This is a genomic window from Leucobacter japonicus (genome assembly GCF_001273855.1).
Lineage (GTDB): Bacteria > Actinomycetota > Actinomycetes > Actinomycetales > Microbacteriaceae > Leucobacter > Leucobacter japonicus.
In genome coordinates, this window is record NZ_JHBX01000142.1 from 114,079 (window position 1) to 344,764 (window position 230,686).

The following is a 230,686-nucleotide window of genomic DNA, read 5'->3' on the forward strand; positions in this document are numbered from 1 at the left end:
GCTTCGGCGGCGACGAGTTCGCACTGCTGCTCGTCGATGCCGACGCCGACATGGCGCAGACGATCGCGGAGCGTCTGCACCGTGAAATTCCGACCCCCGGCTGGTCGTATGGAATCGCCGAGTGGCTGCCCGGCGAAAGCGCGGACGCGTTCATTTCGCGCGCCGACCTCGGCATGCTCACCGCGAAGCGTGCGCGCAAAGCGAACGGCGGCGGCGGGGCCGAACATCGGGCCGAAGCCGAGCCCGAGCCGCGATAGACTCCTGCTCGTGAGTGCGAACGCGATCCTGACCCCCTACGAAGATCTGCTGCGAGAGGTGTACGAGCACGGCACGCAGAAGTCGGATCGTACCGGCACGGGCACGCGAAGCCTCTTCGGGCGGCAGATTCGATTCGATCTCGCGGAGTCGTTCCCGCTCATCACGACCAAGCGCGTGCATTTTAAGTCGCTCGCGGTCGAACTGCTCTGGTTTCTGCGGGGCGAGGGCAACACGCAGTATCTGACCGATCAGGGCGTCACCATCTGGGACGAGTGGGCCGACGAGAACGGCGACCTCGGCCCGGTCTACGGCGTGCAGTGGCGCTCTTGGCCGACACCCGACGGCGGTCACATCGATCAGATCGCGAAGGTCGTCGAGCAGTTGCGCGACACCCCCGACTCGCGTCGCATCATCGTGTCGGCCTGGAATGTCGCGGAGCTCGACGAGATGGCGCTCGCGCCGTGCCACGCGTTCTTCCAGTTCTACGTGGCCGACGGCAAGCTCTCGTGCCAGCTCTACCAGCGGTCGGCAGACATGTTCCTCGGCGTGCCCTTCAACATCGCCTCATACGCGCTGCTGACGCTCATGCTCGCGCAGCAGGTCGGGCTGGAGCCCGGTGAGTTCGTGTGGACGGGCGGCGACTGCCACATCTACGACAACCACGTCGAGCAGGTGGAGCGGCAGCTGTCGCGAGATGCGTTCCCGTACCCGAAGATCGAGATCCGCAAAGCCGAATCGATCTTCGACTACACGCTCGAAGACTTCGAGGTCGTCGGCTACGAGCACCACCCCGGCATCAAGGCGCCGGTCGCGGTCTGACCGTGCGCATCGGAATGATCTGGGCGGAGGCCCGCGACAGAGCGATCGGCCGCGATGGCGACATGCCCTGGCGTCTGCCCGAAGACGCCGCCTTCTTCAAAGAGCAGACCCTCGGTGCGCCCGTCATCATGGGTCGCAGCACCTGGGAATCGCTGCCGGAGCGATTCCGGCCGCTGCCGGGCCGCGCGAATCTCGTGGTCACGCGCAACCCCGCGTTCGATGCACCGGGCGGGCGAGTGGTGGGCTCGCTCGATGCTGCCATCGCTGCGCTCGCGGGTGAGACCGAACCCGCGGATCGCGTGTGGGTCATGGGTGGCGGGCAGCTCTATCGAGCAGCCATGCCGATCGCAGATGAACTTGTGGTGACGAAAATCGACCTCGACGTGCCCGACGCCGACACCTTCGCTCCCGAGATCGGCCCGGAGTGGCAACTCGTCGACCCCGGCACCCCGCAAATCTCGCGCACCGGGCTCGCATACCGCTTCGAACGCTGGAGTCGCGCGCGTTCCGTGTGAAATCGTCCGGTAGCCTAGTCTCGTGGCACACCCAGAGAATCCGTTCGGTCAGGTCCTTGTCGCTCTCATCACGCCGTTCCAGGCTGATGGCGAAGTCGATTGGGCCGCGACCGAGAAGCACATCGACGACTGCATCTCGAACGGTGCGGACGGCATCGTGGTCACCGGCACGACCGGCGAGACCAGCACGCTGACCGACCCCGAGAAGCTCAAGCTCGTCGAGGTCGCGAAGTCGGTGTCAGGTGGGCGCGCCAAGATCATCACGGGCGGCGGGTCGAACGAGACCGCGCACGCGATCGAGCTGTACCGCGCCAGCGAGAAGGCCGGCGCTGACGGCGTCATGATCGTCACGCCGTATTACAACAAGCCGACCCAGGCGGGGCTGCTGACGCACTTCCGCATGGTCGCCGACGCGACCGACCTGCCGGTCATCCTGTACGACATTCCCGGCCGCACCGGTGTGCCGATCAAGTACGAGACGATCCTGCGGCTCGCGAAGCACCCCAACATCCTCGCCGTGAAAGACGCCAAGGGCGACTTCAGTGAGGTCAGTCGGGTGCTGAACCAGACCGATCTCATGTACTTCTCCGGCGATGACGCGAACGTGCTGCCGCACCTCTCGATTGGCGCCACCGGACTCATCGGCGTGACAGCCAACATCGCCGCAGCACCGTACCGCACCATCATCGATGCGGTGAACGCCGGTGACCTGCACACGGCGCGCGAAGTGCATCAGCGACTCGAACCGCTGGTGCGCGCGGTCATGACCCACGTGCCGGGTACCGTCGCCGCCAAGTACATCCTCCACGGCCTCGGCCGTATCGGCAGCCCGCGCGTGCGGCTGCCCCTCGTCGGCCCGGAAGAGTGGGAGGCGGCGCTCATCGAAGACGAGCTCGCCCTCATCAAGGACTTCCCGGGTGTCGACCTCTCGAACTTCAGGCCGGACCGCAACGCGGCTGCCGGCGGTGCCCTGCCCCAGATCGCAGGCACCACCCGCTAATAAACAGGAGGCCCAGTGCCCAACCCCGTAATGACCCCGCCCAAGCTCGAGGCGGGAACCCTGCGCATCACTCCGCTCGGCGGTCTCGGTGAAGTCGGTCGCAATATGACCGTCTACGAGATCAACGGCAAGCTGCTCGTCGTCGACTGCGGTGTGCTCTTCCCCGAGGAGCACCAGCCCGGCGTGGACTTGATCCTGCCCGATATCTCGAAGATCGAGCACCGACTCGGCGACATCGTCGCGGTCGTGCTCACCCACGGTCACGAAGACCACATCGGCGCAGTGCCGTACCTGCTCAAGCGACGCGAGAACATCCCGCTGATCGGTTCGAAGCTGACGCTCGCCTTCGTCGAGGCGAAGCTCAAGGAGCACCGTATTCGCCCGGAGACCCGCGTGGTCGCCGAGGGCGATCGCATCACCACCGGTCCGTTCGATCTCGAATTTATCGCGGTGAATCACTCCATCCCGGATGCGCTCGCGGTCGCGATTCGCACCGAGGCCGGCCTGGTCATCGGCACCGGCGACTTCAAGATGGATCAGCTGCCGCTCGACGGCCGCATCACCGACCTCCGCGCCTTCGCCCGCCTGGGCGAAGAAGGCGTCGACCTCTTCATGACCGACTCGACCAACGCGGAGGTTCCGGGCTTCACCGCACTGGAGAAGGACATCGGGCCGGTGCTCGAGCGCGTGATCGAAAAGGCACCGGGCAAGGTCGTGGTCGCGAGCTTCTCGAGCCACGTGCACCGCGTGCAGCAGGTGCTCGACGCCGCGCAGAAGAACGGTCGCCGCGTCGTGCTGCTCGGCCGCTCCATGGTGCGCAACATGAAGATCGCGTCTGACCTCGGCTACCTCACCGTGCCCGAGGGCGTGCTGGTCGACCTGAAGAAGAGCGGCGACATCCCCGACGATCGCATCGTCTACATGTCGACCGGTTCGCAGGGCGAGCCGATGGCCGTGCTCTCGCGCATGGTCAACCAGGAGCACCAGGTCGAGATCGGCCCCCGTGACACCGTGATCCTGGCCTCGAGCCTGATCCCGGGCAACGAGAACTCGGTCTACCGCATCATCAACGGACTCATGAAGCTCGGTGCGAACGTCGTGCACAAGGGCAACGCCAAGGTGCACGTCTCGGGGCACGCCTCCGCGGGCGAGCTCATGTACTGCTACAACATCGTGCGCCCGAAGAATGTCATGCCGATCCACGGCGAGTACCGTCACCTCATCGCGAACGCTCGCGTCGCGATCGAGACCGGTGTGCCCCAGAACCGCACCGTCATCGCCGAGAACGGCACCGTCGTTGACCTGGTCGACGGCGTCGCACGCACCGTGGGGCAGCTCGAGATCGACTTCATCTACGTCGACGGCAAGAGCGTGGGGCGCGTCACCGACGACGACCTGCGCGATCGCCGCACGCTCGCCGAAGAGGGCTTCATCTCCGTCATCACGGTGGTGGAGACGAGCCTCGGTCAGATCGTCTCGGGCCCCGAGGTGCACGCCAAGGGGGTCGCCGAAGACGACCGGGTCTTCGACAAGATCAAGCCGCAGATCGCCGATGCGCTCGAGCAGGCGATGAAGGAGGGCGTCACCGATCAGCACGCGCTGCAGCAGATCACGCGCCGCACCGTCGGACGCTGGGTCGGCACGAAGCTGCGCCGCAAGTCGATGATCGTTCCCGTCGTGGTGGTGGTGTAGCGCCGTGGCTCATGCTTCGGCGGGTGCGCATGCGCGCCTGGCCACCGCCGCCGAGCGCGCCGACTGGGATGCGCTCATCGCAGCGAACCCGGGCGGCGGCGAGGTCTGGCAGGGGGCCGAATACCTCGCCGTTAAGCGTACGCAGAACCGGTACCAGGATCTCGCGGTGGTTGTCGAGCGGCCCGGTCGCCCATCGCTGGCCGTCGGCGTGCTCGCGAAGCGGGTGCCGCTGCTCGGTTCATGGTGGCACGTGCCGGCCGGGCCCTCTGCTGAGGGCACGGCCGAGGTGCTTGAGGCGGCCGGCGCGATCGGAGAGCTGGCGCGCTCACGCGGCGCGTTCCTGGCGAAGATCGAGCCCCGGCTTGGTCTGGCCGCGGTGCCTGAGATCCAAGGTGCCGGGTACGCGAGCACCGTGCGCATCATCCCGAACCCGTCGACCATCTTGGTCGATGTCTCCGGAACCGAAGACGACGTCTTCGCGCGTCTCGGTAAGAAGGCTCGCAACGCCATCAACCGGGCCCGCCGCGACGGCATCGTCGTGACCCGGGTCGACGCGACCCCCGAACACGCGGCCCAGCTCTATCGGCTGCTGCAGGAGACCGCTGAAGGCCGCTTCGTGCTGCGCTCCGAGCAGTACTACCGGGAGTTCTGGCGAGAGTTCTCAGCGGCGGGGCAGGGCCAGATGTTCCTCGCGCATCGCGACGGCGCGCTCGTCGCCGGCGCGTATGCGATGGGGCTCGGCGCGAAGACGACCTACAAAGACGGCGCCTCCGTGCGCGCGAAAACGGCATACGGCGCCTCGCACGCGCTGCAGTGGGAGGTGCTGCGCTGGGCCAACGAGCGCGGTGCCGTCGTGCACGACCTGTGCGGAGCACCGCCCGCCGACCGCGCCGACGACCGGGAGCACCCGCTGTTCGGCGTAGGGCAGTTCAAGCGCTCGTTCGCGCCTGAGATCACCGACTACGCGGGGGCGTTCGACCTGCCGCTCAGGTCGTTGCCGTATCGTGCATGGGTCACGCTCGGCGACCGTCTCGCACGGCGCGCCTCGCTCGCCCTCCGGAAGGATCCGTACTACTAATGGCCGCTGGTCTCATCCGCGCGAGCGCGATCATGGCGTCGGGCACGATGGTGTCGCGCGTGCTCGGGCTCGTGAAGGCGGTGCTGCTCGCGTACGCGATCGGAAACGTCGGCTCACTCTCGGCCGATGCGTTCGCGAACGGCAACTTGCTGCCGAACACGATCTACATGATTCTGCTCGGTGGCGTGCTGAACGCCGTGCTCGTGCCGCAGATCGTGAAGGCCGCGCACGGAGCTGATGGCGGCGCCGGCTACATCAACAAGATCCTCACGCTGGCGACCACGGCGCTCGTCGGCATCACGATCATCGCCATGCTGGCGGCGCCGTGGCTCATGCACGTGCTGGTATCCGGCTGGAGCGAACAGCAGATCGCCCTGGCGACGGGTTTCGCCTACTGGTGCATTCCGCAGGTCATCTTCTACGGCATCTACACGGTCATGGGGGAGGTGCTCAACGCGCGCAGCATCTTCGGCCCCTTCACCTGGGCGCCCGTGCTCAACAACCTGATCGCCATCGCCGGCATCATCGCGTTCATCGTGATGTTCGGCTCGGACCCGAAGGGCGAACTTGCGGTGACGAGCTGGTCGCCGGTCATGATCGGCCTGCTCGGAGGCTCGGCGACCCTCGGTATCATCGCGCAGGCGCTCGTGCTCTTCGCGTCCTGGCGCAAAGCCGGCATCCGGTACCGCCCTGACTTCTCCTGGCGCGGCGTCGGGCTCGGGCACACGGCGCGCATCGCCACCTGGACGCTCGCCATGGTCGGCGTGATGCAGATCGGCGGTGTGCTCACGAACCGCATCGTGTCGATCGGCTCGGGTGACGGGCCGTCGTCGAGCGCGATGCAACTGGTGTGGCTGATCTTCATGATGCCGCACTCGGTGATCGCGGTGTCGCTCGCGACCGCCTACTTCACGCGGCTCGCGGAGTGGGGGCAGTCGACGCGCATGGCAGAGTTCCGGGAGGATCTCTCGGCCTCCCTGCGCCAGGTGTCGCTGGTGATGATGCTCGCGTCGATCGCGATCATCGCGGCGGCGCCGTTCATCAGCCGCATCATCAACGTCGGCGCGAAAGAAGTGCAGGTCGATCAGTTCAGTGAACCGCTGATCGCCTACGCCGTCAGTCTTGCCGCCTACAGCTTCCTGTTCGTCGTGCAGCGCGCCTTTTACGCACTCTCAGACACCCGCACGCCGTTCGTGTTCACCACCATTCAGATGGCGATCGTGCTCGTGCTCTCGTTCGGCATGACGTTCGTGGTCGAGCCGCGCTACATCGGGCTCGGCTTCGCGGCGATCTGGTCGTTCGCCACGATCGTCGAGACGGTACTCGCCGTCTGGCTGCTGCGCCGCCGCATCCATGCCCTGGACGGGCTCCGCATTCTGCGCAGCATCGTGAAGTTCGTGCTCGCGAGCATTCCGGCGCTCGGCTTGGGCCTGCTCGTGACCTGGCTGCTGCGCGTGCAGTTCGGGCAGGTCAACGCCGTGGTCGCCGTCGTGCTGGCACTCGTGGTCACCGTTGTCGTCACCATCATCTATCTCGGGGTGCTGCGCCTTTTGCGCTCGCCCGATCTCGCGGAGCTGACCGGATTCATCAGCCGCAAACTCGGAAGGACCCGATCGTGACCACCCTGAACGTCGCCCCCTGCACCGACCGGGCGCTCTGGGACGCCACCGTTCGCTCTCTGGGCGGCCATCCGCTGCAGCTCTGGGGCTGGGGCGAACTCAAGTCGGCGCACCGCTGGAGCGCGGAGCGCGTGCTCGTGCGATCCGGCGATGCGAGCGATGCGCCAATCGTCGGCGCCGCGCAGCTGCTCACCCGGGCGCTGCCCGGGCCGCTCGGCGGCTTCGTGTACGCACCTCGGGGCCCGGTGGTGGCTCGCGAGCCCGGTGCCGAAGACACCCCGGCGACCGTTCCCGGGAGCGCCGCGATCTCGGACGCCATCGCCGCGTACGTGCATCGCACGCGCCGCGCAGTCGCGCTGTCGATCGAGCCCGATGAAGATGCGGGAGCGTTTCCGCTCTCGCACACGTGGCGCACGGCCGAGACGTCGGTGCTGCCGGCGCGGACGCTGATCCTTGATCTCCGCAAATCAGCAGATGACCTGCTCGCTGACATGTCGAAGAAGCACCGTCAGTACGTGCGCAAGGCAGGCCGCGAAGAATCGCTCGAGATTCGCCCCGTGGAGTCAATCGCTCAGCTCGATGTGTGCCTCGAGGTCTACCGGCAGACGAGTGAGCGAGCCGATTTCGGCCTGCATGAGGATTCGTACTACCACGACGCCTTCACCATGCTCGGCGACGATTCGCCCGTGTGGGCGGCGTATGTCGACGACCGTCCCGTGGCCTTCCTGTTCATGGCAAAGTCCGACCGCACCGCGTTCGAGCTTTACGGCGGCATGGACGAGACCGGGCAGCGCCTACGTGCGAACTACGCGCTGAAGTGGCACGTGATTCGACACATGAAGTCGATCGGCATCGAGCGGTACGACTTCGGTGGGCTCATCAATGACGGTGTGACGACGTTCAAGAAGGGGTGGGCCTCGCACGAGAACCTTCTCGCCGGCACCTGGGATCGCCCGGGCCCCGGGTATGCGCTCTGGACGAAGGGCCTACCGCTCGCGAAGCGTGCGATACGCGCGCTGCGCCGACGCTGATTCGGCTGCCAGCACGCCGCTGCGCGGTCTGCAATGACGTCGCGGAGTGCGGCGATTCCGGGGGAGCCCGGAGCGTCAACTCGCCAATGTCGGCGGTCGAACGTACCCTCTAAGCATGGCCAGTAAAGCTTCGTCGCGCCAGCAATCGGGCAAGACCGCGGCACGGGGTACCCGTTCTACGGCAACCCGGGCGACCGCAAAAACGAAGGTGCTCGCCGAGCCGGTGCACACGGACGGGGTGCTCGTGCGCGCCTGGAACGGTCTCGCGCACGCCGTTGGCGCTGCCGCCCGAGCGTTCCGCGTCGAGCCGCTGGCTCCTGAAGATCGCCGCGATGGTGTGCCACTGCTGCTGGTGTTGCTGGCCGTCGTCGGTGCCGTCATTGAGTGGTTCTTCATCGGTCAGCCGTTCGCCGTTGCAATGGATGCATGGTCGTTCGGCGGCCTCTTCGGTCGTGTGGCCTTCGGGTTGCCCATCGTCATGGTCGGCTTCGCACTCTGGCTCTTCAACCATCCGTCGAGCGTGCACGACAACCGGCGCATCGCGACCGGTCTGACGCTTGCGGTGCTGTCGGTCGCCGGCCTCTGCCACCTGTACGGGGGGCGCCCGAATCCCTGGGAGCACCCGCAGGAGCTCAGTGCGGCCGGTGGAGTATTCGGATGGCTCGTCGGTGGCGCACTCGGCTATCTCACGTTGTGGGTGGCAGTGCCGGTACTCTCGATCATCATTCTGATGTCGGTGCTCATCATCACGAAGACGCCGCCATCGCGCATTCTTCAGCGCCTGCGCGAGGCCTACGCATTCTTGTTCGGAGTAAGCCCCGCGGAGCCGGGTGACGCTCAAGCCAGTGAATCCCCGCGCCGTGGTCGCGGAGCGGAGAAAGACGAGCCCCAAGCACTCTTCGATCTCGAGTCCGAAGACGGTGACGGCGGATCGATTCCGTGGTGGCGGCGCACGGCGTCGGGTCGCGAGGAAGACCCCGAGTACGCGGGCGATCGCAACGGCTTGGACGCCGTGCTCGGAGGCCACGAGCCCGAGCCCGATCGCGGGGGCGCGTTCGAGAAGGCCCTCGAGCCCGAGACCGTCACCGACGTGTTCCCGTCCGATTTGTTCGATGATCTGGACCAGGCCGAGGCGGCGGTGCAGGCGGCGACGCCCGCGCCCGCATCGGGTCTGGGAGATGACTCCTGGGATTCCTTCGGCGAACCCGCCCAGACAGCCGTCGTCCCGGTCGAGTCGACTGACGCATCAGCCGTCGCTGAAGCTTCCCCCTTTGTCGTCGCACCCCCGCACGATCCGGCCAGCCAGGCTGCTTACCGGCTTCCCGATCAATTCGCGCTTGCGACCGGCGACGCGCCGAAGACGCACACCGAAGCCAACGACCAGATCATGGCCGCGCTGGCGCGCGTCTTCGAGGAATTCAAGGTCGACGCTCGTGTGACCGGGTTCTCTCGCGGCCCGACCGTGACCCAGTACGAGGTCGAACTCGGCCCGGGCGTCAAGGTCGAGAAAGTCACCGCGCTCTCGAAGAACCTCTCATATGCTGTGGCGTCGAACGAGGTCCGTATTCTGTCTCCGATCCCGGGCAAGAGTGCCATCGGTATCGAGATCCCGAACCAGGATCGCGAGAACGTTGCGCTCGGCGATGTGCTCCGTTCGAACAAGGCGCAGCGCAGCACGCATCCGATGACCATCGGTGTGGGCAAAGACGTCAAGGGCGGGTTCGTCGTGGCGAATCTCGCGAAGATGCCGCACCTGCTCGTCGCCGGTGCGACCGGTTCGGGCAAGTCGAGCTTTATCAACTCGATGATCACGAGTTTGCTGATGCGCTCCACGCCGGCCGAAGTACGCATGGTGCTGGTCGACCCCAAGCGCGTCGAGCTCACCGTCTATCAGGGCGTGCCGCATTTGATCACCCCCATCATCACGAATCCCAAGAAGGCGGCCGAAGCGCTGCAGTGGGTCGTGAAAGAGATGGACATGCGATACGACGACCTCGCGAGTTTCGGCTTCCGCCACATCGACGATTTCAACGAAGCCGTGCGCTCAGGCGGCATCGTGCTCCCCGAGGGCAGCCAGCGTGTGCTGAAGCCCTACCCGTACCTGCTCGTCGTTGTCGACGAGCTCGCCGACCTCATGCTCATCGCGCCTCGCGATGTGGAGGACTCGATTCAGCGCATCACTCAGCTCGCTCGCGCGGCGGGTATTCACCTCGTGCTCGCGACCCAGCGCCCCTCGGTGAACGTGGTGACGGGCGTCATCAAGTCGAACGTGCCGAGCCGATACGCCTTCGCCGTGGCATCGGGAACGGACTCCCGCGTCATCCTGGACGAGGTCGGCGCTGAGCGCTTGATCGGTCAGGGCGACGGGCTCCTGCTGCTCAACGGAGAATCGACTCCGATGCGAGTGCAGGGCGCCTGGGTCGGTGAGGCCGAAATTGCTCAGGTCGTGGCGCACGTCAAAGCGCAGGCGCAACCCGAGTACCGGGCCGACGTGCAGCAGGTCGTCGAGAAGAAGGACATCGATGAGGACATAGGCGACGATCTCGAGGTGCTGCTCGCGGCGATAGAGCTCGTGGTCACCTCGCAGTTCGGCTCCACCTCGATGCTGCAGCGCAAGCTTCGCGTCGGGTTCGCCAAAGCGGGTCGGCTCATGGACCTGATGGAGTCCCGCGACATCGTCGGCCCGTCGGAAGGTTCGAAGGCCCGTGATGTACTCGTCAGTCCGGAACAGCTTCCTGAGGTCATCGCACGCATCAAGGGCGGAGGCTCGCCAGCAGTGCCGACATTCGCCACACCACCCAGCGCCCCCGTTGCGGCCGCTTCCGCTTCGGCAGTGGTCGACCCGACTCTGACGACTCCCCTCGAAGCTGCGACTGATGTCATCGAACCGCTGGGCACCGAACAGGGCTACGGCGACGCGAGGTACGACGACCCCGTCGCGCAGTATCAGGCATCGCTCGAAGAAGTGGATGGCGATACCGATGAAGACGCCTGGCAGTTGACCGGACGCGATTGACGATGCGCCGGACAGCCGTGCAGTGATCACCCGATCGACCGACTCGAGGAGGACCCATGACCCTGACAGATGAGACGGCGGAGCGCACGAGTTCTCCGAAGTGGATGTGGGGAGTCACCGGGGCACTCGCGGTTGTAGTGCTCGGGGGAGCCGGCGCCGTCGTCGCGGTCGATGCGCAGGGCAACGATCGCGGAGCGGTGCGAGCGATTGCCGAGTCGTACGTGGCCGCGGTCGAATCAGGTGACGTCGCCCGAGCCGAAGCGCTGTTCGATGGAGGGGAGACGTCGGGCGCAGAGGTCACCCTGTCACCCGAGGTCGTCGGTTCGGCCGCGCTGATTGCATACCCCGAATTGGAGCAATTCCGGGTCGACTTTGACGGCGGTCGTGCAGCGGCGGACGTGCGGTTTGAACTCGATGGCGAACCCTACTCTGACCGGCTCCAGCTGCGTCGCGATGCCGATGGCGTCTGGCAGGTGACCGCAGGTCTGCGGTACGAGGTCGAGCTCGACTCGGCGTCCCGCGGAGCATTGGCGTTTCGAGGCATGGACCGCGCGTTCCCGAATGACACCGAGTCGCTCACGATGTACGCCGGCGTCTACACGTTCGTCTCACATAACAAGTACTTCATCACCGACAACGATGCGGAGTACGTCGCCGCATCGCCGTACGGGTCGATCTACGCGACGGATTGGTTGCGCCCCGGCCCCGGGTACGACGCCGAGGTGCAGCGTCAAGTTGAAACGGTGTTTGCCGAATGCGCGGAGTCAGACACACTCGATGCCCTGCGCAGCTGCGGCATTGAGGGGCCCGAACTCGACGCGAGATTCGCGAGCTCTTCAGAAGTGTCGATCTCCGTTGAGATGGAGCGCGCACCGACCGCCAGAGTCGAACCTGGCAGCACGGGGTGGGCGACTCTTGCAGACCGTGGCAAATTCGCTCTCACCTACACCGGGCGCGATGCATCGGGTCAGCGGGTGACCGATCAGACCACGGCTTCGGCGCAGTACGCCGACCTCGAGATTGCCGCGACCGAAGACGGCCTCAGCGTCGAAGTACTGAACTACTAGGCTGCTCATCATGACCGGCATCGAGCAGCCCGCTGCTGCACCCAGCAATTGGAACGCCCCGAACATCATCACCGGCGCGCGAATCGTCGCGACACCGTTCTTCCTGTGGATGCTGCTTGCCGGAGGAGCCGACGGTCCGTGGCGATGGGCCGCGGCCGTGTTCTTCGTCTTGGCGATCGCCACCGATGCCTGGGACGGCCATCTCGCCCGGTCTCGGGGCCTGATCACGGATCTCGGCAAGCTGCTCGATCCGATCGCCGACAAGTTCTTGACGGGCGCTGCGCTCGTCGGGTTGTCGATCCTGCTCGAACTGCCGTGGTGGGTGACGACGGTCATTCTGGTGCGCGAGATCGGCATCACCATCCACCGTCTGATGGTGGCGCACGATGTCGTGCTGGCCGCAGCCTGGGCCGGGAAGCTGAAGACGGTGGCGCAATCGGTCGCGATCACGCTCGCACTGCTCCCGCTGGCCAGCGTGATGGGGCCCGCCGCGCCAATCGCGGTGTGGGCCAATATCATTACGATGACGATCGCACTTCTCCTCACCATTTACAGCGGCATCGATTACGTGCTCGGCTACCTGCGGGCCCGAAACGCGGCGCGATGACCACATCGCGACTCGGGCAGGAGGTCGTGTCGCGCGCGACCCGTCTCACCGCGCGTATCGCGATCGCGGAATCTCTGACTGGTGGGATGCTGACCGACGCAATCGTTTCGATTCCGGGGGCCTCGCGCGTGCTGAGCGGGGGCATCGTGGCGTACGACACGTCGCTCAAACGATCGTTGCTCGGCGTGGATGCCGAGATCCTGCGCCGACAGGGTCCGGTCGACCGCGAGGTGGCGATCCAAATGGCAGCCGGCGTGCGCGTCGCCTGCGCGACGCCGCGCACGACATCAGCCGCCGCACCCGCCGAGTTCGGCATTGCCACGACAGGCGTCGCCGGGCCGGACCCCGATCCGCAGACCGGGCAGCCTGCAGGTACCGTATGGATAGCTGTCGCCTGGGACGGGGGCGTCGAGTGCGAAGAGCTTGCCTGCTCGGGCGACCGTGCTGCGGTGCGCGAAGCGACCGTCGTGCGAGCCCTGCAACTTCTGCACCGAGTGCTTGAGACCGTCGAGAACGCCGCACCGCACCGTGCCGGCCCCGACTCTCGCTACGCTGGAGGCGAAACGGTCACCGCAGATCGCGGCGACCCCGTTCCGTAAAGGGGAAACGAGAGTGCCGAAAATGAAACGCTGGAACCGCGTGCGCGCGGGGCTCGCGGCGGGCTTTGCGGCGGTACTGCTGCTGGGAACCGCTGCAGCTGCGACGGCGGTCGCGCCGACTCAGGCCGAGGGGAAGACCTTCGTCATCGCGACCGATACGACGTTCGCACCGTTTGAATTCCGAGATCCGTCAACGGGGGATCTCGTCGGTATCGACATGGATCTGATCAATCAGATCGCTGAAGATCAGGGCTTTGACGTCGAGATCCGCTCGCTCGGGTTCCAGGCTGCGCTGTCCGCGCTGCAGTCGGGCCAGGCCGACGGCGTCATCGCCGGCATGTCCATCACCGACGAGCGCAAAGAGATCTTCGACTTCTCCGAGCCGTACTTCGAATCCGGCGTACAGATGGCGGTCGCCGCGAACAACTCGACCATCTCGAGCTACGAAGATCTCGAGGGTGAGACCGTCGTCGCGAAGTCGGGTTCGGAAGGGCTCGCTGAAGCCGAGAAGCTCTCCGGTGAGTACGGATTCACCGTGAAGGCACTGGACCAATCGGCGACGATGTACGAATCGGTCAAGAACCAGTCTGCGGTCGCGGTCTTCGACGATTACCCAGTGCTCGCCTACGGCATCACCCAGGGCAATGGTCTCAAGGTCGTGACCGACAAGATTCCGGGTGGCGAGTACGGCTTCGCCGTATCGAAGGGGAAGAACCCGGAACTGCTCGCCGCGTTTAACGATGGCTTGGCAAAGCTGAAAGCCGACGGCGGCTACGACGACATTCTGAACACGTATCTCGGCGACACCGAGGCGACGTCGAGTGCCGGCGGAAACATCTTTGCCCTCGTGGGGCAGAGCTGGCCGGCGCTCTCGAAGGGCCTCTGGAACACCGTTTCCATCACCGTCGTCTCCTTCGTGATCGCGCTCATTCTCGGTCTCGTCTTCGGGTTCATGAAGATCTCCACCTCACGAATTCTGCGAGGGATTGCGAGCGTGTATGTCGCGGTCTTCCGCGGTACCCCGATTCTCGTCTGGGCATTCCTGTTCTACTTCGGTCTGCCGCAACTCACCGGAGCGCCGGGCAACGTCTTTATGGCAGGCGTTGCGACGCTGGCGTTGAACGCAGGCGCCTATCTGACGGAAATCGTGCGCGGCGGCCTGCAATCGGTCGACCCGGGCCAAATGGAAGCGGCACGGTCGCTGGGGCTCGGCTGGGGGCGTTCGATGCAGCGCGTTGTCATGCCGCAGGCCGTGAAGATGTCGATGCCCTCGATCATCAACCAGCTCGTCATTACGCTGAAAGATTCGTCGCTGCTGCTGACGATCGGATTCGCCGAGCTGCTGTACCAGGCGCAGCAGATCTACGCGGCGAACTTCCGCACCACTGAAATGCTCATCATCGTCGGTGTGATGTACTTCATCGTCATCACCCTGCTGACCTGGCTCGCGAACATCGTTGACAAGAAGGTGAACAAGTGACCGAGAGAATCGTGACCGAAAACCTCGTGACCCACAATGGAACGCCGGCGATCGCCGTCACGGGGCTGCGCAAGTCGTTCGGCAGCAATGAAGTGCTCAAGGGAATCGACTTGACGGTCGAGGTGGGGGAGGTGGTCTCTCTCATCGGCCCGTCGGGATCGGGGAAGTCGACGATCTTGCGATGCCTGAACCGTTTGGAAGAGCCTTCCGGGGGCAGCGTCGTGGTGGGTGGCGTTGAGATCACCCAGGGCAACGTCGATATCAATGCCGTGCGTCAGCACATCGGAATGGTCTTCCAGCACTTCAACTTGTTTCCGAACATGACGGTGCTCGAAAACATCATGCTCGCGCCGGTCGATCTCAAGAAGAAGTCGAAGGCCGATGCCCGTGATGCTGCCCTCGCGCTGCTCGAGCGCGTCGGCCTCGCCGAGAAGGCCGATGCGCGGCCCGCTTCGTTGTCCGGTGGTCAGAAGCAGCGCGTCGCCATCGCTCGCGCGCTGGCGATGGAGCCGAAGATTATGCTCTTCGACGAGGCGACATCGGCGCTCGATCCCGAGATGGTGGGGGAGGTGCTGCAAGTCATCCGTGACCTCGCCGCCTCGGGCATGACGATGGTGCTGGTGACCCACGAGATGGGTTTCGCTCGCGAAGTCTGCGATCGAGTGGTGTTCATGGCAGACGGCGTTGTCGTCGAATCGGGGCAGCCGGAAGCCGTGTTTGGAAACCCGCAACAGCCGAGAACTCAGGAGTTCTTGTCGAAGGTGCTCTAGCACTCGGGCTGTGAATCGGTGATGCACAAGCTGGATCTTCGCTGAACTTGAGTCACCTTGACTCAAGTTCAGCGAGATTTCAGGAATACAACGGTTATGCTCGGAGTTGTTCACAGTACGGCGATCGAAATTCGGTCGGCGCACTCGCAGCGACAATCGTGTCGCTCTGCGGGTATGGTGGAGGCACGACTCGGGTTGTGCACGTAAAGGAGGGTTCACATGGTGCTGATGCGTCAAGAGATCGGCGACGTACTGCGTGACTTCCGGTTGCAGAAGGGCCGCACGCTGCGTCAGGTGGCGGGCGAGGCCAGTGTTGCACTCGGGTACCTCAGCGAGGTCGAGCGCGGTCAGAAAGAGGCGTCCAGTGAGATTCTCGCTGCCGTCGCTGATGCGCTGGACACGCCGCTGTCGGTCATTATGGGCGAAGTGAGCGAGCGACTCGCGGTGGTCGAGGGGCTGTCGCTCCCGATGGTTCACCGGGTGCCCGACACCGTGCCAGCGGAATTGGTCTCGGGCTTCGCGCCCGAATTGGTGTCTTAGTTCGTGCGCATGGATTGCGCCCGGCGCACCGCGCCGGATAGCGCCCGCCCCTATCGGGGCGGGCGCTTCGCTGTGCTCGGGGTTCGTCATGTTCGCGAAAGAGCACGCACGTGCGCATGAGTGAGTTCCGCCGGGCGTGCCGCGCGGAGTTCGGCTCGGAGTATGCGCCGATCCTGCTGCGAGATCACTGGCTCTCGGTACTCGGGGGGACGGCTGATGAGGCGATCGCGCGCGGCGTGTCGCCTCGCGCGGTGTGGGATGCGCTCTGTGTCGATCTGCAAGTTCCTGTAGCGCGCAGGCACGGCCGCGGGCTCCCCGATCCGCGAGACGAGACTGGGCGCGCGCCTTAGGTGCCGTGCAGCCAATCGGGCTGAGCGAATCGTTCACTGATGTCTGCCAGCAGGCGGCCGCTGTGAAGACCGTCGGCTGCGGCGTGGTGTACCTGCAATGCGAGCGGGAGCAATACGCGTTCATCGCGTTCCGCATATCTGCCCAGCGTGAAAATGGGTGCCAGGTGCTGCGTGCTCTTCGGAATGCTCAGTGCAAACGACGTAAACCTCGCCCACGGCAGGCTGGAAATGTCGAAGGTGTTTGGCGGGGTGTCGTGCTGAGGAAACATCTGCGTGGCGCGTGATGCGCGATCGATGAGTTCGCTCGCGCGATCGTGAAACTCAGTGAAGTCGCTGGAGTAGGGCGTCCAAACTGCGCTGAATGTCTCTCGCTCCGGGTTGAGTACGGTGAACATGGGATGTGTGCGCTCCCAGATCGCGGGGGCGCCTGACGTCATCGCAGTCATGCGGAACGGGTCGTGGCGCTGCACAGCATCGGAGATGGCCCAGATCTGAGCGGCGTATGCGCGCTTCCGGTACGCGCGTGTCGCGGCGACGAATTCGGTGACATCGACCTCGACGGTGATGGCGTAGCTGCAGGGAACCCGCGAAAAGTAGTGTTCAAAGGCCTCGCGGCGGGGCCAGTGCTCGACGTCGATCGGTACGGCGGTATCCATGGTTCATTGTCCCAGGGGGTACAGGCGGTCGGGTGCGGCGGACACGCCGTGCACATATTCGAAACTGTGTTCGAATGGTGTTATGTTCGTCCACAGGTGGTTGTGTGCACGTATTCATCCACAGTTCCGTCAAACCGAGCTCGAATGTCGGTGGCGGAATCTAGGGTAATCAGCACACGGCACCCAACGCCTTGTCTGCCCCAATCGGGGCCGAGACAGTATGCAGGCACCACCACCCAGCGGCTCGCCGCGCAGATGAAAAGGAACCCAGCCATGGCAGCACCGAAAGATCGCGAGAAGGCCCTTGAAGCAGCACTCGCCCAGATCGACAAGAACTTCGGCAAGGGCGCGATCATGCGCATGGGCAGCCAGGAACGCGCGCCGGTCGAGGTGATTCCCACGGGCTCGGTCGCACTCGATGTCGCCCTCGGTATCGGAGGCATCCCGCGCGGCCGTATCGTCGAGATCTACGGCCCGGAATCTTCGGGCAAGACCACACTGACGTTGCACGCTATCGCGAACGCGCAGCGAGCTGGAGGCATTGCTGCGTTCGTGGATGCCGAGCATGCGCTCGACCCCGAGTACGCGAAGAAGTTGGGTGTCGATATCGATGCACTGCTCGTGGCGCAGCCCGATACGGGTGAGCAGGCGCTGGAGATCGCAGACATGCTGATCCGGTCGGGGTCGGTCGACCTGGTTGTCATTGACTCGGTTGCAGCGCTCGTGCCGAAGGCCGAGATCGAGGGTGAGATGGGCGACGCACATGTCGGTCTGCAGGCTCGACTCATGTCGCAGGCCCTGCGCAAGATCACCGGCAGCCTCAGCGCGACGAAGACGACCGCGATCTTCATCAACCAGCTCCGTGAGAAGGTCGGGGTGTTCTTCGGCAGCCCCGAGACGACCTCAGGCGGTAAAGCGCTGAAGTTCTACGCGTCGGTGCGACTCGATATCCGCCGTATCCAGACACTCAAAGACGGCACTGACGCGGTCGGCAACCGCACGCGCGTCAAGGTCGTCAAGAACAAGATGGCGCCGCCCTTCAAGCAGGCGGAGTTCGACATTTTGTACGGCATCGGTATCTCGCGTGAAGGTTCGCTGATTGATTACGGTGTCGAGCAGGGCCTCATCAAGAAGAGCGGCGCCTGGTTCACCTATGACGGAGACCAGCTGGGCCAGGGCATGGAGAACGCTCGTCGCTTCCTGATCAATAACCCTGATATCGCGCTCGAGATCGAAGAAAAGATCCTGACGAAGCTGGGCGTGAACGGGCGCAAGGAAGAGACTCCTGCGGAGCCCGCCGCTGCGGCGGATGCAGCTCCCGAACAGCGGGCGAGCGCGTAGCCCATGGCCGTGCGCTTCTTGCCTCCGTCTGACGCGGAGCACCCGCGTCAGACGGAGGACCGAGGTGACCTCGCCGAGGTGATCGAGCTACGCTCACAGCTGCGGCGCCCTGACCGGGTTGCCGCCGCCTCACCGGAAGCGGCAGAGCCGCGCACGGGGGTCGAGCCTACGGTGTCACAGGATCGTGCTGATTCCGAGGCGACGATGGGGACGCGACCGATCGTTCGTGCGGATTTCGGAGGCGTCGCGTCGCTGCTGCAGACCTCGCGTGAGGAGTCGGCGGCCACTGAAACCGCGAGCGTGCCCGACCTCGACGACGAGCCCGAGAAGCCGATGCGTACTGCGCATGAAGACGGCGTGCGCGTGCTCGGCCGGCGAGCGCGCTCCAGCGGGGAGCTCCGCGCGGAGCTCATGCGACTTGAGCACGATGCAGATGAGATCGAAACGGTGATTGATGAATTCACCCGCAGTCTGTATCTCGATGACCTCGGTCTGGCCCGCACGCTCACGGAGAAGCTGCGTGACACGAAAGGAGCGAGTCGCTCCCAGATTCGGGTCAAACTGAGAGCCCGCAAACTCCCCGACGATGCCATCGAAGCAGCTCTCGGTGAGCTCGATGTCGATCAGGAATTCGAGCTGATGCGCGAGACAGCGAAGCAACGAGCGGCGAAACTCGGTGGTCTGGAACACCAGGTCGCCGAACGCCGATTGCTCGGCTTCCTCGCTCGACGAGGCTGGTCGGGTGAGCCCGCGATGCGCGCGGCGCGCGAAGCACTCGAAGGGTCAGGCCGAGCCTCGCGAGGCTCGCGCGGTGGTTCCGGCGTGCGGTTCCACTGACCAGGGCCAGCGTTCAGCGCAGGAGCGTGGCCGCCAGTACGCAGGTGTGCCCGTCGCTCGCGTTGTGTCGCGTCGCCGTGTAGCCGTTTCGCGCGGCGAATTCGGCCGCCGCATCGAACTGCTCGACATGCAGCTCTATCAGCAGAGTCCCCGCTTCCAGCTCACGTGCATCCCCGATCAGTCGGCGCACGTGATCCAACCCATCAACGCCGGCGGTCAACGCGGTGCGCGGCTCGTATTCGGATGCTTCTCGCGGCAACAGGGCGAGCGCGTCGTCCGGTACGTACGGCGGCACCGCCGCAATCACATCGATCCGTTGATCGCATTGCCGAAGCAGCGTCGACAGACCGTCGCTGACGCGCGCCTGCCCACCCGATCCGAGGTTCACCGATGCATGAGCGACGGCGCGTGCATCATGATCGACCGCCCACACTTCGGTGCTCGGACATGCGCGTGCCACCGACGTCGCGATGGGAGCGACGCCGCAATAGGCCTCCACGAAGACAGCCGATACACCAGCGCGTGCCACTCGCTGCACCCGCTCTACGGCGAGCGCCGCCAGAAAGAGCGAACGCTGACGCGGCACGAACACGCCTGGGCCGACCGACAGTCGGAGGCCGCCGAAATCAACCCACCCCACCAAAGGCTCGAGAGGCTCACCCGCGGCCCGGCGTCGCTCCATCGATTCGAGCAGACGCCAGTCACCCGCTGCCCGTTCCAGAAGAATTTCGGCTTCCTGTTCGGCGAAGACGCTACCGGCGGCGCGCAGCCGCGCGGTCACCTGCTCGTGCGACCAATGCTCCACCGCTGCGGCATCAGGGGAACTTGGCATGCGTCGAGTGTACGCGCGCACCAGTGATGATCTCGCGGGTGACGCCCGCGCCCGTCAGGGAAGGCGCCGAGCCCGCGAGTACACTGAATCCCATGAGTTCCGCACTTGCCGACCCCATCGAAATCGCTCCGTCGCCAGCCGCATTGCGCAGCGACGGCACGCGACGGAGCTTCACGGTGCGTACGCTCGGGTGCCAGATGAACGTCCATGATTCCGAGCGCCTCTCGGGCTCATTGGAGGCCGCGGGGTACGTCGAGGCCGAGCGCGCAGACGACGCCGACGTCGTCATCATCAACACCTGCGCCGTGCGTGAAAACGCGGCCAACAAGCTCTACGGTAATCTCGGGTACCTGGCTGGGGTGAAGCGCGAACGCGACGGCATGCAGATCGCCGTGGGTGGGTGTCTGGCTCAAAAAGACCAGGGCACGATCGTGGAAAAAGCGCCCTGGGTTGACGTGGTCTTCGGCACCCACAACATGGGGTCGCTGCCGGCTCTCCTTGAGCGTGCACGCCACAATGCCGAAGCGCAGGTCGAGATTCTCGAGTCGCTCGAGGTCTTCCCGTCGACACTGCCGACGAAGCGCGATTCGGCGTCGAGCGGTTGGGTGTCCATCTCGGTCGGGTGCAACAACACGTGCACGTTCTGCATCGTTCCCTCCTTGCGCGGCAAGGAGAAAGACCGCCGCCCCGGCGACATCCTTGCCGAGGTGCAGGCGCTCGTCGATGACGGCGCGATCGAAGTCACGCTCCTCGGCCAGAACGTCAATACCTACGGCGTCGAGTTTGGCGACCGTGGGGCGTTCGCGAAGCTGCTGCGCGCGATGGGCGATATCGAGGGGTTGGAGCGCGTGCGCTTCACGAGCCCGCACCCCGCGGCGTTCACCGACGACGTGATCGATGCGATGGCCGAGACCCCCAATGTGATGCCAGTGCTGCATATGCCGCTGCAGTCAGGCTCCGACACGATTCTGAAGGCGATGCGGCGCTCCTACCGGTCGAAGAAGTTCTTGGGGATCCTCGACGCCGTGCGAGAGCGCATTCCGCACGCTGCGATCACGACCGACATCATCGTCGGCTTCCCCGGAGAGACCGAGGAAGACTTCGCCGACACGCTCCGTGTGGTTGAGCAGTCGCGATTCGCCAGCGCTTTTACGTTCCAGTACTCGATTCGCCCGGGCACTCCCGCGGCCGAGATGGACGGGCAACTGCCGAAAGCCGTGGTGCAGGAGCGGTACGAGCGGCTGCACGCGCTGCAGGAGCACCTCTCGTTCGAAGAGAATCAGGCGCAGATCGGTCGCACGGTCGAAGTGCTGGTCTCTGCCGGCGAGGGCAAGAAAGACGCGGCGACTCGCCGGCTCTCCGGGCGCAGCGAAGACAACCGCCTGGTGCACTTCGCAGTTCCCGACGGTGCAGACGAACCTCGCCCGGGCGACGTGGTGCGCGTCGAGGTGACATCGGCGGCTCCGCACTTCGTCATTGCGGATTCCGGGCTCCCGACTGAATCCGGCGTCGCAGGCACGTACGCTGTGCGTCGAACGCGCGCGGGCGACGCCTGGGATCGCCGGCAGGCCGAGAGCTGCGGCGTGCCGGCAGCGCCGGCCTCGGGCGACACGGCGCCCCGCGTAGTGAGCCTCGGGCTTCCCGCGATCCGCACGCGATGATCGCGCCGCAAGACGCTGCTTCACCGCGTCTCTGGGCGATCGTCGGGGCAACCGGAACCGGCAAGTCCGCGCTCTCGCTCGACCTCGCTGAACGGCTTGCCGAATCCGGGGTGCGCGCGGAGATCGTCAATGCCGATTCCATGCAGGTGTATCGCGGAATGGATATCGGCACAGCGAAACTGCCACCCGGTGAGCGCCGGGGGATCCCGCATCATCTGTTCGACGCGCTCGAACCCCGAGACGAGGCGACGGTCGCCTGGTATCAGCCCCGGGCCCGCAGCGTGATCGAGGAGATTCATGCGCGCGGTGCCGACGCGGTACTGGTCGGCGGATCGGGGCTGTACGTCTCAAGCGTGCTCTTCGACTTCCAGTTTCCGCCCCGCGATGACGCGTTGCGCGCCGCACTGGAGGCCGAACTGGCCGAAGACGGCGTGCAGGTGCTGGTCGAACGGTTGCGCGCGCATGACGCGGCGGTAGCCGATGCGGTCGACATACGAAACCCGCGTCGGGTCGTGCGGGCGCTTGAGGTCGCGCTGCTCGGCGGAGATGCGCAGGTCACGCTGCCTGCGGAGCCGAAACTCTGGCACGATGTCGCGCCCGGTGCGACCCGCATCGTCGGGGTGCGCGCCGAACGAGCGAATCTCGTCGAGCGGCTCGACCGACGCGTCGAGCAGATGTGGACCGATGGCATTGTCGACGAGGTGCGCGGCTTGCTGCCACACGGGATCGCCGAGGGGCCGACTGCCTCGCGCGCGATCGGCTACGCGCAGGCGCTGGCGCAGCTCGAAGGCCGCCAGACGCAGGGCGACGCCATCACCGAGACGCAGGTGCTGACCCGGCGCTATGCGCGCCGCCAGGTGAGCTGGTTCAAACGCTACCCCGCGGTCGAATGGGTGGAAGCGGGGGAGCTTCCGCGATCCCGCACTGCCTCGGCCCCCGCACACCCGCCGAGATCGGCACCTGACAGCGAGGAGTGACGCATGACGAACCTTCCCCAAGCGACCGTGAGCGCAACCCCGAAGATCCGAGCCTGCGCAGACGACGATCGCGCCGCCGTGATCGGGCTGTGGGAGGCGGCCGGGCTCACCCGTCCGTGGAACGACCCGCACGCTGATTTCGCCCGCAAACGACTCGTGCAGCCGGAACTCTTCTTGGTTGCGGTCGACGGCGGAACGATCACCGGAACGGTCATGGCCGGCTATGACGGGCACCGCGGGTGGTTGTACTACCTCGCAACCGATCCGGCACGTCGCGGCGCCGGGATCGGGTCGTCGCTCGTGCGCGAGGCCGAGCGTCGCCTCGTCGAGATGGGATGCCCGAAAGTGCAGCTCATGGTGCGTCCCGACAACTCCGGCGTGATCAGTTTCTATGAGGGCCTGGGCTACGGCGAGGGCGAAGTGCTGCTGCTCGGCAAGCGCACGATCGAGGACGCACCACCCGCGTAAACTGGACGGCATGGCGACGCTCGCATTCACCAAGGGACACGGCACCGGCAACGACTTCGTGCTCTTCACCGACCCCGATGGCGAACGGGCGTTGACCCCCGAGCAGATCCGCTTTCTGTGCGATCGCCGGTTCGGTATCGGTGCTGATGGCGTGATTCGCGCCGTGCGCTCGCGGGCCCTGCACGAGGGGGCCGCGATCCTGGCGGAAGAGCCCGATGCCGAGTGGTTCATGGATTACTGGAACGCCGACGGCACGCCGGCCGAGATGTGCGGCAACGGCGTGCGGGTCTACGCGCACTACCTCATTTCGGAGGGGCTCGTAGCGCCCGAGCGCCGCGACACCCTCCCGATCGGCACGCGCGCGGGCGTGAAAGACGTACTGGCCGGAGTCTCGGGGTACACGGTCGACCTGGGGCGCTGGCGGCTCGCAGGTGAGCGCCTGGTCGCCGCGCAGGGACTCGACGTGGCGCGACCTGGGCTCGGTATCGATCTCGGCAATCCGCATGTCGTGACGGCGCTGGCGGATCCCGCGGAGCTCGAGGGACTCGACCTCGCGCGGGTGCCCGCGCTCGACCCGGTGCCCGTCGACGGTGCGAACGTCGAGTTCGTGGTGCCCGAAGAACCGCTGATCCAAGACGGGGTTGCGCGCATTCGCATGCGCGTGCACGAGCGCGGCGTCGGCGAGACGCTGTCGTGCGGCACCGGCACCGCGGCGGCTGCACTCGCGTTCCGTCACTGGGGTGGCGAGGGCATGCCCAACCACTGGCGCGTCGACGTTCCGGGCGGCCGGTTGGCCGTGCGGATGTTTCCGACGGAGGAGGGCGAGCACGTGTCGCTCAACGGGCCGGCAGAGCTCGTTTACTCAGGCGAGATCGAACTGCCCGACGCCTGACGCGCGTTCAGCGCTCGATGCGGATGATGTGGAAGCCCTTGTCGCGGGCCGCCCGCTCCACCTCGAGTTCGGTGAACTCCTCGGCGATCCAGCGCTGCAGCGAATCCGCTCCGAGATGCTTCGCAACCACGAGGTGAGCGAAGCCGCCCTCGTCCAAGCGCGGCAGCCAGGTGCGCAGAATGTCGTGCAGGGCCTCCTTGCCTACACGGATGGGCGGGTTCGACCGAATCTCACCGAAGCGCAGATCGGCCGGCACCTCATCGGGTGCGGCAACATGCACATTCGTGAGCCCGAGACGAGTGGCGTTGCGGCGGGTGAGCTCGCGCGAGCGCTCGTTCACATCGATCGCCCACACGACGCGCTCAGGCGATTCGAGTGCGGCGTCGAGCGCGATCGGGCCCCAGCCGCAGCCGACGTCGAGCACCGGTGCTGCCCCCGCGCGGCCGAGGGCTTCGGCCGCGGGCAGCTCGCGGAGCAGAATCGCCGTGCCTCGATCGAGTTGCTCGGGGCTGAAGACGCCGCCGGCGGTGAGTACGGTGCGGGTCGCACCCGCGAGTTCGACCTCGATCTCACGGGGTCGGAAATCGCCATCGGGTGCTGCGGAGAAGTAGTGCTGCGTCACGTGACCAGTATTCCAGCCCGAAGCCAGATGCGCCGACGGCGAACGCGCGACGCGCCCGGGCGCACGCCGCGTACACTTGAGGTCAGATGACGAAACGTAGTGCAGAAGATGCAGGCCTCGCAGTCGAGGACACTCCCGTGAACGGCGAGCGCGAAACCACCCCCACCGACTCGGTCGATCCGCTCGACCGGGTGCTGGCGCGTGCCCGCGCGACGGGCTCCGCCACCGTGATCCGCGATCTGACGAGCGGCGCGCAGGCGCTCGGCGATGCCGCGCACGACGAGCTCGGAGCGAATCTCGACGCGATTCGCATGGAGCGCGAAGATCGCGCCTCCCTGAAACGCGTCGTCGGGCTCTCGACCGAGCTCGAAGATGTCACCGAGGTCGAGTATCGCCAGCTGCGGCTCGAGAACGTCGTGCTTATCGGCGTCTACTCCCAGCGCACGACCGATGACGCAGAGAATTCGCTGCGCGAGCTCTCGGCGCTCGCCGAGACCGCGGGCGCCCGAGTGCTCGACGGACTGCTGCAGCGCCGTGCGAACCCCGATCCGGCGACGTATCTCGGCAAAGGCAAGGCCCAGGAGCTGGCAGAACTCGTCGCGGCCGTCGGAGCCGATACGGTCATTGCCGACACGGAGTTGGCCCCCAGCCAGCGCCGCGCGCTCGAAGACGTGGTGAAGGTGAAGGTGATCGACCGCACCGCGGTGATTCTCGACATTTTTAGCCAGCACGCGAAGAGCCGCGAGGGGAAGGCGCAGGTCGAACTCGCTCAGCTGCAGTATCTGCTGCCGCGACTGCGCGGGTGGGGTGAGTCGATGTCTCGCCAGGCCGGCGGCCAGGTCGGGTCGGCAGGCGCGGGCATGGGCTCGCGCGGGCCGGGCGAGACCAAGATGGAGCTCGACCGACGCAAGATTCACACGCGTATGTCGAAGCTGCGCAAGCAGATCGCCGGGTTCGCCCCCGCGCGCGAGGCGAAGCGCGCGAACCGCAAGCGCGGCGAAGTACCGTCGGTTGCCATCGCCGGGTACACGAACGCGGGCAAGTCGAGCCTGTTGAACCGATTGACCGGCACCCAGGAGCTGGTGCAGAACCAGCTGTTCGCGACACTCGATACGGCGATTCGCCACGCCGAGACCGCGGATGGCCGTACCTTCACTTACGCCGACACAGTCGGGTTCGTGCGCAACCTGCCGCATCAGCTCGTCGAGGCCTTCCGATCGACGTTCGAAGAGGTGGGCGACGCCTCGGTGATCCTGCACATCGTCGACGGATCGCACCCCGACCCCGAAGCACAGCTGCGCACCGTGCGCGACGTCATCTCCGAGGTCGACGCGCAAGACATTCCCGAGCTCGTCGCCTTCAACAAAGCCGATCTGCTCGATGATTCGCAGCGGTTGGTGCTGCACGGCCTCGTGCCCGATGCCGTGTTCGTGTCGGCGCGCACGGGTGAGGGAATCGAGGAGCTGCAGCGGCGCATCGATGCGGCTCTGCCGGTTCCGGATCGCGAGGTCACGGTCATCGTGCCCTACGACCGCGGAGATCTCGTCGCCGAACTGCACGAGCGCAACCGCGTGCTTGAGACGGAGTACGTGGAAGCGGGTACCCAGGTGCGCGCGTACATCACGGCTGAGACGGCGTCGAAGATCGAACCGTATCTGATCTAGGAGCGTGTGCTCCGGGCGCCGACTGCAGCGCGGCGCCCGGAATACACGTTTCGCCGTTGTCTCGACGCGTTCCCGTGTGGCAGCGTTACACCGAGCCGACGGCCGAAGCGCCGATCGCCTGCGGGTAGGAGGCGGGGGCGCGCTCGGTCAGGTGTCGCAGTGCCTCGGGCACTGGCCGACCTTGGGCCTGCATCGTCTGCGCCCAGAGCCGACCGGCGCGATACGACGAACGCACGAGTGGCCCGGCGAGTACCCCGTCGAATCCGAGCGACTCCGCTTCTTGCTGCAGCTCGACGAATTCTTCTGGCCGCACCCATCGGTCGATCGGGTGGTGCAGCGACGATGGACGTAAGTACTGCGTCAGCGTGATGATGTCGCACCCGGCGTCGCGCAACTCGACCATGGTGTCGGTGATCTCGGCGCGGGTCTCGCCCATGCCGAGAATGAGGTTGGATTTCGTTACCATGCCGGCATCGCGGGCGAGCGTGATGACGCCGAGTGAGCGCTCGTAGCGGAACCCCGGTCGGATGCTGCGGAAGATACGCGGAACGGTTTCGAGGTTGTGCGCGAACACCTGTGGAGCGGCCTCGAAGACCTGTGCCAGATCTTCGGGCCGTCCGCCCAGGTCGTCGGCGAGCACCTCGACGCCGGAGCCCGGATTGAGTTCGTGAATCTGCCGGATCGTCTCGGCGTACAGCCACGCTCCGGTATCGGGCAGGTCATCGCGCGTCACGCCCGTGATCGTCGCGTACTTCAATCCCATGGTGCGCACCGACTCGGCGACGCGGCGCGGCTCGTCGCGGTCGAGCGGCAGCGGTTTGCCGCTCGTGATCATGCAGAAGTCGCACCGACGCGTACAGATTGACCCGCCGATGAGGAAGGTCGCCTCGCGATCTTCCCAGCACTCGAACACGTTCGGGCACCCCGCCTCTTGGCAGACGGTGTGGAGCTTCTCGCTGGCGACGAGGTTGCGCACCTCTTGATACTCGGGGCCCAGCCGTGCGCGCGTCTTGATCCACTCGGGCTTCTTCTCGATGGGCGTCTCGGCATTGCGTGCCTCGATGCGCAACAGCTTGCGGCCCTCGGGCTCCGGGCGCACGCCGGTCGAGGGGAGGCGCCGCACGCTCATGCGACGAGCTCCGCGATTGCCTCGATCACGAGTGGGTGCAGGATCGGGGCGACTTCGGCCGGCCGCACCGTGCGCCCGGCGAGCGCGCTGATGGTGGTCACTCCGGCATCGCGAATGCCGCACGGTACGAACTGCGTGAACGGGGCGAGATCGTTGCTGCAGTTGATGGCGAGGCCGTGCGTGATGACTCCGGCCCGCGCATGCAGGCCGATTTGGGCAACCTTCGCCGGGGGATCGGCCGGTGCCGTCGCGTCGCACCACACACCGGAACGCCCCTTCACGCGGTACCCGTCAACGCCGAGCGCGTCGAGTGTGGCGATAATGGCGGTCTCGAGCGAGCGTACGAGGTCGACCACGCCGGCTCCCGGCCGCAGCCGTACGATCGGGTACGCAACGAGCTGCCCCGGTCCGTGCCAGGTGACCCGGCCGCCGCGGTCGACTGGAACGACGGGCGTACCGTCGGTGGGGTACTCGTCGCGGTCAGCGCGTCTGCCCGCCGTGTAGACCGCGGAGTGCTCGAGAAGCAGGAGCGTGCCGGAGTCGGCGCCGCGGGTCACGCGTTCCGCCGCTGCGGCCTGCAGGCGGAGCCCGTCAGCGTACTCCACAAAGTCTGGCGCGAGGCCGATGACGTCCACGCGGGGTGGTGTACCGAAACGGGCGACGGCGCGCGGCGATGCGGAGGGGGTCGGAGGTGCTGCAGCGATGCTGGACATGCGAACAGATTAGATACACTCGGTACAACAAATCAAATCGCGCGAGAAAAGGCGCGCACATCGATGAAGTGACGTGCGCGCCTCGGGTCGTGGGGCGCAGGGGTTGCTTGCGTTGCTATACCGAGCGGAAGACCGCCACCACGCGACCGAGTACTTCGGCGTGGTCGCCGAGAATCGGCTCGAACGCGCTATTGCGCGGGAGGAGCCACGTGTGACCGTCGCGGCGACGGAATACCTTGACCGTGGCCTCGCCGTCGAGCATCGCGGCGACAATGTCGCCATTCTCCGCTTCGCGCTGCTGGCGAATGACGACGAAGTCACCGTCGCAGATCGCGGCATCGATCATCGAATCGCCGACGACGCGGAGCATGAAGAGCTGGCCGTCTCCGACGAGTTGCCGGGGGAGCGGAACGATCTCTTCGACTTGCTGGTCGGCGGTGATGGGAACGCCCGCTGCAATCTGGCCGACGAGCGGCACGTATGCGGCTTCCTCGACCTGCTGGGTCGGGGCGTCTGCGACTGCGTTCGACGTCGAAGCGAGTTCGACGAGGATCTCGAGGGCCCGAGGGCGATTCGGGTCTCGCCTGATATAGCCGCCCAGCTCGAGGCGGCTGAGCTGATGGGTCACGCTGGAGAGTGAGGAGAGGCCGACCGCATCCCCGATCTCGCGCATGCTCGGCGGGTAGCCGCGGCTCTCGACGGAGCGCGCGATGCACTCAAGAATCGCCTGCTGCTTTTCGCTCAGGGGCTTCGTGGAACGGGGCACGGCGGTGTCGCTCATTGCGGTCCTTTCTCGAGCCCAGGGGGCTGTCTGGCGGCGGCGATCCATGAATGTCGGTGGTGCCTGATTCAGTGATCCCGTTGACGAAACCATAGCCGCGACATTCGAACACGGGCAAACACGTGTTCGAGTGTCGGAGAAAAAGATCGAAACATATCTTCGAACTCGGGCTTGAAGTTTCGATTCATCGAATATATATTCGAAACAGATGTTCGCACGGATGCACGTTCGTGGCGATCACAACCGAAGGGACACCATCATGAGCGCAATCGCGACCCTGACTCACGAGGCAATGCCGGCGCCGCGCGCGGCAACGGCGACGATTCGACTGACACGTCGTGGCCGTATGGTGTTCGGCGCGCTCGCGACAGTGCTGGTTGCCGGAGTGCTCGCCCTGGTGGCAGCCTTCGCGGCACCGGAAGCGATGGCAACGGCGCAGGGCTCCGATGGTCAGCAGTTCGAATATGTGGTGGTGCAGCCGGGGAGCTCACTCTGGTCGCTGGCGACGGAGCTCGACCCCTCCGCCGACCCCCGAGACCTGGTCTCGGAGATCGTGCAGCTCAACCAGCTCGACGGGTCGTCGGTGCAGGCAGGCGAGGCGATCGCTGTGCCGCTGCGATACTCAGAGAACCCGTTGGTCGTGTCGGGCGACGAACTCGGAGCATGAGGTTCTCTCGCCTCTAGACTGGTTCGGTGACCAGTCTGAGCGACCTTCCTCTCCGTGACAACCTCGTCGGCAAAGAGCCATACGGGGCTCCGCAAGATGCGGTTCCCGTCAGCCTGAACGTGAACGAGAACACGCATCCGATTCCGGAGCACGTCGCCATTGACATCGTGCAGTCGCTTGCACACGCGGTGACTGGCGTGAATCGATACCCCGATCGTGAATTCACCGAATTGCGTGAGGCGTTGGCCGGGTATCTCGGGCACGGTCTCACTCCGGAGCAGCTCTGGGCGGCGAACGGGTCGAACGAGGTGTTGCAGCAGATACTGCAGGCCTTCGGGGGGCCTGGTCGTAGTCTCCTCAGCTTTACGCCGACCTACTCCATGTACCCGTTGCTCGCCTCGGGCACCGACACCGCGTGGATTCCGGTTGAACGCCCCGCCGACTACGCACTGACGCCCGAGCTGGTGGTCGCTGCGCTGCGCGAACACCAGCCCGATATCGCAATTCTCTGCGGCCCGAACAACCCCACCGGCACTCCGCTCGATCGCGCCGTCATCGAAGCGGCGTACGACGCGTTCGACGGCATGCTCATCGTCGATGAGGCCTACCACGAGTTCGATGCCCAGCACGAGAGTGCTGTCACGCTGCTCCCCGGGCGTCATCGGCTGATGGTGTCTCGCACGATGAGTAAGGCATTCGCCTTTGCAGGGGTGCGCCTCGGCTATCTTGCGGCCGCTCCCGCGGTCGTCGACGCGCTGCGGCTCGTACGTCTGCCGTATCACCTTTCCGCGCTGACGCAGGCGGCTGCCACGGCAGCGATTCGTCACGCCGATGCCATGCTAGCCACTGTCGCCGACATCCGATCGCAGCGCGATCGGCTCGCCGAGGCGCTGGTGCAGCTCGGCTACCGCGTGCACGATTCGGGTGCCAATTTCCTCTTGGTCGGCGGGTTCGCCGACCCCGAAGCGACCTTTGCCGCGCTGCGCGAGCAGGGCATCCTGATTCGCAACCTGAGTATTCCGGGGCACCTCCGCATCACGGCCGGTACCGAGGCCGAGACGAGCACGGTGATCGCCGCGATCACTGCGCTCGGCGCCGGCGGAGCCCGCTCCTGAGCGAGCTCCCGCAGCCGGATAGACTGAGCACCATGACCGCAGCACCGCGCACCGCCTCGCTCGAGCGTTCCACGAGCGAGTCGCAGATCAGCCTGAGCCTCAACCTCGATGGGTCGGGGGACTCCGACATCGATACCGGAGTTCCGTTCTTCGATCACATGCTGACGGCGTTTGCGCGCCACTCGCTGACCGATCTCACGATCCGTGCGACGGGCGATGTACACATCGACGTGCACCACACGGTTGAAGACACGGGCATTCTGCTCGGGCAGGCGATCCTCGCCGCGCTCGGCGACAAGTCCGGCATATCACGGTACGGCGATGCGCTCGTGCCGCTCGACGAGGCGCTCGCCCAGGCGGTCGTCGATATCTCGGGTCGGCCGTACCTCGTCCACTCGGGTGAGCCCGCAGGGTTCGAATTCCACCTGATCGGCGGGCACTTCACCGGGTCCATGGTGAGGCACTTCTTCGAGGCGCTCACCCTCAATGCGCGTCTCACAGTCCACCTCCGTGTGATCGAGGGGCGCGACCCGCACCACATCGCCGAAGCGGAGTTCAAGGCTCTGGCGCGCGCATTCCGCGTCGCCAAGGCGCTCGACCCCTTGGTCAGCGGAGTTCCCTCCACCAAGGGTGCTCTGTGAGCGCAGGTGCTGGAGCCGGCAAGACGGTCGTCGTACTCGACTACGGTTCGGGCAACGTGCACTCTGCGGTGAAGGCACTCGTGCGCGCTGGTGCTTCAGTCGAACTCACGCGTGACCCCGCAGCGGTGATGGAAGCCGACGGCCTGCTGGTTCCCGGAGTCGGTGCGTTCGACGCGGTGATGCAACAGCTCAGCGCCGTTCGCGGCGACGAGCTGATCGACCGTCGTCTGGCTGGTGGCCGGCCGGTGCTCGGCATCTGCGTGGGCGAACAGGTGATGTTCGAGCGCGGCATCGAACGCGGTGTCGAGACTGAGGGCCTCGGCCAGTGGCCGGGCACCGTCCGTGAACTTGAGGCAGCGGTGCTGCCGCACATGGGCTGGAACACGGTGTCGGTGCCCGAGGGGTCGCGGCTCTTCGCCGGAATCGAGCAGGAGCGCTTCTATTTCGTGCACAGCAACGCGGCGACCGAATGGACGCTGGAGGGGCGTACGGAGGCGACCCGGCCGCTGGTGACCTGGGCCGAGCACGGGGAGCGCTTCGTCGCCGCGGTGGAGAACGGTCCGCTTGCTGCGACACAGTTTCACCCTGAGAAGTCTGGCGAAGCGGGCATCCGTCTGCTCCGCAACTGGATCAACACGTTGTAATCTGCACCCGCGCGTTTGTGCGCGGAACCGGCGCGTTGCGCGCGGAACCGACTCAAGGAGAATTCCACATCATGACCGAACTGGCCGAGGGCCCGAAGCTCCAACTGCTGCCCGCCATCGACATGGTCGACGGCAAAGCCGTGCGTCTCACGCAGGGCGAGGCCGGCACCGAGACCAACTACGGCAGCCCGGTCGACGCGGCGCTCGACTGGATCGATCAGGGCGCTGAGTGGATCCATCTCGTCGATCTTGACGCGGCATTCGGTCGGGGCAGCAACGTCGCGGTCGCGCGCAAGATCATCAAGCGCGCCGGGTCCGTGAAGATCGAGTTCTCCGGGGGCATTCGCGACGACGCCTCTCTCGAGGCAGCACTCGACATGGGTGCGACGCGGGTCAATCTCGGTACCGCCGCGCTCGAAAACCCCGAATGGACTCAGGCTGTCATTGCGCGTTTCGGGGAGCAGATCGCCGTGGGCCTCGATGTGCGCGGTGAGACACTCGCCGCCCGGGGGTGGACGCAGGAGGGCGGCAACCTCTGGGACGTGCTGGAGCGCCTCGAATCCGTGAATTGCGCGCGCTATGTCGTCACCGATGTTACGAAGGACGGCACGCTGCAGGGTCCGAACGTCGATCTCCTCGCAAAGGTCTGCGCGCGCACCGATCGTCCGGTCGTCGCTTCGGGAGGCGTCTCGAGCCTCGACGATCTCGCCGCACTGCGCCAGCTCGTTCCTGCTGGGCTCGAGGGTGCGATTGTCGGCAAGGCGCTCTACGATGGGGCCTTCACGTTGCCCGCAGCGCTCGACGTCGCCGGCCGCTGAGCCTGCTCGACTGACCGAGCACCGCCAGCTCGAGGCATCCTGAGCGGAACTCCGCGCAGGTGAACGGAGGATCCGATGGCCATCAAGAAACTCCCATCGACGGGTGACGCGCCGCGAGCAACCGGTGTCCCCGAAAGTCTGGTCGCGGGGGGAAACGGCGATTCAGCGGGGTTTCCCTGGGAAGGGCGCACCTTCGATCACCACGACACCGCGTTCGCGGGTGACGACGGGAGCACCCCGGAGGGGGTGACCTCGCTCATCGAGGCGGTGCGGCGGTCGGCGGCGAGTGCCGCTTCCGCAGCGACGGCGGGCGACTACTGGGACGCCGTTCGCGACGTCGCGGATGCGCACGCCGACGCGATCGCCGGTCTCGGCACCGAACGGTTCCTCGTACCGATGCTCGCGGAAGCCGGTGCGCTCGGCGAGACGCCTGATGGGCGCACGGTCGAAAAGTCCCAGGAACTCTCGATCGTCACGGTCGCGGCCCCCGACGGCCGTCGGGTGCTCCCCATCTTCAGCTCAGTCGAGACGCTCACGCACTGGAACCCGGAGGCTCGGCCGATTCCCGTGCCCGGTGCGCAAGCGGCGCTCGCGGCGGCGCAAGACGGCACCGCGATGATCATCATCGATGCCGGAACCCCGGAGCGCGAGTACGGAGTTCGGCGTACGGCGCTGCAAGCGCTCGCACTGGGGGAGCGCGTGCTTCCCGCGTGGGCGGACGCCGAGGTGCAGGAGGCATTCCGTGAGATCGGTCTGGCCGATCCGCGCATCGATCTGGTCTGGCTGGCTCCCGATGACCTGGAGGGCCGCCTGCTCACACCCGAAGTATCGGTGCTCGTCCGTCTGAAGCCCGGCGCGGAAACGGAGCTCGCGGATGTGCTCGAGCAGGTGCAAGCGAGAATCGCGGCGTCCGAGATCGTGGCGGATCGCGTGGACTCCTTGTCTCTGCGCCCGCTGCACGCGGCGTAGACGCGCTCACCCGAAGTTGACGAGAAGGATGTAAGCGGCGGTGCCTGCCGCGATGCTGACGAGTGCGCGGCGGCGGCTGATCAGATGCACGATGACCGTGATCGCGGTCGCGACGAGCACTGCCCACCAGCGCTCGGGCGCGGCGACGATCTGATCACGGAGTACGACCACCGCCAGGATGAGCAGAATGCCGGCGGGCATCCATGTGCCGAGTCGTGCGATGAATCGTGAGCGGCGCAGCGGCTGGACCACGGCGAAGGGCAGTGCGCGCAGCGCAAGCGTGATGACCCCGGCGGTTGCGATCGCGACGATGAGGAAGACGGTGTCAGGCATCGTGCCCCTTTGGTGGCTCCGTATGCGCCGCTGCGGTATCGCGCTCCCTGATGCGTTGCCACAGGAAGCGCCCGGTCAGGAGCGCCGTGAAGAGGAGGAGTGCGACGAGCAGGGCGTAGTCGGGGGCGGCCAGGAGCGCTGCGGCGACTGAGAGTCCGGCGAACAGCACGGTCGGGATCTCGCGTGTTCCGCGTACGGCGTCGAGCGTCATGACGACGAACAGTGCGACGAGCGCGAACTCGAAGCCCTCGATCGGAGCGGGCAGCAGGCCTGCCGCAGCGACGCCGAGCAACCCACCCGCCACCCAGTAGGCCTGCATGGCCAACTGTCCGGTCACGATGCGCGCGGAGGTCACTCCCGCGTCATCGCGGAGTACGTACGTGGCGTAGGCCTCGTCGATCATCGCGTAGATCGCGTAGGCCCGAGCGGGGCCTCGGTTGACGCGGTCGATGGGAAACGAGAGTGCGTAGAAGACGTGCCGGAAGTTCACGGCGAACACCGTGACCGCGATCGTCACGAGCGGCGCTGCGGTGGCGAGCATCGACACCAGCAGGAGCTCGACGGAGCCCGCGAACACGCCGATGGACAGCGCCGGGGCCACCCACCAGGGGAGGCCGGCCTGAATGACCAGCACGCCGAGTGCGAACCCGAGCGGAGCAATGCCGATGCCGACCCCGAGAGAGTCGCCGATCCCCGCGGCGATCTGGGACCGTCGCGAGCCGGCAGGCTCCGCCACTGCGCGTGACGCGGAGTCTCGCACGGAGCTCGAGTTAGTTGACGGGGCCGGTGTACTTCTCGCCGGGCCCCTTGCCCGGCTCGTCAGGAATTGCGGACGCCTCGCGGAAGGCGAGCTGCACCGAACGCAGCCCGTCGCGAAGCGGGCGGGCGTGCGAGTCGCTGATCTCGGGCGCACCCGCCGTGATCAGACCGGCGAGGGCGTTGATGAGCTTGCGGGCCTCATCGAGATCGGTCTGGGTCTCGGGGTCATCGGCCAGGCCGCACTTCACGGCGGCGGCGCTCAGCAGGTTGACGGCCGCGGCGGTGATGACCTCGACCGCAGGTACCTCGGCGATGTCGCGCGTCGCCTGGGAGAGGTCGTCGCGCTCATGCTCAGCGCCGGGAGCGGTCTCGTGCGGGTGATCGGCGGCGTGCTCGCTCATCGTGTCCTGTTCTTTCGCGCGGTAGGTGTGCTACCATAGGTTCGGTTCTCGGCGTTTTGCCGGGATACGGAAGAGGAGATTCTCCCACCCGGCACCGCTTTAAGGTTACCGGGTAGTTGACACCCCGCCGGTCATCCGGCAGCTCGACAAAGGGTGTAGGGCAGCGCGTGCGCGGCCCTGATCTCAATTTCCGTGGCTCCGCATCGGAGCGTCCACCCATTGAGATCAGAGGAGCCGGCGATCAGCGATCCCCGTACGAATGACAAAATCCGCGTCCCCGAGGTGCGACTGGTAGGACCCAGTGGCGAGCAGGTCGGCGTCGTGCCGATTGAGACTGCGCTGCGCCTGGCGGCGGATGCCGATCTCGATCTCGTCGAGGTTGCCCCCGGCTCGAAGCCTCCGGTCGCCAAGATCATGGACTTCGGCAAGTACAAGTACGAAGCTGCTCAGAAGCAGAAGGAAGCCCGTCGCAACCAGGCGAACACGGTGCTGAAGGAAGTTCGCTTCCGCCTGAAGATCGATACGCACGACTACGAGACCAAGACCAAGCGCGCTGTCGGCTTCCTGTCGCAGGGTGACAAGGTCAAGGCCATGATTCTGTTCCGCGGTCGCGAGCAGTCGCGTCCGGAGATGGGTGTGCGCCTGCTGCAGCAGTTCGCAGAAGATATTGCGGAATTCGGCACTGTCGAATCCAACCCCCGGATCGATGGCCGCAACATGGTCATGGTCGTCGCGCCGGTCAAGAACAAGTCCGAGGCCAAGGCGGAGCAGAACGCCCGCCGCGCCGAGGAGAAGGCCACTCGCCGGGCTGACAAGTCCACTGGAACGGTTCCGGCCGGCGAATGAACTGCGGGGCGCTGCTCGCGCAGCGCCCACCCGCAATCCGCGGCCGTGAGGCTCGCACACAACAAGGAGAAATCGATGCCCAAGCAGAAGACCCACTCGGGGGCCAAGAAGCGCTTCAAGCTCACCGGTTCCGGCAAGCTGATGAAGCAGCAGGCCGGCATGCGCCACAACCTCGAGGTCAAGTCCTCGAAGCGCAAGCGCCGCCTGAACGCCGAGCAGGTGCTCGCCAAGGGCGACGCCAAGCAGGCAATGAAGCTCCTCGGCCACTGAGCCGACGCGAGCGCACAGCTTTCATCTAAGAATTTTTGTAAGGAAGAACTGAAATGGCTAGAGTCAAGCGGGCGGTCAATGCCCACAAGAAGCGTCGCGTCATCCTGGAGCGCGCCGAGGGCTACCGCGGTCAGCGTTCGCGCCTGTACCGCAAGGCAAAAGAGCAGGTTATCCACTCGCTCGTCTACTCGTACAACGACCGTCGCAAGAAGAAGGGCGACTTCCGTCGTCTCTGGATCCAGCGCATCAACGCGGGTGCCCGTGCGAACGGCCTGACCTACAACCGCTTCATCCAGGGCCTGAGCCTGGCCGGCGTCGAGGTCGATCGCCGCATGCTCTCCGAGCTGGCCACCAACGAGCCCGCAGCATTCGCCGCGCTCGTCGAGGTCGCGAAGAACGCGCTGCCCGCGGACACCTCGGCTCCGAAGGCTGCGTAATCGTCGCATCCTGAGTCGGCTGCTCGCGCAGCCACACCGCAGAGAACCCCCGCTCCGTCTGGAGCGGGGGTTCTCGCGTTTCGCGCCGGTACGCTGGGAGCGTGAATGATGTGATCCTGAGCAACCCGAAGTCCGAGCGCGTACGCCGTATCGCCTCGCTCGCCCGCAAGAAGGATCGCCAGTATCACGGCCGCTTCCTCGTCGAGGGGCCGCAGTCGGTGCGCGAACTGCTCGTGCACCGCGCCGACCTGGTGGAAACGGTCTATGCGACCCGGGGTGCCGAGCCTTGGCAGCCCGAGATCGATCGACTCGCGTCGGAGGCGGGCGTGCGTCTCGAGCACGCGACGCCTGAGGTGATCGCGGCAATGGCCGAGACCGTGTCGCCGCAAGGAGTGGTCGCCGTCGCGCGGATCTGGGAGAGCGATCTCGTCGAAACCCTGTCGGGTGCGCGACTGGTGGCGATCCTGCACGAGATTCGCGACCCCGGGAACGCCGGCACCGTGCTGCGCGCCGCCGACGCCGCGGGTGCAGATGCGGTGGTGTTCGCGGGAGAGAGCGTTGATCCGTTCCACCCGAAGGTCGTGCGTTCGACGACCGGATCACTCTTCCACCTGCCCGTCGTGGTCGCCGGGAGCCTTGCCGAGGTCATCGGGGCCGCTCGCGAGGCCGGCCTCGCGTCCATCGCGGCGGATGTGCGGGGAGCCGACCTGCTCGCCGCCCGCATCGACGGGGTACTCGACGGCCCGGTCGCCTGGGTGTTCGGCAACGAGGCGCGGGGCCTCACCGAGGCGGATCGAGCGCTCGCCGATCGATCGGTGCGGCTCCCGATCTACGGAGCCGCAGAGTCGCTCAACCTCGCCACTGCGGCGAGCGTGCTGCTCTACGAAACAGCGTTCGCGCAGCGCGCGGCGACCGGCGAAGCCGCGGGCGACTGACATGCCGGTCATCGACCTGAACTGCGATCTCGGCGAATCCTTTGGGGCGTACACGTTCGGCAACGACGCCGCCGTGCTCGAGACGGTGACGAGCGCGAACGTCGCCTGCGGGTTTCACGGAGGCGACCCGCATGGCATGCGTGAGACCTGCCGAGCAGCAGCGGCGGCCGGGGTGACGATCGGCGCGCATCCGGGATACCGCGACCTCGCCGGTTTTGGGCGCCGCTTCATCGACTACGCGCCGCAGGAGCTGACCGATGAGGTGATCTACCAGCTCGGTGCCGTGCGCGCCATTGCCCGCAGCGTCGGCGGAGACGTCGCGTACGTCAAGCCGCACGGGGCGCTGTACAACGCCATCGCGACGCATGAGGCTCAGGCGCACGCCGTGGTCGAAGCCGTGGTGGCGTTCGATGCGTCACTGCCGCTCCTGGTGCAGCCCGGCACGGCGATCGCGCGGGCGGCGACGCACGCCGGAGTGCGCGTGATCGCCGAGGCGTTCGTCGATCGGGGGTACGCCGCCGATGGGCGCCTGGTGCCGCGAGGCGCGCCCGGTGCGCTGCTCGACCATGACGCTGCGGTCGCGCAGGCGATTGAGATCGCCGCGCACGGCAGGGTCACCGCGATCGATGGATCGGTCGTCTCGCTGCCCGCTGAAAGCCTGTGCCTGCACGGCGACCACCCGTCGGCCATGCAGCTCGCTGCCGACGTGCGCGCGGCGCTCGAGGCACGCGGAATCGAGATTCGCAGTGCCGTTTGACGATCCGTTCGGTGCGGCGCCGCCCGGGGTTGGCGCACCGCTGATTCGGCCGATCGGCGACCGCGCGTGCATCATCGACCTGCCGTCGCTGGACGCGGTGCTCGAGATGGCCGAGTCGTTGCGCGCGGCGGCGCTCGACGGCGTGATCGACATCGTGCCGGCGTCGCGCACCGTGATGATGCGGTGCCGTGATCGGCGCAGCCTGCGGGCGGCGATGGACGCTGCGCGCCGGGCAGCGGCGCAGACGAGCGGCGCCCGCGATGCCGGTGCACCGGGGCGTCATTTCGAGGTGCCCGTTCGTTACGACGGGATCGATCTCGCTGAGGTGGCGCGGCTGACGGGGGTGAGCGTCGATACGGTGATCGCCGCGCACACGGGCACGTCGTGGACGGCGGCCTTCGGCGGATTCGCCCCGGGATTCGTCTACCTCACCGGAGGCGACGAGCGTCTTCGCGTGCCGCGTCTCGATACGCCGCGCACGACCGTGCCGACGGGGTCCGTCGCGATCGCCGCGGAGTACTCTGCGGTGTATCCGGGCGCCTCTCCGGGCGGGTGGCGGGTGCTCGGGCGCACTGACGTGTCATTCTGGGATGCCGAGCGCGAGCCCGCGGCGCTGGTCGCACCCGGCGACACCGTGCGCTTCCGTGCCGTGCGAGAAGCGGTCGAGGTGCTCCGGTCGCCGCTCACTGAAACGCCCGATTCTCGTGAGATTGCGGATCACCCGGAGCCGAGCGACACCGCGCTGCGGGTGCTCGACCCCGGTCTGCTGACACTTGTGCAAGATGCCGGGCGGCCGGGCTTCGCCGCCGTCGGGGTGACCACCTCTGGAGCCGCCGATCGCGATGCATTGCGGCGGGCGAATCGTGCGGTGGGCAACGCAGACGGTGCGGCGGCGTTCGAAACCCTGAATGCCGCGCTGTCGATTCGGGCTGAGCGGCCCATCAGCGTCGCCCTCGCGGGTACCGACGCGCATGTCACGATCGTGGACGCTTCAGGCGTGGATCGCGTCGTTCCCAACGACTGCGCGGGGAGCGGCCTGATCGAACTCGCTGCGGGGGAGACCCTCGAAGTCGGGGCCGCGACTCGTGGGCTGCGAAGTATCGTCGCGGTGCACGGCGGCCTCGCGGTGCGCACGATGCTGGGCAGTGCCGCGCACGACACGCTTTCGGGGCTCGGAGCGCCGCCGGTCAGCGCCGGTCAGTGCTTCGCACTGGGCGCGACCGACGGTGCGACGCGCGGTGCGGCACATGGTGCGGATGTAGTCGGCGCCGATGGCGGGGTTGAGGCGGCAGACGAAGCCGGAGGCTGGGTGCCCGTCGAACTTCGCACCGACGGAGTGTGCGTGCTGCGCTTCGTGCCCGGCCCGCGCGCCGACTGGTTCGGCGCCGAGTCGCTCGAACGGTTTGCCAGCGGCACCTGGTCGCTTTCTGCCGATGCGAACCGGGTCGGGCTGCGGTTCGACGGTGCGCCGCTTGAGCGCGCGAGCGACGCCGAACTGCCGAGCGAGGGGACGGTGCGCGGGGAGATTCAGGTGCCGCCGAACGGTCAACCGGTGCTCTTCCTCGCCGACCACCCGGTGACCGGCGGGTACCCCGTGATCGGCACCGTCGTCGACGCCGACACCGACCTCGCCGCGCAGTTGCGTCCGGGCGACGCGGTGCGCTTCGTGCCGGTCGATCCCGATGCGATGCCGGATCGTCGTGCGTTCGAGCGACAGCCCGCAGTGCACCGCCGCACCGGCGCACCCGTGCGCTTTTCCATCGAGGTCGATGGGCGCCGTCGCGCCGTGTCGCTCCCTGAACCCGTCGCCGCGGCGCTCGATCAGGCATGGGTGCAGGGGCAGGCCGACGCCGTCAACGTCTTCGCCGCCGCGCTCGCCGCAGCGACTGCCGAAGCGCCCGACCGACGGTAAGATCGTTACTCGTGGCAGACACGAATCCCATCACCCAGGAAGCGGCCGACGCAGCCGTCGAGGCCGCGCTCGCGGCCTTCGCTGCGTCAGGCTCCGTCGCCGAGCTGAAAGCCGCGCGCACCGCGCATGTCGGCGACGGTTCGGCCATCGCTCAGCTCAACGCGCAGATGCGCGCGGTGCCCAAAGATGAGAAGGCCGCGACCGGCAAGCTCATGGGACAGGCACGCGGCCGTATCGAGGGCGCGTACCAGGGTCGCGAGAGCGATCTCGTCGCGCAAGAGGCCGCTGCGCGCCTCATCGCCGAGACCGTCGACGTGACCGCGGCGCCCGTGCGTCGCACCGCGGGCTCGCGCCACCCGTTGACGCAGCTGCAAGACGAGATCTCCGACGTGTTCATCGGAATGGGCTGGGAGATCGCCGAGGGGCCCGAGCTCGAGCACGAGTGGTTTAACTTCGACGCGCTCGGGTTCGATCCGGATCACCCGGCGCGCGCGATGCAGGACACGTTCTTCGTGGATCCCGCCGACCGTCACCTCGTGCTGCGCACGCACACCTCACCGGTGCAGATCCGCTCGCTCCTCGACCGGGACCTCCCGGTCTACGTCGTCGCGCCGGGCCGCACCTACCGCACCGACGAGCTCGATGCGACGCACACCCCGGTCTTCAGCCAGGTCGAGGGCATCGCGATCGATCGCGGTCTCACCATGGCGCATCTCCGCGGCACCCTCGAGCACTTCGCGCGCCAGATGTTCGGCGCCGAGGCAGAGATCCGTCTGCGTCCGAACTTCTTCCCGTTCACCGAGCCGTCCGCCGAGATGGACGTGTGGCAGCCGCACGCCAAGGGTGGCGCGCGCTGGGTCGAGTGGGGCGGCTGCGGCATGGTCGACCCGAACGTGCTCGCCGCGGCGGGCATCGACCCCGAGGAGTACCAGGGCTTCGCTTTCGGCATGGGCATCGAGCGCACGCTGCAGTTCCGCCACGACATCAACGACATGCGCGACATGGTCGAGGGCGATGTCCGTTTCAATCGTCAGTTCGGAGGACTGGTCTAATGCGCGTTCCGCTCAGTTGGCTCGGCGAGGTCGTCTCGCTTCCCGAGAACGTCACCCCCGAGCAGGTGCACGCCGATCTCGTGCGCGTGGGCTTCGAAGAGGAGTCGATCCGCCGCTTTGAGGTGACCGGCCCCGTGGTGGTCGGCGAGGTGCTCTCGCGCGAGCCCGAGGAGCACTCGAACGGCAAGACCGTGAACTGGTGCCAGGTGCGCGTCGCTCCCGAGGGGCTCGAGGCCGCCGATGGTGGAGCTGACGTGCGCGGCATCGTCTGCGGCGCACACAACTTCGAGGCCGGTGACAAGGTCGTCGTCTCGCTGCCCGGCGCCGTGCTGCCCGGAGGATTCGAGATCTCCGCGCGCAAGACCTACGGGCACACGTCAGACGGCATGATCGCCTCGGCGCGCGAGCTCTCGCTCGGCGACGACCACGACGGCATCATCGTGCTGTCGCGCCTCGGGCTCGACCCCGAGGTCGGCGCAGACGCGAAGGCGCTGCTCGGGCTCTCTGACACGGCGGTGGAGATCAACGTCACCCCTGATCGCGGGTACGCCTTCTCGATTCGCGGCGTCGCCCGTGAGTACGCGCACGCCACCGGGGCCTCGTTCACCGACCCGGCGACAACCGTGACGCCCGTGTCGGCGTCGGGCTTCGCCGTCGCCATCGACGATCAGGCGCCGATTCGCGGCCGCGTGGGCGCCAGTGGGTTCGTGACGCGCGTGGTGCGCGGCATCGATCAGTCGCGCCCGACCCCGCCCTGGATGGTGTCGCGCCTGCAGCTCGCGGGCATCCGCTCGCTCTCGCTCGAGGTCGACATCTCCAACTACGTGATGCTCGAACTCGGCCAGCCGCTGCACGCCTACGATCTCGCAAAGCTCACCGGTGGCATCATCGTGCGCCGTGCCGCCGCGGGCGAGACGCTCGTCACACTCGACGGTCAAGAGCGCACGCTGCACGTCGAAGATCTCGTCATCACCGACGAGTCCGGGGTCATCGGGCTCGCGGGCGTCATGGGCGGCGAATCGACGAAGGCCGACGCCTCGACCGTCGACGTACTCGTCGAGGCCGCCACGTTCGATCCGGTGTCGATTGCGCGCACCGCGCGTCGCCACAAGCTGCCGAGCGAGGCGTCGAAGCGCTTCGAACGCGGGGTCGACCCGCTCGTGGCGCGCGCCGCCGCACAGCGCATGGTCGATCTGCTCGTCGAGCTCGCCGGCGGCACCGCTGACGCGCTGGGTTCGGAACTCGTCGCCGACTGGCAGCCCGCCGAGGTGCGCCTGCCCCTGGCGCGGGTCAACGGGCTGCTCGGCACGGATTACACCGACGATGAGGCACGTGGAGCGATCCAGACCATCGGCTGCAGCATCACCGCAGACGCCGACGGCGTGCTCGTGGTGACCGCCCCCAGCTGGCGCTCGGATCTCAGCCGCCCGGCCGACTTGGTCGAAGAGGTGGCGCGCATCGTCGGCTACGACCGCATCCCGTCGGTGCTCCCCATCGCACCTGCCGGTCGCGGGCTCACGCGCGAGCAGCGCCTCCGTCGCCGCGCCGCCGACACGATCACTGCGGCCGGTCTGGACGAGGTGCAGAGCTACCCCTTCGTCTCACGGTCGCAGCTCGACGCGTTCGGCGCGGGTGCCGAGCCGCAGACCGTGGAGTCGGCAGCCGCTGCCGCCGATTCCGCTGCAGCGCCGATCGCGGCGATCAAGCTGGCGAACGCGCTCGACGCGCAGTCGCCGTTCCTGCGCCGCTCGCTGCTGCCGGGTCTCGTCACCGCGGCCCAGCGCAACGTGTCGCGCGGGCTCACCGACCTCGGTCTGGTCGAGTTCGGGCTCGTGTTCGAACCGCGAGCGACCGGCGAAGCGCTGGGCACGCAGTCCGTTCCGCCGCTTGCGGAGCGCCCCTCGGCAGAGGTTCTGGCCGAGTTGAACGCCTCGATTCCGTCGCAGCCGCGCCGCGCCGCCGGCCTGCTGCTCGGCGACGCGGTTGCGAAGCAGCCGGGTGAGGCGCCGCGAGCGTTCGATTGGAGCGACGCACTGGACGCGGCGCGCACGATTGCCGGTGCAGTCTCGGCCGAGCTCGTGGTCGCGCAGGGCGCGCACCGTGCATTCCACCCGGGCCGCACCGCCGAATTGGCGATCCGCGTGACCGATGGTTCCGATGTCGACGGTGACGAGGGCGGCCTCGTCGTCGTGGGTGTCGCCGGCGAGCTGCTGCCCGAGCTCGTCGCCGAGCATCACCTGCCCGGTGCCGTTGCCGCATTCGAGCTCGACCTCGAGCGCATCATCGAACTGGCCCCGCGCCAGCCCGAGACGGCGCAACTGTCGACGTATCCGGCCGCGACCCAAGACCTGACGCTGGTCGTCGCCGAAGACATCGCCGCGGGCGACGTGCTCGCGGTCGTCGCTGCAGGGGCCGGCGAGCTCCTCGAGAGTGCGCGCATCGTCGACGATTACCGCGGTACGGGCATCGAGCCCGGCACGAAGGCGCTGACGTTCGCGCTGCGCTTCCGGGCCGAAGATCGCACGCTCAAGGCCGAGGAAGCCAGCGAGGCCAAGCTCGCGGGCGTCGCGGCGGCCGAGCTCGCGTTCGACGCGAAACTGCGCGACTAACGTCGCGGCACGGCGTGCCCCGGGAACTGGAGGAAGTCATGACGGGTCTGACCCCCTACCTGCTGTTCCCGGGAAACGCCGCCGAAGCGCTCGCGCACTACCGTACGGTGTTCGGCGGTGAGCTGCAGACGCACTCCTTCGCCGAGTTCGGGCGTACCGACGGCCCTGGCGACGCGATCGCCCACGCCACGCTCACCGGGCCCGTCACGGTGTACGCCGCCGATGCCGGGCCTGACGAAGACGCCGTGCACATGGGCGGGATGTTCTTCGCCTTGCTCGGAGCCGCGGAACCCGAGACGCTGCACCGCTGGTTCGACGAGCTGGGGGCCACCGGTCGGGTGATCCTTCCGCTCGAATCGCGCCCCTGGGGTGCGAGCGACGGCCAGGTCGTCGACCAGTTCGGAGTGCGGTGGTTGATCGGATACAACGCTGAGACAGGAGCGCGCGCGTGAGCATCATCGCAGTGGCCGGCGGCACCGGCACGGTCGGCACCCACGTGGTTGAGGTGGCTCGTGAGCAGGGCTTCGACGTGCGCGTGCTGTCTCGTGCGAGCGGCGTCGATCTGGTGTCGGGCGCTGGCCTCGACCTCACCGGCGTCGACGCGGTGATCGATGCGTCGGGCACGACCACGACGTCGGCCGCGAAGTCACGAGCATTCTTCGCCGCAGCGAGCGCTGCGCTGCTGGCGGCGGGCGCCGCTGCGGGCGTGCGCCACCATGTCGCGCTGTCGATCGTGGGTGTCGATCGCGCCCCGCACGGCTACTACGCCGGGAAGGCCGTGCAGGAGGCTGCGGTGACCGCCGGCACAGTGCCCTGGAGCGTGCTGCGCGCGACCCAGTTCCACGAGTTCGCGGCGCAGATGATCGACCGCATGCGGCTCGGCCCGTGGGTCGGCGCGCCCGCCATGCGCTCGCGACCGATCGCCGCGCGCACCGTGGCCGAGCACCTGGTCGCGCTTGCGGTGGGGGAGCCCGTCGGCCTCGCGCCTGATCTGGTCGGCCCCCGCGAGGAGCGGATGGCGCAGATGATGCGGGCGCTGCTCGCACAGCGCGGGGACGGCGCGCGCGTGATCGAGCTGCCGCTGCCGGGCGGGTTCGGCCGGGCGCTCCGAGACGGCAGTATCCTGCCGAGCGACCCCGCCCGAGCCGAGACCGCCGGGCCGGCCTTCGACGCGTGGCTCAGTGCGCAGCCGACGCGATCCTGACCGCGTTCAGTCTGCAGCCTTCGGCGCGAGGCTGAACATCCACGGCACGCCGAATCGATCTTCGAGCATGCCGAACGTGTCACCCCACGGCGCCTGAGCGAACGGCTCGCGAATCTCCGCGCCCTGCGAGATACCGTCCCAGAGCGCGCGAATGCGGGGATCGTCGTCGCCCGAGATGCAGACGGAGTTGCCCGGCTTGGCCGCGTCGGGAAGCTCCGACATCGACGCGGGGTAATCGGCGGCCATGATCGTGAGGCCATCGGGGGTGTCGATCTGGCCGTGCATGATCTTCTCGGCCTCGGCCGGATCGCCCATCATGCCGGGAATCGCGTCGTACTGCATGATGCGGATCTCGCCGCCGAGCACCGAGTGGTAGAACTCGAGGGCCTCGCGCGCGGTGCCGTGAAAGTTGAGGTAGGGGTTGAGGCTGATGGACATGGGGTCTCCTTGCAGCTCGGGAGATCCGGAAGCGGACCTCTGCCCACATTGTGCCGCGCCACCCGCGAATTGTCACCGTTCGGACACTCGCTGACCCCTTGTCGCGGGGCAGCAGCGGGCCGATACTGGGAGCAGCGCGACGGTGCCCGGTACACGGATCGGGTGCGCCGCGAGGCAGCGGAGCCGAAAGGAACGGATCATGACCGACCAGTTCATCGTACCGAACATCTGGTGCACGCGAAACGCGGAGGAGGTCGGTCAGTTCTACGCCGACGTGCTTCCCGACACCACGACCGAGGTCGAGTCGCGCTACCCGCAGACCGGGCTGCTCGATTTTCAAGAACCGTTCGCCGGGCTGCCGCTCACGGTCGCGGTGAACGTCGCCGGATACCGGTTGACCCTGGTGAATGCGGGCGACGAGTTCTCACCGAATCCGTCGATCTCGTTTTTTCTGATGTTCGGTGCGGATCGCTTCGGCAGCGTCGAGCAGGCGCGCGAGGCGCTTGACCGCGTCTGGGTCGGGCTGCAGCCCGGGGCGACTGTGCTGATGGCACTCGACGAGTACCCGTTCAGCGATTACTACGGCTGGGTGCAGGATCGCTACGGCGTGAGTTGGCAGTTGGGTCTCGCCGACCCGGTGCGCGACGACGGCGCCTTCGTGATTCCCTCGCTGCTCTTCGGCGGTGCGGCTCAGAATCGCGCGGGCGAGGCCCGAGCGAAGTACGCCGAGGTGTTCCCCGAGTTTGAGGCGGGCGGCGCATACCCCTACGGCGAGGCGCAGGGGCCGGCGACTCCCGAGGCGCTCATGTACAGCGAATTCCGCATTCAGGGGCAGACATTCGGGGCGATGGACTCGGGGGTCGAGCAAGACTTCTCGTTCACCTGCGGCGTCTCGCTGGAAGTCCACTGCGCGGATCAGGCAGAGATCGACCGCATTTGGGATGCGCTCTCGGCGGTTCCCGAGGCGGAGCAGTGCGGGTGGCTAGCCGACGAGTTCGGTGTGAGCTGGCAGATCGTTCCGGCGAATATGGGCGAACTCATGGAACGCCCGAATGCGTTCGAGCACCTGCTGCAGATGCACAAAATCGTCATCGACGACCTGTGAACCCGAACGCCTGTTCACCCACCGCGCGGGGGCGCTGAGAGAGGACTACACTCGCAGGGTTGAGGATCGAACAGGACGGAGACGGACTGATGCGGGTGCGGGCGACGGCGGTCAGCAAAGGACCGGGTGGGCGAGCGCTCCCACCGAGCGACGTGACGATGTCATCGGGCACGGCGGTGTTCGTGGAGGCCGAGACGGCGCAGCGCCCGACGGTGCTCGGTCTGATCGTCTCCGGTCGTATGAAGCCCGACAGTGGCGAGGTCGCGATCGACGACGTTCCCGATGCGAAGCAATTGCGGCGCCGGATCGCGCTCGTCGACGCCCCCGACGTCAGCGAGCCGCACAGCGACGTTCTGCTGGCCGATGTCGTCGCGGAGGAGCTCATGTTCGCGGGCAAGTTCGGTGGCCCACCGGCGGTGCGCCGCGAACTCGAGCGCCTGGGACTGCGCCACCATGCGCGCCTCCCCATCGGCGACCTCGCACCGGGTGACCGGGTGCGGGCGCTCTGCGAGCTGGCGTTGCAGCGGCCGGGCGTCGAGGGCATCGTGCTCGTGTCGCCCGACCGCCACGGAGGAGACCCCGAGGAGTGGTGGCGCACCGCTTGCGAACTTGCCGACGCCGGTGCCGCGGTGCTGGTGATCGCCGGCCGTGCCGCGCGCGCCGCGATCGCTGCACACCCCGACGGGTGGGGCACGGGCGAGGTCATGCCGCTGCGCGAGTTCGTCGCGATCACCGAGGAGACGTCATCGCGCACGCGTGCGCTGACGCAGCACGTGGAGGATGAGGCGTGAAGATTCCGCAGATGATTCGGGCCGAGTTCGCGCGCCTGTGGGCGACGAAGATGGCGCGTCTCGCGTTCGTCGCGCTGATGTGCGTGCCGCTGCTGTACGGCGGCCTCTACCTCTGGGCCAATCAGGATCCCTATGCCAAGCTCAACCAGGTGCCCGTCGCGCTGGTGGTCTCCGATCAGGGTGTGAAGCAAGGTGACGACGTACGTGTCATCGGCGACGAGGTCGCGAAGAACCTCGTCGAAGACGGCAGCTTCGACTGGCACGAGGTGAGCGAGAACGACGCCGAAACGGGCGTGAATAACGGGGTGTACGACTTCGTCGTGACGCTGCCGAAAGACTTCTCGGAGTCGCTGCAGTCGTCGCAGACGGACGACCCGCACCGGGCCGAGGTCGTGCTCACCACGAACGACGCCAACAGCTACCTCGCGACCACGATCGGCGAGCAGGCCGTACAGCGCATTCAGAAGCAGATCGTGCAGTCGGTGAACCGCGAAGCCGCGAAGTCGCTGCTCGACGGGATCGCAGAGATCCGTGGCTCGCTGATCGAGGCGCGCGACGGCGCCACGAAGCTCACCGACGGGGCGCAGAGCGCAGAAGATGGCGCCGGAAAGCTGCACGAGGGCGCACAGCAGGCGAAAGACGGCTCCTCGCAGCTCGCGACCGGTCTCGGCCAGTTGCGCGACGCGACCGCATCCCTGCCCGAGAACACGGAGGCGCTCGCGAGCGGGGCGGCGCAGGTCGCCGCCGGGAACGCGACGGTCGCCCAGTACGGGCGCGATGCGGCCGGGCTCAGCCAGCAGGCCGTCGACGCGCTCGCGGGAGATCGCACCGCGATCCTGCAAGATCTGACCGAGGCGGGGGTCGACCAGAGCGTCATCGACCGTGTGAGCGCGGCGATGGATCGGGTCGGCGGCGACCTCACGAACGTGAACGCTCAAGTGCAGGGCGCGAGCGCTCAGCTCGACACGCTTGCGAGCGGTGCGCAGCAGGTGGCCGACGGCTCGCGACAGCTCGCGGATGCCACGCCGCAGTTGACGAGCGGCATCGCCTCGGCCGCCGATGGTTCCGTAGCGCTCGACGACGGGCTCGCGCAGCTCGTCTCGGGTTCGGGCGAGCTCCAGACCGGTCTCGGCACGCTCACCGACGGCGCCGGGCAGCTGCGCGACGGGCTCGCCGATGGCGTGAAGAAGCTTCCGGATAGCTCGGCCGAACTCCGTGCCGATCAGGCCAAGAACATCGCGCAACCGGTCGACGTGCAGACGAGTCGCGTGACGTCCGCGGGCAGCTATGGCGCCGGGCTCGCGCCGTTCTTCATGAGCCTGGCGGCCTGGATCGGCATCTATGCGCTGTTCCTGATTCTGAAGCCGGTTTCGCGTCGCGCGGTCACCGCGCTGCACACGCCACTGCGCGTCACGATCGCGGGCTGGGCCACGCCCGCACTGCTCGGAGCGACGCAGATGCTCGCGCTGTTCGCGATCGTGGCGTTCGCGCTGAAGTTCGACTTCTCGCATCCCGTCGCGGCCTACGGCACCATCGCGCTCGCGTCGGCGACGTTCGCCGCGATCATCCTCGCGCTGAACGTGTGGCTCGGCAGCGTGGGGCAGTTCCTCGGCCTGGTACTCATGGTGGTGCAGCTCGTCACTGCGGGCGGCACGTTCCCCTGGCAGACGCTGCCTGCGCCGCTCGCGACGCTGCACCACTACCTGCCCATGTCGTTCGCGGTCGACGGGCTGCGGCAGCTCATGTACGGCGGTGATCTCGCCGACGCGGCCAGCGAGGCGTTGAAGCTCGGCCTGGTGCTCGTCATCGCGGTGCTGATCTCGGCGCTCGGGGTGGCGAAGACGATGCGCTCGCGCACTCTGAAAGACCTGCAGCCCAGCCTGATCGGGTAGCGAACGCACGCGCTGCGTATACACTCGGCGAATATTGAGCCAGAGATCTGGCGCAATGGTGCCGGTGTGTATACGCTAGCGGTATGTCGGGAATCAGTGAGCGCACGAGCGATCGGGTGTATCGCGAGCTCCTGCGCGATATTCAGACGGGGGCGTTGCGGCCCGGCAGCGTGATCGGCGAGGTCGAACAGGCCGCTCGCCGGGGCGTGAGCCGCACCCCGATGCGCGAGGCCATCGGACGCCTGGTCGCCGACGGCCTGATCGCGCAGCAGTCCGCACGCGTACTCGTCGTTTCCGGCTTCGATGCTAACGATGTGCGCGCGCTGTTCGAGACCCGGCGCGCGCTCGAGGAAGCGGCCGCCCGGCTGGCCGCCGAGCGCGGCGACCCGCAGGTGTTCCGCGAGATCGCCGACGCCTTTGATGCCGCGCACCCCGACGACGGGGCTGCGGGCACCGACGACTACTACGCGCTCATCGCGCGCTTCGACGCCGCCATCGATGCCGCGGTGCAGAACACGTACCTCACACAGGCTCTGCGCCCGGTGCGCACGCATCTGGTGCGCGCCCGCGGACTCGCCCGAGACAACCACGATCGGCTCGTGAGCTCCGTCGCCGAGCATGCGCTCGTTGCGCGCGCCATCGCCGACGGCGACGCCGAGCTCGCCGCCCACGCCACGCACGTGCACCTGCACCGTGCGCTGACCTCGATCCTCACCTCAATCGCCGACACGGAAGAGAGTGCCTCCGCATGACCGTCACCCACCACGTTCGCGTGTACCGCAGCGATGAAGCGCTGCCGCGCGAGGAGCAGCTCGCGCAGAAGATCGCCCGCGTCGCCACCGACCCCGTCGAAGTCGACGCCGACGTCGTCGAGATGATCATCAACCGCATCATCGACAACGCCTCCGTCGCGGCGGCGTCGCTGACCCGCGCCCCGATCGTCTCGGCCCGCGCTCAGGCGCTCGCTCACCCGGTGTCGCTCGGCGGTGCGGGCAGCTCGATCTTCGGCCTGGCGGGCACGGGAGCGGATGCGACGCTCACGAGCCCCGAGTGGGCGGCGTGGGCGAACGGGGTCGCGGTGCGCGAGCTCGACTACCACGACACCTTCCTCGCCGCCGAGTACTCGCACCCCGGCGACAACATTCCGCCGATCCTCGCCGTCGCGCAACACGTCGGTGCTGACGGGCGCGCGCTGGTGCGGGGCATTGCGACCGGGTACGAGATTCAGATGGACCTGGTGCGCGCCATCTGCCTGCACCGCCACAAGATCGACCACGTCGCGCACCTCGGGCCGTCGGCCGCCGCGGGTATCGGCACGCTGCTCGGCCTCGAGACGTCAGTGGTCGCTCAAGCCATCGCGCAGGCGCTGCACACGACCACCGCCACCCGGCAGAGCCGCAAGGGTGAAATCTCGACCTGGAAGGCGCACGCCCCCGCCTTCGCCGGCAAGATGGCCGTCGAAGCGGTCGACCGTGCGATGCGCGGCGAGACCTCGCCGTCGCCGATCTACGAGGGCGAAGACGGCGTCATCGCCTGGATGCTCGACGGCCCGACGGCCGCGTACGAGGTGCCGCTGCCGGCCGCGGGGGAGCCGAAGCGCGCGATCCTCGACAGCTACACGAAAGAGCACTCCGCCGAGTACCAGGCGCAGGCCTGGATCGACCTCGCCCGCAAGCTGAACGGCGCGTACCCCGAACTCGCCGACCCGGCGAATGTCGCGCGCATCGTGCTGCACACGAGCCACCACACCCACACCGTGATCGGCTCGGGTGCGAACGACCCCCAGAAGTACGACCCCACGGCCTCGCGTGAAACGCTCGACCACTCGATCCCGTATATCTTCACAGTCGCGCTGCAAGACGGCGGGTGGCACCACGTCGACTCCTACACGCCCGAGCGGGCCGGCCGCGCCGACACCGTCGCGCTGTGGCAGAAAGTCACCACCGCCGAAGACGCCGAATGGACCCGTCGCTACCACTCCGAAGACCCCGACGAGAAGGCGTTCGGCGGCCGCGTCGAGATCGAACTCGCCGACGGCTCCACCATCGTCGACGAGATCGCCGTGGCCGACGCGCACCCGCTCGGTGCGCGCCCATTCGTTCGCGACAACTACATCGCGAAGTTCCGGCTGCTCGCGGAGCCCGTACTCGAACCCGCCGAGATCGAGCGGTTCCTGGAGCTCGTGCAGCGGCTGCCCGAACTCACCCCCGCCGAGGTGCGCGAGCTGAACATCGTCGCGCGATCCAGCATCCTCGATCTCGCCGCCGCACCGAAGGGACTCTTCTGATGCTCTACGCCCAGACCCCCGCGCACGAGAAGCGCCGCGCCTTCCGCGAGCGCCTCGACTCGGGGGAGCTGCTGCGCTTTCCCGGCGCCTTCAACCCGCTCTCGGCTCGGCTCATCGAGCGCAAGGGATTCGACGGCGTCTACATCTCGGGCGCCGTGCTCTCGGCCGACCTCGGACTGCCCGACATCGGGCTCACCACGCTCACCGAGGTGGCGGGTCGCGCCCAGCAGATCGCGCGCATGACCGAGCTCCCCGCCATCGTCGACGCCGACACCGGCTTCGGCGAACCGATGAACGTGGCGCGCACCATTCAGACGCTCGAGGATGCGGGGCTCGCGGGCGCCCACATCGAGGACCAGATCAACCCGAAGCGCTGCGGGCACCTCGACGGCAAGGCGGTGGTCGACGAGAGCACCGCCATCAAGCGCATCCGCGCGGCGGCCGACGCGCGCCGCGACCCGAACTTTCTCATCATGGCGCGCACCGACATCCGAGCCGTCGACGGGCTCGACGCGGCGGTCGACCGCGCGAAGGCCCTCGTCGACGCGGGCGCCGACGCGATCTTTCCGGAAGCCATGCGCACCCTCGACGAGTTCGCCGCGATGCGCGCCGCGCTCGACGTGCCGATCCTCGCGAACATGACGGAGTTCGGCAAGAGCGACCTCTTCTCGACCCAGCAGCTCGCCGACGTCGGGGTCAACATCGTCATCTGGCCGGTTTCAATGCTCCGGATCGCCATGGGCGCCACCGAACGCGTCCTCGACGAGCTGAACCGCGAGGGGCACCTCACCGGCAAACTCGGCGAGATGCAGCACCGCGCCGACCTCTACGAGCTCGTGGACTACGAGGCGTACAGCCGGTTCGACACCAACGTCTATACCTTCGAAGTGGAGCGATAGGCCGGGCTATTCCGGTTCGCACCGAACCGCACTCGCCAGAGTCGCAGCAATCGCACGTCGCACGTTTCACGCCGCAAAGGAGCGCAGCATGGATGCAGAGATCAAGAAGGGCCTCGCTGGGGTCGTCGTCGATACGACGGCGATCTCGAAAGTGAACCCCGAGACGAACAGCCTGCTCTACCGGGGGTACCCGGTGCAGCAGCTCGCCGATACCCAGCCGTTCGAGGCCGTTGCACACCTGCTCTGGCACGGCGAGCTGCCCTCGGCGGAGCAGCTCGCGGAGCTGCGCGCGACCGAGCGCGTGCACCGCGCGCTGACGCCCGAGGTGCGCGCTGCGATCGACCTGCTGCCGCTCGACGCCCACCCGATGGACGTGGTGCGCACGGCGGTGAGTGCGATCGGGGCGATCGACCTTGCCGGGCCGGGATCGGTGCTCGACGCGTCGGGGAGTGCGGAGCAGAACCTCGAGCGCTCCGTACGCCTCTTCGCGGCGCTGCCCGCCATCGTGGCCTACGGACAGCGCCGTCGCAGGGGCGAGGCGGTCGTCGAGCCCCGAGACGATCTCGACTACTCGGCGAACTTCCTCTGGATGACGTTCGGGAACGATCCCGAACCGGTCGTCGTCGATGCGTTCAACCGCTCGATGATTCTGTACGCCGAGCACTCGTTCAACGCGTCGACGTTCACGGCGCGCGTCATCACGTCGACGCTTTCCGACCTGTACTCGGCGGTCGTGGGAGCGATCGGAGCGCTCAAGGGTCCGCTGCACGGCGGAGCGAACGAGGCGGTGATGCACATTCTCGACGAGATCGGGTCGGCCGACCAGGTGGTGCCGTGGCTCGACACCGCCCTCGCCGAGAAGCGTAAGATCATGGGCTTCGGGCACCGCGTCTACAAGCACGGCGACTCGCGGGTGCCGACGATGCGGGCGGCGCTCGACCAGCTCGTGGAGCACTTCGAGCGGCCCGACCTCGCCGAACTGTACGCGACGCTTGAGAGCGAGTTCGTGGCGCGCAAGGGGATCTACCCGAACCTCGACTACCCGTCGGGGCCGGCCTACCACCTCATCGGCTTCGACACCCTCACCTTCACGCCCCTCTTCATCGCGTCGCGGGTCACCGGGTGGACCGCGCACATCATGGAGCAGGCGGCGTCGAACGCGCTGATCCGACCGCTCTCGGCATACGACGGCCCGGCGGAGCGCAACGTGCCAGACTGGACCGCATGAGCGATTACACGACGATCATCGCCGAGACGCAGGGACGCGTCGCGACCATCACCCTCAACCGGCCCGAAGCGCTGAACGCCCTGAACGGCACGCTGGTGCGCGAGCTCATCGACGCCGCGACCGGGTTCGACGCCGACCCCGCGATCGGCGCGATCGTGCTCACCGGCTCGGCGAAGGCCTTTGCCGCGGGTGCCGACATCAAGGAGATGGCGGAGCTCGGCTACGCCGACATGCTGCTCGGCGGACCGTTTCCGAGCTGGGGCGGGTTCGAGCGCATGCGCACGCCGCTGATCGCCGCGGTCGCCGGATTCGCGCTCGGCGGCGGCTGCGAACTCGCGATGATGTGCGACATCATTCTGGCCGCCGACACCGCGAAGTTCGGGCAGCCCGAGATCAACCTCGGCGTGCTGCCGGGCTTCGGCGGGTCGCAGCGCCTGCCGCGAGCGATCGGCAAATACAAGGCCGCCGAAATGGTGCTCACCGGGCGCATGATGGGCGCCGAGGAGGCCGAGCGCTCAGGTCTCGTCTCCCGAGTGGTGCCCGCCGACGAGCTGCTGGCCGAGGCCGCGAAGGTCGCCGAGACCATCGCATCGAAGTCGCTGCCCGCCGTGTACGCCGCGAAAGACGCACTGCAGGCGGCGCAGGAGATGCCGCTCGCCGAGGGGCTGCGCTTCGAGCGCCAGGCGTTCGCGGCGGCCTTCGCGACCGAGGATCAGAAAGAGGGCATGCGCGCCTTCGCCGAGAAGCGCGCGCCCGAATTCCGCGGGCGGTAGTCGCGCACTAGGCGTCGATCTGCAGCTCGCCCATCGCGTCCCAGCCCGTGCCGTCGACCTGCCGCGAGATGATCTGCGGGGTCGAGACCAGGTGCGGGCGCATCGACTCGAGCCCGGCCGCGAAGTGGTCGGACGAGACGTGCGGGCCGGCGCCCTCGTCGGTGAACGCTTCGATCAGTACGAACTCGTTCGGAGTCTCGAGGCTGCGCGACCAGTCGAACCAGAGGTTGCCGGGCTCGGCACGAGTCGCCTCGGTGAAGGCGCGCACGATCTCGGGCCAGTGATCGACGCTCTCGGGCTTGACGGGGAATTTCACGGTGATGACGTACATAGGGCAAGCCTATCGGCGGCCAGTCATGCGTCCACAGGCGTCATCCGTCGATCCGATGCCGCTCCGAGTGGTTGAATAGGAGCACGCGTGCGTGCCGTGCGCGGGAGAGGGAGACGATGACGATCAGCGTCGCTGTGGCGGGAGCCAGCGGGTACGCGGGAGGCGAGCTGCTGCGTCTGCTCGACGCCCATCCCGAATTCGAGATCCGCACGGTCACCGGGCATTCCTCCGCGGGGCGCCCGCTCGTCGAATCGCAGCCGCATCTCCGATCGCTTGCACACCTCACGCTGCAGCCCACCACGCCAGAGGTGCTCGACGGGCACGACGTCGTCTTCTTCGCGTTGCCGCACGGTGCATCGGGCGCACTTACGGCGCAGCTCTCGAACGTTGGCCTCTCGGTCGACTGCGGCGCCGATCACCGACTCACGAGTGCCGACGACTGGGCCGCGTTCTACGGCGGGGAGCACCACGAGGCGTGGACCTACGGGGTGCCCGAGCTCATCGTGCGCCGCGAAACCGGTGAATCGGGCCGTCAGCGCGAGGCGCTCGTCGACGCGACGCGCATCGCGGCCCCCGGCTGCAACGCGTCGACGGTGGCACTGTCGCTCGCTCCCGGCATCGCCGCCGGAGTCATCGAAGCGCGCGACATCGTGAGCGTGCTCGCGGTCGGGCCGTCAGGTGCGGGGAAGGCCGCGAAGACGCATCTGCTGGGTGCCGAGCTCATGGGCACGGCGAATCCGTACGCGGTGGGGGGCACGCACCGTCACATTCCCGAGATTCAGCAGGCGCTGCGCGGAGCGGGCGCCCGCGATGAGCCGACCATCAGCTTCACCCCGGTGCTCGTCCCGATGAGCCGAGGCATTCTGGCGACGACCACCGCGCGCATCGCGCCGGGGGTGACGGCCGCAGAGGTGCGGGCCGCCTGGCACGACGCCTACGCTGGCGAGCGCTTCGTGCAGCTGCTGCCCGAGGGCACGCTGCCGCGCACCGCAGACACGCTCGGCGCCAACACCTGCCTCATGAGCGTCGTCGTCGACGAGGCCGCGGGCCGCGCGGTGATCGTCGCCGCGCTCGACAACCTCGCCAAGGGCACCGCGGGTGCCGCGATCCAATCGGCGAACATCGCGCTCGGCCTTCCCGAGCACACCGGCCTTTCCGTGAATGGAGTTGCACCGTGACCGTCACCGCGCCCCAGGGCTTTCGCTCCGCCGGTATCGCCGTCGGCCTCAAGAGCACCGGCAAGCCGGATCTCGCGCTCGTGGTCAACGACGGCCCGTCGCGCGCGAGCGCCGTCGTCTTCACCACGAACCGCGCCCAGGCGAACCCCATCCTGTGGAGCCGCAAGGCGGCGCAGGGCGGCGCGGCTTCGGCCATCATTCTGAACTCGGGCGGGGCGAACTGCTTCACCGGCGACTTCGGCTACGAGACCACCCGACTGACCGCCGAGGCCGTGGCGACGGAGATCGGTGAGACCGACGCCGAGCGCGTGCTCGTCTGCTCGACCGGGCTGATCGGTACCGGCGACCAGGCGTTCCGCGACAAGATCGTGGGCAACGTTCCGGCGCTCGCCGCCGCGCTCGCCGCCGACGACACGACGGTTGCGTCAGCGATCCTCACCACCGACTCGGTTGAGAAGACCGCGGTGCACCAGGGTGACGGGTGGGTCATCGGCGCCATCGCAAAGGGAGCCGGCATGCTCGCGCCGGGTCTCGCCACGATGCTCGTCGTGATCACCACCGACGCGCTCCTCGACGACGCCGCACTCGACCGCGCCCTGCGCGCATCGACCGCGACCAGCTTCGATCGCCTCGACTCCGACGGCTGCATGTCGACCAACGACCAGGTCACCCTGCTCGCGAGCGGCGCTTCGAACGTCGTGCCCGACGAGGCCGACTTCACGGCGGCGCTCGCCGCGGTGTGCGACAGCTTGGCCGCTCAACTGCAGGCCGACGCCGAGGGCTCGAGCCACGACATCGACATCGAAGTGCGCGGAGCGGCTTCCGCCGCCGATGCGGTCGAGGTCGGGCGATCCGTCGCCCGCAACAACCTGTTCAAGGCCGCAATCTTCGGCAACGACCCGAACTGGGGCCGCGTTCTGGCCGCGATCGGCACCACGCAGGCCGCATTCGACCCGTACCAGGTCGACGTCGCATTCAACGGTGTGCGACTGTGCCACGCCGGTGCGCCCGACCGCCCGGTCGACGAATGCGACTTGACGCCCCGGCGCACGCACGTCGAGATCGACCTGTTCTCGGGCGAGCACACGGCGACCATTCGCACGAACGATCTCACGCACGACTACGTGCACGAGAACAGCGCGTACTCGAGCTAGGAGCCTGATGTCCACGACCACGAAGCCGCTCGACCACGAGCGCGCTCGGGCCATGACCGAGGTGCTCATCGAGTCCCTGCCCTGGCTGAAGAAGTTCCGCGACACCATCATGGTGATCAAGTTCGGCGGCAACGCGATGGTCGACGACCAGTTGCTCGAGGCCTTCGCTGAAGACATCGTGTATCTGCGCCACACGGGCATCAAGCCCGTCGTCGTGCACGGCGGCGGCCCCCAGATCAACGCGATGCTCGGCCGACTCGGCATCGAGAGCGAATTCCGTGGCGGCTATCGGGTGACCACGCCCGAGGCGATGGACGTCGTGCGCATGGTGCTCACCGGCAAGGTGAATCCTGAGCTCGTCGACCAGATCAATGCGCACGGCCCGCTGGCGGCCGGTACGACGGGAGAGGACGCGGGTCTCTTCGTGGGCCGTCGCCGCCCGCCGTTCGAGGTCGACGGCGAACTCGTCGACCTCGGGCTCGTCGGTGACGTCGTCGACGTGCGCGTCGAGCCGGTGCTCGCGCTGCTCGACGCGGGGCTGATCCCGGTCGTGTCGTCGATCGCTCCAGACGTCGACCGCCCCGGTGACTCCCTGAATGTGAACGCCGATGCCGCAGCGGGAGCGCTCGCGAGTGCGCTCGGCGCCGAGAAGCTCGTCATTCTGACCGACGTGGCGGGGCTGTACGCCGACTGGCCCGATCGCGATTCGCTTGTTTCGTCGATCACGGCGGGGGAGCTCGAAGAGCTGCTGCCGAGCCTCGAGTCGGGCATGATCCCGAAGATGCGCGCTTGCCTGGACGCCGTGCGCGGCGGAGTGTCGAAGGCGGCCATCATCGACGGGCGCGAACCGCACTCGGTGCTGCTCGAGATCTTCACCGAGCACGGCATCGGAACCGAAGTCACGCAGTAGCCGCCCTGCCGATGCACGACGCCGCGCACACCTGGGCGGTGATCGGTGGCGCACTCTTCGGTGCGTGGTCGATCGCGCTGAGCATCGTCGATCTCCGCTCGCACCGACTGCCTAACCGGTGGGTGCTCGCGGCGACGGCGACCGTCATGCCCGCGCTGCTGATGAGCGGCAGCACGCGTTGGATCGCCGACGCTTCGCGTGCGCCGGGCGCCGGAGAACGCGCTGGCGCCGCGGTACTGCTCGACACGGTCGCCGTATCGGGAGCACTGGGGCTCGGATTCTGGCTGCTGTGGCGCTTCGCGCCATCGGGGCTCGGCGGCGGTGACGTCAAGCTCGCACCGCTCATCGGTGCGATGCTGGGGTGCGGGCGGCTGGTCGGGAGCGCTGATCGGGGTGTGCGCCGCATTCGTTGCCGCGGCGGCGTGGGGGCTCGTGATGCGCGCCCGGAGACCGAGCGCACGTGCCGCAGTGGCGTTTGCCCCGTGCCTCTGCCTGGGGGCATGGCTCGTGATCTGGATGTTCGGGCAGTAATTGGGTCGCGGCCCGGGTATTGTTCCGAATTTCGGAGCGCGATGCAAGGGGCAGACAGGGCCCCGATCCGCTCGATACCGTGGCAAGCGCAGGCGAAGTCGCCACACCAGGCCACCTCTGCGCGTCGCCGCGCGGAGAGCTCACCCGGCGACCTCGCGTTCACGGCGCGGGAGGGGCCCGTGCCGGTTACGCATCGGTCGGATGGAGTTCTCATGCACACCACACGATTCGCGCGATCACGGACGATCCGCGCGACGACGGGCCTCGCGGCCGCGGCACTGCTGCTCACCGCATGCGCGGGAGGCAACGGCGGCGGGTCGGGGGATGCCGGAGCCGGCGACGCCCCCGCGGGCGACGAGTTCGCCGGGACATCGCTCAGCGTCGCCGCGTCGTGGTCGGGTGCCGAGCAGAAGAACTTCGAGGCGGTGCTCGATGAGTTCAGCCGCCAGACCGGTGCCGACGTGTCGTACACGAGCTTCGGCGACAACGGCCCCACGTACATCAGCGGTCAGCTCGAGGGCGGTTCGCCGCCCAATGTCGCCGTGCTCGGCCAGCCGGCGCTGATGCAATCGCTCGCGCAGGATGGGGACATCAAGCCCGTGGCCGACGACGTCGCCCAAGCGGTGAACGACAACTACTCGCAAGACTGGATCGACCTGGGCACGGTCGACGATCAGCTCTACGGCGTCTGGTTCAAGGCCGCGAACAAGTCGACGGTCTGGTACAACGCCGATGTCTACGATGAGGCGGGCGCTGAGGCGCCGGAGGACTGGGACGGGTTCACCGAGCAGCTCGGGCTCGTCACTGATGCCGGCTACGCGGGCGTCTCGGTCGGGGCCGATGTGGGGTGGCCGCTGACCGACTGGTTCGAGAACGTCTACCTGCGCACGGCCGGGCCCGACAAGTACGACCAGCTCACGAAGCACGAGATTCCCTGGACCGACGACTCGGTGAAGGAAGCGCTCACGGTGCTCGGCGAGCTGTGGGGGAGCGACCTGGTGCAGCCGGGAGGCGATCAGCGCGACTTCCCGACGAGCGTCACCGAGGTCTTCGGATCTGACCCTCAGGCCGGCACGGTCTTCGAGGGCGACTTCGTCGCGGGCAACATCACGGCTGACGGCAACTCCACCGTGGGCGAAAACGCGCTGTTCTACGACTTCCCCTCGATCAACGGGTCGAAGCCGGCCGTCGTGGGCGGCGGTGACGTCGCGGTCCAGTTCGACGATGACGAGGCGACCACGGCGCTGATGGCGTTCCTCGCCTCACCCGAAGCCGCGGAGATCTGGGTGCCGAACGGCGGCCTGACCTCCCCGAACACCGGGGTGGACACCTCGCTGTACCCCGACGACACCTCGCGCCAGATCGCCGAGGCGCTGACGGGCGCCGAAGATTTCCGATTCGATCTCTCCGACCTCGCCCCGAGTGCCTTCGGCGGCACGCCGGGCCAGGGCTTCTGGCAGGAAATGATCTCCTTCTACCAGAAGCCGGATGACGTCGACGGAGCTGCGCAGCGCCTCGAGGCTGCCGCGGCAGCCGCGTACGCGAAGTAACCGACGATGACTCGGACGCAGACGGTTCCGATTGCGCTGCGCAGTGGTGCGGTGCGCAGTCGGAGCCGGCTGCGCCAGTGGCTGCTCATCGGGTCGTTCCTCGGCCCGGCGCTGCTGGCGCTCGGTGCGCTCGTCGTGTACCCGATCGTGTACACGGTGATCCGCTCCTTCTTCGATCGCTCGGGTTCGGCCTTCGTGGGGTGGCAGAACTACGTCACGATGTTCACGAACGACACGACGTTCACCGCGATCCGCAACAACCTCGTCTGGGTCGTCGTGGCGCCCGTCACGGTGACGATCATCGGGCTGCTCCTCGCGGTGCTCGTCGACAAGATCGGGTGGAAGACGGCCTTCCGGCTGATCGTGTTCATGCCGATGGCGATTTCGATGCTCGCCGCGGGGGTCATCTTCCGCGGCATGTTTCAGGAGAGCCCGCAGCTCGGGGTGGTGAACGCCGCAATCACGAGCGTGCAGAGCATCTTCACGGATCAGGCCAGTTACCCGGGCGCGAAGCCGCGCGAGGGCACGGGCATCGAGGCCGACCAGGGGGTGATCGCGTCCTCCGAGACGGTCACCACCGGCGACGTGCAGTACTTTCCGCTCATCGGGGTGAAACGCAGCGCGCTCCCCGAGGGCTCGGTCGACGCGAAGGAGTCGAGCGCGGCGAATGACACTCAGATCTCGGGCACCGTTTTTCTTGACCTGATCCGCGGTGGCGGCGGCACGCAGGGTGAGCTCGAAGCGGGCAAGACTGGGCTCGCGGGGGTTCGGGTGGATGCGGTCGACGCCGATGGTTCGATCCGCGGCTTCGCGACGACGGGAGCCGGCGGCACCTACACGATCGAGGGTCTCGAGGCCGGAACCGAGTACCGCGTCGCGCTGCCGGCCTCGAACTTCGGAGAGGGCGCAGCGGGGGTCTCCTGGCTGAGCGCGTCGTGGATCAACGTGGTGGTGATTCTCGCGTACATCTGGATCTGGGCCGGGTTCGCGATGGTCATGATCGCGTCGGGTCTTTCCGCGATGGATCGGTCGCTGCAGGAGGCCGCGCGCACCGACGGCGCGAACGAGTGGCAGGTCTTCACCCGCATCACGGCGCCGTTGCTCGCACCCGTGCTGCTCGTGGTGTTCGTGACCCTGATCATCAACGTGCTGAAGATCTTCGACCTGGTGTACGTGATTCCACCGGGCGCCTCGAAGCCCGCGGCGAACGTGATCGCGGTCGAGATGTGGACGGTCTCGTTCGGTGGCGGCAGCAACCAGGGGCTGGGCTCGGCGCTCGCGATCCTGCTGCTGATTCTCGTACTGCCGTCGATGATCGTGAATGTACGCCGATTCCGATCGGAGCGAGGACGATGACGACGCAACTGGAACCGCCCGTCACGGGCGCGGGATCGCCGAAACCCGCCGGCACGAAACCGCCGGGGGCGGTGCGGCGACGCAATCAGACACTTGGCGCCCGCATCGCACGCGTCGCGAGCAGCGGCGTCGTGCACCTCGTCCTGGTGATCATCGCGATCTTCTGGCTCGTTCCGACAGTCGGCCTGCTGCTGACCTCGTTCCGCACCGCCGGCGATAATGCGTCGAGCGGCTGGTGGACGGTGCTTACGAAGCCCGCCGAGATCACCCTCGAGAACTACGCCAATCTGCTGACCAACGCGACGATCACGGGATCCTTCTGGAACACGATCGTGATCACGGTGCCGACGACGATCCTCGTGGTCATCATCGGCGCGCTCGCGGCCTACGCGTTCGCGTGGATGAAGTTTCCCGGCCGCGACTGGCTCTTCATCGCCGTGATCGTGCTGCTCGCCGTGCCGCTGCAGGTCGCGTTGATTCCGCTCGCGCGCCTGTTCGGGTCCCTGGGCATCTTCGGGAGCGTGGTCGGGGTGATCCTCTTCCACACCGCGTTCGGGCTGCCATTCGCGATCTTCCTCCTGCGCAACTTCTTCGCGCAGGTTCCGGAGGAGCTGCTCGAGGCCGCGCGCATCGACGGCGCGCGCGACTGGTTGATCTTCTTCAAGATCATGTTGCCGCTCGGGCTCCCGGCGATCGCGTCGCTCGCGATCTTCCAGTTCCTCTGGACATGGAACGACATGCTCGTCGCGCTGATTTTCACGAACACGGACTCCCAACCGCTGACGGTGGCGATCCAGTCGCAACTCAGGCAATTCGGAGCGAATATCGACGTACTTTCGGCTGGTGCCTTCCTGTCGATGATCGTTCCGCTGATAGTGTTTTTCGCGTTCCAGCGGTATTTCGTGCAGGCGCTCCTCGCGGGCTCGCAAAAGTAGTATCTGGAAGGGGAATACCGGGTGATCGATCGGTACGATGCGTATCTCTTCGACCTCGACGGGGTGATCACGCCCACCGTCGAACTCCATAAACGGGCCTGGCAAGAAACGTTCGACGCGTTCTTCGCTGCCCGCGGGGAGGTGCCGTATGCCGAGCGAGAATACTTCGCCTCGCTCGACGGCAGGCCCCGGTTCGCCGGGGTGGCGGCACTGCTCGCGGCGCGGGGTATCGCGCTTCCCGAAGGAGAGCCGACCGACAACGGGTTCACGTCGGTGCAGGGCATCGGCAACCGCAAGAATCTTGCGTTCGTCGAGGTGCTCGAGCGCGACGGCATCGACGCGTACCCCGGTTCGCTGCGATTGCTGGATCACCTGGCCGAGCGCGGGGCACCGCTCGCGGTGGTGTCGAGCTCGCAGAACGCCGAGGCCGTGCTGCGCGCCGCCGGGCTCCGCGACCGTTTCCGTGCAGTGGTCGACGGTGTCGTGTCGGCGCACGAGGGCCTGCCCGGCAAACCAGCGCCCGACACGTATCTTCGCGGCGCCGAACTGCTGGGCGCCGCCGTCGATCGCACGGTCGTGTTCGAAGACGCCGAGTCGGGTGTCGCGGCGGGCCGGGCGGGGGCATTCGGGCTCGTCGTCGGGGTTGATCGCGGCGCGGGACGTGAGGCCCTCATCGCGTCGGGAGCAGATATCGTCGTTGCAGATCTGGAGGAGTTGCTCGCATGAGCCATGAGTCGTTTGACAGTCCGGTGAAAGAGTTGCAGCGGGATTTCGGTGACGACCCGTGGAGACTCGTCGTCTCAGGAATCGACCCCGAGCTCGCGGGGCAAGACGAGTCGATCTTCGCCCTCGGCAATGGGTACCTCGGCATGCGCGGCAACCACGAGGAGGGCCTGCCGCTCGGCAGTCACGGCACGTTCTTGAACGGGCTGCATGAGACCTGGCGCATTCGCCACGCGGAAGACGCGTACGGCTTCGCCGAGCACGGGCAGACGATCGTCAATGTGCCCGACACGAAGACGATTCGCATCTACGTCGATGATGAGCGTCTGAACCTGCAGTCGTCAGACATTCTCGATGTGCGGCGCGTCCTTGATCTGCGCGAGGGCACGCTGACCCGCTCCTTGCTCTGGCTCACGCCGACGGGCAAGCGCGTGCGGGTCGATACACGGCGCATGGTGTCGTTCGCGTCTCGGCACCTCGCGACCCTCGAAATGCGCATCACGGTGCTCGATGCCGACGCCGAGGTCACGGTGAGTAGCCTCATCGTCAACCGGCAGGATCTCGGACGCGTGCACACGGAGTCGCCGCGCGAGGGCGGCGCCGGGTTCGATCCGCGGAAGACTGATCAGTTCGCAGACCGAATTCTCGACCCCGGCCCGCTGCTGCACTCGGGGGAGCGTTCCGTGCTGAGCTACCGCGTGCGCGACTCCCGCATGACCCTCGGTGTCGGCGTCGACCATCACTTCGATACCGGCACCGACGAGCAGTGGCGTCACCGCATCGACAAGTCGCAGGATCGTGTGCGTCACGTGTACCAGGGCACGGCTCGGGCCGGCAAGACCGTGCACCTGCTGAAGACCGCGGCCTATCATCACTCGGCGACCGCTGCGCTGTCGGAGATGCTCGATCGTTGCATCCACTCGCTGAACAGCGCCGCGACGGAGCCGCGCGAGACTCGTTGGGAGCAGCAGCGCGCGTATATCGCCGAATTCTGGGAACGCAGCGATGTGCGCGTCGACGCCGACCCCGGGGTGCAGCAGGCGATCCGCTGGAACCTGTTCCAGGTCGCCCAGGCGTCGGCCCGGGCAGACGGGCGCGGGATTCCGGCGAAAGGACTGACCGGCTCCGGATACAGCGGACACTACTTCTGGGACACCGAGATCTATGTGCTCCCGTTCCTCACCTATACCTCGCCGTTCTGGGCGCGCAACGCACTGCGCGCCCGAGAGCGGATGCTGCCGCAGGCGCGCAAGCGGGCCGCGACCCTCAACGAGAACGGTGCGCTGTTCCCGTGGCGCACCATCAACGGTGAAGAGGCCAGCGCCTACTATGCAGCCGGCACCGCGGGGTATCACATCAACGCCGACATCACGTACGCGCTCGCGCGCTACGTCGCCGCGACCGGCGATCTCGAGTACGTGCTCTCGGGCGCCTCCGACATCGCGATCGAGACCGCGCGGCTGTGGGCGAGTCTCGGATTCTGGCGGCGCGACGACGATGGCACAGAGCGTTTCCACATCCACGGCGTGACGGGGCCCGACGAATACACGACGGTCGTGAATGACAACCTCTTCACGAACGTCATGGCGCGGTTCAACCTGCGGTTCGCCGTCGAGGTCGCGCGGCGTCTCCTCGCCGAGGCCCCAGCCGAGTACGCGGTGCTCATCGACCGCCTCGGAATCACTTCCGAGGAGATCGACTCGTGGGAGCGCGCTGCCGATGGCATGGCGGTGCCGTATTCCGAGCAGCACGGTATCCACCCTCAGGACGCGCACTTCCTCGATCGTGAGGTCTGGGACCTGGCGGCCACTCCGCCCGAGCAGAAACCGCTCCTGCTGCACTTCCACCCCCTCGTCATTTACCGCTTCCAGGTGCTCAAACAGGCAGACGTGGTGCTCGCGCTGCTGCTCGCCAGCAACGAGTTCGGGCGCGACGAGAAACGTCGGGACTTCGAGTACTACGACGCGCTGACCACAGGCGACTCGACGCTGTCGGCAGTAGTGCAGTCGATCATCGCGGCCGAGGTCGGGTATCGCGACCTCGCCTACCGGTACTTCGATCACGCGCTCCGCGTCGATCTCGATGACCTGCACCACAACGCGTCCGATGGATTGCACATCGCCTCGACCGGCGGGGTATGGATGGCGCTCGTGCAGGGCTTCGCCGGCATGCGCGACGCCGGTCGCCAGCTCACGTTCGATCCCCGGCTGCCCGACCACTGGGGCTCGCTCGAGTTCCGACTCGAATGGCGCGGGCAGCGATTTGAAGTACGACTCGAGCGCGAGTCGATCAGCTTCACCCTGATCTCGGGCGACGGGCCGATTGTGGTGCGGGTGCGTGATGCGGATGTGCGCATCGTCGCCGGAGAGACGACCCGAGTTGCCCTCGCCGACCAGGGGCCCGACCTCGGAGCGTTCGGCGGACTCTCGGCGGGCATCCTGCCGCGGCAGGGCGACAGCGGCACGATGCCGCAGTTGTCAGCCGAAGTTCCGGTGGTCACCACGTCGATCCCCACGCGCCCGGTGCACGGGGGGCACGACGCTCACTGAGCGAGCGACCAGGAGCGCCGCGAGTAGGATGGGAGCTGCCGGGCATTCCCGGCAGCTCCCGAGTGAAAGGCGGGTCCCGTGACTTACGTGATCGCTCTTCCGTGCGTCGACGTGAAAGATCGCGCGTGCGTGGACGAGTGCCCGGTCGACTGCATCTACGAGGGCGAACGGTCGCTCTACATCCACCCCGATGAATGCGTTGACTGCGGCGCCTGCGAACCGGTGTGCCCGGTCGAGGCGATCTATTACGAGGACGACCTGCCTGAAGAATGGGCCGACTACTACAAGGCCAACGTCGAGTTCTTCGACGAGATCGGCTCGCCGGGCGGAGCCGCGAAGACCGGTGCCTACGACTTCGATCACCCGATCATCGCCGCACTCCCGCCCCAGGGCGAGTAAGGACACCATGCGCCAGCCGCTGCCCGACTATCCGTGGGACGCGATGGAGCCGTACGCGGCGACCGCGGCCCAACACCCCGAGGGAGCGCTGAACCTCTCGGTCGGATCGCCCGTCGATCCGACTCCCGCTTCGGTGCGCGATGCGCTCACCGCAGCCACTGATGCGCACGCCTACCCGGCGACCGCCGGCACCGGTGAGCTGCGCGCCGCGATCTCGGAATGGTTCGCGCGTCGACGGGGCGTGTCGGTGGAACCGAGCGGCGTGCTGCCGACAGTCGGCTCGAAGGAGCTCGTGGCTCTGCTGCCATTCTTGCTCGGTATCGGCGCTGGGGAAGCCGTCGTGTTCCCCCGGATCGCCTACCCGAGCTACGCGATGGGGGCGGCGCTCGTCGGCGCCGATGCGGTGGCGTCGGACGTTCCCGCGGAATGGCCCGAACACACGAAGCTCGTCTGGATCAACTCGCCGGGCAATCCCGACGGCCGGGTGCTCGATGTCGCCGCGCTGCGTGCAGCAGTGACTCGTGCCCGCGAACTCGGGGCCGTTATCGCCGGAGACGAGTGCTACGCCGAATTCGGCTGGGACGCGCCATGGGATGCGGAGCGTATCCCGTCGATTCTCGACCCCCGGGTGGTCGGCGACGACCACACCGACGTGCTGAGCGTGTACTCGCTGAGCAAGCAGTCGAATCTCGCGGGCTATCGAGCTGCATTCATCGCCGGCGACCCCGACCTCATCTCCCGGCTGCTGACCGTGCGCAAGCACGCCGGTCTCATGCTGCCCGCGCCGGTGCAAGCCGCCATGACCGCGGCACTGCGCGACGAGGAGCACGTCGCTGCGCAGCGCGAACGCTATCGCGCACGTCGTGCCGTGCTGCGCCCCGCGCTCGAGGCGGCGGGCTTTCGCATCGAGGGGAGTGAAGCCGGCCTGTACCTCTGGGCGACACGGGGCGAAGACGCGTGGGACGCCGTTGCGGAGTTCGCCGCGCTCGGGATCGTCGTCGGGCCGGGGCACTTCTACGGAAGCCACTCGCCGCAGCACGTGCGACTCGCTCTGACCGCGAGTGACGCCGATATTTCCGCCGCGGCCAACCGAATCCGAGCCGCCGCGACACGAGCGGCGTGACCCGTCTCGAATCGACATTTCGCTTCACATCAAGATATTCTGAGCCGGGGGCGTCACCGTTGCGCCCTCGACCCAGGTTCCCCCGGAGCCACTAGGGTGATAGGAATGGCCGTGTCACATCCGACGCAGCGCCAGCATTGAGACCTCACGAGGAGACGACGTGACCGAATCGACGCAGGGCCCGGCCACCGCCAAACTGACCTTTCCCGGGGGCAGCGCCGAGTTTCCGATCGTCGAGGCCGTCGACGGCCACTCCGCGATCGATGTCAGCACGCTCACCAAGCAGAGCGGCCTTACGGCACTCGACTACGGCTTCGTGAACACCGCGTCGACCAAGTCCGAGATTACCTACATCGACGGTGAAGAAGGCATTCTGCGCTACCGCGGGTATCCCATCGAGGAGCTCGCACGGCACTCGACGTTCCTCGAAGTTGCCTACCTGCTGATCTACGGCGAATTGCCCACGGCCGACGAGCTGGGTGCGTTCGACGAGGAGATTCGTCGGCACACGCTGCTCCACGAAGACATGCGTTACTTCTTCGAGGGCGTGCCGCACACCGCGCACCCGATGGCGGTGCTCTCGGGTGGTCTCCAGACCATGTCGACCTATTACGAGTCGTCGCTCGACACGGCGGTGCCCGAGTTCGTCGAGGTCAACACGATCCGACTCCTCGCGAAGCTGCCGGTACTCGCCGCGTATGCGCACAAGAAGTCGATCGGCCAGGCGCTCCTGTACCCCGACAACAACCTCAACTTCGTCGAGAACTTCCTGCGCCTCAACTTTGGCAACAAGGCCGAGAAGTACGAACTGAACCCCGTGCTCGTCGACGCACTCGACAAGCTTCTCATTCTGCACGCAGACCACGAGCAGAATGCGTCGACGTCGACGGTGCGACTCGTCGGGTCGACCGGAGCAAACATGTTCTCCTCGGTCTCCGCCGGCATCAACGCGCTCTCGGGCCCACTGCACGGTGGAGCGAACGAGGCTGTGCTCGACATGCTCGCGCGCATTCGCGACTCAGGGCAGAGCGTCGAGACCTTCGTCGAGAAGGTGAAGAATAAGGAAGACGGCGTGAAGCTCATGGGCTTCGGGCACCGCGTCTACAAGAATTACGATCCGCGTGCGCGCATCGTCAAGGAGAGCGCCGCAAAGGTGCTCGAAGAGCTCGGCGTCAACGATCCGCTGCTCGGTCTGGCACAGGAGCTCGAGCAGATCGCCCTCGAAGACGACTACTTCCGGGAGCGCAAGCTCTACCCGAACGTCGACTTCTACACCGGGGTCATTTACAAGGCGATGGGCTTCCCGACCCGCATGTTCACCGTGCTGTTCGCGATCGGGCGACTGCCCGGTTGGATCGCGCAGTGGCGCGAGGCGCGCGGCGACGGTCAGACCAAGATCGGCCGCCCCCAGCAGCTGTACATCGGGTCGCAGGAGCGCCACCTCGAGCGGTAGCTTGACGCGGCGCTGTGGCGCGACCCCCTGGCGAGCCTTGCGACGCGCTCGCTAGGGTGGACGGTATGGACTCATCGACGCCCATACCAGCTCTTGAACTCCGCGGTCTCGCGAAGCGTTTCGGCGAGAAGATTGCCGTCAACGGCATCTCGCTCGCGATCCCGACCGGCTCCTGCTACGGCCTCGTCGGCCCCAACGGGGCGGGCAAAACTACAACGCTCTCGATGGCGACCGGCCTGCTGCGCCCGGAATTCGGCCAGGCGCTGATCGCCGGGGTCGACGTGTGGCAGCACCCGACGGAGGCGAAGCAGCTCGTCGGCGTGCTCGCCGACGGCGTGAAGCTGTTCGACCGGCTCACGGGCGAGCAGCTGATCACCTACACCGGTCTGCTGGCCGGTCTCGACGCCGCAACGGTTGCCGAGCGGTGCGCAGATCTGCTGCAGCTGCTCGACCTCGGGGAGGCATCGCGCACGCTCGTGGTCGACTACTCCGCGGGCATGACGAAGAAGATTGCGCTCGCGTGCGCGCTCGTGCACGCGCCGCGCTTGCTCGTGCTCGACGAGCCGTTCGAATCCGTCGACCCGGTTTCCGCGGCCAATATTCGAGACATCTTGCAGGGGTTCGTGCGCGGTGGCGGCACGGTGATCGTCTCGAGTCATTCAATGGACCTCGTGCAGCGCCTCTGCGACCACGTCGCCGTCATCGCCGCGGGGCGCGTGCTCGCCGCAGGCACGGTCGATGAGGTGCGCGGCACCTCGACACTCGAAGAGCGCTTCGTCGAACTGGTCGGCGGGCGGCAGCACCTCGAAGGGCCGTCGTGGTTGAGCCAGGGGTGACCGCGGCGCCGGGCGGCGCCCGGATTCCCGCGCCCGTCTCGGCAGCCGTACCGGCCCAGCGTACGAGCGGAATCGCTCGCGTGCGCATCATGGTGCGTCTGCGCTTCGTCGTGCTCGGCAACACGCTGCGGCGCCATCCGTGGCAGCTCGTCGGCGCGATCATCGGTGCCGTGTACGGTCTGGGGGTCTTCGCCGGAGCGGCAATCGGGCTCGTCGGTCTCGGCTTCGCGGACTCCGAGACTGCGCGCACGGCACTCATCTTGGGCGGCGTCGTCGTCGTGCTCGGGTGGTCACTCGGCCCGATTCTGTCGACCGGTATGGACCGGACACTCGATCCCGCTCGCCTCACCTGGCTCCCCATGAGCCCGACGCTGCAGGTCAGCGGTATCGCCGCGGCGAGCCTGCTCGGCATCCCCGGAATCCTGACGCTCGTGCTGTCAGCGCTCTCGGCGGCGGCCTGGGTGCGCGCGCCCGGCGCAGCGGTCGTGGCGATCCTGCTCGCTCCGATCGCGACCGTCACCTGTGTACTCGCGTGCCAACTCGTCGTGACGCTCATCACGCGCGCGTCGTCGAACCGGCGCTTCCGTGAGGTCATCGGCGGGCTGGTACTGCTCGTGCTCGTGCTCGTCGGTCCGTTAATCTCCGGGATCAGCCAGGGAGTGGCGACGCTCTGGGACCGCCTGCCCGCGATTGCAGAGGGGTTCTCGTGGTCGCCGCTTGGCGCGGTGTGGGCGGTACCCGCGGAGGTGGCGTCGGGCGATTTCGGCGTCGCCGTGCTCAAGCTGCTCATTGCGCTGGCGACCCCGGTGGTGCTGTTTCTAGGGTGGCGCCGACTGTACATCGCGAACACCGGCGCTGAGTCGAGTGGCGCCCGCGCCGTCGGACGCGCGGGAACGGGCTGGTTCGGTCGATTCCCCGCAACCCCGCGCGGTGCCGTGGCGGCGCGTGCCCTCACGTACTGGTTGCGCGACCCGAGATATCTGCAGAGCCTCATCGTAGTGATCGTGATGCCCGTGCTGTTCGGGTTCGTCTCAGGGACGACGGGGCTCCTCATCATGCTGCCAGGGTCGACGATCATTGTCGCGGCGCTGATCTCGCTCAGCACATTTACCGACATCTCGTACGACGGCACCGCCTTCACGGCGCACGTGCTGCGCGGGGTGCGTGGAGTCGACGACCGACTGGGCCGCGTCTGGGCAAACGCGATCATCGGCGTACCGCTGATCCTTATCATCGCCGTGGTGACGACCGCGATCGTCGGCCGGTTCGATCAGTTGCCGACGCTGCTGGGGCTCGCCGCGGTGGTGACGCTCGGCGGCTTCGGCGTATCGAGTGTGTGCTCGGCGATCTTCGTGATGCCGGTGCCGCAAGCGGGCGACAACCCATTCGCCTCGAAGCCGGGCGCCGGGGCGCTCAGCCTCATCGGCATGGGCGGATCGTATGGCGCGCTGGCTGTGCTCTCGATTCCGACGATCGCGTTCGTCATCGCAGCCGGCGTCACGAATGATCCGCTGTGGGCCTGGGTGACTCTCGGAGTCGGCATGATCACCGGAGCCGCGGCGTTCTGGGGCGGGGTGCGCTGGGGCGCGGCGATCTACGACCGCCGGGCGCCCGAGCTGCTGGCGAGCGTGACCGCGCAAGGCTGATCGATCTCAGCCTTCGCGGTCACGCCCAGTTGTTATCAGGCGTGCAGCGCCGCGTTGAGCACGATACCGGTGCCCTCACGGGGGAGCGCTTCGACCGCGCCCGTGCGCGAGTTGCGGCGGAACAGGAGCCCGGCAACCCCGGAGAGTTCGACGGCCTTGACCTCGGCGGGCGACCCCGGCGCAGCACTCGTGCCGTGCGGCAACACGACCTTCGTGCCGGCGGTGACGTACAAGCCGGCCTCGACGACGCTGTCGTCGCCGATCGAGATGCCGATACCCGAGTTCGCGCCGAGGAGCGCGCGCTCACCCACCGAGATGCGCTGCGTGCCGCCGCCAGACAACGTGCCCATGATGGACGCGCCGCCGCCGATGTCGGAGCCGTTGCCCACGACGACGCCCTGCGAGATGCGGCCCTCGACCATCGACGCGCCGAGCGTGCCCGCGTTGAAGTTGACGAAGCCCTCGTGCATGACGGTGGTGCCGGGAGCGAGGTGCGCGCCGAGGCGCACGCGCGACGCATCGGCGATGCGTACGCCCTGTGGTACGACGTAGTCGGTCAGGCGGGGGAACTTATCGACGCCGACGGCGGTGATGCCGGCGCGCTTGAGCTGGGGGAGACGAGCCGCGAAGGTTTCGGGCTGCATCGGGCCGGCGGTGGTCCACGCATTGTTCGGAAGCTGGCCGAAGATGCCGTCGAGATTGAGGTCGTTCGGCCGCACGAGGCAGTGCGACAGGAGGTGCAGTCGCAGGTACGCATCCTCGGTCGACGAGGGGCCGGCGTCGAGATCGATCTCGACATTGACGAACTGCAGCGTCACCTCACGTGTCTCATCGCGACCGACGAGCCCCTCGAGATCCGCGGGAGCGATGTGCGGATCGCGATCAGCGGGTCGCGCTCCGAGTTCGGGAGCGGGGAACCAAGCATCGAGAACGGTGCCGTCGGTCGCGATCGTAGCGATACCGGCGGCCCAGGCAGTGCGAGAAGCAGTCATGCGATCCATCGTATCGTCGCGGGTGCGGTCGCCGACGGGCGGAAGGCCACAGAAAGCAATAGGCTGATTCGGGTGAGCAACACATCGAATCCGACGCCGATCACCACCCTCGACCCCACGGCGGGCCCGGTCGCGCTGACGCGTCAGTTGTGCGATATCGCCTCGGTCTCCGGCGATGAGCAGTGCATCGCCGACGCCGTCGAGGCGACCTTGCGCGAGCACGCCCCTCACCTCGTGCTGACGCGCGACGGCGACACGGTCATCGCGCGCACCGAACTCGGCCGGGCGCGGCGGGTGGCGATTGCCGGGCACCTCGACACGGTGCCCATCAACGAGAATCTGCCGGTGCGCGATGTGACCGACGACGTGTCGGGCGAGCCGATGATCTGGGGCCGCGGCACGGTCGACATGAAGGCGGGCGTCGCGGTGCAGCTCGCGCTCGCCGTCGAGCTTGTGGAGCCGACCGTCGATCTCACCTGGATCTGGTACGACCACGAGGAGGTCGCTTCCGAGCTCAGCGGTTTGGGCCGCGCGATGCGTCACCACCCGCACCTGTTCGGCGCAGACTTCGCGATTCTGGGGGAGCCGTCGAACGGAACCATCGAGGGCGGCTGCAACGGCACGCTGCGAGCACGCGTCACCCTGCGCGGCACCCGTGCACACTCCGCTCGCAGCTGGATGGGCGTCAACGCGATCCATCGCGCGGGAGCGCTGCTCGAACGCCTGGCGCAGTTCGTCCCCGAGCGGATCGTCGTCGACGGCTTGGAGTACCGGGAGGGTCTCAACGCCGTGCGTATCGAGGGCGGTGTCGCGGGCAATGTCATCCCGGACGCGTGCGTGTTCGAGGTGAACTACCGATTCGCCCCGAGCCGGAACGGCGCCGAAGCGAGCGCGTTCGTCGAGCAGTTCTTCGCGGACGCGGATGCGGTCGAGATCGTAGACCTGGCTCCGGGGGCGCGGCCCGGGCTCGACGCGCCGCTGGCGCAGCGATTCGTTGACGCGGTGGGAGAAATTCCGACGGCGAAGTTCGGCTGGACCGACGTGTCGCGGTTCTCGGCTCTCGGCATCCCGGCGGTGAACTTCGGCCCGGGCGACCCCCTGCTTGCACACGCCGACGATGAGCGCGTTCCGATTGCGCAGATTGAGTCGAGTGCGGCGGCTCTGCGTGCGTGGCTGACGAGCGAGTTCGACGACTAAGCGCGAACTTCCGCGTCATTCCGCGACGATCAGTTGGCTCTCGCCTGCCTGAAACCGATAAAATGGAATCTATCCATCAAACCTGCAAGGAGGCGTCATGGCTGCAATGAAACCGAGGACCGGGGACGGGCCCATGGAAGCGGTGCGTGAGAGCCGCTTGATCGTGGTTCGTGTACCGCTCGAGGGCGGCGGACGTCTGGTGGTGTCGGTCAACGATCAAGAGGCCGCTGAACTCCGCGACGTGCTCGCCGGCGTGCTCGACGGCTGAGTAACGCCACAGCAACAGCTGAGCCCCCGTGATCCGAATGGACACGGGGGCTCAGTTGTTGCGGGAGTCGCGTGCGAATCAACCGTCGAGGCGCACGAGCGTGAGCAGACCGTCGCCCGCCGGCGACAAGATCGGAGCGATCGCCGTCGACTCGGCCACGAGCGCCAGCAGATCGCGCATGGCCTGCGTGCCTTCGTCGCGTGCCGCAGGGTCGGGGACCCGGCCGTGGGCGAACGCGCCGGGCACGATCACGCTGCCACCGGGGCGCACGATGCCGAGCGCGTGCTCGAAGTGTTCGAGCAGCTGAGACGGCTCGGCATCGAGCAGCACCAGGTCGTAGGCCTCCAAGTTCAATCGCGGCATGACGTGTCGCGCGTCGCCCTCGATGAGTCGGAGACGCGATGCGGCGATGCCCGCTTCGGAGAACACGCTTTTGGCTTCGCGCAGATGCTCCGACTCGAGCTCGATCGACGTCAGCGTCGCGCGATCCGAGTAGCGCAGCAGCGCGAGTCCGCTGACGCCCACGCCGGTGCCGACCTCGCAGATCGCCTGCGCGCGCGACAGCACGGTCAGCCCCGAGAGCTGTGCCGCGATCGAGCGGCTCACCGGCTCGATCCCGAGTTCGAGCGACAGCCGGCGGGCCCGCACGAGGGCTTCGGTCTCGCCGGGGTACTGCTCGGCGTACTGCCAATTGCGTTCGAGCTTGCTCACGATTTCCTCCGGTGCTGCGGGCGCTCAGGCCAACGACGAGCGGCCGTGGCGGGATGCGATCCTGCACCATAGCGTAGGCCCCGGGCCGCGGCGGGCGCGTCGTACACGCGGAGGCGGTGCAAAGCGGTCAGACCGCATACGTTGCGCACAGCGTCTCGCGGCGCCGTGAGCGGTACGATGAGCATGATGGGCCTGACGATCGACAAACTCATGGTGATCCTTGTGATCGCCCTGTTTGTGCTGGGTCCAGAGCGCCTTCCGGTGTATGCCCGAAAGCTGGGGGAGCTCGTGCGCTCGCTCAAACGCATGGCCAACGGGGCGAAAGATCGCCTGCGCGACGAAATGGGCCCGGAATTCGATGATGTCGATTGGCGGCAGCTTGACCCCCGTCAATACGATCCGCGTCGCATCATTCGTGACGCGCTGCTCGAAGACGAACGCGACGCGCAGGGCGAGGCCAGGCGATCGCGGATGGCCGAAGCCGAAGCCAGGCGCGGCATTCGTGAAGAGTCGACCGTGGGCAGCCTGCACTTCGACGAGGAAGCGACGTGATGGTGGCTCCCGAACCGGAGCGGTTCTTCGACGAGATCATGGGAGCGCTCAATGCGCACTCGATCGTGGTGATCACCGATCTCGACGGGCGCATCACGTATGCGAACGACCGGTTCTGTCAGATTTCGCAGTACTCGAGCGATGAGCTGATCGGGCAGACGCATCGCATCGTCAACTCCGGGTTCCACCCGCCCGAGTTCTTCGCCGAGCTCTGGAAGACGATTACGCGCGGCGAGGTCTGGCAAAACGAGATCTGCAACCGGGCGAAAGACGGCTCGGAATACTGGGTGAACACGACGATCGTTCCGCTGCTCGACGCCGATGGGGCCCCGACGAGCTATGTCTCGCTCCGCACCGAGGAGACGCAGCGGCATCTTGCGGAGCAAGAGGTGCGGCGACTCGCCTACGTCGATCCGGTCACCGGGCTCGACAACCGTGCGGCGATGCTGCAGGCGATCGAAGATCACGGGGCACTGAACGCTGACGGGCAGACGTTCGCGGCGTTTCTCACCGTGAGCGTCGACCAGCTCTCGACGGTCAACGATGCGTTCGGCTTCGAAGCCGGTGACCGATTGCTGCTCGATGCCGCCCAGCGGCTGTGCCGGCTCGAGAGCGGCGCTGTGCGCATCGGCCGCATCGGCTCCAACACCTATGGACTGCTGCTGACGGACCTCGGGGCAGACCTCGACGTGGCCCAGCGTCGCACCGTGACCATGATTGAATCGGTGCTCGATCTGCTGGTCGACACCGTCGAACTCGGCTCCGATATCACGGTCGGTTCAGGCGCCAGCGTGGGCTACGTGATCTGGGCATCTGAGCGAGGCGATATTGGGGCGTGGCTCGACGCGAGCACCTTCATCGTCTCGAACGATCCGAACGAGATCGTCAAATGCTCGGAGATCGCGCGCAAGCGGGCGCGCCGGCTGAGCGGTCAGCGCCGCGTGCAACCCTTCGAGCAGCGCATGATGACGGCGGTTCAGGAGCGCATGATGCTCGTCTCCGAGCTGCGCACCGGAATCCGCCAGGGCGAGCTCCGGCTCTTTGCGCAGCCGATCGTGGATCGCGAGCGGCGAGTCATCGGGCATGAGGGGCTGATTCGCTGGCAGAACGGGTGCCGCGGGTTGGTGCCGCCCGACGACTTCATCCCGCTGGCCGAGCAGACGGGCCTCATCGTCGAGATCGGCGAATTCGTGCTTGAGGAAGCCTGTCGCATCCTCTCGACGTGGGCGCTACGCCCGGAGACCCGCGACCTCACCTTCTCGGTCAATCTCAGCGAGCGACAGCTTCGTGTGCCCGATTTCGCGGAGCACATTCGCGATGTCATCACCCGTCACGGTATTCCGGCTGATCGCCTCAAGCTCGAACTCACCGAAAGCGTGCTGCACAGCGACCTCGACCGCACGGTGCGCCTGCTCAAGAGCCTGCGAGCAGAAGGGGTGATGTCGTCACTCGATGACTTCGGCACCGGCTACTCGTCGCTCAGCTATCTGCGGCAGTTGCCCGTGCAGCAGCTGAAGATCGACCGTTCCTTCGTGTCGTCGGTCGTCGAAGACCCGCAGGCTGCGGCAATCACGGAAACGATCGTGCAACTCGGCCGCATTTTCGATCTGCAGGTCGTCGGTGAAGGCGTCGAGACGGAGGAGCAGTTCGAGATGCTCCGCGGCCTCGGAGTCGATGCGTTCCAGGGGTATCTGTTCGGCCGACCGGTTCCGCTGGGCGCCGAACTCGAAGGTACGGCGCCGCGCGACTGAATACCGGGCGCGTGAGCGCCGAGCGCTCGGTCAGGGGCGCACGCTGATGCCGAGCGGCTTTCCGGCGAGCCCGCGACCCGATGCGCTGATGGTGTCGGCGATGCTGATCACGGCAGCCGCTGCAGGATCGCCGGGGCGCTCGAGTACCGCAGGCGTGCCGGCATCCCCGCCGGCACGGAACTCTGCGCTGAGCGGCACACTGCCGAGGAGCGGCACCGTACCGTGCTCCGCGTCGCTCAGGCGATCGGCGACGAGGGCACCGCCGCCGGTGCCGAAGAGGTCGAGCACGGTGCCGTCGGGCTGTGCGAGACCCGCCATGTTCTCGACGACGCCGATGACTCGTTGCCCGGTTTGCCGGGCGACGAGCGCGCTGCGCACGGCGACATCGGCGGCGGCCTCCTGCGGCGTCGTCACGACCAGCACTTCGGCTTGGGGCAGCAGCTGACCGACACTGATGGCGATATCGCCCGTGCCGGGGGGCAGATCGAGCAGCAAGACGTCGAGATCGCCGAACCAGACGTCGCGCAAGAACTGTTCGATCGTGCGGTGGAGCATCGGCCCGCGCCACGACACGGCGGTCGTGCGCGGATCGGCGTCACCGAGAAACATGCCGATCGAAATCACCTTCACCCCGTGGGCGACCGGGGGCAGAATCATGTCGTCGACGCGGGTCGGCTGCTCGGTGCGCCCGTCACGGCTGAGTCCCAGCAGGCCAGGAATCGAGAATCCGAAGACATCGGCGTCCACGATGCCGACCGCGAGGCCGCGCGCCGCGAGCGCGACGGCGATGCCTGCGGTCAGCGATGACTTGCCGACCCCGCCTTTGCCACTGGTGACCGCGATGATGCGGGTCAGCGAGTCGGGTCCGAACTGCTGCGGACGCGTGCCGCGATCGCCGCGCACGCGCTCGATGAATCGCTGCCGTTCGTCGCGGCTCATGACGCCGACGACCACCTCGGCATCGGTCACGCCGGTCGCAGAAACCGCGGCTGCGTGCGTGTCGGCTTCGATGCGCCGTGCCGCGGGGCATCCGGCGATGGTAAGCAGGATCTCGACGCGGGCGCGACCCGCTGCGTCGACCTCGACGGCCTGCACCATGCCGAGGTCGGTGATCGGGCGCAGGATCTCAGGATCTCGAACGCGATCCAGTGCCTCCCAGACCGCCCGAGCCGCACCGTCAGCCGGGCGGGCGTTCATCGTTCGGACTCGGATTCGGATTCGGAGGCGGAGTCGACGGCCCGGGGCACGACGTCTGGCGCGTCATCGGTGTCGTCTGCATCGTCTTCGGTGGCGAGTTCGGCGAGCAGCGACTTCAACTCGGCCCGCACGAAGTCGCGGTCGGGCAGGTCTTTGAGCGCCAGCCGCAGTGCGACGACCTCGCGAGCAAGAAACTCGGTGTCGGCGAGGTTGCGCTCGGCGCGCTGGCGATCCTGTTCGATCTGCACGCGGTCGCGGTCATCCTGGCGGTTTTGCGCGAGCAGCAGCAGGGGGGCGGCGTATGAGGCCTGCAGCGAAAGGATGAGCGTCAGAGCAGTGAAGCCGAGCGCGGCGGAATCGAACCGGTAGGTTTCGGGTCCGAACGTGTTCCATGCCAACCACGCGACGCAGACGACCGTCAGTGCGAATAGGAACCACGGGGTTCCCATGCCGCGCGCAATGCTCTCGGTCCAACGCCCGAATCGTTCGCTCTGGCCCGATTTGCCGTCTTCGGATCGCGGCGTGACTCGGCCGGCGAGCCCGAGTGGTGCGTCGAGGCCGTCGCCACGCTTGAAGAAGCTCATCGCCGCGTCTCCGCGTTCGAACTCGCGGACGAACGTACGGGGGCCGTCTGCGACGGGGTATGCGCGTCGTCGTCTGCGTGGCGCCAATCGTCTGGGAGGAGGTGATCGAGCACGTCGTCGACCGTGACGACCCCGACGAGCCGCTGCTGATCGTCGACCACGGGGAGTGCGACGAGGTTGTAGCTGGCGAGTCGGCGAGAGACCTCGGCCGCGCTGGCGTGCACGGTCACAGGCTCGATCTCGGCGTCGAGCAGGGATGCCATGCGCTCATGGGGCGGAAACCGCAGCATGCGCTGGAAGTGTGCCAGGCCGATGTATTCGCCGGTCGGCGTCTCGTACGGGGGGTGGGTGACGTAGACCGCAGATGCCATCGCAGGTGAGATCTCGGCGCGACGAATCATCGCGAGGCCTTCGGCGACGCTCGATTCTGCGGCCAGCACGATGGGTGCGGGGCTCATGAGACCACCGGCGGTGTCGGCGTCGTACTCGAGCAGCCGGCGCACGTCTTCGGCTTCTTCCGGCTCCATCAGATCGAGCAGTTCGGCGCCCTGGGCGGCAGGCAGCGCTGAGATCAGATCGGCTGCATCGTCGGGCTCCATCTGATCGAGCACGTCGGCGGTTCGATCTGCGGGGAGCTGGGCGAGAAGCTCGAGCTGATCCTGCTCGCTCATCTCTTCGAGTGCGTCGGCGACGCGCTCATCTGCGAGCTCCTCGATGACCTCGATCATGCGCGGCTGCGGCAGCTCGAGCAGCGCTTCGGCGAGATCGGCGGGCTTCAGATCGACCAGCGTTTGAATGAGGAGCTCGGCCGATCGCGTGCCCTCGGCGTCGCTCGGGAACTGCAGCTCCGACCAGCGGACAATGCGCGCGTCGCCGCGACTGAACGGCGCGGCGGGTTTGGGAAGGCGCACGAACACCTCGGAGACGAGCCACTCACCCGTGCGCGAGCGTTCGATCGCGGCGTCTTCGATGCGGGCGGAGATCGGTGCACCGCCCGGCTGATCGCCGGCCAGCTGGGCATCGCGGCCGATGAGCTCCGCAATCATGCGAGTCTCGCCACCGCGCTGCTCGAATCGCCGCACATTGATCAGCCCCGTGGTGATGACCTGGCCCGAGCCGATCGACGTCACTCGGCCGATGGGAACGAACACGCGGCGCTTGCCCGGAATCTCCACGATCAAACCGACGACGCGCGGGGCGCTCGCGGCGCGGAACACGACCAGCACGTCGCGCACCTTGCCGATGCGATCGCCGACCGGGTCGAAGACGCCGCGCCCAGCGAGCCGACCGACGAAGACCCTCGAAGTACTCACTCTCCTACGGTACCGCTCCCGGTGCACTGGGGGCGCTCCACTCGGCGAAGTCGGCGTGCATGTTCACCCGGGGTTCAGGCGCATCCGCACTCTGACCCAATTGAATATCACCGAAGCTGAAACCCTGGGGTGTTTTATGTTAAAATTTCAACGTCGGATGCGCGGCACAACGCCACCCGATATCGGTACATCGAAATCGACATCCTCCCCCACTTGACGGCGTCGATGTGCCGCAGAGCCCCGGTCTCACCCCATTCGTGACCGGGGCTCATTTTTTCGTGCAACGCAACGCAGCGCAACGCGTCGCGAACACCGCGCCATGCGTGTGCACGGCACGCACAGATCCATCGATCGGTTGAGGCGCTCGTTGAGAGCCGCCGCGACACTGGGATCATGACTGCTTCTTCCTCGCGGCCCGTTGCGCGTCGCAGACTACTGACCGCCGTCGTCGCGATCGGTGTCTCGGCGGCCGCGCTGCTGCTCGCCGGGTGCGCCCCTGAACCGCGCCCGACGCCCGCGGCCCCGTCGGAGCCCTCCATGCAGGCGGATCCGACGCCACCGGAGACGCCCTCGGCCGAAACGGAGTCTTCGCTGCTGCTCGCGTCACTCGCGCACACCGATGCCGTCGCGATCATCGACCCCGCGCAGCCCGACGCATCCGCGGTGCAGCGCATCACCGTGGGCGCTGCCCCCTGGGGCGTGGGTGTCGCCGACGACGGTGCCACCGGGTACGCGGCAACCGCTGAGGGCCTTGCCGTCATCGACCTCGACTCCCGAGAGCGCACCGCCCTCGTCCCGTTCCAGCACCCCGCCGGCCGCATCGGCATCGGCGAGTACCGTGCTGGTGGGTTGGGCTTAGCCGTCGCTCCGAATGATGCCCCCGGTGGCGCGCGGGTGTACGTGGCGACGACATCGGGCGACGGAACGTACTTCCTCGAGGTGTTCGACGTCGCGACTGAGCAATTCATCGCTGCGGTGCCGGTCGGCCTGCGCCCGTTCGACGTGCTGGTCGCGCCCGATGGCAGCTGGGCCGCGACCGTCGATCACGACGGATTCACGGTCACCGTGGTCGATGCGCAATCGCTCGAGGCCACGACGCATACCGTTGCGCCGTTCGGTACCGAGGGGGGCCTCGCCTCTTGGGAGAAGCCGCACTACGGCGCGGTCGCCGCTGACGGGTCGATCCTGCTGCCGTACCAGGGCAAAGTCGTCGTCCGGCTCGATCCTCGCACCGGGCAGATGTCGACGATCGCCAGCACCGCCGATTCTCACGCGCACGGCACCGCGCTCGACGGTGATCTGCTGCTGACCGTCGGCACCGGGTCGTTCGGAAACGCAACCGGATCGCCCAACCTGTCGCTGCTCAATGTCGTGAGCGGCGAAGAGCGCATCGTGCCTCTCGATGTGCCGCACGAGACGGTCGCGGTGTGGACCGCCGCCGACGGTGCCCATTTCGCTGCCGTAGCCGGGGGCAATACGCGGAACGAGGGGTGGGACGGCATCACTCTCGTCTCAGTGGACACGCTCGACACCCGAGCATTGCCGGTCGATGGGTACCCGCAGGCCGTCGTCTCGTACGCGCACAGCTGAACTCACCGCAAATTCGCCCCAGTTTCGAGGGTTCATGGGCGCGCAGCCGGTCGAAATGGGAGAATCGGGGGTATGAGCTCTCCTGGTGGACCCATTCGATCGTCGCGTCTCCCGATGGTGCCCGAGATTCCCAAGGGCGACATCGTCTCGACCTACGACCGGTACGAGGACGCGAAGCATGCCGTCGACGTGCTCGCCCGTGCGAGTTTTCCGGTGCAGCAAATCAGCATCGTCGGCAACGACGTCCGCAGCGTTGAGCGTGTCACCGGCCGATTGACATACGGTCGTGTGGCGCTGATGGGGGCGCTCTCGGGGGCGTACCTCGGTCTCTTCCTCGGCCTCCTGCTGTTCATCTTCCAGCCAGACAACGGAGCGATTCTCGGAGTCTTCGTCGCCGCCGTGGTGATCGGTGCGGGCTTCGGCATGCTGTTCGGTGTGCTCTCGTACGCCATGAATCGCAACCGTCGAGACTTCTCGTCGGTCATGCAGATGGTCGCGACGCGGTACGACCTCGTGACCGAGCCGGAGCTCGTGCACGAGGCACGGCGCGTGCTCACCGAGTCGGCCCGCTGACCCCAGCAGTGCGCGAGCAGCGGAGGCGGGCGTCGAGTCAGCATCGCGAGTCGTCACGAACACGACGTGCGTGGCGATCCGCACTCGCATGGGTCGTGGTGCTCGCGGTGCTGGGCTCGATCTTCGGCGTGCCGCCCCTCATCCGCTATCTCAAAGCGCCGAACATCTCAGATGATTTCGGCATCGAAGATGCGGTCGTGGCGCTCCGGCTCGAGGCGCGAGATGTGTCGTATCTCACGCTGATCTCCGAGACCGGGGAGACCCGATCGGTGCGCGTCGATGAGCGCGGGTTCGAGCAGGCCAGAATCGCCTGGTCCGAGCACGGGCTCAGCACCGGGAGCCGCGACACGGAGTACCTGTTGCGTGCCCACGATCTCACGGCGCTCCCGCTTCCGGCGTCGACGGCCAATCGCACGGAGAGCCGTCGCGTCGCCACCGATGACGGCTTTGTCGTCTGGTCGTCTTCCGCCGTCGAAGAACGCATCGTGTCGTTCATCGATGCCGAGCACGGCACGATGGAGAATGCCGAGGCCGTATACGGCCCCCCGGGGATCACCGTCTGCGCTGGGGCGCCGGTCTTCGTGCGCGATGCTGAAACGCCGATGAGCGGTGTCGACACCGATGTCGATACACCCGACGATCGTCCGCTCATCACTGAGCTGACCCCCGTGACCGCGGGCACGCCGGGTCTCGGGGTGTTCGACGACGTCGAGGCGCTGGCGTGCGACTCCGGGACGGTGTTCGGGCTCGGCCACGTCTGGGGCGCACCAGATTCGCGTCAGGTGCTGCGCGCGTGGAGCGAGGCGGACGACGCACCGCGCGAGATCGAGATCCGGTACCCGCAGGCGTTGACCTGGACGACGCCGTCGACCTTCTGGGTCAGCGAGGGCACCGCCTACTGGGCGATTGACAGCACCCTCTGGTCGGCACCCGTCGCGACCGACGCCGAGTCGGTCGACGCGATTCCCGTGAGCGATATTCGCGATTTCCTCGGCGACGGGTTCTGGCCGGTCGTGGGCACCGACAGCGGGGTCCTCGACCATATCGGCGACCGGGTGTACGGCGTCGCGGTCGATGAGGAGTTCGTGCAGCGGCGTCGCGGGGCATCGTTCGACCGACTCGATGGCTTGGCGATCTTCAGCGCCGATGTCGCCGGTGATGCGCCGCGCGTCGAACTCACCGTGAGCGACTTCGACATTCCGCGCCGTGATCTTCGGGTCAGCGCGATCGCCGTCAACCCCGAGTGGGTCGCTGCAGGCTAGCCGTCGCGCAGGGCCTTCTGGATGCGCTGCAGCGATACCGGCTCCGCCGTGCGCAGCTGCTGCGCGAAGAGGCTGACGCGCAGCTCCTCGATCAACCAGCGGGTGCGATGGAGGCGCTGCGGGGCGTCGGGCGGCAGCGGGATCGTGCCTCCCGCCTCCGAGTACATGATGAGGGCGCGGTCGACGTCGTTCTGCCAGGTTCGGTCGCGGCCGGCATTCTCGGTGAGGCCGCGCATGCGCTGCTGGAGCGCTTCGAGGTAGACCGGCACACGTTCGAGCTGTGCGAGGCCGGTCACCGAGACGAACCGGTCGAAGACGAGCCCGTCGATCTGCTTCGCGGCGTCGGCAACTTGACCGAGCACCTGGATCGACTTCGCGCCGTCGATTGCCTTCCGCGCCAGACGCGCGCCGTCGAGCACGCGTGCGGCGAGCGAGATGGCGCCGTAGATGTCATCGATGAGGGATCGCGCATAGTCGTCGGCGAGCGCTTCGAAGGCGGACGCCGTCCAGATGAGCCCGTCGGGCGCGTGCCGTCGAATCACCCGATCGGCCACTGCGAGCGACACGTCGGCGATCGCGAGATCGAGCGAGCGGTACGGCCCGGCGCCGAGCAACAGTTTCTCCTGGTTCGAGAGGTGGACGCGCACGTAGGAGGCGGGCGACGGTGAACTCAGCACGAGCAGCCGCCGAATGCCGCGGCGAGAGATCCGCGCCTGCTCGGCTTCGTCGGCGACGAGGACCAGGTCGACCGAGGTACGACGATCCACGATCGCGGGATAGGCCCGCACCACGCCCGCTCCTGCGCCACCGCGCCCCTTGGCATAGGCCGAGTCGACGTGTCGCGGAATGTCGCCGAACGTCCAGGTCGTCGCGCCCGTGCGCTCGAGGTCGCTCTTCGGCAGTGCCGCGGCGGCGACCTTTGCGACGCCGTGCGTGGCCTGCTCTTTGTGCTTCGACTGCAGTTCGCCGAGGTCCTTGCCGGTTCCCACCGTGCGACCGCGCCCGTCGACGACGCGGAACGTCGGGGTGAGGTGGCTCGGCAGACGTTCGGCGTCGAAGTCGGCGGGGGAGACCGGCACACTCGTGCGTCGTTTGATTTCGGTCGCGAGGAGTGCGGTGAGCGCGGGGGCGGCGGCCCCGGGGGCCACGGGGGCGTCAAGCTGCGGGCCAACGGTGGCGAGCAGCGTGCGCGCCCAGTCGGCCGCGGGCACGACGTGCTTGCGGATCGCCTTCGGCAGCGTCTTGATGAGCGCGGTGACGAGCTCCTGACGCAGACCGGGCACGAGCTTCTCAAAGTCGGAGCCTTCGAGCCTCGGCAGCAGCGGTAGCGGCACATTGACCGTCACGCCGTCGTCGTCTGCGGTGGGGTCGAACCGATAGCGCAGCCGCAGCGTCTGATCGCCGTGCGTCCACTGCTTCGGGAACTCCTGCTCATCGACGGCGTCGGTCTCGTCTTCGATGAGGTCTTCGCGACGCAGGTGCAAGAACTGCGGGTCGGTGGCGCGCTTCTGCTTCCACCAGCCCTCGAAGCTGCGCGTCGAGACCACGTCGGCGGGGACGCGGGCGTCGTAGAACTCGAAGATCGCTTCGTCGTCGCCCACGATGTCGCGGCGGCGGGTGCGTTCCTCCAGCTGCTCGAGTTCACGGCGCAGCTGACGGTTCGCGCGGTCGAAGGCCTGCGGGGAGTCCCACTCGCCGTCGACCAGGGCGTGGCGAATGAAGAGTTCGCGGGCGTGCGCCTGGTCGTATCGCGCCAGTTGTACGCGGCGGCGATCGACGATCGCGACGCCGTAGAGGGTGACGCGCTCGTATGCGACGGCCGCCCCCTGGTTCTTCTCCCAGTGCGGCTCTGAGAGCTGCCGCTTCGCAAGCGGCCCCGCCAGTTCTTCGGCCCACGCCGGATCGACGACCGCGTTCGCACGCGCGAACAGGCGCGACGTCTCGACGAGCTCGACACTCATCAGCACCTCGGGCGGCCGCTTCGCGAGCACCGAGCCCGGGTAGAGCACGAAGCGCGTGCCCCGTGATCCCAGATACTCCTGCGCCGGCTTGCGCTTCACCGCGCCCGCAGCCGAGCGGCCGCGGCCGGGTGCCGTGCGATCCTGCCGGTCATCGCGCACGCCCAACTGCGACAGCAGACCCGCGAGCACCGAGCGATGGATCGCCTCGCCCGAGCCTCCGGTCGCGCCGGCCGCAGCGCGCTCGCGCGGCAGCTTCGCGATGCGCGCGATCTGTCGGTACAGATCCATCCACTCGCGCACGCGCAAGAAGTTCAGATACTCCGCTTTGCAAAGCCGTCGGAACGCGCTCGACGACAGCTCCCGCTGCTGCTCCTGCAGGTAATGCCACAGGTTCAGCAGGGTCATCAAGTCGCCCTGGGGATCGGAGAACCTGCCGTGCAGCTCATCGGCCCGGCCGCGCTCCGCCTGCGGGCGCTCGCGCACGTCTTGAATGGTGAGCCCAGCCACGATGGCGAGCACCTCGGGCACCACCTCGTGGCGCCGCGCCTCGAGCACCATGCGTGCGAAGCGCGGCTCGAGGGGCAGTCGCGAGAGCTCCCGCCCGATCTTCGTAATGCGATGGGTGCCGCCGCGCTCGCCGCCGGCACCGTCGCCGCTCCTACCGCGACCGCGGCCGCCCCGGCCACGCGCGTCGCCGCCCGACCGTGCGCCACGGGCGGCCTCGACCGCCCCGAGCTCGGTCAGCAGCCCGAGTCCGTCGGCGATGCCGCGCTGATCCGGGGGAGTGAGGAACGGGAAGCGCGCGATGTCGCCGAGGCCGAGCGCGAGCATCTGCAAGATGACCGAGGCGAGCCCGGTGCGCCGCACCTCGGGTTCGGTGAACTCGGGGCGCGACGCGAAATCCTCTTCCGAGTACAGGCGGATCGCGATACCCGGGCTGGTGCGGCCCGAGCGGCCGGAGCGCTGGTTCGCGCTCGCCTGCGACACGGCCTCGATGGGCAGGCGCTGCACCTTGCTGCGCGCGCTGTAGCGGGAGATGCGCGCGGTGCCCGCGTCGATGACGTACCGGATGCCGGGCACCGTCAGCGAGGTTTCGGCGACGTTAGTCGCGAGCACGATGCGGCGGTTGCCGCCAGCACCGCGTTCGAAGACGCGGTGCTGCTCGGCGGCGCTCAGGCGCCCGTAGAGCGGCAAGATCTCCGTGCGCGCGGACCGGGAGGATCCGCGCAGTCGTCCCTGCAGCGCGTCCGCGGCGTCGCGAATCTCGGCTTCGCCCGACAAAAATACGAGGACGTCGCCGGGCGCCTCTTTCGCGAGTTCGTCGACCGCGTCGCCGATACCGTCGAAGAGGTCGCGCTCGACGGTCGTGATCTTCGGGGTGCCGCCCTTCGGGTCGGGGCGCTCGATGCGCTCGACGAGCGGCCGGTAGCGGAGCTCGACGGGGAACGTACGCCCCGACACCTCGATGACGGGAGCGGGCTCGCGCGTCTCGACGTCGGCGAAGTGCTGCGCGAACGATTCGGGGTCAATCGTAGCCGAGGTGATGATGACCTTGAGATCGGGCCGCCTGGGGAGGAGCGTCTTCAGATAGCCGAGCAGGAAGTCGATGTTCAGGCTGCGCTCGTGGGCTTCGTCGATGATGATCGTGTCGTAGGCTGTGAGGTCGCGGTCGCGGTGGATCGCGTTCAGCAGAATGCCGTCGGTCATCAATCGCACGCGCGTCTCGGCGGACACCTGGTCGGTGAAGCGCACCTGGTAGCCGACCAGCCCGCCGAGTTCGGAACCGAGTTCCTCCGCGACGCGCTCCGCGATGGTGCGCGCGGCGATGCGGCGGGGCTGCGTGTGCGCGATCCGTTCCCGGCCGAGGGCGAGCGCGATCTTCGGCAGCTGCGTCGTCTTGCCCGAGCCGGTCTCGCCCGCGACGATGACCACCTGGTGCGAGCGGATGGCGTCCGAGATCTCGTCGCGCATCTGCGAGACGGGCAGCTCCTCGGGGAACGTGATGCTGAGCGGGGGGAGCGTCATGATCCCTCCATTATCCCGCGCTGAGCGGTGAATCAGACGAGCGTGACGCCCACGCGCTCGAGGCGCTCGCGCACCCGTGCCAGATCCTCCTCCGAGGGCAGGTCGTTGAGCACGCGACTCATGACCACTCGGGCGTCGATCGACGAGATCTCGCGATCGTCGCCGGCTTCGAGCTGCAGCGCCTGCGCGACCTCGGTGATCTCCTCCTCGGAGAGCCGGCGGCGCAGCAGGGCGAGCAACGGAATGAAGTCGGCGCTCGGCACGCCCTCGGGGTAGCCGATGCGCAGCCAGTCGAGCACGCGCTGCACGAGGCTGCGGCGATCCTCATCGGTGTTTGCTGCTTCCGCGGGCTCCGGATCGCCCGTCGCCGTCAGGTCAGCGTCGCCGGGCAGATCGGCGCCGGGGACATCGGCGTCCGGGAGATCGGCGACCGGCGCATGCACCTCTGCGAGGCGTTCACTGATCTTCGCGAGTTCCTCCTCGGAGAACGTGCGGCGGAGCAGTGCGAGCAGCGGAATGTAGTCCTGCGGTGGCACGCCTTCGGGGTAGCCGGCGCGCAGCCAGCGGAGGATCGCCGCGATGATGCTGTCGCTCATGTCAGCCTCCGAACACAGTGATGCCGAAGTAGTGGTGCAGGCTGTGCCGCGTGATGAAGAGCACTCCCGCGATCACCGCGCAGATGACGAACGCGAACAGCACGATCGCGAGCGCAGAGAGTGCCGGATTGCGGGGGCCCGACGCCGTGACCGTGCCCGACGCGTCGACCGCGACGTCGCCGGCACCGCGCGCCTGGAGGTGCATGGCGATGGCGAAGATCGCCGGAAGGCCCGCGCCGAGCACCAGGCCGATGCCGAGCACGCGGAGCGCGGAAAGCAGGATGGCTGCGAAATCAATGTCCATGAGAGGCTCCGTGATCAGTTGGCTGCGGGGGCCGGGTCAGTGGAGGGAACGACGTCGCCGGTCCACTCCTCATTGACGTTGGACGCATCGACGCGCTGGCGGCGACTGCGCAGGTACATCCACACCGAAGCGATGACGAGGATCGCGAACACGGTGAGGGCCCCGGGCAGACGGCCGATGCCGTTTTCGATGAAGAAGCAGACCGCGCCCACGAGGCCCGCGGCGGGCATGGTGATGAGCCACGCGGTCGCCATGCGGCCCGCGACGCCCCAGCGCACCTGCGCGCCCGGCTTGCCGACACCGGAACCGAGAATCGATCCCGTTGCAACGTGCGTGGTCGAGAGGGCCATGCCCATCGAAGAGGAGGTCAGGATGATCGCGGCGGAGGAGGCCTCGGCCGCCATGCCCTGGGGTGAATCGATCTCGACGAGCCCCTTGCCGAGCGTGCGGATGATCCGCCACCCGCCGAGGTAGGTGCCGAGCGCGATCGCCACGCCGCAGACGACGATGATCCAGACCGGCAGGCCGTTCTGTTCGATGCCCTCGGTCGTGAGCGATCCGTGGGCGATCAGCGCGAGTGCGATGACGCCCATCGTCTTCTGCGCATCGCCGGTGCCGTGCGCGAGTGACACGAGCGATGCCGTGCCGATCTGACCCCAGCGGAAGCCGCGCTCGCGGCGGGCTCCCGACACGCGCTTCGTGAGCGCGTAGACGAGATAGGTGCCGACCGCCGCCACCGCGCAGGCGATCACGGGGGAGAGGAACGCCGGAACGATGACCTTCGCCAGGATCCCTGACCAGTTGACGCCGGCCGCGCCGATGCCCGCAATGCCCGCACCGATGAGTCCGCCGAAGAGCGCGTGCGAGGAGCTGCTCGGCAACCCGAGCAGCCACGTGATGAGGTTCCACAGGATGCCGCCGACGAGCCCCGCGAAGATGATCATCATCGCGGTCTCCGGAGAGAGCCCCTCGACCAGCGCGCCGCTTTCGGTCTGAATCTTCAGCACGTCTTTTGTGATCGTCGCGGCGACCTCGACGGAGAGGAACGCGCCGACGAGGTTCAGGATGGCCGAGATGGTCACCGCCGTCTTTGGGCGGAGTGCGCCGGTGGCGATCGAGGTCGCCATCGCGTTGCCGGTGTCGTGGAATCCGTTGGTGAAGTCGAAGCCGATGGCCGTGACGATCACCAGGATCAGGATGAGGATTTCGGGGCTCATGACGCTCATCGTCGCACCGCAGATACGGTCGCGAAAACGAAAAGTTCCTGAACAGCGCGTTATTCGCTCACCGTTTACGCAGTGTTCACGGCACTGACCCCCACTCAGGTGTCCGGGCGTAGACTGGCCGCGGTCGCGCCGCGCGGAATCGACCGCCCGGCACCTCGCGTCGAAACGAAAGGGTCCCATGCCTGCACTCTCGATTCCGAACGTTCCGCTCTCGTCGGGTACTGCGATCCCGCAGCTCGGCGTCGGCGTCTATCTCGTCGAACCAGCCGACACCGTGGATGTCGTGAGCACCGCGTTCGACCTCGGCTACCGTCACATCGACACCGCCGCGCTGTACCGCAACGAGGCCGAGGTCGGTCAGGCGATCGCGCAGAGCGGACTCGACCGCGACGACGTCTTCGTGACCACGAAGCTCTGGAACACCGATCAGACGCGCGCCGCCGACGCCTTCCAAGAGAGCCTTGACCGACTGCAGCTCGACCGCGTCGACCTGTATCTGATCCACTGGCCGCAGCCCATGCACGGCGAGGCGCTCGGCGCCTGGCGATCCCTCATCGACATCGCGGAGTCGGGCCGGGCATCGGCCATCGGCGTCTCGAACTTCGAGGTCGAGCACCTGCAGCAGCTCATCGACGAAACCGGGGTCGTGCCCGCGGTCAACCAGATCGAGTTGCACCCGCTGCACCAGCGCCGCGAACTCGCGGAGTTCTGCGCCGCCCACAACATCGTGATCGAGGCGTGGGCTCCGCTCGCGCAGGGCAAGTCCGACCTCTTCGAGCGCCCCGAGCTCATCGAGATCGCCCAGGCCCACGGCAAAAGCCCGGCCCAGGCCGTGCTGCGCTGGCACGTGCAGCAGGGCCGGGTCATCTTCCCGAAGACGCTGCGCCGCGAACGACTCATCGAGAACGCCGACATCTTCGACTTCGAGCTCAGTGCCGATGAGATCGCCGTCTTCGACAGCTTCGAGGCCGGCACGAACTTCGGCCCCGACCCCCGCACCTTCGATCGCCGATAGGACCGTCATGACGCACGCACCCGTCACCATCACGCTCACCGGCGCCGGCGGCCAGATCGGTTACGCCGCACTGTTCCGGATCGCGGCCGGCGACCTGCTCGGCCCCGATCGGCCCGTGTCGCTCCGTCTCCTCGAGATTCCGCAGGGCATGCGCGCAGCCGAGGGGGCGGCGCTCGAGCTCGCGGACTGCGCCTTCCCGACGCTCGCCGGGGTCGAGATCACCGACGACGCGAATGTCGCGTTCGACGGCGCCAACCTCGCGCTGCTCATCGGCTCGCGCCCCCGCACCGCCGGCATGGAACGCGGCGACCTGCTCGCCGCCAACGGCGCGATCTTCGGGCCGCAGGGCGCCGCGATCAACGCCGGCGCCGCTGACGACGTGCGCGTCGTCGTGGTGGGCAACCCCGCGAACACCAACGCGCTGATCGCGCAGCAGCACGCGCCCGACGTGCCCGCCGACCGATTCACCGCGCTCACGCGTCTCGACCACAACCGCGCCGTCGGACTGCTCGCCGCCGAGGCGTCGGCGCCGGTCGCCGAGGTCGAGGGCGTCACCATCTGGGGCAATCACTCCGCGACGCAGTACCCCGACCTCAGCCACGCGACCGTGCGCGGAACGGCAGCGCTCGAATCGGTCGACGCCGAGTGGGCCCGCGGCACGTACATCGAACGGGTCGCCCAGCGCGGCGCCGAGATCATCGAGGTGCGCGGCGGATCCTCAGTCGCCTCCGCGGCTAACGCCGCAATCGAGCACGCGCGCGACTGGATGCTGGGCACCGGCGAGTCGGCGTCGTCGCACTGGACGAGCGCCGCTGTGGTGTCGCGCGGCGAATACGGGGTGCCCGAAGGGCTCATCTCCTCATTCCCGGTGACCGCCGCGAACGGTTCCTGGCAGATCGTCGAGGGGCTCGAAATCGACGCGTTCTCGCGCGAACGGATCGACGCCTCCGTCGCCGAACTCGTCGCCGAGCGCGAAGCGGTGCGCGAACTCGGCCTGATCTCCTAACGGCGTCGCTCGCGGCCGATCGAGGCTCGCGCTCGCCCGCGGATTTCCGAAGGTCGGATGAGCCCTAGGATAGAGAGCATGTCCAAGGTTCTTTCTTCCCTTCCCGTGGGCGAGCGCGTCGGCATCGCCTTCTCCGGCGGTCTCGATACCTCCTGTGCCGTCGCCTGGATGCGCGAGAAGGGCGCGGTGCCCTGCACGTACACCGCTGATATCGGTCAGTACGACGAGCCCGACATCGACGGTGTCGCGGGCCGCGCCAAGGAGTACGGCGCCGAGATCGCGCGCCACGTCGACGCGAAGCGCCCCCTCGTCGAAGAAGGTCTCGTCGCGCTGCAGACCGGCGCGTTCAACGTGCGCTCGGGCGGCAAGACCTACTTCAACACCACGCCCCTCGGCCGTGCCGTCACCGGCACGCTGCTCGTGCGTGCGATGAAGGAAGACGGCGTCGATATCTGGGGCGACGGTTCGACCTACAAGGGTAACGACATCGAGCGGTTCTACCGCTACGGTCTCATGGCCAACCCCGCGCTGCGCATCTACAAGCCGTGGCTCGACAAGACGTTCGTCGAAGAGCTCGGCGGCCGTCACGAGATGAGCGAGTGGCTCGTCGCCAACGGCTACCCCTACCGCGACGCGACCGAGAAGGCGTACTCGACCGACGCGAACATCTGGGGTGCGACGCACGAGGCCAAGAAGCTCGAGTTCCTCGATGCCGGCCTCGACATCGTCGATCCGATCATGGGCGTCGCCGCGTGGCGCGAAGACGTCGAGATCGCGACCGAAGAGGTATCGGTACGCTTCGAGGCCGGTCGCCCCGTCGCGATCAACGGCGTCGAGTACGACGATCCGGTAGCGCTCGTACTCGAGGCGAACGCCATCGGCGGACGCCACGGTCTCGGCGCCTCCGACCAGATCGAGAACCGCATCATCGAGGCGAAGTCGCGCGGCATCTACGAGGCCCCGGGCATGGCGCTGCTGCACATCACGTACGAGCGCCTCGTCAACGCGATCCACAACGAGAACACGCTCGCGAGCTACCACACCGACGGCCGCAAGCTCGGCCGCCTGATGTACGAGGGCCGCTGGCTCGACCCCGAGTCGCTCATGCTGCGCGAGGCGCTGCAGCGCTGGGTCGGTTCGGCGATCACCGGCGAGGTCACGCTGCGCCTGCGCCGCGGTGACGACTATACGATCCTCAACACCGAGGGCCCCAGCCTCAGCTACCACCCCGAGAAGCTCTCGATGGAGCGCACCGTGGGTGCCGCATTCGGCCCCGAAGACCGCATCGGTCAGCTCACCATGCGCAACCTCGACATCGCCGACTCGCGTCAGCGCCTCGAGCAGTACGCGCAGCTCGGTCTCGTCGGCGGCTCGATCGCGGGTCTCGTCGGCCAGCTCGAGCAGGGCGGCGCATCCGAGATCGCGAACGCCGTCGGCGGCATCGATGAAGACGCTGACGAGCTCGGTCTGTCGGCCGCGTTCGACGCCGGCACCGACTGATCTGCAGCGGGTTCGCTGATCGCAGCGGGGTGCGACCTTCGGGTCGTGCCCCGCTGCGGCGTTGTGAGGGTTGCGCTGTCGCTGCGTTGCCGCTGCGCTGCGGGCGCCCCGGCGCTTATGTGCGATCGGGGTAACTTCGGACCAGTGCTGACCTCAGTTGCGGTCGCAACACTGGTCCGAAGTTGCCCCAATCCGCGAACTGGGTAGCGCGGCCGGGGGAGCACGACGGGCTGCGCCGCGCGCGTACGCAAACGGGGTCCGGGTTCTCAGTGAGAACCCGGACCCCGCTTGCGTTGCTGCGACTAGGAGGCGCGGCGCGCGCGAGCGGCGCGGCGCTTGAGCGCGCGGCGCTCATCTTCGCTCAGCCCGCCCCAGACACCCGAATCCTGGCCGGTGTCCATGGCGTACTGCAAGCACATCTCGGTGACGGTGCATCGTGCGCACACCGACTTCGCGCGCTCGATCTGCTCCACCGCGGGGCCGGTATTCCCGACCGGGAAGAACAACTCCGGGTCTACGGTGAGACACGCTGCCTGTTCACGCCAATCCATGGGGTCCTCCTCTGTAACGCACGCACGCGAACACTCCGGAGACCGGATAGCCTAGAATTCGCGCCGTAACTACCTAATACGTGGCTGAGAATGCTCACGTCGGTGTGCGCGATACTCGACGGGTTATATAGTTTCACGGAAATAGATGCAAATCAATAGGTAACCTGCAATTGATTGGAAAGCGAGCCGCAATGCCTCAGACACCTGCTGATCACCCCCGTTCACGGATGGGTTGGCGCGTGCTCAGGGTGCTGCTCGTGCTGGAATCGCTCCTGCTCGCAGGTGTCTCCGTCTTCGCGTTGGTCGCGGCAGTGCGCTCGGCCGGCCCCATCGCACAGAACATCAGCCTGGTGCTCATGGCCGTGATCGCGTTCGTGTGGGTCGTCGTCACCGCCGTCGCCGCGGTGCGCGGCCGCCCGAGCTGGGTGCGCGGCTCTGCCCTGACCCTGCACGTGCTGCTCTTTGCCGCGGGTACGGGCTGCTTGCAGCTCGGGATCGGGTCGTGGCAGTTCGGCTTCGGCCTGGTCGCGGTCGCGCTGCTCGGGTTCGCTGCGGCCGTGATCTCGCGGCCGGATCCGCGGGTCGAGTACGACGCAGCCCTGCACGGCTGAACCGCACCGCTGCCCTGCAGCCTGGCGCCGCACGCGCCCCGGTCTCGCGCGCGCCCATACACGAACGCACCCCTTTCTCTCGAGCGGACCATCAAAACATCGGTGCGTTCGGGAGAAAGGGGTGCGTTCGCGTTGCGGGAGCGCAGGGTGAGCGCGCGGGCTACACCTCGAGAAGCTTGCGCAGGCGCGCGACGTGTCCGGTGGCCTTCACGTTCGTCAGCGCGTGCGTGATCGTGCCCGACTCGTCGATGACGAAGGTCGATCGAATCACGCCCTCGACGATGCGGCCGTAATTGTTCTTCTCGCCGAAGGCGCCGTAGGCGTGGTGCACTGCCGCGTCGGGGTCGCTCAGCAGCGGGTACTCGAGACCGTCACGGTCGGCGAAGCGGCGCAGCTTTTCGACGGCATCGCGGGAGACGCCGAGCACGTGATAGCCCGCGGCTTCGAGCGGTGCGGTGGAGTCGCGGAAATCGCACGCTTCCTTCGTGCATCCGGGGGTCATCGCTTCGGGATAGAAGAAGAGGATGACGCGCTTGCCCTGGTACTGCGCGAGCGCGCGGGTGTTGCCGTCTTGGTCGAGGAGGGTGAAATTGGGGGCCTGCTGGCCGGCTTCGAGCACTACGCGATCAGTCATGCTGCCAGCCTAGCGGCCGGTGTCTTCGGTGCGCGCAGCGCACAGGGTCTCGCGCAGCTGCGAAACAGTGGGCAGAGAATGCGTACCGCGGCGCGACTACTTCAGCAGTCGGCGAAGCGATTCGACGCGGGCAGCGCCGGCTGCATCGAGGCGGCCGTCTGCAACCGCGGCGTCGAGCTCGCAGTCGGGGGCGTCGTCTTGATGCGTGCACCCGCGCGGGCACTCGTCGATAATCTGCGCGAGGTCGGTGAACCCCCGCAAGATGCCCTCGGCGGTGACGTGCCCGAGGCCGAACGAACGGACGCCCGGGGTGTCGATGACCCATCCCGAACCGCCGCCCGCGGCACCTGGCGTCAGCGCGCGCAGCGCGACCGACGATGATGACGTGTGCCGACCGCGCCCGGTCACTTCGTTGACGTGCCCCGTCGCACGGTCGGCTTCGGGTACGAGGGCGTTGATGAGTGTGGATTTTCCGACGCCGGAGTGCCCGACGAACACGGTGGTGCGCCCGGCGAGCGACTCGCGGATCTCGGCGAGCGGCCAGGCATCGGGTGCGGAGCGGAAGACGGGCACTTCGAGCGCGGCGAAGTGGTCGAGGAACGGCCCCGGGTCGGCGAGGTCGACCTTGGTGATGCAGATGAGGGGAGTGATGCCGGCGTCGTACGCGGCCACGAGATAGCGGTCGACGAGTCGCACCCGCGGTTCCGGGTTCGCCGCGGCCACGACGATCAGCATCTGGTCGGCGTTGCCCACCATCACGCGTTCGACGCGGTCGCTGTCGTCTGCGCTGCGGCGCAGCAGGGTGCGTCGCTCTTCGACGCCGACGATGCGCGCAAGCGAGCCCTCATCGCCCGAGGTGTCGCCGACGAGTTGCACGCGGTCGCCGATGACGATGGGGGTGCGGTGCAGTTCGCGTGCACGCGAGGCGAGCACGGATCGCTCGTGCGGATTCGACGGGTCGGCTGCGGCATCGACCAGTGCGGTGTAGCGCCCCCGGTCGACCGCGGTCACCATGCCGATGACCGCATCCGCGTGCTCGGGTCGACGCTTCGTGCGCGGTCGGTTCGCCTTCGGATTCGGGCGTTGACGTACCTGGTGGTCGGCATATGCGGCGTACGGATCATCGCCGTCATCGTCGTCGGGAGTCAGCCAGCTCACGCGGTCAGATCCCTTCGAGGAACCCGCGAGCGGCCCGGCCGAGCGCCCCGAGTTGCGGAGCAACGGTGGAGCCCGCCTCGAAAGCGACGTCGATCGCTGCGCCGCTGGTCTCCGTGGTCGACGGGCGGGTGAGCATGCGGTCCCAGAGCTCGGTAAAGCGGGGGAGAGTCTTCGCCGTGGAGGCGACGTCTTCGACCTCGACGCCGGGAATGCGGAGTCCGATGAGCGCCCCGGTGGTCGCCATGCGATGGTCGGCGTAGCTGTGCCAGACGCCACCGTGCAGTGCGGCGGGCCGAATCGCGATGCCGTCTTCGAGCTCTGACGCGTTGCCACCGAGTGCGTTGATTTCTGCGACGAGCGCAGCGATACGATCCGTCTCGTGGTGACGGATATGCCCGATGCCCGTGATCTCGCTGGGTGCGCCGTCGGTCCCGTCGGTGCCGTGCGCCGCGAGCGCGGCGAGCCCGATCAGAGTCGGGGCGAGTTCACCGGCCTCGGGAACGTGGATTGACACGCCCGGAACGGTACCGTCGCCGCGCACCGTGAGTGATCCGTCGGCCCCGTGCTGCACCTCGGCTCCGAACTCCGCATGCAGAAGTGTGCGCAAGAGGTCGCCCACCTGCGTCGTCTCGGCCGGCCAGAGCGGCACGGTGACGGAACCGCCGACGGCGATCGCTGCGGCCAGGAACGGTGCAGCGTTCGAAAGATCGGGCTCGATCGTGACGTCGGCGGCCCGGATCGCCCCGGGGTGCACGATCCATTCGCCGACGGCGGGCGTCTCGACGGCGACTCCGCGGGCCCGCAGTGCGGCAAGGGTCATCTCGATGTGCGGCAGGCTCGGCAGGCGGTCGCCCGTGTGCACGACGTGCACGCCCTCGGAGAAACGGGCTCCCGCGAGCAGCAGCGCCGAAACGAACTGGCTCGAGAGCGAGGCATCGAGTTCGACTCGGCCGCCGCGCACACCGCCGGTGCCGTGCACCGTGAAGGGGAGCGCGCCGCGGCCCTCGTCGGCGATGTCGACGCCGAGTGCGCGCAGCGCGTCGAGCACGGGGCGCATGGGACGCTTGCGCGCGTAGGGATCGCCGTCGAACGCGACGGGGCCGAGCGCGAGTGCGGCGACGGGAGGCACGAATCGCATGACGGTGCCCGCGAGCCCGCACTCGATGGTGGTCGACCCCGTGAGTTCAGCGGCCGGTGTGACCCGCAGGTCGGGGTCTGCGCCGTGCGCACCGGGGATCTCCTCGATCTCGGTGCCGAGCGAGCGGAGTGCATCGACCATGAGCGCTGAATCGCGGGACTTCAGGGGGGCCTGCAGCAGGCCCGGCCCGTCGGCGAGCGCCGCAAGTACGAGCTCTCGGCCGGTCAACGACTTCGACCCCGGGAGCGCCACGGTCGCGTGGAGCGCGCCCTCGGCGACCGGCGCCGGCCAGTGCGCGGCAGCGCCCTCGACACCCTCTCCGGTGCCCGTTTCTTCGCCGTCTTTTCCGGGGTTCATCTTCGCGATCAGCATCGTCGTCGAGTCTACCGGTCGTGCTCGACAGTAGGATCGAGAGTGTGAGTGATACCGCAGCGCAGGCGAAGCTGGAACAGCGCTTCACATCGGAGGCGCTTCCGATGCTCGATCAGCTGTACGGCGCAGCCATGAAAATGACGCGAAACCCTCAGGATGCGCAGGACCTGGTGCAGGAAACCTACCTGAAGGCGTTCTCGGCGTTCGCGTCGTTCCAGGAGGGGACCAACCTCAAGGCCTGGTTGTACCGCATCATGACGAACAGTTACATCAACACCTACCGCAAGAAGCAGCGGGAGCCGCATCTGGGGGCGGTTGACGAGCTCGAGGACTGGCAGCTGGGTGGGGCCGAATCGACGACCGCCATGTCATCGCGGTCGGCCGAGGCCGAAGCGATCGACCGCACGCCCGACTCGGTCGTGACGCAGGCGCTCAACGCGCTGCCCGAAGACTTCCGGATGGCGGTCTATCTGGCCGACGTCGAAGGCTTCAGCTACCAGGAGATCGCTGACATCGCGGAGGTGCCGATCGGCACGGTGATGAGTCGATTGCACCGCGGCCGGGCACGATTGCGGAAGACCCTCGGGGAATATGCGAACGAGCAGGGCGTTGGACTCAATGCGGGAACGAAACCGACGAAGAAGGGAGCAGCGCGATGAGTGATTGCGAGCAGGCCAAGGCGAATCTGTACGAGCTGCTCCGCGGCGAGCTCTGCGCGGAAGAATCGGCGCCGATCAGAGAGCACATCGCCGAGTGCTCGTCGTGCCAGAACGAACAGCACGTGTGCGAACAGCTCACGAGCGTCGTGAAGCGCGCCTGCGCCGAAGAGCGGGATAGCAACTGCCCGCCTGTCGATCTGCGCAACGCGATTCTGCGGAGCCTGCAAGCCGAGGAGCCCGGCGCGGTCGTGTGACCTGAGCGGTCGCGCGCCGGTCAGCCCTGCATCAGGCTGCGAACGGCATCCGCCAGTTCGCGCGGAGCCGCCTCGTGGAGGTTGTGGGGGCCATTCAACGTGATGACGGAGCTGGGCGGCAGCACCTCGCGCCACTGGTCCACGTGATCTGTCGAGAGCATGCCGGCTGACGCCGCGATGAGCGCGATGGGCACGTCGAGCGATTCGAGCGACGCCCAGATCTGCGCGTACGGTTGCGGGTCTTCAGGGTCGCCCGCGGCGGGAAGCCCGTCGAGATGCGCCAGGTGGTGCGTCCACTCAAGGCGTCCGTCGGGCCGCAGTCGCGTATTCAGCGTCACGCCACGGGTGAGCGCGGTGCGGTCGCGACCGATGCCGAACCGTTCGGCGCGTTCGACGATCTCGGAGATGCTGCCGAAGTCGCGCTGACCTTGGATGAACTCGCGCACGACCCCGGCTTCGCGCGCCGGTGAGACACCGGGAGTCATATCGACGAGGATCACCTGACGCACAAGTTCCGGTCGTGCAGCGGCAGTCAACGCGGCAGCCAAACCCCCGAGGGAGTGGCCGAGCAGGGTAACGGGTTCGGGTGCGAGCTGCTCGATGGCGTCCGCGATGTCGACCGCGAGGTGATCCGGTCGGTAATCGGCGTCATCGCGCCATGAGCTACGCCCGTGTCCGGGCAGATCGAATGCGAGCGCGGGGCGGCCGAGCGCCAGCAGCATCGGATCGAAGCTGTGCGCGTTGAGGCCGGCGCCGTGCAGCGTCACGAGCTCGGGTGCGAACGCACCGTCGAAGCTGAGCCCGCTGACTGTTCGGTGATCGGCCGTGTTCGCAGTCACTCGGGAGACCGGCGGCAGCGGGGTGGTGCGGCCGACTCGAGCGGCATCGCCATCGAGAAATCGGAACTCGTCGTCGGAATCGGGTGCCGAAGGAGCGCTCATGCTGGCAGTCTACGCGTCGCGGACGTAACCGCCGTCGCGCAGACCGGCCTCGATCTCGAAGCGATTGCGCAGGGGGTCGCGGCCCGCGAGCGCGTAGAGGATCGGCATCGCCATGCCATAGTGCCGCCATTGCTCGCGGTGCACGCGTTCGTGCCGCAGTACGCGTTCGGAGACGTTGCGATCGGTGAGGTAGCACCCGCCGACGCAACTGCCGCCGCGGCCGAATGCCCACTTCGGCATGCCCTGGAACACCCACAGTCCATCTCGTCGTTCGATGCGTCCCTGGCTCCAGATCACGCCCCAAATGAAACCGACGGCGGTGGCGTAGGCGTACCCGAGTCGGGCGAGCGGCCAGGCTCGGCGGGTGCTCCGGGTCACGCGTCGGATCCGGCGGCTCGGGGGCCCGACGCAGATGTCAGGGCGGCCAAGATGCGAAGTACCGTCGGCAGATCTTCGGCACCGCGGTCGCGGTCGGCCGGGGCGAATTCGCAGATCGCCGCACCCGCCAGCGGCACCGAGCTCACGGCGGCGCGGATCGCGTCTGTCAGCTGAGCGACGGTGAGCCCGAATGGCACTGGCGCGTGCACCGAGCCGAACTCGGCCGGGTCGAGCACGTCGAGATCGAGATGCACGTAGACGGCGTCGGCCCCGGCGATGCGTTCGCGGATCGCCGAGACGAGCGCAGCTGTGGGGTCGTCGGCGAAGCTGTCGATCTGCAGCAGGTGCAGGCCGCGCGATGCGAGCTCATCGTCTTCTTCGGGATCGATCGCTCGTGCGCCGACGAGCGTGACCGTCGCCGGATCCAGCGGCGAGCTCGACACGAGGTCGGGTGCTCCATCGCCGAGCACGTGGCGCAGGGTCATGCCGGAGGCCGCACCGGAGGGAGAGGTGCTCGGATGCTGCAGATCAGGGTGGGCGTCGAACCACAGCACGGCGAGGCGCTCGAAGGTTCGCGATGCCGCCTCGAGGCCGGGCAAGGATGTCGCGCAATCGCCGCCGACGATGATGGGCGGGCGCCCGTCGGCGTGCACCGGCTGCAGTTCGGCGCGTGCTGCATCTCGCGCGCGGATCAGGCTGCTGAGGCGCGCGACCGGAGTTCCCATCGCATCACCCGCCTCGAGCGGCACCTGCACCTCGCGCAACGCCGAGGCCGGGAGGTCGTCGCGAAGCATTTCGGCCCCCTCGGCGAGCTGCATCGCTCGCGTCGATGGGGATCCCTGCCACTGGGGCATGAGCACAAACATCGGTCGAGTCACCGCAACCTCCTCAGAGATCCAACTCCTCCAGAATACGCCCGCGCAGCCGTGTGATCGCTCTGGGCGTCACCCGACGGTGACGAAGTCGATCAGGTGCTCCACTCGGCCGACGAGTTCCGGCTCCAGGTCGCGGAAACTGCGAACCCGACCGCGGATGCGCGACCAGGCGTCGGCGATATCCGCGGGTTCGTCGCCGGGCCACCCGAGCGCTCGGCAGATCCCCGACTTCCATTCGATGCTGCGCGGGATCACCGGCCATTCCTGCAGCCCGACCCGCTCGGGTTTCACCGCCTGCCAGATGTCGACGAAAGGGTGGCCGACGATGAGGACGTGCCCGCCGTGGGGCCCGCGCGCGATCGCATCGGCGATCCTCGTCTCCTTGCTGCCGGTCACGAGGTGGTCGAGCAGCACCCCCGCCCGTCGATCGGCAGCCGGCCCGAATTCGGCCAGTACCTGTTCGAGGTTGTCGGCCCCCTGGAGGAGCTCGACGACGACGCCCTCCACACGGAGATCGTCGCCCCACACCTGCTCCACCAGTTCGGCGTCGTGCTTGCCCTCCACGAAGATGCGACTCGGCATCGCGACGCGCGCCCGTTGCTGCGGAGCGGCGAAGGACCCGGAAGCGGTGCGCTGCCGACCCGCAGGGCGAGCCGCTGGTCGCACGAGCCGCACCGGCACGCCGTCGATCAGGAACCCATCGGTCAGCGGGAACGCGCGCACCTTGCCGCGGAAGTCCTCGAGCTGCACCAAGCCCTCACGCGCTCCGACGACCGCGCCGCACCACTCCGATTCCGTGTGCTCGACGACGAGACCCTTTGCGAGCGGCACCTCACGGCGTTCGACGGGCCCGCGACGCGGCTTCATGCGAGCGACGGGGTCGAAGTCATAGCGATCGTCGAACATGGCTCGAGACTATCTGTGATCGCCTCCATCACGCGTGCGGCACACTGCCAGGCGGGCGCATTGCGAGGCGAGACGGCGAACCCCTACATTGGGAAGTGATCGGGCTCAAGAACGTGGGGGAGCCTGCGATCGTGCGAGCGATTCGGGATGGGGCGCTGAGCACCGTCACCGATGATTCTCGAGGAGCACGCGATGCGCATTCGCCACCACCGAACCCTCACCGCGGTCACCGCGGCACTGATCCTGCTTTCGGGGTGCAGTGCGCTGGAGCCCGAATCGACGAGCGCCACGACGCCGACCACGCGCCCCGAGGCAGCCTGGCAGGTCGCTAAACGGGAGGCGCAGCGCCTCGAGACCGTCGCGGTGGGTCTGCTCGCACCCGATGCGGTCGCCACCATCGAACAGGCGAATACCGGAACGATCGAACCGTGCAATTCCCGCGAGTATCGGTGGCGCGGAGGCACGACCGTGCAACTGCGCGAATCGGTGCGAGCGGATCAGGTCATCGCCGATCTGCAGGATCGCCTCACCGAGAACGCGTGGAATGTGCAGGGCGACAGCGACGTCATGCGCACGCCGAGCATTATCGCCAGTGACCCCGAGACACGAACGCGCCTGCACATCACGACCGACGTCGATACCGGCACCGTGCGATTCGCTTCGGCCTCTCCGTGCTTCGATGCCGCCGACGATGTGACCGCTGGTGACGGATACTGACGCAGCTCCGTCTAGGCTGGTGCGGTGAGTGATGTCCCCGAACGCCGTCGTCGTTCCCTGCGGTCGTTGCTGGTCGACACGACGCCGCTCCGTGCGAGTCCCGCGTTCGCGAAGCTCTGGACCGGAACATCCATCGCGCAGATCGGTGCGCAGGTCACCATCGTCGCGGTCGGGCTGCACATCTATGAGCTGACCCACTCGACCTTCGCCGTCTCGCTCGTGGCTCTGTGGGCACTCGGGCCGATGATTCTGGCGGGATTCGTGGGCGGTGCCCTCGCCGACGCATTCGACCGGAGACTCGTGGCACTCGTCACGGCCGTCGTCGCCTGGGCCAGTATCGGCACGATGGCCGTGATTGCGTTCGCCGATGTGCAGCAGACCTGGCCGTATTACGCGCTCGCCGCCGTCAACGCGGCCTCGGCAACCATCATGGGTGCCACCCGAGGTGCGATGTTGCCGCGGCTGCTGCCCGCGCAGTTGCTGCCCGCCGCAGCGGCACTGAGCGGCATCACCATGGGTCTCGCGATCACCGTTGGCCCGGCGGTGGCCGGAGTGCTCGTGGCGAGCGTGGGCGTGCCCTGGACGTATTTGCTCGACGTGGTGCTCTTTTCCGGCGCATTCCTCGGCATCCTCAGCCTGCCGCGCATGGCGCCCGAGGGGAATCGGGTCGCGCCGGGGTGGAGCTCGATCATCGGCAGCCTCAGATTCTTGAAGCGCGCACCGAACGTCCGCGCGACGTTCATCTGGGATCTGATCGCCATGATCTTCGGTACCCCGCGCGTCGTATTCCCGGCAGCGGGAGCACTGGTGCTCGGCGGCGGCCCGGTCACCGTCGGCGCATTGACCGCCGCCTTCGCGCTGGGCTCGCTCGTGAGCGGGCTGTTCTCTGGCCCGCTGGGCTCGGTGCGGCGGCAAGGTCGCGCCGTCACGCTGGCCGTCGCGAGCTTCGGCGTCTTCACCGCGCTCTTCGGCCTCGTGCTGCTCATCACCGCGCTCACTGCTGGCGCCGAGGATCGCACCGACCATGCGATCATCCCCGCGATCGTTTGGGCGGGTCTCGCATTGGCGGGCACCGGTGCCGCCGATAACGTGAGTGCCGTGTTCCGCACGACGATTCTGCAGTCTGCCGCACCTGACGACGTGCGCGGGCGCATGCAGGGGCTCTTCTACGTGGTGGTGGCGGGCGGCCCCCGTGTGGGTGACCTCCTGGCAGGCGGTATCGCGACCGCGATCGCACTCTGGGCGCCCCCGCTCTTCGGCGGGATCGTGATCCTCGGCATCATGCTGGTCCTGCTGCGGGCAGCACCGGGATTCCAGCGCTACGACGCGCATCGCCCGACGCCGTGAGCACGCCCCGGCGCCGGCCGGGGCGGTGATACGGTGCTGCCATGAGCGCCGCATCCACCTACGCCGCCCCCGGTTCGCCGCAGCCGCCACTCGTGCTCGCCCGTCGCATCGGTGCGATCACCCACGTGACGCTGAACCGGCCGCGAGCGATCAACGCGCTGACGAGTGAGATGTTCGCGCTGCTCGACGCGGCGCTGTCGACGGCGCAGCACGACGGATCTCGGGCGATTCTGCTCGACGGCGCCGGCGAACGCGGCTTCTGCGGCGGCGGCGATGTCAAAGAGATCTCGAGCGGAGACACCCGCGCCATTCTGTCGAGCGAGTACGCCGTCGACGCGGCGATTGCGACCGCCTCGGTGCCTGTTGTCGCGGTCATGGACGGCATCACCATGGGAGGCGGCATCGGACTGGCCGGCCATGCCGCGGTGCGCATCGTCACGGAGCGCAGCCGACTCGCCATGCCCGAAGTGCGCATTGGTATTGTGCCCGATGTCGGCGGCCACCTGCTGCTCGCGGCTGCGCCCGGGCGACTGGGGGAATATCTCGCGGTGACCGCGGGTGAAATGGCCGGGGGAGACGCGATCGCGCTCGGATTCGCAGACTTTTTCGTGCCGTCAGAACGTCTGCCCGCGTTGACCGATGCGCTCGCCGCAGATGTTCAGGTCACGGGCAACGCGCTCGCGGACGTCGAGGCGGTCGTCGCGCGGTTTGCGGAAGCAGCCCCGCCGTCGGCGCTGCTCGAGGTTCAGGCGTGGTGGGATCCGATCGCTGAGCAGGCGCTCGGGGGAGCACCGGGCAGGGTGTTCGCGGATCCGGCCGGAGCCGCGCTCCGTCTCGCTGACGCGCTGGCCGCTGTGGCCTCGCCTGAAGCTGCGAACACCGCTGAGATCATGCGTGCCATGAGCCCGACCTCCGTGGCGATCACGCTCGCGCAGATCGAGCGCACCCGCGACGAGCGGCTCGACCTCGCCCAAGTGCTCGCCGATGACCTGCGCGTGCTCGTTCGGCTCGGTGCGCTGCCCGACTTTCGCGAAGGCGTGCGCGCACAGGTGATCGACAAGGATCGCGCGCCCCGATGGAGCCCGGCGCGCTGTGAAGATCTCAGCCCAGTTGTGCTCGACGCGGTGCTTGACCCGGCGCCCGGCAGAGGAGAGCTCCCGCTCTCGCGCTGACGTCGTGACGTCGCGCTCTTAGGCCTCCGGTCGAAGTGCGGCCGTGAGAGCGTTGGCCGCCGATTGCACCATCGGACCGAATCGAGTCACGGCATCTGCGCCCATGCGGAAGCTGGGGCCCACAATGCTGATCGCGGCGACGATCTCTTCGTTGTCGCGCACCGGAGCGGCGATCACTGTCGCATCCGGGGCGAGCAGCGCGTCCATCACGAGATATCCGACAGCGGGAGTTGCCCCCGCGAGTACTTCGCCCACGGCGGACCCATCTGCGCGCACTGTGCGACCTGCCCACCCCGAGAACCCGACATGGCGAATCGGCTGCTCGCTTTGCACTTCGCGGAGGTACAAGCACGTGTGCGCGGGACCGGGGACGGTGAGGTAGCTCGACTCTCCGGTGTCGTCAGTCAGGCGTTGGAGAATCGTCGCCGAGCGATCCACGAGATCCTCCGCAGTCGGTGCATCTGCCGAGAACATCGACTTCGCGAACCGTGCGCCGATCGCGTACGATCCGTCGGTGCCGCGCCCCACGTAGTCCCAGTGCTCGAGCGCGCGCAGCGACCTGAGCGCAGTGCTCGTCGCGAGTCCGCTCGCGCGTGCGAGCTCCGTGAGCGGGAGCGGGCCTCGGTCCACCACGATCGACAGCAATTCGAGCGCGCGATGCACGGCGCGGGGACCAGCCCCGGATTCGCCGGAGGGTGCCTCGTTCGCCCCTTCCGCGTTGCCGGCAGCGACGTCGTGCTCAGTCATGTGTCCCTTTCGGAGCGTGCGTGAATGGGTGCAGCTGAATGATATCGAGCGCATCGCGGAAGTCTGCGACATCGGCGCTGAGGTCGCGGTCTTCGAGGCCTCCGTGAGGTCGCGGCGCGTTGCGGAGGAATCTTGAGACGCCGTGCTCGGCGGGGAGGCGCAGGAGAGCGACCCCAGCGCACGCAAGTATCGTGCGGTACGCCTCGCCGGCACGGTGCAGTCGGCGGATCGATTGGGGGGTGAACGGCGCGTGCTCCTCGGCGCCGAGCGAGAGATGTACACCGTGCCCGCCGCTCGCGCTCGCGGCATCTCGGATCTCCGCGAGCGCAGCTGCGGCGACGTATTCGAGCATCATGGCGCCGGTGGCGTCATCGGTACCGTCGCTTAAGAACTCGGCTTCGTGGGTGTACCGGGGATCCATGAGCAAGGAGATGCGAGCAAGGAGCAGGCTCGCGTCTTGCGCGAGAGCGGCGATCAGGGATTCGATCGCGAGTGCGAGTTCGACGGTGTAGAAGTTTCCGGTGTGCGCGACCCGTTGCTCCGCGATGAGCACGCGCGGATTCTCGTGGGCACCGTCGATCTCGCGCGTCGTGGCATCGGTGCACTGCGCGTGGATCGACCTGACCGCGCCGAGCGACTGCGGAATGAGTCGGAGAGAGAACGGATCTTGCACGCGCACGGGCTCGGTCGCGCTGAACGGGCGGAGCACGTCGGCGACGGCGCGAACGCCCCCGGTGCGGCGAGCAAGCGAGCGCTCGTCGAAATGATCGGCGGTCGTACCCAGTGCCCCCACGGTGGCTGCGGCGAGCGCAGTCGCCGCGTCGAGTGCGCGCTCCAGCTCGGCGAGTGTGACTGCGGCATCGGCCAGTGTGAGTGCGCTGCTGCTCATGAACGGGAGGCCGTCAGTCGGGGCGAAGTTCGCCGCCGAGTCGTTCGCTTCGCGGGCGGTTCCGATCTCCGGAGGGCCCACGAGATGAAGCGCAACTGTGGCCAGTGCGCCGAGGTCGCCCGTGCCGAGCGACCCGCCGAAACGCAGGGGCGGCATGGTCGCCGCCGAGGCGGCGTCGATCAGAGACTCCGCCAAGGCGGGGCTGACACCCGATCCGCCTCGAGCAATTTGGTGCGCCCGAATCAGCAGGGTAGCCCGCACGCGGGATGCGTCGACCAGCTGCCCGTACTGCAGCGCATGGCTTCGCCAGAGCCGAAGGCATGAGTCGGCGGAGCGCTGCACGGCGACGAACCGTCGCGCCCCCACCCCGGTCGACAATCCGTACACCGGTCGAGATCGCGCGACGTCGAGCAGCGTCTGGTGCGCAGCGGCAATGCGAGTGCGCGATTCGGGTGTGTACACCGCACGGATGCCGCCGTGCGCGAAGCGGGCGACCGCGGCGGTCGACAATGTGTCGTCCCCGATCGCGAGAGGCGAGGAGCCGGGCAGAACGGCATTCGCCGATGAGTTGGAACTCTGGTCTGCTGTGGACATCTGCGGCATCGGGTTCCCTTCGCTGCCAACGTGCGGAGACCGAAGGAGATGGAGCATCGGCCGCCTCGCTCGGCGAGTGCTGTGGCATCGCGAGTGTTGACAGGTGCGCCGCGATGCGCTTTCATTTCATGTAGTGAACGTCACTAATTTCATTCTATGGCAAAGGAGCGCAGAGTGAAACATTTTCTCAGCGACGCATCCGCGTGCACCGTGGAGGCAAATGCGTGTCAGGTGACACGGACGATCGCGAAAGACGGTCGGCCATGAACATGATCGAATTCCGGGATGTGGTGAAGCGATACCCCGACGGAACAGTAGCGGTGCAAGCTCTCTCGATCGACATCCCCGAGGCGCAGACCACCGTGTTCGTCGGACCCAGCGGCTGCGGCAAGACGACGAGCCTCCGCATGATCAACCGGATGATCGAGCCCAGTTCGGGCAGCATCACGATCGACGGCGTGAACTCAGCGGATCTAGAGCGCGCGAAGCTCCGCAGAGGCATCGGGTACGTCATTCAGAACGCAGGCCTGTTTCCCCATCGCACGGTGCTGCAGAACATCATGACGGTGCCGCGGCTCAACGGCGTGCCAGCCTCCCGCGCTCGCAGCCGTGCGCTGCAACTCCTGGAACTCGTGGGGCTCCCGGCATCGTTCGCCGGCAGATACCCCAGTCAGCTGTCGGGCGGTCAGCAGCAGCGCGTCGGGGTCGCCCGCGCGCTCGCCGCAGAGCCCCGCGTGCTGCTCATGGACGAGCCGTTCTCGGCGCTCGACCCCGTGGTGCGCGCCGAGTTACAGGAGGAGTTCTCGCGGCTTGGACCCGAGCTCGGCACCACGATCGTCTTCGTGACCCACGATATCGACGAGGCGATTCGGCTCGGTGACCGCATCGCAGTATTCGAACCCGGGGGCGTGCTGGCGCAGTTTGCGTCGCCGGAGACGCTGCTCGCCGCGCCGGCGACTGAATTCGTTGCGCAGTTCGTCGGTCGTGATCGTGGCTATCGCGCCCTGTCGTTCTCAGATTTCCGCATCGCGCACATTCCCCAAGTCGCGACGCTACACCTCGGTCAGCAGGGCTCTGGCGATTCCGCTGTATGGGCTGCGCTGGTCGATGCCCAGGGAGAATTTCTCGGATGGGTGCCCGACGGTCGCGCCGAGGCCGATGCGGTGCGATCACGCGCCGGCGTGCTCAAGATCGGAGACAGCATGCGCGTTGCCGTCGACGCCGTACTGACGAGTCCGTCCGGAACCGCTGCCGTGCTCGACGCCGATGGCCGGCTGCTCGGAGGAGTACGTCTCGACGATCTTGTCGAGGCGGGACTCGGTGCTCGCACGGGGGTGCCGGCGTGATCGAGTGGCTCGTGGACAACGGCGCGCGCGTGGGAGGACTCGCCGGACTGCACGCGGTGCTCGCGCTGTCTTCGACCTTCATTGGCCTCGTTGCGGCACTTGCCGGTGGGATGCTCGTGGCCCGTTCGCCGCGCATCTCGGGCGTGACGCTCGCGCTCAGCGGAATCCTGTTTACCATTCCCTCGCTGACGCTCTTCATCTTCATCCCGATCCTGTTCGGCACGAGGATTCTCGATCCGATCAACATCGTGATTGCGCTGTCGATCTACGCGTTCGCGCTCATCTTCGGCGGCGTGGTCGAAGCATTGCGCTCAGTGCCTCTGGAAACCCGGCAGGCCGCGGAGGCGATGGGCATCGGGAGATTGCGTCTGCTCTGCACCGTGGAGCTCCCGCTCGCGATTCCCGTGATCGGTGCCACACTGCGGGTGGCAGCGGTGTCGAACGTGAGTCTCGTGTCCGTGGGGGCACTCATCGGTGTCGGCGGCCTCGGCGACCTCTTCACCGAGGGATTCCAGCGCAGCTACCTGGTGCCGATCGTTTGGGGAATCATCTGCACGGTGCTGCTGGCGCTGATCGTCGACGTGGTCATCGTACGGGCCGAGCGAATGGCGACGCCGTGGGTGAAAGCTGGGGAACGACGATGATTCTGCAGCAGATTCTCGATTTCTTCGCCAATCCGGACAACTGGTCGGGCCCCGATGGAATTCCTGCCCGCGTCGGGGAACACGTGCTCTACACGCTCGTCGTCGTGCTGATCGCAGCAGCGATCGCGCTTCCGGTCGGTGCGGTGATCGGACACACCCGCCGTGGCTCCTGGCTCGTGATCAATATCGCGAACGCCTCGCGAGCTCTGCCGACACTCGGCCTGCTCACACTGATGGTGCTGCTGCTCGGACTCGGGTTCGCGCCCGCGGCGATTGTGCTGGTGGTGCTCGCCGTCCCTTCGATCCTCACTGCCGCCTATGCAGGTGTGAAGGGGGTCGATCCCGCTGCCGTCGACGCCGCACGCGGTATTGGCATGCCGGAGTGGCGGATCCTGCTCACCATCGAACTCCCCATTGCCGCGCAGGTCATCCTCGGCGGCATCCGATCTGCGGTGCTTCAGGTGATCGCGACCGCGACGGTCGCCGCCTATATCGCGCTCGGCGGAGTCGGGCGATTTCTGCTTGATGGGCTCGCGCTGCGCGATTACGGGCAGATGGCGGCCGGCGCCATTCTCGTCGCACTGCTCGCGTTGGCAGCAGACGGACTGTTCGCCATCGCGGGGCGCTGTATCGGCGGGTGGCGTAGGCAGACACCGCCGCGCACCTCGGAGGTGCGGGACGGCGGCGAAGCGACCGAGACGCGAGTGCTGCGCACCGCGCCCGCAGACGAATGACACACCTCACCATCCGCCTCTGAGCGGCGAAGAAAGGGAAACCCATATGAAACGACGGATGATGGTCGCGGCCGGAGCAGCGGTGCTCTTGGCCTTGACCGGGTGCGCCAGCGGTGGCTCGCTCGATGGCTCCGGAGAAACGAGCGGGAGTGCGGATGGTTCGATCACCATCGGTTCGGCGAACTTCTCCGAAAACGTGCTGCTCGCGCACATCTACGCGGAGGCGCTGAACGACGCCGGATTCACCTCGACAGTGAAGCCGAACATCGGCAGCCGAGAGGTGGTCATACCCGCGCTGCAGGACGGCTCGATCGACATCGTTCCCGAGTACAGCGGTGCGCTGCTCGCGTACCTCGACGCGGAATCGCAGGTCTTCGAGTCGCAAGAAGTGATCGACGCGCTCGGCGATGCTCTGCCCGAGGGGCTCGCGATGCTTGAAGCGTCAGAAGCCGAAGACAAAGACACGCTGGTGGTGACTCGAGCGATGGCTGACGAGCACGGTCTCACCGAAATTGGAGACCTCGCTGCACTCGCTCCAGAGTTCGTGCTCGGAGGGCCACCGGAGAATAAAGATCGCCGAGCCGGCGTCACTGGCCTCCGTGAGCTCTACGGCCTCGAGTTTCAGCAGTTCAAATCTGTTGACCTCGGAGGGCCGCTGACGGTTGCCGGGTTGAACAATGGAGACCTCGACGTCGGTTTCATGTTCACGACGCAGCCGGCGATCGACGAGAACGATTTCGTCGCGCTCGAGGATCCGGAGCATATGGCGCTCGCCGAGAACATCGTTCCGGTGCTGCGTGCGGATCGCGACGACCCGAAGATCACCGCGGCGCTCGAGACGGTGTCGCGTGCGCTCACGACCGAGGCGCTGATCACGATGAACCGGGAGGTCGAGGTCGACAAGCAAGACCCGCAAAAGGTGGCGCGAGCCTTCGTTGACTCTCTGTAGGGCTGGGGGTGCGCGGCGCACGCACGCCGCGCACCCGACACTCAGTGCGGATCGCCGATGCAGAACTCGTTGCCGTCGGGGTCGGCGAACGTGTCCCAGGAGAATCCGGCCTCGCCTCGGCGCCCGAGATGTCGAGCGCCCGCGGCCACCCAGTCGGTGACGAGCGCGGCGCGGTCGACACTCTGATCGACGTCGAAGTCCAAATGCAAGCGGTTCTTGCCCGCGGTCGGATCGTCGACTTTTTGGAAGCCGATCGCCGCGGGGAGCTGAGGAGCGCGCACGATACAGAACCAGCCATCCGCTTCATGCACGATCTCACCACCGAGTCGCTCGGCCCACCAGCCGGCAAGTGCGCGCGGATCGGCTGTATCCATCGTGATCATGCTGAGCCCCACCATGAACTGCTCCCTTCGTCGGTGTGCGTTGCGCTCTACCGTACGGGGTGGCACCGACATCTGCGACGAGCGGTAGCCTGAGAGTGTGATGGAACCGTGGAGCATGAACGGGCCGAACCGGGTGCTGCAGGGCGACAATCTGCCGATCCTGCGAGGCTTGCCGACGGCGGCGTTCGCGGTGGTGTACCTCGATCCGCCGTTCAATACTGGGCGTGCTCGTCGGGCGGAGCGCGTGCGTGGCACACGGGTGACCGGCCCCTTGGCGCCCGACTCGGGTGACCGACTCGGCTTCCGTGGCCAGGGGTATCGCGTGACCCGCGAGATGACGCACGCCTACGACGACCGATTCGTCGATTACTGGGATTTCCTCGAACCGCGCATCGAAGAGGCCTGGCGGCTGCTCGCGCTCGACGGCCTGCTGTACCTGCACCTGGACTATCGCGAGGTGCACTACGCGAAGGTGCTGCTCGACGCGCTGTTCGGCCCAGAGTGCTTCATCAACGAGCTGATCTGGGCCTACGACTACGGGGCGCGCACGAAACGCAAGTGGCCGACGAAGCACGACAACATTCTGGTGTACGCGAAGCACCCCGATTGGTACACGTTCAACGCCGATGCGGTCGACCGCGAGCCGTACATGGCCCCCGGGCTCGTGACACCGGAGAAAGCGGCGCTCGGCAAGCTGCCGACCGATGTGTGGTGGCACACGATCGTGTCGCCCACGGGCAAGGAGCGCACGGGGTATCCGACGCAGAAGCCGGTCGGCATTATGCGCCGCATCATCCAGGCATCATCCCGCACGGGCGATTGGGTGCTCGACCCGTTCGCGGGGAGCGGCACCACCGGGGCGGCGGCCGCCGAGCTCGATCGACGCTTCGTGCTCATCGATGACAATCCTGCAGCGACCGAGGTCATGCGCGACCGTCTCGGCGCGGATGGCGTGCAGTACGCATGAGCGCGGCGTCGGAGCGGTCGGGGCGTCTGCGCGACGTCGGCGGAAGTCGGGGCGTCGCCTCCTTCCCGGTCACGCTCGATCGCGACGCGAGCTCGCCGCTGCCCGTGCAGCTCGCGGCGTCACTGCGTCTGGCGATTGATGCCGCGACGCTGCGCCCAGGGGAGCCGGTGCCCGCCACGCGTGAACTCGCGAGCCGGCTCGGTATCGCCCGCGGAGTGGTGGTCGCCGCCTACCAGCAGCTGATCGCCGAAGGGTACTTGAGTGCGGCGCAGGGGCGCGCGACGCGCGTGAATCCCGATCTCGTTCCCTCTGACGCCCCGACGGAATGGGTGTCGGGCGCGGGGTGTGCAGCAGGAGTGGCCGCGGCAGACGCTTCGACCGGTGCAGGAGCATCCGAGCCGCCACTCGCATCGATGCCGCCGGCCCCGCTCGCTCCCGGCGTCGCGATCACCGATGGCGTGTTGGGTTCGGCCTGGCGGGCGGCGTGGAAAGACGCCGCGGCGGCGTTCGACGAAGTCGCGACGGCGGCACCACCGCTCGGCGTACCGGCCCTGCGGAGCGAGATCGCGGATCACCTCCGACGCATGCGAGGCACCCGTCGCACGCCCCGCGACGTGATCGTCACCGCGGGCACTCGTGACGGACTCTGGTTGCTGTTGACGTCGATCGGCGGAAATCGGGGACGTGAGCTGGTCGTCGGCGTCGAAGATCCCGGCCTGCCCTCGCTGCGCGGGGTAGCTTCCCGTGCGGGCGCGCGCATCGTCGCGCTTCCGGCTGACGATGAAGGTCTCGATACGTCACGGCTGCCGCGCGGCATGCTCGACGCGGTGATCGTGACACCGAGCCACCAGTATCCGTTGGGCGGATCGCTGCCGCTCACCCGCAGACGCGAACTGCTGGCCTGGGCACGCACTGAGGGCGTGGTCGTCGTCGAAGACGACTACGACTCAGAGCTGCGCTACACCGGGCAGCCGCTGCCCACCCTCGCTGCACTCGACGATCCGCAGCGCGGCGTCGTCGTGCTGCTCGGCACATTCTCGCGCACCCTCACGCCGGCGCTGGGCGCGGGGTACTTGATCGCGCCGCAGCCGCTGCGCGCACGCATGGAGCCGGTGCGGGCAGAGCTCGGGTCTGCGGTCTCGGGCGTGGTGCAGCACGCACTGGCCCGATATCTCGCAAGTGGGGCGCTCAGACGCCATACGGCGCGCATGCTGCGGCGGTACGCCGCGCGTCGCGATCTCGTCTCCGAGCGCCTCGCGGGCCTTCCTGGGGCGCGCGTGAGACCTATGGACGGTGGCCTGCATGCGGTGCTCGAATTCACCGATCCGCCTGAAATCTCGCATGCCCGGGAGGCGCAGGTTACGGCTGCGGCACGTGACGAGGGTCTCGCGGTGGAAGCGCTGAGCCGGTATTGGCAGCGCCGCGAGGCGAACGGTATCGCTGGTCTCGTGCTCGGTTTCGGTGGATCCGACGATGCGGCGTTCGATGTGGCACTGCGGCGTCTGCGCGCTCGGATTCTCGCGGAGTCGAGCGCCCGTGAGCGCCACGTGACACGTGCCGGATCATCGAGAGCTGATGCAAGGCACGTATTCTGATGGGGTGAGCGTCGACGATCTCTCCCCGAGCATGCAGAACTACCTCAAAGTGATTTGGGGGCTGCAGGAGTGGTCGGATGCTCCCGTGTCGAACTCGGCCATCGCGGAATCCGCGGGGGTGAGGCTCTCCACGGTCTCGGATGCGCTCCGCAAGCTCTCAGACCTTGAGCTCGTGGGGCACGCCCGGTATGGCAGCGTCACCCTCACTGATCTCGGCCGCGTGCATGCCGTGTCGATGATTCGTCGGCACCGCCTGATCGAAACATTCCTCGTGCGGCATCTCGAGTACGAGTGGGACGAGGTGCATGACGAGGCCGACCGGCTCGAGCACGCCGTGTCGGATGCATTGATCGATCGTATGGATCGCGTGCTCGGGTTTCCGACGCGGGATCCCCACGGCGATCCCATTCCGAGCGCTTCGGGGGCGGTGCACCGACCCGATGCGGTGCCGCTGATCGCGGCGCCCGCGCCCTGTCGCGTGCGTGTCGAGCGCATCTCTGATGCCGACAACGGCATGCTGCAGTTTTTCGCGAGTCGCGACATCGTGGTCGACGCGGTTCTGCATGTGCTCCCGGGGCAGCCGTACTCCGAGACCGTGACGGTGCGTGTCGGGGATATCGAAGCCGTCGCCGGGTCGGATGATGTCGACGCCGTCAGCCTCGGCCCGGCCGCAGCCGCTTCGGTGTGGGTGTCTCTGGAGACGACGCCGGATCGTTCGCGTCCCTGAGCCGGCGCCCTCGTCGTGTCGTACGCGGCGAACACCGCGCACGACTCCGGCACTGCTGGGCGCGCCGTGAGCCCGCCGGAATCAGGGCACCCGGCTGAGCATGCGCGATAATGATTCGGAGTGGCCTCCACGGCCGGGAAGGAGCGCGATGTTCGGCTGGCTCAAGAACCGCAAGCGGAAGTCGTCGCGCCCACCCCGCCGGCTGCCGAGACGCGTGCTCGCGCCGGTGGAAGAGATCGCCGAGCAGGGGCTTCTCGTCGCCGATGTCGCGGTGCGCATGACGGTCAAGAACGCGATCATCATGAATGCGCTGAAGAAGCACGTCGATTACGACGCCGCGCAGATCGTCGACATGGTGCGCGAAGCCACCGTCGATCTTGCGGTCGAACGGGAACGGGATGCGCAGCACATCGCGCGCATGCGCGGGGAGATTCGCGATACCGGTCGCAGCTCGTGGAGCGAGTCCGATTACGGCAACGACGACAATCGCACACTCCGCCACCGCCAGGAAGTGTACGAGAAGGTCGCTGAAGAGCTGCGTGCGCGAGCGGCAGACGAGGCGTACCTGGACTCGGCGGCCGAACGCGCGCGCAGCATGGCCTGGGACGAAATCGGCACCTCGCTCGCCGATCGCGCGCAGCATCCCTATTACAGCGGCGGCGACAACGACGAGTACCGCGACGAGCGCGATCAGCGCATTCAGCAGCTGATCGAGAAAGACCTCACGGCGCTCGTGCAGCAGCACTCCGCGCCGCCCGCGAAGAAGAGTATGTTCAAGCGCAAGGACCGCGACGGGGCCGAGTAATCCAGCGGGTCACGGGTGAGTCCCGCGTCACGAACGGTTCGGTCAGCCCGCGTCGCTGACGAGTTCGGGGTGTCGCTCGAGGTACCCGGCAATGAACCAGCAGGATGCGCGAACGCTGCGTGCGCCGACCGCGTCTCCGGTGACCGCGCGATGCGCGAGCAGCCCCGAGATGCCTGATCCGCGCAACTCGGGAGCAACGACGGTGTGGTCGAAATCGATGTCGCCGTCTCCGAGCAACGAGTAGTGCGCTTCGCCGACGAGACGGTCGCCCTCGGCATACACCGCGTAGCGAGCGCGCTCCGGTTCGTGCACGATGGTGAAGCCGTCGGCGGCGGCTTCCGCTTCGTTCTGATATCTCGACATGGCGTCAGCCTACTGCCGGAGCGCGGCGCGCGGTCAGTAGGTGGTCAGTAGTCTGGGGGGCATGCGTGTATCGCTTCGTGTGTTTGTGCCGCTGGGCGCCATGATGCTGATCTGCGGCCTCACCGGATGCGCTGAGGAGGCGCCGGAGCCGCAGGAGCTCACGGTGTCGCAAGCCGGCGCGGAGTATCTGGATGCAGTCTGCCCGGTTAACGCGGCCTGGGATGACGCCGATGTCGCGCTGGACCGCCTGCGATTGGAAGCGGATCGTGTCGTCGAGAGCGACTCCCGTGACTCCGAGACGGTTGACGTCACCGACTTCGCGAATCGCATGCGCGCGGTCGCGAAGCAGAGTGCCGAAGCGGCGTCTGCCCTCACCGCCTCGACCACGCTCTGGCCAGACGCGGCGGCCGACAGCATCGCCGAGGTCGCCCGCACGCTTCACGATGACGAAGACCAGGCAGCTCGCGTCGCGAAGCTGAGCGCCGAGAAAGCGCTCGACTACCGCTGGGAAGGCGCCGAAGACGTGGGGAGTGCGGCCGCATCCGCGCGTGCCGCACTCGGGTTGCCCGATGATGCCGATGCGGCGTGCGCAGAATGGCGTGATGCGTCGGATGACGCGGAATCGGCGTCTGACTCCGCGTCGCCGACACCGGGCGCGCCCACGGCATCTGACTCGAAAGACTCGAAGGACTCGAAGGGGGAGATCCGTGACCCGTGATTCTGCTGTGGAACTGCGCAGTGAACGCGCGGTGCGATCCGCAGCTCGCCTCGGCAACCGATTGCTCGCCGGACGCACCGCCTCTGTGGCACTGTCGAACGCCGAGCTGCAACGCGAACTCGCGCGGGTGCTTCGGAGTATGGGCGTGCGTCTGCGAACGGCCGATGACCAGGTCGATTTCGCGTTCGTGGATCATGCCGATCCTGCACCGAATGCTGCGGTCAGTGCAGGTCGCGGCGGCCGCTCGCATGGGCTCCCCGGCGTGCGCATCGGGCTCGACGGCTCGACGGAGTCGCTGCGTGCAGCCGACGCAGAGTCGCGGATCGCCTGGGCGGTTGCCGGCATGCCCGCAACGGCGGCGCTCGCCGACGAGGTGCGCGCGGCGGCATCGCACCGAGACGATGGCGCACGTATCGGCGTGAGCCTCGTTCTCGAACCGAAGACCGCGGCATTCGCACGCATGCTGGCCGATGCCGGATGCGAGGTGGCGGTCTTCAGTGCGGTGTCGGAGACCGACCCCGAGATCGCCGCGGCACTGGCGAGTGACGGCCGTGTCGCGGTGTTCGCCCCGCAGCACGCGGTCGATGCCGCGAATGCCGCGGAGGTCGACGCGCGGCATGCCGTGGCACTGCTCGACTGGGCCCCGGCCTATCTCGTCGATGACGGGGCGCACTTGCTGCGACTCGCCCACACGGAGCAGCGCACGGCGCTGGCGGCGCTGCGAGGCGTCGCTGAAGAGACGACGAGCGGCGTGCGACCCGTGCATGAGATGGCGTCGCTCGGTGCGCTTCGGGTTCCGGTGATCGCGGTCAACGACGCACGCACCAAAACCGATTTCGACAACCGGATCGGCACCGGCCAATCGTGCGTCTTCGCGATCGGAGAGGTGCGCGATCACGCCGCGGCCGGGCACGACTACCGCGGGGTGATGGGCGAGCACTGGGTCGTCTACGGGTACGGGCCGGTGGGGCAGGGCGTGGCGCGATTCGCCGCCGCACTCGGAGCTCGCATCACCGTTGTCGAACGCGATGCGGTGCGTGCGCTGTCGGCCGTGCACGACGGGTACGAGGCGGCGACCGCCGCGGCATCGCTTCCGACTGCCGACGTAGTGGTCAGTGCGACCGGTGTGTGGCACACCATCGGCGCGGCCGCGTTCGCGCTCATGCCGGCCGGCGCAGTGGTCGCGGTCGCGGGTGGCATTGATGACGAGCTCGCGCTCGACGAGCTTCGCGACGCGGGCTGGAGGCCGGCGATCGTGGGGCCCGACATCATGGAGTGGCGCGCTCCGGGCGCCGACGGGCCAGGCCCGCGGGTGCTCGCGGGCGGCGGTGGGATCAATTACACCGCAGCCGAGGGCAACCCGATCGAGGTCATGGACCTGTCGTTCGCCACCCAGCTCTCGGCGATCGCGCGACTCATTGCGTCGGAGGATGCCGAGCCGCGACTGCACTCGCTGTCGGCCGCGGCGGAGGATCGCGTGGCCCGTGCCGCACTCGATGCGCTGGGGGCCTCGGTCGAGCCGTCGCCCGTTGACGCGCGACCGGGGGGCGCCGCGCAGCACTGGACCGTGCACCGCTATCGTGCGGGGGCATCGGAGCCGAACGCCCTACACTCGAACGGGTGAACCCTGCAGCACCGATCGTCGTCTACAGCGCGGCCCTCGTCTTCCCCGTGACCAGCCCACGCATCGTCGACGGTGCGGTCGCGGTGCAGGAGGACCGCATCGTCCATGTCGGTGATCGGCGGTGGGTGCTCGAGGTGCTCGCCGAGCGGGGTGCGTCGTTCACGGAAGAGCGCTGGGACGGGGTGCTCGCACCTGGTCTGGTCAACGCGCACACGCATCTGCAGTACACGGGAATGCGCGAAGTCGCCGCCCGCAATTACACGGGCTTCGATCACTGGGGCGATGCGTTCGACGCGGTGTACGCCCGAGAGTCGCACGATTGGGCCGCGGCCGCAGCCGAGGGCGCTCAACTCTCGCTCGCCGCGGGCGTGACCGCCGCGGCAGACGTCGTCACCGACCGAGAGGCGCTCAGCGCACTGCACGACGCGGGCATGCACGGCATCGCCTACTGGGAGGTCTACGGGGCAAACAACGCCGACTGGACCCCGGAGGCGAAGGACGCCGTGCGCGAGCAGATCCGGAACATTCCGACGCCTCCCGGCGCCGGCGTCTCGCCGCACGCGCCCTATTCGCTCGAGGTGCAGCCACTCCTCGAGCTTCCCGACATCGTGCGGGAAGAAGGGTTGCGCCTGCACATTCATCTCGCCGAGGCCCACATGGAGCGCGAGTTCGACGGCATCGACGGCTACGTCGGCGCCGGCCCGGGCGGGCACGGGGCCTGGCCCGAACTCGGCGCCGATAGCTTTCGCGCGCTGCGGTCGCACGGCATCGGCGTCTCATCGACCCAGTTCGTCGACCACCTCGGGGTGCTCGGGCCCGACTGCCACATTGCGCACGGCGTCTACGTGAGTGCCGAAGATCGCGCGCTGCTGCGCGCTCGCGGCACGAGCGTGGCACTCTGCCCGCGGTCGAATGAGGTGATCGGGCTCGATATGCCCCCGGTCGCCGCGTACCTCCGCGAGGGCAACGCCATCGCGGTCGGCACCGACTCGCTATCGTCATCGCCGTCGCTCGACCTGCTCGCCGATGTTGCCAAGCTGTACCAGGTCGCGCGTGCGCAGGGATACCGCGGCGACGATCTGCACCAGAGACTGTTCGGCGCGGCAACCCTCGGCGGGGCGACCGCACTCGGGCTGAACGTGGGCAAGCGTCGCATCGGGCAGCTCGGCGTCGGCGCCATGGCCGACCTCGCCTTCTTCGCCGTTCCCGTGCATGATCCCGATGCGGCGCTCGCCGAACTCGTCGAAGCCGGGGCCGGTCGGGCACGTCGCACGATCATCGGTGGAGTGGAGCGTTACCGATCCGTTCATCACGCCCGGTGATGTCTCGTAGAATGAACCCCGTCCGGATGCCCGCGATCCTGCGCGTCCGCCCGAAGCCAAGGAGTTCCATGTTCCGCACGTCACGCCTCGTCGCGACCCTCGCCGTCGGCGCAGCAGCGATGCTCGCTCTTTCCGCATGCACCAGCGGCGCGACCGGCGATGACGCCGGTGTCGGCGCCGTGACCGAGGGCAAGCTCACCATCGCCACGGGCGAGCCTGCCTACGCGCCGTGGGTGATCGACGACGCTCCGGAAAGCGGGGAGGGGTTCGAAGCCGCCGTCGCCTACGCGGTCGCCGATGAGCTCGGGTACGCGAAAGACGATGTCGAGTGGGTGCGCACCAGCTTCGACGCCGCGATCGCGCCGGGGCCGAAAGATTTCGACCTCAACATTCAGCAGTTCTCGGTGAGCGATGAGCGCAAGCAGGCCGTCGATTTCTCGTCGCCGTACTACACGACGACGCAGGCCGTCGTCGCCGCGGGCGGCACGGACGCCGCGAAAGCGACGAGCATCGCCGACCTGAAGAACGCGACCATCGGCGTCGCCTCCGGCACCACCTCGCTTGAGGTCGCGGAGCAGGTCATCGCGCCGACCCAGGAACTGCAGGTCTTCAACTCGGTCGACGACACCGTCGCCGCACTGAAGAACGGCACCATCGACGCACTGGTCACCGACCTGCCGGGCGCGTTCTACGTGCGCGACGCCCAGCTCGACGACGGCGTCATCGTCGGCCAGCTCGATTCGCAGTCGGGCGGCGATGACTTCGCCTTCGTGCTGCCCAAGGGCTCCGCGCTCACCGCCGACGTCACGAAGGCAGTCGACGCGCTGCGCGAGAACGGCACGCTCGACCAGCTCGCCGCCGAGTGGATCGCCGACCAGGGCGCTCCCGTACTGAAGTAGTCGTCGGGTGACCCACTCACCGGACCGAGCCGGCTCGTCGGTCACGCAGCTCGACGGCTTCAGCCAGATCGAGCTCGACCGACGCGCCTACCGACGGTCGCGCGGGCAGCAGTCGATCCTGATCAGCATCGCGAGCACGTTCGTGTTCGCGACGCTGATTCTGCTGGTGCTGGTGAACAGCCCCGGCTGGGAACGGGTGCGCGAGACGTTCCTGGATCCGCAGGTCGCATTCGAGTCGTTCCCGCGCGTCATCAAGGGGCTGTGGCTCAACATCCAGGTGCTGTTCGTCGCGGCGATCGGCGTGGCCGTGCTGGGCACGCTGCTCGCAATCGCTCGAACGCTGCGCGGCCCGGTTTTCACCCCGATCCGGTTGCTCGCGGCAGGCTACACCGATATTTTCCGCGGCATCCCCGTACTGCTCGTGCTGTACCTGGTGGGTTTCGGTATTCCCGGGCTCGAGCTGACCGGGCGACTTCCCGCGCAGTTCTGGGGCGCGACCGCCCTCATCCTCTGCTATTCGGCCTATATCGCTGAGGTACTTCGAGCCGGCATCGACGCCGTGCACCCGTCGCAGCGGCTGGCGGCCCGCTCGCTGGGGCTCAGCCACGCGAAGACGCTGCGGCTCGTAGTGCTGCCGCAGGCTGTGCGCAAGGTCACGCCCGCCCTCATGAACGATTTCGTCTCGCTGCAGAAAGACGTCGGGCTCATTTCGGTGCTCGGCGCGGTCGACGCGGTGCGCGCCGCACAGATCGAGTCGGCGTCCGCCTACAACTTCACGCCCTATGTCGTCGCTGGGGTGTTGTTCGTGCTGCTGTCGCTGCCCTTCATTCGCATCACCGACTGGGTGACGGCCCGGGCGCAGCGACGCGAACAGATCGGAGGTGTGGTGTGACCGCGCAGGATCACCCGACCGACCCCGTGCTCGACGTGCAGGGGGTCGTCAAGCGCTTCGGCGACCAGGCCGTGCTCCGCGGCATCGATCTGACTGTGCACCAGCACGAGGCTGTGGTGCTGATCGGTGCGTCAGGTTCTGGGAAGTCGACGCTGCTGAAGACGGTGAATCTGCTCGAGCAGGTCGACGACGGGCGGATTCTGCTCGCCGGTGACGACATCACTGATCCGCGTGCCGATGCCGACACCGTGCGCGCTCGGATCGGCGTCGTCTTCCAGCACTACAACCTCTTTCCGCACATGACCGTGCTCGACAACGTCACCCTGGCCGCGCGCAAGGTCTTCCGCACGCCGCGAGCCGAGGCCGAGCGCCGCGGGCTCGAATTGCTCACCCGCATCGGGCTCGGCGAGAAATCGGGGGAGTACCCCGATCGTCTCTCGGGTGGTCAGCAGCAGCGCGTCGCGATCGCGCGCGCGATCGCGACCGATCCCGAACTGCTGCTGCTCGACGAGATCACGAGCGCGCTCGATCCGCAGCTCGTGGGCGAGGTGCTCGATCTGGTGCGCGAGCTGAAAGAGGCTGGCTCGACGATCGTGATGGCGACGCACGAGATGTCGTTCGCGCGGCGCGTCGCCGACCGGGTGGTCTACCTCAAAGACGGTGTCATCATCGAGTCGGGCACGCCCGAGCAGATCTTCGAGCACCCCGAGCGCCCAGAGACGCGGGAGTTCCTCGCACGACTCGGCGATCCGTTCGGAACGTAAACAGTTGGGGATCCGCGGAATGGAAACCCGCGGATCTCGGTTAGACTCATACGTCTGCCTACGAGGAGCTTCGCGCGCTCCTGGCCCGGGGCAGCGTCGTCTTCTCGAGGAGTGCCACTCTTGACACCCGATACCGCTTCCGTACGCACGCCGAAATCGGCGGGCGACACCATCGACCCCGCAGGCATGCGGGTCATCTGGCTGCTGCTGATCGCCGCGTTCGTTGCGATCCTGAACGAAACCACGATGGCGATTGCCATCCCCGAGCTCAACGTCACCCTCGGCATTCCGCCCGAGCTCGGGCAGTGGCTCACCAGTGCCTTCATGCTCACCATGGCCGTGGTCATCCCGACGACCGGCTTCATGCTGCAGCGCTTCACTACCCGGCAGGTGTTCCTGGCGGCCATTTCCACCTTCGTGCTCGGCACGCTCATCTGTCTCGTCGCGCCCGGGTTCAGCGTGCTGCTCGTCGGCCGCGTCGTGCAGGCGGCCGGCACCGGCATCATGATGCCGCTGCTCATGACGACCGTCATGAATGTCGTGCCGCCGCAGTCGCGCGGCCGCATGATGGGGCGTGTCGGCCTCGTCATCAGCCTCGCACCCGCACTTGGCCCGACGCTGTCGGGCGTCGTGCTCGACACGCTCGGGTGGCGCTGGCTCTTCGGCATCATTCTGCCGATCGCGATCATCGCGCTGCTGCTCGGTGCGAAGTGGATGACCAATCTCGGCGAGACCACGCACGCGCCGATCGACGTACTGTCGATCGTGCTCTCGGCGCTCGCCTTCGGCGGCATCGTCTTCGGGCTCAGCCAGCTGGGCGGACACGGCGCCTCGACGGGCGGCCCCGCGATGACCGCCATCATCATCGGTGGCGGAGTCGTGTTCCTCGCGCTGTTCGTGTGGCGCCAGCTCGCGCTGCAGAAGAAGAACGATGCTCTGCTCGATCTGCGTGTGTTCCGTTCGAGCAACTATGTGTTGTCGGTCATCATCATGGCGATCATCTCGCTTGCGATGTTCGGCACGTTCTCGCTGCTGCCGCTGTACCTGCAGAACGTCGCGGGGCTCGACCCGACCCAGGCCGGCCTCGTGCTGTTGCCGGGCTCGGTGCTCATGGGCGTCCTCGGGCCGGTCATGGGGCGCATCTACGATGCCCGCGGGCCGAAGACGCTGCTCGTGCCCGGCACGATCTTGATCGCCGCGGCAATGTTCGTGTACTCGACCGTCGGTACGCACACGCCGATGTGGTTCCTCATGATCGTGCAGATCGCGATGTCGTTGGGTCTTGCGGGCTCATTCACCCCGCTGTTCTCGGCATCGCTCGGCTCTCTCGAGCGTTCGCTGTACTCGCACGGATCTGCCGCGCTGAACACGCTGCAGCAGGTGGGCGGAGCCGCGGGCACCGCCGTGCTGATCTCGATCTACTCGAGCTTCTTGCACGCCGGTGAGGCCGAGGGTCTCGCCACCGCCGATGCAGGTGCGCCGGGTGCGCACGCGGCGTTCTTCACCGCGGCGTGCATCGCGGTCGTGCCGATCGTGCTGTCTTTCTTCATCAAGAAGCCCGAAGAGACCTCGGGCGCACACGGCGGGCACTGACCTGTTCGGTGGGCGGGGTGCTGTCTGGCCCCGCCCGCCCCGTCACGCGTTAGCCGAGGGCACTGATCGAGCGCCGCACCGCCTCGGCGAGTTGACGCACGGCCGCTGATGGGCCGCCCGGCCCGGCGGGCGCTGCAAGCAGCAGTTCCCGCGCGTATCGCGGATCGTCGATGGGGCGCAGCACAACGCCCTCCGGAGGATTGAACCTCACGAGACTCGGCACCAGTGCCACGGCCATTCCCGCCGCGATGAGCCCGAGTACCACCGAGTAGTCGTCTGTGCGGATCGCGACGTTGACCTGCAGCCCTTCGGCGTGAAAGAGCTCGCGCACGAGATCGTCGAGCGTATCGCCCGGCGTTGACCCCATGACCCAGCTGTCGTCGGCGAGCGACAGGAGCGCTTCCCGGTCGAACGACGCGTGCGACGCGGCGGGGTGCGTCGCGGGCAATGCGATGAGCATGGGATCGGTGAACAGGTGCGTGGTGTGCACCTCGGCGCGGAACGGGAGCCGGTACCCGCCGGCGGCATAGACGAGCGCGGCGTCGAGCGTGTGCTGGTTGATGCGCGTGATGAGTGGCGCGAGCTCCTCGAGCGTCGCGTCGAGTTCGATGCCGAGTTCGGCGACGCGGCTGGCGATGCCGGGGAGCAGACGTGAGGCCGCCGTCGGGAAGGTGCCGAAGCGCAGTCGAATCTTGCCGAGCTGCGCCAGATCGCGCACGTCGGTGAGCGCGCGATCAGCGAGGCTCAAGATCTCGTCGCCGCGTTCGAGCATGAGGTTGCCCGCGGTGGTGAGCTTGCTGCCTCGGGTACTCCGCGTCGTCAGATCCGTGCCGACGAGGCGATCAAGATTCTTGAGGTGATAGTCGACGGTCGGCTGACTCCAGCCCAGCCGCTTCGCCGCGCGCGCGACGGAACCCTCCGCGGCTACCGCGCTGAGCGCTTGGAGCTGTCGGAAATCAATCACCGCGTACCTCGGTTCTTCTGGATCAACCGGGGTCATTCGCCCCAGTGCGTTCCAGACAGTATATGGCTCCCGGGAGGCGATTGCGGGCTTCACGCCGACGTCCTGCGCGGCCACGCTGGAGTCATGCTGGAACAGGATTCGCGTATCGACCCCCGTCATTCGCCGCTGGGCAACGAAGCCCCGACCGTGGCGCCGATCGGCGGTGCCGCTGGGCCTGCGGCGCGTGGCACCGATGTGGCGCCGCGGTCGCGGCAGGCCGCCGCCGCGTCTGCCGCACAGCGCACGGCTCCGTATGCCGACGCGCTGCGCCGGTTCGCCGACGCCCGCCCGATGTCGCTCATGGTGCCGGGGCACGGCAGCGACCCCGAGCACGGTGCGTCACACCTCACCGACCTGCTTGGCGAGCGGGTGCCCGCGGTCGACATCCCGCTGATGCTCGAGGGCATCGACCTGGGGGAGGACTCGCCGCTCGCGCAGGCGCAGCAGCTTGCCGCCGAGGCCTGGGGTGCGCGTCGCACCTGGTTCCTGACGAACGGTGCCTCGCAGGCAAACCGTACTGCCGCCATCGCGGTGCGCGGGCTCGGCGAACGCATTCTCGTGCAGCGCAGCATGCACTCGAGCCTCACCGACGGAGTGCTGCTCTCAGGTCTCGTACCCGCGTTCGTGCGCCCCGGAATCGACGCGCATCATGGGATCGCCCACGGGTTGACGCCCGCGGTGCTGGATGCCGCGCTCACGCGAGAGGCCGAGGCCGGCCGTGCGGTGTCGAGCGTCTACGTTGTCTCGCCCAGTTACTTCGGGTCGACCGCAGATGTCGCCGGTCTTGCCGAGGTGGCGCACGCGCATGACGCGGCCATCATCGTGGACGGCGCCTGGGGAGCGCACTTCGGCTTTCACGCCGACCTGCCCGAGTCGCCGGCCCGACTCGGCGCCGACCTCGTCGTGTCGAGCACGCACAAGCTCGCCGGTTCGCTCACGCAGTCGGCGATGCTGCACCTCGGCGAGGGGCCCTTCGCCGACCGTCTCGAGCCGCTGGTCGCTCGCGCCTACTCGATGACGGCGTCCACTTCGATGAGCAGCCTGCTGATGGGGTCGCTCGACGAGGCGCGGCGCGCGCTGGTGCAGGGTGAGGCGCGCATCGGCGAGGCGATCCGTGCGGCCGATGAGATTCGGGATCGGCTGCGCGCCGACGACCGCTTCGCCATCATCAGTGACGGCTTCGACGCGTTCCCCGATATCGTGGCGACCGACCGTCTGCGGGTGCCCATCGACGTTTCTCGCATCGGCCGCAGCGGCCACTGGGTACGCGGTCGCATGAGCGCCGAGCACGGCATCTACCTGGAGATGTCGACGGCGACGAGCGTCGTCGCCGTGATCGGTGCACTCAACGTTCCCGATGTGGAGCGCGTGATCTCGGCGCTCGACGAAGTGGCGACTGCGGCGATTGCCGATCCTGACACCGCGGCCGCAGCAGGCTTCCCCGAGTTGCCCGAGCCCGGTGCGCTGCGCGTACTGCCGCGCGACGCGTACTTCGGTGAGAGCGAAGTCGTGCCCGCTGCCGAGGCGGTCGGCCGCATCTCCGCCGATACGCTCGCCGCGTACCCGCCGGGAATTCCAAATCTGCTGCCGGGCGAGGAGGTGACGGCCGAGACCGTCGCGTTCCTCCAGGCCGTCGCGGCGTCGCCCACGGGGTATGTGCGCGGCGCCGTCGATACGGCGGTGTCTGGCATTCGGGTGGTGCGCAGCTGAACGCGGCGCGAGCCTGAGCGCACTCAGGTGCCGCAACGCCGAAGGGCGGCGATCCGAATCCGGATCGCCGCCCTTCGTGCGGTGATGTCTCAGTGCGGCGCTTACTTCTTTTCGAAGAGGTTGCCGACGAGCGTGGAGCCCACGAGCACGATGAGCAGCAGCACGATGCCGACCGCGGCGATGCCCGCATAGTTGAGCGGCTCGCCTGCGTGCGACAGCATCGACGCCGTGTCGTCTCCGCCGCCGCTCGCGAATGCGGGGGCAGCGACGAAGACCGAGGCGAGCGCGACAGTCACGGCGGTGGCGATGCGGGTGCGGATCTTCACGAAAACTCCTCGGTCGTGCGGGCGCGCGAATGCGCAGCGAATACGTTCAGTCTAGCGTGCGCGCGCTCCGGTTCTCACGTCGTCGCCGCGTCGCTCGGAAGAAGCCGAGGTTTCCGTCGTAGCGTTGTCGTATGACTGAACAGCGCCAGCAGACCGCGATCGACCGTATCGCCGAGGCCTGGGTGGACACCCTGGTGGAACACGACCCGACGATCGGCACCTATATTGGCCGAACCGTGGATGGCTTGCCCGACCTCTCCCCGCAGGGCGCCGAGGCGCTCGCGGCCGACGAGCGTCGCGCACTCGCCGAGCTCGTCGCGACCGCGCCCATTGACGAGGTCGATGCCGTGACTCGCGCCGACCTGGAGGCCGAGCTGCGCCTCTCGCTCGCGCAGCACGACGCGGGCGAGCACCTGCGCGACCTCAACGTGATCGCCTCGCCGTCGCAGAACATCCGTGACATCTTCGACCTCATGCCCACCGATACCGAAACGGATTGGGAGCACGTCTCGGCGCGTCTGCGCGCCGTGCCGGCGTCGCTCGCGGGGTATCGCGAGACGCTTGCGGACGGGGTGCGGCAGCGTCTCGTTCCCGCGATCCGCCAGGTCGAAGAGGTTGCCGCCCAAGCGCGTCGCACCGCCGGCACGCCCGAAGATCTCGGTTTCTTCGGGCGGCTCGCGGGCACGGCGGGGATCCCGGCGGGTCTCGCGATCGAGGTGGCCGCGGCGGCCGCAGAAGCGTCAAGCGCGTACTCCGAGCTCGCCGACTTCCTCGAGCGCGAGGTCGCGCCGCACGCGCCCACCGCCGACGCGTTCGGTCGGGATCGCTACGCGCTCGCTTCGGAGGCGTTCCTGGGCGCAAAGATCGATCTCGACGAGACCTACGAGTGGGGGCTCGAGGAGCTCGCGCGCATGGTCGACGAGCAAGAACGCACGGCGGCCGAGATCGTCGGCGGGTCGCCCCGTCCCGGCATCGTCGCGGAAGCGATCGCGAAACTCGAACAGGATCCGTCGCGCAAGCTCCACGGCACCGAGGCGCTGCAGCGCTGGATGCAGGAGACCAGCGATCGCGCGGTCGCCGAACTCGCGGGCACGCAGTTCGAGATCCCCGAGCAGATCCATGCGCTCGAGTGCCGCATTGCACCGACGCAGGAGGGCGGCATCTACTACACCGGGCCGAGCGACGACTTCACCCGCCCCGGCCGCATGTGGTGGTCCGTTCCCGAGGGCGTCACCGAGTTCGACACCTGGCGCGAGCTCACCACGGTCTACCACGAGGGCGTGCCCGGTCATCACCTGCAGATCGGCCAGGCGGTGGTCAACCGCGGATCGCTCAACGAGTGGCGTCGCCAGCTCGCCGGCACCTCGGGTCACGCCGAGGGGTGGGCGCTGTACGCGGAGCGCCTCATGGAGCAGCTCGGATACCTCGATGACCCGGCGGATCGCCTCGGCATGCTCGACGGTCAGCGCATGCGGGCCGCCCGCGTCGTGCTCGACATCGGTGTACACCTCGGCAAGCGTCGCCCCGACGGTGGCGTGTGGGATGGCGAGTACGCCTTCGGGTTCCTCGCCGACAACGTCAACATGAACGACGGGTTCGTGCGCTTTGAGGTGCTCCGGTACCTCGGCTGGGCCGGGCAGGCTCCGTCGTACAAGGTCGGTCAGCGCATCTGGGAGCAGCTGCGCGATGAGGCATCCGCGCGCGCGACCAGCGACGGGGGATCGTTCGACATCCGCGCCTTTCACCGCGACGCGCTCGCACTCGGTGGCGTGCGCCTCGACACCCTGGAACGCGCCCTGCGGGGCGGCTTCGGCGCGTGACCGACCCGCTCTGCCCCTGTGGCCGCGGCATCGCCTACGCGGCGTGCTGCGGCCCGTTGCACGCGGGGGAGCCGGCGCCCACGGCCGAGCGCCTCATGCGGTCGCGGTTCAGCGCGTTCGCGCTCGGCGACGCCGCGTATCTGCGCGCGAGCTGGGACCCGGTTACACGGCCCGATGACCTCGACCTCGACGACGGCACCGAATGGCGGCGACTGTTCATCGAGGAGGTTGAGGGCGGCGGACCGTTCGACGGGACCGGCTCGGTGACGTTCACCGCGATCGGTCGCGGGCCGGCGGGGCGCATCGAACTGCGCGAGCGCAGTCGCTTTGCGCGATCCGGATCCGACCGCCGCTGGGTGTACGTCGACGGCGACGTCGAATAGCGCGTTTCGCCCCGCACCCTTAGAGGCGTACCGCCAGGAGTGGTTGGACGTCGGGCAGCTCGGGGTGCTCCCGATGCAGTACGGACCCCGCACGCAACCGGGGAAGCGCCTCGTCGAGGGTCGCCCCAAGCAGATACAGTGTGTCGGCGCGGCGCGACTCCCAGACCGGGAACTCTCCGTCTGCGCGAGCGCCCGCGGGATCCCAGAGCAGAAAATCACCGTTCTCGCTCCAGCCGAACACGTCCAGACGCTCCGCGAGCTCCCACGAGCCGTCGGGCTCGATCATCCAGTCGAAGTCTTCGATGCGGCCCTCACGGAATTGTGCGCGAAAGCGCGTGGTGAGGTGCTCGGCGCGTGCCCGACCGTCGGCGAAGCCGGAGCGCACGGGCGGGTAGATCAGCCACAGGCCGAAGGTGCGGGCCCACCCGTACCGCTCAATGAAGTCGACATACGATTTCGGAAAGCCGAGGCCGTTCGAGAACCGGAACTCCCGCAGCGCTTCGTGATCGAGGTGTGCGGTGGTCGGGGCCCCGTCGATGCGCCAGGGATGGGAACGATGCATGCGCGACCCGCTCAACGGATGTAGACGTCGAGGTGGGTGCCGAAGGTACCGCGGTCGTAGATTTTGCCGGGGTGCCCGAACGGCGTCTCGAAGACCGTGCCTTTCGGGGCGTCGCCCGCGAGCACGATGTAGCCATCGGAGTCGCTGACGTAGCCGTCATCGTTGACGTGGCGGCCGGGAATCTCGAGGCCGGGCCCGGGAAGCACCTGCTCGCTGTAATACGTGAAGCGGTAGCCGCCCCAGTTCACGGCGCCGCTGAACATGAACTGCTCGAGCGTGTAGAGCGCGGTGCTGTCGGTGCCGGCGGCGGGTTGCTTCGCCGATGCCGTCGCGGCCGGCTCCTCTGCCGCCGCGATGTCGAGTCCGGCCTGCGTAGCGCTGCCGGTCGCCGTCGCAGCGGTGACCGACTGCGTGCGGCTCGTGCTCGCCGCAGTCGGGTCGCCGGTCGCGGCAAACGCCGCGGTCATCGAGAACGGGGCGAGCACTGTGGTGCCGAGCAGCAGCGCGGCCGTGCCGGTCGCACCCACGGCGTGCACGCGGGTGCGCCACGGGGCGCGCGTGCGTGCAGTACCGGAGACCATGGCCACAGAGTCTAGCCTCCGGTACTGCGAGCCCGCGACGCGCGCGCTTCGCGTCAGCTGCGCGACGCGCGCAGGCGCTGCACCCAGGCTTCGACCGCTGCGGCCTCGCGCGGAATCCCCGCCGACAGGTTCACGCAGCCGTCGGCCGTCACGACGATGTCGTCTTCGATGCGCACGCCGATGCCGCGGTACTCCTCGGGCACGGTGAGGTCGTCGGGCTGGAAGTAGAGGCCGGGCTCGATGGTGAAGACCATGCCGGCCTCGAGCACGCCGTCGAGATACAGGTCGCGGCGCGCCTGCGCGCAGTCGTGCACGTCCATGCCGAGATGGTGGCTGGTGCCGTGCACCATGTAGCGACGGTAGTAGGCGGTGCCGTCGTCTTCGGGGAGGAAGCCCCACTCGCGCGTGCGGCGCTCGATGATCTCCATCGCGGCGGCGTGCACCTCGCGGAAGCGGATGCCCGGCTTCACAATGGCGCGTGCGGCGTCAGCCGCTTCGAGGACGGTCTCGTACACACGACGCTGCACTTCGCTGAAGGTGCCCGAGATGGGTACGGTGCGCGTGATGTCCGCGGTGTACAGGCTGTCGAGCTCGATTCCGGCGTCGAGCAGCAGCAGATCGCCGTCGCGCACGGGGCCATCGTTCTGAATCCAGTGCAGCGTGCAGGCGTGGGGGCCCGACGCGGCGATGGTCTCGTATCCGACAGTGTTGCCCTCGAGGCGGGCGCGCTGGTTGAAGACGCCCTCGACGATGCGTTCGCCGCGCGTGTGCGCGCTCGCCTGCGGCAGAGCCGCGAGCACGTCATCGAAGCCCTGCGCCGTTGCGTCGACCGCGGCCTGCATCTCGGCGAGCTCGTACGCGTCTTTGACGAGGCGCAGCTCGGAGGCGACGCGGGCCACCTCGGGGTCGTCGAGCGTGCGGTCGGCGTCACCGGCAACGAACTCCGCGAGCCCGGCGGTGGCGACGCCGAGCGCCGCCGAAACCTGCGCGAGCGACGGGCGCGGCCCGATCCAGAACTCGCCGATTTCGGGGTTCGCGAAGAACTCATCGCTGTCGCGACCGGCTCGCTCGCGGAAGTACACGGTGGCGTCGTGGCCGCCATCGCGCGGTTCGAACACGAGAACGGCACCGGGCTCGCTCGCGGACCCCCACCCGGTGAGGTGGGCGAACGCACTGTGCGCGCGGTACTGGTAGAACGTGTCGTTGGAGCGCTGCTTCATCGCACCCGCGGCCACGACGACGCGCTCACCCCGGAACTGCGCGGCGAAGGTCGCGCGGCGCTCGGCGGCGTGCGCCGCAACTGGCCAGGCCTCGGGGAGCGTCTCCGGGCGATCCGCCCAGTGCGTGGAGAGGTACTCCACGAACACGTCGGTCTGCGGAGTGGTGCTCCGGTTGCTGTTGTCGATTTCCACCTCGTGAGTGGTCTGAGCGCTGTCGGTCATGCGTCCATCTTCTCACTTCGACGCCGCATGCGACCGGCAGCGACCGCGCCGTAAGATGGCAGGATGACGGATTCCGCGGCGGGGCAGCCTGGCTTCGATCTGCACACGCACTCGGTGTTCTCGGACGGCACGACCCGGCCCGCTCAGATCGCGCGCGATGCCGCCGACATCGGCTTGGCCGGGTTCGCCCTCACCGATCACGACACCATCGATGGGTGGGACGAAGCGCGTGAGGCGGCGGCCTCGGTGGGCGTCGATTTTCTGCCGGGCATCGAGATCACCACCAAACACGGCGGCAAATCTCGGCACCTGCTCGGGTACGGCATCTCTCCGCTCGCCGGTGAACTTTTCGACGCCCTTGCCCATGTGCGCCGATCGCGCTTGACCCGCGCACGCGAAATGGTGCGTCTGGTCGCCGCCGATTACGCGATCACCTGGGAGGCCGTCGTCGGCGACGAAGACGCGCGCACGGTCGGTCGGCCGCACATCGCTGACGCGCTCGTGGCTGCCGGGTATTTCCCCGATCGCAGCACGGTGTTCGCCGAGCTGCTCCATCCGCGCTCCCGGTACTACCTCGGCACCGACGCGATCGAGACCGTGGAAGCGATTCGCATGGTGCACGCTGCAGGTGGCGTCGCCGTGCTCGCCCACCCGGCTGCGTTCCGACAGCGGACTCCCGTATCTCCGCGCGAACTCGGCGAGCTCGCCGAAGCGGGGCTCACCGGAGTCGAGCTGCGCCATCCCGAGCACCGCGACGACTGGATGCCTCCGATCATCGCGGCGGTCGCTCAGCAGGGACTCGTGGCGACCGGCTCGAGCGACTACCACGGCGCCGGCAAGCCGAATCTCCTCGGGCAGCAGACCACCGACCTCGAGACGGTAGCGCGGCTCCGCGAAGGGCTCGCGACGCCGCGCTGAATCGACTCAGGGTGATGCGCCAGTCGTCTCAGTGGCCCTGCGACGCAGACCAGAGTTCGGCGTACGGGCCCGGCACCGCCCGCAGTTCGTCGTGAGTGCCGGTCTGGGCGATCCGGCCGTCGTGCATGACCACGATGCGATCTGCGCTCGCGGTCTGAGCGAGCCGATGCGCAATCACGACCGAGGTGCGGGGGCCGGCAGCGGCGCGCGACGCGGCGTCGAGCAACTCCGCATCTTGCGAGCCTGCTTCAGCGGTTGCCTCATCGAGAATGACCAGCGGGGCTTCGGCGAGCGCGACGCGTACGAGCGCGAGGTGCTGGGCCTGACCGGGAGTCAGGGTGAGGCCGGTATCGCCGATACGAGTGTCGAGCCCCTCGGGCAGATGCAGGATCCACTCCGCACCCAGGCGCCCGATCGCCGCGGTGATCGCGGCGTCATCGGCGTCGGCGAAGAGCGTCAGATCGTCGCGCACGGTGCCATCGAACACGTGCGGCTCCTGCGCGAGCAGCACGGACGCGGCACGCTGATCGACGGGGTGTGCCTCGGCGAGCGCGCGTGCGTCGTGCCGCACCGTGCCGCGGCGGGGCACGAGCTCGCCGGCGACGACGCGGGCGAGCGTCGACTTGCCCGCGCCGCTCGCGCCAACGACGGCGACGAACTCCCCGGGGGCGATGGAGAGCGCAACATCAACGAGGTCGGTGGTGTCGGCGCGGTAGCCGAATTCCAGATCGACGATCTCCAGGTGACCGCGCCGCACGGCAGCGGTGGGGGCGCCAGGTGTCGGTGCGCCCACTGCCGATTCGATCGCCATCGTCTGGCGATCCGGCACCGGGAGCATGATGACGCCGGTGAGTCGCGCGAGGCTCGCCCCGGCGTCTTGCAGGTCATCGATGCGTGCGAGCAGGCTGCCCATCGGGCCGAAGAGACCGAGAAAGTACAGTGCGGCGGCGGTCGCAGCACCGATTTCGAGCGTGCCCGACGAAACCAGGAGGTACCCGACGAGCAACACGGCCGTGAGCCCGACGAACTCTGCGAAGTTCAGATTGCCGAAGAACACGTTTCGCACGTGCGTCGCGCGCACCTCCAGCCCGATAGCCTGCTCCGATGCGTCGCCGATGCGGGTCAGGTGTCGGGTTTCGGCCTGGAGGGCGGCGACCGTGTCGGCGCCGCGCACGGCCTCGATGGTGCGCTGGCCCCGCTCGGCGACCGCAGCGCGGTGATCGCGGTAGACCGGAGCGCTGCGCCGCAGGAAGACCCGCAGGGCGATGATCTGGATGGGGGCCGCGGCGAGAGCCGCCAGGGCGAGTCGCGGGTCGAGCACACTCATCCCGACGAGGCTGAGCGCGATGCCGAACCCCGCACTGAGGAGCGCCGGCAGCGCTTCGGAGACGACCTCACCGACGGCACGCACATCGGTGGAGAGCCGGGAGATGAGGTCGCCGGTGCCGGCGGCCTCGATGCGCGCGGCGGGCTGAGCGAACGCCGAAGCGAACGCGGATTCACGCACGACACGGATCGTGCGCTGCGCCAGACGCGCGAGGAGCACGCGGCCCAACCACGTGAGTGCGGCGCCGACGGCGAAGGCGACGACGAGCGCGATGACGACGGGCACGAGCACGGACGCGTCACCGGCGACGACGCCGTCGACGAGACGGCCGACGAGCCACGGAGCAACGAGTGCGGCACCGGTGCCCGCGCCAATCGCCAGGAGTGCGGCGATGGGAAGCAGGGGCGTGCGGCCGATGGTGCGAGTGAGGAATCGCGCCGTGTCGCGACCGCTCGCCACCGGGAGCTTGGTCGTCTGGGGATCGCTCATCGGGTGGCCTCCCGGAGGTCGTGCACCTGGTCGCAGGCGGCGAGCAAGCTGGGACGATCGGTGATCAGCAGCATGGTGCGGCCTGCCATGCCGAGCGCTGCGGCGATGCGCGCTTCGGTCACCGGGTCCATCGCGGTCGTCGGCTCGTGGAGCACGAGCACCTCGTGCGGCTGGTGCAGGGCGCGCGCGAGCAGCAGCCGCTGACGCTGGCCGCCCGAAAGCCGCAGCCCCCGCTCGCCGAGCGGCTCGTCGAGCCCGAGCGGCAAGCGCGCGACAACCTCATCGAACCCTGCCGTCGCGAGGTGCGTTTCGTCGGCGGGTGCGCCGAGGTTCTCAGCCGCCGAACCGCTGAAGACGGCGGCGGCGTGCGGGGGTGCGAAGATGGCGGTGCGCAGCGCCCGTGAGTCGAGCGTGCTGGCATCGATGCCACCGATCGAGATCTCACCGGGAAGTGCTCCGCGACGCGCGCCCAGCAGATCGGCGAGGTCGTTCGCGTGCGCCGGGTCGCACCGCACGCCGACGACCGCGCCCGGGGGTACGACGACGGAGCCCTGCGCAGTGGCGATGGCGAGCGGGGCGGGCGCGCTGTTCGCGGTCGATGTCGCGATCGGCTTGGCAGGTTCGGTGCGGGGTGCCGGATCCTCCAGCCCGGCATCGGGTGCCGCGTCGCCCGAGAGGTATTCCGACAGTCTCCGCGCCGAGCCGTGCTTCGCCGCGATCTGTGCCGGTACCGAGCCAAGGGTCTGCAGCGGTTCCTTAATGATCTGCGCCAGCCCCATGGCGGTGACGAAACCGCCAATCGATACGTCGCCGTGCAGCGCAAGCCAGCCGCCGAGGGCGGCGATGCCGGCGAAGACGCAGCCGCTCACCAGCGTTGCGAGTGACGCGAGACCCGCTGATGAGCGCTCAGCGCTGAGGGCGGCCTCCGCGGCGCTGGCGCTTTCCGCCCGGTATCGTTCGCTGGCCCGTTCGGCTCCGCCCAACGAGCTGAGCACACGGAAGCCGGTCGCGAAGTCCGTTCCCACCGTGTCGAGGCGCGCTGCGCGGTTCTGCGCGGCGAAACCGCGTCGACGCAGGGGGCCGCTCACGAGGTGCACGAGAGCACCCTGCACCAGGGCGCCGACGATGGCGGCCACCGCCAGCTGCCAGGCGATGCCGAGCAGCACGAACACCGAGAGGCCGACCGCGGCAACGGACGCCGCGATTTCGGCCGCGACCCAGAAGATGCCCGCCGACTGGAACGTGTCTGAGGCGGACAGCGCCAGCACGTCGCCCGTCGGGCGGCGACGCGATCCGTCGAACAGGGCCGCCCCGATCACGCGTTGACGCAGGGTGTGCTCGCCGCGGGTGTACACGCGGGTGCCGACGCGCACGCCTGTCTGCCAGGCCACGATGAGTAGCAGGAACGCCGCAGCGAGCAACCCGAGCGACCAGACGAGCGCGAGCGGATCCCGAAGTCCGATCGCATGATCGATGACGACGCCGACCGCGACCGGCACGAGCACCTCGCCGAACTGGTGCGCCGCGAACCCCGACAGCGCGAGCGCGGTGCGCCCGGGACGCCGACCGCCCGAGAGCGCCTCGCCGAAGACCGCTCCCGGCGTCACCCCGGCGCGCTGCGCACGACCGCGACGGCTCACGGTGCCGGGGTGCCCGGGACAGCGGGAAGCGGGGATTCAGGCATACCCGCCATCGTATCGTTGGCGTCGAAGCCGGTGTCGAGGCTGCGGTCGAGCGGCACCACGAGCGGGCCACCGGTCACCGGGTCCGCGATCACCCGGCTCTCGAGGCCGAAGACCTCGGCGACGAGGTGCTCGGTGACGATGTCACCGGGCGGGCCCTCGGCGACCACCCGGCCATCGCGCATCGCGATGATGTGCGTGGCGTAGCGCGCTGCGTGATTGAGATCGTGCAGCACCGCGACGAGGGTGCGGCCCTCGCGGTGCAGCCGCCGAAACAGGTCGAGCAGCTCGATCTGGTGCGCGATGTCGAGAAACGTCGTCGGCTCGTCGAGCAGCAAGATAGGTGTCTCTTGCGCGAGCGCCATCGCGACCCATGCGCGCTGCCGCTGCCCGCCCGAGAGCTCGTCGACCTGACGCGTTGAGAGCTCCTCGGTGTGCGTCGCGGCGAGTGCGGCGGCCACGGCGCGCGCGTCTTCCGCCGACCACTGCTTGATGAGACGCTGGTGTGGAAAACGGCCTCTCGACACGAGATCTGCGACGGTGATGCCATCGGGCGCGATCGAGGTCTGGGGGAGCAGCCCCACCTCGCGGGCGAGGATCTTTGCGGGCATCTTCGCGATCGACCCGCCGTCGAGTAGTACCGCGCCGGCGACGGGCTTCAGGAGTCGCGAGAGACTGCGCAGCAGCGTCGATTTGCCGCACGCATTGGGTCCGACGATCACCGTGAACGACCCGTCGGGGATGCGCACGTCGAGGTGCTCGGCGATGTTGCGCCGATCATAGGCGAGCGTGACGTCGTCGGCATGCAGCCGAGCACTGGAACGCATTACGGTGGGGTCCTTTCGAAGAGTCATCGGCGCTGCGTCTCCCGGACGAGCAGCCAGACGAAGTAGACACCGCCGACGCACACCGTGACGATGCCGACCGGCAGTTGCAGAGGAGCAAACGCGCGCTGAGCCGCGAAGTCGCTCACGACGAGCAGGAACGCGCCGGTGAGGCCCGCGGCGAGTAATCCCACACCTGCCGAGCGTGTGAGACGTCGGGCGATCTGCGGCGCCACGAGCGCGATGAACGCGATCGGCCCGGCGGCGGCGGTGACCAGGGCGACGAGCGCGACGCCGACCACGACCGCAACGAGACGCACCCGCGTGGGCCGCGAACCAAGCGACCCGGCGGCGTCGTCGCCGAGTTCGAGCACCCGCAGCCCGGGCGACAGGGCGAGTGCCGCGGGCACGAGCACCAGAAGCACGACGAGCACGGGCCCGAGCGTCTCGATCGTGATGCCGTTCAGCGATCCGCTGCCCCAGACACCGGCGGTGAGCTGCTCCTCGACGGTCGCGCGGAGCATCAGGTACATGTTCACCGCGGCGAGCATCGCCGAAACCCCGATGCCTACGATGATCAACCGGAAGCCCTGCACGCCGCCTCGGTAGGCGAGCACAAACACGACGAGCGCAGTGATGATGCCACCCACGAGCGCGCCCGTCGCGACCGCCGCATAGCCTCCGCCGGTCACCAACAGCACGATGAGTGCTCCGGTGTACGACCCCGACGAGAATCCGATGACATCGGGGGAGCCGAGCGGGTTGCGGGTGAGCGACTGGAAGATCGCGCCCGACATGCCGAGTGCGAGACCGAAGAGGGCGGCGAGCAGCGCCCGAGGCAAACGCCACTCGCGCACGACCAGCACGGTGCCGCCGTCAGCCGTGCCGAGCAACCCCTGCACGACGTCCCCGATCTGAAGCGATGTCGCGCCGATGGCGATGGAGAGCACGATCGCGAGCATCGTCGCCACCCCAATGACGAGGGTGACGAGAGCGGCCCGTGCCGAAAGGTTCCACGACCAACGCGCCGACTGGGCGATGACGCGGCGTCCACCGAAGCGCACCTCGGGGGTCGGGTGCAGGTGATCCCGCACCGCCGCAGTCTCGCCGGCCCGGCCGGTTCGCAGCAGGTCGCCGCTCACAGCGTGCTCACCTGGCGGCGTCGCGCGAGCACGATCAGTACGGGCGCCCCGACGACGGCCGTGACGATGCCGACCTCGAGCTCTTTCGGTGCGAGCACGACGCGGCCGATGATGTCCGAGGAGAGCAGGAGGAGTGCGGCGGCGACCGCGGAGAACGGGATGATCCAGCGCTGATCGGGGCCGGTGAACCAGCGCACCACGTGCGGCACCATGAGGCCGACGAACCCGATCGGGCCGGCGGCGGCAGTCGCGGCCCCCGCGAGCAGCGTGACCGCGACGATCACGATGATGCGCGTGCGCACGACATTGGCGCCGAGGGACCGGGCGAGATCGTCACCGAGAGACACGGCGTTCAGGGCGCGCCCGGAGACCGCGCCGAGCCCGAGCCCGATGGTGATCGGCGCGAGCACCGTGGCGACGGTGCCCCAGCCGCGGCCGGCGAGTGACCCGGCGCTCCAGCGCAGCATGTCGCTGAACGCGTCAGGATGCAGCATCGTGATGACTCCCGCGAATCCGCCGAGGAGTGCTCCGAGTGCGACGCCCACAAGTGTCAGACGCACCGGCGTCGCGCCGAGGGAACCCATCGACCCGAGCGCGTAGACGGCGGCGGTGACGAGTACAGCGCCTCCGAACGCGAACCACAGGTACTGCGACATTGCGGTCACCCCGAAGAGTCCGATCGCGACGACAACGGCGAGATTCGCGCCGGCGCCGACGCCGAGAATGCCCGTATCGGCGAGCGGGTTGCGGGTGAGTGCCTGGATGAGCGCGCCGGCGGTGCCGAGCGCACCGCCCACCAGAAGCGCGAGAGCGGCCCTGGGCAAGCGCATCTCGTGCACGATGTACGAGGTCTCGCCGCCGTCGGCGTGCCAGAGGGCCTGCCACACCTCAGCGAACGCGATGCCGCGAGCTCCCACCCAGAGGCTGCCGAGTACGGCGATGGCCAGCAGCGCGAGCGCGGCGACGAGAAAGATCGTGCGCGTCGCGGCGAGTCGGGGTACGCCGGAGGCGACACGCTCTGTGCCCACCGAGGGGGCTTCGGAGCGCGCCGCCGGGGCGCTGATCGGCGCGGTGACGTGCGTGTTGGGCATCAGGCCTGGGCGTCGACCCGCTGCTGCACCTCGGCGAACAGCGCGTCGAGGTCTTCCAGATTGTCGCTTGCCCAGCCGAACGAGCCGGTGGGTGAGAGCGGGATGTAGTCGAAGACGAGGCCGTTCTGTACGGCCGGGAGCCCGGCGTAGATGGTGTTCTTTGCCAGATTCTGCTTGATTTCGTCGTCGCTCTGCAGGATGAAGATGACATCGGCGTTCGACAGGCGGTCGATGCTCTCGTACGAGAACCACTCGGGGAAGAGCGCCTCATTCACCTCGTCGTCCTGCTGCTCACGGAACGTCACGCCGAGGTCGCGGAGAATCGGGGTGGCGAAGTGAGTATCCGCGTAGGTGCCCCACTCGTCCGCCTGCGGTACCAGGACCGTGTAGGCGCGGTCCGTGAGCAGATCGCCGTACTTCGCGATGATCTCGTCGCGGCGTTCGTTGTAGGCTTCGTCGAGCGGGGCGAGCTCGTCTTCCTTGTCGAGAATCTTCGCCATCTCGGTCGCGCGTGTGCGCCAGCTCTCGCCGTCGCGAGCGGGGAAAGTGACGATCGGCGCGACCTTTTCGAGTTCGGCGCGCAGCGGATCGTCCATGGTGAGGAAATCGCTGGTGGCGACGATGAGATCGGGGTCGGCCTCGGCGACCGCTTCGAGGTTGATCTCGTAGTACTCGCCGATCGACTGCGCGTCGCTGTCGGCGATTGCTCGCGTGTACTCCTGCGGAATCGCGACGCCATCGGTGTCGGTGAAGTAGGTGTTGACGACTCCGACCGGCGTGACGCCGAGATCGAGCAGTGCCGCGGGGGTGTAGAAGTCGACGGAGACGATGCGGTCGATCTGCTCGGGGAGCTCGACCGTGCCGTACTCGTTCTCGTACGTGCGGGTGTCAGAGCTCTCGCTCGCGTTCGAGGCAGGCGCGCATGCGGCGAGGCCGATGGCGGCGGACGCGGCGAGCACGATGCCTGCGGTGCGGCGCATCGCGATGCGGAACGAAACGGGCGTGGGGTGGGTCATGGCACTCCTGAGTCACACGGAATATCTGTCGGGCGACATCATCGGATGTTGATGAGGCGCACCTGAATTACCGTAGTGGACCTTGACTGCGGAGAGGGGACGAGCTGTACCGGTTTTGGGACGAATCTGACGGGGTTACGACGCGCTTCCCGCACGGGCTCCGCGCAGGTACTCCGCCGGAGTCTGGCCGGTCAGCTCGCGAAAGTGATCGATGAACGTCGACGGATTGCGGTATCCGATCGTGCGGGAAATGGACACCACCGAACGCCCGCGCGAGAGCTCCTTGATTGCCAACTGGAGTCTCGCGAGGACCCGCCACTGGGTCAGCGTGGTGCCGGTCTCGGTCGCGAACTGGCGAGCGAGCGTGCGCGGATGCACTCCGCACGCGACGGCCCAGTCGGCCGTCGTTCGGCGATCGGCCGGGTCGGCGAGGATCGCTCGAGCGACCGGGAGGAGGTGCATGCTGGTCGGCATGACGAGTGCGAACGACTCCTGCGGCGCAGGAACCAGCAGATCGAGGATCACTCGTTGCAGCCGCAACCGAGCGGCCTCGTCGAGCAGATCGCCCTGGAGGTTGTGCGTCAAGAGCACACGCAATGGTTCTGTCATCGCGACGCCCGTAATGACGCGGGGCATCGCGGAGACGTTCGCCGCGGCATCGACGAAGTAGGTGGCGCGCACGCGTGCGCCCGCGTCGGCGGCGACGGCGTGCGAGACGCCCGCGGGCACCCACACCGCGAGCGTTGGCGGAACTGCCCAGACTCGACCGGCCGCTCTGAGTCGCACAACGCCGGCGTCGGACCACAGCAGTTCGTGCTCGACATGGCGATGCTCGGGCCAGTCCGCGGCGTCCGCGAGGTCGTAGTCGAGCGTCGTCAGGAGATAGCCGTGCGGAACGTTCGGCGGAAGCAGAGCGGGGGCGGCCGCCTCGTCGGCGTCCGCCCCCGTCTGGGCGATCATTCCGAGGCGGTCTCGCCCGCGCTGCTCGACGAAGCGTCGCTCGCGGGGGCCGTGCTCCCTGCGCCGCCACTGCGGCGACGGCGGCGACGACGCTTCGGGGCCGCGGTCTCGCCCGAGGCAGCGAGTGCGTCGGCCGGCGTCAACGGGGCACCGGGCTCACCGCCGCCCTCGGTATCGTGCCCGTGCTGCTCATGGCTGTGGCCCTCGTGACGGCCACGGCCCTGCGGATTCGCGCTTCGGGTGCGGCGGCGCGTGCGCGTACTGGTGCTGACCCCGTCACCGTCGGCCGGGAGGCCGTCGGTCGATCTCGAGCCACCGGTGCGCTCACCGCGCTCACTTCGGCCGCCGCGCTCACCGCGCCCTCCGGCGCGCTCGCGCGGAGCGCGCTCCTTGACCGGTGTGGCCTTGAGGCGGCCCTTCGACCCCTCGGGAATCTTGAGGTCGGCGAAGAGGTGCGGCGACGACGAGTAGGTCTCAACCGGGTCGGGCACGCCGAACTCGAGCGCTTTGTTGATGAGTGCCCACTTGTGCAGGTCATCCCAGTCCACAAAGGTGACCGCGATGCCGGTGCGACCCGCGCGACCGGTGCGGCCGACGCGGTGCAGGTAGGTCTTCTCATCATCGGGCACGGTGTGATTGATCACGTGCGTCACATCGTCGACGTCGATGCCGCGGGCGGCGACATCGGTGGCGATGAGGATGTCCTTCTTCCCCGCTTTGAACGAGGCCATCGCGCGCTCGCGCTGCTCCTGGTTCAGATCGCCGTGCACCGAAGCCGCGGAGAAGCCGCGATCGACAAGCTCCTCCTGAAGCTTCGCCGCCGCGCGCTTCGTGCGCATGAAGATTACGGTCTTACCGCGGCCCTCGGCCTGCAGAATGCGGCCGATCACCTCGTCTTTGTCGAGCGAGTGGGCGCGGTAGATGATGTGCTCGATGTTGGCCTGCGCTGCGCCCTCGTCCGGGTCAGAAGCGCGGATGTGAATCGGCTTCGACATGAATCGACGCGCTAGCGTCACGATCGTGCCGGGCATCGTCGCGGAGAAGAGCATCGTGTGACGCGTCGGGGGCGTCAGCGAGAACAGCTTCTCGATGTCGGCGAGGAAACCGAGGTCGAGCATCTTGTCGGCCTCGTCGAGCACCATCTCGCGCACCTTGCCGAGATCGAGCAGGCGCTGGTTCGCGAGATCGAGCAGACGACCTGGGGTACCGACGACGATCTGCGCCCCCGCCTTCAGCTGCTCGATCTGCCCCTCGTAGGCCTTGCCGCCGTAGATCGGCACCACGGTCGCTGCGCGATTCTTCGCGGCGAGCTCGAGATCTTCATAGACCTGCACCGCGAGCTCGCGGGTCGGCACGACGACGAGCGCCTGCACGCCCGGTGCCGGGTCGGTGCCGATGCGCTGCAGCAGGGGCAACCCGAAGCCGAAGGTCTTGCCGGTGCCCGTCTTGGCCTGGCCGATGATGTCTTGCCCCGTGATGGCGAGCGGGATCGTCTGCTCCTGGATGGGGAAGGCATCGACGATGCCTTCCGCCGAGAGCGCATCGACAAGATCCTGATCGACGCCGAGTTCGAGGAATGTGGTCATAGTGCGTCCTGTTCGATCGGTGCGGTGCTGCGCGCGCGATTCGATAGAGCGCAGCGGCCGGGGCTCCGGTGGCCCTGGCGTTATGGTCGTTCCCGGTCAGTCTATTCCAGGGCATCCCCATGGCGACGGTAAGCTGACAGGGTGTTCGAGTGGATCAAAGGACTGCGCCGAAAGAGCGCCCCGCAGCGTAAACTGCGCTCGCGCGGTGACGACAGCGACACCGAGCGCGTCGAGCTCGCCGAGTTCGCTCCCGCGATCCTGCCGTTTCTCGGGCTGACCGCCTATCTGCAGCTCGAGCTCTACGAGGCCGCCACGCGTGCGGTTGCGGGGGCACCCTCGCTCAAAGCGAAGGATGTGCTGGCGCGCGTCGCCGGGCAGACACTCGCGAAGCATCAGCAGCTCACGAACGAGATTCGTGAGCGCGGGCACGAGCCTCACATCGTCATGGAACCGTTCTCGACGGTGATCGACTCGTACGTCGAGCGCATCGATGCCGACGACTGGCACCAGCACGTGCTGTCGCTCTACCTCGTCGGCGGGCTGTTCGACGACTTCTTCGCGAGCCTCGCGGGCGGGCTGAGCGACGGGTACCGCACGGAGGCCATCGCGATCCTGAGCAACGACACCGGTCGACCCGAGCTGAAGTCGCTGCTCGAAGAGGCCCTCGCCGCCGATGCAGAGCTCGCGAGCTGGCTCGCGCTCTGGGGGCGCCGCCTGGTGGGCGACACCCTGCTCGTGTCGCGTGCGGTGCTGTCGCTCAGCGACCACCGCCCGTTCGTCGCAAGCGAGGTCGAGCCGGTCTTCACCGAGCTCATCGCCGACCACATCCGCCGCATGGACGGCCTGGGGCTGACCGCCTGAGGCGACGATGCTGACCGTTCCGCACTGCGCCTACTTCGAGGCGGGGCGCTGCCGATCGTGCGCGCTCATCGAAACGCCGTACCTGAAACAGCTCACCGATAAGGAGCGTCGGTGCCGCGAGCTGCTGCCGCAGGTTGCCGAAGCGCAGTGGTTGCCGAGCGTTGCCGGGGGAGTCGCCGACTTCCGCAACAAGGCGAAGCTCGTCGTCGGAGGAAGCGCCGGGCGCGTGTCGCTCGGCATCCTCGGGCCAGACGGACGAGGCGTCGACCTGCGCGACTGCCTGATCCAGGAGCCCGGCATCCGCGAGGCGATCCCGCCGCTCGGGGCGTTTCTCGAAGCGACCCGACTCGCGCCCTACGACGTTCCGACGAAGCGCGGCGAACTGAAGTTCGTGCATCTCACGCTGGCGCCCTCGGGCGCGCTGATGCTGCGCTTCGTCGTGCGCACGCAGCAGGCGCTGCAGACGCTACGCAAGGCGCTCCCGGACCTGCTGCGCCGGGTGCCGCGTGCCGCCGTGGTCAGCGTGAATCTGCTGCCCGAGCACAAGGCGGTGCTCGAGGGCGAGCGCGAGGAGCTGCTGCTCGGATCATCGCTCGAGATGGATCTCGGCGATGTCTCGCTGCACCTGCGACCGCAGAGCTTCTTCCAGACGAATACGCCGGTGGCCCGCGCACTCTACGCTCAGGCGGCCGAGTGGGTGGTCGCCGAGCGCCCCGTATCGATCTGGGACCTCTACTGCGGCGTCGGCGGGTTCGCGCTCCACTGCGCGATCGCCGCCCGAGACGCGCCCCGGTCGTCGCACATCGACGCGGCAGCGCCTCGCGTGCAGGGTGTCGAAATCAGTGCGTCGGCGATCGAGTCGGCCCGACGCAGCGCCGCAGACGCCGGGATCGAAGCCGACTTCGTCGTCGCCGACGCCACCGCCTACGCGCTCGCCGCACCGGCTGAGCAGATCCCGCACACCGTCATCGTGAACCCGCCGCGCCGCGGCATCGGTGCGCAGCTCGCAGAGTGGATCGAGGCAGCGCCCGCGCAGCGTGTCATCTATTCGAGCTGCAACCCCGAGAGCCTCGCGCGCGATCTCGCGGCCATGCCGTCATGGTCGGTGCGTAGCGCGCGCGTCTTCGACATGTTTCCGCACACGAACCACCTCGAAGTGATGGTGCTGCTCGAGCGGCGAGTCTGATCTCGGCCGCGCCGTATCCCGTTTCGGTGCGGGGATGGGAGGATGGCCCCATGAACATCGTGCTCGGAGTCACCGGCGGCATCGCCGCGTACAAGGTTGTGCTGCTCGCCCGGACCCTGGTCGAGGAGGGGCACGAGGTGCACGTCGTGCCGACCGAAGACGCCCTGAAGTTCGTCGGAAAGCCGACGTGGGAGGCGATCAGCCGCAATCCGGTGACGACGTCCGTGCACGAGGACGTGCCCGAGGTGCGCCATGTGGCGCTCGGTCAGCGCGCAGACCTGATCGTCGTGGCGCCCGCGACCGCGAACACCCTCGCGCGCATGACCGCGGGCCTCGCCGATGACCTGCTCGGCACCACGCTACTCGCGACGCGTGCACCGGTGCTCGTGGCGCCCGCGATGCACACGGAGATGTGGCAGCACCCGGCGACGCAAGACAACGTGGCGATTCTGCGATCGCGCGGCGTGCACTTCGTGGGGCCGGAGTCGGGGCGGCTGACCGGCGCCGATACCGGGCCGGGGCGCATGAGCGAGCCCGACACCATCGCCGCTCGCGTGCGCGAACTCTTGTCGGGTGCGATCGAGGTCGAAGATGCGGCTGAGGTCACCGATGCGTTGGATCACCCGGACGTCGTCGACGCGCCGCCGACGGTCGCCGCACCGATGATCGCGACGGAAGCGCCCCTCGAGACCACGGCTGCCGAGGCGTTCGACTCGGCGCGCATCGATACGTCGGGCGCCGTCCACACGCCGGATCTGGCGGGGCTGCGCATTCTCGTGACCGCCGGCGGAACCCGGGAGCCCATCGACCCGGTGCGCTACCTCGGTAACCGTTCGAGCGGCCGGCAGGGGGTCGCCATTGCGGCCGCTGCAGCGGATCGCGGGGCGAAGGTGGTGCTCCTCGCCGCCAACATCGACGACGCCGTGCTCGACGAGGTGCGAGATCGGGCCGCCGTGCGCGTGGTGCCGGTCGGCACGACCGCCGAACTGGAGACCGCCGCTCGCGCCGCCGCCGCGGGTGCCGAAGCCATCATCATGGCCGCCGCCGTCGCCGATTACCGTGTCGCGAACGTCGCCGATCACAAGATCCGCAAGGAAGACGCGCCCGGCTCGGCTCCCGTGCTCGAACTCGTCGAAAACCCCGACATCCTCGTCGGGCTGGTGCATGAGCGTCGGCCCGGACAGATCATCGTCGGGTTCGCTGCCGAAACGGTGCAGAGCGAAGACGAACTGCTCGAGCGAGGTCGTCGCAAGCTCGCGCGCAAGGGCGTCGACCTGCTCGCCGTCAACGCGGTCGGTTGGGACGCCGGATTCGAATCCACCGAGAACACGCTGCATCTGCTCGCCGACGACGGCGAGCGCGCCGCGGTGGCCTCGGGCAGCAAGCGAGACGTCGCCGACGAACTGCTCGATGCGGTGCGCGACGCACTGCGCGGGTAGGCGACCCGCCCGCGAAACGACGCTGCCCGGTGAACCTCAGGGGTTCACCGGGCAGCGTCGTGATGAGACGTCAGGTCTCGGGCGATCGCGACGAGCGCGTCAGCTGATGAAGCCGACCTTGCGTCCGCCTTCGCCGCCGAGCTCGACGTAGGTGATCGACTCCGTGTTCACCAGGTACTGATGGCCCTTGACGTCCGAGAACGACACGAGCGCGTCGCCCTTCGACGCGGCGTCTTCGATGCTGCTGCGCACCTGATCCGCGCTCGCGTCGGTGTCGAACGCGAGTTCACGGGGAGAGTGCTTGATACCGATGCGGATTTCCACGGGGCCTCCTGAAAGTGCGGTGGCGGGATCGCCACATGCGTCTGAAATCGAGTCTACGGGTGGTGCGCCACGAGCCGGCCCGGTGAAGCGGTGCGTTCGCCAGCAGCGCACCGATGCTCCCGGCGATCGCCGCCCGCCGCACGCTGGTCGGCCGCCTCGGAGCGGGTGCGCCGAGATTGTCGGCGGCGCTCAGTAGGCTGACGATATGACCGAATTCGACCCGTCGCAGGTGCGCGCACGCGATCTCGTGACGCTCCTCGAACCCGGGCAGCACGCCCGCGTACTCGGTGCTCCCGGCAGCGGCAAGACGCTGGTGCTCGTCGAGGCGTTCCGCCAGGCACGCGAGCGAGAGGGGTGGGGCGAAGGCGATGTGTTGGCGATCGCCCCGAACCGCCTGGTGGCGGCCGATCTGCGCGCCCGGGTCGAGCGTCGCATCGGTCGCGCCCTCGGCGGCACCCCCGTGCGTACCGCGGCGTCATTCGGGTTCGCCGTGCTGGCGCGTGAACACGCGATTGCCGGCACCGAGGCCCCGCGCCTCTTGACCGGCACCGTGCACGACGAGGTGATCGCCGAGGTGATCGCTGCGGTCGACGCCCCTGCCGCAGCAGCGGCCGCTGGTCTGATTCCAGAGGTGCTCGCGACCGCTCCGTTTCGTGCCGAGCTGCGCGACCTGGGGCGCGTGCTCGACGACTACGGGCTGCAGGCATCGGAGCTGCTCGCTGCGCTTGACGGTGCCGCTGCGAGCGACTCGGCGTACTCGTTGGCCCCCGACGCCGAACTCGCATCGCGTTGGCGGGTCGCCGCGCGGCTCATCGACGCGGTCGAGCACCGGCTTCGTTCCACGCGTGCGGGGGAGTCGAGCGCCAGCGCCTTGCTCCGTGCTGCGGGAGCGGCGATTCGCGCACACGGGGTGCGGTCTGACGCACACGCCTCGGGGCAGGCGTTCGCGGTGCCGCGCCTGATCCTCGTCGATGACGCGCAAGAACTCGGCGAAGGGCCGCTCGCATTGCTCGCGGCGTGCGCCGAAGCCGGCAGCAGCATTGTCGTGTTCGGTGACCCAGACATCGCCACAGGGGCGTTTCAGGGTGAGCGCGCAGGGGTACTCGCGGGCGTCGACGCAGCTCTCGCTCGTCGCATCCCCTCCGAGCAACTGCGATCGCGTGCCGCGGCTGGCGTGCCTAAAGAAGTGTGCGTGGCGCTCGATCGGGTGCATCGGCAGCACGCAACATTGCGCGGGTTCGTTCGCTCGCTCACCGATCGCATCGGAGCAGCCGGTGCCGGCGCGCAGCGGGCTGCTGAGGCGGCATCACCCGAAATGACTCCGTCCGCAGTGTCTCCTGACGCAGCGGACGCGGCGGCGGCCACACATGCGGTGCAGTTCGCCCGTGCCGAGTCACCGGCTGAGCAGCTCGGCATCATCGCGCACCGATTGCGCGCGCGACATCTCGGACTCGACGGTGTGCCAGCCGTCGACTGGAACGATATGGCGGTGATCTGTCGCAGCCGCGGCGAGGCGATGCGCGTTGCTCGCGCGCTCGCGGTGCACCAAGTGCCCACCGGCATCGCATCCGGGGGGCTGGTACTGCGCGAGCATCGGGTCGTTCGAGAACTCGTCGAGTTGCTGCAGCACGCACTGGGCCTGCGATCGCTGACGGCAGACGAGATCATGCGGCTGGCGGGCGGGGTCATCGGCGGCCTCGATCCGGTCGCCGTGCGTCGATTGCGCGGCGCCCTGCTGCTCCAAGAGCGCCGAGACGCTGCGGCTGAATCGCGGGCGCCCGAGTCCATCGATGCGCTCGTGCTCGACGCGTTCGCGTTTCCCGGTGCGACGCCCCTCGTCGACAGTGCCGGCGGTCGCACGCTGCGCCGTCTCGGTCTGATCGCCCAGGCGGCCGCACGCGTGCGCGAGGCCGGAGGCACGGCTCGCGAAACGCTCTGGGCGGTGTGGGACGGCACGCGACTCGCACCCAAATGGCAGGCGGATGCGTTAGACGCGCGAGGCGCACGGGCCGACGACGCCCACCGCTCGCTCGATGCGGTGATGGGCCTCTTCTACACTCTGCAGCGACACGAGGAGTCGGCGAGTGCTCAGCCGGTCGACGCGCTGCTGAGCGATGTGCTCGAAAGCACGGTGCCCGAAGACTCCCTGGCGCAGCGCAGCCAGCGCGCCGCAGTCACCGTCACGACCCCGCAGGGAGCGATCGGGCGCGAATTCTCGATCGTTGCGGTGGTCGGAGTGCAAGACGGCGCCTGGCCAAATTTGCGCTCGCGCGGCTCGCTACTGGGCACGGCAGCCCTCGAGCGCTGGCTGCGCGGTGCGGCTGCGACCGCGCCTTCCCGACGCGACACGATGCACGACGAGCTGCGCCTGTTCGCCCACAGCTGTGCGCGGGCTCGTAGTGAACTGCTGGTGGTCGCGATCGGCGACGAGCAGCAGCATCCCAGCGCATTCTTCGGGCTCGGTCGTGAGCACGCGGTCGTCGGTTTGCCCAGCACGCGACTGACGCTGCGTGGGCAGGTGGCGGCCATGCGACGCCGAGTGGTCACGGATGCAGGCGACACCGAGGCGCAGTCGACACTCGTCGCGCTGGCGCGCGCGGAGGTGCCGGGGGCGCACCCTGATGACTGGTACGGAGTGCGCCCGCCGAGCACCAGCGCGCCGCTCACCGACCTCGAGGCCGACCCTGACGCGACGGTCGGTGTCAGCCCATCGCAGCTCGAACGCGCCGAGACGTGCCCACTCGATTGGGCAGTCTCCAGTCTGGGCGGCGGGTCGGGCAGCGTCCAGGCGAGCCTCGGCACACTGCTGCACCATGCATTCGAAACGGCGACCGAGCCCGAACCCGATGCGCTCCTGGAAATCGTGCAGCAGGAGTGGGCGAAGCTGCCGTTCGTCGCCCCCTGGGAATCCGAACGCACCGAGCGTCTCGCGCGCGCGATGACCGCCGGGCTCGCCGCCTATCTCCAGGAATTCACGACGTCAGATCGCGAGCTCATCGGAACCGAGGCGGCATTCAAAGTGCGCATCGACCGCGCTGAATTGCGTGGCATCGCCGACCGTTTGGAGCGACGGGAGACCGCTGATGGTACAGAAGAAGTGACCGTGCTCGACCTGAAGACCGGGCGCACGCCCCCAAGCGGTCCAGCTTCAGAACAGCACGCGCAGTTGCAGGCCTATCAGCTCGGGGTGCTGCTCGGTGCATTCGAGACCGGAGTAGCGCGCAGCGGTGGCGCGCGTCTGCTCTACGTGCACCCGGACGCGGCGAAGCAGAAGGGGTTCATCGAGCGTGTGCAGCAGCCGCTCACCGACGAAGCCCGCGAAGCCTTTGCGGAACGGGTGTCGTCGGTCGCCCGTGTGATGGCGGGCGGGAGCTTCACTGCACGTATTGAACACCACTGCTCAGACCCGCACCAGCCGGGCAACTGCCGCCTGCACGTGATCCCAGCGGTGAGCCGCGCATGACCGCTGCCGCACAACGCGAACCGGTGTTCTCCGCGACCCGCATCGCCGAGATCCTCGCGGTACCCCCGTCGACACCACTGGTGCCGACGATCGAGCAACGCGGTGTGATCGAGCACCCGCTCGGCAGTTCGACGCTGGTCGTCGCGGGCGCAGGCAGCGGCAAGACCGAGACGATGGCCAATCGCGTCGTCTGGCTCGTGGCGAACGGCCTCGCCGCCCCCGACGAGGTGCTGGGCCTCACGTTTACCCGGAAGGCCGCCGGTGAGCTGCGCGAGCGCATCTCACTGCGCCTGGCGGTGTTTGCGGAGCGATTGCGCGACTCGGAGGAACGCGGCGCGCTTGAACCCGGTGAAATCGAGCGGGCTGGTGAACTCCAAGCGCTGCTCGCCGACGGGCTCGAGATTCCAGAGGTCAGCACGTACAACGCGTTCGCAGCCGGTGTGCTGCAAGAATTCGGCATCGCTGCCGGAGTAGCTCCTGGAGCATCGGTGATCGATGAAGCGACGGCCTGGCGCATCGCACGCGAGGTCGTGCTCACGAGTCACGACCCTGCGCTCGTCGACAGTGAATTGCGGGTGCCTGAACTGGTTCGCCACATGCTCGCACTCGACCACGCGGTCGCGGACAACCTCACCTCGCTCGACCGTGTCGATCGAGTGGTCGAAGAATTCAGGCGGGTCATTCACCTCCCGTACAACGAGAACGAGATCGGGCGCGAGCCGAGCGGCAAGCAGTACGCGCCGGTGCGAGACGCCGTGGCGAGCCTTGCCGAAACCCCGCTCATCACCCGCCTGGCTCGAGCGTATGCCGCCGAGAAACAACAGCGCGGGGTCATCGAGTTCTCCGACCAGTTGGCGCTTGCCACCGAGGCGATCGAGCAGTCGCGGGAGGCACGGCGAGTACTTCGTCGTCGGCACCGAGTGGTGCTGCTCGATGAAGTGCAAGATACGTCGGTCGGCCAGACGCGCTTTCTCTCACGAATTTTTTCAGGTGGGTCGGTCATGGCCGTCGGCGACCCGCATCAGTCCATCTACGGATGGCGCGGCGCCTCCGCTGAGGGGCTGCAATCATTCCATGCCGATTTTGCTCCGCGGAAGGCCGACGGGGGAGACCGTCACGAACCGGAGAGAGCACTGCGATCTGAGCCTGCAACCCTGACACTCTCCACGAGCTGGCGCAACCCGAAATCTGTGCTCGATATCGCGAACGCCATTGCGCGGCCGCTCGCAGCAGAATCGCTCATCGACGTCCCGGTGCTGGCGCCTCGGCCCGGAGCCGGAAGCGGCGGCGTGGAATGGCGATATCCCGAGACGGTGCACGAGGAACGCGTTGCGGTGGCCGAATGGATGCGCGACGCACGGCTGCAGCACGTCGATGAGCATGGCGAGCTTCCCACCGCGGCGGTGATCTTTCGCACGCGCGGGTCGATGGCGGCGTTCGCCGCCGCGCTCGCGGAGGTCGGCGTACCGGCGCGCATCGTCGGTCTCGGTGGCCTGCTCTCGACCCCTGAGGTCACCGACGTGGTCAGCGCACTGCGCTGCCTCTGGTATGCAGACGCCGGTGGCGAGCTCATCCGGTTGCTGACCGGCCCCCGCTTCCGCATCGGAGTTGCCGACATCGCCGGGCTTCGGGAAGCCGCGCGTTGGTTCGGGGAGCGCGACGTGACGCAGCGTCCTCTGACTCCTGAAGAGCGTGCGCCCGACCAGGTGCTTCCGGACCCCGACCGCACGTACACCCTCGTCGACGCGCTCGACCAGATCGCCGGCATGCGCGGACTCGATCACCGTGCGCTGTCGAACATCAGCGCAGTCGGTCGAGAGCGCCTGCGTGATGCCGGGCGCATGCTCGCCACGTTGCGTCAGAGCGTCGGCGGCAGTATTGCTGAGCTGATCGGTGCGACCGTGCACGCGTTGCGCATCGATATCGAACTCGACGCCAATGAAGCCGGCCCGCATGCCGGCAGCTCAGCGGTGCACGCCAACCTCGATGCGTTCACCGCGCTGGTCGAGGGATATCTCGCGATCGACACGCTCGGCACGCTGCCATCGCTGCTCGAATGGATCGAACGCGCCACTGAGAACGACGACGTTGCCGAGCACGTTGCCGCACCCGCTCCAGGCACCGTGCAACTCATCACCGCGCACGGGTCCAAAGGGCTGGAATGGGATCTGGTCGCCGTTCCCCGGTTCGTCACCGGAGAGTTTCCGGGCTCCGCGCGCGCGGGCGCCGGGTGGCTGCGCACCGGCCAGATTCCCGACGAGTTGCGCGGCGATGCGTCGGCGCGACCCTCGCTGAACTGGCGCATTTCGGAAACGCAGCAGGAGCTCCGCGACCGCATTGCGGAGTATCGCGAGGCGTTGAAAACGCGTCACCTCGATGAGGAGCGGCGGCTGGCCTACGTCGCCGTCACGCGCGCCGCCGATCGATTGCTGCTCACCGGTTCATTCTGGGGCGGCCAGATCCGGCCGCGCACCCCGTCACCGTTCATGGTCGAGCTCGTCGAAGCCGGCCTGCTCGCCGGGCTCCCTGAGGAGTCTCAGCACGACGCGGATCCGAGCGAACGCGAGGAGCTCACGCTGCAGTGGCCGCTCGACCCGCTCGGAACGCGAACGCCGGCCGTGCTCGCCGCTGCTGAACGAGTGCGTGCGGCGCTCGACGGCGCGGACGCGCGCGATGCGAGCGGTGCGCGCGACGAGAACGACGCGGAAACGCGTGGCACGGCAGCGGGAGTGGCTGCTGGGAACCCGGAAGACGCCGACGGCATCGACCCCGCAGTTCGACTGCTGCTCGCCGAGCGTGCAGCGACCGAACGGGGGATGGTCACGGTGGCGCCACCCGCAGAGCGACTGACCGCGTCGACATTCCACGAATTCGTCGAAGATCCGCGTGCCGCAGAACGCGCGAGACTGCGTCCGGTTCCGCAGCGCCCGTATCGCCGCACCCGAGTGGGCAATCGTTTCCATGAGTGGGTGGAGCGACGCGCTACGACGGCACGCGGCACTGAACTGGCACTCGTCGGGCTTGACGACCTCGTCTGGGACCAGGGACGTTCGCTCGACGCCGACCCGCACGACAACGATCCCGACGCGGCCGAGCTCGCTCCGCTCATCGAGCGCTTCGAACAGTCGCGGTGGGCGCGGCTCACCCCGATCGCCGTCGAACAAGAGGTGACGCTGCCGTTCGCCGGGCGCACACTCGTGTGCAAACTGGATGCCGTGTATGCGCACGATGATGGCCGGGTCGAGGTCGTCGACTGGAAATCCGGCCGCTCACCGCGCACTGACGCCGAGCGCGCATCGCGTTTCTTCCAGCTCGACCTGTATCGGCACGCGTATGCGCAGTGGGCCGGTATCGAACCCGATCAGATCGATGTCGCCCTGTTCTACGTCGCCGAGGGAGTCGAACTCACGGGCGGCGCGCTCCGCAGTCTGTCGGAACTCGAGCAGATCTGGCTCGACGCCGCTGCGCGGCTCACCGCCGACGACATCGCGGAGGCGCGGTCGCCCGTGTAAGACGTCTCGCTACCGCTGCGGGCCGGCGGGGAGATCCTCGTCGTCGATGGGTGCCGTGAGCTGCGCATCATGATCGCCTTCGACTGCGGCCCACCCGCTCGCCGGGAGCGGGTCGATCACGTCGGTGATGCCCTCGATCACATCGGTCGCGTGCTCATCGGTGCTCGACATTGCGGTGTCGGAGTCGGAGTCGGTCGCGGTGCCATCCGTCGTGTTCGAATCTCTCGAGTCGGCAGATTCGCCGGATTCGGTGAGCGGCTCGATGAAGTCGGTGTCGACGCCGAACATGCGATCCTCATCGAGACCCTCGAACGCCGCAGTATCGGAGTGCGCCTCGTCGATGATCGGCGTCTGCGAAAGCAGTGCGATGACCTCGGCGGCGTCGAGCGGCGCCGCCGCAACCGCCGCGGTGAACGCGGCGCCGAGCGCGCCGCCCGTGCCCACCAGGCGGTCGAGCATCGTCACGGCATCATCGATCACGGTTTGATCATGCGATTCGGTGCCGTGGAGCAGCCATCGCGCGACCTCAAGCTCGTGGTACAGCGCTGCTCGGGCTCGCAGATGGGCCAGCGACTCGCTGTTTCGCGCGCGTGCATAGCGTGCGATGACCGCATCGAGCACGTCGGAGCTTCCCTCGAGCAACCAGGCGAGATCCGACGCGGGATCGCCAACGGCCAACTCCGACCACCCCAGCACGGCGGTGATCCGGTCATCTTCCACGCGCATGAGCTCGGCATCGAGCGAACCGTGCACCATCGTCGGAGTGAAGTCCCAGAGGTCCGCCGTCTCAAGCACGTGCGTCCACCGGCGACGCACGGTCTCCGGCAGCAATCGCGTGGCGTCAGCGCGATCGACGAGACGCGTCGCGAGCAGGCGCAGATCGGTCGCGGTGCGTACCGGCAGGCCCCCGTTCTGGGCCACCGTGATCGGAAGTTCATGGATGGCAGCGATGGCCTCCGCGATCGGGCCGAGCAGAATCGCGTCGTCGGTCAGATCTCCGGTTGAGAACCGCGCGCCGTCGAGGTGCGTGGTCACGACCGCGCGAGAATCGCCGGCTCGGGTCAAACCCATCGTGGTCGGCACGGTGAACGGCAGGCGACTGCGCGGCCCGTCGGTGAGCGCCGCGAGTCCCAGCAGCTCAGCGGACTGCTGCACTTCTGCATGCTGGGTACGCGGCACCCGCACGAGCAACTCGGCATCCTCCGTGACAACCACCGCTGCGACGAACGTATCGTCGTTTTCATACTCGCGGACGCCGAACACCGTGAGTCCCGGCACCGCGGAGGTCGACAGCGCGGCTAGAGTGAAAGGGATGCTGGCCATGTACTCAGGGTATGCACGCGCGACGGTCATGCCGCTGCGCCACGCGCACCGAGTCGCAGCCCGCTGGCAACTCTAAGCAGCGACGCGATCCCCGGTCGCCGGGGGCCGCGCACGAGAGGGGACCTCATGACCTCGGATCGGCCACCACTGGCGAGCGGAGCGCTCGACCGAGACGCTGCCACGCGTCTGGATCCGGAGCTGCTGCGCTCCGCGATGTCGGATCCATCCGCGCGACTCCTGATGATGCGCGGTGTCGAGATTCCGGTGATTGACACGAGCGACTCGGTCGCAATCGCATGGTCCGTGCCGAGCGCACTCGATGTTCCCGGGGCAGCGGAAAGCGAGACCGGCACCCCGGCCCCTGAATCGACTCCCGACGTCTACATCGGGCGAATTGACGGAGCTCCGGTGTTTGCGCGGGCGATTCCCGCGCAAAGCTCGGGGGAGACGGTCGAAGCGGGCGAACGTGCTCCCGAGTCGCCGACCGGTCACCCCGAGGCGCAGTGGGTGCACCCATTCCTTGTCGGGGCTCGATTGTCCGATGCCGAACGTGAGACGATCGGGGTCGCGTCGGCGCTGCTCCGCTGGCATGAATCGGGGCGTTTCTCTCCGCGCGAGGGATCGCTGACCTCGCCGGTGCAAGGTGGTTGGGCCCGGCTCGACGCGCGTGGCGGGGAGCATTTTCCGCGCACCGACCCCGCGGTCATTGTGATGATCGAGCACGAGGACCGGATCCTGCTGGGCTCGAATGCGCTCTGGGAAACCGGACGCTTCTCACTGCTCGCCGGATTCGTCGAAGCCGGCGAATCGCTTGAACAAGCCGTCGCCCGCGAAGTGTTCGAGGAGTCGGGCGTGCAGCTCGACGGCATCACGTATGTGACCTCGCAGCCATGGCCCTTCCCGCGCTCACTCATGCTGGGATTCCGCGCACGACTCGCAGCCGGGGCTGACCCGCAGCACTTGGTCGCCGACCCGGCCGAAATCTCCGAGCTGCGGTGGTTCACTCGCGCGGAGTTGCAGCATCCCGCTCCCGATCTGACGCTGCCAATGCCGTTGTCGATCGCCCGCTGGATGATCGATCGATGGGTGGCCGAGGGCGACGATCGCACCCCGCGGGACATCCGTGAGCACTGACGCTGACGCGATCCTCGATGCGCTCGACCCCGAGCAACGAGAGATCGCCGAAAGCCTGCGCGGGCCTGTCGCCGTGCTCGCCGGTGCGGGCACGGGCAAGACCCGCGCGATTACGCATCGCATTGCCTACGGCGTGCGGACTGGCGCGTACGATCCCGAACGGGTGCTCGCAGTGACATTCACCCGCAAAGCCGCGGGGGAGCTGCAGGGGCGACTTCGCGGCTTGGGCGCCGAAGGCGTGCGCGCGCAGACCTTTCACGGCGCCGCACTCGCACAATTGAACCATTTCTGGCCGCAACTGGTCGGCGGTGCGGCTCCGCAGATGCTGCCCGGAAAAGTTGCGGCGCTGTCGCAGACCGTCGAATCGCTCGGCTTCCGACTCGGGGGTGAGGCGCTCCGCGACGTGGCCTCCGAGATCGAGTGGCGCAAGACCAGCATGCTGAGTATCGATGCCTACGCCGAGCGCCTCGATCGCAGACCCGTGCCGCAAGGCTTGACCGCCGAGCAGCTTCTCGACGTGCACCGGGGATACACGTCGCTGCTCGAACAACGACGGCAAATCGACTTCGAAGACGTGCTGGTGCTCATGACCGGCATGCTGGAAGCTGAGCCGCGAGCCGCGCTCCAGGTGCGCGAGCGCTACCGGTTCTTCACCGTCGACGAGTACCAGGACGTCTCGCCGCTGCAGCACGCGCTCCTCAAAGTGTGGCTCGGCGACCGCGACGATCTGTGCGTCGTGGGCGATGCGAGCCAGACGATCTACTCGTTCGCCGGGGCGTCGAGCGGGTACCTGCTGCGATTCCGCAGCGAGTACCCTCGGGCGCGCGAGATCCGCCTGGAACGAAACTATCGCTCCACGGAGCCGGTCGTGCGTATTGCCAACCGCTTGATGCGCGATCGCCCCGGGGCGCTCACCCTGCGGGCCGCTCGTGACGCTGCAGCGGGTCGCGGCGTGGCCGCGCCGACATTCGAATGGTTTGCCACCGAACACGACGAGGCCGCAGCCGTCGCCGGGTCGATCGCCGCAGCGATTCGTTCGGGGACGCCGGCCTCAGAGATCGCCGTGCTGTATCGCACGAATGCGCAATCGGCCCGGATCGAGGAGGCCCTGCGCCAGTTCGAGATCAGCTCCCGCGTTCACGGTGCCCAGCGGTTTTTCGAACGCGCCGACGTGCGGCAGGCCGTCATGCTCATTCGCGGCGAGGCGAAAGTGGCTGATGACCGGCCGCTCTTTCAAATCGTCAGCGACGTGCTGCGCTCGGGTGGGTGGAGCGCCAAAGCACCGGAGGGCGCTGCGCAACGGGAGAAGTGGGAGGCGCTCGGCGCACTGCTCGGCCTGGTCGACGAAATGCCCCCGGGCACGAGCATTCGCGAGTTCAGTGAGGAGTTGCTCGCGCGCCAGCGGATGCAGCACGAACCCACCGTCGAAGCGGTCACCCTGAGCGCGATCCACGCGGCGAAGGGTCTGGAATGGTCGCTCGTGCACGTGGTCGGGCTGAGCGAGGGATTGCTGCCGATCGCGCACGCGGACACCGAAGACGCCATCGATGAGGAGCGTCGACTCTGCTATGTCGCCTTTACTCGAGCGCGTGACCTGTTGAGGCTCTCGGGCGTAGCCGGCGGCGCGCGTGCGAGACGCCAGCCCTCTCGATTCATCGCTGAGGCCGGAATGGTCGCCGCAGGGCGTTAGACGTCACCCGTTCACCGTTTCTCGCGGCGCATCACGAGCCCGCGAAGCGGTTGCCGAGATCGGCGACGTCGTGCAGAGGCACTCGGGATGGGGGGAGACCGCTTCGACATCGATGCTGGCCTGGTGCAGGGCCTCGGGGCAGGTAATACGCGTCTGTGTCAGATGCACTGACGGGTCGTGCGCGAGCCAACGGCGCACGTAGTCGGCGATGTGCGCGGCTGCCAGCACCGCGGCGTCGCCGCGCTCGCTCGCAACTGCAGACGCGGAAAGCTGGGCGGCTAAGGCGGCAGTGGCGCCGTCGGCTGCGACGCGGTGCAGCGTCAAACACGTATGGCAGGGCCCGCGGCCGGCAACGATGAGCGGGCCGACGACGACAGCGCGATCAGTAAAGCGAACCAGCAAATGCGGAATGCCGCGCATCGCCCATCGATCGGCGCGCGCGAGTGGATCCCAGTATCGTTCGACGACAATGGCGAGGTCCGCCTCCCGTGCCGTGTCGGCGTGCGCGGTTGCGGTCTTCCGGTCAGATGCTCCACCGACCCCGGCGGAGGGGGTTCTGAGCCAGTGCGAATCGTCGATTCCTTCGGATTCTGCGATCATGCGCACCCCACACGCGAGCAACCCGAACTTGAGTGCGGGTGAGGGGCGGGCGCCCTGACACACGACAGCTCTGAGGGCGCTTGGTTGGAGCTCGCGTGCGTCAGCGCTCGGGGCCTGCGCCTCCGCCCCGTCTGCGACGGGTTCGACAGTGACGGTCACCGGTGCAAGCGCGTCGATGACGGCGCGCGCATCTGCGAGGGTGGCCCCAACCATCATCGCCTCGATGTTGAGCCGGTCCGCATTCACGCCGCGACGGAGCGCACTCACGAACCGCTGCTGGCCGGCGCTGGGGGAGTGGAGTCGGGCGACAGCGTGCTCGAACCCCCAGCGCAGGGTATGCGGATCTTCCCAGCACACGGGAACATCGGTGATGAGTTGGATGCGCTGCGGAGTTCGATGTGATGCCTGCATATGAGCAGTGTGGGCGCTTCAACAACGCGAAACTCGGTTATGCACAGGTCGCCCGGTCCGATGCGCGCTTCCGCCCACATCCGCTGAAGTGTGAGCGCATCACGGATGCGCTATACGAGCCGAACCTCAGTGGCGCGGCTCGTCGCCGTCGCGGTGATCCTCTCCGTCTTCGCCACCGGCATGCGGCGGCAGCGACCCATCGAGCAGCTGAGCCAGCGCAACATCGAAGTCATCGACGGCCGGGGCCGCAGTCGCTCCAGCGAGTCCCAGGCGTTCGAGGAGTTGCGCCGGGTGATCCAGTTCCACAGAGGTCGGCAGCAGGTCCGGATGCGCCCACAGGCCGTCACGAGTGGCAATGTTGCTGCGCTCGCCAACAAGTCGCCATAGTGCCGCAGCCTCGCGCAACCGCCTCGGCCGCAGCTCGAGACCGGCCAGAGCAGCGAATGCATGCTCGGCCGGGCCACCCGTCGCACGGCGTCGACGCACCATCTCAGCGACCGCTTCGGCCCCCGGAATTCGTTTCGCCGCATCGGCAGTGACGACGTCGACCCACCCCTCGATCAGAGCGAGCATCGTTTCCAAACGTTCGTGGGCCGCCTCCTGCGACTCAGATTTCGGAGGGATCAAGGCACCATTCGAAATCAGCTCTTGGATCTGCTCGGGGTGCGACGGATCAATATCGCGCGCAATCTCCTCGATGCGGTCGGTATCGATGCGGATACCGCGCGCATAGTCGCCGATCGCGCTCAGGAGATGCAGGCGCAGCCATTTCGAATGCCGGAAGAGCCGGGCATGGGCGAGCTCACGAATGGCGAGATAGAGCGTGACGGTCTCGGGATCCTGATCGAGCCCCTCGGCGAACGCCGCGACGTTTGCCGGCAGCAGCGCGCCGCCCTCGCGTCCCTCGCCGGAGAGCAGCGGAATACCAATGTCGCCCGCAGAGACGACCTCGCCCGACAGCCGGCCGACGATCGTGCCCAACTGCACGGCGAACAACGCGCCTCCCACGCTGCGGAGCACCGGGGTCGCGCCCTGCAGTGCCGCACCGAGTTCCTCGGGCATCTGGCTCTCAAGCGCGTTCACCAGAGCAGCCGTAATCGACTCGGCGACGGGCTCGGCAAGCCCGACCCAGGTGTCGATCGATTGCTGCACCCACTCGATGCGGGAAAGCGTGCGCGGGGCGTCGGGAGTGGGGCCGAGGTCGGTTGCCTCGTCGAGCCAGAGCGCTGCGACCGGAAAAGCGCGAATTGCAGCGGCCGGATCGCCGGCACCGGCACCGTCGCTTGCCACCTCGATCGCCGTCTTCCGGGCGACCGACCAATCGATCTCGTCGGACGGATGCTGCATGGCGCCTTGCAGGGTACTGAAGAGCCCTTGGAGCGTCTGCGGATCGATGGGGATGCCGGCTGCCTTGGCGAATTGCTCGGGATCGAACCCGTTGGGAGGCGTCGCCCCGGTGCCCGAGAGCATGTCGCGCAGAATGCGCTGCAGCTCTTCGAAATCGCCCCCGGAATCCGGTCGTTCGACGCCGTCGTGGTCGTTCGCGCTCATGGCCGCCCCTCCGTTGTTGCTTCCTGAATAACGCTACGGCACCGTGCTCAGATGCGCCTGCTAGATTGACCGTCGCACGGCGATTTCCATTGCGCCGAGTGCGAACAGCACGGGGCATCAAGGAGTGAGTTGGGCAAGCAGGATGTGGGCGCGAACCCCGGATCGCAAGTTCGTCAGACGCGCGCTGCGCGGGGCAATCGGCGGCTGTGGGTGGCACTTGCCATCGCGATCCCGGTGCTGGTCGCCGGAGCGATTCCGTCGCCCTATGCCATCGAGCGTCCCGGTCCGGTCGTGAACACACTCGGCGAAGTCGAGATCGATGGCTCCGCATCACCGGTGCTGAACTTCGGCGACGCCCAGACCTATCCGACGACTGGCACGCTGAACCTGCTCACGGTGCAGATCCTCGGAAGCCCGGAGCAGCATCGCACCTGGCTCTCCCTGCTTCCCGCAGTTTTCGATCCATCCCAGCGGATCGCCCCGCTCACTGACTTCTACGCGACAGGCGAGACCTCGGAAGATCGTCAGGCGCAGAACACGGCGCTCATGTCGAGTTCGCAAGCGACCGCAGCCGCCGCGGCATTTCGGGAGCTCGGCGAACCGGTGGGCGTCGAACTGACGGTGGCGAATATCGCGGAGGGGAGCGCAGCCGATGGCGTGCTCCGCGAGGGCGATCGCATCACCGAGGTCGACGGCGACGCTGTCGTCGACTTTGCGATGCTGCGGCAACGCACCGCGGATACGGGTGCCGGCGGCACCATGCGCATCGGTATCGAACGAGATGGGAAGTCGCAGACGGTTGATCTCTCGCCGACCGTGCCGAGCGGGGGGTCTGAGCCGCTGATCGGCGCGACCATTTCCATCTCATACGATCTGCCCAGCCCCGTCGACATCGAGCTCGAAGACATCGGCGGGCCGAGCGCTGGAATGGTCTTCGCGATCGCGATGGTCGACCGACTGACGCCGGGCGATCTGCTGAACGGGATGACCGTGAGCGGCACGGGAACGATGGCCGACACCGGAGAAGTCGGTGCAATCGGCGGCCTCGAGCAGAAGATGTGGGCAGCCTCGAGGGCCGAGAGTGATTTGTTCCTCATGCCGATCGGCAATTGCAGCGACGTGCCCGAGCACGTTCCTGACGGCTTGAACGTCGCACCGGTCGCCACGCTCTCCGAGGCGATCGACGCGGTGCAGCTCGCTGCCGACGGCGGAACCCCCGCCGGGCTGGAACGCTGCAACGCGGCGACGGCGAGCGCGCAGTAGTCGCGCGTCGCCAGAGATGCTGACCTCGGGTTTTGTCAGCCCCGCCCGATAGGGTGAAGTGATCCACCCCGCCCGGCACCCCTCGGGTGCGCTCAGGACAGGAAAGTGAACGAAGACGTGACCGACCCGAATAGATCGGCCGAGGCGACCAGCCAGCGCCGACTCTCGCCGCTCGCCATCACCATCATGTTGGTGGTGGCTCTCATCCTTGGCTTCCTCGCCGTCGCCGCAGTGATGGCCGAAGTGATGTGGTATCGCCAAGTGGGGTACCTGCCCGTGCTCACGACCCAGTGGATCGCGGCGGGCGTCATGTTCGTCATCGGGTTCCTCGGCATCGCCGTGCCCGTGTTCCTCGCGATCGACATCGCGTATCGACGCCGTCCGGTCTACGCACGCCTCACCGCGCAACTCGATCGGTATCAGGAGCTCTTCGAGCCGCTGAGGCGTCTGGTGAAGTGGGCGCTCCCGGCAGTCGTCGGCCTGTTCGGGGGTTTCAGCACAGCCACGCAGTGGCAGAGCGCGCTGCTCTGGATCAATGGCGAGGCAACCGGCGAGAAAGACGCGCAGTTCGGCCTCGACATCTCCTTCTACCTCTTCAATCTGCCGATGCTGCAGGGCATCGTGGCGTTCGCCTCGGCCGCGACACTGCTCGCGCTGATCGCCGGCGTCGCGACCAGCTACCTGTATGGAGGCATCGCGTTCGCAGGCCGCGATGTGCGTGTCTCGAAGGCGACGCGCATTCAGGCTGCGGTGCTCGCCACCCTCTATCTGCTGCTGCAGGCGGTGAGCCTCTGGCTCGACCAGTACCGTACGCTGACCGGCTCGAGCGGCATCCGCACCGGTGCGCTCTTCCAAGATGTGCACGCGGTGATTCCGGGCAAGCAGATTCTCGCGGGAATTGCGATCATCGTCGCGATCCTATTCTTGGTCACCGCCTTCACCGGCAAGTGGCGACTCCCGGTGATCGGTACCGCACTCTTCCTCGCATCGAGCATCGTGCTCGGCATCGGTTACCCCTGGGGTGTGCAGCAGTTCCAGGTAGGCCCAGACGAGAAGAGCCTCGAATCCGACTACATCGAACGCAATATTGAGGCCACGCGCACGGCGTACGGTATCGATGACGTGCAGGTGGAGCGCTATGACGCATCGACAGATGCCGAGTCCGGTGCGCTGCGCGACGACGCGACAACGACGGCGAACATTCGCATCATCGACCCCGAGGTCGTCTCGCCGACGTTCTCTCAGCTCGAGCAGATTCGCCAGTACTACCAGTTCCCGACGTCGCTGAACGTCGACCGCTACGAGATTGACGGCCAGGTCGAAGACACCGTGTCCGCGATCCGCGACATCAATATCGAGGATCAGACGGGCTGGTACAACCGCACGCTCGTGTACACCCACGGATATGGGCTTGTCGCGGCATTCGGCAATCAGCGCTCGCCGGGCGGTGAACCCGTGTTCCTCGAGAACGGCATCCCGACGAGCGGCAAGCTCGGCAAGTTCGAACCCCGCGTGTACTTCGGCATGGACTCTCCCGAGTACTCCATCGTCGGCGGGGAGCGGTCGAAGGCAATCGAGCTCGACTTCCCCGCTGACGCGGAGAGCACGGCCGAGGCCTCAGCAGAAGACGCGACTCCGGCTGAGCCCGATGCCGCCGAGTCTGAGCAGTCCACCGAGGAACAAACCACCGAGGCCGCGCCCGAGGGTGAAGAAACCGCCGAGGAGGGCGGGCGTCAGAACATGACGACGTTCTCCGGCGACGGTGGTCCGGTGCTCGACAACATCTTCACCAAGCTCATTTACGCCCTGAAATTCCAGGACATGGAGGTGCTCCTCTCGGGCGCTGTCGTTGACGGCTCCCAGATCCTCTACGACCGCAACCCGGTCGACCGCGTGCAGAAGGTGGCGCCGTATCTGACGATCGACAAGGCACCGTACGCTTCAGTGGTCGATGGGCGGATCGTGTGGATCGTTGATGGCTACACGACCTCTGACAACTACCCGTACTCCGAGAAGTCGGACATGAACGCGTTGACGGTCGACGCCGATAACAAGGAGCGCGATCCGCTCGGCAAGCCGATCAATTACATTCGCAACTCGGTCAAGGCGACGGTCGATGCGTATGACGGCACCGTTTCGCTCTACGCCTGGGACACAGAAGATCCCATCTTGAAGTCGTGGGGCAAGATCTTCCCGGGCACGCTCAAGAACGTGTCCGAGATGAGCGGTGATCTGCTCAGCCACGTGCGCTACCCGAGCGACATGTTCAAGGTGCAGCGCGCCATGCTCGGCGAGTACCACGTCACCGACTCTGATGCCTTCTACTCGGCAGAAGACAAGTGGCGCACTCCCGATGACCCGGTATCGAGTGCGTCCGCCGGCGCGCAGAAGTTCGCTCAACCGCCGTATTACCTGACGCTCGCGGCAGGCGCGGATGCGGAGCCGAACTACTCGATCTATTCGACGTACATCCCATCGCAAACGGGCGAAGGTTCGCGAGACATCCTCACGGGCTATCTGGCTGCCAACTCCAACGCCGGATCAAGCGACGGAGAAGTTTCGAAGGACTACGGAACGCTGAAGCTCCTGCAGCTTCCGAAGGGCGACCCGATTCCGGGCCCCGGCCAGGTGCAGAACAGCTTTACGACCGATTCGAACGTGTCGAACCTGCTGAACATCCTGCGCCAGGGCGAGAGCGAAGTGATCAGTGGAAATCTGCTGACCTTGCCGGTCGGCGGTGGGCTGCTCTATGTGCAACCGGTCTACGTGCAAGCGAAGTCGGGCACGAGCTTCCCGATTCTGCAGAAGGTGCTCGTATCATTCGGTGATCAGATCGCCTTCGAGGACACGCTCGATGAGGCGCTCGACGCACTCTTCGGCGGCAACTCGGGCGCGGATGCCGGTGACACGGGAACCACGCCGACCACGGAAGATCCTGAGACGCCGAGTACCGGTGGCACCGGCAGCAGCAACTCGGGTGGAGATTCCAAGCCTTCATTGGATGCGTCGTTGAAGGACCTGCAGGAGGCCTTCGCGGCCCGCGACGAAGCCATGAAGTCGGGCGATTGGGCCGCGTACGGCGAAGCCGACAAGCGCGCCAAGCAGGCGCTCGAGGACGCGCTCGCGGCGGAGTAGCGGGCGTCTGATCCGACACTGGAGCCCCGAACGATGGCATTCGTTCGGGGCTCCAGCTGTCTCTGCGCGGTCGAATCTGCGGATGACGAGTGGTCCGCTCACACTGGCGCTGTCGAGAGCACAACGAACGCGAGTGAGTGACTGCATCGGTACGCAAACGGCGAAAGGCCCCTGATCTGAATCCCAGATCAGGGGCCTTTCTTATGGTTGCGGGGGCAGGATTTGAACCTACGACCTCCGGGTTATGAGCCCGGCGAGCTACCGAACTGCTCCACCCCGCGGCACAAGAATCTACGTTAGCACGCTCGACCGTGGTGCGCAAGCGCGCGGTGCCGTCAGGGTGTGGATAGCTCCTGCGCGCAGCGCGAGTGCTCGGCGAGGATCGCTCCACGCCATCCGTCACGCCGCCCGGGTGGTGCGGTGTTGTCGCGGCCTTGAGAGGAGCATCACATGTTGCATCGCCCACGATTCGTTGGGAAGGGGCGCCGATCGTTCGAGCGCAGGAAAGGGCGGAGGTCGAGTGTCGGTGCCCGGATGCTGGGCGCTGCGCTCGTGACGGTGATGATGGTCACTGTGGGCGTTGCTGGAACTCCTGCGGTGGCAGAAGCCGTGCCACGAGGGGAGCAGGTCACGTTTCCCGGGGGAGTGACGATCAGCAATTTCGTGATGCCGAATGGCACGCGGGCCTACTGCGTCGAAGTCTCCATGGGGGAACCATCAGGCGTGATCTCCGAAGCCGGGAGGCTGTCGTATTTGCTCGGCCGAGAGGGCAGGTTTCCGGCATTCATGGAAACCAGCGGAATCCGGCAGATGAACTACCTCATCGATCAGCACGGCCAGACGCACGATGCGTGGACCGCGGCCGCAGTGCAACTGACGATCTGGAGAATGCGGGAGCGCTTTCAACCGGGCAATGCCACGCTCGACCGTATGATCGGCGTACTGCAGAGCTCGACTCGCGGGCAAGATCTGATCCAGGCGTCCGATCGACTGTACGCGGAAGCACGTGACGCCGCCGTGCCGCCTGCGAAGCCACGGCCGGTCACCGGGGCGCTGGGGCTGACACGTGTCGGTGGGGCAGAAAGTCTCGAATTCCGACTGACGTATCCCGCAGGTACCACTTCAGTGTCGGTCACCGGAGGCACGTTTGATCGTAACGGTGCAGCGAGACTCGACGTTTCAGGCCGAGAAGGCGGCAATGAACGGGTGACCGCCAGCGCCGATGCCGGCGAACTTCGCGCCTCGGGTTCGTGGGTCGTCCGGGGCGCTCGCGGCTGGGACGCACTGCTCGATGTGTACAACACTTCCACGAGTTCGGGTGGAGTGGGTCAGCGCATCGTGGTGGCCACCGGGAGCTCGACACAATCGGACCTGACCGGGCGCTTCGCCGAGGCTACTCACGATGTCCCGCCGCCGCTCGAACCGCCGACGGCGGCCTCCCATGCACTTGCTGCTGCAACGGTCGGTGGGGTCATGTACGACGAACTGATCGTCACGCAGCAGCCGGGAACACGCTTGCGCATGTGGCCGGAGGCCACAGCAGAATTTGTGGCGTACCTCGAGCCGGAGGCCGGTGCGGTGAAATACGATGCATCGTGGAAGCCGATACTCGGTGCGGCCTATGAAGCGCAAGCGGAAGATCCGGAGTCGGGAGTGCCGCTCTGGCGCGAATGGTGGGCGGATGCCGATGGGAAGCCCCTTCGAGATGCTGCGGGCGAACCCATTCCCACAACGGATGCTGCCGGTGTCCCGACCGCGGGTGTCGCCGCAAACGGCACCCCGTATCCCCAGCAAGAGGTCACTGCGAATGGTGTCCCTCGGACGGATGCCGAGGGAAACCCGGTGCTGCTGCAGGGGCGAGATGCAGTCATGGAGCAGCGGCAAGATCCGGAGCGTTGGAGCGCTGAAGAACTCGCGGCGCTCTCGACCGAGCAGCGCTGTCTGGCTCAGCCGGTGTTCACGTCTGCGAACATCGACGTGCCCGGTGCCGGAACGGTGCGGTCGGACGAGACTCCGGTGCGATCCTCAGGAACCATTCACTGGGTGGAACGCGTGAGCTCATCCGGAAAATTGGTACACGAGGGCGAATGCGGCGTCGCGAACGAGACGACGAAAATCGACCAACCCGCGATCGAGACCCAAGCGCTCAGCGATGCCGTGCTCGGTGACGAAATCTACGACGTCGCAATCGTCTCAGTGACACTCGCGGAAGGAGCGGAATACTCCGTGCAATTCGATGCGTATCGGGCCCCGGAGGCTGAATCCGGCGAATGGGCAGCTGAGGCGACCTGCACCGCCGCGAATATCGTGTTTCGTTCGGCAGCTGTGCCGGTGACCGACGTCGGCGAGGTGCGCTCTCCGAGCGTCGTCGCGACGCCCGAACTGGGAACCCGTATTTGGTGGGTTGAAACACTCCGTCTCGAGACACCTGATGGTCCTGAAGTGCTGCATCGCGGAGCGTGTGGTCTTGAGAATGAGACGACGAATGTCGGGATGCCGGTCGTCGAGACCGTTGCGGTCGAAACGTCCCCTGCCGGTGCGGTCATCACCGACACAGCGATCGTTTCGGGCGGCATCGCGGAGAACGCGGGCGCACGCTGGGAGATGACGTTCGCGGGATACCGGGCCTCGAGCGGCTCGGCTGAATCGAGTGACGATGACGCTGATCGGTCCGGTGGATCCGCGGCGGTCTGCACGGCTGAGAATCTGCTCTTCGAGACCGACCCAGTTCCTGTCTCGGGGCCAGGCGAAGTGCGGTCACCAGAGGTGATCGCGGAGCCCGAATGGGCGGGCGCAATCTGGTGGGTGGAGACGCTGTGGGTCATACAGGGTGATACGCGCACAGCGCTCCACACGGGGGAGTGCGGTCTCGACACAGAGACGACCGTCGTCACGAAACCGGAGGTCACGACGCACGCAAACGCAGTCGTCGCAATGGGAGATCGCATCTCCGACACGGCGACCGTCACCGGAGAGCTCGCTGCCCGTGACGGGGCCGAGCACCAGATCGTCTTTCGCGGATATCGGGGAGAGGCGTCGCTGACGGGTACTCCCGCAGCGGTCTGCACCGACGAGAACCTCCTGTTCACGACAGACGCGGTTGCGGTCACTGAAACGGGCGATGTGCAATCTCCCGAAATCACGGCTCTGCCGGACTTCGGTGACACCGTGTGGTGGGTCGAAGAGCTCTCGCAGCGGGACGAACACGGCGAACGTGTGCTGCACACTGGAGAGTGCGGGTTGCCCGGCGAAACCAGCACCGTGCAGACCCCGCTGGTACGCACCGAGTCGGCGGGGTCAGTCGAGGTCGGTCAGCCGATGTTCGATACGGCGATCGTTACCGGCGCGTTTCCCGAGCGCGAAGATGTCGCCTTCCGCGTGCGCTTCACGGCGTTCCAACGGAGCTCGAACGGTGACCTGAGTTGCGCCCCTGGGACAGAGATCCCAGACCTGAGCGATCCGGAAGGCGTTGCAGTGACCGGTCCGGGCCGTTTCGCTTCACATTCGGTCGAGACTCGCCAGGCCCACCTCGGCCTGGGCGGATTTGTCGAGACGCTGGTCATGGTCGTCGACGGCCGAGAGTACGTGGTTGCTCGTGGCGAGTGCGGTGCGAGCGATGAGAATTTTGAAGTGCGTCTGCCAGGGGCCCCGTCAACCGAGCTTCTGGCGCAGACCGGGGAAGCTCGCGGCCCCCTTCTCTGGTGGATCGCTGGCGGAGGCATCGCCGTCGTCGGCGCCGCGTTGCTGGTGATCCGCGTCGTGCGTCACCGTCGCGAGCCACTCGTGCACGAGTGCCCGGACCTGAGTGAGGGAGGATTCATGCCGACGCGTGATTGACGCGTTCTTAACAGCGCCGTGCAGGTGTGGACTTGATCCTTGCGGTCATCTCAGCGCGCACCTGCACGGCGCATCGGGTTCCCGGGCGCCGGATCGGACCACTGTGCGGAAGATGCAGTCGCTCTGCAGGTCTCCCAAACGTAATTCATAGATTCGCTGTCCATGCTGTACGTAAGAGAAGGGAGCCCCCATGAGCACCACACCCGAGAACGACCCATACGGTCGCCCGATCACCCCCGAGGGCCGCGTCGCAGGTGACGCCCCCGCAGAAGGCCATGCGGCACCGGTCGTCCCCACGCAGGCGACGTCGCCGCTGCCCGAGGTGCCCGCGGCGGGTTCCGCGGCCGATGCAACGGAGACCTCGCGGCTCCCCGAGACCGTGCACCCCGCGTACGCCCCGCAGCCGCCCGCAGCGACGAACCCCCCGGCCCTGCCATTCCAGCCCGAGACGCAAGTGCAGCCTGCCGTCCAGCAGGCACACGTTGCGCAACAGCCGCTCGCGCCGCAGGGGGCATACCCCGCTCCCGCCGGCGCGGTGCCGCAGCCGTCGCACCAGTACGCAGGTTCCGAGACGCCGCAGGCCTCTGCTGGAGTCGCCTTTGGCGCGCCGGTGCATGAGCAGCAGCACCCGCAGGCCGGAGGCGGAGCCGGCGTTCCCGCGTTCCCAGCGGCAGCACCCGCGGGCAATACCAGCGGCGGCAAGAATCGCACCGGGGCGCTCCTCGCCGGACTCGCAATCGGAGCGCTGCTCGGCGGGGTCGTCGGCGGCGGAGTCGCTGCCGTCGTGTCGGCGAACGCGAACCACAGCAGCACTGCCACCGCGAGTGGCAACAGTGCGATCACGCTGAACAACGCCGAGAATGCCACGGCGATCTCGGGGGTTGCGGCAGTCGCGACCCCGAGCGTCGTGACCCTCGAAGTGTCCGGTGCCAGCGCGAGCGGGTCGGGCTCGGGCGTCATCTATCAGAAAGACGGATACATCATCACGAACGCCCACGTCGTCACGCTCGACGGAGCTGCGATGAGCGATGCGAAGATCCGGGTGAAGCTCAGTGATGGGCGCATCTTCGACGGCAGCGTCGTGGGCGTCGATCCCTACGCTGATCTTGCGGTCGTGAAGGTCGATGCGACTGATCTCCCCGCGATTACCGTGGCGGATTCCGACAAGATCGATGTCGGCGACCTCACGGTCGCCATCGGCGCCCCGCTCAACCTCGCGAACACCGTGACGAGTGGCGTCGTGAGCGCACTGAATCGCGGCATCTCGGTGGGCAGCCCGCTGATCGGCGACGACCAGAGCCAGCAAGACGACGGCAGTGGTGACACCGGCAGCGAAGGCAATGGCGACAGCGGAAACGGCTTCCCCTGGGACTTCCGCTTTGGTCTTCCTGATGAACAGAACGGTGACAGCGGTCAGCAGCAGCAGTCGACGTCATCTGGAAGTGTGACGCTGCCCGTCATCCAGACCGATGCATCGATCAACCCCGGCAACTCGGGCGGCGCGCTGCTGAACGGCAACGGCGAACTCATCGGCATCAACGTGGCGATCGCCTCGACCTCCACCACCGGTGATACCGCTGGCAGTGTCGGGCTGGGCTTCGCGATTCCGGCGAATCTCGCGACGCGGGTTGCCGACGCGATCATCGCCGGCGAGCAGCCGTCGCACGGATTGCTCGGCGCTTCGGTCGCGGACTCCTCGCAAGACACGGATGCAGATGCGAATCACGCGGGCGGCCTGCTCGTCGACGTGTCGAGCGGTGGCGCGGCCGACAAGGCCGGGCTGAAGTCGGGCGACGTCATCACTGCGGTCGACGGTGTTGCTGCCGTCGACGGCACCTCGGTATCCGCATTGATCCGCGAGCACGCCGGGGGCAGCACCGTCAAGATCGAGTACACGCGAGGTGGTGAACCCGGCGAGACCGAGGCAACGCTCGGCACGCTCGAGTACTGAGCTCGACCCTCCCACGGTTCCCTCTGAACGCCGCGGACGACATCCTCTCGATGTGGTTCGCGGCGTTCGCGTGTGTGCGGGCCAGTGCCGATCGCTGCGGCAACTGCATGCCCTACAGTTGTGGGAATGAGTACCGCAGGAACCCCCGCATCGAGCGGTGCTATCTCTCGACTGCTCGCGATGGCGGCCTTCGCGATCTCACTCCTCGTCTCGTGGTTCGTGCCGCGACGCCCGGATCGATGGATGTTCGGCAGCTGGATCGGGGTCGGTGAGGGCGCACTGGCCGTCGCGCGCGAACTACGCGACACCGATCCGAACGCCCGCATCTTCTGGGCCGTCGCCGACGAAGCTGAAGCGGCGCGAGCGACCGCCGAGGGCTTCACCCCAGTTCTCCGTGACAGTTGGGCGGGGTTCACCGCCACACTCACGTCCCGGCAGATCGTGATTACTCACGGGTACCGCGATGTCAATCGATTCGGGATCGCCGGAGCCTCGATCACTCACCTCGGGCACGGTGTGCCGCTGAAGCGCTTGCATCACCACCTCGCGCGTTCGACAGAGGGGCCTGGATTCGCGCGGGCGATCCTGCGTCGCGTGTATCGCCTCGGGGCCGAACGCGTGCAGCTGTACGTTGCGGCATCGGTGACGAGTGCGAGGCGGCTGCGTCAGGCGAATCGTGTGGCTCCCGGACGCGTACGCGCTCTCGGAGACGCGCGCGACGATGTGATCGTCGCGCAGGCGGCGGATCCAGTGCTTGCTGCGAATGCCCGCGCGGGGGTGCGCCGACTGCTCGGCCTCGCGACTGACGCCTCGACAGCGGACGAGACCCTGATCTTCTACGCGCCCACCTGGCGTGACGGTGCGCCGGACCCCGCCGTGCCGACGCCCGAAGAAGCCGCTGCGATCACGACGTGGCTGGCAGCGCACAGCGCGCGATTGGTCATCCGATCGCACCCCATGGGGAGCGGCGCCTACGATGCGGCGTTCGGCTCGGCCGACGTTGACGCGGGGAACGCACGCGTGCTCGCGCTCCCGGCAACCATCGCCCCAGACATCACCCCGCTGCTCGGAGCATTCGATGTCGTGATCACCGATTACTCGTCGATCGCGATCGATTTCGCGCTGCTGGAGCGCCCGATCGTGTGGTTCGCGCCCGATGTGGTGCACTACTCGGCGACGCGAGGGCTGTACGAGCCCCTCGAGATCACGGCATCGGGTCACGTACAGCTCACGTGGGCGGAGACGCTTCGGCGCCTGAGTACGGTAGTAGATGCAGGCCCTGGTAGGCGGCAGGCCGAAATCGACGCTCGCGACCTCGCACGTCGTTTCCACGACGCGCCTCAGGGCGGCGCTGCGGCACGAGTGCTCGCCGAGATTCGTCGGCTCGCGCTGCCGGCGGCCGAACGGGTCGAATCCGGTGTCTTCTTCGAGAGCTTCGAAGGGCGCCAGGTGAGCTGTAATCCACTCGCCATCGACCGTGAACTGGCTCAGCGCTTTCCTGATCAGACACGGTATTGGAGCGTGGTGGACGAGACCATCGCGGTACCCGAAGGCGCGATCCCGGTGCTCGTCGGCAGCGCGGACTGGTTCGCCGCGCGTGCGCGGGCACGACTGCTGGTGGTCAATGATTGGCTCCGATACGGGTTTCGGCGCGGTCGAGATCAGTTCGTGCTGCAGACATGGCATGGCACCATGCTCAAGCACCTGGCCCTCACCCGGCCGAACACGGGGTTGCAGACACGCATCGCGACGCGGCGCGAGAGTCGTCGATGGAGCCTGCTGCTCTCCCAGAACCCGCACTCGACGTCGCAGTTCCGCGAGAGCTACGCGTATCAGGGCCCGATACTCGAAACCGGGTACCCGCGCGACGATCGCTTGGCACGGGCGGTGGTGAACTCTGCAGGTGGTCCGGAGCGCATACGCATTCTGCAGGACGGAGCGAGGCGTGCTCTCGGAATCGCCGATGGCCCCCGCGTGCTCGTGTATGCGCCGACATGGCGCGAGAGCCGTCGCGGGCAGGCGGCGGATCCACAAGTGCTTGATATCGCTGCGCTGATACAGGCGCTCGACGAGCCAGACGATCCCTGGGTGATCGTGACTCGCGGGCACGTGCGTGTGCAGGGGGTGCCTGGGGGAGCGATGGGTGCGCACGATCCGCGAATCATCGATGCCTCGACGCACCCCGATGTCAATGACGTGATCCTGGCCGCTGATCTGTTCGTCACCGACTATTCGTCGACGATGTTCGATGCCGCTGCAGCTGCGGTGCCGATGGCGTTCTACGTGCCTGATCTTGCCGACTATCGTGACCGTGAGCGCGGGTTCACTTTCGACTTCGAGGCGTCGGCTCCCGGCCCATTGCTGACGACTCCGGAACAGTTGATCGACACGGCCCGCGCGGGGGTGCCGTACACCGAGGCGTACGAGGCATGGCGCCAGCGGTTCACCCTGCACGACGACGGCGGCGCGGCCAGCAGGGTCGTCGACGCGCTCGTCGATCGAGGCGTCTGTTAGACCCGCGAGCGATCGACCACGCGTCCACCGCCGAAGACGATGCCGCGCAGAAACCCGCTTCCCCAACTCAGATGCATCGTGATGAGCGTCACGGCGGTGAGCGCGCGATCGCGGAGGCCGCGCTGGTCAGGGATGCGCCACGTTGCGAACAGGATCGCCCCGAGGTAGAGCGCGGCCGGCGCCAAGAGTACCGGTGCCGGTGAGGCCCACGAGACGAGTCCGCAGAGCAGCAGCGCGAGCGCAACGAGGCTCAGAACGAGTCCGAGCACCAGTGCTCCCGGCATGAAGAAACGCCAGGGATTTGCGCGTCCGTAGCGACGCACGAGTACTGCGCGCCACGTGCCCGTGGCAAAGAACTGGCGTGCGAGGTCGCCGAGGCTTGAGCGAGGCCAATACGTGACTCCCAAGGCGGGCTCGAACCAGACCGTGTAGCCGGTTCGTCGCAGTCTGAGGTTGAGTTCCCAGTCTTCGCCGCGCAGGATCGCGGGGTCGTACCCGCCCACCGCCTCGAGGGCGGTACGGCGGAAGATTCCCAAATAGGCCGACTCGGCCGGACCAGGGGTGCCATCTCCGTGATAGGCGCCGCCACCGAGACCGAAGGGGCTGTTGTACCCACGCGCGATGGCACGCTGTACGGCACCGGCTCCGGCAGCGCGCATAACGCCGCCAACGTTTGCGGCGTCGCTCTGCCGGAGTGCGGCGACGCCACGGCGCGTGTAATCGGGTGTCAACTCGGAGTGCGCGTCGACACGAACGATCACCTCGTGCGTGCCCGCAGCAATGGCGTGATTGAGGCCGGCTGGAATATCTCGTTCGGGATTGTCGACGAGCACGACTCGCGGATCCTCATCTGCGAGTCGTGCAGCAATCGCGTTGCTCCCATCTCGAGACGGGCCGAGGGCGAGCACAATCTCTTTCTCGCCGGCGTAATCCTGGGCCAAGATGGTGCGAACGGCCTGCTCCAGAAAACCCTCTTCGTTGAGCACCGGCATGACATACGTCACCGCAGGGAGCGCGTCGAGCGCAGGAAGCCGCGGAGTCGGTGAGGTCACTGGATGATCCTCCCATACCGGTCGCCGGGTGACCCTCCATGCGTTGTCGTCGTTTGTCGCCAGAAACCCCGCAGGCCCGCCCAGTAAGCTGTTCGGATGCAATTGGCGAAAGATGCGAAACGCGCGCTCAGGCTCGGCAAACGAGTGCTGAAGGGTCGTCAATCGTACTTTCAGGTGCGTCAGCTCATCGCCGAACGGGGCGTCCTCCCCACGCAGCACTATCGTGTGGGGGTCTACTTCGCCGATAGCGACGTCAATATCTACCAGATGCGCCAGTGGTATGCGCCGCTCCGCCGCCTGTCTGAAGAATGGCCGGTGCTGGTGCTCGCGCGCAATGCGGCGGGTGCCCGTCAGCTGATGCAAGAGAGCGGGCTCGACGTCGAGTTCGTGCCGAAAGTCACGCATCTCGAAAACGTCGTCGCTGAGCAGCGCCTCGATGTGGTGCTGTACGTGAATCAGAACACCCGCAACTTCCAGATGATGCGCTACGGGCATCGCTGGCACGTGTTCGTCAATCACGGCGAAAGCGACAAAATGTATATGACGAGCAACCAGCACAAGTCGTACGACTTCGCGTTCGTTGCCGGAGATGCGGCACGGGAGCGGCTGTCGGCAGCGCTGTGGAGGTACGACGTCGCCACGCGCACGTTTGCGATCGGCAGGCCACAGGCCGATCACCTTTCGGGCGAGCCGCCGTTCACCGCAGACGAGCGCACCGTCGTGCTCTACGCGCCGACGTGGGAGGGCGACCGCCCGGCTGCAGCCTATGGCTCGGTCGCGACGCACGGCGAAACACTCGTGCGGCAACTCCTGGCAACCGGGAGGCACCGAGTCGTGTATCGGCCGCATCCGCGTAGCGGTGTCGTTGACAGCGACTTCGGCGCGGCGAATCGGCGCATCATCGCAATGCTCGAGGCAGCGAACCGTGAAGACGCGTCGGCTCAGCACGTCTACGACACGAGCCCGGCACTGAACTGGCAGCTGAGTCTGCCCGATGTGGCGATCTGCGATATCTCGGCGATGGTGTACGACCGACTCGCCACGGGAAAGCCGCTAATGGTGACCCGGCCGCTCTCGTCTGACGCCGCAGTCGACGACGGCGGGTACTTGAGCGTCTGCGAGTGGCTCGACGTCGCGCACACACCGGATATCGTCGCGGTGCTGGACCGGGTGATCGGTGACACTGCGGCTCGCGAACGCCTCGGCACCTGGTCTCAGCGGTACTTCGGCGATACGACGCCTGGTTCGCCGACCCGGCGATTCCACGCCGCGATCGGTGAGCTCATCGAGCGGGCCGATGCGGAGCGCAGGGCCGAGCAGCCCGACTAGGCCGGATGGTCGGTGTTGTAGCGATCCAGCACCGCATCGATTGAACCGTCGAGCACGAGCGCACCGCGATCGAGATAGAGTCCGCGCGTGCAGAACCGCCGCAGGTCGCGTTCATTGTGCGATACGAGGAAGAGCGTCTTGCCCTCCGCCAGAATCTCTTCGATGCGGCGGTAGCACTTCGCGCGAAAGGTCTTGTCGCCCACGGCAAGCACTTCATCGACGAGCAGCACGGGCTCGTCGAGTTGCGAGATGACCGAGAACGCCACGCGCACCTTCATGCCGCTCGAGAGGTGCTTGAAGGGGGTGTCGGTGACATCCTCTGCGCCAGCGAATTCGATAATCGAGGCGAAACGTTCGGCGATCTCCGCACGCTTCAGGCCGTGCAGGCCCGCCGTGAGCCAGACGTTGTCTCGCACGGTGAGGTCCCCGACGAACCCGCCCGTGATCTCGATCAGTGGCGCGACCCCCGCGTGCACCTGCACCCGGCCCTCATCGGGGAAGAGCACCCCGGCGACCAGCTTGAGCAGGGTCGACTTCCCCTGGCCGTTTCTGCCGACGACGCCGATCGCCTCACCGGGGCGCACATCGAATGACACGTCGCGCAATGCCCAGAACTCGCCGGGCCGACCGCGTCGTGCGCGACTGGCGAAGAGATCCTTGAAACTGCGTCGCGAGCCTCGGTTGCGACGGAAGCGAACACCGAGCCCGGAAGCCGAGATGATCTGATCGGTCGTCGAGGCGGACGACGACGCGGATGATGCGGTCACGTCACAGCTCCTTCAGCACGCCGCCGATGGTGCGGCGGAAGACGATGATGCCGATGCCCAGGAACACGAACGTGAGCACGGTGGAGACCGCCATGAGCGGCCAGTTGATCTGATCCGGGAAGAATCCGGCCCGGAACATCGCGAAGATGCCCGAGAGCGGGTTGATCCAGGCGAGCGGCTGCGCGAAGTGCGGCAGATCCGACGCGCCGTAAATGATCGGTGATGCGTAGAAAAGGACTCGCAGCACGAGCTTGGTGGCGCGCTCGAGATCACGGAAGAAGACGACGAGCGGGGCGATGATCAAGCCGACGCCGAGGGTGAGTACTGCGAGCAGGATCACCGCGACGGGCAGCAGCACGATCTCCCAGGTCACATGAGCGCCCGTGAAAATCGCGAACGCGGCCAGCACGGGGAGGCTGAGGAGAAACTCGATGCCCTTCGAGCACACGATGCGTCCCACCCAGATCCACCGGGGGAGCGCGACCGAGCGCACGAGTTTCACGTCGCGCAGGAACGCCTTCGTCGAGTCGGTGATTGCACCGTTGACCCACACCCAGGGCAGCATTGCCGTGAGCAGGAAGACGATGTACGGCTGTTCGCCGACCGTGCGATGGAAGACCTGCGTGAATACGAACCAGTAGATCAGGCTCATGAGCAGTGGATCGAGAATCGACCACAGGTACCCGAGCAGTGAAGTGGAATAGCGCACCTTCAAGTCGCGCCGGGTGAGGAGCCACAGCGACGACCATGCGCTGGCGCGCGAGGGGCGATGGTGGGGTGCAGAAGTCACACCGCTATTCTGCCGCTTCTCGCGCTTCGGCGAGGCCATCACGGGCGGGCCGGATGTTTTGCTAAATTAGATCCCGTGCCGCCCGTAACTCCGTCAGCCATGCCCGTGCCCGAACCCCAAGGGGGGTCGATGTCCGGCGAAGCGACGGCAATCGGCGATTCCGTGAACTCCGGAGCGGGGAGCTCGCGCGTGCGACCAAGCCGCGCTTCCGGTGGAATGCAGCCGGTGAGTCAGCCGCCGCAACCGGGCGTCGTGTCTTCCGGTGACGCCCCGAATACGGGCTTCGACGATGCTTCCGCGCCCACCGAAGCTGTGAATGTGCAGGCAACGCGGCCCGAGGGTGCCCCCGGGGCGCCGCCGGAGACGACTCAGGCTGTAGCCGAAGAACCGCGCGCACCCCGCACCGGGCGCATTCAGGTGCCCGTGCCGTCCGTCGTTCGGGCTCGCGAGCGCGGTCGCATCGCCGAGCAGAACCCGGTGGTGCTGCGCACCGAGATGCTGACGAAGACTTACGGCTCACTGGTGGCCGCGGGTGACGTCTCGATCGACGTGCACGCAGGCTCGTTCACGGGCTTCGTCGGCCCGAACGGCGCCGGAAAGACCACGACGCTGTCGATGATCAGTGGGCTGCTCCGACCGACTTCCGGCCGCGTCACGGTGGGTGGCGTCGATGTCTGGACCGATGGCCCCGCCGCGAAACGCCTCATCGGCACGCTGCCCGACCGCCTGCGGCTCTTCGACCGCCTCACGGGTGCCCAGCTGCTCTACTACAGCGGCGTGTTGCACGGCGTCGCTGAGGCCGCCGTCGCACAACGCTCGGCTGAGCTCGCGGAAGCCTTCGGCCTGGAGAGCGCGCTCGGTCGACTGGTCTCCGATTACTCGGCTGGCATGCAGAAGAAGATCGCGCTCGCCTGCTCGATGATTCATGCGCCCGAGGTACTGGTGCTCGACGAGCCGTTCGAAGCGATCGACCCGGTTTCTGCCGCCAATGTGACCGAGATTCTCGAGAAGTATGTTTCCGGCGGTGGCAGCGTAGTCATGTCGAGCCACAGCCTCGATCTCATCCAGCGCGTCTGCGACCACGTGTCGATCATCGTGGATGGCAGCGTCATTGCTCAGGGCACCGTCGACGCGGTGCGCGACGGTCTCAGCCTGGAGGAGCGCTTCGTGCAGCTCACCGGAATCAGTGATGCGAAGAAGGGGCTCGAATGGCTCTCCGGCTCTTCCGACTCCGAGTAGCACTGCTGGGCGGCAGCTTCCGCGGAGGATTCGGGGCTTCGTTCCGCACGTTCGCCGTCTTCCTGCTCCTGGCGCTGGGAGCGGTCGCGCTCGCAGCGCTGCCGCGTCTGCTCGCGAACTCGTCGAGCGAGCTCGATCTCATTGATCTTCTCGTGGGCTCCATCGTGCTTGCGGCCGTATTCCTGGTGCCGTTCTTCGAGAACCGCCGGGCGCTCGATCCGCGTCAGCTCGCCCAGTTCCCTGCAGGGTCGGGCGCCATCGCCAATGGGCTGCTGGTCTCTACCGTGCTCACATGGCCGTTTTTCCTGCTCGTGGTCTGGATGACGGCGCTCGGCGTGCTGCGCCCCGAGTGGAACGCAGCCGGTTGGGTCGCTCCGGCCGCACTCATTCTCATCGCCGTGTTCGCCTTGTGCAGCGTGCGTGTCGTCTCGCTGATGTCTCGCCTCATCGCCGGAGAGCGATTCGCGGGGGCCCTGCGTACGGCAGGGTCGGTGCTGCTCGTCGCGCTGCTGCCGCTGGCGGTGTTCGCGGGCGCCACACTGTTCGGTGCAGGGGGAATCGCGACGGCCGAACAGGCCGGCCGGGTGCTGACCTGGACTCCGTTCGGAGCTCCGTTCGCGGCGATCGATGCTGCAGCGAGCGGCGATCAGTCGGCGGCGCTCACGCTGCTCGGTGTCAGCGCCGCGGCATCCGTGGTGCTGCTCGCGATCTGGTTCCCGCTCGTCGCACTTGCCGTGCAGCGAATCGAACGACCGCTTGCTCCGGGTGTCGCCCGCAGCGGCCTGGGGTGGTTCGAACGCTTCGCCGCTCGTCCTGCCCAGGTGATTGCCGCTCGACAGCTGACCTACTGGTCGCGCGACCCCCGCTATCGGGTCGCGCTCTTCGCGATTCCCCTCGCTCCCGTGCTGATGCTGGTCGCCTTCGCGGTCGCTGGCGCCGACCTGCGGATGCTGGCGCTCATTCCGCTGCCCGTTGTGCTCCTGCTGCTGGGATGGTCGCAGCACAACGACGTCGCCATGGACTCCACGGCGATCTGGGAGCACGTGGCCAGCGGCACGCGAGGCCGCGCCGACCGCGCCGGGAGACTCGCCCCCGTGCTCATGATCGGGGTGCCCACCGCGGTGATCGGCTCGAGCATTACGGTCACGGTGTTCGGCGACTGGAGAGTGCTGCCGGCGGTCGTCGGCATGAACCTCGGCGTGCTGTTCGCCGCGGCCGCGATCTCCAGCGTGTTCTCGGTGCTCTCTCCGTACCCGGCGACGCGGCCCGGCGACAGTCCGTTCGTGCAGCCGCAGTGGTCTGGCTCCGGCTCGGGCCTCGCGCAAACGCTCTCGATGGTGCTCGCTCTGGCGTTCTCAGCGCCTCCGGTCTGGTTCGCGGTGCAGGCGATCATCGACGTCGAATTCTTCACGAACATATGGGCGCTCGGGTTCGGCATTGTCTACGGCATCATCGTGCTCGTACTCGGTATCGTGATCGGCGGCTGGCTCTTCGACCGCAGCGGCCCTGAACTCATCGCGGTCACGCAGGTCTTCGACTGAACGCGAGCACGGTCAGATTCAGAGCCGTTCGCGCGGGCAGTTCGGCGGAGTACACTGAGCGCATGGGTATCTTTACGCGTAACGACTCATCCCCGGCAGGCGGCACTGATGTGCTCGATCGCGAGCTCGAGAAGCTGCTCGAAGACGCGCAGATCGAAGACGGTGATCACGAGCGGTTCTCGCATTACGTCCCCAAAGACAAGATCCTCGAATCAGCGGTGACCGGCAAAGCGGTGCGTGCCCTCTGCGGCAAGAAGTGGACCCCGTCACGCGACCCCGAGAAGTTCCCCGTCTGCCCCGACTGCAAGAAAGTCTTCGAACGCATGAAGAAGTAGCGTCGATGCGTACATGAGTGTGGCCTCCGTTTCCCGGTTTCGGGGAACGGAGGCCACACTCATCTGCGGTGCCGACTAGCGGTACTCGGTCGGAATTGCAGGATCGCCCCGCGTGAGGCTCATGGCCACCGGGGGCAGCTCGGCGAGTCGCGCCTGGTGCCGTTCGCGCGCGGCAACGATGCCGGCGTGGCCGGTGTGGCCCGGGGTCAGTTCACCGGCGACGACGAGGGGTTCGAGCACGGCGCGGCCATCGACGTCAGTGCCTTCCACGACACCTCCCGGTCCGTCGCCGAGCAGGATGCGCTCGGCGGTTGCGATTCCCGCCGCGTTGTGCGCGCGTCGAACGCTCTTGCGGCCCCCGACAGATGCCTTATCGGCCGATTTCTTCGCAACCGCGACCCACTCGCCCGAGGCGTCCTCATGCGCGACGAGCTTGTACACCATGCCCATTGTCGGTGTGCCGGAGCCGACGACAACGGAGGTGCCGACGCCGAAACTGTCGACGGGGGAGGCAGCGAGTGCGGCGACGGTGTGCTCGTCGAGATCGTTCGTGACGGTGATGCGGGTGCGCGTCGCGCCGAGCTCGTCGAGCAGGCGGCGGACGTGAGCGACGACGATCGGCAGATCGCCGGAGTCGATGCGCACGGCTCCGAGTTCTGGGCCCGCGACCTCGACGGCGGTGCGCACCCCCTGATCGATGTCGTAGGTGTCGACGAGCAGCGTCGTGCCGACGCCGAGCGCATCGACCTGCGCCTGGAAGGCGGCGCGTTCGCTCTCGTGCAGCAGGGTGAAGCTGTGCGCGGCGGTGCCCATCGTCGGAATTCCGTAGGTGCGCCCGGCCTCGAGATTCGATGTCGCGGTGAAGCCGGCGATGTAGGCGGCGCGGGCTGCGGCAACGGCACTGCGCTCGCCGGTGCGTCGGGAGCCCATCTCGGCGAGCGGTTTGCCGCCTGCGGCGTGGCTCATTCGTGACGCTGCGGTTGCGACGGCCGAGTCAGAGTTGAGCATGCTGAGTGCGAGGGTTTCGAGCAGCACTCCTTCGGCGAATGTGGATTCGACGGTGATGAGCGGAGACCCCGGGAAGAACACTTCGCCCTCGGGGTACCCCCAGATGTTGCCGCTGAAGCGGAAGTCAGCGAGCCAGTCCAGCGTCGGCGCGCTGACGACGTTCTGCTCGCGCAGGAAGTCGAGTTCGGCATCGGTGAACCTGAACTGCTCGATGGCTTCGAGCAGCCGGCCGGTGCCGGCGACGACGCCGTAGCGTCGCGCGCCCGAGAGTCGCCTTGCGAACAGTTCGAAGACGCTGCGGCGATGTGCGGTGCCCGCTTGCAGGGCGGCATCGACCATGGTCAATTCGTAGTGGTCAGTGAGCAGAGCCGTCGAGGTGTGCACGTCGCCAGCATACCGGTGCCCGCCCGGGGCGGTGGAGCGCACTCACCGGAAATCCCGGGAGGCCACGCCGACCGGTGCGGCGAGCGGCTCGAACGTCTGCGCGATCACATTCACCACGCCCTCGGGCGAGCGCTCGAGCACCCCGCGGATGATGAGTGCGGGGGAGGAACGCGCGACCAGCCGGTTGCGCGCCCAGACCTGGGCCCACGTCACGATGTTCACGGTGCCCGATTCGTCTTCGAGCGTCAAAAACGTAATACCGCTCGCCGTACCCGGGCGCTGCCGGTGCGTGACGAGGCCGGCGACTTCGACGACGCTGCCGGGAGGTGCGTGCTTGGCGCGGTCGGATCGAGTGACTCCGCGGGCGTCGAGGCCGTCGCGCAGCAGTGCGAGCGGGTGGGTGCCCGTGGCGACCCCGGTGGTCCACAGGTCGAGTGCGGTCTGCTCCGCCGTGCTGAGCACCGGCAGCAGCGGGGGCTGCACGTGTACGGCGATACCCGGGAGAAAGCGCTCGCGGTTGTCGGCTGCGGGGGCTGCGGCCCAGAGCGCCTCGCGGCGTTCGAGCCCCAGCCCGTCGCACGCTCCGGCGGCGGCGAGCGCCTCGAGACGCGTGCGATCGAGGTCTGCGCGGCGGGCGAGGTCGGCGAGATCGGTGAAGGGAGCGCGGGCACGTGCGCGCGCGATGCGCTCAGCCGTTTCGAGCTCGATGCCGCGGATCTCGGTGAGGCCGAGACGCACGGCGAACGCCCCGTCGCGGCGATGCAGTGCGCTGGTATCGGGCGCATCGCGGTCGAACGGGCCGGGAGCAGGGTGGTGCGCTGCCACGCACTCGTCAGACCCGGTCGGCGCACGGCGATCCTGCTCATCGTCGATGGTCGACCCGCGCGGCGCGATCGGGTGAAGCGGTTCGAGGCCCGAGAGCGCCCCCGAGTGCTGCACGTCGGGCGGGCGCACTTCGACGCCGTGCCTGCGGGCGTCTTCGACGAGTGAGCGTGCCGAGTAGAACCCCATGGGTTGCGCCCGCAGCAGGCCTGCGAGAAACGCGCCCGGGTAGTGCAGTTTGCACCAGGAGCTCACATAGACGATCAGCGCGAAGCTGATCGAGTGGCTTTCGGCGAACCCGAACCCGGCGAACGCCTCGATCTGCTCGTACATCCGTGTCGCCTCGTCACCCTCGATGCCGTTGCGAGCCATCCCCTCGAACAGCTTGTGCTTGAGGCTGTCGATGCGCTCGAGCCCGCGCTTGGAGCCCATGGAGCGGCGCAGCAGATCGGCGTCTTCACCGCTGCATCCACCGACGGTCATTGCCATCTGCATGAGCTGCTCCTGGAAGAGCGGCACCCCGAGCGTGCGTTCGAGCACCGGGACGAGTTTCGGGTGGGGGTAGGCGACTTCTTCTTGCCCGTTCTTGCGGCGCAGATAGGGGTGCACCGCCCCGCCTTGGATCGGCCCGGGGCGAATGAGGGCGATCTCGATGACGAGGTCGTAGAACTCTCGGGGCAGCAGGCGCGGCAGCGTGTTCAGCTGAGCGCGACTTTCGACCTGGAACACCCCGATCGCGTCGGCGCGGCAGAGCATGTCGTACACGCCGGCTTCTTCTCTCGGCACGGTGTCGAACGTCCACTGCTCGCCGGTCGAGGCGGCGATGAGATCGAAGGTGTGGCGCAGTGCGCTGAGGATGCCGAGGCCGAGCATGTCGAACTTGACGAGCCCCATGGTCTCGCAGCCTTCTTTGTCCCACTGCAGCACGGTGCGATGCTCCATGCGCGCGTGCTCGATGGGGCAGACCTCGCCCACGGGGCGCTCTGTGAGCACCATGCCGCCGGAGTGGATGCCGAGGTGTCGTGGAGCTTTCTGGAAAGCCTGCGCGAGGCGTTGCACGGCGAGAGGAATCGGGCTCTCGGGGTCTTCGGTGATGGTGCGACTGCGCTCGAGCCCGCGCGTCCAGGCGCGCTGCTGGCCCGCGCTGTATCCGAGGGCTTTCGCCGCATCGCGGATCGCCGCCTTCGGCTGGTAGGTGATGACGTTCGCCACCTGGGCGGCGTTGCGTCTGCCGTATCGCTCGTACACGTACTGGATGATCTCTTCGCGGCGTTCGGAATCGAAGTCGACGTCGATGTCGGGCTCTTCGTCACGCAGACTCGAGAGGAAGCGTTCGAACGGAAGATTGTAGAAGATCGAGTCGACCGAGGTGATGCCGAGCACGTAGCAGACAGCGGAGTTCGCGGCCGACCCACGGCCCTGGCAGAGGATGTCGCGATCGCGCGCCTCGCGCACGAGGTCGTGAACGATGAGGAAGTACCCGGGAAAGTCTTTCTGCTCGATGACTTCGAGCTCGCGTTCGATGCGTGTGCGGTGGTCGTGCGGCATGTCGGTGCCGTAGCGCTGCGCGGCGCCTGCCCATACGAGTGCGCGCAGCCAGGACATCTGGGTCTGGCCCTCGGGGACGTCAAGCTTCGGGAGCTTCGGCTTCGCGGCGCGCAGGGGGAACGCGAGTTCGCGCGCGAGTGGCACTGTGCGCGCGACGGCATCTGGGAAGCGCGAGAACCTGCGCAGCATCGCGGCTCCGCTGCGGAGATGGGCGGTGCCCGACGCGGGGAGGTGTGAGTCGAGCTCTGCGAGGCTGCGGCGTGCGCGCACCGCGGCCATGGATTCGGCGAGCGGCGCGTGTGCAGCTGTCGCGTAGTGGACGTTGCCCGTGACGAGCGTGGGGAGTCCGTGCTCGGTCGCGAGCGCTGCAAGGCGCTCGTTGCGCAGGTCGTCTTCGGGGCGGCCATGGTGGGAGAGCTCCACGTGCACGTTGTCGTGCCCGAATAGGGCGGTCAGGTGGTCGAGTTCCGCGCGTGCGCGCGCCTCGGCGTCGGATCGGTTCGCAGCGGTGCTGAGTGCGCGACGCACGGCTCCTTTGCGGCAGCCGGTCAGGATCGCCCATTCTCCGCCTCCCGCGGCGCCGAGGGCTTCGAGGTCGTAGACCGGGCGCCCCTTCTCGCCTCCGCCCAGCTGCGCCTCGGTGATCGCTGCGGCGAGGCGGTGATATCCGGCTGCTCCTCGCGCGAGCACGAGGAGATGCGTGCCCTGTGGGTCCGCTGCACCGAGTTGCGGCGCGTCGAGAGCGAGCGAGAGTTCTGCGCCGTAGACGGTGAGTGGTGATGCCGAAGGCGATGCTGAGGGTGCGTTCGCGTCGCCAGCATCTGAGGCTGCGACCTCGGCCGATGTCGTGCGGCGCCGAGCGGCGAGTTCTGCCGCTTCCGCGAATGCGGCGGCGCCGTAGAAGCCATCGTGGTCGGTAAGTGCGATCGCCTCCAACCCGAGGCGGGCGGCCTCGCTCATGAGCGCCTCAGGTGAAGAGGAACCGTCGAGAAAGCTGAAGTGGGAATGGACGTGCAGCTCGGCGTACGGGACGTGCGGTGCGGGCGCTGGCGCAGCGGGGTCGTGCGGGTGGGGTGCCGCAGCGCGGTGATGGGCCGGGCCGATGCGGTCGGATGCTTCCGGCGTTCCGGAAACGGGGGGAGTCTCGGGAGCTCGCCCGGAAAGCCGCCGTTCGAATTCGCTCCAGGGGAGCTCTGAGTTGTTCCAACGCACGGGATCCTCCGATCTGCGAGTGTGCGCACCGGTCGATGCGCTGGGGTTCAGTCATAGCGGCCCTCGGCAGTCCACCTCCCGTGAGCGAAGAGCAGGAGCCAGGCGTCTCCGGTGATGAGCTGCACTTGGAGTCGAAAACGCTCGGGGACGCCATCCCACCACCGTTCCCGAATCACCCAGGGCGGCGACCACCCCGAGATATCCACGTCGTGCACCGACCCGTCGACATGCAACCGTGCGGGAGATGCGGTGAGGAGCTCATCGGCATCGACCGCGACTGCTTTCCCATCGGTGTCGCGGAGTTCTGCCGGGGGAGGAATCGGAAACACGCGACTGGGGGTGGGGCCGAGGAGTGCGCCGGGCCAGGGGCCCGATGCGAGTGCGCGAGCCCGTTGCGACTCGACTCGCGCCGTGCTCCACGGCACAAACCGTTGTCGATCGTTGAGCAGCCGCCCGCCGGTGAGCGCGACCGTGCCGACCCCGGTATGTCCGAGGCGGCTTTGCGCGCGACTCAGATGATGGTGCACGCGCTCATCGGGTTCGGTGCTCCACAGGGCTGGCTCGTGTGCGGCGATGCGATCGGTGTGCACCGGGGTGATGCGCACCTGCACCACGCCGGCTCCGCTGCGTTCGGTCTCTCGGGCGGTAGATGCGGCTTGCCAGCGGATGCGACCGAGCGCGTCGACCGCGGTGAAGTGGCGCGGATGCGCCCATTCCCGTTCGTGCCGGGCGCCGATATCGTCGGTGAGTTCGATGCGCAGGGCGGTGCAGACGAGGCGCTCGGCCGTGAGCCCGCTGATGAAGCGCTCCGCGAGAGCACTGCACGCGAACGCGAGTTGCTCGGCGGTGTCGATCGGGGTGTCGAATTCGAGCGCGACCGCCAGTTCACGCACCGGGGCTCGCGGGAGCACTTCGGCGCCCTTGCTCACCCCGGCTGCGGTCGCGCGGCGGTGGGCAGCGAGTCCGTTGGGGCCGAATCGCTGCCGCACGGCTTCCTCGGGAAGCGCCGCAAGTGCGCCGAGCGTGCGAATGCCGAGGCCGTGCATCGTTTCTGCGAGCGCGGCATCCATCGCGCGTGCGACGGGGAGCGGCGAGACGAATGCCGCCGATGCTCCCGGCGCGACGATGCGCAGCCCGCCAGCCGGCGCGGCGACACCGGGGTCTGATGCCGCTGCGCGCGCCACCTGCTCAGCGGCGAATCGTCCGTCGGCGATCCCGACCCTCGCCTCGCCGAGACCCAGTCGCGCGGCGAGCGCCAACACCGCGAGCCCTGCCGGCTCCTCGCCGCCGTAGTACCGGGCGGGCCCTCGTGCGCGTATCGCGCAGAGCCCGGGGCGCACGACTTCGATGCCGGGAATCAGCTGTTCGAGCTGAGCAGCGACGGGGGCGAACCGTCGCTCGTCCGTGGCAGGATCGTGGGGGTAGACGGCGAGATCCGGGCAGCGGCTCTGCGCCTCGCGCTCCCGCAACCCGACGCGTACTCCCTCTCTGCGTGCCGCCTGCGTGCACGCGACCACGATGCGATTGGCGATCAACGCGAGTGGCTCGGTAAGGGAGAGATCGTCTGCGCCGTCATCGCGCAGCAGCGCGTGCACGGGCCAATCCGGTACCCAGAACATGAGGGTGCGATCCGCGTTCATGATGCGACCAGGTGCCTGAGCGGGGCGATACCGGGGTCTGCGATGGCGCCATCTCGGAATCTGAGCGTGTGGCTGCGCGTGCCGCGGCGATCCTGCGTCTGCACGGTCAGCTCGCGGTCCGTGAGCATGCCGTACCCGTGCCCCAGCCCGTCCCAGCGGGAACAGGAGACCCGCAGCGTGGACTCGGGGCGCGGCCAGTCACCGGTCACGACCAATGCGGCGTCGTGCTCTCTCAGGCGTGCAGAGATGCGCTCCGACTCGCTGGCGCTCGGCGGCGTGGTCGGTGCCAGCAGCACCACGGTCAGCACTTCGGCCAGGGCTCCGGTGAGCCCGATCGCATCGGTGCCCGGCTCGGGGATGATGACGCACCGATCGAGTGCGATTCCCAGGGCAACTGCTGCCTCGGCGCCGAACGCCGTGTCGCCGATGATGCCGCACCACGCACCCGAAGCGGAAGCCTCTGCGAGCAGTGCCAGTGCGAGCTGCCGAGACCCGTGCACCGCATAGCTCGCCCCCATGCGCAGTGAGCCACCGGGGAGCAACGGCCGTAATCCGGCCGCAGTCGGAATCGTGCGCGCGTCGAGTCGCATCGGCTGCATCTCGGAGATGCGCTGCTGCAGCGAGCGGACGGTCACGGGGGAGTTCATGCAGGTATATTCGAACATATGTTCGAATAAGTCAATCTCGATGGCCTGGGCGCGTCGCAGCCGGGAGTCGTTCAGAGCCATGCTTCTGAGGCAGCGGTAGGATGGGGGCGATGAACGAAGACGAGCTAGACGATTACGAGCGCGAAGCCGAGCTGTCGCTGTTCCGCGAGTACCGCGATATCGCGAGCCAGTTCCGCTACGTCGTCGAGACCGAGCGGCGGTTCTACCTCGCCAACGAGGTCGACCTCAAGCGGCAAGATGCGGGGAACGACTTCTACTTCGAACTCGCCATGACTGACGTGTGGGTCTGGGATGTGTACCGTGCCGACCGGTTCGTGAAATCGGTGCGTGTGCTGACCTTCAAAGACGTGAATGTCGAAGAGCTTTCGGCGCGTGAGTTCTCCCTGCCGCAGGAGCTCGCGCTCGACGAGTGATCGCATATCTGCTCCGGTGACTCGTCCCCGGCGCAGGCATCGTATGTGAACCGGGGTCTTCTCCACAGATCCGACTGATCCCTCCGTGCGGCGTCGCTCCAGCGAGCATGCTGGTGCGCCAGGAGGTGCATCATGACGCACACGGCAGCAACGCACACAGCCCAGGAAGACGATTGGTCACCCGGAGTTCAGCAACCGCACAACCAGGCGCTCGGCGCGCACGGCGAATCGCTCGCGGCGGCGTACCTGGAAGCGCTCGGGTATCGAATCCTCGCACGTAATTGGCGCAACCGGTCGGGTGAACTCGACCTCGTCGCGCGAGACGGCGAGACGGTGGTCGCGATCGAGGTGAAAACCCGCAGCGGCACCGGGTACGGCAGCCCCTTTGCGGCGATCACGGCGCAGAAGGCATCACGCATTCGGCGACTCCTGCTCGATTGGGTGCGCGGCTACGCCCTTCGGGGTGCCGAGCTGCGCATCGACGCGATCGCCATCACGATGCGTGCGAATGCGGAGCCGCGCATCGAACACCTGCGGGGAATCGCGTGAGCGGCGTGGTGTGCCGGGCGGCCTCCATCGCGCTGACCGGACTGCAAGGCACCGCAGTGATGGTCGAATCGGCCGTCTCGCAGCAGTTGCCCGGAATCGCCATCATCGGTCTTCCCGATGCCGCGCTCGCCGAAGCAAAACTGCGGGTGCGCACCGCCACCGCTCAGGTGGGCCTTCCGCTCTCGGATCGGTTTCACACCATTAACCTCAGCCCAGCGTCTCTGCCCAAGCACGGCTCCGGATTCGACCTGGCCATCGCGCTCGCCGCGCTCGCCGCCTCGCGACACCTGCCCGCTGAGGGGTTGGCGACCACGGCTCACCTGGGCGAGTTGGCGCTTGACGGGGAGCTGCGTCGGCCCGCCGGCCTCCTGTCGCTCGTCGCGGCCGCGCGGACTCTCGGATTCGCTCGGGTCATGGTTCCCGAGGCCTGCGGCGGTGAGGCAGCGCTGGTGCCCGGCATCGAAGTGATCGCGGTTCCTGACCTCTCCAGCGCGGTCGCGTGGTACCGCGGCGAACACAACCGGGGTCGCATCGTGCAGCCCGGCCTGGGCCGCGATGCGGTGCATGCTTGCGTTCCTGAAGCGGACATGGTCGACGTGGTCGGTCAGCCCGAAGCTGTTGAAGCGATGGTCATTGCCGCAGCTGGGAAGCACCACGTGTCGTTGCTCGGCCCTCCGGGTGCGGGGAAGACGCTGCTCGCCACTCGGCTGCCATCGTTGCTGCCGGAGCTCGACGATGATTCGGCGCTCGAAGCCAGCAGCATCGCCTCGCTCGGCGGAAACGCACTGGCAGGGCTCGTACGCCGCCCACCATTCGAGAGCCCGCACCACACGGCCTCCGCGGCGTCGATCATCGGCGGCGGCCAAGGGATCGAGGTGCGCCCGGGCGCAATCACTCGCGCCTGCCACGGGGTCCTCTTCCTCGACGAGGCTCCCGAATTCCCCCGCACAGTGCTCGACGCTCTCAGGCAGCCGTTGGAAACCGGGCGCATCGAGATCCATCGTTCCCGCATCCGCACCGAGTTGCCCGCGCGAGTGCAACTCGTCATCGCAGCGAATCCCTGTCCCTGTGGAAACGCCGGATCGGCGGAAACCGCGTTGAGCTGCCGGTGCAGCCCACGCGTCAGGGTCGCGTATCAGCAGCGCATCTCGGGTCCGCTCAGCGACCGCATCGACCTGCGGCTCACACTGCACCGCGTGTCGAAAGTGCTGCTCGACGACACCGAGACGGTGCGGCCCACGAGCGCGCGATTGCGCGAGCGCGTCATCGCGGCGCGCGCTGCTGCGGCGGAACGCTGGCGGGGGTCTCCGTGGACGGTGAATGCCGAGATCCCCGGGAACTGGCTGCGCAGCGAGCGGTTTCGGCTTCCGCGGGCCGACACGGCGGTGCTCGACCATGCGCTCGCCCGTGGTGGGCTCACGCTTCGGGGATACGATCGGGCGCTGCGAGTCGCCTGGACGATTGCCGATCTGGCCGAGAAAGATCGGCCTCGGCGCCCCGAAGTCGCTCAGGCGCTCGTGTTGCGCGGGGGTGACCTCGGATGACGGGGGCGCAGCTTGACCTGGGAATCGATGCGTCCATCGCCTCGATGCTCGATGCGATGGCCCCGCCGGGCGATGCACGCCCGGAATCGCACGCCACATTGTTCGCCCGTACCGTGTGGGCGCGCGTGATCGAGCCCGGTGACGCGGTAGCGGGGGCGTTGATCGGGAGCCTCGGGGCGGCACCAGCTCTCGCGCGGCTTATCAGCGGAGCGTCGCCCACCGAGCTTGCCGCAGAAGCCGCCGCGAGCGGAGCGCAGATCGATCGCCGTTCGATTGCAGCCGCGGTCAAGCGGTGGGTGCCGAGGCTCGACCGCGCTGAGAGCGTCCGCGATCTCGAGCGGGCGCGCGAGGCCGGGGTGAGTCTCGTCGCTCCGGAATCGGGCTGCTGGCCCGTGCAACTCGACGACCTCGGAGCACACGCGCCGCAGTTGCTCTGGGTCATCGGCGACACCGCGGCCCTCGTGGTGCCGTCGCTTGCGGTGGTGGGTGCACGCGCCTGCACCGGGTACGGCGCCCATGTCACCGCCGAGCTCACCGATGCGGCGTGCGCCGCCGGTGCCGCAATCGTCTCGGGAGCAGCGTATGGCGTCGATGCGATCGCTCATCGCACGGCGCTCGCCGCGGGCGCGCGGACAGTCGCGGTGCTCGCCGGGGGAGTCGACCGCGCGTACCCCAGCGCGCACGCCTCTCTGCTTGAACGCATCGCGCAGCAGGGCGCGGTCTGTTCGGAGATGATTCCCGGCGCGGCTCCGACGCGTTGGCGCTTTCTGCACCAAAAGCGGAATAATAAGTGTTTAAAGGAGATCATATGCGAGCAGCCATTTATGTAAGGCAGTCACTGTCCCATAAGGAGGGCATCGATAGGCAGCTGTCTCGTTGCACGGCAATAGCAGAGGGTCGGGAATACCAAATATTTGACCTCTATAAGGACAACGAAGTTTCGGCTTCGAAATCGCGTGCCACATCGGAATGGTCGCGACTCCTGAAAGATGCTCGCCGTGGGAAGTTCGATGTCGTGATCTCTGTAGATCTCGACCGGCTAGTGCGGTCTCAGGCTGATCTTCTAGACCTCATAGAGACTAAGGTCGCCCTGCTTACGGTAGATGGTGAACTAGATCTGACTTCTGCCGAAGGGGAATTTCGTGCGTCCATACTCGCTTCACTCGCCCGCTTTGAGGTAAAGAGGAAAAGTGAGAGGCAGAAACGAGCTAACGCGTACCGGGTGGAACAAGGACTGCCCTCGGCTGGTAAGCGTAGATACGGTTACTACCCGGGGAATCTCAAGGTCAGGGAAGATGAAGCCGCGATATTGCGCGGAATCTACTCAGGGCTTCTTGACGGAAAATCTCTCCGTTCAATGGCTGCTGATCTCACCCGAAGGGGCGTACCTTTTCGAGACAAGGTTGTTCAGTGGTACCCCGTTCGCCTCAGGGATATGATGAACAACCCCGCTTACTACGGGTGCATTATCGTGAAAGGTAAGGCAGTTCCTTCAGAACATGTCGAGCCGTTGATAGGTAAAGACGTTTGGGAAAACGCGCAAGCAATCCTTAATGATCCGTCTCGAAAGACTAATCCAGGGGCCCCCAGAAAACACTTGCTATCAGGAATCATGGTATGCGGAATCTGCGGTTCCAAGATGAGATTCACCAATGGTTCGTACTATTGCAAGACGCCCATAGCCGGTCATCCCGTCATCAAGGGGAGCGCGGCAGAAGCCTTGGTGATTGATGAGGTCGCGCTTGCCTATCTTATGGGACCTGCAGAACCGCTACGTGTTCAAGAAGGCGATGATCCGCGACCACTTCAAGAGGCGCTGGCGGAGGTCGAGGCGGAAGGTGGTCGAATAATGGATGATCGCCGGGAGGGGCGAGCGAGCCCTGATAATGCACGTAGGTCGCTTCTCATGCTCAAAGAACGTAGAGAGTCTATAGAAAGCGAACTCTCGCGGATCAGGGCTTCTTCTGGGGCGATGCACGCTCTAGGAGAACTCGCTGGGCATCTGTCGCCCAAGACTCGAATAGTGTCACTCTCAGGCGGTGGTGATCCCCGAAAGGCTAGGGATATCTTCCGTGAGGAGTGGGAGCGACTCACGTATGACCAGAAGCGAGATGTGATCGGGTATCTGCTTCAGATCACTCTCTACCCGGGGAGAAAGAACCGCGAACGTATGAGGATTCATCACAAGATCGCAGTTGGCTTGAACGAGGATGAAGAACTCTCAGAGGTTGATGTGCGTGTGAGTGGGGTTTCATGAGAGTCGCAGGCTTGTCAGAAGTGACGCGCAGTGCCTAGCTGCTTGTGTTGATGCAAGGTGGTCGGGCCGGGTCGTTGCTGATGGAACCGTATGGAATATCTCTGCGGGTGTGTGCGTTGATTGGTAGCTGAACGCGCTTCCGCGGGTCGAGGCATCCGCCTCTTCGCGGTGAACGCAGTTTGGTAGTCAAGAGTGAGCAAATTGGATAGCGGCTCCATCGCAAAGGACTGTTTCCGGAACCTGAGCCGGAGATGGGGACCCGTATGGTTGTCTCTAGTTTCAGCGGGTGACCATCAGCAAGTTGCCTTGACGCGGGTCCACTCGTGAGCGACCTTCGGCAAATCCTGGAGGAAACGCGGTGGAAGAGTGAGCCGCCGACGCTTCGTGATGATCAGAGCGAGGTGCTTCGTGAGCTTCGCTCTTGGGGTTATTCCGGCTTTGAGTGGGCGGATCTACCTACACCAGAAGAGATGCTCCGCATCTGGTGCTGGCACATTGTCGACCGCATCTGGGAGGTTGACTGCAGCTCTTCGCGTGAGCGTCTCGCGTATGCGCGGAAGGTGGTTCGAGAAGCACTTGATGGCAGAGGCGTCACGTTTCCCAATGGTAGATGGGAGACCATCCGACGCGGTGTTCTGAAGGGGAGATCCTATAGGCAGCTCGATCTTTTGGGCGGCTACAGATACGTGTGGGCCAATGATGGGGGCTTGGACCTTTCCCGAAGGAGAGGCGTGGGGCAGTACACCTGGGCTGAGCGGGCGATGGTGACCCTAATGGAAGATGCCCTGGAACCTGAATTGGCCCGGCGGCGACAAGCCGGCGAAAAAAGATTGCGGGCAGCAAGGAAACAATCTCAGCGCGACGCTGACAAGCTTCAACCGTCGCAATCACTTGCTCTTAAGATCGATGAATTTCACCTAGCAAAGTCTGAACGGGCGAGGGCGTTCATTGCAGGCCAGATTGTCTACTCACGCGCTCTAACTGCACTCGGTGCCCATTGGGGTGAAGCGGGAAGAGTTCTTGGCTCAGATGGCCTGCTGGAGGCTCTTAGGAATGATTGTGTGGCGCGAGAGTACCTTGAGCTAGCGGTGGACGTGCATTCATCTCTCAGTGCGGCTTTGCGGGATTGGAATGTCGAGGAGTGGGAACTCTCGCGTATGCGCGCATCTGCTGGTGGCAGAAATTCGAGTTCTCGCAAAATTGACCTTGCAGCGTATGTCTCTTGGAAGGTGAATCAACCTGAGGATATTTCACGATCTGAAGAGGCGAGGCTATTGAAAATTGGTACTGCCACGGTCAGTCGGTATCGAGCTGAGATGCACGCTGAAGTTGAGCGCCTCTCCCGCGACACGTTCTAATCCTTAGGTGTATCAGTAGCTATACATCCACATAGAGAAAGTGACGCGAACCGAATGACCATGTTCAAGAAATTGCTCTCGGAGATGCGCGATTCTTTAGCTCTGCATGGGGTAAAAAGTCGCGCCTGAGGTTTGGGTGCTGTCCAAGTGCGGTCGCGGATGTGACCTGTCCTTTCGCATGCTTCATTGGGGAACCCTTGAGGTGTTGCATCCCCGCTTTGGATGGTACAATAGTTAATACAAAAGTGTATGTCGACACTCAGGTATTGGTGAAGGATGGAAGGAGAAATGGCAGCCGGGCGCCCATGCTCAGTTTGTAAATCGCATAAACGTCAGACGATCGAAGACCAGGTCTTTTCAGGTGTCCGAGTTTCGCAACTTTCGCAACAGTTCGCGATTTCGTCGGACTCGATCTATCGTCATATCCGGAATCATGCAGCTCCGGAACTCCGCGAAGCGTTCCGGGCGACAGCTCGGATGAATACAGCAAGCTTGATTACGCGCGTCCTGGAGGTGGCGGACTCGGCGAAGTCAATTCGGATGAGTGCTTCATCTGAGACAGTCGCATTGAAGGCCGGAGCGGCAGAGGTCAACGTATTGATGTCGCTCGTAACGCGTCTCGGGCTATCGGATGACACCATGTTGGAGATGGCTCGTGACGCAACTGCGCTCGCCGCCGTTGTGGGAAAACTCGCTCAAGGGAATCGCGTCTTTGGTGAACGGATGGTCGAATATCTAGCCAATGAGGGTGCCGATGACATGGCGTCAATGCTCTCAGCAAAGATCGATGACTCGCCGGACCTTTGGAATCGTAGCTCCTCTTAGAACTTGACAGTGGCAATGAGCTGGAATGCAAGGACTTCTGTCGCTTCTAGGCCCTTGGCTGTAGTGTTTTTAAAAACTATGTCCAAACAATGGGAGAGCAAAGCTTTTGGTTAATGGGCAGTCTGGCACCGAGACCCTCACCATGTACTCTTTCGAGGACATCCTGAGCGAAATTGAGACGAAGAAGTCTTCAGCGAAGACTCAAGCTGGTAGTTGGGAGCGCCTTAGGGAGGTGGTTCTCGAGTTGGCCGGAGTGCCCTCATCCAGCAGAATTTGGCCCTCAGCAGATGGGAAGTGGGCCCTTGAAAAAGTCTCTATCCAAAGCTTCCGTGGTGTAACCAACGAAGAACCTCTCGTGCTTACTTTCGAGCCGACACCAGGGATCACAGTGCTTCATGGGCTAAACGGTGCAGGCAAGTCGAGCATTAGTGATGCGATCGAAGTTGCTCTTACCGGTCGCACTCCATCGTTATCGGTTGGAACCGCAGGAAAGGCCGCTCTCTGGGATCCGATACACCTATCGCAAGGAGCGGGCGGCGCCTGCGTGGAAGTGACACTCGCTTGCGCCGGACAGCGCTTAGTCCTCACTGCAACTCTTGACGAGGGTGGGAAAGTCCAGGAGCACTGGGGTGAACTCATCGTGGATGGAAGCTCAAGCCGCATCGATCTTGACTCATCGTGGCATCAGGCCCTGATTAGTCATCAACCTGTTTTTGCATATGCAACACTCGAACGCAGAGTTCAACTAAGTAAAGACCTTGCCACATACTTTGACGGTCTACTTGCTCTGGGTGGAAGCTTCGCAGTACTCCATAACACCATTACAGAGCGTGCAACAGCTTCTATGGAAGCTCACACGCGGTGGCAAACGGCAAAAGTCTCGGCGATGCGAATGATTTCTGAGATCGATACAGATTGCGCGCGTGCCAACCCAGGAATATCTCTGACTTCTATCCCTGACCCAACGCCAGGAGACGATATTGACGAGTGGCTGGAAAACGCCGGGCTTGTACAGGAAGGACAAGTAACGTCGCCTCTCCCGGCAGATAGCGGAGTGCGATTGGAGGCCGTAGCTTCTGAATGTGCCCGTGCCATTAATTCTTACGAAGAGGGAAGATCGGCGCCCGAACAAGGTCTCTCGGCAGCCCTCCAATTTTTATATCAAGAAACTAGTTCTCTTGATATTCAGAGCCGCAACTGTCCTGTCTGTTTAACTGTCAACACTGACTGGATAGACGCCCTCAGGCTGACGGTTGAAAGTGACGCCAAGTTAACCCGATTGCGTGGGGGAATGGAGGCCGCCATTCGGTCTCTAATGCAGTCGGCTAACAGTATTCTTATTCCCGCGATACACGTGGCGGAGGGTACAGCAAGTACAGATCCAATTCGGAATAGTGCTCAAGAAGCCGGTGGGCTCGTAGCCGAACTCGCTGGTGGGTTGGAGAGAGGTCTTCCATCCCAGCATGCCGTCGTTAGATCTGCCGGGAACCTTGCTAAATGGTTGTCCTCTGATGACGGTCGAGGCTTACTTCAGGACGCGATTGCTCGGACGGATGTCATAAAGCAATGGCGGCTTGCGAGAGCGCGGGCAGTAGAAGATTTCGCTGCGATTTGGCGAACGGACGGGGTACTTGCGTCCGCTTCCCTTGAATGGAAGGAAGTTGCGAAACGGGTCGACGACTTACGGAATCACCTTCGTAAGAAGCGGAGCGGGGTGCTTGAGAGCTTGGCTGGGTCTCGTATTGAGAGCTTGCTCCTGGACGCAGACTTGCACCTGAATCGCATTAGCGTGCTGTCTACGAAGGCAAACATGGAGTTGTCCGATCAGTCAGGCAATAAAGTTGAGCTCGGCATGCTCAGTGCCGGACAGCGAAATGCCGTGCTTCTTGCGCCACTGCTCGCTTCGATTGACGCGGGACCCTTCGGGTTCTTGGTGCTCGATGACCCAGTGCATGCGTTTGATGAGTTACGGATTGACCGTCTTGCGGAGTCCCTCGCTGAAATTGCGAGATCTCGACGCGTCATCGTGCTTACACATGATGAGCGGCTAAAGGAATATCTGGCGGCGAAGGCTTCAGATTGTGACACTAGGTTGGTCGAACGGTCGAACGGTGAAGGTTCCGTTAGCGTCTCGAATAGTAGTCACTTCTGGGCGGAGCTTCTGGATGATGCTGGACACATGCATGACGTCGCAAGATTGGAGGTTGGTTCGACCCATGAGATCTCTGGGACGTTGAGGGGACTCTGCCGAATGGCGATCGACAACGCGCTTCGAGTTTTCACCCTTAGGAATGCGGTCGGCTCAGCTCGAGACGCAGTGGCAGATTTGCAGTTACTCGATGAGGCGTACATAACCAGAATGCGGCTTACGTTGGCTTCGGGATTCTGGGAGGGAGACCCCTGGCGAAACCCCGTTGATAAAGCTGCTGAAGCGACGGAAAGCTACATGGACTCTTGGAATCAAGCTGTACACGGTAACCCGCCTACAAGTGACTTCACACGCGAAGAGATCGCCGCTGCTAGACGAGCATGTAGGGCTCTGGTGGGCATGGCATGACACTAAATCGCTCTGAGGCACGGATCGCGGTTGTATCTCTTCGCCAGCGAATTGAACGGATCGCTGTGCAGGGAGTTCGAGTTGCCTTCGTAGATCATCATCACGTCGTTCCGCAGACTCAAATTCGTAAGTTACTAGCTTTCCTTCCGGCCGCATATGAAGGGGCAGCACCTGCGTCAGAACTCATTGGAATGGTGAGAACGGCGCGTCACATTTATAAGCGGTCCTCCGACGTGCTTCATGGTCGATCAAGCGTAGTCAACCTCCCGGACGTGGTTGTGGAAGAGTGGACTGCTTTCGTCGATGAGTTGGAAGCTTTCACGCGGACGGCAAGAACCTCCGCTCAGGTCCCCGGAAGTATTTAAGACGCAATTTGCGGTGGGGCTCAACTGAAATCAGCTTGAAGCGGCCGCTGCTTTGACAGAAGGCTATTGAATTTCCACAGCGTATGGCAATCTAAAGGTCATGAGTGACTCAAGTCGATCTCGGCGATTTGAATACGCAGTCTTTGTGCCTACTGGTGAACGAGTGAGCATCGATGATGTTTCGATAGAACAGAAGAGGGGACCCTGGCGCTGTCCCTCCGAAGAGTGCGAAGTCAGGCTTAAACATCGTCGGGGAACTCTAAGAAAGTCGCCGTCGGGTCCCTCTCCAGTGTCGGCCCACTGGTGTCAAATACGGCGCGACGATACTCATGTAGCAAGTTGCAGCACCCCCTCGGCGGCGACCAGCACGTCTTTTTTTAGTAAGAGGCTGAATCGGGCAATTCGTCTCAGTGAAACGGTTCTGCTAGGTCTCGGGCGCCACACAGAGCCTGAAGTTGGGGCAGGTGGATCATCGTACCTTGGCTCCGGAGAATCGCTCCGGTACGGGGCTACAGCAGGCACACTTCTGAAGCTTCTCGCTCTTATGGAAGAGAGAGGTGGACATGAGGGCATGCGTCAATATTTCTATCGACATGACGGGTCCGAATATGAATGGGACCAAATTGCGTACGAATCCACTGGGATTTCGTACGAACGTATTCTTGCGACGAAGCAGAAGATATTTAATCAAGGAACTTGGCCCTGGCTGGTTTGGGGGTCGGTCGGGCGAGTAACCCCAACGAGTGCTGTCGGACGTCATCAGCTTGATTTGTTTCCGCGGGACCAGGTTGATGGAGGACGTGAGAATAGAGTGACAGCGTTCTTCTCGAATACTGACCAGCACCGAGCTTTCACTGCTCAGCTAACTGTGGGGACTGAGGTTGTCGTTTTGCTCAGCAACGTTAATGTAGCGAAATTCCATGGTGTTTACGGCAATCTTGATACTGTTCAAGACATTGCGATTGTGGCCGACTAGGAGATGACCCAAACCAATTTTTAAGAGGGTAGCTCCGCTTTACTGGGTTAGGGGTAGTTGTGCTGCGCCCATGGTTCAAACCCGTAACGGCTTACTTGCTCTGCTGAATACACTTGGGGCGTTGATGGCTATTGGCCTAGACGATTTGATGTGACAATCACGGGGCGGTGGCCATTCGATTTGTAATGTCGAAATGACTTCTGAATGGGAGGCATCTCTCTGCTATGGGATCGAGTGTTCTGGCCGAAAGATCTGCGCGAAGGGGTATTTTGAATCTGCAGGTCCGCCCCAACGTGGGTAGGTGACGGAAAATGCCATTCGATCATTACGTTAGTCGAGTGCACATGCGTCAATGGGCCACTAATAACCGGGTCAGCGTTTGGCGGCGCAAATGGACATCTCCTCGATTGCTCGATATCGGGAGAAAGGTTGCCGCAGAGCAAGGCCTCAATGATCCAAGCATTGAGGCTGGCTACGGGAAGATCGAGACTGCCTTTGGGAGGGCTCTCGTCCGGCTGCTTGAACCTTCTTCGACCCCGACGGAGAGCGACTGGAAAGCGGTTCGAGAATACTCGGTCCTAGTGCACGATCGCTTCCCGGCACTGAGGGGTGAAGCGGGTACTGTAGGTGGGCTTGTCGGCGGAAACGCAATGATGGTCCCAAATCCGGCTAACTGGGGTGCTGGCTACTCTGTAGATGATCCCGCAGCGCAGTTGGCTACAGCGATGCCGCGCGAGGCGCTGAAGCAAGCGCGGCTTGACCTGCTTCCAACTTATGCAAGTTTTCTCCCACGCTTCCAGCAAGTTTTTCATGGACCTGCAATGCTGCTCGGTGATGCAGGCGTTCACGCAATTGAACTTAGTTCGGGAGATGCCAGTACACACACCATTGTTGCGATGCCTCTATCGTCAACTTCATTTATCGCCTTTGCATCTCAGCCATTGAGTCTTAGCGAGAGTGAGCAGGTCGGGAGGGCGCTCAGATTCAAGGTAGCCATGGAATCGACCGTGGTGATCGACCATGTGGAGGCGCCGCTGCTTAATACGTTGGTGTCAACGTTGTGGGAAGTGCGGCGTGCGCCCATCGGGATCGGAATACCGTATACCATGCGAATTTCTCACGGGCCCGATGCTGTTGGGGGATGAGGGATATCCAACTCATTGGCCTGAAAGGTGACGATCTCAAAAACGATGGTCTATTGAGAATGCTTTCAGGCGAGGTGCGCCATCTACCTGCGTTTACTTTTCGGGGATCAGTCGGAATCAAAAGTCGTTCGTTTGTGAGTCGCTTAAAGGTGTCGAAAATTGATAAACTTATCTCATGAGTAGCCAGGGAATTAGCGTCGGATATGTACGCGTGTCGACCACGAGCCAAGATGAGGCTCTACAGCATGAGGCCCTCGACAAGGCGGGAGTGCTGAAGCGCAACCGCTATGTAGATCACGGAGTGAGTGGCTCCCGGCATTCGCGCCCTGGGCTCGATGCCATGCTCTCTGACGTAAACACCGGCGACAAGGTAGTTGTGTACAAGCTTGACAGGCTTGGTCGCTCCACTGCTCATGTAGTGGGATTGATTCATGACCTGACGGAACGTGGTGTCTTTATTGAGTCCGTTGCAGATGGTCTAAATTCATCAACTCCGACTGGGCGTGCGATGCTGCAAATGCTTGCCATCTTCTCCGAAATGGAGCGCTCGTTCATCCAGGAGCGGACTCGGGCTGGACTTGCCGAAGCTCGCAAGGCGGGTCGAGTAGGGGGAAGGCGTGCGAAGCTTGGGGTTAGTCAGGTGAAGCAGGCGCAGGTGCTTCGAGACGCCGGTACCCCCGTGCAGGACATTTCACGCACGTTAGGGGTCTCAATCGCGACCGTGTACCGCGCGACGCGAGGCGCAAGTGCTTCTGGCATCTAGAGGGTCATGGGGCCGATAGCGCAAAGCGCGAATGCTGAGAGCAATATTCCGTTCACGGCGAGGTGTCGACGGCTTTCTTTTCTCATTAGCCCTACGCACCCGAGTACCAGTCCTGCAACTCCAAGTGTCACGGCAAGTGTGCTCCGGAGGGCGGGTGCTAGGTCGCTTAGGGCCGCGAAGCTAAAGACGGTGACAATCGCTGCCAGCACTCCAAGAATGAGGGACCACGTTGCAAATCCTGTCGTTCCCTTTTGGTTCCTGACGTTGCTGAGAGGGTCACTTGGGGCGACTGGGCCCCATTGCTTGCCGCTCCACCATTGAAGGTCATTGGATTGATTTCGGTACCAGCCCGGGGGCAAGTGATTGTTCTCTGACTTATCGGCTTGTTCTGTCGGCATCTGGTGAGTTGCCTTTCTTGAGGAGTCTCGTACGGTTCGGGTTCTCGAGAACTGGATGTGAACCGGGGCGGGGGTAAAGGACGCGGTGAATGCCGCGTCAAAATCTGCTGGCTAGCCATCTCTGCTGGCTAGCCATAACAATAGCGTGCGGCTTGGTCGATGGGGTTGGTTATGTGTCTTCTAGCCCCGTCGATGAGCCCAACTTCAATGCTTTGCGCGATCATCTAGCCTTCTTGCGGCATGAACGGGGTTGGTCGTATGACGAGCTTGCTGCGCGCTCGGGGGTAGGCCGGGCCACTCTCGTGGCTTTGGAGTCTGGAAAACCTCGCCGTTCCGAGAAGCCTGCTACGGAGGGAACGTTGCGAACTTGGTTTCGGATTGCGCAAGCCTTCGACCTTAGAATTGGTGACTTGGTCGCGCCCCTGTATACCTCGTAAGCAAATCGAAAATGTGTCCTCACAATGGGTCCCATGCTTGGATCTAGTTGCGTAGCTGGGACTCCGATCGGCGGCTCTGAAAGCGTCACGCGGTGGGGAAATCTACGCGCCTCATTCTGACGGGCCTTGAAATTGGCTCCGGGCGTGGATGACCGTGGGAGGGTGCTATCCGGCTGGGGCGTTGCACCCTCGATCCTGATTTAGTGACTCTTGAAGGGGTCGGCTAGCCCCAGGTGGACTATTCTTCGCGAGATATAGCGCTCGACGGGTCAGGTATTCGAACGCCGTCGCATCTCGGGCATTCCCACCATCGAAGCCACGTAATCATCACCTGGTTGCCGCAGTGGGGGCATTGGGGTGAGTTCGACGGAATGAGATCTTCGTTAGGGTGCTCCACCATGGACACGCTATTGCGTTCGGGGATGCAGCTGAATTCAGGTTCGCGTATGATCTGCACTTATAATTGTATTTTTGCCAACGGAACCGGTCGATTGCCGCGCTCGCCGGCGCGACACTCGTGACTGAAGCGGGAATTCGCTCGGGGTCACTGAACACAGCAGGCCATGCCGCGGAGATCGGACGCAACCTCGGAGCTGTTCCCGGACCGGTGACCAGTGCGACCTCAGCCGGATGCCACCGACTGATCCGCGAATACGGTGCGCTGCTCGTGAGCAACCCAGAAGAGCTCAGGGAATGCATCGGCGTCATTGATGCGGCGTCGCAGCTCATCGACGTTTCGCGCGGCTCACCTTCGGGGCCGGGGAGCGGCGACGAACCGTCGGATCGCCAACCCGCTCTGCACCGTCGGCTCCTCGACGCGCTTCCGCTTCACGGGCAGCGCACCGAAGACGCGGTCGCGCTCGCCGCAGGTCTTGCGCTGGGAGAATGCCGTGCGCTCCTCGCGGAACTCGAAATTCTCGGCTTCGTGCGCCGGTCTTCGGAAGACGGCGCTCACGGGCCGCGATGGCGACTGGTGCGACGCGAGTGATCTCCCGGTGCGGGAGTCAGGCCGCGAGGAGCGGGTTGCGCTGGACCCACTTCGAAGCATCCTGCTCCGACAGCACGACCAGCCCCCGAGACGTGTGAGATACGGCGAGAAGTGCTTTGATCCACTCGGGGTTCAGCTGCGGAAGCTTGCTCCCGCTGAAACGGAATGCAACCGGGGCGTATTCCGAGATCCACACCTCGTGCCGACCGCTTCCTTGATGCATCCCGAGTGACCAGCTCAGGAAAAAGCTGTCCCCTTTCGCGAGCTTCATCCCAATGACCGTCTTGAGATGCGCGAGCGTGCGATCCTCGAACTCGTATTCACGTCCACCGTGCAACATGTACCCCATACAGGAAGTATGACATAAATTAAGTAATTATGAGAGTGAAGCGTTCTGGCGTGTTTCGCCTCCGGAGAGATGTTGTCTCTCCGGGGCACCGATGCGAGAGGTTGGGGAAATGCGTCTTAGAATCGCACGGGGGAGTCGAGAGTCCATGATTGGGTTCGCTGTATCTGGGGCGTTCGTGACCTGCCGGTCGCTGGAGAGGTCGTAATGCAAGGCGACGCTGAGATGTTCCGCTTTCTCGTGGAGGCAGTGCAGGACTATTCCATCTACCTGCTCTCCACGGAGGGAGTGGTGACGAGTTGGAATACCGGCGCCGAGCGCATCAAGGGGTATCGGCCCGATGAGATCATCGGGAAGTCGTTCGAAGCGTTCTTCACCGGCGAAGATCGCGCCGATGGGCTTCCCGATCGCATCCTGAGCGAAGCGATTCGCGAGGGGCGATTCGAGACCGAGGGGTGGCGGGTGCGCAAAGACGGCTCGCGATTCTGGGCCCACGTCACGGTGAACGCGGTGCGTGATGACGCAGATACTGTCATCGGCTTCGCCAAGATCACGCGCGACGTCACGGTCGCCCGCGAAGCGTCGAACGCGCTGCGGCGGGCTGCGTCCACTGATCCACTCACCGGTATGTGGAACCGATCGGCTTTCCTTGCGGAGCTCACGCGCTGGGCGGGCGACTCCGCACCATTCGCGGTGAGCATTATCGATCTCAACGGATTCAAGCAGATCAACGACACGCTCGGTCACGCGACCGGAGACGAGTTGCTCCGCGCGACGGCCGACAATTTGCACCGCCGGACGCATCTGGGCATCGTGACGGCCCGGCTGGGCGGCGACGAGTTCGCTGCCGCGGCGCTTGCACCGGACGAACAGGCGGTCGAGGAATTCGCGCAAGGAGTCAGTGCGGCCATGCGGGAGCCGGTGCGCTTCGACGGGAGAACCCGGGTGATTCCGGCAAGCATCGGTATTGCGCGCTTCCCACGAGACGCGAGCGACATCTCTGAACTGCTCGTGCGCGCGGACGCGGCCATGTACGACGCCAAAGAGCGCAGTGACGATCGAGCGATGCTCTACCGTGACGGGTTGCTCGAACATTCGGCATCGCGCCGCTTCCTCGGCAGGCAAATACTCGGTGCCATCGCGCGTGGAGAATTCACGCTGCAGTACCAGCCGCAATCGTCGCTCAAGGATGAGGCCGTGGTGGGCTGGGAAGCGTTGATTCGCTGGGAGCATCCGATCCTGGGGTTGCTCAATCCCGGAGAGTTCATTCCGCTCGCCGAGGCGAACGGAACGATCGTGCAACTCGGCGAATGGGTGGTGAGACGCGCCTGCCGAGATGCTGCGCGATGGCGCGATGACGCGCGGGTGGCGGTGAACGTCTCGGCGTCGCAGCTGACGGATCGCACGTTCGTCGACGTGGTCACGCGTGCGCTTGCCGAGAGCGGCTTGGAGCCGCGCAATCTGGAGCTCGAGATCACCGAATCGACGATGATCTCGCACCGTCGCGAAGTCATCGAGACGTTCGCCGAATTGCAGCAGTTGGGCGTGCTCATTGCGCTGGACGACTTCGGCACCGGTTTCTCTTCGCTCGATACGCTGCTTTCGTTCGGTTTCGACCGGGTCAAGATCGATCGGTCAGTGCTGTACGAAAGCCTGCAGCCGTCCCGCACCCGCGACGTGCTGCGCGCAATTCTGGCTCTGGGGCATGCACTGACCGCGACCGTTCTGGTGGAGGGTGTCGAGACGGAGCAGCAGCGGGAGATACTGCGACACGAAGGCTTCGACGAGATTCAAGGCTTTCTCACGGGGCGGCCCGGCGCCGGCCCCGTGGCGGTCTCGCGGGAGCTCCCCGGGCATTCCGGGGGTGCGGGAGCGGGCTCGACGACTGAACCGATTCTCCTGCCCCTCCTCTGAGCGATTCGATCGATACGGGTTCGCGGCACTGGCGGGCGATCACGGGCGCCTCTCGGAGATCGCCCGCCAGCGCATCGGCGAGGTCGCTCAGTGAGCGGAGTAGCCACCGTCGACGAGGTGGTAGCTGCCCGAGATGAACGAAGCGTCGTCGCTCAGCAGGAACAGGGTCAACGCGGCGACCTCACGGTCGGTTCCGAGCCGCTTCGTGGCGTGCTCCGCCTCCAGTGCGGTGAGGGCTTCGGGTGAGAGAGATGCGCGCACCAGCGGCGTATCGATGAACCCGGGGCCGACGGCGTTCGTGCGCACACCCTGCTCCGAGTACTCCAGCGCCGCCACCTTGGTGAGACCGATGAGTGCGTGCTTGCTGGCGACATAGGCCGCATTCTGGGCGATGCCGACCGAGCCCAGCACGGATGCCATGTTTACCACAGCGCCCCCTCCCGCCGCGACGATCGCGGGCAACTGGAACCGCAGGCCGTAGAACACCCCATCGAGGTCGACCGCGCGCACTCGATCCCAGGCGTCGATGTCGTACTCGCCGATGTTCGCGGGAGCCGCGCCGATGCCGGCGTTGTTGACGGCAAGGTGCAATGCGCCGTACGTCTCTTGAGCGAATCGGACCGCCGCCTCTGAGTCTTCCCACTTCGCAGTGTTCTGGGCGAAGGCCGCAGCCGTGCCGCCGGCCGCGACGATCTCATCGACGACCGTCTGAGCGGACTCGAGCTTGATATCGGTGACCACCACGGAAGCGCCTTCGCGAGCGAGCTCGCGAGAGATCTCTGCACCGATTCCGCTGCCGCCACCGGTGACGATCGCGACCCGATTCTCGAACTTGGACATGTACGACCTGCTTTCCTGTCTGCTTTCGGTGCGATTCCGCATCGACGGGTTATATGCCCGCGCATATATGCAACGACGCAGGGCTGCGGAATATTTCCCCATTCGGAATCTTTCGCTCCGATCGGGCAGGGGTGTTTCGTGGGGTGTTCGCACTCAGGCGTCGCTTGGCGCGAGAATATGGATATGAGCGCGTCTGAATCGATTGCCGCCGCTGTCGGGGGCTTTCTCGATGCCGTGCGCCTCGAATACGGCTACTCGGAGCACACGATTCGTGCGTACCGACGCGATCTCGACGCGTTCGTGGCCTTCGCCGACGCGCACCATGCGAGCACGCTTTCGGAGTGCGATATCGAGCTGATGCGTGCCTGGCTGTGGGATCGCCAGCAGAGGGGACTCGCGTCGGCGACTCTGGCGAGAAACGTGGCGACGCTCAAATCATTCGGCACCTGGCTCGAGCGTGCGCGCTTGGTTCCGGGTAATCCCGCGTCACGACTCCGGGCCCCGAAAGCGCCGAGAAACCTTCCCCGGGTGCTGACCGACGTACGCGTGGAACGGCTCATCGATCGTGTCGCGCAACGAAGCGATGCGGAGCACCCTGAAGCGATGCGCGATCTTGCCGTATTGGAGCTGCTTTACGCCTCTGCGCTGCGGGTCTCCGAGCTGTGCGTGCTCGTGCTCGACGGTGTCGACCTGCGTGAGCGAACGGTGCGGGTCATCGGCAAGGGCAACAAGGAGCGCGTGGTGCCGTTCGGGGCACCCGCAGCTCGGGCACTCGACGTCTACCTCCGCACCGGGCGACCCCAGCTCGCCTCACGTGCCGCGGCGAGTGGAGCTGCCGTGGCATCAGTGCGCGCGATTTCCGACGCGGTCTTCCTCGGGAATCGGGGCGCCGCGATGTCGAGCAACACGGTGTACCGCATGGTTGCCCGGGAGCTCGAGTCGGAGCCCGGAAGCGGGCCGCGTGGCCCGCACACGCTGCGGCACTCGGCGGCCACGCATCTCTTGAATGGTGGAGCCGACCTGCGCGTGGTGCAGGAGATGCTCGGGCACTCCAGTCTCGCGAGCACACAGGTTTACACGCATGTGTCGACCGAGCGGCTCGCCCAGACGTACCGGCAGGCGCATCCGCGCGCCTAAGGAGGCGATCACCAGGGGAGCAGTACCGGGCGATCGAAGAAATATCTGGCAGGGTCGACGTATATGTCGTCGACCCTGACCCCGATATGCACGCACTCCGCATCGCAGTGCCCGCCTCCGCTCACGGTGCCGAGGAGCGCGCCGAGCCCGACGGTGTCGCCGACGCTGAGGGCAGCGACGATTGGCTCGATGGAGTACCGCGTGGAGTGATCCACCCGTACTGTGATGACACCCCGATCGACCACTGTGCCTGCGTATGCGACGGTGCCGGGCGCGGGGGCTCTGACCTCCGATCCCGGATCCGCGCTGAGATCGACGCCGCGGTGCCCCGGCCCATAGTCGTGCTCCGGTGCGCGAAACGGGGCCGCTATCTCCATGGGGATACCGAGCGGAGGGATCCAGCGGGGCACCGCGCTCTCGGCAGATGCGCCGTTCGCGGATGTCGATGCGCCGGTCACCGAGTATGCGGTGACGCCGATGATTGCGATGCACATGATGAGGCGGGCGGCTCTGGCGGGCCGATGCGTGCGTGCCGGGGGAGTCATGACGACAGTCTGTCCGGGGGCGAGACCAGCGGTGGGTGCTCGCGCGGGAATCTGTGGAGCAATCGCGATCGTGCCCGGAATCGCCGGGGTGTGGGCGAGTGATGGACGGCGTGGGCTGGTGTATGCTGGTTCAGCACCTTGTCAGAGGTGACTTCGCGTGCCCACGCATCGGAGAGACGTCACCGGTCCTCGCTCATCACGAGTGGGGCGGCGGATCCCGAGGGCACCAGGATCGGGCCGCATTCCGCGGCCGATGATAACCGCAATGGGTGCGTCCATATGGGCGCCCAGAACAGGAGGACGGCAATGGCCGTCGTTACCATGCGCCAGCTGCTCGACAGCGGCGTCCACTTCGGACACCAGACTCGTCGCTGGAACCCGAAGATGAAGCGCTTCATCTTCACCGAGCGCTCGGGCATTTACATCATCGATCTGCAGCAGTCGCTCGGCTACATCGACGCCGCATACGACTTCGTGAAGCAGACCGTTGCCCGTGGCGGCAACATCCTCTTCGTCGGCACGAAGAAGCAGGCTCAGGAGGCCATCTCCGAGCAGGCCACTCGCGTGAACCAGCCCTACGTGAACCAGCGCTGGCTCGGCGGCCTCCTCACGAACTTCCAGACCGTCACCGGTCGTCTGGAGCGCATGAAGGAGCTCGAGCAGCTCGACTTCGAGGGCACCACCAGCGGCTTCACGAAGAAGGAGCTCCTTCTCAAGAAGCGCGAGCTCGAGAAGCTGCAGAAGTCGCTCGGTGGCATCCGCAACATGGGCAAGACCCCCTCGGCGCTCTGGGTGGTCGACACCAAGAAGGAGCACCTCGCAATCGACGAGGCGAAGAAGCTCGGCATCCCCGTGATCGCGATCCTCGACACCAACTGCGACCCCGACGAGGTCACCTACCCGATCCCGGGCAACGATGACGCGATCCGCTCGGTCGCCCTGCTCACCCGTGTGATCGCCGATGCTGCTGCTGAGGGCCTCATGGAGCGCCACCAGAAGCCTGCCGAAGGCGCTGAGCAGGCCGCTGAGCCGCTCGCCGAGTGGGAGGTCGAGCTGCTGAATGCTGACGCTCCGGCAGCTGCTGAGGCTCCCGCCGAAGAGGCACCCGCTGCTGAGGCTCCCGCCGCGGAAGAGGCTCCGGCCGAGGCCGCTGCCGAGACCCCGGCCGCCGAATAATCTCTGACCGTTCACCGAACGACCACTGAAGGAGTCACACATGGCTGCAGTAAGCATGGCCGCTGTGAAGGAGCTGCGCGAACGCCTCGGCGCCGGCATGCTCGACAGCAAGAACGCACTCGTCGAGGCTGAGGGCGACATCGAGAAGGCCATTGAGATTCTGCGTCTCAAGGGTCTGAAGGGCGTCGCCAAGCGCGGCGACCGCGAGGCGACTGAGGGTCTGGTTGCCGTGCGCCAGGCCGAGGGTTCTGCCACGATGATCGAGCTCGCTTGCGAGACCGACTTCGTTGCGAAGAACGAGAAGTTCATCGCCCTCGCCGACCGCGTGCTCGACGCCATCGTCGCGGCGCAGGCAGGCACCGTCGAGGAGGCCCTCGCGGCACCCCTCGACGGCAAGACCGTCGCTGACGTCGTCACCGATGAGGCCGCCATCATCGGCGAGCGCATCGAGATCCGGAAGGTCTCGCGCGTCGAGGCCCCCGCGACCTCGGTCTACCTGCACCAGACCTCGAAGGATCTGCCGCCGCAGATCGGCGTGGTCGTGGGCTACGAGGGCGACGACGCCGAGGCTGCGCTCAGCATCGCCCGTCACATCTCGTTCGCGGATCCGGTGTACCTGAACCGTGAGGACGTGCCCGAGGCCGACGTCGAGAAGGAGCGTGCAATCGTCACCGAGATCTCGAAGAACGAGGGCAAGCCCGAAGCGGCACTGCCCAAGATCGTCGAGGGTCGTCTGACCGCGTACTTCAAGCAGGTCGCGCTCAACGAGCAGGTTCACGCTCTCGACGCAGACAAGCGCGAGGTCAAGAAGGTTGCTGAAGCCGCTGGCATCACCGTGACCGGCTTCGCTCGCAGCAAGGTCGGCGCCTAGCCACTGACACCGGGACCCGGGCCGAATGGCCCGGGTCCCGTGCTGTGTCCGCACTATTATGGCCTCGGGTACATACGGGGCCCACCGGCGCCCGCGCCGCAGAGATCGACTCAAGGAGAACCCCACATGACGAAGACCGCCGATCGCAAGCGCCGAGTTCTGCTCAAGCTCTCGGGAGAAGCCTTCGGCGGGGGCACGTTGGGAGTGAATCCCGACGTCGTCAGTCAGATCGCCCGCGAGATCGCCGCAGCACTGAACGATGCCGAGGTTGCCGTCGTCGTGGGCGGCGGAAACTTCTTCCGAGGTGCAGAGCTCTCGCAGCGCGGCATGGACCGTGCTCGGGCCGACTACATGGGCATGCTCGGCACGGTCATGAACGCGCTGGCGCTCCAAGACTTCCTGGAGCAGGCGGGTGTCGAAACCCGCGTGCAGTCCGCGATCACCATGACGCAGGTTGCAGAAACGTACATTCCTCTTCGCGCGGTGCGCCACCTTGAGAAGGGACGCGTCGTCATTTTCGGCGCGGGTGCGGGCCTGCCGTACTTCTCGACGGATACGGTAGCTGCGCAGCGCGCACTCGAGATCGAAGCCGACGAGGTGCTCGTCGCGAAGAACGGCGTCGACGGGGTGTACACCGCTGATCCCCGTCACGACCCTGAAGCCACCCTCATCGAGAAGATCACTTACAACGATGCACTCGTGCGCGGGCTGAAGGTTGTCGACTCGACCTCGTTCAGTCTCTGCATGGACAACGGCATGCCCATGCGCGTCTTCGGCATGGAGCCCGCCGGCAACGTCACCGCTGCGGTTCGCGGTGAGACCCTCGGCACCCTCGTTCACGCCTGACCTGCGAGCGGGCGGGTGGGCCGCGGAGCCGTGCCCACTAAGCTGGAACAACGAGCGAAATCACTAAGGAGTACACCGTGATCGATGAAGTCTTCGCCGACGTCAAGGAGCGCATGACCCGTGCGGTCGAAGCCGCGAAGGAGAGCTTCGCTACGGTTCGTACCGGCCGTGCGAACCCATCGCTGTTGCAGAACTTGCAGGTCAACTACTACGGCACGCCGACCCCGCTGCCCCAACTGGCATCAGTGCAGAATCAGGATGCGCGCAGCCTGCTGATCACCCCGTACGACAAGGGTGCCCTCAAGGACATCGAGCAGGCGATCCGTGACATGCCGAACCTCGGTGCGAACCCGTCGAACGACGGCACGGTCATCCGTGTGTCACTGCCCGAACTCACCGCGGAACGCCGCAAGGAGTTCGTCAAGATCGTGAAGGGTAAGGCGGAAGACGCTCGTGTGGCGATCCGCAACGTGCGTCGCTCGGGCAAGGACGATTTCGACGCGCTCAAGAGCGAGGTCGGTGAAGACGAGATCTCGCGTGCCGAGAAGGAGCTCGAGGCCGTGACGAAGCAGTTCATCGACCAGATCGATGATGCGCTCAAGCGCAAAGAGGCCGAGCTGCTGGAGGTCTGATCGCGCATGGCCGGCTCGGAGAAGCGAGATGAGCTGCGCACGGCGATCGAATCGACGCGTGCGCAGCTCGAAGCGACCAATGCGCGCATCGAGGCGCGCGCGGGCCGCAATCTCGTCTTCGCCATCGGGTCGGGTGTCGTCTTCGGAGGCGTCTTCCTGGCGAGCCTGCTTCTGGTCAAGCAGATCTTCGTCGTGCTGGTCGCTGCCCTGGTCGCCATTGCACTCGTCGAACTCGCGTCGGCGTTTCGGGTCGCGGGCCGGCGCGTGCCGCGCATCGGGGTGGTCGTCGGCGGGCTCGTCGTCGTCGGTGGTGCGGCGTTCTGGGGGGCCCAGGGCATGCTGCTCGGCTTGTTCGCCGGGTCTCTCGTGCTCATCGTCTGGCGACTGGTCGAAGGCTTGGTGCCGGCTTGGGAGGCGCCTCCGAAGACGGTCGTCCGCGATGTGTTCTCGGGGCTTTTCACGATCGTGTATGTGGCGTTTCTTGCCTCGTTCGCGGTACTGCTGGTCGCTGCGGAGCACGGCGAATGGTGGGTCTTCGCGCTCGTGCTGGTCGTCGTATCCGTCGATGTCGGCGCCTATGCCGCCGGGGTGTCGTTCGGAAAGCATAAGATGACGCCGCGCATCAGCCCGAACAAGACTTGGGAGGGGTTCGCTGGAGCCGCAGCCGTCGCGGCGGGAACCGGTGTGCTGGTCTCCGTGTTCGCGTTGCACCAACCCTGGTGGGTCGGCGTCATCATCGGCGTGGTAGTGCTCTTCACGGCCACCGGTGGCGACCTCACCGAGTCCCTGATCAAACGAAACCTGGGTGTGAAAGACATGAGTTCTTGGATTCCGGGCCACGGTGGCTTTTTGGATCGCCTGGATTCGCTGCTGCCCTCTGCCGTCGGCGTCTACGGTGTCGCGCTCATTCTGGGGGTGGTCTGATGGCCCGCCGTTCACAGGGATCAGCCGATCAGACCGTGCAGACTGGACGGGTGCATACCTCGTTTCCCCTCGCCACCGGAACCCAGCTCGGGTATCAGCAGGAGCAGGTCGATCAGTTCCTGTCGTCTGCACGCAGCGCTTACGAGGCCGCGGCAGGGTCCGCGGAAGCCATGACCTCTGAGTCGGTTCGTCGCACAGCGTTTCCGGTGAAGCGGGGAGGGTACGCGGCTCGCTACGTCGATGCGGCCATGGACCGACTCGAAGAAGTCTTCTACGAACGCGAGCGTCGCGCGCGTGTGCGCGCTGCAGGTGAAGACGCCTGGTGGGATGAGACGCGCCAGCTGCTCTCTGAAGTTCGGGGGCGGATCCACCGGCCCCGAGGCAAGCGATTCCGTCGCCGTGGCCTCTTCGCCACCGGCTACCGCCGCTCGCAGGTCGATGCGTTCCTCGATCGGGTTTCGGAGATGTTCGAGCGCCGTGAACTCGGCTTGAAGCCGGCGGAAGTGCGTGATGTGGTGTTTCATTCTCAGTGGCGCGGGTACGACGAAGAACAGGTCGACGCGCTGCTCGACGGAGTCGTCGAGTTGATCCTGGCGACGCGATGAGGCGAGCGCCCTCAGGCGCCGTGAAGCGTCGCTTGTCGGCTCGGCTTCGCTGAGATACAATCGTTATATTGTGTCTGCACTGAATCGAAATCCCCTCTCGCGATGGACCCGCCTGCGCGCTCCGGTCGCCGGCCTCGCTGTCGCCGGATTCTTGGGAGCGGCCGTGGTTGCTCCGTTCGCAATGCCCAGCGCGCCGGCTGATGCTGAGGCGATGGCCTTCCAGCAGCGGATCCATCAGGAATTCACCCCGAATACGTCGGAAGACGCTGACCTCGTGTACACGAATGTCGGAGTCGTCGAACTTCCCGACCCTGAAGAAGTGCGCAAGAAGCAGGAAGCCGAAGCAGCGGCGAAAGCAGCAGAGAAAGCCGCAGCAGAGAAGGCCGCAGGAACTGCGGACTCTGAACAATCGGCAGGGGCCTCCGAGAGCGCCGGTGCGCCACCCAAATACACGGGTGGCGGGTCGATGGCTGAGTGGATGGCTGCAGCGGGAATCGCTGAAGCCGACTGGTCGTATGTCGTGTATATCGCTGAGCGCGAGAGCAGCCTGAACCCGAACGCGACGAACGCGAGTTCGGGGGCATGCGGGCTCATTCAGGCGTTGCCGTGCAGCAAGGTTCCGGGCAACGGGTACGACCCCGTTGACAACCTCACCTGGGCCAATGGGTACGCGGTGGGACGGTACGGAAGCTGGAGCGCCGCATACAGCTTCTGGACGGCAAACCACTGGTGGTGATCGGTCGCCATGGCGAAGAGCCGTCGACCGAATAAGTACCAGCGTGCCGCTCTGCAACCGGTGAGTGATGTCTCACGTCTCGCACATGGAGGCGCGCGTCGCGAATCCCGCTCCGGTGCTGAATGGTTCGTGCGTGATATTCCGTCGCATCGTGCGGAGAAAGCGTATCGGTGCCCGGCCTGCGGTACTGATGTGCCCCCAGGCCAGGCTCATATTGTGGCGTGGCGTGCCGATGATATCTTTGGCGACGAATCGGCAGTCCGCGATCGACGGCACTACCACGCACACTGCTGGCGTCTGCGCTAGAAGAGTGTAGGGGGAGCCTCGACCGGGGCGACGTCGACATTGCGAATCGGAGCCGCGCCCGCGAATCCGGGGCCGTGATCGGGCTGCTTTCCGGCTTGAAACGCGGTGGCTGCAGCACGGGCGCGCTGATCCGCCGCTTCATTGAGCTCGTGGCCGGCGTGCCCCTTCACCCATTCGAACGACACGGATCGCCCGGTGAGCGCGGCATCGAGTTGCTCGAGGAGCTCTCGGTTGAGCACAGGCTTGCCATCGGCCTTACGCCATCCCCGTCGCTTCCAGCCGGGCATCCATTGCGTGACCGAGTTGATGACGTACTGACTGTCGCACAGCACATGGAGCGCTTCATCGCTGCGCTCTGCCGTGGCATTGAGTAGATCGAGCACCGCCATCAGTTCACCCTGATTATTGGTGGCACGTGGCCATCCGCCCGCACGCCACTGGTCGCCGTTGATGACCCACGCCCACCCTGCGGGGCCGGGGTTGCCGAGTGCGGATCCGTCTGCTGCTGCGGTGATGGTCATGATCTCAATCCTGCCAGAGTGCAGCTTCGCGGCGAGCTAGGCTGGAGCAGTTCGGCCGCGATGACAGGGAGACACTGATGATCGAGATTTCCAGTAATACGGTGCTGCGCGCGCGTCGAGAAGACATCGAGTTGCACACGGCGGATGGTTTGACGCTGTACGGTGAGTTGGCGCTTCCGGCCGACCGCGAGCCTCTGGCGACGCTCGTCACGCTGCACCCGCTGCCGACTGCCGGGGGATTCATGGAATCCCACGTTTTGCGCAAAGCGGCGAACCGGCTCCCCGAACTCGCGGATCTCGCGGTCCTGCGGTTCAACACGCGAGGCACATCATCCCCGCGAGGTACCAGCGAGGGGGCGTTCAGTGAGGGTATCGAGGAACGGTTCGACGTCGCCGCAGCCATGGATCTGGTGCAGTCGCGTGGACTTCCGCACCCCTGGCTGGTGGGCTGGTCGTTCGGCACTGAGCTGACCCTGAAGTATGGGCTCGAGCATGACATCGACGGTGCGATTCTGCTGTCACCCCCGTTGCATCGCGCGACATCGGCGGAGGTCGCGGCGTGGCAACCGGCGGCTCCCGAACTCGTCGCGCTCATTCCCGAATTTGACGACTATCTGCGACCTGAGGAGGCGTCGCAGCGATTCGCCTCAGTTCCTCGCATGCGTCTCGTCAATGTCGAGGGCGGCAAACACTTGTGGGTGGGGGAGAAGCAGACGCGACGCGTGCTCGACGAGATCGTCGCAGCGGTCGGGACCGCGTCGACACCGCTGCCGGGCGAAGTCACGGAGGATCGCCTGCAGCGGTGATCGCCGCGACTCCGTCCGTCAGTCACCCCTGAGGCGTTGCGTCGCCGGCTTGCGCGTTGCCCGCGGCCTCGGAAGCGTTCGCCGCCGCGTCCTCCTGCTGGAGCGACTCGGCAACCGGCTGCTCGACGAGCCGGCCCGCGACCGTACTCATCTTCTGTGCGTTCGTGATGACCTCGCCGAGGCTCTCGAAGTAGCGGGCAACGGCACCGCGCTCGACCTTCAGTTGCGTCATGCGGTCTTCTGCGGCCGCGAGCACCTTCGTCGCGCGATCTTCCGCGGAAGCGAAGGTGGTCTGCGCGCGCCGTTCGGCCTCGAGCACAATGTCCGCGGCTTGACGCTCGGCCGATGCGCGCACCTGGCGTGCGTCTTGCGTCGCGTCGGCACTGAGCCGCTCGTACTCCTCGCGAGCAGCGTCGAGCTGCATGCGGAGCTCGGCGAGTTCGGCGCGAGTCGCATCGAGCTCGCGCTGCGCGGTCTCGGCGGCGGCGCGCTGGCGTTCGGCGAGGTCGTGCTCGACCGACTTGCGCTGTTCAGCCGTCGACGTCGCGAATGCAGCGCTCTCGGTCTCGATCCGCTCGGTCATCTGGCGCACGGCGTCTTCGGCATCGGCTCGCAACTGTGCGAGGCTCGTCTCTTCGGCGTGGCGGTGCTCCGCGAGCTCCGCCAGCGTCTCGACGCGCAGCAGATCGGTTTCCTCGGTGACCGATGCGCGGAGTGCGGCTGCATCGCGCTCGCTCGCCGCGGTGCGCTCATCGCGCTCGCGTGCGAGATCGGCGGCGTGCTGTTCGGCGGCAGCGGCGAGCATGCGCTCGTGCTCTGCGCGTTCCCGCTGCAGGTCGTCATCGAGCTTCGCGCGATCTCGCTCAATGCGCAGCTCCAGCGACTCTCGCTCGATGCCGAGTGCCGACGCTGCCTCATCACGGGTGATGCGAAGCCGCTCGTCCGCCGCTGAGGATTCATCGGCGATGCGCTGTTCGTGCTCGTGGCGCGCTGCCGAGAGCCGTTCGGCGTGCACGGTGCTTTCATCAGAGATCCGTGCCGCGTGATCGGCTTCCGCGCGTTCGTGCTCGCGCTGCTGCGCGGCGCGAGCATCGGCGACGCTGCGCTCATGAGCGGCGAGCTCATCGGCGATGCGATTGCGGTGTTCGTCCCACTCCGAAATCAATCGGTCCTGATGTTCCGCCAGGTCCGTTCCGAGTTTCTCAGCGTGAGTCGCGAGTTCTGAGGCGATACGCGCCTCGTGCGCCTCCGTAGCGGAGGCGAGCTCGCGATCGAGCTGGTCGCGCTGGTCGGTCTGCTCGGTGGCCCACGCCTCGCGCTCTGCGGTGATCTGCGACTCGTGCGTCTGACGCTCATCGGTGAGTGCCGCGTCGTGATCGGCGCGTTCACGGCTGATGGCGTGTTCATGCGCACGCCGTTCTTCGGCGATCGCTGACTCGTGCGTTGAGCGTTCCGCAGTGAGGGTGGTCTCGTGCGCCTCGCGCTCCTCCGTGAGAGCGGTTTCGTGGGCTTCGCGCTCTTGCGCGATGCGTGAGACATGCGCTGCCAACTCGTCGGAGAGTCGTACCTCCTGGCGATCCTGCTCATCACGCAAACGAGCCTCGTGCGACACGCGCTCGGCCCCGATTGCGGTGTCGTGCTCGTCGCGCTCTCGCGCGATCAGTGTGCGATGCTGCGCGAGCTCTTCCGCGAGCGCGGCGTCTTGCGTGTCGCGCTGCTGGGTGAGTGCGTCGTGGTGGGCCGCAGCTTCGTGTTCGATCGCGGATTCGTGCGCGCTGCGCTGATCCGCGAGGTCGGCGGTGAGGCGCGTCGATGCGGCTTCGCGATCTTCTGACGCGATGCTGTCGGCGCGTTCCCGCTCGCGCTGGGCTTGTGCGGCGAGCGTGCCGAGCTCCTCGGAGAGCGCAGCGCGCTCGCGTTCGATCGCGGCCTCGTGCTCGGCGCGCTCCTGCGCGATGCGATCAGTGTGCGCCTGCACTTCGGTGGCGATGCGCCGCGTGTGCTCGCTCCGCTCCTGCGCGATCGCAGTGTCGTGCTCGGTGCGCTCCTGCGCGATGCGGCCGCGCAGGGTCTCCTCTTCAGCGGTGAGGGCGCGTCGACGTCCGTCGAAGTCTGCTTCGAGCGCGCGCTGCTGCTCGGTGAATCGCTCCTCAAGTTCCGCTTCCTCGCGTTGGCGACGTGCATCGAACTCTGCGCGGGCCCGCTCACCGTCTTGCACGAGGCGGGAGCGCTCGAGCTCTGCCTCGCGTTCGCTCTCTGCTCGCTGGCGGGTGAACGACTCTGCCTGAGTTTCAGTCTGGGTTCGCAGTTCGAGCGCCGCTGCCTGTGCCTCAGACATCAGTCGGTCAGCCTCGGCTTGCGCGGCCGCGATGGCGGCCTGCGTCTCGCGGTGTGCGGTCTCGCGTGCCGAGACGGTCTCGCGATCGACTGCGGCACGCGTGAGCTCTGCCTCGCGCCGGGCTTCGTCGAGCAGACGCGCACGCTCGGTCTCGGCTGCTGCGCTCTGCGTGGCGACGTCGTTGCGTGCTCCGGTCAAGATGATCTCGGCCTGCTCGGAAGCCGATGTCATCTGCTCGTCGGCCCGCTGCTGCGCCTGCGTCAGCACCCGCTGCGCTTCGGCCTCCGAATCACGGCGCAGTTTCTCGGCATCGAGGTCGGCCTGCGCCATGAGTCGCTGCGCGTGATCTTCGGCGACCTGCAGGCTTTTCTCGACGCGAAGCCCGAGACCCGAATAGCCCGAGGCACCGAGTTCTGCAACCTGCTCCTGGAGGTCCGAGATGAGCTGCCGCTGCTGCTCGCCGGTGTGCGATACCTGCTGGTGTGCGGTCTGCAGGGCCTCGATGTGCGCCTGTAGCGTCGAGATATGGCCGGTCAGTGCGCCGACGCGTTCGTCGACCTCGTCGCGGTTGTATCCGCGAAACGCAGGGGTGAAAGGCTGGGCTGGTTCGGACACGGGCCCTCCGGTGTCTGGGTGTCGAAACGTCGCACTCCCGAAACCGGGTCGCAGCGCGTACAGAATTGCTTCCCAACGATAGCGTACGAGGGGGTGCGCGGGCCGGGTCGATTCGTCACGAAACGGGCCCGCGCGTGTGCTTTCTGGTGAAGTGTTCATGCCAACCCAGGGAAGCTCCGGTAGCGTTGCAGGTTGAAGAATCGTGTTCGGGCGGCGAGGCTGTTGCTGCGTTAGCGAGAACCGATGCCAATGTAGAGGAGTTCCCGTGCGACATGCGGTAGCGATTGCAGTGCTGGTGGTCTCTGGCGTGCTCATACTTCTGGGACTCGGGCAGCGCACCTTTCTCGCCGGCCCCGCAGAGATCAGCTTTCCGGTCGACACGCAGTCGGAATCGCCGTTCGCGGTGGTCAACGGGTCTGAATTCTCCAAGCTGCCAGGCCAGGCGAACGTGGTCGTCTCCGGTCAAGACGCGTTCGTGGCCACGGCGATGACGCGCGACGTCGAAGCTTGGGTCGACGCATTTCCGCATGCCGAGCTGTCGGTCGATCAGCGTTCGCAGCGGCTGCTGAGCGCGTTGATTCCCGCGGCGGTCAGCGATGCGCCGACCGCAGGCACTGATGATGCGGCCTCAGCAGAGCCCGACCCTGCTGGGCTCGACCCGCGCGGCAGCGACCTGTGGCTCGAGTCGCGCTCGATCGATGACGCGGGCAACGGCACGGAGAACGAGACCCTGCGTGTTCCGGTCGCACTCGCGAAAGATCAGTCCGTGATTATCGCGACGAACGGAACGGACCCGATTCCCAGCGAGCTCTCGCTGGTCTGGGTGCAGGATCGCAGTACCCCTCTGGCGGGGCCTTTCTTGGCTGGAGGCGCTCTCCTCGCGATCGTCGGTGCGGTCCTCTATCTGCTCGCGGTCGATCACGATCGCCGGGGCCTCGGGCCACGTCGCGGTCGTCGGGGCCCGTTGCAGGGCATTCGCAACGCGTTCGGTAGGCGAGGCCGCCGCAGCGCGAGCGGCGCACCCGATACGAATTCGCAGACGGCTGGAGGGCAGAACTGATGCACGAGTCGCAGCAACAGCAGGCATTGACCGCTGCGCGGGGCAACCGCAAGACCGGGCGTCACCTGCGGCGATGGGTTCCGGTGATCGGTCTCGCGATGGTGCTCGGACTCTCAGGGTGCTCCGCCGAGTACTGGCCGCAGATCGGCGGCTCCGCATCGCAGGATCCGGAGCCGACGCCCTCTGAGCAGTCGTCGTCGATCGCTCCCGTGCCGGTGAACGAAAGCCAGTTGCATCGCATCGTCGAGCAGGTCTCAGCAGCGGCTAATGCTGGTGATGATGCACTCGACGCGACGGCGCTTGATGCTCGGTTTGTGGACGACGCGCTCGCCCAACGCACGGCGAACTACGCGATTCGCGCAGCGGTACCCGACTACGCAGTGGTGCCGCCGCGAATCACGGATGACGAACTCGACTACGCGCTGGTGCAGAGCACCGAGTCCTGGCCTCGCACCATCTTCGTGACAGTGGCCTCGACGTCCGGTCAGACGACGGCCGATGCGGCGGCCGACGGCACGGCTGACGCGAGCGCTGAGGGCGCGGCGGGCGCCGATGCCGATGCCAGCGCGTCGGAAGAGAAGATGTCGCCTTCGTTGGCGATGATTCTGACGCAGGAGTCCCCGCACGAGAATTTTCAGGTCTCACGGGTGATCGCGTTGCGCGGCGGCATCTCCATGCCGCAGGCGGCTCCGGCGAAAGACGGCACGGCACTCCTAGCGAACGACATTTCGACCCTGGTGCTTCCGCCTGAGCAAGTGGGTGCGGCCTATGCCGCGGTGCTGCAAAACGGAACGGCGGCTCCCGAAGCGGCATCGTTCGACCTCGACGGAGACACCATTCTCGAAAACTATGGGCAGGCGCGCGCGGCGGCGGCCCAGGCGAAGTCCGACGAGAAGGGCCAGACCATGAAGTACTCGGCGCTCGCGCGTCAGGGCGACGCACCCGTGGTTGCGCTGTCGACGGGCGCCGGTGGCGCGCTGGTGGCGACAACGGTGATCGACGAGCAGATCGTCGACGCGGCCGGTGGCCGTTACAAGCCGCAGGCGCAAGACGCCATCACCGCGCTGTCTGGCCTCGAAGGCGAGCAGGAGAAGCTGGTGCAGCAGGTCGCACACCAGATGCTCTTCTTCGTTCCCAGTAAGGGCGACGACGCGCAGATCGAACTCCTCGGTGTGACGAGCGAGCTCGTCGCCGTTACGAACTGAGTGTGCGCGTCGCACCCCGGGCTGCCGGGGTGCGGCGCCGCGCGAATACCCGGTGAAAGGACCGTGTGAGATGACCCAGCAGATGCCAGAGCGGATTCCTGGAGGAGGCGTGGACCTCAGCCACCTCGCCGCGCGCGGACAGAGCGGAGCGCCCGCGGGCGCTCCGGCTTCTGCCGCGGCGCAGACCGGTCAGGGAGCCCCTGCGGTCGTCGATGTGCCCGCACTGGTCATCGATGTCACCGATGCGTCGTTCGAACCGGTCGCGCAGCTGTCGAGCGTCGTTCCCGTCGTGGTGCTGCTGTGGGCTGAGCGATCTGAGTCCGCAAAGAATCTCGGATCCGTGCTCGAACGGGTGATCGGCGAACTCGCCGGTCGAGCGCTGCTCGCGAAGGTGGACGCCGACGCGAACCCTGGCCTGGCCCAGGCGTTCCAGGCGCAGTCGGTGCCGACGGTGGTTGCCCTCGTCGGGGGCCGACCGGTACCACTGTTCCAAGGTGAGATTCCTGATGCGCAGGTGCGCGAGATGTTTGCGCAGCTGTTGCAGCTCGCCGAGCAGCACGGGGTCACCGGGCGCGTGAACGCGCCGGATGCGGGATCTGTTGCAGCACCGGCTGAGCCCGCTGAGCCGGAGATTCCGGAAGCGCACATTGCCGCAGTCGAGGCGGCGGAGCGCGGGGACTATGCAGCCGCTGTGACGGAGTGGGAAGCGGTGCTCACCCGGGCGCCCGCCGACGCCGACGCCCGTGCGGCACTCGTACAGGTGAAGCTGCTGCAGCGCCTGCAGGGGCAGACGACGGATGGCATTCGGTCGGCTGCCGCTGCCGCGCCGACGGATGTCGCGGCCCAGCTCGCCGTCGCTGATCTCGATGTCTCGGGCGGCCATGTCGAGGACGCGTTCTTGCGACTCCTCGAACTGTTCCCCGCCCAGGACGATGCGGGGCGAAGCGCGATTCGTGAGCGTCTGCTCGAGCTCTTCGAAGTGGTCGGCGTCGCGGATCCGCGTGTGATCGCCGCGCGCGGGCGTCTCGCCAGCCTGCTCTACTGATCGACGGGCCCGTCATGCCCGGCTCTCGCGCCTATCTCGATCACGCCGCAACCTCTCCGATGCCCGAGGAGGTCATTTCCGCGTACCTCTCCGCGCTCCGTACCGTCGGAAACCCGGCATCAACCCACGGGCACGGCCAACGCGCCAGCGAGATGCTCGAGTCCGCTCGAGATCGGGTCGCGCGGGCGGTCGGATGCGACCACGCCGAACTGATCTTCACGGCGAGTGGCACCGAGTCGATCAACCTGGCAATGAAAGGAATCTACTGGGCGCGGCGGCGATCCGGAGCCGGTTCGGTCATCGTCGTTGCCGAGGGGGAGCACCACGCCACAATCGAGGCCGCAGAGTGGTTGCGCGACGCGCAGGGCGCTCAGCTCGTCTGGCTGCCGATCGACGCGGAGGGCCGCGTACGACCCGAGGCGCTCGCATCGGTCATCAGCGAACACGGGGCCGATCAGATTGCGCTCGTGAGCTTTCTCTGGGCGAACAACGAGGTCGGCACGGTGCAGCCGGTCGCGGAACTGTGCCGTATCGCCGCGGCGCAGGGAATCCCCGTGCACGTCGACGCGGTGTCGGCTCTCGGCCAGGTCCCGATCGATTTCCGCGCCTCAGGGGCTGCCGCGGTCAGCCTCTCCGCGCATAAGCTCGGCGGTCCGGTCGGGGTCGGTGCACTCCTCCTCGGGCGCCGAGTGACCGCTGATCCGCTGCTCCACGGCGGCACCCAACAGCGATCGCGATCCGGCACCCAGGATGTGGCGGGAGCCGTTGCATTCGCCGCCGCACTCGACCTGGCGATTGACGAGGCGGGCTCCCCGCGAGCCGAGCGCATCGCGCATCTCGAGGCGTTACGGGATCGCCTGATCTCGGGTGTTCGTGCGGTCGACCGCACGGCCGTGCTTCGCGGCGCGCCGGTCGGGCCGGAACGCCTGCCGGGCAACGCGCACTTCACGTTCCCTGGATGCCAAGGGGATTCCCTGGTCTATCTGCTCGATGCCGGCGGGGTTTCTGCCTCTGTCGGGTCAGCCTGCCAAGCCGGAGTCGCGGAGATTTCCCACGTGCTCCTTGCGCTGGGACTGGAGCCCGAGACAGCTGCGGGGGCGCTGCGATTCACGTTGGGGGCCGATACCGATTCGGCAGAGATCGATGCGCTGCTCGCGGCTCTCCCGGCAGCACTGGAGTCGGCGCGTGCAGCCGGACTCAGTTGATGCTCGTGCGGCGGATGCGCGACTCGACGCGATCACAAAGCGGGAGTAGGCTGTTGCGGTGAAGATTCTGGCAGCGATGAGTGGTGGCGTCGATTCCGCGGTCGCGGCGGCCCGCGCCGTTGAGGCCGGTCACGAGGTCGTCGGTGTCCACTTGGCGCTGAGCCGCATGCCGGGCACGATCCGCACCGGATCTCGAGGTTGCTGCACGATCGAAGATGCGATGGATGCGCGACGCGCGGCCAATCTGCTCGGCATTCCGTTCTACGTGTGGGATCTGAGTGAGCGCTTCAAGGAAGACGTCGTCGACGATTTCATCGCCGAGTACGCTGCGGGCCGCACACCGAATCCCTGCATGCGTTGCAACGAGAAGATCAAATTCGCGGCACTGCTCGACAAAGCCATGGCGCTGGGGTTCGATGCGGTGGCGACGGGGCACTATGCCACTCTCGAAGATGGGGCACACGGGCCCGAGTTGCACCGGGCCAGTGCCTGGGCCAAAGATCAGTCGTACGTGCTCGGTGTGCTCACCGAACGTCAACTGCGTCACTGCTACTTCCCGCTGGGAGACACACCGTCGAAGCAGCTGATTCGCGCGGAAGCCGCGGAGCGCGGCCTGCAAGTGGCGCAGAAGCCCGACAGTCATGACATCTGCTTCATTCCTGATGGCGATACTCGTGGCTGGCTGTCTGACCATGTCGATCGCGCGCCGGGAGAGATTCTTGACGAGGCGGGCGACGTCATTGGCACGCACGACGGAGCTCACGGGTACACCGTCGGACAGCGCCGCGGCTTGCAGCTCGGCCGGCCCGCCGACGACGGCAAGCCGCGCTATGTGCTCTCGATCCGGCCGGTATCGAATCAGGTCGTCGTCGGCCCGAAAGAACATCTCGCGATCTCACGGATCGCCGGCGGCCGTTTCAGCTGGGCAGGCGAGCCGGGGTTCGATCTCGCCGAACGATTCGCCTGCGAGGTACAGATTCGCGCCCACGCCGACCCGGTCCCGGCCTTCGCCCGACTGGAGCCCATCGTCGAGTCGGAGCGCACCGAGCAGCACCGCGCCGAGGCGACGCATGAAGTCGTCGTCGACATCGATCTCGACCACGCGGAGCCGCTCTTCGGAGTTGCTCCCGGCCAGACCGCAGTGCTCTATGTCGGCACCCGGGTGCTCGGCCAGTTCACCATCGATCGTGCCGTCTCGATGGAGTCCGCTGCAGTCAGTGCATAACTGTCCGTGGTCGCTCCTACACTGGGAGCGTGAGCACGAACACGCAGCAGATCCCGCAAGACTTCGACTCGGCGCGCGAAGAGGCCGAGCGGCTTGCCGAGCACATCGAGCGTCTCCGCACGTCGTACTACTCTGAGGCCGCGAGTCTCGTCTCCGACGCGGAATACGACGCCATGTTCCATCGCCTCGAGGCGATCGAACGCGCGTTTCCCGAACTCGCCGGGCAAGACAGTCCGACGCGCGAAGTCGGCGCTGCGGTGGTCTCTGCCGGGTTTCCCGAGCACGAGCACGCTGAACGCATGCTCAGTCTCGACAATGTCTTCTCCATCGAGGAGTTTCGAGAGTGGGCCGCGAAAGCGGCAGCGTCGGCCGGTCGACCGGTGCGCTGGCTCTCGGAGCTGAAGATCGACGGCCTCGCCATCAGTTTGGCGTATCGCGATGGAGTGCTCGAAACCGCGACGACGCGCGGAGATGGTCGCGTCGGCGAAGACATCACGGAGAACGTCGACCTCATCCCGGTGATCCCTCGGCGGCTGACCGGTGAGAACCTCCCGCCGTTCTTCGAAGCTCGTGGCGAAGTCTTTCTGACAAGCGCGAATTTCGCGGCACTGAACGAGCGCCAGCACGAGCTCCAGGCCGCCTTCGTCGCCGAGCAGCGCGAGAAAGGCCGCCCCGAAGAGCAGATTCCGGTGCGCTATCCCGAGTTCGCGAATGCTCGCAATACTGCTGCGGGCAGTTTGCGGCAGCGCGCAGAGAAGAAGTCAGCAGCCGACCTCGCTTTGATGCGCGATCGACTGGGCAGACTCTCACTGCACGTGCACGGCATCGGTGCCTGGCCCGACCCGCACATCGAGAATCAGTCGGATGCGTATGCGCTGCTCGCATCGTGGGGGCTTCCGGTGTCTCCGCATTCTCGGGTGTTCGACACCGTCGACGACGTCGCGAACTTCATCGAAGACCGTGGGGAGCACCGTCATTCGGTCGAACACGAGATCGACGGCATCGTCGTCAAAATCGATGAACTCGCGCTGCACAGCGAACTCGGTGAGACCAGCCGGGCACCGCGATGGGCGATCGCCTACAAGTACCCGCCCGAGGAAGTGCACACACGCCTGCTCGACATCCGAGTCGGGGTCGGCCGCACCGGGCGTGCGACGCCGTACGCCGTGATGGAGCCGGTGAAGGTGGCAGGCTCAACGGTGAGCCAGGCGACACTGCACAATCAGCAAGTGGTGAAAGCCAAGGGCGTGCGCATTGGTGACACCGTGGTGCTGCGCAAGGCGGGCGACGTGATTCCCGAAGTGCTGGGTGCAGTTCTTGAGCTCCGTGATGAGGACGCCCCGGAGTGGCAGATGCCGGAGCACTGCCCGGAGTGCGGCACCGAGCTGCGCGCGATGAAAGAGGGCGATATCGACCTCCGCTGTCCGAACGCGCGGGCCTGCCCCGCGCAGGTGCGCGGTCGCGTCGAGCACATCGGTTCGCGCGGAGGCCTCGATATCGAGGTGCTGGGGGAGATCACGGCGGCCGCACTGACGCAGCCCGAAGTTCCGTCCGCCCCACCGCTCGAAACCGAAGCCGGGCTGTTCGACTTGACGCTCGACCAGCTCGTGCCGATCGAAGTGATCGTTCGCGATAGCGAAACGGGCGAGCCTCGCCTTGATGACGCGACCGGCGAACCCCGGCGACGCAGGCCGTTCCAGAAGACGGAGAAGTTCTACCCCGAGCCGTGGGACCGCGCGACCGCTGCCGAGCGGCGTAAAGCCGGAATCACGCAGGAGGAGCGCGTCGTCGCTTCGCGCGATGCCGAGACATTCCTCGCGGAACTCGAGCGGGCGAAGACCAAACCGCTCTGGCGCCTGATCGTCTCCCTGAATATCCGCCACGTCGGGCCGGTTGCAGCGCGCGCGCTCGCCGACTGGTTCGGTTCACTCGAGGTGATCCGTGCGGCCACTGAAGCGGAGCTTGCGCAGGTCGACGGCGTCGGGGGCATTATCGCCGAGTCGCTGCTGGCGTGGTTCGACGTCGACTGGCATCGCGAGATCGTGGATCGCTGGGCGGAGGCCGGAGTGCAGTGGGCCACGCCCGGGCATCCGGGCCCGGGCGCAGCGGTCGCCGAAGGGGGAGTGCTCGCCGGCCTTATTGTCGTGGCGACGGGATCACTGGACGGCTTCACCCGAGACGGGGCGAAGGAGGCGATCATCGCAGCCGGCGGCAAAGCCGCGTCAAGCGTGTCGAAGAACACCGATTACGTCGCAGCCGGGCCAGGAGCCGGATCGAAGCTGGGGAAGGCCGAAGACCTCGGCATTCCGGTGCTCGATGCCGCGCAGTTTGCAGTGCTCGTCACCCAGGGGCCCGACGCGCTCGGACTGTCTGCGGAAACGGAAGCTGCGACGCCGGAGTAAACCGGCGCCTGCCCGAGTTATCCACAGATGTCCCGGTTCGGTATTCGAAGTGTGCAGCGGGTCGCTAGCGTCGACTGGAGGCGCGAGAGCACTCCGCCTCAGACGAGATGGGAGCTTGCATGAGCGACACCCCGACACCGCGACGGGCGGCCTGGGCAACACAAGATCCGCTGTTGACCGAGTACTATGACGGCGAATGGGGCATGCCGAGTTTTGACGACAACGGCGTGTTCGAGCGCCTGTCGCTCGAAGCCTTTCAATCAGGGTTGTCGTGGCTGACGGTGCTGCGCAAACGCGAAGCATTCCGTGCCGCGTTCGATGGGTTCGACATCGACCGGGTCGCCGATTTCGGCGAAGCCGATGTCGTGAGGCTGCTCGATGATGCGTCGATCATTAGGAATCGACGCAAGATCGATGCCACGATTGCGAACGCGCGGGCCGCGCAGCGCATGGTCGCAGAGACCGGGAGCGGGCTCGCCGCCTTCGTCTGGGGGTTTCGGCCTGAACGATCGCCGGCGCCGGTGACCGACGCCGACGTGCCCAGCACCTCAGTCGAGTCTGTCGCGCTCGCTCGCGAACTCAAACGCCGGGGCTTCGCTTTCGTGGGCCCGACGACGGTCTACGCGCTGATGACGGCGATCGGCATCGCCGACGCCCATCTCATCACGAGTCATCGTCGCGGGTGCTCCGGCCTCTGGAATGTCGACGGCACGTGGGCGAATACGCCGCTGCCGTTGGTTCCGTGGAGCGCAATGGCGCCTTCGGCAGGTACCTGACCGCGTCCGAACCCTGAGGCAGTGGTACGACCGCCGCCGATAGGATGGAACGCGTTCCCAGAAGACCACTCCCGATGGAGCAGCATGCCTGAACCCAGCGCGGCGAGCACCGAGATCACGGCCGAAACCGTGCAGCATCTCGCCGGCCTCGCCCGAATCGCCCTGACCCCCGACGAGATCACGTCGCTCACCAGCGACCTCGGCTCGATCCTCACGAATATCGCGAAGGTGGGCGAGGTCACCACGCCCGACGTGCCGACCACGAGTCACCCGATTCCTCTGAACAACGTGACGCGCCCCGATGAGGTCGCAGACGTGCTCACGCGCGACGAGGCCCTGCAGAACGCGCCCGAGGCAACCGACGGCATGTTCCGAGTCTCGTCCATCCTCGGCGAAGAGCAGTAAGGCGCATTATGACTGAACTGACACAGCTGACTGCGGCCGACCTGGCTGCGAAGATCGCCAGTGGCGACGTATCCTCGGAAGAGGCCACCCGCGCGCATCTCGACCGCATTTCGGCGGTTGACCCCGCACTGAATGCTTTCCTCGCGACCGATGCCGAAGCATCGCTCGCGGCTGCGCGATCGATCGATGCTCGTCGCGCCGCCGGCGAATCGCTCGGTGCGCTTGCCGGCGTGCCGCTCGCGGTCAAGGACGTACTGGTCACCACCGATATGCCGTCGACCTCGGGTTCCAAGATTCTCGAGGGCTATCGTTCGCCGTTTGATGCGACCGCAGTGGCTCGCGCCCGCGCAGCTGGACTGGTCTCCATCGGCAAGACAAACATGGACGAGTTCGCGATGGGGTCATCCACCGAGAACTCGGCCTACGGTCCGACGCTGAACCCCTGGCAGCTCGACCGAGTGCCCGGCGGCTCGGGCGGTGGCTCCGCAGCGGCGGTCGGCGCGTTCGAGGCGCCCGTGGCTCTGGGATCAGATACCGGCGGCTCGATTCGCCAGCCCGCTGCGCTCACCGGCACCGTCGGCGTGAAGCCGACGTACGGCGGCGTGAGCCGTTACGGCGCGATTGCGCTCGCCTCCTCGCTCGACCAGATCGGTCCGTGCGCGCGCACCGTGCTCGACACGGCGCTGCTGCATGATGTGATCGCGGGGCACGATCACCACGATTCGACCTCGCTCGACTTCGCCTGGCCGTCGATGGCTCAGGCGGCTCGTGACGGTGCCGACCCGGCATCGCTGCGCGGGCTGCGCGTCGGCGTCGTGAAGCAGCTCATGGTCGACGGCGTACAGGCCGGCGTCAAGCAGCGCTTCGAAGAAGCGCTCGCGCTGCTCGAGGCCCAGGGCGCTGAGATCGTCGAGATCGACGCACCCCACTTCGAGTACGCCGTGGCCGCGTACTACCTGATCCTCCCTGCGGAGGCCTCGAGCAACCTCGCGAAGTACGATTCCGTGCGCTTCGGACTCCGCGTCGCACCCGAGGGCGGCGGCACCGTCGAGAGCGTCATGAGTGCGACGCGAGCCGCAGGGTTCGGCGCCGAAGTGAAGCGACGCATCATCCTCGGCACCTACGCGCTCTCCGCGGGCTACTACGACGCCTACTACGGCAGCGCGCAGCAGGTACGCACGTTGATCCAGCGCGATTTCGCTGCGGCGTTCGACCAGGTCGACGTCATCGCTTCGCCGACCGCTCCCACCACCGCCTGGGCGCTGGGTGCCCACGCCGGTGACCCGCTGCAGGATTACCTGAACGATGCCACGACGATTCCCGCCAACCTGGCCGGCATCCCGGGCATCAGCCTGCCGATCGGCACCGCCGTTGAAGACGGCCTGCCAGTCGGGCTGCAGCTCATGGCTCCCGCGTTCGAGGACGCGCGGCTCTACCGCGCCGGCAGCGCGATCGAACGACTTATCGCCGACCGCGACGGCTCACCCTTCTGGGCGCAGGCTCCGTCGCTCGACGCGGCATCCCTCGCAGCGGCTGCGGCCGGAAAGGCGGCGCTCTAATGGCGAAAACGCCCGTGCTCGACTTTGAACGAGCCCTCGAACTCTTCGAACCGGTCATCGGCCTCGAAGTGCACGTCGAGCTCAACACGAAGACCAAGATGTTCTCGCCCGCGCCCAACGTATTCGGCTCGGAACCGAACACGAACCTTGCGCCGGTCTGCCTCGGTCTGCCCGGCTCGCTTCCCGTGCTTAATCATGAGGCGGTGCGCTATTCGATCAGCCTCGGTCTCGCGCTCGGCTGCGACATCGCCGAGGTCTCGGGCTTCGCGCGGAAGAACTACTTCTACCCCGACATGGGGAAGAACTACCAGATCTCGCAGTTCGACGACCCGATCGCGCACGACGGATCGGTCGAGATCGAGCTCGCATCGGGCCGAGTCATCCACGTGCCGATCGAGCGCGCGCACATGGAAGAGGACGCCGGCAAGCTCAACCACATCGGCGGGTCCACCGGACGCATCCAGGGCGCCGAGTACTCCCTCGTCGACTACAACCGCGCAGGTGTGCCCCTCGTCGAGATCGTGACGCGTCCGATCTTCGGCGGCGAAGCCGACACCCCCGAGATCGCCGCCACCTACGTGTCGACAATCCGCGATATCGTCGTGGCGCTCGGCATTTCGGATGCCCGCATGGAGCGCGGCAACATCCGCTGCGACGCGAACGTCTCGCTGCGCCCCCGTGGCAACGAGGGGGCCGGTATGTCGGTGCTCGGCACGCGCACGGAGACGAAGAACGTGAACTCGCTGCGCTCGATCGAGCGAGCGGTCCGATTCGAGATCCAGCGTCAGGCGAAGATTCTCTCCGAGGGTGGCACGATCACGCAAGAGACGCGCCACTGGCACGAAGACACGGGGGAGACCTCGCCAGGACGCCCGAAGAGCGACGCCGATGATTACCGCTACTTCCCGGAGCCCGACCTCGCCCCGCTCACGCCGTCTCGCGAGCTGGTCGAGGAGCTGCGGGCGCAGCTGCCCGAGCACCCGACGCTGCGCCGTCGCCGCCTGCGCGACGACTGGCAGTTCTCGGTGCTCGAGTTCCAGGACCTGGTGAACGCGGGTCTGCTCGGCACCATCGAGGCTACCGTCGCCACCGGCGTGCCGGCCCAGACCGCGCGCAAGTGGTGGACGGGTGAGATCGCCCGCATCGCGAACGAGCGCTCCGCAGCGTCCGCCGACCTGATCACGCCCGAGCAGGTCGCCTCCGTCGTCGCGCTCGTCGACGACGGCACCCTCAACGACAAGCTGGCGCGCCAGGTCATCACCGGCATCATTGACGGCGAAGGCACCGCCTCCGAGATCGTGGAGGCGCGCGGGCTCGCGATCGTCTCCGACGAGGGCGCGCTCGTCGCGGCTGTCGATGCGGCGCTTGCCGAGCAGCCCGACGTGCTCGCCAAGATCCGCGACGGCAAGGTGCAGGCCGCCGGCGCGATCATCGGTGCCGTGATGAAGGCGATGCGCGGCTCGGCCGACGCGGCGCGCGTGCGCGAACTCGTGCTCGAGCGTGCTCAAGCCGAGTAGCTCACCCCGGTAGACAACGAAACGGGCGGCCGGTGCATGGAGCACCGACCGCCCGTTTCGTTGCGCGGAGAGGCGGTTAGCGCGCGTCCTCGTCGACCCAGTCCATCGACTTGGTCACGGCCTTGCGCCACTGGCGCAGCAGGCGCTCCTGCTCGGCCGAATCGAGTTCCGGCTCCCAGCGACGATCCTCCTGCCAGTTGGCGGAGAGATCGTCGAGACCCGACCAGTAGCCCACAGCGAGGCCCGCGGCGTAGGCAGCGCCCAGCGCGGTCGTCTCGGCGACCACCGGGCGCACGACCGGAACGCCGAGGATGTCGGCCTGGAACTGCATGAGCGCGTTGTTCGCGACCATGCCGCCGTCGACCTTGAGCTCAGTGAGGTCCACGCCGGCATCCGCGTTCACCGCGTCGAGCACGTCGCGCGTCTGGTACGCCACGGCTTCGAGCGCCGCACGCGAAATGTGGCCCTTGTTCGCGTAGCGGGTGAGCCCCAGGATCGCGCCGCGCGCATCCGGCCGCCAGTACGGCGCGTAGAGCCCCGAGAAAGCCGGAACGATGTAGACGCCGCCGTTGTCGGGTACGGAATCGGCCAGCTGCTCGACCTCGGGAGCGCTCTCGATGATCCCGAGCTGGTCGCGCAACCACTGGATCAGCGACCCGGTCACGGCGATCGAACCTTCGAGCGCGTAGTGAGTGGGGCCGTCGCCGAGCTTGTAGCCGACCGTGGTGAGCAGCCCGTTCTTCGAGTGGACGATCTCTTCGCCCGTGTTGAAGATCAGGAAGCAGCCGGTGCCGTAGGTGTTCTTGGACTCGCCGGCAGTGAACGCTGCCTGGCCGAAGGTCGCCGCCTGCTGGTCGCCGAGGATGCCCGCGATCGGAGTTTCGCGCAACAGCGAGGAGTTCTTCGCGACGCCGTAGACCTCGGACGACGACTTGACCTCGGGGAGCATCGAGCGCGGCACACCGAAGGCCTCGAGGATGTCATCGCGCCACTCGAGCGTCTTGAGGTCCATGAAGAGCGTACGCGAGGCGTTGGTCACGTCAGTGACATGGACGCCGCCGTCGACGCCGCCGGTCAGGTTCCAGATGACCCAGCTGTCGGTCGTGCCGAAGAGCAGATCGCCGGCATCGGCGGCTTCGCGAGCCCCCTCGACGTTTTCAAGGATCCAGGCGACCTTCGTACCCGAGAAGTAGGTGGCGAGGGGGAGCCCGACGATGCTCTTGAAGCGATCGGTGCCGCCGTCGGCTGCGAGGCGGTCGACGATGTCTTGGGTGCGGGTGTCTTGCCAGACGATCGCATTGTAGACGGGCTCACCCGTCTTGCGGTTCCAGACCACCGCAGTTTCGCGCTGGTTGGTGATGCCGATCGCCGCGATGTCGTGGCGGGTGAGGTCGGCGCGTCCGAGGGCGACGCCGATGACCTCTTGCACATTGCCCCAGATCTCGGAGGCGTCGTGCTCGACCCAGCCGGCGTGGGGCATGATCTGCTCATGCTCCTTCTGGCCGACGGAGATGATCGAGCCCTTCTTGTCGAAGATGATGGCGCGGCTCGAGGTGGTGCCCTGGTCGATAGCGATGATGTATTCGGACATGGGATTCCTTTCGGGTCAGCTTCGTTGCGTGTCGATGTCTGCGAGCCTAGGCTGCGCCGACGAATCCGAGCAGTGCGGGGGCTGAGAGTGCGGCGATCGCGCCGCCCACGAGCGGGCCCGCGACCGGAATCCAGGCGTAGCCCCAGTCGCTCGAGCCCTTGCCCTTGATCGGCAGAATCGCGTGCGCGATGCGGGGGCCGAGGTCACGGGC

General features: G+C 66.8%; 207 protein-coding genes, 1 tRNA gene and 1 pseudogene (2 of these 209 running past the window's edge). 145 read left to right on the forward strand and 64 right to left on the reverse strand.

The genetic code is table 11. The annotated features are described in order from the left end of the window. The 16 genes from AMS67_RS17765 to AMS67_RS14820 form a co-directional block, all read left to right on the forward strand. Positions 1-257: the 3' end of a GGDEF domain-containing protein gene (locus tag AMS67_RS17765; protein ID WP_162230864.1), read on the forward strand. It extends 736 nt beyond the left edge of the window; only the last 257 of its 993 coding nucleotides appear in the window; its start codon lies off the left edge, out of view; it ends in the stop codon at positions 255-257. 10 nt (positions 258-267) lie between these two features. Then, positions 268-1,077: a thymidylate synthase gene (locus tag AMS67_RS14750; RefSeq protein ID WP_053388325.1), complete on the forward strand. Its 810-nt coding sequence runs from the start codon at positions 268-270 to the stop codon at positions 1,075-1,077. A 14-nt stretch (positions 1,078-1,091) separates the two neighbouring features. Beyond that, a complete protein-coding gene (locus AMS67_RS14755; protein WP_082305579.1) occupies positions 1,092-1,592 on the forward strand; it encodes a dihydrofolate reductase in 501 nt (166 codons plus the stop codon). A gap of 22 nt (positions 1,593-1,614) precedes the next feature. After that, positions 1,615-2,592 (forward strand): 4-hydroxy-tetrahydrodipicolinate synthase, encoded by a 978-nt coding sequence (gene dapA, locus AMS67_RS14760; RefSeq protein WP_053353629.1) that lies wholly within the window; start codon positions 1,615-1,617, stop codon positions 2,590-2,592. A 15-nt stretch (positions 2,593-2,607) separates the two neighbouring features. Then, positions 2,608-4,284, forward strand: a complete 1,677-nt coding sequence (locus AMS67_RS14765; protein WP_053353438.1) for a ribonuclease J — start codon at positions 2,608-2,610, stop codon at positions 4,282-4,284. Between the two features lie 4 nt (positions 4,285-4,288). Further along, positions 4,289-5,362, forward strand: a complete 1,074-nt coding sequence (locus tag AMS67_RS14770) for a lipid II:glycine glycyltransferase FemX (RefSeq protein WP_053388051.1) — start codon at positions 4,289-4,291, stop codon at positions 5,360-5,362. Further along, positions 5,362-6,981 carry a murein biosynthesis integral membrane protein MurJ gene (gene murJ / locus AMS67_RS14775; protein ID WP_053388052.1) on the forward strand — a complete coding sequence of 540 codons (1,620 nt, stop codon included), beginning with the start codon at positions 5,362-5,364 and terminating at the stop codon, positions 6,979-6,981. Before AMS67_RS14770 ends, murJ begins: the two co-directional genes overlap by 1 nt. Then, on the forward strand, positions 6,978-8,012 hold the full coding sequence (locus AMS67_RS14780) for a lipid II:glycine glycyltransferase FemX (RefSeq protein ID WP_053388053.1): 1,035 nt from the start codon (positions 6,978-6,980) through the stop codon (positions 8,010-8,012). The genes murJ and AMS67_RS14780 overlap by 4 nt, the downstream gene beginning before the upstream one ends. Positions 8,013-8,127: 115 nt before the next feature. Further along, positions 8,128-11,028, forward strand: a complete 2,901-nt coding sequence (locus AMS67_RS14785) for an FtsK/SpoIIIE family DNA translocase (RefSeq protein WP_053388054.1) — start codon at positions 8,128-8,130, stop codon at positions 11,026-11,028. 56 nt (positions 11,029-11,084) lie between these two features. After that, complete coding sequence (locus tag AMS67_RS14790) at positions 11,085-12,095, forward strand: Cif family virulence factor (RefSeq protein WP_053388055.1); 1,011 nt, start codon at positions 11,085-11,087, stop codon at positions 12,093-12,095. 10 nt (positions 12,096-12,105) lie between these two features. Next, positions 12,106-12,702, forward strand: coding sequence for a CDP-diacylglycerol--glycerol-3-phosphate 3-phosphatidyltransferase (gene pgsA, locus AMS67_RS14795; RefSeq protein ID WP_053353432.1), 597 nt, complete (start codon positions 12,106-12,108; stop codon positions 12,700-12,702). Continuing rightward, entirely contained in the window at positions 12,699-13,301 is a 603-nt protein-coding gene (locus AMS67_RS14800) for a CinA family protein (RefSeq protein WP_075201430.1), read from the forward strand. The genes pgsA and AMS67_RS14800 overlap by 4 nt, the downstream gene beginning before the upstream one ends. Before the next feature lie 22 nt (positions 13,302-13,323). Next, positions 13,324-14,781 (forward strand): amino acid ABC transporter substrate-binding protein/permease, encoded by a 1,458-nt coding sequence (locus tag AMS67_RS14805; protein ID WP_053353431.1) that lies wholly within the window; start codon positions 13,324-13,326, stop codon positions 14,779-14,781. Then, entirely contained in the window at positions 14,778-15,551 is a 774-nt protein-coding gene (locus AMS67_RS14810) for an amino acid ABC transporter ATP-binding protein (protein WP_053353430.1), read from the forward strand. Before AMS67_RS14805 ends, AMS67_RS14810 begins: the two co-directional genes overlap by 4 nt. Before the next feature lie 219 nt (positions 15,552-15,770). Further along, a complete protein-coding gene (locus AMS67_RS14815) occupies positions 15,771-16,091 on the forward strand; it encodes a helix-turn-helix domain-containing protein (protein WP_053353429.1) in 321 nt (106 codons plus the stop codon). Between the two features lie 116 nt (positions 16,092-16,207). Beyond that, on the forward strand, positions 16,208-16,441 hold the full coding sequence (locus tag AMS67_RS14820; RefSeq protein ID WP_206541776.1) for a DUF3046 domain-containing protein: 234 nt from the start codon (positions 16,208-16,210) through the stop codon (positions 16,439-16,441). Here AMS67_RS14820 and AMS67_RS14825 read toward each other — a convergent pair. Beyond that, complete coding sequence (locus AMS67_RS14825; protein ID WP_053388057.1) at positions 16,438-17,097, reverse strand: CatA-like O-acetyltransferase; 660 nt, start codon at positions 17,095-17,097, stop codon at positions 16,438-16,440. The two genes, AMS67_RS14820 and AMS67_RS14825, sit on opposite strands and share 4 nt — an antisense overlap. A 273-nt stretch (positions 17,098-17,370) precedes the next feature. Here AMS67_RS14825 and recA point away from each other — a divergent pair, with 273 nt between their 5' ends. Beyond that, positions 17,371-18,438 (forward strand): recombinase RecA, encoded by a 1,068-nt coding sequence (gene recA / locus AMS67_RS14830; RefSeq protein ID WP_053388058.1) that lies wholly within the window; start codon positions 17,371-17,373, stop codon positions 18,436-18,438. A gap of 9 nt (positions 18,439-18,447) precedes the next feature. Next, a complete protein-coding gene (locus tag AMS67_RS14835; RefSeq protein ID WP_162230865.1) occupies positions 18,448-19,275 on the forward strand; it encodes a regulatory protein RecX in 828 nt (275 codons plus the stop codon). A gap of 13 nt (positions 19,276-19,288) precedes the next feature. Here the strand turns inward: AMS67_RS14835 and AMS67_RS14840 are convergent, their stop codons facing one another. After that, positions 19,289-20,056 (reverse strand): N5-glutamine methyltransferase family protein, encoded by a 768-nt coding sequence (locus tag AMS67_RS14840; RefSeq protein WP_206541777.1) that lies wholly within the window; start codon positions 20,054-20,056, stop codon positions 19,289-19,291. Between the two features lie 143 nt (positions 20,057-20,199). Between AMS67_RS14840 and miaB the strand changes: the two genes are divergently transcribed. The 4 genes from miaB to dapF are packed head-to-tail and all read left to right on the forward strand — an operon-like array spanning position 20,200 to position 24,105. Beyond that, on the forward strand, positions 20,200-21,768 hold the full coding sequence (gene miaB / locus AMS67_RS14845; protein WP_053388061.1) for a tRNA (N6-isopentenyl adenosine(37)-C2)-methylthiotransferase MiaB: 1,569 nt from the start codon (positions 20,200-20,202) through the stop codon (positions 21,766-21,768). Then, on the forward strand, positions 21,765-22,745 hold the full coding sequence (gene miaA, locus AMS67_RS14850) for a tRNA (adenosine(37)-N6)-dimethylallyltransferase MiaA (protein ID WP_053388062.1): 981 nt from the start codon (positions 21,765-21,767) through the stop codon (positions 22,743-22,745). The genes miaB and miaA overlap by 4 nt, the downstream gene beginning before the upstream one ends. Before the next feature lie 3 nt (positions 22,746-22,748). Next, positions 22,749-23,213, forward strand: coding sequence for a GNAT family acetyltransferase (locus AMS67_RS14855; protein ID WP_082305548.1), 465 nt, complete (start codon positions 22,749-22,751; stop codon positions 23,211-23,213). Positions 23,214-23,223: 10 nt separating this feature from the next. Next, positions 23,224-24,105 (forward strand): diaminopimelate epimerase, encoded by an 882-nt coding sequence (gene dapF, locus AMS67_RS14860; protein ID WP_053388063.1) that lies wholly within the window; start codon positions 23,224-23,226, stop codon positions 24,103-24,105. Positions 24,106-24,112: 7 nt separating this feature from the next. Here dapF and AMS67_RS14865 read toward each other — a convergent pair whose 3' ends face one another. Next, on the reverse strand, positions 24,113-24,727 hold the full coding sequence (locus AMS67_RS14865) for a class I SAM-dependent methyltransferase (protein ID WP_053388064.1): 615 nt from the start codon (positions 24,725-24,727) through the stop codon (positions 24,113-24,115). 86 nt (positions 24,728-24,813) lie between these two features. Here AMS67_RS14865 and hflX point away from each other — a divergent pair, with 86 nt between their 5' ends. Next, a complete protein-coding gene (gene hflX / locus AMS67_RS14870) occupies positions 24,814-26,391 on the forward strand; it encodes a GTPase HflX (protein ID WP_053388065.1) in 1,578 nt (525 codons plus the stop codon). Between the two features lie 85 nt (positions 26,392-26,476). On the opposite strand, the gene lipA is transcribed toward hflX, so the two are convergent. The 3 genes from lipA to lexA form a co-directional block, all read right to left on the reverse strand. Then, the gene (gene lipA, locus AMS67_RS14875) at positions 26,477-27,490 is read right to left on the reverse strand and encodes a lipoyl synthase (protein ID WP_156316713.1); all 1,014 of its coding nucleotides are present in this window, start codon (positions 27,488-27,490) and stop codon (positions 26,477-26,479) included. Between the two features lie 26 nt (positions 27,491-27,516). Then, entirely contained in the window at positions 27,517-28,233 is a 717-nt protein-coding gene (gene lipB, locus AMS67_RS14880) for a lipoyl(octanoyl) transferase LipB (protein WP_082305549.1), read from the reverse strand. Between the two features lie 115 nt (positions 28,234-28,348). Beyond that, on the reverse strand, positions 28,349-29,014 hold the full coding sequence (gene lexA, locus AMS67_RS14885) for a transcriptional repressor LexA (RefSeq protein WP_053353416.1): 666 nt from the start codon (positions 29,012-29,014) through the stop codon (positions 28,349-28,351). A gap of 259 nt (positions 29,015-29,273) precedes the next feature. Between lexA and AMS67_RS14890 the strand changes: the two genes are divergently transcribed. From AMS67_RS14890 to AMS67_RS14915, 6 genes are all read left to right on the forward strand, one after another. Further along, complete coding sequence (locus AMS67_RS14890; protein ID WP_053388328.1) at positions 29,274-29,681, forward strand: LysM peptidoglycan-binding domain-containing protein; 408 nt, start codon at positions 29,274-29,276, stop codon at positions 29,679-29,681. A gap of 26 nt (positions 29,682-29,707) precedes the next feature. Then, positions 29,708-30,796: a histidinol-phosphate transaminase gene (locus AMS67_RS14895; protein WP_053388066.1), complete on the forward strand. Its 1,089-nt coding sequence runs from the start codon at positions 29,708-29,710 to the stop codon at positions 30,794-30,796. Positions 30,797-30,828: 32 nt separating this feature from the next. Next, positions 30,829-31,437, forward strand: coding sequence for an imidazoleglycerol-phosphate dehydratase HisB (gene hisB, locus AMS67_RS14900; protein WP_053388067.1), 609 nt, complete (start codon positions 30,829-30,831; stop codon positions 31,435-31,437). Continuing rightward, positions 31,434-32,081, forward strand: coding sequence for an imidazole glycerol phosphate synthase subunit HisH (gene hisH, locus AMS67_RS14905; protein ID WP_053388068.1), 648 nt, complete (start codon positions 31,434-31,436; stop codon positions 32,079-32,081). The genes hisB and hisH overlap by 4 nt, the downstream gene beginning before the upstream one ends. A 71-nt stretch (positions 32,082-32,152) precedes the next feature. Further along, positions 32,153-32,899 carry a bifunctional 1-(5-phosphoribosyl)-5-((5-phosphoribosylamino)methylideneamino)imidazole-4-carboxamide isomerase/phosphoribosylanthranilate isomerase PriA gene (gene priA / locus AMS67_RS14910; protein ID WP_053353411.1) on the forward strand — a complete coding sequence of 249 codons (747 nt, stop codon included), beginning with the start codon at positions 32,153-32,155 and terminating at the stop codon, positions 32,897-32,899. Between the two features lie 75 nt (positions 32,900-32,974). Continuing rightward, positions 32,975-33,868, forward strand: a complete 894-nt coding sequence (locus tag AMS67_RS14915) for an SseB family protein (RefSeq protein WP_053388069.1) — start codon at positions 32,975-32,977, stop codon at positions 33,866-33,868. 6 nt (positions 33,869-33,874) lie between these two features. Here AMS67_RS14915 and AMS67_RS14920 read toward each other — a convergent pair whose 3' ends face one another. Genes AMS67_RS14920 through AMS67_RS14930 form a run of 3 tightly spaced genes read right to left on the reverse strand, consistent with a single transcriptional unit; the run spans position 33,875 to position 35,361 of the window. Next, positions 33,875-34,201 carry a branched-chain amino acid transporter permease gene (locus AMS67_RS14920; RefSeq protein ID WP_053388070.1) on the reverse strand — a complete coding sequence of 109 codons (327 nt, stop codon included), beginning with the start codon at positions 34,199-34,201 and terminating at the stop codon, positions 33,875-33,877. Beyond that, entirely contained in the window at positions 34,194-34,937 is a 744-nt protein-coding gene (locus AMS67_RS14925) for an AzlC family ABC transporter permease (protein WP_241488104.1), read from the reverse strand. Before AMS67_RS14925 ends, AMS67_RS14920 begins: the two co-directional genes overlap by 8 nt. Before the next feature lie 34 nt (positions 34,938-34,971). Beyond that, the gene (locus AMS67_RS14930) at positions 34,972-35,361 is read right to left on the reverse strand and encodes a DUF1844 domain-containing protein (protein ID WP_053388072.1); all 390 of its coding nucleotides are present in this window, start codon (positions 35,359-35,361) and stop codon (positions 34,972-34,974) included. A 219-nt stretch (positions 35,362-35,580) separates the two neighbouring features. Between AMS67_RS14930 and infC the strand changes: the two genes are divergently transcribed. The 10 genes from infC to AMS67_RS14980 all read left to right on the forward strand — a co-directional run bounded on the left by infC (position 35,581) and on the right by AMS67_RS14980 (position 45,383). Then, positions 35,581-36,207 (forward strand): translation initiation factor IF-3, encoded by a 627-nt coding sequence (gene infC, locus AMS67_RS14935; protein WP_241488105.1) that lies wholly within the window; start codon positions 35,581-35,583, stop codon positions 36,205-36,207. A 75-nt stretch (positions 36,208-36,282) separates the two neighbouring features. Beyond that, a complete protein-coding gene (gene rpmI, locus AMS67_RS14940) occupies positions 36,283-36,477 on the forward strand; it encodes a 50S ribosomal protein L35 (RefSeq protein WP_024356294.1) in 195 nt (64 codons plus the stop codon). Positions 36,478-36,530: 53 nt separating this feature from the next. Then, on the forward strand, positions 36,531-36,914 hold the full coding sequence (rplT, locus tag AMS67_RS14945) for a 50S ribosomal protein L20 (protein WP_053388073.1): 384 nt from the start codon (positions 36,531-36,533) through the stop codon (positions 36,912-36,914). Between the two features lie 101 nt (positions 36,915-37,015). Continuing rightward, positions 37,016-37,849: a TrmH family RNA methyltransferase gene (locus AMS67_RS14950; RefSeq protein WP_241488106.1), complete on the forward strand. Its 834-nt coding sequence runs from the start codon at positions 37,016-37,018 to the stop codon at positions 37,847-37,849. 1 nt (position 37,850) lies between these two features. After that, positions 37,851-38,606 carry a LamB/YcsF family protein gene (locus tag AMS67_RS14955; RefSeq protein WP_053388074.1) on the forward strand — a complete coding sequence of 252 codons (756 nt, stop codon included), beginning with the start codon at positions 37,851-37,853 and terminating at the stop codon, positions 38,604-38,606. Then, positions 38,596-40,518, forward strand: a complete 1,923-nt coding sequence (locus AMS67_RS14960) for a 5-oxoprolinase subunit B/C family protein (RefSeq protein ID WP_053388075.1) — start codon at positions 38,596-38,598, stop codon at positions 40,516-40,518. The genes AMS67_RS14955 and AMS67_RS14960 overlap by 11 nt, the downstream gene beginning before the upstream one ends. Before the next feature lie 11 nt (positions 40,519-40,529). Further along, complete coding sequence (gene pheS / locus AMS67_RS14965) at positions 40,530-41,570, forward strand: phenylalanine--tRNA ligase subunit alpha (RefSeq protein ID WP_053353402.1); 1,041 nt, start codon at positions 40,530-40,532, stop codon at positions 41,568-41,570. Beyond that, positions 41,570-44,179 (forward strand): phenylalanine--tRNA ligase subunit beta, encoded by a 2,610-nt coding sequence (gene pheT, locus AMS67_RS14970; protein ID WP_053388076.1) that lies wholly within the window; start codon positions 41,570-41,572, stop codon positions 44,177-44,179. The genes pheS and pheT overlap by 1 nt, the downstream gene beginning before the upstream one ends. A 38-nt stretch (positions 44,180-44,217) precedes the next feature. Next, the gene (locus AMS67_RS14975; protein ID WP_053388077.1) at positions 44,218-44,631 is read left to right on the forward strand and encodes a VOC family protein; all 414 of its coding nucleotides are present in this window, start codon (positions 44,218-44,220) and stop codon (positions 44,629-44,631) included. After that, complete coding sequence (locus AMS67_RS14980; RefSeq protein ID WP_053388078.1) at positions 44,628-45,383, forward strand: SDR family oxidoreductase; 756 nt, start codon at positions 44,628-44,630, stop codon at positions 45,381-45,383. The genes AMS67_RS14975 and AMS67_RS14980 overlap by 4 nt, the downstream gene beginning before the upstream one ends. A gap of 6 nt (positions 45,384-45,389) precedes the next feature. Here the strand turns inward: AMS67_RS14980 and AMS67_RS14985 are convergent, their stop codons facing one another. Further along, positions 45,390-45,821, reverse strand: a complete 432-nt coding sequence (locus AMS67_RS14985) for a VOC family protein (protein ID WP_053388079.1) — start codon at positions 45,819-45,821, stop codon at positions 45,390-45,392. Between the two features lie 199 nt (positions 45,822-46,020). Here AMS67_RS14985 and AMS67_RS14990 point away from each other — a divergent pair, with 199 nt between their 5' ends. The 8 genes from AMS67_RS14990 (at position 46,021) to AMS67_RS15025 (ending at position 54,796) form a co-directional block, all read left to right on the forward strand. Beyond that, positions 46,021-46,926 (forward strand): VOC family protein, encoded by a 906-nt coding sequence (locus AMS67_RS14990; protein WP_053353397.1) that lies wholly within the window; start codon positions 46,021-46,023, stop codon positions 46,924-46,926. A gap of 59 nt (positions 46,927-46,985) precedes the next feature. Continuing rightward, on the forward strand, positions 46,986-47,717 hold the full coding sequence (locus tag AMS67_RS14995) for a P-loop NTPase family protein (protein WP_241488107.1): 732 nt from the start codon (positions 46,986-46,988) through the stop codon (positions 47,715-47,717). Then, on the forward strand, positions 47,714-49,609 hold the full coding sequence (locus tag AMS67_RS15000; protein ID WP_053388080.1) for a YhgE/Pip domain-containing protein: 1,896 nt from the start codon (positions 47,714-47,716) through the stop codon (positions 49,607-49,609). Before AMS67_RS14995 ends, AMS67_RS15000 begins: the two co-directional genes overlap by 4 nt. Positions 49,610-49,692: 83 nt before the next feature. After that, a complete protein-coding gene (locus AMS67_RS15005; protein ID WP_053388081.1) occupies positions 49,693-50,361 on the forward strand; it encodes a GntR family transcriptional regulator in 669 nt (222 codons plus the stop codon). Then, a complete protein-coding gene (locus AMS67_RS15010; RefSeq protein ID WP_053388082.1) occupies positions 50,358-51,896 on the forward strand; it encodes an MmgE/PrpD family protein in 1,539 nt (512 codons plus the stop codon). Before AMS67_RS15005 ends, AMS67_RS15010 begins: the two co-directional genes overlap by 4 nt. After that, positions 51,896-52,795 carry a methylisocitrate lyase gene (prpB, locus tag AMS67_RS15015; protein ID WP_053388083.1) on the forward strand — a complete coding sequence of 300 codons (900 nt, stop codon included), beginning with the start codon at positions 51,896-51,898 and terminating at the stop codon, positions 52,793-52,795. The genes AMS67_RS15010 and prpB overlap by 1 nt, the downstream gene beginning before the upstream one ends. An 88-nt stretch (positions 52,796-52,883) precedes the next feature. Continuing rightward, positions 52,884-54,023, forward strand: coding sequence for a bifunctional 2-methylcitrate synthase/citrate synthase (locus AMS67_RS15020; RefSeq protein WP_053388084.1), 1,140 nt, complete (start codon positions 52,884-52,886; stop codon positions 54,021-54,023). After that, a complete protein-coding gene (locus tag AMS67_RS15025) occupies positions 54,020-54,796 on the forward strand; it encodes an enoyl-CoA hydratase (RefSeq protein WP_053353391.1) in 777 nt (258 codons plus the stop codon). The genes AMS67_RS15020 and AMS67_RS15025 overlap by 4 nt, the downstream gene beginning before the upstream one ends. Before the next feature lie 7 nt (positions 54,797-54,803). Here AMS67_RS15025 and AMS67_RS15030 read toward each other — a convergent pair whose 3' ends face one another. After that, the gene (locus tag AMS67_RS15030) at positions 54,804-55,127 is read right to left on the reverse strand and encodes a putative quinol monooxygenase (RefSeq protein WP_053353390.1); all 324 of its coding nucleotides are present in this window, start codon (positions 55,125-55,127) and stop codon (positions 54,804-54,806) included. A 116-nt stretch (positions 55,128-55,243) separates the two neighbouring features. Here AMS67_RS15030 and argC point away from each other — a divergent pair, with 116 nt between their 5' ends. The 13 genes from argC (at position 55,244) to AMS67_RS15095 (ending at position 71,470) form a co-directional block, all read left to right on the forward strand. Further along, the gene (gene argC / locus AMS67_RS15035) at positions 55,244-56,305 is read left to right on the forward strand and encodes an N-acetyl-gamma-glutamyl-phosphate reductase (RefSeq protein WP_053388085.1); all 1,062 of its coding nucleotides are present in this window, start codon (positions 55,244-55,246) and stop codon (positions 56,303-56,305) included. After that, positions 56,302-57,459, forward strand: a complete 1,158-nt coding sequence (gene argJ, locus AMS67_RS15040; protein ID WP_053388086.1) for a bifunctional glutamate N-acetyltransferase/amino-acid acetyltransferase ArgJ — start codon at positions 56,302-56,304, stop codon at positions 57,457-57,459. The genes argC and argJ overlap by 4 nt, the downstream gene beginning before the upstream one ends. 7 nt (positions 57,460-57,466) lie before the next feature. Next, positions 57,467-58,369 carry an acetylglutamate kinase gene (argB, locus tag AMS67_RS15045; protein ID WP_053388087.1) on the forward strand — a complete coding sequence of 301 codons (903 nt, stop codon included), beginning with the start codon at positions 57,467-57,469 and terminating at the stop codon, positions 58,367-58,369. An 11-nt stretch (positions 58,370-58,380) separates the two neighbouring features. Next, positions 58,381-60,450: an extracellular solute-binding protein gene (locus AMS67_RS17175; RefSeq protein ID WP_082305551.1), complete on the forward strand. Its 2,070-nt coding sequence runs from the start codon at positions 58,381-58,383 to the stop codon at positions 60,448-60,450. A 6-nt stretch (positions 60,451-60,456) separates the two neighbouring features. Then, a complete protein-coding gene (locus AMS67_RS15055; RefSeq protein ID WP_053388088.1) occupies positions 60,457-61,806 on the forward strand; it encodes a carbohydrate ABC transporter permease in 1,350 nt (449 codons plus the stop codon). Further along, on the forward strand, positions 61,803-62,741 hold the full coding sequence (locus AMS67_RS15060) for a carbohydrate ABC transporter permease (RefSeq protein ID WP_053388089.1): 939 nt from the start codon (positions 61,803-61,805) through the stop codon (positions 62,739-62,741). The genes AMS67_RS15055 and AMS67_RS15060 overlap by 4 nt, the downstream gene beginning before the upstream one ends. A gap of 21 nt (positions 62,742-62,762) precedes the next feature. Next, positions 62,763-63,467: an HAD family hydrolase gene (locus tag AMS67_RS15065; protein WP_053388090.1), complete on the forward strand. Its 705-nt coding sequence runs from the start codon at positions 62,763-62,765 to the stop codon at positions 63,465-63,467. After that, positions 63,464-66,013 carry a glycoside hydrolase family 65 protein gene (locus tag AMS67_RS15070; protein WP_053388091.1) on the forward strand — a complete coding sequence of 850 codons (2,550 nt, stop codon included), beginning with the start codon at positions 63,464-63,466 and terminating at the stop codon, positions 66,011-66,013. Before AMS67_RS15065 ends, AMS67_RS15070 begins: the two co-directional genes overlap by 4 nt. Positions 66,014-66,091: 78 nt before the next feature. Further along, entirely contained in the window at positions 66,092-66,412 is a 321-nt protein-coding gene (fdxA, locus tag AMS67_RS15075; RefSeq protein ID WP_053353380.1) for a ferredoxin, read from the forward strand. Positions 66,413-66,419: 7 nt separating this feature from the next. Further along, on the forward strand, positions 66,420-67,535 hold the full coding sequence (gene dapC, locus AMS67_RS15080; RefSeq protein WP_053388092.1) for a succinyldiaminopimelate transaminase: 1,116 nt from the start codon (positions 66,420-66,422) through the stop codon (positions 67,533-67,535). A 160-nt stretch (positions 67,536-67,695) separates the two neighbouring features. Further along, a complete protein-coding gene (locus tag AMS67_RS15085) occupies positions 67,696-68,988 on the forward strand; it encodes a citrate synthase (protein ID WP_075201433.1) in 1,293 nt (430 codons plus the stop codon). A 65-nt stretch (positions 68,989-69,053) separates the two neighbouring features. Beyond that, positions 69,054-69,824, forward strand: coding sequence for an ABC transporter ATP-binding protein (locus AMS67_RS15090; RefSeq protein WP_053388093.1), 771 nt, complete (start codon positions 69,054-69,056; stop codon positions 69,822-69,824). Then, a complete protein-coding gene (locus AMS67_RS15095) occupies positions 69,821-71,470 on the forward strand; it encodes a hypothetical protein (protein WP_053388094.1) in 1,650 nt (549 codons plus the stop codon). The genes AMS67_RS15090 and AMS67_RS15095 overlap by 4 nt, the downstream gene beginning before the upstream one ends. 35 nt (positions 71,471-71,505) lie before the next feature. On the opposite strand, the gene dapD is transcribed toward AMS67_RS15095, so the two are convergent. Then, on the reverse strand, positions 71,506-72,462 hold the full coding sequence (gene dapD / locus AMS67_RS15100) for a 2,3,4,5-tetrahydropyridine-2,6-dicarboxylate N-succinyltransferase (protein WP_053388331.1): 957 nt from the start codon (positions 72,460-72,462) through the stop codon (positions 71,506-71,508). Positions 72,463-72,561: 99 nt separating this feature from the next. Between dapD and dapE the strand changes: the two genes are divergently transcribed. Together dapE and AMS67_RS16975 are read left to right on the forward strand one after the other, a co-directional pair. Continuing rightward, a complete protein-coding gene (gene dapE / locus AMS67_RS15105) occupies positions 72,562-73,659 on the forward strand; it encodes a succinyl-diaminopimelate desuccinylase (RefSeq protein ID WP_053388332.1) in 1,098 nt (365 codons plus the stop codon). Between the two features lie 97 nt (positions 73,660-73,756). Then, on the forward strand, positions 73,757-73,927 hold the full coding sequence (locus AMS67_RS16975; RefSeq protein WP_075201434.1) for a DUF3117 domain-containing protein: 171 nt from the start codon (positions 73,757-73,759) through the stop codon (positions 73,925-73,927). A gap of 78 nt (positions 73,928-74,005) precedes the next feature. Here the strand turns inward: AMS67_RS16975 and AMS67_RS15110 are convergent, their stop codons facing one another. Continuing rightward, on the reverse strand, positions 74,006-74,638 hold the full coding sequence (locus AMS67_RS15110) for an O-methyltransferase (RefSeq protein WP_053388095.1): 633 nt from the start codon (positions 74,636-74,638) through the stop codon (positions 74,006-74,008). A gap of 183 nt (positions 74,639-74,821) precedes the next feature. On the opposite strand from AMS67_RS15110, the gene AMS67_RS15115 reads away from it, so the two are divergent. Together AMS67_RS15115 and AMS67_RS15120 are read left to right on the forward strand one after the other, a co-directional pair. Next, entirely contained in the window at positions 74,822-75,190 is a 369-nt protein-coding gene (locus AMS67_RS15115) for a twin-arginine translocase TatA/TatE family subunit (protein ID WP_053353375.1), read from the forward strand. Then, the gene (locus tag AMS67_RS15120) at positions 75,190-76,941 is read left to right on the forward strand and encodes a putative bifunctional diguanylate cyclase/phosphodiesterase (protein WP_053388096.1); all 1,752 of its coding nucleotides are present in this window, start codon (positions 75,190-75,192) and stop codon (positions 76,939-76,941) included. The genes AMS67_RS15115 and AMS67_RS15120 overlap by 1 nt, the downstream gene beginning before the upstream one ends. Before the next feature lie 30 nt (positions 76,942-76,971). Here the strand turns inward: AMS67_RS15120 and AMS67_RS15125 are convergent, their stop codons facing one another. From AMS67_RS15125 to AMS67_RS15135, 3 genes are read right to left on the reverse strand one after another with little or no spacing between them, the layout of a single operon-like run. Then, positions 76,972-78,138: an Mrp/NBP35 family ATP-binding protein gene (locus AMS67_RS15125; RefSeq protein WP_053388097.1), complete on the reverse strand. Its 1,167-nt coding sequence runs from the start codon at positions 78,136-78,138 to the stop codon at positions 76,972-76,974. After that, the gene (locus AMS67_RS15130; protein WP_053388098.1) at positions 78,135-78,722 is read right to left on the reverse strand and encodes a DUF1003 domain-containing protein; all 588 of its coding nucleotides are present in this window, start codon (positions 78,720-78,722) and stop codon (positions 78,135-78,137) included. Before AMS67_RS15130 ends, AMS67_RS15125 begins: the two co-directional genes overlap by 4 nt. After that, positions 78,719-80,035: a magnesium transporter MgtE N-terminal domain-containing protein gene (locus tag AMS67_RS15135; RefSeq protein ID WP_053388099.1), complete on the reverse strand. Its 1,317-nt coding sequence runs from the start codon at positions 80,033-80,035 to the stop codon at positions 78,719-78,721. Before AMS67_RS15135 ends, AMS67_RS15130 begins: the two co-directional genes overlap by 4 nt. A 393-nt stretch (positions 80,036-80,428) precedes the next feature. Between AMS67_RS15135 and AMS67_RS15140 the strand changes: the two genes are divergently transcribed. The 3 genes from AMS67_RS15140 to AMS67_RS15150 all read left to right on the forward strand — a co-directional run bounded on the left by AMS67_RS15140 (position 80,429) and on the right by AMS67_RS15150 (position 83,460). After that, positions 80,429-81,625, forward strand: coding sequence for a YncE family protein (locus AMS67_RS15140; protein ID WP_053388100.1), 1,197 nt, complete (start codon positions 80,429-80,431; stop codon positions 81,623-81,625). Positions 81,626-81,697: 72 nt separating this feature from the next. Continuing rightward, complete coding sequence (locus AMS67_RS15145) at positions 81,698-82,198, forward strand: YflT domain-containing protein (RefSeq protein WP_239684034.1); 501 nt, start codon at positions 81,698-81,700, stop codon at positions 82,196-82,198. A gap of 98 nt (positions 82,199-82,296) precedes the next feature. Beyond that, complete coding sequence (locus tag AMS67_RS15150; protein ID WP_156316696.1) at positions 82,297-83,460, forward strand: hypothetical protein; 1,164 nt, start codon at positions 82,297-82,299, stop codon at positions 83,458-83,460. On the opposite strand, the gene hrpA is transcribed toward AMS67_RS15150, so the two are convergent. From hrpA to AMS67_RS15170, 4 genes are read right to left on the reverse strand one after another with little or no spacing between them, the layout of a single operon-like run. Then, positions 83,457-87,446 carry an ATP-dependent RNA helicase HrpA gene (hrpA, locus tag AMS67_RS15155; RefSeq protein ID WP_053388102.1) on the reverse strand — a complete coding sequence of 1,330 codons (3,990 nt, stop codon included), beginning with the start codon at positions 87,444-87,446 and terminating at the stop codon, positions 83,457-83,459. The two genes, AMS67_RS15150 and hrpA, sit on opposite strands and share 4 nt — an antisense overlap. A gap of 32 nt (positions 87,447-87,478) precedes the next feature. Further along, a complete protein-coding gene (locus tag AMS67_RS17905) occupies positions 87,479-88,042 on the reverse strand; it encodes a DUF3349 domain-containing protein (RefSeq protein WP_206541778.1) in 564 nt (187 codons plus the stop codon). A gap of 1 nt (position 88,043) precedes the next feature. Beyond that, positions 88,044-88,346: a hypothetical protein gene (locus tag AMS67_RS15165; RefSeq protein ID WP_053388103.1), complete on the reverse strand. Its 303-nt coding sequence runs from the start codon at positions 88,344-88,346 to the stop codon at positions 88,044-88,046. A 14-nt stretch (positions 88,347-88,360) separates the two neighbouring features. Continuing rightward, the gene (locus tag AMS67_RS15170; RefSeq protein ID WP_053388104.1) at positions 88,361-89,563 is read right to left on the reverse strand and encodes an inorganic phosphate transporter; all 1,203 of its coding nucleotides are present in this window, start codon (positions 89,561-89,563) and stop codon (positions 88,361-88,363) included. Positions 89,564-89,750: 187 nt separating this feature from the next. Here AMS67_RS15170 and AMS67_RS15175 point away from each other — a divergent pair, with 187 nt between their 5' ends. The 3 genes from AMS67_RS15175 to argG all read left to right on the forward strand — a co-directional run bounded on the left by AMS67_RS15175 (position 89,751) and on the right by argG (position 93,093). Beyond that, positions 89,751-90,587, forward strand: coding sequence for an aldo/keto reductase (locus tag AMS67_RS15175; protein ID WP_053388105.1), 837 nt, complete (start codon positions 89,751-89,753; stop codon positions 90,585-90,587). Between the two features lie 7 nt (positions 90,588-90,594). After that, positions 90,595-91,593: a malate dehydrogenase gene (locus AMS67_RS15180; protein WP_053388106.1), complete on the forward strand. Its 999-nt coding sequence runs from the start codon at positions 90,595-90,597 to the stop codon at positions 91,591-91,593. Positions 91,594-91,671: 78 nt separating this feature from the next. Beyond that, the gene (argG, locus tag AMS67_RS15185) at positions 91,672-93,093 is read left to right on the forward strand and encodes an argininosuccinate synthase (protein WP_053353361.1); all 1,422 of its coding nucleotides are present in this window, start codon (positions 91,672-91,674) and stop codon (positions 93,091-93,093) included. Between the two features lie 302 nt (positions 93,094-93,395). Here the strand turns inward: argG and AMS67_RS15190 are convergent, their stop codons facing one another. After that, on the reverse strand, positions 93,396-93,644 hold the full coding sequence (locus AMS67_RS15190; protein WP_010156721.1) for a WhiB family transcriptional regulator: 249 nt from the start codon (positions 93,642-93,644) through the stop codon (positions 93,396-93,398). A gap of 257 nt (positions 93,645-93,901) precedes the next feature. Here AMS67_RS15190 and AMS67_RS15195 point away from each other — a divergent pair, with 257 nt between their 5' ends. Further along, positions 93,902-94,255: a hypothetical protein gene (locus AMS67_RS15195; protein ID WP_241488108.1), complete on the forward strand. Its 354-nt coding sequence runs from the start codon at positions 93,902-93,904 to the stop codon at positions 94,253-94,255. Between the two features lie 160 nt (positions 94,256-94,415). On the opposite strand, the gene bcp is transcribed toward AMS67_RS15195, so the two are convergent. From bcp to aroA, 3 genes are all read right to left on the reverse strand, one after another. Further along, positions 94,416-94,889 (reverse strand): thioredoxin-dependent thiol peroxidase, encoded by a 474-nt coding sequence (bcp, locus tag AMS67_RS15200; RefSeq protein WP_053388108.1) that lies wholly within the window; start codon positions 94,887-94,889, stop codon positions 94,416-94,418. A 96-nt stretch (positions 94,890-94,985) separates the two neighbouring features. Next, positions 94,986-96,047 (reverse strand): ribosome small subunit-dependent GTPase A, encoded by a 1,062-nt coding sequence (rsgA, locus tag AMS67_RS15205; protein ID WP_053388334.1) that lies wholly within the window; start codon positions 96,045-96,047, stop codon positions 94,986-94,988. A gap of 4 nt (positions 96,048-96,051) precedes the next feature. Continuing rightward, positions 96,052-97,557, reverse strand: a complete 1,506-nt coding sequence (gene aroA / locus AMS67_RS15210; protein WP_053388109.1) for a 3-phosphoshikimate 1-carboxyvinyltransferase — start codon at positions 97,555-97,557, stop codon at positions 96,052-96,054. Between the two features lie 44 nt (positions 97,558-97,601). On the opposite strand from aroA, the gene AMS67_RS15215 reads away from it, so the two are divergent. Both AMS67_RS15215 and AMS67_RS15220 read left to right on the forward strand, forming a co-directional pair. Beyond that, entirely contained in the window at positions 97,602-98,216 is a 615-nt protein-coding gene (locus tag AMS67_RS15215) for a sigma-70 family RNA polymerase sigma factor (protein WP_156316697.1), read from the forward strand. Then, the gene (locus AMS67_RS15220) at positions 98,213-98,470 is read left to right on the forward strand and encodes a zf-HC2 domain-containing protein (RefSeq protein ID WP_053353356.1); all 258 of its coding nucleotides are present in this window, start codon (positions 98,213-98,215) and stop codon (positions 98,468-98,470) included. The genes AMS67_RS15215 and AMS67_RS15220 overlap by 4 nt, the downstream gene beginning before the upstream one ends. Before the next feature lie 20 nt (positions 98,471-98,490). Here the strand turns inward: AMS67_RS15220 and AMS67_RS15225 are convergent, their stop codons facing one another. The 4 genes from AMS67_RS15225 to AMS67_RS15240 form a co-directional block, all read right to left on the reverse strand. Next, positions 98,491-99,411 (reverse strand): alpha/beta fold hydrolase, encoded by a 921-nt coding sequence (locus AMS67_RS15225; RefSeq protein ID WP_053388110.1) that lies wholly within the window; start codon positions 99,409-99,411, stop codon positions 98,491-98,493. Positions 99,412-99,420: 9 nt separating this feature from the next. Continuing rightward, entirely contained in the window at positions 99,421-99,789 is a 369-nt protein-coding gene (locus AMS67_RS15230; protein WP_241488109.1) for a Fe-S oxidoreductase, read from the reverse strand. Continuing rightward, a complete protein-coding gene (locus tag AMS67_RS15235; RefSeq protein ID WP_075201435.1) occupies positions 99,786-100,667 on the reverse strand; it encodes an arginase family protein in 882 nt (293 codons plus the stop codon). The genes AMS67_RS15230 and AMS67_RS15235 overlap by 4 nt, the downstream gene beginning before the upstream one ends. 66 nt (positions 100,668-100,733) lie before the next feature. Beyond that, positions 100,734-101,570: a DUF3097 family protein gene (locus AMS67_RS15240; RefSeq protein WP_053388113.1), complete on the reverse strand. Its 837-nt coding sequence runs from the start codon at positions 101,568-101,570 to the stop codon at positions 100,734-100,736. A gap of 192 nt (positions 101,571-101,762) precedes the next feature. On the opposite strand from AMS67_RS15240, the gene AMS67_RS15245 reads away from it, so the two are divergent. Genes AMS67_RS15245 through AMS67_RS15255 form a run of 3 tightly spaced genes read left to right on the forward strand, consistent with a single transcriptional unit; the run spans position 101,763 to position 104,806 of the window. Next, on the forward strand, positions 101,763-102,287 hold the full coding sequence (locus tag AMS67_RS15245) for a hypothetical protein (RefSeq protein WP_156316698.1): 525 nt from the start codon (positions 101,763-101,765) through the stop codon (positions 102,285-102,287). Between the two features lie 24 nt (positions 102,288-102,311). Then, positions 102,312-103,634, forward strand: a complete 1,323-nt coding sequence (locus tag AMS67_RS15250) for an MFS transporter (RefSeq protein ID WP_082305552.1) — start codon at positions 102,312-102,314, stop codon at positions 103,632-103,634. 41 nt (positions 103,635-103,675) lie between these two features. Then, complete coding sequence (locus AMS67_RS15255; RefSeq protein WP_053388115.1) at positions 103,676-104,806, forward strand: enoyl-CoA hydratase/isomerase family protein; 1,131 nt, start codon at positions 103,676-103,678, stop codon at positions 104,804-104,806. A gap of 18 nt (positions 104,807-104,824) precedes the next feature. Here AMS67_RS15255 and AMS67_RS15260 read toward each other — a convergent pair whose 3' ends face one another. After that, positions 104,825-105,553, reverse strand: a complete 729-nt coding sequence (locus AMS67_RS15260; RefSeq protein ID WP_053388116.1) for an IclR family transcriptional regulator — start codon at positions 105,551-105,553, stop codon at positions 104,825-104,827. Further along, on the reverse strand, positions 105,546-107,036 hold the full coding sequence (locus AMS67_RS15265) for an aromatic amino acid lyase (protein ID WP_162230866.1): 1,491 nt from the start codon (positions 107,034-107,036) through the stop codon (positions 105,546-105,548). Before AMS67_RS15265 ends, AMS67_RS15260 begins: the two co-directional genes overlap by 8 nt. 263 nt (positions 107,037-107,299) lie before the next feature. Between AMS67_RS15265 and AMS67_RS15270 the strand changes: the two genes are divergently transcribed. The 4 genes from AMS67_RS15270 to AMS67_RS15285 are packed head-to-tail and all read left to right on the forward strand — an operon-like array spanning position 107,300 to position 110,709. Beyond that, positions 107,300-108,382, forward strand: coding sequence for an ABC transporter ATP-binding protein (locus tag AMS67_RS15270; protein ID WP_306455254.1), 1,083 nt, complete (start codon positions 107,300-107,302; stop codon positions 108,380-108,382). Continuing rightward, the gene (locus tag AMS67_RS15275) at positions 108,379-109,026 is read left to right on the forward strand and encodes an ABC transporter permease (protein ID WP_053388118.1); all 648 of its coding nucleotides are present in this window, start codon (positions 108,379-108,381) and stop codon (positions 109,024-109,026) included. Before AMS67_RS15270 ends, AMS67_RS15275 begins: the two co-directional genes overlap by 4 nt. Beyond that, positions 109,023-109,760, forward strand: coding sequence for an ABC transporter permease (locus AMS67_RS15280; protein ID WP_075201436.1), 738 nt, complete (start codon positions 109,023-109,025; stop codon positions 109,758-109,760). The genes AMS67_RS15275 and AMS67_RS15280 overlap by 4 nt, the downstream gene beginning before the upstream one ends. Positions 109,761-109,806: 46 nt before the next feature. Next, on the forward strand, positions 109,807-110,709 hold the full coding sequence (locus AMS67_RS15285; RefSeq protein WP_075201437.1) for an ABC transporter substrate-binding protein: 903 nt from the start codon (positions 109,807-109,809) through the stop codon (positions 110,707-110,709). Between the two features lie 41 nt (positions 110,710-110,750). On the opposite strand, the gene AMS67_RS15290 is transcribed toward AMS67_RS15285, so the two are convergent. After that, entirely contained in the window at positions 110,751-111,107 is a 357-nt protein-coding gene (locus tag AMS67_RS15290; RefSeq protein WP_053388120.1) for a VOC family protein, read from the reverse strand. An 85-nt stretch (positions 111,108-111,192) separates the two neighbouring features. Here AMS67_RS15290 and AMS67_RS15295 point away from each other — a divergent pair, with 85 nt between their 5' ends. The 4 genes from AMS67_RS15295 to AMS67_RS15310 all read left to right on the forward strand — a co-directional run bounded on the left by AMS67_RS15295 (position 111,193) and on the right by AMS67_RS15310 (position 115,186). Beyond that, positions 111,193-112,059: a DNA-methyltransferase gene (locus AMS67_RS15295; protein ID WP_053388121.1), complete on the forward strand. Its 867-nt coding sequence runs from the start codon at positions 111,193-111,195 to the stop codon at positions 112,057-112,059. Next, entirely contained in the window at positions 112,056-113,654 is a 1,599-nt protein-coding gene (gene pdxR, locus AMS67_RS15300; RefSeq protein WP_075201438.1) for a MocR-like pyridoxine biosynthesis transcription factor PdxR, read from the forward strand. The genes AMS67_RS15295 and pdxR overlap by 4 nt, the downstream gene beginning before the upstream one ends. A gap of 4 nt (positions 113,655-113,658) precedes the next feature. Further along, positions 113,659-114,381: a metal-dependent transcriptional regulator gene (locus AMS67_RS15305; protein ID WP_053388122.1), complete on the forward strand. Its 723-nt coding sequence runs from the start codon at positions 113,659-113,661 to the stop codon at positions 114,379-114,381. Positions 114,382-114,529: 148 nt separating this feature from the next. Continuing rightward, positions 114,530-115,186 carry a hypothetical protein gene (locus AMS67_RS15310; RefSeq protein ID WP_053388123.1) on the forward strand — a complete coding sequence of 219 codons (657 nt, stop codon included), beginning with the start codon at positions 114,530-114,532 and terminating at the stop codon, positions 115,184-115,186. A 42-nt stretch (positions 115,187-115,228) separates the two neighbouring features. Here AMS67_RS15310 and AMS67_RS15315 read toward each other — a convergent pair whose 3' ends face one another. Then, entirely contained in the window at positions 115,229-115,549 is a 321-nt protein-coding gene (locus tag AMS67_RS15315; protein WP_053388124.1) for a GNAT family N-acetyltransferase, read from the reverse strand. 61 nt (positions 115,550-115,610) lie between these two features. On the opposite strand from AMS67_RS15315, the gene AMS67_RS15320 reads away from it, so the two are divergent. From AMS67_RS15320 to AMS67_RS15350, 7 genes are all read left to right on the forward strand, one after another. Next, on the forward strand, positions 115,611-116,267 hold the full coding sequence (locus tag AMS67_RS15320; protein ID WP_053388125.1) for a hypothetical protein: 657 nt from the start codon (positions 115,611-115,613) through the stop codon (positions 116,265-116,267). Further along, positions 116,257-117,891, forward strand: a complete 1,635-nt coding sequence (locus AMS67_RS15325) for an adenosylhomocysteinase (RefSeq protein WP_241488110.1) — start codon at positions 116,257-116,259, stop codon at positions 117,889-117,891. Before AMS67_RS15320 ends, AMS67_RS15325 begins: the two co-directional genes overlap by 11 nt. After that, complete coding sequence (locus AMS67_RS15330) at positions 117,888-119,213, forward strand: amidohydrolase family protein (protein ID WP_053388126.1); 1,326 nt, start codon at positions 117,888-117,890, stop codon at positions 119,211-119,213. The genes AMS67_RS15325 and AMS67_RS15330 overlap by 4 nt, the downstream gene beginning before the upstream one ends. A 68-nt stretch (positions 119,214-119,281) precedes the next feature. Further along, positions 119,282-120,112, forward strand: a complete 831-nt coding sequence (locus AMS67_RS15335) for an ABC transporter substrate-binding protein (protein ID WP_053388127.1) — start codon at positions 119,282-119,284, stop codon at positions 120,110-120,112. A 7-nt stretch (positions 120,113-120,119) separates the two neighbouring features. Then, entirely contained in the window at positions 120,120-121,004 is an 885-nt protein-coding gene (locus AMS67_RS15340; RefSeq protein ID WP_053388128.1) for an amino acid ABC transporter permease, read from the forward strand. Beyond that, positions 121,001-121,768: an amino acid ABC transporter ATP-binding protein gene (locus AMS67_RS15345; RefSeq protein ID WP_053388129.1), complete on the forward strand. Its 768-nt coding sequence runs from the start codon at positions 121,001-121,003 to the stop codon at positions 121,766-121,768. The genes AMS67_RS15340 and AMS67_RS15345 overlap by 4 nt, the downstream gene beginning before the upstream one ends. Before the next feature lie 120 nt (positions 121,769-121,888). Then, positions 121,889-123,361 carry an MDR family MFS transporter gene (locus tag AMS67_RS15350; protein WP_053388130.1) on the forward strand — a complete coding sequence of 491 codons (1,473 nt, stop codon included), beginning with the start codon at positions 121,889-121,891 and terminating at the stop codon, positions 123,359-123,361. Between the two features lie 49 nt (positions 123,362-123,410). On the opposite strand, the gene AMS67_RS15355 is transcribed toward AMS67_RS15350, so the two are convergent. Continuing rightward, positions 123,411-124,325, reverse strand: a complete 915-nt coding sequence (locus AMS67_RS15355) for a LysR family transcriptional regulator (protein ID WP_075201474.1) — start codon at positions 124,323-124,325, stop codon at positions 123,411-123,413. A 123-nt stretch (positions 124,326-124,448) separates the two neighbouring features. On the opposite strand from AMS67_RS15355, the gene AMS67_RS15360 reads away from it, so the two are divergent. Continuing rightward, the gene (locus AMS67_RS15360; protein WP_082305555.1) at positions 124,449-126,074 is read left to right on the forward strand and encodes an aminotransferase class I/II-fold pyridoxal phosphate-dependent enzyme; all 1,626 of its coding nucleotides are present in this window, start codon (positions 124,449-124,451) and stop codon (positions 126,072-126,074) included. 101 nt (positions 126,075-126,175) lie between these two features. Here the strand turns inward: AMS67_RS15360 and AMS67_RS15365 are convergent, their stop codons facing one another. Then, on the reverse strand, positions 126,176-126,400 hold the full coding sequence (locus AMS67_RS15365) for a hypothetical protein (RefSeq protein ID WP_053353337.1): 225 nt from the start codon (positions 126,398-126,400) through the stop codon (positions 126,176-126,178). 131 nt (positions 126,401-126,531) lie between these two features. Between AMS67_RS15365 and AMS67_RS15370 the strand changes: the two genes are divergently transcribed. Together AMS67_RS15370 and AMS67_RS15375 are read left to right on the forward strand one after the other, a co-directional pair. Beyond that, entirely contained in the window at positions 126,532-128,220 is a 1,689-nt protein-coding gene (locus AMS67_RS15370; protein ID WP_053388132.1) for a DUF885 domain-containing protein, read from the forward strand. Beyond that, on the forward strand, positions 128,217-128,603 hold the full coding sequence (locus AMS67_RS15375) for a YchJ family protein (RefSeq protein ID WP_053388133.1): 387 nt from the start codon (positions 128,217-128,219) through the stop codon (positions 128,601-128,603). Before AMS67_RS15370 ends, AMS67_RS15375 begins: the two co-directional genes overlap by 4 nt. A gap of 19 nt (positions 128,604-128,622) precedes the next feature. On the opposite strand, the gene AMS67_RS15380 is transcribed toward AMS67_RS15375, so the two are convergent. From AMS67_RS15380 to AMS67_RS15390, 3 genes are read right to left on the reverse strand one after another with little or no spacing between them, the layout of a single operon-like run. Continuing rightward, on the reverse strand, positions 128,623-129,165 hold the full coding sequence (locus AMS67_RS15380; protein ID WP_053388134.1) for a hypothetical protein: 543 nt from the start codon (positions 129,163-129,165) through the stop codon (positions 128,623-128,625). A gap of 11 nt (positions 129,166-129,176) precedes the next feature. After that, positions 129,177-129,746, reverse strand: a complete 570-nt coding sequence (locus AMS67_RS15385) for a hypothetical protein (protein WP_053388135.1) — start codon at positions 129,744-129,746, stop codon at positions 129,177-129,179. Positions 129,747-129,799: 53 nt separating this feature from the next. Further along, entirely contained in the window at positions 129,800-131,188 is a 1,389-nt protein-coding gene (locus tag AMS67_RS15390) for an aminopeptidase P family protein (RefSeq protein ID WP_053388136.1), read from the reverse strand. A gap of 63 nt (positions 131,189-131,251) precedes the next feature. Between AMS67_RS15390 and AMS67_RS15395 the strand changes: the two genes are divergently transcribed. Then, positions 131,252-132,106: a PHP domain-containing protein gene (locus AMS67_RS15395; RefSeq protein WP_053388137.1), complete on the forward strand. Its 855-nt coding sequence runs from the start codon at positions 131,252-131,254 to the stop codon at positions 132,104-132,106. A gap of 28 nt (positions 132,107-132,134) precedes the next feature. Here AMS67_RS15395 and AMS67_RS15400 read toward each other — a convergent pair whose 3' ends face one another. From AMS67_RS15400 to AMS67_RS15435, 8 genes are all read right to left on the reverse strand, one after another. Further along, complete coding sequence (locus AMS67_RS15400; RefSeq protein WP_053388138.1) at positions 132,135-133,922, reverse strand: ABC transporter ATP-binding protein; 1,788 nt, start codon at positions 133,920-133,922, stop codon at positions 132,135-132,137. Further along, the gene (locus tag AMS67_RS15405; protein ID WP_082305556.1) at positions 133,919-135,562 is read right to left on the reverse strand and encodes an ABC transporter transmembrane domain-containing protein; all 1,644 of its coding nucleotides are present in this window, start codon (positions 135,560-135,562) and stop codon (positions 133,919-133,921) included. The genes AMS67_RS15400 and AMS67_RS15405 overlap by 4 nt, the downstream gene beginning before the upstream one ends. Then, positions 135,559-136,431 carry an ABC transporter ATP-binding protein gene (locus AMS67_RS15410; protein WP_306455255.1) on the reverse strand — a complete coding sequence of 291 codons (873 nt, stop codon included), beginning with the start codon at positions 136,429-136,431 and terminating at the stop codon, positions 135,559-135,561. Before AMS67_RS15410 ends, AMS67_RS15405 begins: the two co-directional genes overlap by 4 nt. A 23-nt stretch (positions 136,432-136,454) precedes the next feature. Next, on the reverse strand, positions 136,455-137,570 hold the full coding sequence (locus AMS67_RS15415; RefSeq protein ID WP_241488111.1) for a FecCD family ABC transporter permease: 1,116 nt from the start codon (positions 137,568-137,570) through the stop codon (positions 136,455-136,457). Continuing rightward, the gene (locus AMS67_RS15420; protein WP_053388140.1) at positions 137,567-138,661 is read right to left on the reverse strand and encodes a FecCD family ABC transporter permease; all 1,095 of its coding nucleotides are present in this window, start codon (positions 138,659-138,661) and stop codon (positions 137,567-137,569) included. Before AMS67_RS15420 ends, AMS67_RS15415 begins: the two co-directional genes overlap by 4 nt. Then, positions 138,661-139,677, reverse strand: coding sequence for an ABC transporter substrate-binding protein (locus AMS67_RS15425; protein ID WP_053388141.1), 1,017 nt, complete (start codon positions 139,675-139,677; stop codon positions 138,661-138,663). Before AMS67_RS15425 ends, AMS67_RS15420 begins: the two co-directional genes overlap by 1 nt. Before the next feature lie 135 nt (positions 139,678-139,812). Next, the gene (locus tag AMS67_RS15430; protein WP_053388142.1) at positions 139,813-140,637 is read right to left on the reverse strand and encodes an AraC family transcriptional regulator; all 825 of its coding nucleotides are present in this window, start codon (positions 140,635-140,637) and stop codon (positions 139,813-139,815) included. Then, complete coding sequence (locus AMS67_RS15435; protein ID WP_053388143.1) at positions 140,634-142,223, reverse strand: DEAD/DEAH box helicase; 1,590 nt, start codon at positions 142,221-142,223, stop codon at positions 140,634-140,636. Before AMS67_RS15435 ends, AMS67_RS15430 begins: the two co-directional genes overlap by 4 nt. Before the next feature lie 141 nt (positions 142,224-142,364). Between AMS67_RS15435 and AMS67_RS15440 the strand changes: the two genes are divergently transcribed. From AMS67_RS15440 to AMS67_RS15450, 3 genes are read left to right on the forward strand one after another with little or no spacing between them, the layout of a single operon-like run. Further along, entirely contained in the window at positions 142,365-143,084 is a 720-nt protein-coding gene (locus tag AMS67_RS15440; protein ID WP_053353327.1) for a ferritin-like fold-containing protein, read from the forward strand. Between the two features lie 7 nt (positions 143,085-143,091). Then, a complete protein-coding gene (locus AMS67_RS15445) occupies positions 143,092-144,270 on the forward strand; it encodes a methyltransferase domain-containing protein (RefSeq protein ID WP_053388144.1) in 1,179 nt (392 codons plus the stop codon). Between the two features lie 50 nt (positions 144,271-144,320). Then, positions 144,321-145,709 carry a bifunctional phosphopantothenoylcysteine decarboxylase/phosphopantothenate synthase gene (locus AMS67_RS15450; protein ID WP_053388145.1) on the forward strand — a complete coding sequence of 463 codons (1,389 nt, stop codon included), beginning with the start codon at positions 144,321-144,323 and terminating at the stop codon, positions 145,707-145,709. Positions 145,710-145,808: 99 nt separating this feature from the next. Here AMS67_RS15450 and AMS67_RS15455 read toward each other — a convergent pair whose 3' ends face one another. Beyond that, positions 145,809-146,033 carry a DUF3107 domain-containing protein gene (locus tag AMS67_RS15455; RefSeq protein WP_053353324.1) on the reverse strand — a complete coding sequence of 75 codons (225 nt, stop codon included), beginning with the start codon at positions 146,031-146,033 and terminating at the stop codon, positions 145,809-145,811. A gap of 205 nt (positions 146,034-146,238) precedes the next feature. On the opposite strand from AMS67_RS15455, the gene AMS67_RS15460 reads away from it, so the two are divergent. Then, on the forward strand, positions 146,239-149,496 hold the full coding sequence (locus AMS67_RS15460) for a PD-(D/E)XK nuclease family protein (RefSeq protein WP_053388146.1): 3,258 nt from the start codon (positions 146,239-146,241) through the stop codon (positions 149,494-149,496). Continuing rightward, positions 149,493-153,008, forward strand: coding sequence for an ATP-dependent helicase (locus tag AMS67_RS15465; protein ID WP_053388147.1), 3,516 nt, complete (start codon positions 149,493-149,495; stop codon positions 153,006-153,008). The genes AMS67_RS15460 and AMS67_RS15465 overlap by 4 nt, the downstream gene beginning before the upstream one ends. Positions 153,009-153,017: 9 nt before the next feature. On the opposite strand, the gene AMS67_RS15470 is transcribed toward AMS67_RS15465, so the two are convergent. Beyond that, positions 153,018-154,331 (reverse strand): phosphotransferase, encoded by a 1,314-nt coding sequence (locus tag AMS67_RS15470; RefSeq protein WP_053388148.1) that lies wholly within the window; start codon positions 154,329-154,331, stop codon positions 153,018-153,020. Between the two features lie 126 nt (positions 154,332-154,457). On the opposite strand from AMS67_RS15470, the gene nudC reads away from it, so the two are divergent. Both nudC and AMS67_RS15480 read left to right on the forward strand, forming a co-directional pair. Continuing rightward, positions 154,458-155,465: an NAD(+) diphosphatase gene (gene nudC, locus AMS67_RS15475; RefSeq protein ID WP_053388149.1), complete on the forward strand. Its 1,008-nt coding sequence runs from the start codon at positions 154,458-154,460 to the stop codon at positions 155,463-155,465. Next, on the forward strand, positions 155,455-157,155 hold the full coding sequence (locus tag AMS67_RS15480) for an ATP-dependent helicase (protein ID WP_082305558.1): 1,701 nt from the start codon (positions 155,455-155,457) through the stop codon (positions 157,153-157,155). The genes nudC and AMS67_RS15480 overlap by 11 nt, the downstream gene beginning before the upstream one ends. A 3-nt stretch (positions 157,156-157,158) precedes the next feature. Here AMS67_RS15480 and AMS67_RS15485 read toward each other — a convergent pair whose 3' ends face one another. Both AMS67_RS15485 and AMS67_RS15490 read right to left on the reverse strand, forming a co-directional pair. Beyond that, entirely contained in the window at positions 157,159-158,166 is a 1,008-nt protein-coding gene (locus AMS67_RS15485) for a hypothetical protein (protein WP_053388151.1), read from the reverse strand. Between the two features lie 126 nt (positions 158,167-158,292). After that, entirely contained in the window at positions 158,293-159,717 is a 1,425-nt protein-coding gene (locus tag AMS67_RS15490) for a zinc-dependent metalloprotease (protein ID WP_053388152.1), read from the reverse strand. Positions 159,718-159,846: 129 nt separating this feature from the next. Here AMS67_RS15490 and AMS67_RS15495 point away from each other — a divergent pair, with 129 nt between their 5' ends. Together AMS67_RS15495 and AMS67_RS15500 are read left to right on the forward strand one after the other, a co-directional pair. Then, the gene (locus AMS67_RS15495) at positions 159,847-160,980 is read left to right on the forward strand and encodes a YlbL family protein (protein WP_241488112.1); all 1,134 of its coding nucleotides are present in this window, start codon (positions 159,847-159,849) and stop codon (positions 160,978-160,980) included. A 105-nt stretch (positions 160,981-161,085) separates the two neighbouring features. Then, positions 161,086-164,115 carry a UPF0182 family membrane protein gene (locus AMS67_RS15500; protein WP_156316699.1) on the forward strand — a complete coding sequence of 1,010 codons (3,030 nt, stop codon included), beginning with the start codon at positions 161,086-161,088 and terminating at the stop codon, positions 164,113-164,115. Between the two features lie 204 nt (positions 164,116-164,319). Here the strand turns inward: AMS67_RS15500 and AMS67_RS15505 are convergent. Next, positions 164,320-164,396 (reverse strand) — tRNA-Met (locus AMS67_RS15505). 253 nt (positions 164,397-164,649) lie between these two features. On the opposite strand from AMS67_RS15505, the gene AMS67_RS15510 reads away from it, so the two are divergent. The 3 genes from AMS67_RS15510 to AMS67_RS15520 all read left to right on the forward strand — a co-directional run bounded on the left by AMS67_RS15510 (position 164,650) and on the right by AMS67_RS15520 (position 172,417). Then, complete coding sequence (locus tag AMS67_RS15510; RefSeq protein ID WP_193787091.1) at positions 164,650-167,952, forward strand: hypothetical protein; 3,303 nt, start codon at positions 164,650-164,652, stop codon at positions 167,950-167,952. Between the two features lie 190 nt (positions 167,953-168,142). Further along, positions 168,143-169,903, forward strand: coding sequence for a S1C family serine protease (locus tag AMS67_RS15515; RefSeq protein ID WP_053388154.1), 1,761 nt, complete (start codon positions 168,143-168,145; stop codon positions 169,901-169,903). Between the two features lie 126 nt (positions 169,904-170,029). Continuing rightward, a complete protein-coding gene (locus AMS67_RS15520) occupies positions 170,030-172,417 on the forward strand; it encodes a CDP-glycerol glycerophosphotransferase family protein (RefSeq protein WP_053388155.1) in 2,388 nt (795 codons plus the stop codon). Here AMS67_RS15520 and AMS67_RS15525 read toward each other — a convergent pair. Continuing rightward, positions 172,414-173,469 carry a glycosyltransferase family 2 protein gene (locus tag AMS67_RS15525; RefSeq protein WP_053388156.1) on the reverse strand — a complete coding sequence of 352 codons (1,056 nt, stop codon included), beginning with the start codon at positions 173,467-173,469 and terminating at the stop codon, positions 172,414-172,416. The two genes, AMS67_RS15520 and AMS67_RS15525, sit on opposite strands and share 4 nt — an antisense overlap. Before the next feature lie 96 nt (positions 173,470-173,565). Here AMS67_RS15525 and AMS67_RS15530 point away from each other — a divergent pair, with 96 nt between their 5' ends. Further along, on the forward strand, positions 173,566-174,798 hold the full coding sequence (locus AMS67_RS15530; RefSeq protein ID WP_053388157.1) for a CDP-glycerol glycerophosphotransferase family protein: 1,233 nt from the start codon (positions 173,566-173,568) through the stop codon (positions 174,796-174,798). Here AMS67_RS15530 and AMS67_RS15535 read toward each other — a convergent pair. Beyond that, complete coding sequence (locus AMS67_RS15535) at positions 174,795-175,520, reverse strand: ABC transporter ATP-binding protein (protein WP_053388342.1); 726 nt, start codon at positions 175,518-175,520, stop codon at positions 174,795-174,797. The genes AMS67_RS15530 and AMS67_RS15535 overlap by 4 nt on opposite strands. A gap of 46 nt (positions 175,521-175,566) precedes the next feature. Continuing rightward, positions 175,567-176,394 (reverse strand): ABC transporter permease, encoded by an 828-nt coding sequence (locus tag AMS67_RS15540; protein ID WP_053388158.1) that lies wholly within the window; start codon positions 176,392-176,394, stop codon positions 175,567-175,569. 177 nt (positions 176,395-176,571) lie between these two features. Between AMS67_RS15540 and AMS67_RS15545 the strand changes: the two genes are divergently transcribed. The 3 genes from AMS67_RS15545 (at position 176,572) to AMS67_RS15555 (ending at position 179,470) form a co-directional block, all read left to right on the forward strand. After that, entirely contained in the window at positions 176,572-177,594 is a 1,023-nt protein-coding gene (locus AMS67_RS15545) for an ABC transporter ATP-binding protein (RefSeq protein WP_370726596.1), read from the forward strand. Next, positions 177,564-179,135: a hypothetical protein gene (locus tag AMS67_RS15550; protein WP_053388160.1), complete on the forward strand. Its 1,572-nt coding sequence runs from the start codon at positions 177,564-177,566 to the stop codon at positions 179,133-179,135. The genes AMS67_RS15545 and AMS67_RS15550 overlap by 31 nt, the downstream gene beginning before the upstream one ends. A gap of 62 nt (positions 179,136-179,197) precedes the next feature. Then, positions 179,198-179,470 (forward strand): DUF3039 domain-containing protein, encoded by a 273-nt coding sequence (locus AMS67_RS15555; RefSeq protein WP_053353311.1) that lies wholly within the window; start codon positions 179,198-179,200, stop codon positions 179,468-179,470. 75 nt (positions 179,471-179,545) lie between these two features. Here the strand turns inward: AMS67_RS15555 and AMS67_RS15560 are convergent, their stop codons facing one another. Genes AMS67_RS15560 through imuA' form a run of 4 tightly spaced genes read right to left on the reverse strand, consistent with a single transcriptional unit; the run spans position 179,546 to position 186,731 of the window. After that, entirely contained in the window at positions 179,546-180,862 is a 1,317-nt protein-coding gene (locus AMS67_RS15560) for a nicotinate phosphoribosyltransferase (protein WP_075201477.1), read from the reverse strand. A 42-nt stretch (positions 180,863-180,904) separates the two neighbouring features. Next, on the reverse strand, positions 180,905-184,444 hold the full coding sequence (locus AMS67_RS15565) for an error-prone DNA polymerase (protein WP_053388161.1): 3,540 nt from the start codon (positions 184,442-184,444) through the stop codon (positions 180,905-180,907). A 47-nt stretch (positions 184,445-184,491) separates the two neighbouring features. Next, positions 184,492-186,084: a DNA polymerase Y family protein gene (locus tag AMS67_RS15570; RefSeq protein WP_053388162.1), complete on the reverse strand. Its 1,593-nt coding sequence runs from the start codon at positions 186,082-186,084 to the stop codon at positions 184,492-184,494. Then, positions 186,081-186,731 (reverse strand): DnaE2-dependent mutagenesis accessory factor ImuA', encoded by a 651-nt coding sequence (imuA', locus tag AMS67_RS15575; RefSeq protein ID WP_053388344.1) that lies wholly within the window; start codon positions 186,729-186,731, stop codon positions 186,081-186,083. Before imuA' ends, AMS67_RS15570 begins: the two co-directional genes overlap by 4 nt. A gap of 110 nt (positions 186,732-186,841) precedes the next feature. Here imuA' and AMS67_RS15580 point away from each other — a divergent pair, with 110 nt between their 5' ends. From AMS67_RS15580 to AMS67_RS18055, 13 genes and pseudogenes are all read left to right on the forward strand, one after another. Further along, entirely contained in the window at positions 186,842-187,165 is a 324-nt protein-coding gene (locus tag AMS67_RS15580) for a DUF2469 domain-containing protein (protein WP_053353613.1), read from the forward strand. A 132-nt stretch (positions 187,166-187,297) separates the two neighbouring features. Further along, positions 187,298-187,714, forward strand: a complete 417-nt coding sequence (locus AMS67_RS15585) for a YraN family protein (RefSeq protein ID WP_075201440.1) — start codon at positions 187,298-187,300, stop codon at positions 187,712-187,714. Next, positions 187,711-189,258, forward strand: coding sequence for a YifB family Mg chelatase-like AAA ATPase (locus AMS67_RS15590; protein ID WP_075201441.1), 1,548 nt, complete (start codon positions 187,711-187,713; stop codon positions 189,256-189,258). Before AMS67_RS15585 ends, AMS67_RS15590 begins: the two co-directional genes overlap by 4 nt. Further along, positions 189,255-190,088 (forward strand): DNA-processing protein DprA, encoded by an 834-nt coding sequence (locus AMS67_RS15595; protein WP_053388163.1) that lies wholly within the window; start codon positions 189,255-189,257, stop codon positions 190,086-190,088. The genes AMS67_RS15590 and AMS67_RS15595 overlap by 4 nt, the downstream gene beginning before the upstream one ends. Beyond that, a complete protein-coding gene (locus AMS67_RS16985; protein WP_075201442.1) occupies positions 190,067-191,515 on the forward strand; it encodes a recombinase family protein in 1,449 nt (482 codons plus the stop codon). The genes AMS67_RS15595 and AMS67_RS16985 overlap by 22 nt, the downstream gene beginning before the upstream one ends. 731 nt (positions 191,516-192,246) lie before the next feature. Further along, positions 192,247-192,873 (forward strand): hypothetical protein, encoded by a 627-nt coding sequence (locus tag AMS67_RS17480; protein ID WP_156316700.1) that lies wholly within the window; start codon positions 192,247-192,249, stop codon positions 192,871-192,873. A 288-nt stretch (positions 192,874-193,161) separates the two neighbouring features. Further along, a complete protein-coding gene (locus tag AMS67_RS17485; protein WP_156316701.1) occupies positions 193,162-193,698 on the forward strand; it encodes a hypothetical protein in 537 nt (178 codons plus the stop codon). A gap of 142 nt (positions 193,699-193,840) precedes the next feature. Then, positions 193,841-196,255 (forward strand): AAA family ATPase, encoded by a 2,415-nt coding sequence (locus AMS67_RS16990; RefSeq protein ID WP_075201443.1) that lies wholly within the window; start codon positions 193,841-193,843, stop codon positions 196,253-196,255. Between the two features lie 1,991 nt (positions 196,256-198,246). Then, on the forward strand, positions 198,247-198,741 hold the full coding sequence (locus tag AMS67_RS17490) for a hypothetical protein (protein ID WP_156316702.1): 495 nt from the start codon (positions 198,247-198,249) through the stop codon (positions 198,739-198,741). Positions 198,742-198,916: 175 nt separating this feature from the next. Next, positions 198,917-199,504: a recombinase family protein gene (locus AMS67_RS16995; protein ID WP_082305560.1), complete on the forward strand. Its 588-nt coding sequence runs from the start codon at positions 198,917-198,919 to the stop codon at positions 199,502-199,504. Positions 199,505-199,991: 487 nt separating this feature from the next. Further along, the gene (locus tag AMS67_RS17000; protein ID WP_206541779.1) at positions 199,992-200,339 is read left to right on the forward strand and encodes a helix-turn-helix transcriptional regulator; all 348 of its coding nucleotides are present in this window, start codon (positions 199,992-199,994) and stop codon (positions 200,337-200,339) included. 517 nt (positions 200,340-200,856) lie between these two features. Further along, positions 200,857-200,976: pseudogene (locus AMS67_RS18275) on the forward strand (DNA-processing protein DprA); the annotation flags it as partial. A gap of 30 nt (positions 200,977-201,006) precedes the next feature. After that, positions 201,007-201,327, forward strand: coding sequence for a DprA-like winged helix domain-containing protein (locus AMS67_RS18055; RefSeq protein ID WP_241488129.1), 321 nt, complete (start codon positions 201,007-201,009; stop codon positions 201,325-201,327). A gap of 16 nt (positions 201,328-201,343) precedes the next feature. On the opposite strand, the gene AMS67_RS15610 is transcribed toward AMS67_RS18055, so the two are convergent. Then, the gene (locus AMS67_RS15610; RefSeq protein WP_053388166.1) at positions 201,344-201,676 is read right to left on the reverse strand and encodes a DUF7882 family protein; all 333 of its coding nucleotides are present in this window, start codon (positions 201,674-201,676) and stop codon (positions 201,344-201,346) included. A gap of 204 nt (positions 201,677-201,880) precedes the next feature. Here AMS67_RS15610 and AMS67_RS15615 point away from each other — a divergent pair, with 204 nt between their 5' ends. Continuing rightward, the gene (locus AMS67_RS15615) at positions 201,881-203,587 is read left to right on the forward strand and encodes a putative bifunctional diguanylate cyclase/phosphodiesterase (protein WP_053388167.1); all 1,707 of its coding nucleotides are present in this window, start codon (positions 201,881-201,883) and stop codon (positions 203,585-203,587) included. An 87-nt stretch (positions 203,588-203,674) separates the two neighbouring features. On the opposite strand, the gene AMS67_RS15620 is transcribed toward AMS67_RS15615, so the two are convergent. Next, positions 203,675-204,427, reverse strand: coding sequence for an SDR family NAD(P)-dependent oxidoreductase (locus tag AMS67_RS15620; RefSeq protein ID WP_053388168.1), 753 nt, complete (start codon positions 204,425-204,427; stop codon positions 203,675-203,677). 183 nt (positions 204,428-204,610) lie between these two features. On the opposite strand from AMS67_RS15620, the gene AMS67_RS15625 reads away from it, so the two are divergent. Then, a complete protein-coding gene (locus AMS67_RS15625; protein WP_053388169.1) occupies positions 204,611-205,564 on the forward strand; it encodes a tyrosine recombinase XerC in 954 nt (317 codons plus the stop codon). A gap of 8 nt (positions 205,565-205,572) precedes the next feature. Here AMS67_RS15625 and AMS67_RS15630 read toward each other — a convergent pair whose 3' ends face one another. Further along, complete coding sequence (locus AMS67_RS15630; protein ID WP_075201446.1) at positions 205,573-206,109, reverse strand: murein hydrolase activator EnvC family protein; 537 nt, start codon at positions 206,107-206,109, stop codon at positions 205,573-205,575. Positions 206,110-206,415: 306 nt separating this feature from the next. On the opposite strand from AMS67_RS15630, the gene rpsB reads away from it, so the two are divergent. From rpsB to AMS67_RS18435, 8 genes are all read left to right on the forward strand, one after another. Next, positions 206,416-207,285 (forward strand): 30S ribosomal protein S2, encoded by an 870-nt coding sequence (gene rpsB, locus AMS67_RS15635; protein WP_053353301.1) that lies wholly within the window; start codon positions 206,416-206,418, stop codon positions 207,283-207,285. A gap of 40 nt (positions 207,286-207,325) precedes the next feature. Next, entirely contained in the window at positions 207,326-208,156 is an 831-nt protein-coding gene (tsf, locus tag AMS67_RS15640; RefSeq protein WP_053388171.1) for a translation elongation factor Ts, read from the forward strand. A 126-nt stretch (positions 208,157-208,282) separates the two neighbouring features. Continuing rightward, entirely contained in the window at positions 208,283-209,002 is a 720-nt protein-coding gene (gene pyrH / locus AMS67_RS15645; protein WP_053353299.1) for a UMP kinase, read from the forward strand. A 77-nt stretch (positions 209,003-209,079) separates the two neighbouring features. Continuing rightward, positions 209,080-209,634 (forward strand): ribosome recycling factor, encoded by a 555-nt coding sequence (gene frr, locus AMS67_RS15650; RefSeq protein ID WP_053353298.1) that lies wholly within the window; start codon positions 209,080-209,082, stop codon positions 209,632-209,634. 6 nt (positions 209,635-209,640) lie between these two features. Further along, positions 209,641-210,558, forward strand: coding sequence for a phosphatidate cytidylyltransferase (locus AMS67_RS15655; protein WP_053388172.1), 918 nt, complete (start codon positions 209,641-209,643; stop codon positions 210,556-210,558). 50 nt (positions 210,559-210,608) lie between these two features. Continuing rightward, on the forward strand, positions 210,609-211,163 hold the full coding sequence (locus tag AMS67_RS15660) for a DivIVA domain-containing protein (RefSeq protein WP_075201479.1): 555 nt from the start codon (positions 210,609-210,611) through the stop codon (positions 211,161-211,163). Positions 211,164-211,233: 70 nt separating this feature from the next. Continuing rightward, on the forward strand, positions 211,234-211,899 hold the full coding sequence (locus AMS67_RS15665) for an aggregation-promoting factor C-terminal-like domain-containing protein (RefSeq protein ID WP_053388174.1): 666 nt from the start codon (positions 211,234-211,236) through the stop codon (positions 211,897-211,899). A 9-nt stretch (positions 211,900-211,908) separates the two neighbouring features. Then, complete coding sequence (locus AMS67_RS18435) at positions 211,909-212,205, forward strand: Rv1322 family protein (protein WP_075201447.1); 297 nt, start codon at positions 211,909-211,911, stop codon at positions 212,203-212,205. On the opposite strand, the gene AMS67_RS15670 is transcribed toward AMS67_RS18435, so the two are convergent. Next, entirely contained in the window at positions 212,202-212,726 is a 525-nt protein-coding gene (locus AMS67_RS15670; RefSeq protein ID WP_053388175.1) for a ribonuclease H family protein, read from the reverse strand. The two genes, AMS67_RS18435 and AMS67_RS15670, sit on opposite strands and share 4 nt — an antisense overlap. 77 nt (positions 212,727-212,803) lie before the next feature. Here AMS67_RS15670 and AMS67_RS15675 point away from each other — a divergent pair, with 77 nt between their 5' ends. Beyond that, positions 212,804-213,532 (forward strand): alpha/beta hydrolase, encoded by a 729-nt coding sequence (locus AMS67_RS15675; RefSeq protein ID WP_053388176.1) that lies wholly within the window; start codon positions 212,804-212,806, stop codon positions 213,530-213,532. 22 nt (positions 213,533-213,554) lie between these two features. On the opposite strand, the gene AMS67_RS15680 is transcribed toward AMS67_RS15675, so the two are convergent. Continuing rightward, a complete protein-coding gene (locus AMS67_RS15680; protein ID WP_053388177.1) occupies positions 213,555-216,485 on the reverse strand; it encodes a hypothetical protein in 2,931 nt (976 codons plus the stop codon). Positions 216,486-216,750: 265 nt separating this feature from the next. Between AMS67_RS15680 and AMS67_RS18060 the strand changes: the two genes are divergently transcribed. From AMS67_RS18060 to gatB, 10 genes are all read left to right on the forward strand, one after another. Beyond that, complete coding sequence (locus AMS67_RS18060; protein WP_241488114.1) at positions 216,751-217,545, forward strand: hypothetical protein; 795 nt, start codon at positions 216,751-216,753, stop codon at positions 217,543-217,545. Continuing rightward, positions 217,545-218,750 (forward strand): DUF8094 domain-containing protein, encoded by a 1,206-nt coding sequence (locus tag AMS67_RS18065; RefSeq protein ID WP_241488115.1) that lies wholly within the window; start codon positions 217,545-217,547, stop codon positions 218,748-218,750. The genes AMS67_RS18060 and AMS67_RS18065 overlap by 1 nt, the downstream gene beginning before the upstream one ends. Positions 218,751-218,820: 70 nt before the next feature. Then, entirely contained in the window at positions 218,821-219,795 is a 975-nt protein-coding gene (locus AMS67_RS15690; RefSeq protein ID WP_053388178.1) for a tetratricopeptide repeat protein, read from the forward strand. A gap of 14 nt (positions 219,796-219,809) precedes the next feature. Then, entirely contained in the window at positions 219,810-221,000 is a 1,191-nt protein-coding gene (locus AMS67_RS15695) for a cysteine desulfurase family protein (RefSeq protein ID WP_053388179.1), read from the forward strand. A gap of 58 nt (positions 221,001-221,058) precedes the next feature. After that, entirely contained in the window at positions 221,059-222,225 is a 1,167-nt protein-coding gene (gene mnmA / locus AMS67_RS15700; RefSeq protein ID WP_053388180.1) for a tRNA 2-thiouridine(34) synthase MnmA, read from the forward strand. 29 nt (positions 222,226-222,254) lie between these two features. Next, positions 222,255-224,627: an NAD-dependent DNA ligase LigA gene (ligA, locus tag AMS67_RS15705; protein ID WP_053388181.1), complete on the forward strand. Its 2,373-nt coding sequence runs from the start codon at positions 222,255-222,257 to the stop codon at positions 224,625-224,627. Positions 224,628-224,746: 119 nt separating this feature from the next. Further along, the gene (locus AMS67_RS15710) at positions 224,747-225,403 is read left to right on the forward strand and encodes a DNA-3-methyladenine glycosylase I (RefSeq protein ID WP_053388182.1); all 657 of its coding nucleotides are present in this window, start codon (positions 224,747-224,749) and stop codon (positions 225,401-225,403) included. Positions 225,404-225,487: 84 nt separating this feature from the next. Continuing rightward, positions 225,488-225,808 (forward strand): Asp-tRNA(Asn)/Glu-tRNA(Gln) amidotransferase subunit GatC, encoded by a 321-nt coding sequence (gene gatC, locus AMS67_RS15715; RefSeq protein WP_075201448.1) that lies wholly within the window; start codon positions 225,488-225,490, stop codon positions 225,806-225,808. 8 nt (positions 225,809-225,816) lie between these two features. Further along, on the forward strand, positions 225,817-227,367 hold the full coding sequence (gene gatA, locus AMS67_RS15720) for an Asp-tRNA(Asn)/Glu-tRNA(Gln) amidotransferase subunit GatA (RefSeq protein ID WP_053388183.1): 1,551 nt from the start codon (positions 225,817-225,819) through the stop codon (positions 227,365-227,367). Continuing rightward, the gene (gene gatB, locus AMS67_RS15725; protein WP_053388184.1) at positions 227,367-228,884 is read left to right on the forward strand and encodes an Asp-tRNA(Asn)/Glu-tRNA(Gln) amidotransferase subunit GatB; all 1,518 of its coding nucleotides are present in this window, start codon (positions 227,367-227,369) and stop codon (positions 228,882-228,884) included. Before gatA ends, gatB begins: the two co-directional genes overlap by 1 nt. A gap of 76 nt (positions 228,885-228,960) precedes the next feature. Here gatB and glpK read toward each other — a convergent pair whose 3' ends face one another. After that, entirely contained in the window at positions 228,961-230,475 is a 1,515-nt protein-coding gene (gene glpK / locus AMS67_RS15730; RefSeq protein ID WP_053388185.1) for a glycerol kinase GlpK, read from the reverse strand. 46 nt (positions 230,476-230,521) lie between these two features. Continuing rightward, on the reverse strand, positions 230,522-230,686 hold the final stretch of the coding sequence (locus tag AMS67_RS15735) for an MIP/aquaporin family protein (protein ID WP_053388186.1). The gene runs 597 nt beyond the window's last position; the window shows 165 of its 762 coding nt (coding positions 598-762); its start codon lies off the right edge, out of view; its stop codon occupies positions 230,522-230,524.

What these genes read in the sequence shown, in the direction of transcription:
- AMS67_RS14755 (WP_082305579.1), top strand. Translation starts at nt 1,092, where the DNA reads ATGATCTGGGCGGAGGCCCGCGACAGAGCGATCGGCCGCGATGGCGAC.
- murJ (WP_053388052.1), top strand. Translation starts at nt 5,362, where the DNA reads ATGGCCGCTGGTCTCATCCGCGCGAGCGCGATCATGGCGTCGGGCACG.
- AMS67_RS14785 (WP_053388054.1), top strand. Translation starts at nt 8,128, where the DNA reads ATGGCCAGTAAAGCTTCGTCGCGCCAGCAATCGGGCAAGACCGCGGCA.
- AMS67_RS14790 (WP_053388055.1), top strand. Translation starts at nt 11,085, where the DNA reads ATGACCCTGACAGATGAGACGGCGGAGCGCACGAGTTCTCCGAAGTGG.
- pgsA (WP_053353432.1), top strand. Translation starts at nt 12,106, where the DNA reads ATGACCGGCATCGAGCAGCCCGCTGCTGCACCCAGCAATTGGAACGCC.
- AMS67_RS14800 (WP_075201430.1), top strand. Translation starts at nt 12,699, where the DNA reads ATGACCACATCGCGACTCGGGCAGGAGGTCGTGTCGCGCGCGACCCGT.
- AMS67_RS14805 (WP_053353431.1), top strand. Translation starts at nt 13,324, where the DNA reads ATGAAACGCTGGAACCGCGTGCGCGCGGGGCTCGCGGCGGGCTTTGCG.
- AMS67_RS14815 (WP_053353429.1), top strand. Translation starts at nt 15,771, where the DNA reads ATGGTGCTGATGCGTCAAGAGATCGGCGACGTACTGCGTGACTTCCGG.
- AMS67_RS14820 (WP_206541776.1), top strand. Translation starts at nt 16,208, where the DNA reads ATGAGTGAGTTCCGCCGGGCGTGCCGCGCGGAGTTCGGCTCGGAGTAT.
- AMS67_RS14825 (WP_053388057.1), bottom strand. Translation starts at nt 17,097, where the DNA reads ATGGATACCGCCGTACCGATCGACGTCGAGCACTGGCCCCGCCGCGAG.
- recA (WP_053388058.1), top strand. Translation starts at nt 17,371, where the DNA reads ATGGCAGCACCGAAAGATCGCGAGAAGGCCCTTGAAGCAGCACTCGCC.
- miaB (WP_053388061.1), top strand. Translation starts at nt 20,200, where the DNA reads ATGAGTTCCGCACTTGCCGACCCCATCGAAATCGCTCCGTCGCCAGCC.
- miaA (WP_053388062.1), top strand. Translation starts at nt 21,765, where the DNA reads ATGATCGCGCCGCAAGACGCTGCTTCACCGCGTCTCTGGGCGATCGTC.
- AMS67_RS14855 (WP_082305548.1), top strand. Translation starts at nt 22,749, where the DNA reads ATGACGAACCTTCCCCAAGCGACCGTGAGCGCAACCCCGAAGATCCGA.
- dapF (WP_053388063.1), top strand. Translation starts at nt 23,224, where the DNA reads ATGGCGACGCTCGCATTCACCAAGGGACACGGCACCGGCAACGACTTC.
- hflX (WP_053388065.1), top strand. Translation starts at nt 24,814, where the DNA reads ATGACGAAACGTAGTGCAGAAGATGCAGGCCTCGCAGTCGAGGACACT.
- lipB (WP_082305549.1), bottom strand. Translation starts at nt 28,233, where the DNA reads ATGTCCAGCATCGCTGCAGCACCTCCGACCCCCTCCGCATCGCCGCGC.
- lexA (WP_053353416.1), bottom strand. Translation starts at nt 29,014, where the DNA reads ATGAGCGACACCGCCGTGCCCCGTTCCACGAAGCCCCTGAGCGAAAAG.
- AMS67_RS14890 (WP_053388328.1), top strand. Translation starts at nt 29,274, where the DNA reads ATGAGCGCAATCGCGACCCTGACTCACGAGGCAATGCCGGCGCCGCGC.
- hisB (WP_053388067.1), top strand. Translation starts at nt 30,829, where the DNA reads ATGACCGCAGCACCGCGCACCGCCTCGCTCGAGCGTTCCACGAGCGAG.
- priA (WP_053353411.1), top strand. Translation starts at nt 32,153, where the DNA reads ATGACCGAACTGGCCGAGGGCCCGAAGCTCCAACTGCTGCCCGCCATC.
- AMS67_RS14915 (WP_053388069.1), top strand. Translation starts at nt 32,975, where the DNA reads ATGGCCATCAAGAAACTCCCATCGACGGGTGACGCGCCGCGAGCAACC.
- AMS67_RS14920 (WP_053388070.1), bottom strand. Translation starts at nt 34,201, where the DNA reads ATGCCTGACACCGTCTTCCTCATCGTCGCGATCGCAACCGCCGGGGTC.
- AMS67_RS14930 (WP_053388072.1), bottom strand. Translation starts at nt 35,361, where the DNA reads ATGAGCGAGCACGCCGCCGATCACCCGCACGAGACCGCTCCCGGCGCT.
- rpmI (WP_024356294.1), top strand. Translation starts at nt 36,283, where the DNA reads ATGCCCAAGCAGAAGACCCACTCGGGGGCCAAGAAGCGCTTCAAGCTC.
- rplT (WP_053388073.1), top strand. Translation starts at nt 36,531, where the DNA reads ATGGCTAGAGTCAAGCGGGCGGTCAATGCCCACAAGAAGCGTCGCGTC.
- AMS67_RS14955 (WP_053388074.1), top strand. Translation starts at nt 37,851, where the DNA reads ATGCCGGTCATCGACCTGAACTGCGATCTCGGCGAATCCTTTGGGGCG.
- pheT (WP_053388076.1), top strand. Translation starts at nt 41,570, where the DNA reads ATGCGCGTTCCGCTCAGTTGGCTCGGCGAGGTCGTCTCGCTTCCCGAG.
- AMS67_RS14975 (WP_053388077.1), top strand. Translation starts at nt 44,218, where the DNA reads ATGACGGGTCTGACCCCCTACCTGCTGTTCCCGGGAAACGCCGCCGAA.
- AMS67_RS14985 (WP_053388079.1), bottom strand. Translation starts at nt 45,821, where the DNA reads ATGTCCATCAGCCTCAACCCCTACCTCAACTTTCACGGCACCGCGCGC.
- AMS67_RS14990 (WP_053353397.1), top strand. Translation starts at nt 46,021, where the DNA reads ATGACCGACCAGTTCATCGTACCGAACATCTGGTGCACGCGAAACGCG.
- AMS67_RS15005 (WP_053388081.1), top strand. Translation starts at nt 49,693, where the DNA reads ATGTCGGGAATCAGTGAGCGCACGAGCGATCGGGTGTATCGCGAGCTC.
- AMS67_RS15010 (WP_053388082.1), top strand. Translation starts at nt 50,358, where the DNA reads ATGACCGTCACCCACCACGTTCGCGTGTACCGCAGCGATGAAGCGCTG.
- prpB (WP_053388083.1), top strand. Translation starts at nt 51,896, where the DNA reads ATGCTCTACGCCCAGACCCCCGCGCACGAGAAGCGCCGCGCCTTCCGC.
- AMS67_RS15020 (WP_053388084.1), top strand. Translation starts at nt 52,884, where the DNA reads ATGGATGCAGAGATCAAGAAGGGCCTCGCTGGGGTCGTCGTCGATACG.
- AMS67_RS15025 (WP_053353391.1), top strand. Translation starts at nt 54,020, where the DNA reads ATGAGCGATTACACGACGATCATCGCCGAGACGCAGGGACGCGTCGCG.
- AMS67_RS15030 (WP_053353390.1), bottom strand. Translation starts at nt 55,127, where the DNA reads ATGTACGTCATCACCGTGAAATTCCCCGTCAAGCCCGAGAGCGTCGAT.
- argC (WP_053388085.1), top strand. Translation starts at nt 55,244, where the DNA reads ATGACGATCAGCGTCGCTGTGGCGGGAGCCAGCGGGTACGCGGGAGGC.
- argB (WP_053388087.1), top strand. Translation starts at nt 57,467, where the DNA reads ATGTCCACGACCACGAAGCCGCTCGACCACGAGCGCGCTCGGGCCATG.
- AMS67_RS17175 (WP_082305551.1), top strand. Translation starts at nt 58,381, where the DNA reads ATGCACGACGCCGCGCACACCTGGGCGGTGATCGGTGGCGCACTCTTC.
- AMS67_RS15055 (WP_053388088.1), top strand. Translation starts at nt 60,457, where the DNA reads ATGACTCGGACGCAGACGGTTCCGATTGCGCTGCGCAGTGGTGCGGTG.
- AMS67_RS15060 (WP_053388089.1), top strand. Translation starts at nt 61,803, where the DNA reads ATGACGACGCAACTGGAACCGCCCGTCACGGGCGCGGGATCGCCGAAA.
- AMS67_RS15070 (WP_053388091.1), top strand. Translation starts at nt 63,464, where the DNA reads ATGAGCCATGAGTCGTTTGACAGTCCGGTGAAAGAGTTGCAGCGGGAT.
- dapC (WP_053388092.1), top strand. Translation starts at nt 66,420, where the DNA reads ATGCGCCAGCCGCTGCCCGACTATCCGTGGGACGCGATGGAGCCGTAC.
- AMS67_RS15090 (WP_053388093.1), top strand. Translation starts at nt 69,054, where the DNA reads ATGGACTCATCGACGCCCATACCAGCTCTTGAACTCCGCGGTCTCGCG.
- dapD (WP_053388331.1), bottom strand. Translation starts at nt 72,462, where the DNA reads ATGACTGCTTCTCGCACTGCCTGGGCCGCCGGTATCGCTACGATCGCG.
- AMS67_RS16975 (WP_075201434.1), top strand. Translation starts at nt 73,757, where the DNA reads ATGGCTGCAATGAAACCGAGGACCGGGGACGGGCCCATGGAAGCGGTG.
- AMS67_RS15115 (WP_053353375.1), top strand. Translation starts at nt 74,822, where the DNA reads ATGATGGGCCTGACGATCGACAAACTCATGGTGATCCTTGTGATCGCC.
- AMS67_RS15120 (WP_053388096.1), top strand. Translation starts at nt 75,190, where the DNA reads ATGGTGGCTCCCGAACCGGAGCGGTTCTTCGACGAGATCATGGGAGCG.
- AMS67_RS15125 (WP_053388097.1), bottom strand. Translation starts at nt 78,138, where the DNA reads ATGAACGCCCGCCCGGCTGACGGTGCGGCTCGGGCGGTCTGGGAGGCA.
- AMS67_RS15130 (WP_053388098.1), bottom strand. Translation starts at nt 78,722, where the DNA reads ATGAGCTTCTTCAAGCGTGGCGACGGCCTCGACGCACCACTCGGGCTC.
- AMS67_RS15140 (WP_053388100.1), top strand. Translation starts at nt 80,429, where the DNA reads ATGACTGCTTCTTCCTCGCGGCCCGTTGCGCGTCGCAGACTACTGACC.
- AMS67_RS15145 (WP_239684034.1), top strand. Translation starts at nt 81,698, where the DNA reads ATGAGCTCTCCTGGTGGACCCATTCGATCGTCGCGTCTCCCGATGGTG.
- hrpA (WP_053388102.1), bottom strand. Translation starts at nt 87,446, where the DNA reads ATGACGCTCCCCCCGCTCAGCATCACGTTCCCCGAGGAGCTGCCCGTC.
- AMS67_RS17905 (WP_206541778.1), bottom strand. Translation starts at nt 88,042, where the DNA reads ATGAGCGACAGCATCATCGCGGCGATCCTCCGCTGGCTGCGCGCCGGC.
- AMS67_RS15165 (WP_053388103.1), bottom strand. Translation starts at nt 88,346, where the DNA reads ATGGACATTGATTTCGCAGCCATCCTGCTTTCCGCGCTCCGCGTGCTC.
- AMS67_RS15170 (WP_053388104.1), bottom strand. Translation starts at nt 89,563, where the DNA reads ATGAGCCCCGAAATCCTCATCCTGATCCTGGTGATCGTCACGGCCATC.
- AMS67_RS15175 (WP_053388105.1), top strand. Translation starts at nt 89,751, where the DNA reads ATGCCTGCACTCTCGATTCCGAACGTTCCGCTCTCGTCGGGTACTGCG.
- AMS67_RS15180 (WP_053388106.1), top strand. Translation starts at nt 90,595, where the DNA reads ATGACGCACGCACCCGTCACCATCACGCTCACCGGCGCCGGCGGCCAG.
- argG (WP_053353361.1), top strand. Translation starts at nt 91,672, where the DNA reads ATGTCCAAGGTTCTTTCTTCCCTTCCCGTGGGCGAGCGCGTCGGCATC.
- AMS67_RS15190 (WP_010156721.1), bottom strand. Translation starts at nt 93,644, where the DNA reads ATGGATTGGCGTGAACAGGCAGCGTGTCTCACCGTAGACCCGGAGTTG.
- bcp (WP_053388108.1), bottom strand. Translation starts at nt 94,889, where the DNA reads ATGACTGATCGCGTAGTGCTCGAAGCCGGCCAGCAGGCCCCCAATTTC.
- aroA (WP_053388109.1), bottom strand. Translation starts at nt 97,557, where the DNA reads ATGCTGATCGCGAAGATGAACCCCGGAAAAGACGGCGAAGAAACGGGC.
- AMS67_RS15220 (WP_053353356.1), top strand. Translation starts at nt 98,213, where the DNA reads ATGAGTGATTGCGAGCAGGCCAAGGCGAATCTGTACGAGCTGCTCCGC.
- AMS67_RS15225 (WP_053388110.1), bottom strand. Translation starts at nt 99,411, where the DNA reads ATGAGCGCTCCTTCGGCACCCGATTCCGACGACGAGTTCCGATTTCTC.
- AMS67_RS15240 (WP_053388113.1), bottom strand. Translation starts at nt 101,570, where the DNA reads ATGTTCGACGATCGCTATGACTTCGACCCCGTCGCTCGCATGAAGCCG.
- AMS67_RS15245 (WP_156316698.1), top strand. Translation starts at nt 101,763, where the DNA reads ATGCGCATTCGCCACCACCGAACCCTCACCGCGGTCACCGCGGCACTG.
- AMS67_RS15255 (WP_053388115.1), top strand. Translation starts at nt 103,676, where the DNA reads ATGAGCGCCGCATCCACCTACGCCGCCCCCGGTTCGCCGCAGCCGCCA.
- AMS67_RS15260 (WP_053388116.1), bottom strand. Translation starts at nt 105,553, where the DNA reads ATGACTGAGCACGACGTCGCTGCCGGCAACGCGGAAGGGGCGAACGAG.
- AMS67_RS15265 (WP_162230866.1), bottom strand. Translation starts at nt 107,036, where the DNA reads ATGTCCACAGCAGACCAGAGTTCCAACTCATCGGCGAATGCCGTTCTG.
- AMS67_RS15270 (WP_306455254.1), top strand. Translation starts at nt 107,300, where the DNA reads ATGAACATGATCGAATTCCGGGATGTGGTGAAGCGATACCCCGACGGA.
- AMS67_RS15280 (WP_075201436.1), top strand. Translation starts at nt 109,023, where the DNA reads ATGATTCTGCAGCAGATTCTCGATTTCTTCGCCAATCCGGACAACTGG.
- AMS67_RS15285 (WP_075201437.1), top strand. Translation starts at nt 109,807, where the DNA reads ATGAAACGACGGATGATGGTCGCGGCCGGAGCAGCGGTGCTCTTGGCC.
- AMS67_RS15290 (WP_053388120.1), bottom strand. Translation starts at nt 111,107, where the DNA reads ATGGTGGGGCTCAGCATGATCACGATGGATACAGCCGATCCGCGCGCA.
- AMS67_RS15295 (WP_053388121.1), top strand. Translation starts at nt 111,193, where the DNA reads ATGGAACCGTGGAGCATGAACGGGCCGAACCGGGTGCTGCAGGGCGAC.
- pdxR (WP_075201438.1), top strand. Translation starts at nt 112,056, where the DNA reads ATGAGCGCGGCGTCGGAGCGGTCGGGGCGTCTGCGCGACGTCGGCGGA.
- AMS67_RS15310 (WP_053388123.1), top strand. Translation starts at nt 114,530, where the DNA reads ATGTTCGGCTGGCTCAAGAACCGCAAGCGGAAGTCGTCGCGCCCACCC.
- AMS67_RS15315 (WP_053388124.1), bottom strand. Translation starts at nt 115,549, where the DNA reads ATGTCGAGATATCAGAACGAAGCGGAAGCCGCCGCCGACGGCTTCACC.
- AMS67_RS15320 (WP_053388125.1), top strand. Translation starts at nt 115,611, where the DNA reads ATGCGTGTATCGCTTCGTGTGTTTGTGCCGCTGGGCGCCATGATGCTG.
- AMS67_RS15335 (WP_053388127.1), top strand. Translation starts at nt 119,282, where the DNA reads ATGTTCCGCACGTCACGCCTCGTCGCGACCCTCGCCGTCGGCGCAGCA.
- AMS67_RS15360 (WP_082305555.1), top strand. Translation starts at nt 124,449, where the DNA reads ATGCTGGAACAGGATTCGCGTATCGACCCCCGTCATTCGCCGCTGGGC.
- AMS67_RS15370 (WP_053388132.1), top strand. Translation starts at nt 126,532, where the DNA reads ATGACTGAACAGCGCCAGCAGACCGCGATCGACCGTATCGCCGAGGCC.
- AMS67_RS15380 (WP_053388134.1), bottom strand. Translation starts at nt 129,165, where the DNA reads ATGCATCGTTCCCATCCCTGGCGCATCGACGGGGCCCCGACCACCGCA.
- AMS67_RS15385 (WP_053388135.1), bottom strand. Translation starts at nt 129,746, where the DNA reads ATGGTCTCCGGTACTGCACGCACGCGCGCCCCGTGGCGCACCCGCGTG.
- AMS67_RS15390 (WP_053388136.1), bottom strand. Translation starts at nt 131,188, where the DNA reads ATGACCGACAGCGCTCAGACCACTCACGAGGTGGAAATCGACAACAGC.
- AMS67_RS15395 (WP_053388137.1), top strand. Translation starts at nt 131,252, where the DNA reads ATGACGGATTCCGCGGCGGGGCAGCCTGGCTTCGATCTGCACACGCAC.
- AMS67_RS15400 (WP_053388138.1), bottom strand. Translation starts at nt 133,922, where the DNA reads ATGAGCGATCCCCAGACGACCAAGCTCCCGGTGGCGAGCGGTCGCGAC.
- AMS67_RS15410 (WP_306455255.1), bottom strand. Translation starts at nt 136,431, where the DNA reads ATGCGTTCCAGTGCTCGGCTGCATGCCGACGACGTCACGCTCGCCTAT.
- AMS67_RS15420 (WP_053388140.1), bottom strand. Translation starts at nt 138,661, where the DNA reads ATGCCCAACACGCACGTCACCGCGCCGATCAGCGCCCCGGCGGCGCGC.
- AMS67_RS15425 (WP_053388141.1), bottom strand. Translation starts at nt 139,677, where the DNA reads ATGACCCACCCCACGCCCGTTTCGTTCCGCATCGCGATGCGCCGCACC.
- AMS67_RS15430 (WP_053388142.1), bottom strand. Translation starts at nt 140,637, where the DNA reads ATGATCGCCCAGACGGGGGCGGACGCCGACGAGGCGGCCGCCCCCGCT.
- AMS67_RS15435 (WP_053388143.1), bottom strand. Translation starts at nt 142,223, where the DNA reads ATGACCACATTCCTCGAACTCGGCGTCGATCAGGATCTTGTCGATGCG.
- AMS67_RS15445 (WP_053388144.1), top strand. Translation starts at nt 143,092, where the DNA reads ATGCTGACCGTTCCGCACTGCGCCTACTTCGAGGCGGGGCGCTGCCGA.
- AMS67_RS15450 (WP_053388145.1), top strand. Translation starts at nt 144,321, where the DNA reads ATGAACATCGTGCTCGGAGTCACCGGCGGCATCGCCGCGTACAAGGTT.
- AMS67_RS15460 (WP_053388146.1), top strand. Translation starts at nt 146,239, where the DNA reads ATGACCGAATTCGACCCGTCGCAGGTGCGCGCACGCGATCTCGTGACG.
- AMS67_RS15465 (WP_053388147.1), top strand. Translation starts at nt 149,493, where the DNA reads ATGACCGCTGCCGCACAACGCGAACCGGTGTTCTCCGCGACCCGCATC.
- AMS67_RS15470 (WP_053388148.1), bottom strand. Translation starts at nt 154,331, where the DNA reads ATGGCCAGCATCCCTTTCACTCTAGCCGCGCTGTCGACCTCCGCGGTG.
- nudC (WP_053388149.1), top strand. Translation starts at nt 154,458, where the DNA reads ATGACCTCGGATCGGCCACCACTGGCGAGCGGAGCGCTCGACCGAGAC.
- AMS67_RS15485 (WP_053388151.1), bottom strand. Translation starts at nt 158,166, where the DNA reads ATGCAGGCATCACATCGAACTCCGCAGCGCATCCAACTCATCACCGAT.
- AMS67_RS15490 (WP_053388152.1), bottom strand. Translation starts at nt 159,717, where the DNA reads ATGAGCGCGAACGACCACGACGGCGTCGAACGACCGGATTCCGGGGGC.
- AMS67_RS15510 (WP_193787091.1), top strand. Translation starts at nt 164,650, where the DNA reads ATGCTGGGCGCTGCGCTCGTGACGGTGATGATGGTCACTGTGGGCGTT.
- AMS67_RS15515 (WP_053388154.1), top strand. Translation starts at nt 168,143, where the DNA reads ATGAGCACCACACCCGAGAACGACCCATACGGTCGCCCGATCACCCCC.
- AMS67_RS15520 (WP_053388155.1), top strand. Translation starts at nt 170,030, where the DNA reads ATGAGTACCGCAGGAACCCCCGCATCGAGCGGTGCTATCTCTCGACTG.
- AMS67_RS15530 (WP_053388157.1), top strand. Translation starts at nt 173,566, where the DNA reads ATGCAATTGGCGAAAGATGCGAAACGCGCGCTCAGGCTCGGCAAACGA.
- AMS67_RS15540 (WP_053388158.1), bottom strand. Translation starts at nt 176,394, where the DNA reads ATGGCCTCGCCGAAGCGCGAGAAGCGGCAGAATAGCGGTGTGACTTCT.
- AMS67_RS15545 (WP_370726596.1), top strand. Translation starts at nt 176,572, where the DNA reads ATGCAGCCGGTGAGTCAGCCGCCGCAACCGGGCGTCGTGTCTTCCGGT.
- AMS67_RS15550 (WP_053388160.1), top strand. Translation starts at nt 177,564, where the DNA reads ATGGCTCTCCGGCTCTTCCGACTCCGAGTAGCACTGCTGGGCGGCAGC.
- AMS67_RS15555 (WP_053353311.1), top strand. Translation starts at nt 179,198, where the DNA reads ATGGGTATCTTTACGCGTAACGACTCATCCCCGGCAGGCGGCACTGAT.
- AMS67_RS15570 (WP_053388162.1), bottom strand. Translation starts at nt 186,084, where the DNA reads ATGAACGCGGATCGCACCCTCATGTTCTGGGTACCGGATTGGCCCGTG.
- imuA' (WP_053388344.1), bottom strand. Translation starts at nt 186,731, where the DNA reads ATGAACTCCCCCGTGACCGTCCGCTCGCTGCAGCAGCGCATCTCCGAG.
- AMS67_RS15580 (WP_053353613.1), top strand. Translation starts at nt 186,842, where the DNA reads ATGAACGAAGACGAGCTAGACGATTACGAGCGCGAAGCCGAGCTGTCG.
- AMS67_RS15585 (WP_075201440.1), top strand. Translation starts at nt 187,298, where the DNA reads ATGACGCACACGGCAGCAACGCACACAGCCCAGGAAGACGATTGGTCA.
- AMS67_RS15595 (WP_053388163.1), top strand. Translation starts at nt 189,255, where the DNA reads ATGACGGGGGCGCAGCTTGACCTGGGAATCGATGCGTCCATCGCCTCG.
- AMS67_RS16985 (WP_075201442.1), top strand. Translation starts at nt 190,067, where the DNA reads ATGCGAGCAGCCATTTATGTAAGGCAGTCACTGTCCCATAAGGAGGGC.
- AMS67_RS17485 (WP_156316701.1), top strand. Translation starts at nt 193,162, where the DNA reads ATGGCAGCCGGGCGCCCATGCTCAGTTTGTAAATCGCATAAACGTCAG.
- AMS67_RS16990 (WP_075201443.1), top strand. Translation starts at nt 193,841, where the DNA reads ATGTACTCTTTCGAGGACATCCTGAGCGAAATTGAGACGAAGAAGTCT.
- AMS67_RS17490 (WP_156316702.1), top strand. Translation starts at nt 198,247, where the DNA reads ATGATGGTCCCAAATCCGGCTAACTGGGGTGCTGGCTACTCTGTAGAT.
- AMS67_RS16995 (WP_082305560.1), top strand. Translation starts at nt 198,917, where the DNA reads ATGAGTAGCCAGGGAATTAGCGTCGGATATGTACGCGTGTCGACCACG.
- AMS67_RS17000 (WP_206541779.1), top strand. Translation starts at nt 199,992, where the DNA reads ATGCCGCGTCAAAATCTGCTGGCTAGCCATCTCTGCTGGCTAGCCATA.
- AMS67_RS15610 (WP_053388166.1), bottom strand. Translation starts at nt 201,676, where the DNA reads ATGGGGTACATGTTGCACGGTGGACGTGAATACGAGTTCGAGGATCGC.
- AMS67_RS15615 (WP_053388167.1), top strand. Translation starts at nt 201,881, where the DNA reads ATGCAAGGCGACGCTGAGATGTTCCGCTTTCTCGTGGAGGCAGTGCAG.
- AMS67_RS15620 (WP_053388168.1), bottom strand. Translation starts at nt 204,427, where the DNA reads ATGTCCAAGTTCGAGAATCGGGTCGCGATCGTCACCGGTGGCGGCAGC.
- AMS67_RS15625 (WP_053388169.1), top strand. Translation starts at nt 204,611, where the DNA reads ATGAGCGCGTCTGAATCGATTGCCGCCGCTGTCGGGGGCTTTCTCGAT.
- AMS67_RS15630 (WP_075201446.1), bottom strand. Translation starts at nt 206,109, where the DNA reads ATGACTCCCCCGGCACGCACGCATCGGCCCGCCAGAGCCGCCCGCCTC.
- rpsB (WP_053353301.1), top strand. Translation starts at nt 206,416, where the DNA reads ATGGCCGTCGTTACCATGCGCCAGCTGCTCGACAGCGGCGTCCACTTC.
- tsf (WP_053388171.1), top strand. Translation starts at nt 207,326, where the DNA reads ATGGCTGCAGTAAGCATGGCCGCTGTGAAGGAGCTGCGCGAACGCCTC.
- pyrH (WP_053353299.1), top strand. Translation starts at nt 208,283, where the DNA reads ATGACGAAGACCGCCGATCGCAAGCGCCGAGTTCTGCTCAAGCTCTCG.
- AMS67_RS15655 (WP_053388172.1), top strand. Translation starts at nt 209,641, where the DNA reads ATGGCCGGCTCGGAGAAGCGAGATGAGCTGCGCACGGCGATCGAATCG.
- AMS67_RS18435 (WP_075201447.1), top strand. Translation starts at nt 211,909, where the DNA reads ATGGCGAAGAGCCGTCGACCGAATAAGTACCAGCGTGCCGCTCTGCAA.
- AMS67_RS15670 (WP_053388175.1), bottom strand. Translation starts at nt 212,726, where the DNA reads ATGACCATCACCGCAGCAGCAGACGGATCCGCACTCGGCAACCCCGGC.
- AMS67_RS15675 (WP_053388176.1), top strand. Translation starts at nt 212,804, where the DNA reads ATGATCGAGATTTCCAGTAATACGGTGCTGCGCGCGCGTCGAGAAGAC.
- AMS67_RS18065 (WP_241488115.1), top strand. Translation starts at nt 217,545, where the DNA reads ATGCACGAGTCGCAGCAACAGCAGGCATTGACCGCTGCGCGGGGCAAC.
- AMS67_RS15690 (WP_053388178.1), top strand. Translation starts at nt 218,821, where the DNA reads ATGACCCAGCAGATGCCAGAGCGGATTCCTGGAGGAGGCGTGGACCTC.
- AMS67_RS15695 (WP_053388179.1), top strand. Translation starts at nt 219,810, where the DNA reads ATGCCCGGCTCTCGCGCCTATCTCGATCACGCCGCAACCTCTCCGATG.
- AMS67_RS15710 (WP_053388182.1), top strand. Translation starts at nt 224,747, where the DNA reads ATGAGCGACACCCCGACACCGCGACGGGCGGCCTGGGCAACACAAGAT.
- gatC (WP_075201448.1), top strand. Translation starts at nt 225,488, where the DNA reads ATGCCTGAACCCAGCGCGGCGAGCACCGAGATCACGGCCGAAACCGTG.
- gatA (WP_053388183.1), top strand. Translation starts at nt 225,817, where the DNA reads ATGACTGAACTGACACAGCTGACTGCGGCCGACCTGGCTGCGAAGATC.
- gatB (WP_053388184.1), top strand. Translation starts at nt 227,367, where the DNA reads ATGGCGAAAACGCCCGTGCTCGACTTTGAACGAGCCCTCGAACTCTTC.
- glpK (WP_053388185.1), bottom strand. Translation starts at nt 230,475, where the DNA reads ATGTCCGAATACATCATCGCTATCGACCAGGGCACCACCTCGAGCCGC.